This is a genomic window from Luteimonas aquatica, from assembly GCF_022662575.1.
GTDB classification, from domain to species: Bacteria; Pseudomonadota; Gammaproteobacteria; order Xanthomonadales; family Xanthomonadaceae; genus Luteimonas; species Luteimonas aquatica.
In genome coordinates this window covers 57,672-288,357 of record NZ_JALBFU010000002.1, presented here as the reverse complement: position 1 = coordinate 288,357, position 230,686 = coordinate 57,672, and the positions used below count along the sequence as shown (strand labels likewise).

Annotated in this window: 194 protein-coding genes, 1 tRNA gene and 1 pseudogene (2 of these 196 only partly in view); 77 read left to right on the top strand and 119 right to left on the bottom strand. The window is 70.0% G+C overall.

Annotation, left to right across the window (positions count from 1 at the left end; genetic code table 11):
* A protein-coding gene (locus MD221_RS07330) for an integrase family protein (RefSeq protein WP_242109132.1) crosses the window boundary here: on the top strand, positions 1-592 show its 3' end. The gene continues 596 nt to the left of window position 1, outside the view; only the last 592 of its 1,188 coding nucleotides appear in the window; its start codon lies beyond the left edge, outside the window; the stop codon is at positions 590-592.
* 90 nt (positions 593-682) lie between these two features.
* Here the strand turns inward: MD221_RS07330 and MD221_RS07325 are convergent, their stop codons facing one another.
* A complete protein-coding gene (locus MD221_RS07325) occupies positions 683-1,183 on the bottom strand; it encodes a hypothetical protein (RefSeq protein WP_425602232.1) in 501 nt (166 codons plus the stop codon).
* Positions 1,184-1,288: 105 nt separating this feature from the next.
* On the opposite strand from MD221_RS07325, the gene MD221_RS07320 reads away from it, so the two are divergent.
* Positions 1,289-2,230 (top strand): hypothetical protein, encoded by a 942-nt coding sequence (locus MD221_RS07320; RefSeq protein WP_242109130.1) that lies wholly within the window; start codon positions 1,289-1,291, stop codon positions 2,228-2,230.
* A gap of 134 nt (positions 2,231-2,364) precedes the next feature.
* On the opposite strand, the gene MD221_RS07315 is transcribed toward MD221_RS07320, so the two are convergent.
* From MD221_RS07315 to MD221_RS07280, 8 genes are all read right to left on the bottom strand, one after another.
* On the bottom strand, positions 2,365-2,637 hold the full coding sequence (locus MD221_RS07315) for a hypothetical protein (protein ID WP_242109128.1): 273 nt from the start codon (positions 2,635-2,637) through the stop codon (positions 2,365-2,367).
* Complete coding sequence (locus MD221_RS07310) at positions 2,630-3,352, bottom strand: hypothetical protein (RefSeq protein WP_242109127.1); 723 nt, start codon at positions 3,350-3,352, stop codon at positions 2,630-2,632. The genes MD221_RS07315 and MD221_RS07310 overlap by 8 nt, the downstream gene beginning before the upstream one ends.
* 651 nt (positions 3,353-4,003) lie before the next feature.
* On the bottom strand, positions 4,004-4,249 hold the full coding sequence (locus MD221_RS07305) for a hypothetical protein (protein ID WP_242109124.1): 246 nt from the start codon (positions 4,247-4,249) through the stop codon (positions 4,004-4,006).
* The gene (locus MD221_RS07300; protein ID WP_242109115.1) at positions 4,242-4,754 is read right to left on the bottom strand and encodes a hypothetical protein; all 513 of its coding nucleotides are present in this window, start codon (positions 4,752-4,754) and stop codon (positions 4,242-4,244) included. Before MD221_RS07300 ends, MD221_RS07305 begins: the two co-directional genes overlap by 8 nt.
* A 595-nt stretch (positions 4,755-5,349) precedes the next feature.
* Complete coding sequence (locus tag MD221_RS07295; protein ID WP_242109112.1) at positions 5,350-7,716, bottom strand: bifunctional DNA primase/polymerase; 2,367 nt, start codon at positions 7,714-7,716, stop codon at positions 5,350-5,352.
* Positions 7,717-7,719: 3 nt separating this feature from the next.
* Positions 7,720-8,019 carry a helix-turn-helix transcriptional regulator gene (locus MD221_RS07290; protein WP_242109103.1) on the bottom strand — a complete coding sequence of 100 codons (300 nt, stop codon included), beginning with the start codon at positions 8,017-8,019 and terminating at the stop codon, positions 7,720-7,722.
* A 617-nt stretch (positions 8,020-8,636) separates the two neighbouring features.
* Positions 8,637-9,461, bottom strand: coding sequence for a hypothetical protein (locus MD221_RS07285; RefSeq protein ID WP_242109100.1), 825 nt, complete (start codon positions 9,459-9,461; stop codon positions 8,637-8,639).
* A gap of 607 nt (positions 9,462-10,068) precedes the next feature.
* Positions 10,069-10,530 carry a DUF1207 domain-containing protein gene (locus MD221_RS07280; RefSeq protein ID WP_242109099.1) on the bottom strand — a complete coding sequence of 154 codons (462 nt, stop codon included), beginning with the start codon at positions 10,528-10,530 and terminating at the stop codon, positions 10,069-10,071.
* A 90-nt stretch (positions 10,531-10,620) separates the two neighbouring features.
* Here MD221_RS07280 and MD221_RS07275 point away from each other — a divergent pair, with 90 nt between their 5' ends.
* Positions 10,621-10,908, top strand: coding sequence for a helix-turn-helix domain-containing protein (locus MD221_RS07275; protein WP_242109097.1), 288 nt, complete (start codon positions 10,621-10,623; stop codon positions 10,906-10,908).
* A 9-nt stretch (positions 10,909-10,917) separates the two neighbouring features.
* On the opposite strand, the gene MD221_RS07270 is transcribed toward MD221_RS07275, so the two are convergent.
* The 3 genes from MD221_RS07270 to MD221_RS07260 form a co-directional block, all read right to left on the bottom strand.
* Positions 10,918-10,993, bottom strand: a tRNA-Thr gene (locus tag MD221_RS07270).
* A gap of 300 nt (positions 10,994-11,293) precedes the next feature.
* Complete coding sequence (locus tag MD221_RS07265; RefSeq protein ID WP_242109085.1) at positions 11,294-12,133, bottom strand: SPOR domain-containing protein; 840 nt, start codon at positions 12,131-12,133, stop codon at positions 11,294-11,296.
* A gap of 69 nt (positions 12,134-12,202) precedes the next feature.
* Positions 12,203-13,129, bottom strand: coding sequence for a LysR substrate-binding domain-containing protein (locus MD221_RS07260; RefSeq protein ID WP_242109076.1), 927 nt, complete (start codon positions 13,127-13,129; stop codon positions 12,203-12,205).
* An 81-nt stretch (positions 13,130-13,210) separates the two neighbouring features.
* Here MD221_RS07260 and MD221_RS07255 point away from each other — a divergent pair, with 81 nt between their 5' ends.
* Positions 13,211-13,918 (top strand): glutathione S-transferase family protein, encoded by a 708-nt coding sequence (locus tag MD221_RS07255; protein ID WP_242109074.1) that lies wholly within the window; start codon positions 13,211-13,213, stop codon positions 13,916-13,918.
* On the opposite strand, the gene MD221_RS07250 is transcribed toward MD221_RS07255, so the two are convergent.
* Positions 13,919-14,659, bottom strand: coding sequence for a type III pantothenate kinase (locus tag MD221_RS07250; RefSeq protein ID WP_242109072.1), 741 nt, complete (start codon positions 14,657-14,659; stop codon positions 13,919-13,921). It abuts the gene before it with no gap.
* Positions 14,656-15,663: a bifunctional biotin--[acetyl-CoA-carboxylase] ligase/biotin operon repressor BirA gene (gene birA, locus MD221_RS07245; RefSeq protein WP_242109061.1), complete on the bottom strand. Its 1,008-nt coding sequence runs from the start codon at positions 15,661-15,663 to the stop codon at positions 14,656-14,658. The genes MD221_RS07250 and birA overlap by 4 nt, the downstream gene beginning before the upstream one ends.
* A 203-nt stretch (positions 15,664-15,866) precedes the next feature.
* Here birA and MD221_RS07240 point away from each other — a divergent pair, with 203 nt between their 5' ends.
* Both MD221_RS07240 and MD221_RS07235 read left to right on the top strand, forming a co-directional pair.
* On the top strand, positions 15,867-16,148 hold the full coding sequence (locus tag MD221_RS07240; protein WP_242109051.1) for a hypothetical protein: 282 nt from the start codon (positions 15,867-15,869) through the stop codon (positions 16,146-16,148).
* 90 nt (positions 16,149-16,238) lie between these two features.
* On the top strand, positions 16,239-16,982 hold the full coding sequence (locus MD221_RS07235; protein WP_277928884.1) for a M90 family metallopeptidase: 744 nt from the start codon (positions 16,239-16,241) through the stop codon (positions 16,980-16,982).
* 42 nt (positions 16,983-17,024) lie between these two features.
* Here MD221_RS07235 and MD221_RS07230 read toward each other — a convergent pair whose 3' ends face one another.
* The 10 genes from MD221_RS07230 to MD221_RS07185 all read right to left on the bottom strand — a co-directional run bounded on the left by MD221_RS07230 (position 17,025) and on the right by MD221_RS07185 (position 27,871).
* Complete coding sequence (locus tag MD221_RS07230) at positions 17,025-18,404, bottom strand: ATP-binding protein (protein ID WP_242110660.1); 1,380 nt, start codon at positions 18,402-18,404, stop codon at positions 17,025-17,027.
* Positions 18,405-18,628: 224 nt separating this feature from the next.
* The gene (locus MD221_RS07225) at positions 18,629-19,315 is read right to left on the bottom strand and encodes a response regulator transcription factor (RefSeq protein WP_242109042.1); all 687 of its coding nucleotides are present in this window, start codon (positions 19,313-19,315) and stop codon (positions 18,629-18,631) included.
* A 73-nt stretch (positions 19,316-19,388) separates the two neighbouring features.
* On the bottom strand, positions 19,389-19,766 hold the full coding sequence (locus MD221_RS07220) for a hypothetical protein (protein ID WP_242109040.1): 378 nt from the start codon (positions 19,764-19,766) through the stop codon (positions 19,389-19,391).
* Positions 19,767-19,961: 195 nt separating this feature from the next.
* Positions 19,962-20,879, bottom strand: a complete 918-nt coding sequence (locus MD221_RS07215) for an arginine deiminase-related protein (protein WP_242109038.1) — start codon at positions 20,877-20,879, stop codon at positions 19,962-19,964.
* Positions 20,880-20,898: 19 nt separating this feature from the next.
* Entirely contained in the window at positions 20,899-21,918 is a 1,020-nt protein-coding gene (dusA, locus tag MD221_RS07210; RefSeq protein WP_242109027.1) for a tRNA dihydrouridine(20/20a) synthase DusA, read from the bottom strand.
* Between the two features lie 297 nt (positions 21,919-22,215).
* Positions 22,216-22,863 (bottom strand): hypothetical protein, encoded by a 648-nt coding sequence (locus MD221_RS07205; protein ID WP_242109025.1) that lies wholly within the window; start codon positions 22,861-22,863, stop codon positions 22,216-22,218.
* 445 nt (positions 22,864-23,308) lie between these two features.
* Entirely contained in the window at positions 23,309-24,448 is a 1,140-nt protein-coding gene (locus MD221_RS07200; protein WP_242109023.1) for a hypothetical protein, read from the bottom strand.
* A gap of 82 nt (positions 24,449-24,530) precedes the next feature.
* Positions 24,531-25,376 carry an SDR family NAD(P)-dependent oxidoreductase gene (locus MD221_RS07195; protein ID WP_242109021.1) on the bottom strand — a complete coding sequence of 282 codons (846 nt, stop codon included), beginning with the start codon at positions 25,374-25,376 and terminating at the stop codon, positions 24,531-24,533.
* A 43-nt stretch (positions 25,377-25,419) separates the two neighbouring features.
* Positions 25,420-26,922: a flavin-containing monooxygenase gene (locus tag MD221_RS07190; protein ID WP_242109019.1), complete on the bottom strand. Its 1,503-nt coding sequence runs from the start codon at positions 26,920-26,922 to the stop codon at positions 25,420-25,422.
* 64 nt (positions 26,923-26,986) lie between these two features.
* On the bottom strand, positions 26,987-27,871 hold the full coding sequence (locus tag MD221_RS07185) for a metal-dependent hydrolase (RefSeq protein WP_242109017.1): 885 nt from the start codon (positions 27,869-27,871) through the stop codon (positions 26,987-26,989).
* Positions 27,872-28,032: 161 nt separating this feature from the next.
* Here MD221_RS07185 and MD221_RS07180 point away from each other — a divergent pair, with 161 nt between their 5' ends.
* On the top strand, positions 28,033-29,031 hold the full coding sequence (locus MD221_RS07180; protein ID WP_242109008.1) for a helix-turn-helix domain-containing protein: 999 nt from the start codon (positions 28,033-28,035) through the stop codon (positions 29,029-29,031).
* Between the two features lie 16 nt (positions 29,032-29,047).
* Here MD221_RS07180 and MD221_RS07175 read toward each other — a convergent pair whose 3' ends face one another.
* From MD221_RS07175 to MD221_RS07155, 5 genes are all read right to left on the bottom strand, one after another.
* Positions 29,048-29,611 carry a hypothetical protein gene (locus MD221_RS07175; RefSeq protein WP_242109006.1) on the bottom strand — a complete coding sequence of 188 codons (564 nt, stop codon included), beginning with the start codon at positions 29,609-29,611 and terminating at the stop codon, positions 29,048-29,050.
* 28 nt (positions 29,612-29,639) lie between these two features.
* Positions 29,640-30,092, bottom strand: a complete 453-nt coding sequence (locus MD221_RS07170; protein WP_242109004.1) for a copper resistance protein NlpE N-terminal domain-containing protein — start codon at positions 30,090-30,092, stop codon at positions 29,640-29,642.
* 15 nt (positions 30,093-30,107) lie between these two features.
* Positions 30,108-30,863 (bottom strand): HAD family hydrolase, encoded by a 756-nt coding sequence (locus MD221_RS07165; protein ID WP_242108996.1) that lies wholly within the window; start codon positions 30,861-30,863, stop codon positions 30,108-30,110.
* Positions 30,864-30,979: 116 nt separating this feature from the next.
* Positions 30,980-31,354, bottom strand: coding sequence for an EF-hand domain-containing protein (locus MD221_RS07160; protein WP_242108988.1), 375 nt, complete (start codon positions 31,352-31,354; stop codon positions 30,980-30,982).
* Positions 31,355-31,689: 335 nt separating this feature from the next.
* A complete protein-coding gene (locus MD221_RS07155) occupies positions 31,690-31,878 on the bottom strand; it encodes a CPXCG motif-containing cysteine-rich protein (protein WP_242108971.1) in 189 nt (62 codons plus the stop codon).
* 181 nt (positions 31,879-32,059) lie between these two features.
* Here MD221_RS07155 and MD221_RS07150 point away from each other — a divergent pair, with 181 nt between their 5' ends.
* Positions 32,060-33,217 (top strand): PQQ-dependent sugar dehydrogenase, encoded by a 1,158-nt coding sequence (locus MD221_RS07150; RefSeq protein ID WP_425602224.1) that lies wholly within the window; start codon positions 32,060-32,062, stop codon positions 33,215-33,217.
* Positions 33,218-33,251: 34 nt separating this feature from the next.
* Here the strand turns inward: MD221_RS07150 and MD221_RS07145 are convergent, their stop codons facing one another.
* Complete coding sequence (locus MD221_RS07145; RefSeq protein ID WP_242108967.1) at positions 33,252-34,043, bottom strand: lytic transglycosylase domain-containing protein; 792 nt, start codon at positions 34,041-34,043, stop codon at positions 33,252-33,254.
* A 63-nt stretch (positions 34,044-34,106) separates the two neighbouring features.
* Between MD221_RS07145 and MD221_RS07140 the strand changes: the two genes are divergently transcribed.
* Positions 34,107-35,711: an OpgD/OpgG family glucan biosynthesis protein gene (locus MD221_RS07140; protein ID WP_242110659.1), complete on the top strand. Its 1,605-nt coding sequence runs from the start codon at positions 34,107-34,109 to the stop codon at positions 35,709-35,711.
* Between the two features lie 64 nt (positions 35,712-35,775).
* Here the strand turns inward: MD221_RS07140 and MD221_RS07135 are convergent, their stop codons facing one another.
* Both MD221_RS07135 and MD221_RS07130 read right to left on the bottom strand, forming a co-directional pair.
* Entirely contained in the window at positions 35,776-36,546 is a 771-nt protein-coding gene (locus MD221_RS07135; protein WP_242108965.1) for a M23 family metallopeptidase, read from the bottom strand.
* Positions 36,547-36,769: 223 nt separating this feature from the next.
* Positions 36,770-38,596 carry an N-acetylmuramoyl-L-alanine amidase gene (locus MD221_RS07130; protein WP_242108964.1) on the bottom strand — a complete coding sequence of 609 codons (1,827 nt, stop codon included), beginning with the start codon at positions 38,594-38,596 and terminating at the stop codon, positions 36,770-36,772.
* Positions 38,597-38,900: 304 nt separating this feature from the next.
* Between MD221_RS07130 and MD221_RS07125 the strand changes: the two genes are divergently transcribed.
* The 4 genes from MD221_RS07125 to MD221_RS07110 all read left to right on the top strand — a co-directional run bounded on the left by MD221_RS07125 (position 38,901) and on the right by MD221_RS07110 (position 42,039).
* The gene (locus MD221_RS07125; protein ID WP_242108962.1) at positions 38,901-39,419 is read left to right on the top strand and encodes an adenine phosphoribosyltransferase; all 519 of its coding nucleotides are present in this window, start codon (positions 38,901-38,903) and stop codon (positions 39,417-39,419) included.
* 133 nt (positions 39,420-39,552) lie between these two features.
* Complete coding sequence (locus MD221_RS07120; protein WP_242108961.1) at positions 39,553-40,806, top strand: histidine kinase; 1,254 nt, start codon at positions 39,553-39,555, stop codon at positions 40,804-40,806.
* Positions 40,799-41,566 (top strand): LytR/AlgR family response regulator transcription factor, encoded by a 768-nt coding sequence (locus MD221_RS07115; RefSeq protein ID WP_242108960.1) that lies wholly within the window; start codon positions 40,799-40,801, stop codon positions 41,564-41,566. The genes MD221_RS07120 and MD221_RS07115 overlap by 8 nt, the downstream gene beginning before the upstream one ends.
* 71 nt (positions 41,567-41,637) lie before the next feature.
* On the top strand, positions 41,638-42,039 hold the full coding sequence (locus MD221_RS07110) for a hypothetical protein (RefSeq protein ID WP_242108959.1): 402 nt from the start codon (positions 41,638-41,640) through the stop codon (positions 42,037-42,039).
* 72 nt (positions 42,040-42,111) lie between these two features.
* On the opposite strand, the gene MD221_RS07105 is transcribed toward MD221_RS07110, so the two are convergent.
* Entirely contained in the window at positions 42,112-42,339 is a 228-nt protein-coding gene (locus tag MD221_RS07105; RefSeq protein WP_242108958.1) for a hypothetical protein, read from the bottom strand.
* A 229-nt stretch (positions 42,340-42,568) separates the two neighbouring features.
* A complete protein-coding gene (locus MD221_RS07100; protein WP_242108957.1) occupies positions 42,569-43,192 on the bottom strand; it encodes a hypothetical protein in 624 nt (207 codons plus the stop codon).
* A 245-nt stretch (positions 43,193-43,437) separates the two neighbouring features.
* Here MD221_RS07100 and MD221_RS07095 point away from each other — a divergent pair, with 245 nt between their 5' ends.
* Together MD221_RS07095 and MD221_RS07090 are read left to right on the top strand one after the other, a co-directional pair.
* Positions 43,438-43,941, top strand: a complete 504-nt coding sequence (locus MD221_RS07095) for a hypothetical protein (RefSeq protein ID WP_242108956.1) — start codon at positions 43,438-43,440, stop codon at positions 43,939-43,941.
* A gap of 16 nt (positions 43,942-43,957) precedes the next feature.
* Positions 43,958-44,461, top strand: coding sequence for an MgtC/SapB family protein (locus MD221_RS07090; RefSeq protein WP_242108954.1), 504 nt, complete (start codon positions 43,958-43,960; stop codon positions 44,459-44,461).
* 29 nt (positions 44,462-44,490) lie between these two features.
* On the opposite strand, the gene MD221_RS07085 is transcribed toward MD221_RS07090, so the two are convergent.
* Both MD221_RS07085 and MD221_RS07080 read right to left on the bottom strand, forming a co-directional pair.
* Positions 44,491-45,807: a pyridoxal phosphate-dependent decarboxylase family protein gene (locus MD221_RS07085; RefSeq protein WP_242108952.1), complete on the bottom strand. Its 1,317-nt coding sequence runs from the start codon at positions 45,805-45,807 to the stop codon at positions 44,491-44,493.
* A 154-nt stretch (positions 45,808-45,961) separates the two neighbouring features.
* On the bottom strand, positions 45,962-47,215 hold the full coding sequence (locus MD221_RS07080) for an MFS transporter (protein WP_242108950.1): 1,254 nt from the start codon (positions 47,213-47,215) through the stop codon (positions 45,962-45,964).
* A 168-nt stretch (positions 47,216-47,383) separates the two neighbouring features.
* Here MD221_RS07080 and MD221_RS07075 point away from each other — a divergent pair, with 168 nt between their 5' ends.
* On the top strand, positions 47,384-49,714 hold the full coding sequence (locus MD221_RS07075) for an FdhF/YdeP family oxidoreductase (protein ID WP_242108948.1): 2,331 nt from the start codon (positions 47,384-47,386) through the stop codon (positions 49,712-49,714).
* An 87-nt stretch (positions 49,715-49,801) separates the two neighbouring features.
* Here MD221_RS07075 and MD221_RS07070 read toward each other — a convergent pair whose 3' ends face one another.
* From MD221_RS07070 to MD221_RS07055, 4 genes are read right to left on the bottom strand one after another with little or no spacing between them, the layout of a single operon-like run.
* The gene (locus MD221_RS07070) at positions 49,802-50,827 is read right to left on the bottom strand and encodes a LysR family transcriptional regulator (protein ID WP_242108945.1); all 1,026 of its coding nucleotides are present in this window, start codon (positions 50,825-50,827) and stop codon (positions 49,802-49,804) included.
* A 7-nt stretch (positions 50,828-50,834) separates the two neighbouring features.
* Positions 50,835-54,497 (bottom strand): TonB-dependent receptor, encoded by a 3,663-nt coding sequence (locus MD221_RS07065; RefSeq protein ID WP_242108942.1) that lies wholly within the window; start codon positions 54,495-54,497, stop codon positions 50,835-50,837.
* Positions 54,498-54,508: 11 nt separating this feature from the next.
* Complete coding sequence (locus tag MD221_RS07060; RefSeq protein WP_242108940.1) at positions 54,509-60,397, bottom strand: Ig-like domain-containing protein; 5,889 nt, start codon at positions 60,395-60,397, stop codon at positions 54,509-54,511.
* A gap of 51 nt (positions 60,398-60,448) precedes the next feature.
* Positions 60,449-66,724 (bottom strand): Ig-like domain-containing protein, encoded by a 6,276-nt coding sequence (locus MD221_RS07055; protein ID WP_242108938.1) that lies wholly within the window; start codon positions 66,722-66,724, stop codon positions 60,449-60,451.
* Between the two features lie 1,091 nt (positions 66,725-67,815).
* Between MD221_RS07055 and MD221_RS07050 the strand changes: the two genes are divergently transcribed.
* Positions 67,816-68,823: a LysR substrate-binding domain-containing protein gene (locus tag MD221_RS07050; RefSeq protein ID WP_242108936.1), complete on the top strand. Its 1,008-nt coding sequence runs from the start codon at positions 67,816-67,818 to the stop codon at positions 68,821-68,823.
* 262 nt (positions 68,824-69,085) lie between these two features.
* Complete coding sequence (locus tag MD221_RS07045; RefSeq protein WP_242108933.1) at positions 69,086-70,069, top strand: LysR family transcriptional regulator; 984 nt, start codon at positions 69,086-69,088, stop codon at positions 70,067-70,069.
* A 19-nt stretch (positions 70,070-70,088) separates the two neighbouring features.
* Here the strand turns inward: MD221_RS07045 and MD221_RS07040 are convergent, their stop codons facing one another.
* Positions 70,089-70,469 carry a DUF6794 domain-containing protein gene (locus MD221_RS07040; protein ID WP_242108931.1) on the bottom strand — a complete coding sequence of 127 codons (381 nt, stop codon included), beginning with the start codon at positions 70,467-70,469 and terminating at the stop codon, positions 70,089-70,091.
* Between the two features lie 268 nt (positions 70,470-70,737).
* Between MD221_RS07040 and MD221_RS07035 the strand changes: the two genes are divergently transcribed.
* Positions 70,738-71,817 (top strand): hypothetical protein, encoded by a 1,080-nt coding sequence (locus MD221_RS07035; protein ID WP_242108929.1) that lies wholly within the window; start codon positions 70,738-70,740, stop codon positions 71,815-71,817.
* A gap of 16 nt (positions 71,818-71,833) precedes the next feature.
* Here MD221_RS07035 and MD221_RS07030 read toward each other — a convergent pair whose 3' ends face one another.
* The 13 genes from MD221_RS07030 to MD221_RS06970 all read right to left on the bottom strand — a co-directional run bounded on the left by MD221_RS07030 (position 71,834) and on the right by MD221_RS06970 (position 83,711).
* The gene (locus MD221_RS07030; protein ID WP_242108927.1) at positions 71,834-72,247 is read right to left on the bottom strand and encodes a hypothetical protein; all 414 of its coding nucleotides are present in this window, start codon (positions 72,245-72,247) and stop codon (positions 71,834-71,836) included.
* Between the two features lie 20 nt (positions 72,248-72,267).
* Positions 72,268-73,401, bottom strand: a complete 1,134-nt coding sequence (locus tag MD221_RS07025) for an agmatine deiminase family protein (protein ID WP_425602223.1) — start codon at positions 73,399-73,401, stop codon at positions 72,268-72,270.
* A gap of 100 nt (positions 73,402-73,501) precedes the next feature.
* Positions 73,502-73,894 carry an Imm10 family immunity protein gene (locus MD221_RS07020; protein ID WP_242108923.1) on the bottom strand — a complete coding sequence of 131 codons (393 nt, stop codon included), beginning with the start codon at positions 73,892-73,894 and terminating at the stop codon, positions 73,502-73,504.
* 47 nt (positions 73,895-73,941) lie between these two features.
* Entirely contained in the window at positions 73,942-74,322 is a 381-nt protein-coding gene (locus MD221_RS07015; protein ID WP_242108921.1) for a DUF1761 domain-containing protein, read from the bottom strand.
* Positions 74,323-74,395: 73 nt separating this feature from the next.
* The gene (locus tag MD221_RS07010; protein WP_242108919.1) at positions 74,396-75,658 is read right to left on the bottom strand and encodes a tetratricopeptide repeat protein; all 1,263 of its coding nucleotides are present in this window, start codon (positions 75,656-75,658) and stop codon (positions 74,396-74,398) included.
* A gap of 130 nt (positions 75,659-75,788) precedes the next feature.
* Entirely contained in the window at positions 75,789-76,199 is a 411-nt protein-coding gene (locus tag MD221_RS07005) for a hypothetical protein (RefSeq protein WP_242108917.1), read from the bottom strand.
* A gap of 48 nt (positions 76,200-76,247) precedes the next feature.
* A complete protein-coding gene (locus tag MD221_RS07000; RefSeq protein ID WP_242108915.1) occupies positions 76,248-76,592 on the bottom strand; it encodes a hypothetical protein in 345 nt (114 codons plus the stop codon).
* 121 nt (positions 76,593-76,713) lie between these two features.
* Positions 76,714-77,097: a GFA family protein gene (locus MD221_RS06995; RefSeq protein ID WP_242108913.1), complete on the bottom strand. Its 384-nt coding sequence runs from the start codon at positions 77,095-77,097 to the stop codon at positions 76,714-76,716.
* A 77-nt stretch (positions 77,098-77,174) separates the two neighbouring features.
* A complete protein-coding gene (locus tag MD221_RS06990) occupies positions 77,175-77,678 on the bottom strand; it encodes a hypothetical protein (RefSeq protein WP_242108912.1) in 504 nt (167 codons plus the stop codon).
* Positions 77,679-77,794: 116 nt separating this feature from the next.
* Positions 77,795-79,603 carry a hypothetical protein gene (locus tag MD221_RS06985; protein WP_242108909.1) on the bottom strand — a complete coding sequence of 603 codons (1,809 nt, stop codon included), beginning with the start codon at positions 79,601-79,603 and terminating at the stop codon, positions 77,795-77,797.
* A gap of 385 nt (positions 79,604-79,988) precedes the next feature.
* The gene (locus MD221_RS06980; RefSeq protein ID WP_242108907.1) at positions 79,989-80,795 is read right to left on the bottom strand and encodes a TSCPD domain-containing protein; all 807 of its coding nucleotides are present in this window, start codon (positions 80,793-80,795) and stop codon (positions 79,989-79,991) included.
* A gap of 132 nt (positions 80,796-80,927) precedes the next feature.
* A complete protein-coding gene (locus MD221_RS06975) occupies positions 80,928-81,368 on the bottom strand; it encodes a hypothetical protein (RefSeq protein ID WP_242108905.1) in 441 nt (146 codons plus the stop codon).
* A 168-nt stretch (positions 81,369-81,536) separates the two neighbouring features.
* Positions 81,537-83,711 carry an adenosylcobalamin-dependent ribonucleoside-diphosphate reductase gene (locus MD221_RS06970; protein WP_242108904.1) on the bottom strand — a complete coding sequence of 725 codons (2,175 nt, stop codon included), beginning with the start codon at positions 83,709-83,711 and terminating at the stop codon, positions 81,537-81,539.
* Positions 83,712-84,338: 627 nt separating this feature from the next.
* Here MD221_RS06970 and MD221_RS06965 point away from each other — a divergent pair.
* The 9 genes from MD221_RS06965 (at position 84,339) to MD221_RS06925 (ending at position 91,489) form a co-directional block, all read left to right on the top strand.
* Positions 84,339-85,814: a Do family serine endopeptidase gene (locus MD221_RS06965; protein ID WP_242108902.1), complete on the top strand. Its 1,476-nt coding sequence runs from the start codon at positions 84,339-84,341 to the stop codon at positions 85,812-85,814.
* Positions 85,815-85,904: 90 nt separating this feature from the next.
* Positions 85,905-86,270, top strand: coding sequence for a hypothetical protein (locus tag MD221_RS06960; RefSeq protein WP_242108900.1), 366 nt, complete (start codon positions 85,905-85,907; stop codon positions 86,268-86,270).
* Between the two features lie 29 nt (positions 86,271-86,299).
* Positions 86,300-86,800 (top strand): phage holin family protein, encoded by a 501-nt coding sequence (locus MD221_RS06955; RefSeq protein ID WP_242108898.1) that lies wholly within the window; start codon positions 86,300-86,302, stop codon positions 86,798-86,800.
* Entirely contained in the window at positions 86,797-87,318 is a 522-nt protein-coding gene (locus tag MD221_RS06950) for a protein sip-5 (RefSeq protein WP_242108896.1), read from the top strand. The genes MD221_RS06955 and MD221_RS06950 overlap by 4 nt, the downstream gene beginning before the upstream one ends.
* 52 nt (positions 87,319-87,370) lie before the next feature.
* Entirely contained in the window at positions 87,371-88,096 is a 726-nt protein-coding gene (locus MD221_RS06945; RefSeq protein WP_242108895.1) for an HAD family hydrolase, read from the top strand.
* Positions 88,093-89,511, top strand: coding sequence for a leucyl aminopeptidase family protein (locus MD221_RS06940; RefSeq protein WP_242108893.1), 1,419 nt, complete (start codon positions 88,093-88,095; stop codon positions 89,509-89,511). Before MD221_RS06945 ends, MD221_RS06940 begins: the two co-directional genes overlap by 4 nt.
* 11 nt (positions 89,512-89,522) lie before the next feature.
* Positions 89,523-90,026, top strand: coding sequence for a hypothetical protein (locus MD221_RS06935; protein WP_242108891.1), 504 nt, complete (start codon positions 89,523-89,525; stop codon positions 90,024-90,026).
* Between the two features lie 69 nt (positions 90,027-90,095).
* Positions 90,096-90,668, top strand: coding sequence for a lysozyme inhibitor LprI family protein (locus MD221_RS06930; protein ID WP_242108889.1), 573 nt, complete (start codon positions 90,096-90,098; stop codon positions 90,666-90,668).
* Positions 90,669-90,793: 125 nt separating this feature from the next.
* Complete coding sequence (locus MD221_RS06925; RefSeq protein WP_242108887.1) at positions 90,794-91,489, top strand: VIT1/CCC1 transporter family protein; 696 nt, start codon at positions 90,794-90,796, stop codon at positions 91,487-91,489.
* Positions 91,490-91,513: 24 nt separating this feature from the next.
* Here the strand turns inward: MD221_RS06925 and yihA are convergent, their stop codons facing one another.
* Complete coding sequence (gene yihA, locus MD221_RS06920) at positions 91,514-92,146, bottom strand: ribosome biogenesis GTP-binding protein YihA/YsxC (RefSeq protein WP_242108885.1); 633 nt, start codon at positions 92,144-92,146, stop codon at positions 91,514-91,516.
* A 235-nt stretch (positions 92,147-92,381) separates the two neighbouring features.
* Between yihA and MD221_RS06915 the strand changes: the two genes are divergently transcribed.
* From MD221_RS06915 to MD221_RS06900, 4 genes are all read left to right on the top strand, one after another.
* Entirely contained in the window at positions 92,382-93,248 is an 867-nt protein-coding gene (locus MD221_RS06915; protein ID WP_242108883.1) for a c-type cytochrome, read from the top strand.
* A gap of 242 nt (positions 93,249-93,490) precedes the next feature.
* Complete coding sequence (locus tag MD221_RS06910; RefSeq protein WP_242108882.1) at positions 93,491-94,132, top strand: thiol:disulfide interchange protein DsbA/DsbL; 642 nt, start codon at positions 93,491-93,493, stop codon at positions 94,130-94,132.
* A gap of 40 nt (positions 94,133-94,172) precedes the next feature.
* Positions 94,173-95,018, top strand: a complete 846-nt coding sequence (locus MD221_RS06905) for a thiol:disulfide interchange protein DsbA/DsbL (RefSeq protein ID WP_242108880.1) — start codon at positions 94,173-94,175, stop codon at positions 95,016-95,018.
* Between the two features lie 76 nt (positions 95,019-95,094).
* Positions 95,095-95,868, top strand: coding sequence for an endonuclease/exonuclease/phosphatase family protein (locus tag MD221_RS06900; RefSeq protein WP_242108878.1), 774 nt, complete (start codon positions 95,095-95,097; stop codon positions 95,866-95,868).
* A 131-nt stretch (positions 95,869-95,999) separates the two neighbouring features.
* On the opposite strand, the gene MD221_RS06895 is transcribed toward MD221_RS06900, so the two are convergent.
* The gene (locus MD221_RS06895) at positions 96,000-98,894 is read right to left on the bottom strand and encodes a TonB-dependent receptor plug domain-containing protein (protein ID WP_242108876.1); all 2,895 of its coding nucleotides are present in this window, start codon (positions 98,892-98,894) and stop codon (positions 96,000-96,002) included.
* A 168-nt stretch (positions 98,895-99,062) separates the two neighbouring features.
* Here MD221_RS06895 and MD221_RS06890 point away from each other — a divergent pair, with 168 nt between their 5' ends.
* The 5 genes from MD221_RS06890 (at position 99,063) to MD221_RS06870 (ending at position 104,728) form a co-directional block, all read left to right on the top strand.
* On the top strand, positions 99,063-101,066 hold the full coding sequence (locus tag MD221_RS06890) for a lytic transglycosylase domain-containing protein (protein ID WP_242108874.1): 2,004 nt from the start codon (positions 99,063-99,065) through the stop codon (positions 101,064-101,066).
* 78 nt (positions 101,067-101,144) lie between these two features.
* Complete coding sequence (locus tag MD221_RS06885; protein WP_242108872.1) at positions 101,145-101,522, top strand: PH domain-containing protein; 378 nt, start codon at positions 101,145-101,147, stop codon at positions 101,520-101,522.
* Positions 101,523-101,577: 55 nt separating this feature from the next.
* Complete coding sequence (locus tag MD221_RS06880) at positions 101,578-102,813, top strand: multifunctional CCA addition/repair protein (RefSeq protein WP_242108870.1); 1,236 nt, start codon at positions 101,578-101,580, stop codon at positions 102,811-102,813.
* Positions 102,814-102,890: 77 nt separating this feature from the next.
* On the top strand, positions 102,891-103,382 hold the full coding sequence (locus tag MD221_RS06875) for a MarR family transcriptional regulator (protein ID WP_242108868.1): 492 nt from the start codon (positions 102,891-102,893) through the stop codon (positions 103,380-103,382).
* Positions 103,379-104,728: a S41 family peptidase gene (locus tag MD221_RS06870; protein WP_242108865.1), complete on the top strand. Its 1,350-nt coding sequence runs from the start codon at positions 103,379-103,381 to the stop codon at positions 104,726-104,728. Before MD221_RS06875 ends, MD221_RS06870 begins: the two co-directional genes overlap by 4 nt.
* A 34-nt stretch (positions 104,729-104,762) precedes the next feature.
* Here MD221_RS06870 and MD221_RS06865 read toward each other — a convergent pair whose 3' ends face one another.
* Genes MD221_RS06865 through MD221_RS06845 form a run of 5 tightly spaced genes read right to left on the bottom strand, consistent with a single transcriptional unit; the run spans position 104,763 to position 110,453 of the window.
* Complete coding sequence (locus tag MD221_RS06865; protein WP_242108863.1) at positions 104,763-105,851, bottom strand: acyltransferase family protein; 1,089 nt, start codon at positions 105,849-105,851, stop codon at positions 104,763-104,765.
* Positions 105,852-105,854: 3 nt separating this feature from the next.
* On the bottom strand, positions 105,855-107,021 hold the full coding sequence (gene nagA / locus MD221_RS06860) for an N-acetylglucosamine-6-phosphate deacetylase (RefSeq protein WP_242108861.1): 1,167 nt from the start codon (positions 107,019-107,021) through the stop codon (positions 105,855-105,857).
* Positions 107,021-108,064, bottom strand: a complete 1,044-nt coding sequence (locus MD221_RS06855) for an SIS domain-containing protein (protein WP_242108860.1) — start codon at positions 108,062-108,064, stop codon at positions 107,021-107,023. The genes nagA and MD221_RS06855 overlap by 1 nt, the downstream gene beginning before the upstream one ends.
* Positions 108,065-108,068: 4 nt before the next feature.
* On the bottom strand, positions 108,069-109,133 hold the full coding sequence (locus tag MD221_RS06850; RefSeq protein WP_242108858.1) for a LacI family DNA-binding transcriptional regulator: 1,065 nt from the start codon (positions 109,131-109,133) through the stop codon (positions 108,069-108,071).
* 45 nt (positions 109,134-109,178) lie between these two features.
* Positions 109,179-110,453, bottom strand: coding sequence for a sugar MFS transporter (locus MD221_RS06845; protein ID WP_242108856.1), 1,275 nt, complete (start codon positions 110,451-110,453; stop codon positions 109,179-109,181).
* 392 nt (positions 110,454-110,845) lie between these two features.
* On the opposite strand from MD221_RS06845, the gene MD221_RS06840 reads away from it, so the two are divergent.
* The 3 genes from MD221_RS06840 (at position 110,846) to MD221_RS06830 (ending at position 117,068) form a co-directional block, all read left to right on the top strand.
* Positions 110,846-111,883, top strand: a complete 1,038-nt coding sequence (locus tag MD221_RS06840; RefSeq protein ID WP_242110658.1) for a glucokinase — start codon at positions 110,846-110,848, stop codon at positions 111,881-111,883.
* A 103-nt stretch (positions 111,884-111,986) separates the two neighbouring features.
* Positions 111,987-114,680 carry a TonB-dependent receptor gene (locus MD221_RS06835; protein ID WP_242108854.1) on the top strand — a complete coding sequence of 898 codons (2,694 nt, stop codon included), beginning with the start codon at positions 111,987-111,989 and terminating at the stop codon, positions 114,678-114,680.
* Between the two features lie 93 nt (positions 114,681-114,773).
* The gene (locus tag MD221_RS06830; protein WP_242108852.1) at positions 114,774-117,068 is read left to right on the top strand and encodes a beta-N-acetylhexosaminidase; all 2,295 of its coding nucleotides are present in this window, start codon (positions 114,774-114,776) and stop codon (positions 117,066-117,068) included.
* Between the two features lie 48 nt (positions 117,069-117,116).
* Here MD221_RS06830 and MD221_RS06825 read toward each other — a convergent pair whose 3' ends face one another.
* Both MD221_RS06825 and MD221_RS06820 read right to left on the bottom strand, forming a co-directional pair.
* Positions 117,117-117,527 carry a VanZ family protein gene (locus tag MD221_RS06825; protein ID WP_242108850.1) on the bottom strand — a complete coding sequence of 137 codons (411 nt, stop codon included), beginning with the start codon at positions 117,525-117,527 and terminating at the stop codon, positions 117,117-117,119.
* Positions 117,524-118,705: a class I SAM-dependent methyltransferase gene (locus MD221_RS06820; protein WP_242108848.1), complete on the bottom strand. Its 1,182-nt coding sequence runs from the start codon at positions 118,703-118,705 to the stop codon at positions 117,524-117,526. Before MD221_RS06820 ends, MD221_RS06825 begins: the two co-directional genes overlap by 4 nt.
* A 116-nt stretch (positions 118,706-118,821) precedes the next feature.
* Here MD221_RS06820 and MD221_RS06815 point away from each other — a divergent pair, with 116 nt between their 5' ends.
* A complete protein-coding gene (locus tag MD221_RS06815; protein ID WP_242108846.1) occupies positions 118,822-119,601 on the top strand; it encodes a pteridine reductase in 780 nt (259 codons plus the stop codon).
* A 35-nt stretch (positions 119,602-119,636) separates the two neighbouring features.
* A complete protein-coding gene (locus tag MD221_RS06810) occupies positions 119,637-119,999 on the top strand; it encodes a VOC family protein (RefSeq protein ID WP_242108845.1) in 363 nt (120 codons plus the stop codon).
* A 46-nt stretch (positions 120,000-120,045) separates the two neighbouring features.
* Here MD221_RS06810 and folK read toward each other — a convergent pair whose 3' ends face one another.
* From folK to tsaD, 3 genes are all read right to left on the bottom strand, one after another.
* Positions 120,046-120,543, bottom strand: a complete 498-nt coding sequence (gene folK, locus MD221_RS06805) for a 2-amino-4-hydroxy-6-hydroxymethyldihydropteridine diphosphokinase (RefSeq protein ID WP_242108842.1) — start codon at positions 120,541-120,543, stop codon at positions 120,046-120,048.
* On the bottom strand, positions 120,543-120,896 hold the full coding sequence (gene folB, locus MD221_RS06800; protein WP_242108841.1) for a dihydroneopterin aldolase: 354 nt from the start codon (positions 120,894-120,896) through the stop codon (positions 120,543-120,545). The genes folK and folB overlap by 1 nt, the downstream gene beginning before the upstream one ends.
* 131 nt (positions 120,897-121,027) lie before the next feature.
* Positions 121,028-122,086: a tRNA (adenosine(37)-N6)-threonylcarbamoyltransferase complex transferase subunit TsaD gene (tsaD, locus tag MD221_RS06795; protein WP_242108838.1), complete on the bottom strand. Its 1,059-nt coding sequence runs from the start codon at positions 122,084-122,086 to the stop codon at positions 121,028-121,030.
* A gap of 268 nt (positions 122,087-122,354) precedes the next feature.
* On the opposite strand from tsaD, the gene rpsU reads away from it, so the two are divergent.
* The 4 genes from rpsU (at position 122,355) to dnaG (ending at position 125,754) form a co-directional block, all read left to right on the top strand.
* Positions 122,355-122,570, top strand: coding sequence for a 30S ribosomal protein S21 (gene rpsU / locus MD221_RS06790; protein ID WP_056134345.1), 216 nt, complete (start codon positions 122,355-122,357; stop codon positions 122,568-122,570).
* A gap of 200 nt (positions 122,571-122,770) precedes the next feature.
* Positions 122,771-123,217: a GatB/YqeY domain-containing protein gene (locus MD221_RS06785; RefSeq protein WP_242108836.1), complete on the top strand. Its 447-nt coding sequence runs from the start codon at positions 122,771-122,773 to the stop codon at positions 123,215-123,217.
* 75 nt (positions 123,218-123,292) lie between these two features.
* Positions 123,293-123,853 (top strand): GNAT family N-acetyltransferase, encoded by a 561-nt coding sequence (locus MD221_RS06780; protein ID WP_242108834.1) that lies wholly within the window; start codon positions 123,293-123,295, stop codon positions 123,851-123,853.
* 173 nt (positions 123,854-124,026) lie between these two features.
* The gene (dnaG, locus tag MD221_RS06775) at positions 124,027-125,754 is read left to right on the top strand and encodes a DNA primase (RefSeq protein WP_242108832.1); all 1,728 of its coding nucleotides are present in this window, start codon (positions 124,027-124,029) and stop codon (positions 125,752-125,754) included.
* 27 nt (positions 125,755-125,781) lie between these two features.
* Here the strand turns inward: dnaG and MD221_RS17630 are convergent, their stop codons facing one another.
* Together MD221_RS17630 and MD221_RS06765 are read right to left on the bottom strand one after the other, a co-directional pair.
* Positions 125,782-126,420: a prealbumin-like fold domain-containing protein gene (locus MD221_RS17630; protein ID WP_425602231.1), complete on the bottom strand. Its 639-nt coding sequence runs from the start codon at positions 126,418-126,420 to the stop codon at positions 125,782-125,784.
* A complete protein-coding gene (locus tag MD221_RS06765; protein ID WP_242108830.1) occupies positions 126,306-127,787 on the bottom strand; it encodes a CshA/CshB family fibrillar adhesin-related protein in 1,482 nt (493 codons plus the stop codon). The genes MD221_RS17630 and MD221_RS06765 overlap by 115 nt, the downstream gene beginning before the upstream one ends.
* 279 nt (positions 127,788-128,066) lie before the next feature.
* On the opposite strand from MD221_RS06765, the gene MD221_RS06760 reads away from it, so the two are divergent.
* From MD221_RS06760 to MD221_RS06750, 3 genes are all read left to right on the top strand, one after another.
* Positions 128,067-130,079: a S9 family peptidase gene (locus MD221_RS06760; RefSeq protein WP_242108827.1), complete on the top strand. Its 2,013-nt coding sequence runs from the start codon at positions 128,067-128,069 to the stop codon at positions 130,077-130,079.
* 41 nt (positions 130,080-130,120) lie between these two features.
* On the top strand, positions 130,121-130,867 hold the full coding sequence (locus tag MD221_RS06755; RefSeq protein WP_242108825.1) for an abortive infection system antitoxin AbiGi family protein: 747 nt from the start codon (positions 130,121-130,123) through the stop codon (positions 130,865-130,867).
* 142 nt (positions 130,868-131,009) lie between these two features.
* Positions 131,010-132,032 carry a bile acid:sodium symporter family protein gene (locus tag MD221_RS06750; protein ID WP_242108823.1) on the top strand — a complete coding sequence of 341 codons (1,023 nt, stop codon included), beginning with the start codon at positions 131,010-131,012 and terminating at the stop codon, positions 132,030-132,032.
* A 7-nt stretch (positions 132,033-132,039) separates the two neighbouring features.
* Here the strand turns inward: MD221_RS06750 and MD221_RS06745 are convergent, their stop codons facing one another.
* From MD221_RS06745 to MD221_RS06730, 4 genes are read right to left on the bottom strand one after another with little or no spacing between them, the layout of a single operon-like run.
* Positions 132,040-132,975: a heme o synthase gene (locus MD221_RS06745; protein ID WP_242108821.1), complete on the bottom strand. Its 936-nt coding sequence runs from the start codon at positions 132,973-132,975 to the stop codon at positions 132,040-132,042.
* The gene (locus tag MD221_RS06740) at positions 132,972-134,156 is read right to left on the bottom strand and encodes a COX15/CtaA family protein (RefSeq protein WP_242108819.1); all 1,185 of its coding nucleotides are present in this window, start codon (positions 134,154-134,156) and stop codon (positions 132,972-132,974) included. The genes MD221_RS06745 and MD221_RS06740 overlap by 4 nt, the downstream gene beginning before the upstream one ends.
* Positions 134,157-134,187: 31 nt before the next feature.
* Complete coding sequence (locus MD221_RS06735; RefSeq protein WP_242108818.1) at positions 134,188-134,769, bottom strand: hypothetical protein; 582 nt, start codon at positions 134,767-134,769, stop codon at positions 134,188-134,190.
* The gene (locus MD221_RS06730; RefSeq protein WP_242108816.1) at positions 134,766-135,503 is read right to left on the bottom strand and encodes an SURF1 family protein; all 738 of its coding nucleotides are present in this window, start codon (positions 135,501-135,503) and stop codon (positions 134,766-134,768) included. Before MD221_RS06730 ends, MD221_RS06735 begins: the two co-directional genes overlap by 4 nt.
* Positions 135,504-135,556: 53 nt before the next feature.
* Here MD221_RS06730 and MD221_RS06725 point away from each other — a divergent pair, with 53 nt between their 5' ends.
* A complete protein-coding gene (locus tag MD221_RS06725; protein WP_242108814.1) occupies positions 135,557-135,775 on the top strand; it encodes a twin transmembrane helix small protein in 219 nt (72 codons plus the stop codon).
* Between the two features lie 118 nt (positions 135,776-135,893).
* On the opposite strand, the gene MD221_RS06720 is transcribed toward MD221_RS06725, so the two are convergent.
* From MD221_RS06720 to coxB, 5 genes are all read right to left on the bottom strand, one after another.
* Positions 135,894-136,775 (bottom strand): cytochrome c oxidase subunit 3, encoded by an 882-nt coding sequence (locus MD221_RS06720; RefSeq protein WP_242108812.1) that lies wholly within the window; start codon positions 136,773-136,775, stop codon positions 135,894-135,896.
* A gap of 156 nt (positions 136,776-136,931) precedes the next feature.
* A complete protein-coding gene (locus MD221_RS06715; protein WP_242108810.1) occupies positions 136,932-137,519 on the bottom strand; it encodes a cytochrome c oxidase assembly protein in 588 nt (195 codons plus the stop codon).
* On the bottom strand, positions 137,516-137,647 hold the full coding sequence (locus MD221_RS17505) for a hypothetical protein (protein WP_277928880.1): 132 nt from the start codon (positions 137,645-137,647) through the stop codon (positions 137,516-137,518). Before MD221_RS17505 ends, MD221_RS06715 begins: the two co-directional genes overlap by 4 nt.
* A 5-nt stretch (positions 137,648-137,652) precedes the next feature.
* Entirely contained in the window at positions 137,653-139,278 is a 1,626-nt protein-coding gene (gene ctaD / locus MD221_RS06710; RefSeq protein WP_242108807.1) for a cytochrome c oxidase subunit I, read from the bottom strand.
* Positions 139,279-139,306: 28 nt separating this feature from the next.
* Positions 139,307-140,293 carry a cytochrome c oxidase subunit II gene (coxB, locus tag MD221_RS06705; protein ID WP_242108805.1) on the bottom strand — a complete coding sequence of 329 codons (987 nt, stop codon included), beginning with the start codon at positions 140,291-140,293 and terminating at the stop codon, positions 139,307-139,309.
* A 311-nt stretch (positions 140,294-140,604) separates the two neighbouring features.
* On the opposite strand from coxB, the gene putA reads away from it, so the two are divergent.
* Positions 140,605-143,838, top strand: coding sequence for a bifunctional proline dehydrogenase/L-glutamate gamma-semialdehyde dehydrogenase PutA (gene putA / locus MD221_RS06700; RefSeq protein ID WP_242110656.1), 3,234 nt, complete (start codon positions 140,605-140,607; stop codon positions 143,836-143,838).
* 102 nt (positions 143,839-143,940) lie between these two features.
* Here the strand turns inward: putA and MD221_RS06695 are convergent, their stop codons facing one another.
* The 9 genes from MD221_RS06695 to rhlB all read right to left on the bottom strand — a co-directional run bounded on the left by MD221_RS06695 (position 143,941) and on the right by rhlB (position 151,486).
* Positions 143,941-144,594 (bottom strand): hypothetical protein, encoded by a 654-nt coding sequence (locus tag MD221_RS06695; RefSeq protein WP_242108803.1) that lies wholly within the window; start codon positions 144,592-144,594, stop codon positions 143,941-143,943.
* Between the two features lie 129 nt (positions 144,595-144,723).
* Positions 144,724-145,113 carry a DUF3037 domain-containing protein gene (locus MD221_RS06690; RefSeq protein WP_242108801.1) on the bottom strand — a complete coding sequence of 130 codons (390 nt, stop codon included), beginning with the start codon at positions 145,111-145,113 and terminating at the stop codon, positions 144,724-144,726.
* Positions 145,091-145,867, bottom strand: coding sequence for a HipA family kinase (locus MD221_RS06685; protein WP_242108799.1), 777 nt, complete (start codon positions 145,865-145,867; stop codon positions 145,091-145,093). The genes MD221_RS06690 and MD221_RS06685 overlap by 23 nt, the downstream gene beginning before the upstream one ends.
* Complete coding sequence (ung, locus tag MD221_RS06680) at positions 145,864-146,583, bottom strand: uracil-DNA glycosylase (RefSeq protein ID WP_242108797.1); 720 nt, start codon at positions 146,581-146,583, stop codon at positions 145,864-145,866. Before ung ends, MD221_RS06685 begins: the two co-directional genes overlap by 4 nt.
* 28 nt (positions 146,584-146,611) lie before the next feature.
* On the bottom strand, positions 146,612-146,962 hold the full coding sequence (locus tag MD221_RS06675) for a VOC family protein (protein WP_242108795.1): 351 nt from the start codon (positions 146,960-146,962) through the stop codon (positions 146,612-146,614).
* Between the two features lie 18 nt (positions 146,963-146,980).
* Positions 146,981-147,841: a response regulator gene (locus MD221_RS06670; protein ID WP_242108793.1), complete on the bottom strand. Its 861-nt coding sequence runs from the start codon at positions 147,839-147,841 to the stop codon at positions 146,981-146,983.
* Positions 147,842-147,933: 92 nt separating this feature from the next.
* On the bottom strand, positions 147,934-148,944 hold the full coding sequence (gene ftsX / locus MD221_RS06665) for a permease-like cell division protein FtsX (RefSeq protein WP_242108791.1): 1,011 nt from the start codon (positions 148,942-148,944) through the stop codon (positions 147,934-147,936).
* A complete protein-coding gene (gene ftsE, locus MD221_RS06660) occupies positions 148,937-149,626 on the bottom strand; it encodes a cell division ATP-binding protein FtsE (protein WP_242108788.1) in 690 nt (229 codons plus the stop codon). The genes ftsX and ftsE overlap by 8 nt, the downstream gene beginning before the upstream one ends.
* Before the next feature lie 105 nt (positions 149,627-149,731).
* A complete protein-coding gene (rhlB, locus tag MD221_RS06655; RefSeq protein WP_242108786.1) occupies positions 149,732-151,486 on the bottom strand; it encodes an ATP-dependent RNA helicase RhlB in 1,755 nt (584 codons plus the stop codon).
* 264 nt (positions 151,487-151,750) lie between these two features.
* On the opposite strand from rhlB, the gene trxA reads away from it, so the two are divergent.
* Together trxA and rho are read left to right on the top strand one after the other, a co-directional pair.
* Positions 151,751-152,077, top strand: coding sequence for a thioredoxin TrxA (gene trxA / locus MD221_RS06650; RefSeq protein WP_242108784.1), 327 nt, complete (start codon positions 151,751-151,753; stop codon positions 152,075-152,077).
* A 310-nt stretch (positions 152,078-152,387) separates the two neighbouring features.
* Entirely contained in the window at positions 152,388-154,073 is a 1,686-nt protein-coding gene (gene rho, locus MD221_RS06645; protein ID WP_425602222.1) for a transcription termination factor Rho, read from the top strand.
* 86 nt (positions 154,074-154,159) lie between these two features.
* Here rho and MD221_RS06640 read toward each other — a convergent pair whose 3' ends face one another.
* From MD221_RS06640 to MD221_RS06625, 4 genes are all read right to left on the bottom strand, one after another.
* The gene (locus tag MD221_RS06640; protein ID WP_242108782.1) at positions 154,160-154,486 is read right to left on the bottom strand and encodes a hypothetical protein; all 327 of its coding nucleotides are present in this window, start codon (positions 154,484-154,486) and stop codon (positions 154,160-154,162) included.
* A gap of 61 nt (positions 154,487-154,547) precedes the next feature.
* On the bottom strand, positions 154,548-155,312 hold the full coding sequence (locus MD221_RS06635) for an energy transducer TonB (RefSeq protein WP_242108780.1): 765 nt from the start codon (positions 155,310-155,312) through the stop codon (positions 154,548-154,550).
* Between the two features lie 258 nt (positions 155,313-155,570).
* Positions 155,571-156,398 (bottom strand): energy transducer TonB, encoded by an 828-nt coding sequence (locus MD221_RS06630; protein WP_242108778.1) that lies wholly within the window; start codon positions 156,396-156,398, stop codon positions 155,571-155,573.
* 185 nt (positions 156,399-156,583) lie between these two features.
* Positions 156,584-157,798, bottom strand: a complete 1,215-nt coding sequence (locus MD221_RS06625) for an NAD(P)/FAD-dependent oxidoreductase (RefSeq protein WP_242108776.1) — start codon at positions 157,796-157,798, stop codon at positions 156,584-156,586.
* Positions 157,799-157,903: 105 nt separating this feature from the next.
* Here MD221_RS06625 and MD221_RS06620 point away from each other — a divergent pair, with 105 nt between their 5' ends.
* Positions 157,904-159,724: a monovalent cation:proton antiporter-2 (CPA2) family protein gene (locus MD221_RS06620; RefSeq protein ID WP_242108774.1), complete on the top strand. Its 1,821-nt coding sequence runs from the start codon at positions 157,904-157,906 to the stop codon at positions 159,722-159,724.
* A gap of 17 nt (positions 159,725-159,741) precedes the next feature.
* Here MD221_RS06620 and MD221_RS06615 read toward each other — a convergent pair whose 3' ends face one another.
* The 6 genes from MD221_RS06615 to MD221_RS06590 form a co-directional block, all read right to left on the bottom strand.
* Complete coding sequence (locus MD221_RS06615) at positions 159,742-160,098, bottom strand: TfoX/Sxy family protein (protein ID WP_242108772.1); 357 nt, start codon at positions 160,096-160,098, stop codon at positions 159,742-159,744.
* Positions 160,099-160,327: 229 nt separating this feature from the next.
* Positions 160,328-163,675: an ankyrin repeat domain-containing protein gene (locus tag MD221_RS06610; RefSeq protein WP_242108770.1), complete on the bottom strand. Its 3,348-nt coding sequence runs from the start codon at positions 163,673-163,675 to the stop codon at positions 160,328-160,330.
* Positions 163,668-163,940 (bottom strand): YcgL domain-containing protein, encoded by a 273-nt coding sequence (locus tag MD221_RS06605; protein WP_242108767.1) that lies wholly within the window; start codon positions 163,938-163,940, stop codon positions 163,668-163,670. Before MD221_RS06605 ends, MD221_RS06610 begins: the two co-directional genes overlap by 8 nt.
* A 127-nt stretch (positions 163,941-164,067) precedes the next feature.
* Positions 164,068-165,075, bottom strand: coding sequence for a cytochrome d ubiquinol oxidase subunit II (gene cydB / locus MD221_RS06600; protein ID WP_242108765.1), 1,008 nt, complete (start codon positions 165,073-165,075; stop codon positions 164,068-164,070).
* 122 nt (positions 165,076-165,197) lie between these two features.
* Entirely contained in the window at positions 165,198-165,440 is a 243-nt protein-coding gene (locus MD221_RS06595) for a GIY-YIG nuclease family protein (protein WP_242108763.1), read from the bottom strand.
* Between the two features lie 61 nt (positions 165,441-165,501).
* Entirely contained in the window at positions 165,502-166,905 is a 1,404-nt protein-coding gene (locus MD221_RS06590) for a cytochrome ubiquinol oxidase subunit I (protein WP_242108761.1), read from the bottom strand.
* 142 nt (positions 166,906-167,047) lie between these two features.
* On the opposite strand from MD221_RS06590, the gene MD221_RS06585 reads away from it, so the two are divergent.
* From MD221_RS06585 to hemF, 6 genes are all read left to right on the top strand, one after another.
* Complete coding sequence (locus tag MD221_RS06585) at positions 167,048-167,617, top strand: ECF-type sigma factor (protein WP_242108758.1); 570 nt, start codon at positions 167,048-167,050, stop codon at positions 167,615-167,617.
* Positions 167,614-170,070: a serine/threonine-protein kinase gene (locus MD221_RS06580; protein WP_242108756.1), complete on the top strand. Its 2,457-nt coding sequence runs from the start codon at positions 167,614-167,616 to the stop codon at positions 170,068-170,070. Before MD221_RS06585 ends, MD221_RS06580 begins: the two co-directional genes overlap by 4 nt.
* Before the next feature lie 107 nt (positions 170,071-170,177).
* Positions 170,178-172,559 (top strand): S9 family peptidase, encoded by a 2,382-nt coding sequence (locus MD221_RS06575; RefSeq protein WP_242108754.1) that lies wholly within the window; start codon positions 170,178-170,180, stop codon positions 172,557-172,559.
* 2 nt (positions 172,560-172,561) lie between these two features.
* Positions 172,562-173,170: a hypothetical protein gene (locus tag MD221_RS06570; RefSeq protein WP_242108752.1), complete on the top strand. Its 609-nt coding sequence runs from the start codon at positions 172,562-172,564 to the stop codon at positions 173,168-173,170.
* Positions 173,171-173,177: 7 nt separating this feature from the next.
* Positions 173,178-173,657: a hypothetical protein gene (locus MD221_RS06565; RefSeq protein ID WP_242108750.1), complete on the top strand. Its 480-nt coding sequence runs from the start codon at positions 173,178-173,180 to the stop codon at positions 173,655-173,657.
* Positions 173,658-173,688: 31 nt separating this feature from the next.
* Positions 173,689-174,600: an oxygen-dependent coproporphyrinogen oxidase gene (hemF, locus tag MD221_RS06560; RefSeq protein WP_242108748.1), complete on the top strand. Its 912-nt coding sequence runs from the start codon at positions 173,689-173,691 to the stop codon at positions 174,598-174,600.
* A 16-nt stretch (positions 174,601-174,616) separates the two neighbouring features.
* Here the strand turns inward: hemF and MD221_RS06555 are convergent, their stop codons facing one another.
* Together MD221_RS06555 and polA are read right to left on the bottom strand one after the other, a co-directional pair.
* Positions 174,617-175,129, bottom strand: a complete 513-nt coding sequence (locus MD221_RS06555; protein WP_242108746.1) for a DUF421 domain-containing protein — start codon at positions 175,127-175,129, stop codon at positions 174,617-174,619.
* A gap of 486 nt (positions 175,130-175,615) precedes the next feature.
* Positions 175,616-178,399: a DNA polymerase I gene (gene polA, locus MD221_RS06550; protein ID WP_242108744.1), complete on the bottom strand. Its 2,784-nt coding sequence runs from the start codon at positions 178,397-178,399 to the stop codon at positions 175,616-175,618.
* A 121-nt stretch (positions 178,400-178,520) separates the two neighbouring features.
* On the opposite strand from polA, the gene MD221_RS06545 reads away from it, so the two are divergent.
* Together MD221_RS06545 and MD221_RS06540 are read left to right on the top strand one after the other, a co-directional pair.
* On the top strand, positions 178,521-178,838 hold the full coding sequence (locus MD221_RS06545; protein WP_425602221.1) for a DUF2782 domain-containing protein: 318 nt from the start codon (positions 178,521-178,523) through the stop codon (positions 178,836-178,838).
* Positions 178,835-179,902 carry an oxidoreductase gene (locus MD221_RS06540; RefSeq protein ID WP_242108742.1) on the top strand — a complete coding sequence of 356 codons (1,068 nt, stop codon included), beginning with the start codon at positions 178,835-178,837 and terminating at the stop codon, positions 179,900-179,902. The genes MD221_RS06545 and MD221_RS06540 overlap by 4 nt, the downstream gene beginning before the upstream one ends.
* A 126-nt stretch (positions 179,903-180,028) precedes the next feature.
* Here the strand turns inward: MD221_RS06540 and MD221_RS06535 are convergent, their stop codons facing one another.
* From MD221_RS06535 to MD221_RS06525, 3 genes are read right to left on the bottom strand one after another with little or no spacing between them, the layout of a single operon-like run.
* The gene (locus tag MD221_RS06535) at positions 180,029-181,516 is read right to left on the bottom strand and encodes an OprO/OprP family phosphate-selective porin (RefSeq protein WP_242108740.1); all 1,488 of its coding nucleotides are present in this window, start codon (positions 181,514-181,516) and stop codon (positions 180,029-180,031) included.
* Between the two features lie 50 nt (positions 181,517-181,566).
* Positions 181,567-182,538, bottom strand: coding sequence for an alpha/beta hydrolase (locus tag MD221_RS06530; RefSeq protein ID WP_242108738.1), 972 nt, complete (start codon positions 182,536-182,538; stop codon positions 181,567-181,569).
* Positions 182,539-182,554: 16 nt separating this feature from the next.
* Positions 182,555-183,904 carry a dicarboxylate/amino acid:cation symporter gene (locus tag MD221_RS06525; RefSeq protein ID WP_242108736.1) on the bottom strand — a complete coding sequence of 450 codons (1,350 nt, stop codon included), beginning with the start codon at positions 183,902-183,904 and terminating at the stop codon, positions 182,555-182,557.
* A 172-nt stretch (positions 183,905-184,076) separates the two neighbouring features.
* Between MD221_RS06525 and MD221_RS06520 the strand changes: the two genes are divergently transcribed.
* Positions 184,077-186,782 (top strand): hybrid sensor histidine kinase/response regulator, encoded by a 2,706-nt coding sequence (locus MD221_RS06520; protein WP_242108734.1) that lies wholly within the window; start codon positions 184,077-184,079, stop codon positions 186,780-186,782.
* Between the two features lie 183 nt (positions 186,783-186,965).
* Here the strand turns inward: MD221_RS06520 and MD221_RS06515 are convergent, their stop codons facing one another.
* Positions 186,966-187,628 (bottom strand): response regulator, encoded by a 663-nt coding sequence (locus MD221_RS06515; protein WP_242108732.1) that lies wholly within the window; start codon positions 187,626-187,628, stop codon positions 186,966-186,968.
* Positions 187,629-187,641: 13 nt separating this feature from the next.
* Positions 187,642-188,664 carry an AI-2E family transporter gene (locus MD221_RS06510; RefSeq protein WP_242108730.1) on the bottom strand — a complete coding sequence of 341 codons (1,023 nt, stop codon included), beginning with the start codon at positions 188,662-188,664 and terminating at the stop codon, positions 187,642-187,644.
* A gap of 348 nt (positions 188,665-189,012) precedes the next feature.
* Here MD221_RS06510 and cycA point away from each other — a divergent pair, with 348 nt between their 5' ends.
* On the top strand, positions 189,013-190,389 hold the full coding sequence (gene cycA / locus MD221_RS06505) for a D-serine/D-alanine/glycine transporter (RefSeq protein WP_242108727.1): 1,377 nt from the start codon (positions 189,013-189,015) through the stop codon (positions 190,387-190,389).
* A gap of 33 nt (positions 190,390-190,422) precedes the next feature.
* Here the strand turns inward: cycA and MD221_RS06500 are convergent, their stop codons facing one another.
* The 4 genes from MD221_RS06500 to MD221_RS06485 all read right to left on the bottom strand — a co-directional run bounded on the left by MD221_RS06500 (position 190,423) and on the right by MD221_RS06485 (position 198,087).
* Positions 190,423-191,622 carry a threonine aldolase family protein gene (locus MD221_RS06500; RefSeq protein ID WP_242108726.1) on the bottom strand — a complete coding sequence of 400 codons (1,200 nt, stop codon included), beginning with the start codon at positions 191,620-191,622 and terminating at the stop codon, positions 190,423-190,425.
* 97 nt (positions 191,623-191,719) lie between these two features.
* Entirely contained in the window at positions 191,720-193,915 is a 2,196-nt protein-coding gene (gene uvrD / locus MD221_RS06495) for a DNA helicase II (protein WP_242108723.1), read from the bottom strand.
* A gap of 49 nt (positions 193,916-193,964) precedes the next feature.
* Positions 193,965-197,315 carry an EAL domain-containing protein gene (locus tag MD221_RS06490; RefSeq protein ID WP_242108722.1) on the bottom strand — a complete coding sequence of 1,117 codons (3,351 nt, stop codon included), beginning with the start codon at positions 197,313-197,315 and terminating at the stop codon, positions 193,965-193,967.
* 142 nt (positions 197,316-197,457) lie between these two features.
* Entirely contained in the window at positions 197,458-198,087 is a 630-nt protein-coding gene (locus MD221_RS06485; protein ID WP_242108720.1) for a TIGR00645 family protein, read from the bottom strand.
* Positions 198,088-198,432: 345 nt separating this feature from the next.
* Here MD221_RS06485 and MD221_RS06480 point away from each other — a divergent pair, with 345 nt between their 5' ends.
* Positions 198,433-199,149, top strand: a complete 717-nt coding sequence (locus MD221_RS06480; RefSeq protein WP_242108718.1) for a glutathione S-transferase C-terminal domain-containing protein — start codon at positions 198,433-198,435, stop codon at positions 199,147-199,149.
* A 65-nt stretch (positions 199,150-199,214) separates the two neighbouring features.
* Here MD221_RS06480 and MD221_RS06475 read toward each other — a convergent pair whose 3' ends face one another.
* Positions 199,215-201,635 carry a S9 family peptidase gene (locus tag MD221_RS06475; protein WP_242108716.1) on the bottom strand — a complete coding sequence of 807 codons (2,421 nt, stop codon included), beginning with the start codon at positions 201,633-201,635 and terminating at the stop codon, positions 199,215-199,217.
* A 146-nt stretch (positions 201,636-201,781) separates the two neighbouring features.
* On the opposite strand from MD221_RS06475, the gene MD221_RS06470 reads away from it, so the two are divergent.
* Positions 201,782-203,569 carry a DUF885 domain-containing protein gene (locus MD221_RS06470; protein ID WP_242108713.1) on the top strand — a complete coding sequence of 596 codons (1,788 nt, stop codon included), beginning with the start codon at positions 201,782-201,784 and terminating at the stop codon, positions 203,567-203,569.
* Between the two features lie 9 nt (positions 203,570-203,578).
* Here MD221_RS06470 and MD221_RS06465 read toward each other — a convergent pair whose 3' ends face one another.
* The 4 genes and pseudogenes from MD221_RS06465 to coaBC all read right to left on the bottom strand — a co-directional run bounded on the left by MD221_RS06465 (position 203,579) and on the right by coaBC (position 208,343).
* Positions 203,579-203,980, bottom strand: coding sequence for an MAPEG family protein (locus tag MD221_RS06465; RefSeq protein ID WP_242108711.1), 402 nt, complete (start codon positions 203,978-203,980; stop codon positions 203,579-203,581).
* 133 nt (positions 203,981-204,113) lie between these two features.
* On the bottom strand, positions 204,114-206,447 hold the full coding sequence (locus MD221_RS17500) for a phosphomannomutase/phosphoglucomutase (protein ID WP_277928879.1): 2,334 nt from the start codon (positions 206,445-206,447) through the stop codon (positions 204,114-204,116).
* A gap of 111 nt (positions 206,448-206,558) precedes the next feature.
* Positions 206,559-207,014: a dUTP diphosphatase gene (gene dut, locus MD221_RS06455; RefSeq protein WP_242108709.1), complete on the bottom strand. Its 456-nt coding sequence runs from the start codon at positions 207,012-207,014 to the stop codon at positions 206,559-206,561.
* Between the two features lie 103 nt (positions 207,015-207,117).
* A pseudogene (gene coaBC, locus MD221_RS06450) lies at positions 207,118-208,343 on the bottom strand (bifunctional phosphopantothenoylcysteine decarboxylase/phosphopantothenate--cysteine ligase CoaBC).
* A 300-nt stretch (positions 208,344-208,643) separates the two neighbouring features.
* Between coaBC and radC the strand changes: the two are divergent.
* The 6 genes from radC to MD221_RS06420 all read left to right on the top strand — a co-directional run bounded on the left by radC (position 208,644) and on the right by MD221_RS06420 (position 213,908).
* Positions 208,644-209,318: a RadC family protein gene (gene radC / locus MD221_RS06445; RefSeq protein WP_242108707.1), complete on the top strand. Its 675-nt coding sequence runs from the start codon at positions 208,644-208,646 to the stop codon at positions 209,316-209,318.
* Positions 209,319-209,412: 94 nt separating this feature from the next.
* Positions 209,413-211,131 carry an arginine--tRNA ligase gene (gene argS, locus MD221_RS06440; RefSeq protein WP_242108705.1) on the top strand — a complete coding sequence of 573 codons (1,719 nt, stop codon included), beginning with the start codon at positions 209,413-209,415 and terminating at the stop codon, positions 211,129-211,131.
* Complete coding sequence (locus tag MD221_RS06435) at positions 211,132-211,965, top strand: SPOR domain-containing protein (RefSeq protein ID WP_242108703.1); 834 nt, start codon at positions 211,132-211,134, stop codon at positions 211,963-211,965.
* 112 nt (positions 211,966-212,077) lie between these two features.
* On the top strand, positions 212,078-212,452 hold the full coding sequence (locus MD221_RS06430) for a hypothetical protein (protein WP_242108701.1): 375 nt from the start codon (positions 212,078-212,080) through the stop codon (positions 212,450-212,452).
* A 44-nt stretch (positions 212,453-212,496) separates the two neighbouring features.
* Positions 212,497-213,054, top strand: a complete 558-nt coding sequence (locus tag MD221_RS06425) for a methyltransferase family protein (RefSeq protein ID WP_242108699.1) — start codon at positions 212,497-212,499, stop codon at positions 213,052-213,054.
* 101 nt (positions 213,055-213,155) lie between these two features.
* Entirely contained in the window at positions 213,156-213,908 is a 753-nt protein-coding gene (locus MD221_RS06420; protein ID WP_242108697.1) for an SDR family NAD(P)-dependent oxidoreductase, read from the top strand.
* A gap of 27 nt (positions 213,909-213,935) precedes the next feature.
* Here MD221_RS06420 and MD221_RS06415 read toward each other — a convergent pair whose 3' ends face one another.
* The 3 genes from MD221_RS06415 to MD221_RS06405 form a co-directional block, all read right to left on the bottom strand.
* Positions 213,936-214,190, bottom strand: coding sequence for a YciI family protein (locus tag MD221_RS06415; protein ID WP_242108695.1), 255 nt, complete (start codon positions 214,188-214,190; stop codon positions 213,936-213,938).
* Positions 214,191-214,248: 58 nt separating this feature from the next.
* Positions 214,249-216,138 (bottom strand): arginine decarboxylase, encoded by a 1,890-nt coding sequence (speA, locus tag MD221_RS06410; protein ID WP_242108693.1) that lies wholly within the window; start codon positions 216,136-216,138, stop codon positions 214,249-214,251.
* A 61-nt stretch (positions 216,139-216,199) separates the two neighbouring features.
* A complete protein-coding gene (locus MD221_RS06405) occupies positions 216,200-218,047 on the bottom strand; it encodes a M48 family metallopeptidase (RefSeq protein ID WP_242108691.1) in 1,848 nt (615 codons plus the stop codon).
* A 159-nt stretch (positions 218,048-218,206) separates the two neighbouring features.
* Between MD221_RS06405 and speE the strand changes: the two genes are divergently transcribed.
* Complete coding sequence (gene speE, locus MD221_RS06400) at positions 218,207-219,055, top strand: polyamine aminopropyltransferase (RefSeq protein ID WP_242108689.1); 849 nt, start codon at positions 218,207-218,209, stop codon at positions 219,053-219,055.
* Positions 219,056-220,278: 1,223 nt separating this feature from the next.
* Here the strand turns inward: speE and MD221_RS06395 are convergent.
* Complete coding sequence (locus tag MD221_RS06395) at positions 220,279-221,298, bottom strand: YeiH family protein (protein ID WP_242110652.1); 1,020 nt, start codon at positions 221,296-221,298, stop codon at positions 220,279-220,281.
* Positions 221,299-221,462: 164 nt separating this feature from the next.
* Here MD221_RS06395 and MD221_RS06390 point away from each other — a divergent pair, with 164 nt between their 5' ends.
* The gene (locus MD221_RS06390) at positions 221,463-222,377 is read left to right on the top strand and encodes a LysR substrate-binding domain-containing protein (RefSeq protein ID WP_242108687.1); all 915 of its coding nucleotides are present in this window, start codon (positions 221,463-221,465) and stop codon (positions 222,375-222,377) included.
* A gap of 9 nt (positions 222,378-222,386) precedes the next feature.
* Here MD221_RS06390 and MD221_RS06385 read toward each other — a convergent pair whose 3' ends face one another.
* Positions 222,387-223,151: an SDR family oxidoreductase gene (locus MD221_RS06385; RefSeq protein ID WP_242108685.1), complete on the bottom strand. Its 765-nt coding sequence runs from the start codon at positions 223,149-223,151 to the stop codon at positions 222,387-222,389.
* A 98-nt stretch (positions 223,152-223,249) separates the two neighbouring features.
* Positions 223,250-223,588, bottom strand: coding sequence for a P-II family nitrogen regulator (locus tag MD221_RS06380; RefSeq protein ID WP_242108684.1), 339 nt, complete (start codon positions 223,586-223,588; stop codon positions 223,250-223,252).
* A 227-nt stretch (positions 223,589-223,815) separates the two neighbouring features.
* On the opposite strand from MD221_RS06380, the gene ubiK reads away from it, so the two are divergent.
* Complete coding sequence (gene ubiK / locus MD221_RS06375) at positions 223,816-224,094, top strand: ubiquinone biosynthesis accessory factor UbiK (protein ID WP_242108682.1); 279 nt, start codon at positions 223,816-223,818, stop codon at positions 224,092-224,094.
* A 10-nt stretch (positions 224,095-224,104) separates the two neighbouring features.
* A complete protein-coding gene (locus MD221_RS06370) occupies positions 224,105-225,619 on the top strand; it encodes a YifB family Mg chelatase-like AAA ATPase (protein WP_242108680.1) in 1,515 nt (504 codons plus the stop codon).
* A 166-nt stretch (positions 225,620-225,785) separates the two neighbouring features.
* Here the strand turns inward: MD221_RS06370 and MD221_RS06365 are convergent, their stop codons facing one another.
* On the bottom strand, positions 225,786-228,623 hold the full coding sequence (locus tag MD221_RS06365) for a TonB-dependent receptor (RefSeq protein ID WP_242108678.1): 2,838 nt from the start codon (positions 228,621-228,623) through the stop codon (positions 225,786-225,788).
* Between the two features lie 583 nt (positions 228,624-229,206).
* On the opposite strand from MD221_RS06365, the gene MD221_RS06360 reads away from it, so the two are divergent.
* A protein-coding gene (locus MD221_RS06360) for a S9 family peptidase (RefSeq protein WP_242108676.1) crosses the window boundary here: on the top strand, positions 229,207-230,686 show its 5' portion. The gene runs 596 nt beyond the window's last position; only the first 1,480 of its 2,076 coding nucleotides appear in the window; its start codon is at positions 229,207-229,209; its stop codon lies off the right edge, out of view.

Here is a 230,686-nt window from a genome sequence, read left to right as displayed (position 1 = left end):
TCGCGAGGTGGACGCCAGCCCCGACAAGCTCAGGGCATGGGGCAACGCGGTGCTGTCGCTGGGCAACCCGGTGCGCCGCGACCTCCAACTGTTCATGCTGCTGTCGGGCATGCGCCGGACGGCGTCGTGCGAGGCACGACGCGCGGAGCTCGGCGACGGCCGCCTGCACGTCCCGAACCCGAAGGGCGGCTCGTCCAAAAAGTTCGACCTGCCGCTGTCCTCGGCGCTCGCCGACCTGCTCGCCCACCGCGAGGCGAACGCCGACGGCGTGAGGCGCAAGACGCCCTACCTGTTCCCGGCCGACTCGGCATCGGGCCGGGTGGCCGAGGTCCAGCAGCACGAGCTAGGCGACCTCACCGGCCACGCGCTGCGGCACGCGTACGCGTCCCTCGCGTTGCAGGCTGGCGTGCCGCTGCTAGAGCTGCGGTTCCTGCTTAACCACAGCGCGTCGAGCGGCGGCGTAACGATGGGCTACCTGCACCCGTCGCTCGACCACCTGCGCGAGCACCAAGAGAAGGCATCGCGCTACATCCTCGACGCACTGGGCCTCGTCCACGAGCCCGGGACGTGGCCACCGAGGCTGGCCACCTGATCCGCAGTCGGCACGCGACGCACCACAAGGCGATGAAATGAAAGGGCCACCGCAAAGGTGGCCCTTTCTCGTACACGGCGGGAGAACGCGTCAGCCGTCGGACGGCGCGGGCTCGACCACGCGCACGGTGCGCAGGGCCTCCGCCGACTGCTCCTCGTCCATGTCGGCCGGGTGGTGCTTCTGACGCGGCGGCACCTCGACGCCCTTCTTGCGCATGTCGTTGGCGTACCAGCGAACCGACTTGGCGGTGGCGGCAGCGCCCTTGATCTGCACGTTGACCATCTCGGCGATGAGCGCGTGCGGGTGGCCCGCCGGGTCCATCAGGATCGCACGGGCGAGCGCGCCGATGCCCTTGCCTTGGGGCTTCTTCTCGGTCGCTTCTGGCGTCTCGGTGGCTTCGGCCTTCGGCTCTGCGTGCTGCGCGGTCGCCTTGGGCTTCTTCGGCTGCCCGAACGAGGCCAGGTCGAGGTTCTTGTCGGCCGCGACCTGCTTGATTCGGGCGACGAGCTTGGCCCGGGTCGCGAAGGTCTTGGGCCCTGCGGGCTTGTCGGCGACGCGGTTGTGCAGGGCCAGCAGCTCCTTCATGCTCATTTTGTCCAGCATCACGTCCACTCCTACGTTGGGGTTGTAGGCGCATTAGGTCGCGATTCGCTGGGTCCGGGAGCCCCCCCCCTCTACGAGAATCCGGTGCCCTGCATGGCAGAACAGATATACAACGTCTTTCTACTCTTCGACGCCAAGGACGTATGTTCCGTGGCCGGCTACACCGCCCATGCCCACGAGGGATCGGATCAAGAAGGTATCGACCTTTTACGGGCACGAGTGGACGCGGACCTTGCCATCGCCAAGAAGGTGCGTCTGTCGAAGCCGTTCGCCAGGTCCGAATACAACGCAAGGTGCCGGCTTGGAGAGGGGCATTGCCTTTACGACGAGTTGTTTGTACACGCGGGTGCCGGTGCGTCGCCCCTTTTCGTGTCAACGCCCGTTCTAAATGGGAAGGCCCACTTCAATTACAGCTCCGAGCTTGGGGATCTGGACGTGAACGATGTTTCGGAAAAGTTGGGGGAACCCGGCACCATGGTGGATTGGCTGCGGAAGTACGCCAGTGACGAGGGAATCAATTTCTCCCAGCTCATCCACGATGACTACTTCTTGGCGATCAAGTTGACCTTCAACGCGGGCCTCTATGTCTCCGCAATGAAACTTCTTGTCTGCTGCATCGACAGCCTCGCGTACATCGAGTACGGAGACGACCGGGGAGCCTTCGTGAAATGGATGGAGGAGTATTGCGAGCTAGCACCACTCGGCATAACCGCTGCGGAGTTGTGGGAACTGCGGAACGGCCTGCTTCATATGACGAATCTCAGTTCATCGAAGGTGCGAAAGAAACAGGTTCGCCGGATATCGTTCAGAGTTGGAGATGCGCCGGAAATCCCGCGCGATGTTGGAGGCGTCTACTACTTTGACTTCCTCGGGCTCGTGCAGGCTTTCGCTCAGGCGCAGGCTCGCTGGATAGAGAGCTACAACAATGATCGAGGCAAGTTCGCCACATTCGTGGAGCGGTACGACGAGACGATCTCTGATAGCAGGGTAGCAGTCGCGCGCCTGGGTGGCGGCGGGTTCGCAAAAGCCCCCTAACTGGCTGTCTGGACGCGAAGGTCCCTAAGCCCATGAAAAAGAAGGGGATGCCCTCAGGACATCCCCCTCGAAACACGGCCGGGGCAACCCGTCGCCCCTCTGCGCACCCAACCAGCCCGGCCGCGTTTGCCCGGTCAGCAGAGCGCGAGGTGCGCCTGCCCGTATCCCAGCCGGTCGGCCCGGCGCTTTGTCTCGCGGTCCACGTACAGGTCGAGCGCGCGGCAGTACGGCATGCCCGCGAGGCGCGCCGCGTCGTCGAAGTATTCGGAGTACGGGCGGACGCCCGCGGCCTCGGCCCGCTCGGCCAGGGACGCGAGGAGGTCGTCGCCAGTGCGGAGGGCGCCGACCAGGCCGGACAGCGCGATGGCCACCGGGTGGTCGATCGAGTAGTGGGCCAGCTTACGCATCGTCGCCCCCGATCAGGTCGTGGTCGATGTCGCGCTCGCGCATGGCGAGCTGCACCGAGCTGAGCGGGTTGGCCTTGCCGGCGTACCAGGCGCGGATGGCGACCAGGATGCCCTGGAGGCGCGCGTCGCCCAGCTTGATGTACTCCTGCACCTTCAGGAAGTCGTCCTGCTTCATCGCCGTCGCCAGCTCCACCGGGCCGACCGGGCGGTCCTTGGTGGGCAGGCGGTCGATCAGGGACAGCACGGCCGAGGCCAGGGCGACGTTGCGCGTGCCGACGGCGACCTGGGCCATGTGGCCGAGCTCGGCCGGGCCGGCGTGCTGGAGCTGCTGGAGGTACTCGGTGCGCTTCGGGTCGCCCAGGGCCGCGCGGGCCAGGACCTTGGCCGGGGAGTCGTAGAACTGGCGCTGGCCGACCAGCTGCGCGTGCGGCGCGCCGGCCTCCTTCATGATCTTGTCCAGCTCGGCCTTGGAGTTGTCCTTGATCTCGCGGACGCTGGCGAGCGTCTCGTGCTCGGCGAAGCGCGCCACGTCGGCCGCGCCGATGCCGGGGGCGCTCTTCCAGCGCGCGGCGATCTGCTGCTTGCGGGTCGCGACGTCCTTGTTCAGGCGCTCGATCGCGACGAGGGTGCGCTTGTGCAGCAGGTCCAGGGTCGAGGCGAGCTCGCCGATCTGCTGGGTGCTGAGGAGGGGGGTGTCGCTGAGTTCGATCTTCATGGCTCGCTGGCTCCTGTGAGGTTGGTCCTCCGGTCGCCTGTCACGAGCGCGTGCACCAAGCCGAGGTGCGGGTCACGCGCGCCTGTGCGCTGACCGGATACGCCTGCAATGTGTCGCGGAGCGTTGGGCGCGAACGCCATCGTTCTCCGGACGTGTTTCCCTCAAAGCCGCCGCCGTCTCGGCGGCTTGCGGTTCATGGGCTTGGCGTCGCGCCGCTCCCCGATCGAATGTCAGTGGTCCCCGTCCGGGCGCGCGCCGACGGGCCAACCGCCCGCGCCCCCGCACTCGACGCACATGCGCGCCCGCGCGACGTCGTCGGACCAGTGCGGCCTGCCGCACGTCATGCACCCGACCCAGCCCACGCGGCGCACCAGGCGCGGCGGGTCGAAGTTGGTGTCCACCACGGGCGCGCGTCGCACGCACCCGTCGAATGCCCACCGGGAGGGCTCGGCTACGTCCCGGCCCATCCGCACCGTGGATGGGTCGTGCACCTGGCGCCTGCCCGGCGTGGCGCCGAGCCATCGGTAATTCAGGTGCCTTGGGTCGTGGCAGCGCGCCGTCACGGCGCTGTACCCGATCCCGAGCGCCTGGGCCGCCGACCTGGCGGAGGGGTATCGCACCCCGCCCACCTCCACGGCGACCGGCTGCCCGTTAGTGGCCCCGGTTGACGCTGCCATGCTCGCGCCTGTCCTCGTACTCCAGCGACATGCGCTCCCACTCGTCCTGGTCCAGGCGCGGCACCGGGCCGAGGCAGGTCATCTCGCTGCGCCGGGCCAGGGCGTCGCGCCCGCCCATCGCCTGGACCGCATCGGGCGCAGTGCCCTCGATCGCGCCCAGCATCACGTCGATCTGCTCGGCCTTGGCGAGCGCCTCGGCCACCGTCAGCTTCTCACTCATCGTCGCCGTCCTCGTCGTGCGGCCGCGCCGCGTTGTACTTGCCCAGGAGCGCCACGAGCTGCGCGCGCTCGTCGGCGGGCATCGCCAGCAGGGCGTCGGCCGACAGGCCCGTGTCCTCGACCCTGACGCGCAGCCTGTCCGCCATCTGGTCGCCGTAGCGGAACTTGAGCAGCACCTCCAGGAGCCTGTCGCTGTGCTTCCTGACGGTGAGCGGCCTCTCGTCGCCGGTCTGCGGGTCGCGCGTCGTGGAGAGCTGCCCCTGGTAGATGACGGGCTCCTCCACGCCGAGGCAGGCGCGGCGGTACGCCTCGTCCAGGAGCGCGTCCATCGCGACGTCGATGGCCTTCTCCCAGCGGGTGCGGAACTCGACGTCGTTCTGCTTGTACTCGAACGCGAGGCGCCTGGAGATGCCGCACGCCTGGGCCGCCTGCTTCGGCGACGCGGTGTCCTCGAGCACCTGGAGGAAGACCTCCTGCACCTCGGGGGTGAACTTCTTTGCGGCCACGGCCGGCTCCCGAGAAAATGGCTTACGGCGTGATCGTGTCGTGTTAGGCGCGCGCAGGAAGCCAGCGTTTCTCCTTCGGGGTCATCGGCTTGGAGTGGCCCCGCTTTCTGCCTGCTGATTAGCGGGCCACGGCTCCGGGACGGTCCACGCGTGCGAGGGAGAGGTCTGGCGCGAGGTCGGACGGCGACTCGGCCGCGTTCCCTTGAAGGTCGCCACGTCCGACGCGCTCGTCCAGGCTCAGTCCACACCGACTCCCGCATCCGGCGCGCTGCACCGCGTTCTCAACGGCGATTCGGAAGCTGTGCACGAAGCTGTGCGTTGTTTTTCTTTGTTTTACTTAGCTTTATTGATCTACGAACAACTTGCACAGCATGCACAGCTTATTTCTCACCGACGACGAATTGACCGCCTCTCACAACTGTCGAGCGCTTCGGCTGGACCTGATAGGGGCCGAAAGTCCTAAAAATGATTTCGGCGCCGAAAACCTCGGGCGTGTCGTGCACCGAGGCCTAAGCGCATGATCCGTAAACCGAAACGAGCAAGAAAAAAGCCGTGCGCCGAGTGTGCGGCGCACGGTTCTGAAGCTGTGCCCAGCTCAGTCCCATAGCTGCTTTGGGTTTGCTCCCACGATCGCGGCAAACCTGTTTCGAGCCTGGTCGAGCGCGGGGATCACGTACACCCACCGGCCCTTGCGGGTACCGCTCCTTATCTGCCGCTTCGTCACGCCCACCTTGGTGAGCAGGACCTTTGCCAGGCCAGATAACGTTCTGGGACGCTTCGTGCGACTGCGCGCGAAGGCCAGGTAGCTGTCATAGAACTCGTCCTTGTCCAGCTCGATCGCGCCGGCATCCCAGTCCCTGTCATCACCGAAGCCGGGCAGCTCACCCACGTATAGCAACGAGTGCCACCACTCGAACTCGGGTTCCATGCCGCGCAGCTTTTGGTCGGCAAGCGCGCTGTTCTGCGGGATTTCGTTGCGCGGGTGCCATCCCCGGATGTCGCGCGCGAGCATGTCGTGCAGGAAGGCGGCGCGGCCTCCCTCGTCTAGCTGGCGGTTCAGCGCGCTGAAGAACGCGTGGTCGTCCTTGCGCGAGTCGTTCACCTCGAACACCGCGAAGCGCCGCTCGCCGTCCAGGCCCGCGGGCACGACCCAGTCGGAGTTGGAGGCCATGACGATGTGGATCAGGTTCTTGCCCATCACGGCGTCGCGGCCCTTGCCCTCATAGGCGACAGTCGGCTCGGTCACCAACGCCTTCAGCTTCGCCTCGCCCGACTTGTCGCCCGCCCAGAAGGCCTCGTCGGCGAACAGGCAGACGCAGTTCTGCAGGTGCGAGTTGAACCGGCCGGTGATGTGCTCCGGCGAGCTGATGTGCAACCCGTGTGCCCCGGCGATGTGCTGGAGTACGCGGCCGAGCGTGCCCTTGCCCGTGCCCTTCGCGCCCCTGAAGGCGATCGCCACCTCGGCCGCCTCCGAGGGACGCTGGAACATCGCGGCCATCCAGTTCAGCACGTAGCGGTAGCCCTGCGGGTCGCCATCGGTCAGCACCTCGCGGATGAGCTGGTCCAGCAGCGACCAGTCACCCGGCGCCGGATCGACGGCCCAGCCGCGCCACAGGTTCAGCCATCCGTCGTGGTCGCCTGACGGGTCGAAGATGACGCCCTTGTATTGGCGCCGCTGCGGGTGCTTGAGCCAGAACTGCGCCCGCGTCGTCGGCCTGTCGTTCACCTGCTCGACGAAGCTGTTGCAGTAGAGGTTCTGGAAGTCCTCCTTAGTGGAGCGCTGGTAGAAGTGCCTGCCGAGTACCGGGTCGAACTCCTCTGTGAAGACGCGGAACTTGCCGTTCTCCATGACGACACAGTGCTGGGCGTTCATCTCCTCCAGGATTGCTGCCTTGCCCTCAAGCTTCGGCGGCTGGCGCAGCGTCGCGTCGTCCACTCCCCGGCCGATTTCGGCTGGGTCTTCGTAGGCGTCGAAGTCGTCCTCCGGCGCGGCGTGCGGGACGCCCGCGCCGTGCTTGGCGAGCACCTGGTGCAGGTGGCGCACCGTGGTCGGCCTGCCGCCCTGGCCTGTGCGGGACGCGAGCGAGTCCCAGCGGTAGCCGATGGACTCCGCGTGGTCGCCGTATCCAGCGGCCTGCGTGCTCCAGGCGATGAACTCCTCGCGCCCCGCGCCCGCGGTCGCGTGGTGGCAGGCGCACATGAGCTGGAACCATTCGTCGTGCGTGCCCTCGCCGTAGTCGTCGGGCGGCAGGTCGGCCAGCGCGGCGGCGAGTTGCTCCGGCGTGATCTCGCCCCACCTGTCGGTGTCGCCGGTCCCCTCGGGCATCTCGACCTGGCGGACGCGCAGAAGTTCGAGCAGCGCGGGCGGCGCGCCCGGTGTCTCGTCGGGGCCGAGCATCCAGAACTCCGACTCGTACCGGCACCCGGTCTCGGGGTGCACAGAGCCTGGCGCGACGACCTGCCCGCCGTGCTTCTTGAAGTCGATGCCGGGGAACTGCGGCAGCCTGCCGACGGTGGCCAGCCCTTCCGGCTTGCGAAGGTAGTAGTGATGCCCGCCGCCACCCGTCGCGACGTGTGGGCAGCGATCCAGGTCCAGGCCGGTTTCGGCGACCAACGCGCGGAGCGAGGCGTCGCCACCGTTGCGCGGGTCTACGTCCACGACCAGGTCGGCAGCGCGCAGCCGCACGCCCAGGTTGCCGCCGCGGGCCCGTGTCTCCGCCAACACTTCGACGGGGTCGTAGCGGCGGTTCGGCCAGTCCTTGTCCCTCGGCGCCTTGCTGCCACCCCTCAGGGGGACCAACTCGTAGCCGGCGCGGACCAGGAACTCGGCGTCGTCGAATGATGGCGTATCGGCGGGGTGCCGCTCGGCATCATTGACCCTGTGAGCTTCGGCAAGCTCCGTCTCCTGGTCAGTTGTAACCTTGCGCCCGCCTTGCACGCGGGCGTTTTCTTCTCCGGCCATCGTTCAGCCCTCCGCGTTGGCGATGCGGGCGGCCAGCATCGCGGCGGCGACCTTGCGGACGCCCTCGCTCATCGGCTGGCCCCTGGCGTAGTCGCGCAGGTCGCCCATGCGGTAGCGGATCAGCTTCGGCCCGACGCGGGAGTACTTCGGCCCGCCGCCGTGGCAGCGGTACCACGACAACGTAGCGCGCTTGAGCCGCAAGAGCGCGGCGGCCTCCTCGGGCTTGACCATCGCCTCGTCGGGAAGCGCGTGCAGCTCGGCCAGCTCCTCGGGGGTGAGCTTCATGGGTTCGGGGGTAGTCACAGGCGTGCTCCATCTCCAAGTTCCCGCGACGGCGGAATGCCGCCGGGGGACTGGGCCTGCTGTGCGTCGCAGAGATGGGCTGCCCAGGTCGTCACGCTGGGCTGGCCTCGGCTGTTCTTGCCACCGAAAGCACTTCTGATCGCCATAGCCATTGCCGACGATCCTCGGGCTGGTCTGGTCCGCAGCCCGATTAACCACACTGTACCCGGATGGTTCTCGCGCGCATACCAGCACTTCGCCCGGTTTCCCCGATGAGCCCGTGTCATTCGGTTCGGTCTAGGCCGATCTAGTATCAGGCGGTGCGTCGAGGTCCCCTACCCCCTGCGGAGGCAGCACCGTCCCTGGACGGGCGAGGTGCTGCACAGGTGGCATCAAAATGCTAGAATTGAATGCCCACGGCGGGACTCGAACCCGCAAATCCTGGCCGGATGTCGGTTTTAAAGACCGCTGCGTTTACCAGTTTCGCCACGTGGGCTTGCAGTACAAACAAAGGTGAGCGACTCGCTTTCCACGCGGGGTGGGGCTTCCAAGGGCCTCACCCCGCTTTGTTTCTGGCCTGTGCGCACGGAAAGCCCGGTCACTCGCGGTGGGCGGTGGCGCGCAGGCACGCTATCTCCTCATGACGCACTCCCCTTGGTGCTGTCCTTGCGCATACGCGCGATATAGGTGCCGATCATCGTGCTCAGCATGTCCCAGTCATCGGCGTCCAGATTCTTCGGCACCGTGATGACCGCAGCCTCCTTGCCGGGGATCGGGATCGTAAAGTGCTCCACGTCGTCCGACTTCGGAGTACGCTGACCGCCCTTGTGTTTGTCATCTGCCGCTGGCGGCGGGGGCGGCGGATCGTTACCGAGCGGCGCACCCGAGACCTTCGAGACAGTGTTGCCGTCGACGTTCACGACGCCGGTGGTGCCCAGGTAGTCCAGCACGGTCTCCAGATTCCGCCGATGCCCCTTCTGGGCTTTCGACGCGTCCGCCAGGAACTGGATGGCCTCGTCCTTACTCAGTTGACGGAAACCCAGTTTCGGCAGCAATTCCTTGGCCGCCCACGTCTCCGCCATAATTCCGCGCAGCTTGGTCGCAGCCGTGTCGGGGTTCCACTCGTATGCGTGCAGGTAGTCGAACACCGCGTCGACCGGCCGCTGCTTGCGCCCCTCAGCGATGAGGAAGCCACAGTCGCTGAGGTAGGGGTTGCAGAGCGAGATCGACGACGCCGCCAACCCCGAAATCACGGCAGAAACCTCGTCGTTCGACACAGCTTTCTTCTCGGGCCCACTGGCTGCGGCGTATGCGCGCAGTACGCTCATCTGCTTGTCGAAGCTCACCCGGTCGGTAGGGATCACCTTGACCAGCTTGTTCATGCGCGGGCGCGGGCTAGCCTGCGCCCCACCGTTGGTCGCGAGGGCGTCGGCTTCGTCTGAGTTGTCCAGTTCGTCGCTCATCACGGTTCCTCCAGGATGATGGTAGCGTACATGAGCGGCTCGACGACTGCAAGCGTCTCGTCATACCAGACATATGAAGTCCAAGGTCGCTGAAGGTAGTACGGCTATCTAGCTGATTTTAAAGGAATTATCCGATATGCGTTTACGCATACCGACAAGATCATCCTTCTATCCGGATGATAGGAAGGCCTAAGTGTGGGCTGGCAATCGCGGCTCGCCCTATAAACGTGCTTTGAGTCACGCATCTATGAAAGAGCTGAGATCATACAGATCGGTTTTTACCCAGGGCGAAGCGAGGAGCTTACATCTCGTGTAGAACGGCCGATGCTCGCCGTAGATCGGTACGTACGGACACCATACGAGCGTAGACGGTCTACCCAATAAGCCAGGTCAACCAGCCTTCCCTAGAAAGTGGCGTGCGGCGCTGATGCGTGATGGATGCTAGGCGAGGCGCGGCGGTGAGCCACTAGCGAGATAGGAGAATGCGCTAGCCATCTGGCGGTATCGGCTTAACGTGCCATGCCCAGCGAGTTCGCTGACTGCGTGTGTTCTGTCCACGAATAAAGAGCCACCTTTGCGGTGGCTCTTTAACTTCATCGTGACCGTATCAAAGACATGCCCCCGCCCAGGCGTCGGCGACGTTATCCCGCCCCTCAAGGATCACGCTCTTGCCGCTCGACACGAAGCGCCGGAAACCCATGTATCCGCCGAACTCGTTTTTGGCGTTGACCCGACCGCAGGCGACCATGCCGAACTCCTCGGTGTAGTTGGCGCGCACGTCCTTGAAGTGCGCTGAGTCCGGGTCCTTCAGCTCGCGCCTGACGGCGCGCTCGGCCGCGACGATGGTCTCGGCGCCGAACCACTTCTCCTGCTGCGCCTTCTTCTTGGCCGCCGACATGGGTTGCTCCGGCTCGGGCTTCGACGCCTCTGGATGCTGCGCCTGCTTCTGCGACGCCTCGGCCACTGCGGCGGGCGTGTCGGCAACCGCGGGCTCGCTGCGCGGCACCACCTTCGACCCGATCCAGGCCAGGACCACCAGGACGACCAGAAGAATCCCCATCCGCTTCATGCACTCCCCCTGAGCAACGCTAGTAAATAGTCTATTTTGGACTAATCCAATACGGACTCTAGCGTGCGGTGACCTGCCTGTCACCGCGCGATGGCCCAATCGACCCACAACCCCGACTACCAGTTACTGCTGGCCGTCCTGAAGGCGGCCCGCAAGCGGGTCGGCGTGTCGCAGGTCGATCTGGCCGAGCGGCTGGGGAATACGCAGACCTTCGTGTCGAAGTGCGAGCGCGGGGAGCGTCGGATCGACGCCGTGGAGCTGGTCGAGTTCGCCGAGGCGCTCGGCGTGGAGCCGCTCGGGCTGCTGGGCGAGTACCTGGAGCAGCGCGCGGCCAGGCTGCGCCCGAGGTCCAGAAAGAGCAGCGCGAAGGGGCGCTGACCGCAGGAATGGTGCCGCTTGTCCGATTCGAACGGACGACCTACTGATTACAAATCAGTTGCTCTACCAACTGAGCTAAAGCGGCGATGTCGTACTTCTTTTGCTCAAACCGTGTTCGGCTCGACCCACAGTCTACGCGCTGGCGAGCCTAAAGCCTTGCCGCGCTTAGCCTTTCCGCCGGTCACCACAACAACCGCGTCCGAGTTACAAGGCGGTTGCTCTACCAACTGAGCTATGCCGGCATGATCGGCATCGTGCGATGCCCGATGGAAGACCGCAAGCGCGGAGCGATGCGCGGGCGCCGCGGGGCGCATTCTACGCGAGGAACATGGCCGGCGCGGCGGAAGGACGGGCGGGCCGACACCCGCGCCTGGCGAACTGGCCGTTACGGCACCTTGGCGCAATCGATCGTGTCGGCGCGGGCGGCGCCGGAGATGCGGCGCGCGGCCGCGGTCTCGAAGCCGGCGGGGGCGGCGACGTCGATCCAGGTCTGGGCCTGGGCGCTGCCGCCGACCGGCTCGGCGAGCGCGTCGGCGAACCCCGCCGCGTGCAGCGCGGCTTCGCGGCTGCGCGCGGCGCGTTCGCTGCCGTAGCGGCCCAGCGCGATGGTGCTGTTCGCCTCGCCGTCGGCGGCGACGAACAAATCGTCGAAACCGGCGGCGGAAATCTTCGCCGCCACGGCCTGCGCGGCTTCGCGGTTGCCCGCCACCGGCATCTTCACGCGCCAGCCGCGCGCGCCGGGCGTGAGGCTGCGCTCGCGCAGGCGCGTCACTTTCGACTGCAATTGCGCGCGCGCCTGCGCCGCCTGCTCCGCGTTCTCGAAAGGCCCGAGCGCGAAACAGCGCGCGGCGGGAGGCACCGCGGCAGCCGGCGTTGCCGCCGCATCCGGCGGCGGCGTGGCGGGCACGGTGGTGTTCGCTGTCGCGGTGTTGGCCGCCGCGGCGGGCGCCGCAGCCGTACCCGCCGTGGTGGCGGCAGTCGGCGCAGGCGAAGCGGGCACCTGGGCCGGCGACGGCGTCGAGGATGTCGGCGGCACCCCGGTCGATGGCACCGCGGCGGGACGCGGGGCGAGCGTGCCGCGCGATTCGCGCAGCAGCTGCAGGCGTGCGACGCCTTGCGGTTGCGCGATCGGCGCCACGCCCGCATCGTCGCCGCGCGTCGCCCACCACAGGGCGACCCCGAGGTTGAGGACGATCAGCAGAACGAGCAGGGCGCGCAGGAGCATGGTCGGGATTCTATTGATTTGCCGCGCCCAATGACCATGGCGACCGGGGCATCGGTTGCGGAGGCAGGCTCAGCGCCGTGCGAGGCAGTCGAGCAGGAAGTCCACCGTTGCCCGCACGCCGGGCAGCTGCCCGCGCCGGTGCGGCATCACCAGCGTGGTGGTCACGTGGCCGGCCGTCCACGCCGGCAGCACCCGTACCAGGACACCGGCCTGGAAGGCGGCGCGGCACATCCGCTCCGGAAGACAGGTCAGGCCGAGGCCGGCCTGGGCAGCGGCGAGCAACACGCGGCCCTCGTTGGCGATCATGCGCGCCACCGGCACGGCCTCCGCGCGGGCGCCGTCCGCGCCCGTCAGCGACCACGTCGTCGCGCCCGGGGCGGTGAGCAGCGCGTCGTGCGCGGCCAGATCCTGCGGCGAACGCGGCGCGCCGCGCTCGGCCAGGTACTGCGGCGCGGCGACGAGCACGATCGCCTCCGCTGCGGCCTGGCGCTGGATCAGCCCCGAATCGGGCAGCGGCGCGAAATGGCTGCGTACCGCGATGTCGTAGCCCTCCTGGACCAGGTCGACGAAACGATCGGTCACGTCGAGCTGCACGCCCAGGCGCGGATAAGCACGCGCCAGCGCGGGCAGGTGCTCGGCCAGCAGATCCTGCGCCGCCGGCACGCTGGCCGTGATGCGCACCGTGCCGCTGGGTTCGGCGACGCGCCTGCGCACGATCTCCTCGGCGGCCTCGGTCTCGATCAGCGCGGCACGCGCATGCTCGTGGAAATCGCGGCCGGTGTCTGTGAGCGCGAAGCTGCGCGAGGTGCGGTGGATCAGGCGCACGCCCAGGGCTTCCTCGAGCGCGGCCACGCGCTTGCTGATCGTCGACTTGGGAACGCCCAGCCGGCGCGAGGCGGCCGCGAACCCGCCGTGCTCGACGGCGGCGGCGAACAGGACCAGATCGTTGAGGTTGAGCATCGCCGGAAAGTACACAAACGTGGACTTTACGTCCATTTTTTGCCGACTACTCGACCAAGGTCCACGCTAATACCGTATCTCCACCCCGCAACCGCGGCTTTCTCTGGAGATCCCCGCATGTCCCCGATCCTGTTCTACGGCGTCCCCTCCGGCTGCTCCTTCGGCTCCATCGTCGCCCTCGAATGGCTGGGCGCGCCCTACCGCCTGTGCCGGATGGAAATGCCGGAGATGGTGCATACCGACGCCTACCGCCGCCTCAATCCCCTCGCCGAGACGCCCACGCTGCTCACCGCCGAGGGCGTCGCGCTGAGCGAGAGCCTGGCCATCCTCAACCACATCGCCGCGCAGGGCATCGACCGCGGCCTCGGCTTCGCCCAAGGCACGGCCGACTTCGACCGGCTCAACCGCATGCTGGCCTTCCTCAACACGACCTTCTTCAACGCCTTCGGCCCGCTCTGGCACGCGCTCGAACATGCCATCGACGGCGAGGCCAAGACCGCCCTGACCGAATACGGGCGCGGCAAGGTCGAGAAGGCGCACGCGGAGCTCGACGCGATGCTCGAGGGCAAGGAGTGGCTGCTCGGCGAGCGGCGCTCGCTGGCCGACGCCTACTTCATCGGCATCGCGCGCTGGACGCAGTACCACGAGGTGATCGACCGCCGCGACTATCCGAACGTGCAGCGCCTGTACGACAGGCTCGAAGCCGATCCGGCGGTGATGTTCGCGCACGCCATCGAACAGGGCGTGCCGGCGCAGGGCGCGGGAGGATTCGAGGGCGAGATCGGCCTGGATGCGGCGCTGGGCGGACTCCGGCGCGCCGCCTGATCAACGACCGTCGCTGGCCGTCGCCCAGATCGCCAGGCCCTCCAGCACCAGCGACGGTGCGGCGCGTGCTTGCGGCAGGCGTTCGAACAGCACCTCGGCGCCGCCGCCGTGCACCAGCAGGCGCGGCGCCTGTCCGAGCAGGTCGGTCGCCGCGCGCAGGCTGCGCTCCACCAGGGCCAGCGCCGCGCCGTCGCAGCCGGAGGCCAAGGCATCGTCGGTGTCGTCGGCGAACTCGGCGTAGCGCCCGCCCTGTTCGGGCAGCTGCGCGGCGCGCGCATGCAGGACCGCGCGCATCAGCGCCGGCGACGGCGCGATGCGCCCGCCGCGATGGCGGCCGTCGCCATCGAGCAGGTCGATGGTGAGCGCGGTGCCGATGCCGGCCAGCAGCGTCGGCGCCCGATCGCGCGCCCGCGCCGCCAGCAGGGCGAGAAAACGATCGACGCCCAGCCGCTCCGGCCGGGCATAGGCGATGCGAACCTCGCCGAAACGCGCCTGCGTGCGCGCCAGCGAAATGCGTCCGCAGCGCTGGGTCAGCGCGTCGAGCAGCGCGACGCGCAAGGCGGGCTGCGCCACGCTCGACACGTAGGCGGCCTCGATCCGCTCCGGCAGCGCCGCCTGCCAGTCCCGGCCGAAGCCGGCGCCGTCGTGCGCGAGATGCACGATGCCGCCGAGGCCGCCGTCCTCGCGCAGCGGCGCGCACTTCAGGCGCGAGTTGCCCAGGTCGAACAGCCAGACCGTCATCGCGCGCGCACGCTCACTTCGCCGGCATGGAAGCTGCGCTCGCCTTCGGGCAGGCGCACGCGCAGCGCGCCGTCCGCCGCCAGGCCGAGCGCGGTGCCGCGGTGGACGGGCGCATCCCGGGATTCGGCGCCGTGCACCGCCACCTCGCGCCCGGCCAGCGCGTCCAGGGCTGCATGGCGCGGCAGGAACGGCGCCAGTCCTTCGCGATCGAACAGGTCCAGCGCCGGCAACAGCCGGGCCAGCAATGCCGCGGCGACGCGGTTGCGGTCGGGAGACGTCTGCGCCAGCGCGGCAAGGTCGATCCAGGGCTGCTCGATACCGGCCGTGGCGGCTTCCGGCATGCGCACGTTGAGCCCGAGGCCGATCACCGCGCGCACCGGACCGGCATGCTCGCCTCCGCCCTCGACCAGCAGCCCGCCCAGCTTGCGCAGCTCCGGCGCCGCGCCGCCGCCTTCGGCCACGACCAGATCGTTCGGCCATTTCAGGCGCACGCCGGCGATGCCGAGGGCTTGCAGCGCCTCGGCTGCGGCGACCCCGGCGACCAGGCTCAGTCCGCCCAGTCGCGCCAGCCCGCCTTCGAAGCCGCGCACCAGGGACAAGTAGAGATTCGCGGCCAGTGGCGAGGCCCAGTGGCGTCCGCGCCGGCCGCGCCCCCCGGTCTGGCGCTCGGCCAGCAGGATCTCCGCATAGCCGGCGGCGGGCGCCGGGCGGCGCAGCAGTTCCGAGTTGGTGGAATCCAGCGACCAGGCGACCTCCAGCGCGGCCACCTGTGCGCGCGTCTGCGCCGGCAGGCCCGCCAGGATCGTCTCGGCCGCCAGCAGCGACAGCGGCTGCGCCAGGGCGTAGCCGCGGCCAGGGCGGGCCTCGATCGCCACCCCCGCCTCGCGCAGGGCCTCGATCCGCTTCCAGACCGCCGCCCTTGTCTGCCCGCTGTCGCTGGCCAGCGCGTCGCCCGTGGCGGGACCGGCGATCAGGCGTTCGAGCAGGGCGCGTTCGGCGTTCATGCGGCCATTATGCCGCGCGCCCCGAAAGCCAAGCCCGAAGCGCGGGCCGGATGCCGGCGCCGGACGGCGGGCTGAGGCCTGGCGCGACGCCCCGCCAGGCGCCACGGATTTGCTGCGAAGCAGCATGGGTTTCCCTGCAGCCGCGCGATTGTCGGGGTATAGTCCGCTGTCGACCAGGGCCTTTCCAGGATCGGAATACCGCCATGTCCCCCCGCCCCGCCGTTTGCCTGCTGCTGTTTTGCATCAGCTTCCCGCTGATGGCGCAAGAAGCCCGCCGCCTCGGCCCGAACGGCGGCGGCGCGTGCATGGACATGCCCGCGCACACCGACGAGGATCATGCGCCCGCCACGCCGGTGGTCGCGGCCAAGCCGGCGCCGGTGCGCAAGGTCGGCAAGACCAAGCCCGTGGTGCCGCGCGAGAACGGCGACATGGGCGACGTGCGTCCGCCGCGCTGGCACAGCTTCCTGCCGGGCATGTTCCGCTGAGCCGATGCACGCGGCGCCGCGCGGGCGCCGAGACAAACCTGGCCTGACGAAACCTCTTCGCCGCTCGACGTGCGCAAGCTGATCCGCCGCCTGCTTGCAGGCGCCACGCCCGAACCGATTTCCCCCGAACGCTGGCAGGCCTTGCGCGCCCGCGCGCGCTGGATCGCCGCGCTCGACGGCGAGCGCGAAGGACGCCTGCAGGCATTGGCGTCCCGCTTCCTGCACGAGAAGACCATCACGCCGGTCGGCGACCTGTCGCTGGACGAGGACCGGCGTGCGCTGCTCGCCGCGCTGTGCTGCCTGCCGCTGCTGGAGTTCGGCGCCGAGGGCCTGCACGGCTGGTCGCAGCTGATCGTCTATCCGGACGCGTTCCGCGTGAACCGCAGCCACGTCGACGCCGCCGGCGTGCTGCACGAGTGGGACGACGAGCTGAGCGGCGAATCCTGGGAACACGGGCCGCTGATCCTGTCCTGGGCCGACATCCAGGCCGATCTCGACGAACCCGACGCCGGCTTCTGCGTCGCCGTGCACGAGATGGCGCACAAGCTCGACGCGCTCGACGGCGTCCTGGACGGTACGCCGCCGTTGCCGCGCGCCTGGCAGACGCAATGGGCGCGCGACTTCCAGCACGCCTACGATGCTTTCGCCGCCGAGGTCGACCGCGGCCGCGAGACCGCCATCGATGCCTACGCCGCCGAGGCGCCGGAGGAATTCTTCGCCGTGTGCAGCGAGTACCACTTCAGCGATCCGCGCACGCTGCAGGCGCAGATGCCGGCGGTGGCCGCGCACCTGGCGCGCCTGTACGGACCTTCGCCTTTCGGCGCGGAGAAATAGGCAGCCGGCGGCCCGGCGCGGGATTCGCGCCGGCCGCCCGCTTCACAGCCCGGGCGGCAGCGTGATCTCGAAGCGCGCCCCGTCCAGTTCCGGCGACGGGCCGACGTTGAGCACGCCGCGATAGCTGCGCACGATGTCCTGCACGATGGCCAGGCCGATGCCATGGCCCTGCACGCGCTCGTCGCCGCGCACCCCGCGCTGCAGCACGTGGGCGATGCGATCGTCGGGGATGCCCGGGCCGTCGTCGTCCACCGCCAGGATCAGGCCGGGGCGGCGCCCGGCGGAACTGGCGCCGGCCTGCACGGTGAGCAGCACGCGCGACTTGGCCCACTTGAAGGCGTTCTCCAGCAGGTTGCCCAGCAGCTCCTGCAGGTCGCCCGGCTCGCCGTGGAAGCGCGCCTGGCCGTCGATCTCGAACTCGCAGATCACGCCCTTGCGCGAATAGATCTTCTCCAGCCCGCGCACGATCTGCTCGGCGTGCGGCTCGATCAGGATCGGCGCGGCGAACAGCTTGTGGCCGCCGGAGGCGGCGCGGCTGAGCTGGTAGCCGACCATGTCGTTCATGCGCCGCAGCTGCGTGGCCACCTCCTCGCGCAGCTCCGACTCGCTGGCGTCGCCGTCCAGGCGCGTGCGCAGCACCGCCAGCGGCGTCTTCAGGCTGTGCGCGAGATCGGCCATGGTGTTGCGCTGGCGCTCCAGGTTCTCGCGCTCGCTCTCGATCAGCGCGTTGATGCTCTCGGTCAGCGGCGCCAGTTCGCGCGGGTGCTGCTCGCTCATGCGGTTGGCCTGGCCGCGCTGCACGCGCTTGAGCTCGGCGACCACGTTGTCGAGCGGGCGCAGGCTCCAGCGCAGGATGAGGATCTGCAGCAGCAGCAGGCCGACGCCGCTGATGCCGAGGTAGCTCCACAACGCCCCGCGGAACAGGCGGATCTGCCGCGCCAGCGTGCCCTCGTCCTCCATCACGTAGACGGTGTAGGGGATCTCGACCTCGCCGCCGCCGTCGGCTTCCTGCACGTAGGTCAGGCCGATGCCGTAGCGGAAGACCTCGCCGTGGGACCCGTCGGTGTTGGTGATCGCGATCGGCCCGCGGAACTCCTCCTGCTTGGGCGCGAGCATGTTCACTTCCGGCAGTTGCGGGCCGCGGGTGGACATCGACTCCCAGCGCAGCTCGCGCGAGACGATCGCCGCGTACAGGCCGCTGCCGGGCCGGTCGAAGCGCGGGTCCGGCGGCACTTCTGGCACGTAGATGTCGCCGTTGCGGAAGAACTCGACGCTGCCGGCATAGTTGAAGGCGTAGGCGCGCAGGCGGTCGCGCTGCAGCTGGCCGGCGACGTTGACGAAGGCCAGGTACAGCACGTACCCGGTCAGGGCCACGAAGGCGACCAGGATGATGCTCGCGGTCAGCAGTTGCCGGGCCCGCAGCGAACGCGGGCGCCAGGCCGGCAGCAGGGGTTTGCGTGGGGTCGCCATGCGCTGTGGGAGTCTACCGGCTCGCGCCCGGGAACGAGCGCCTCGCGCCCATCTCCCGCCGGGAACGGCAGCGGCGATGGCGGTGGGAAGGGAGGGTCCCCCGCACCGGCGGGAGACGGATCAGCGGCAGACGGCGCCGGCACGCGCCCTCGCGCGCGCCGGCCGGCGTCGGCGGCTCAGTTCTCGCCGCTGCGCGGGATGGCGAAGCGGTAGCCGCGGCCGCGCACGGTTTCGATCGGCTTGAGCGCGCCTTCCGGGTCGAGCTTCTTGCGCAGGCGGCCGATGAAGACCTCCAGCACGTTCGAGTCGCGGTCGAAGTCCTGCTGGTAGATGTGCTCGGTCAGGTCGGCCTTCGAGACCAGCTCGCCGGCATGCATCATCAGGTACTCCAGCACCTTGTACTCGTAGCTGGTGAGGTCGACGTTGGCGCCGTTGACCGTGACCGTCTGCGCGGCCAGGTCGAGCACTACCGCGCCGCACTCCAGCGTCGGCTTGCTCCAGCCGGCGGCGCGACGCACCAGGGCGTTGATGCGCGCCAGCAGTTCCTCGACGTGGAAGGGCTTGACCAGGTAGTCGTCGGCGCCCTGCTTCAGGCCGTCGACCTTGTCCTGCCAGCTCGAGCGCGCGGTGAGGATCAGCACCGGAAACTGCTTGCCCTCGTCGCGCAGCGCCTTGACCAGCTCCATGCCCGACATCTTGGGCAGGCCCAGGTCGATGATGCCGACGTCGAAGGGAACCTCGCGCCCCATGTAGAGGCCTTCTTCCCCGTCTTGCGCGGCATCCACGGCAAATCCCTCACGCTTCAGGCGTGCGGCCAGGGTCTCGCGCAGGGGGGCTTCGTCCTCGACGAGCAGAATTCGCATCGGCTACTCCAGACATGCGGCGTTGCGGGCAACGGCCGGGGGCGGTGTGTATGGGATTGGCAAGCTTGGAAGCTTAATCGTCATCGCCGCGTGTAGGCGATTGACGACGCTGTTGCGGATCGTCCATGTACGTGCGGACGCGCCCGCGCTCGTCCATGATCTTGATCCGGCTGACGTCGCGGCCATCGTACTGGATGCGCTCGGCGCGCAGCACCTGGCCGCCGGGCATGTTGCGTTCGGCGTTGCGCACCGCGTTGGACAACTCGTCCTGCCGGCGCGGCTGGCGCATCTGCGGTTCCATGCGGTCGCGGTCGGACAGGCGCTGCATCATCTGGCCGCGATCGACGCCCCGCCCATGGTCGCCGCCGCGACGGTCCTGCGCCCACGCGCCGGCCGACGCCAAGGCGGCGCAGGCGAGCAGCAACGGGAACAGGCGGAGCGGGCGGCGCATGGTCGGGACAATTCCTTGGTAGGCCGGCTCCGGTCGAAGCCGACGGCGGTTGGGTCGTAGAGGATTCTCAAAATCCGGCGGTGAATCCGTCCTTAACTTTTCTTTTGCGGGATGGCCCTCATTCATGTCACCCCACCGGAAGCGCATCCATCGTCCTTGTACCACCCCGGGACGACGCCGGCATGGCCGGGAGCATCAATAGATCTCGGCGACGCAACAGCGCAGCGAGCCTCCCGCCGCCTCGATGGCCTCCAGGGCCACGTCCCGTACCGCGAACCCGGTCGCGGCCAGCGCGGCGCGCTTGCCCGGCGCCAGCGCCGCGGCGGCAGCGGCGCTCATCCAGACGCCATCTTCCGACAACGCGATGGCATTTCCGGCGAACGCCTGCTTTTCCTGCGGTGACAGCCGGATCGCGTGCGGCGCGTACAGGGCCGCGATCGTCTCGGCCGCGGCGGCCTCGGCGAAGCCGTCCGGGCACAGCAGCGCGGCACGGCCGGCCAGGATCGCCAGCACCACGTTGGTGTGGTATTCGCCCGGCGCCAGGTCGAACAGCAGGGTCGCGCGCAGGCCGAAGGCCTCGTGCATCAGCGCCGCGCCGGCCTCGTCGCAGCGTTCGGACAGGCCGCAATAGCCCAGACCCCGTGCCCGGTCGATCACCAGCGCGCCGGTCAGCTCGCAGGGATGGGGCTGGGCGGACAGGTCGATCTCGCCATAGCCGAGCACGTCCCGGAAGAAGCCGCGGATGTCGGGGCGCTCGGCCTCGCGTCGGCGTACCGGGTGGCGCATGCGGCCGACCACCAGCCGGCCCGGGGCCGCGGCGAAGACGTTGTTGGGAAACAGCGCGTCGGGCGTGTCCGGCGCGCCGGGGAAGCACAGTACCGGCAAGTCCGCCGACAGCGCCCGCTGCAGCGCGCGATGCTGGCGCGAGGCCTGGGCCGGATCGAAGGCGCCCGCCTCGGCCATGTAGTGGTTGTCGCTGGCCGACTGCTCGGCCCGGGCGAAGCCGTCGGGCGCCACCAGGAAGGCGGCCTTCGCGGTCGCCGGCCCGAAGTCCGGCGCGCAGGCCCGCGCCGCCTGCAGGAACGCGGCGCAATCGCGGGTGATCAGGCCCATGACGGATGCGCCCGGCCGATCAGGCAGCGGCCCGCGCCGGACCGTCGGTCACCGCCAGCGCCGCCTCCACCAGCGACCAGTCGGCACCCGGCCGGTGCGCGCCCTCGCTGAGGATCTGCCGGAACGCGCGTCCGCCGCGCTCGCCGTGGAACAGGCCGAGCACGTGGCGGGTGAGATGCTTGAGCGGCACCCCGCGCGCGAGCTGCGCCTCGGCGTAGGGGCGCAGCGCCCGCAGCAGTTCGGCGCGCGGCCTGGGCTCGGCGCCGGCGAGCCGGGCATCCAGACGATGCAGCTCATAGGGATCGTGATACGCCGCGCGGCCGAGCATCACGCCGTCGGCCTGTTCCAGGTGCGTGAGCGCCGCGTCCGCCGCGACGATGCCGCCGTTGACGATCACCGTCAGCGCCGGCCGCTCGCGCTTGAGCGCGTACGCCCACTCGTAGCGCAGCGGCGGCACCTCGCGGTTTTCCTTCGGCGAGAGCCCCTTGAGCCAGGCGTTGCGGGCATGCACCACGAAGATCTCGCAGCCGGCGGCCGCGACCGTGTCGACGAAGTCGCGGAACACCTCGTAGCGGTCCTCGTCGTCGACGCCGAGCCGGCATTTCACCGTCACCGGCACCGGGTGCGCCGAGGCCGCGACCGAAGCGATCATCGCCGCCACGCTCTCGGCCACCAGCGCCGGCTCGCGCATCAGGCAGGCGCCGAAGCGCCCGGCCTGCACCCGGTCGGACGGACAGCCGACGTTGAGATTGATCTCGTCGAAGCCGCGCTCGGCGCCGATCCGCGCCGCCCGCGCCAGCAACTCCGGCTCGCTGCCGCCCAGCTGCAGCGCCACCGGATGCTCGCTGGCATCCATCGCCAGCAGCCGGCCCAGGTCGCCGTGCAGCACCGCGTTGGCATGCACCATCTCCGTGTACAGGCGCGCGCCCGGCGCCAGGAGCCGGTGGAACACGCGGCAGTGCGTGTCCGTCCAGTCCATCATCGGGGCGACGGACAGGCGCCAATCGCAAAACCGCTCGTTTCCAGGCTTTCTTTCCATGCTTCTCTGATCTTGGCACACCACAAACTTCATCAAAAACCCGCAGCCGCCTGGCGCCAATGGTGTGCCACAGATGCCCGGTACGCCAATGGCTACCGTTCAGCCGTGGCGGCAAGGCTGGGACGATTGTCCGCCGAAAGGGGACCGCGCCACGGCACCATGCAAAGGAGCGATCCTAGGCGCACATGGCCGAAGCTGCAGGCACGACGCATTTTCGCTCGACTGGAATGACCAGGGCGCATGCACCGCCATTGCCGTGTACCGCGCGTCCTGCGGCGGCAGCCGGACAAAGATTATTCAGTTCTTCAAGCTCGGATAGGGGCCGTTCGTGAAATCGATCCCGTCGCAATTGACTTTGTAGTCCTTGGCGACGCTGGCTCCGACCACATTCTCGAGGAAGTACGTCAAACGGCCTCGATCGAATACTTCCGAATAGACGTCTGCCTTGTGCTTGTCAAGATCGGCGCAATATTTAGCCACCTTGTCGAGACAGCCCGGCTCCCCTTCGCAGGTCGCCGCGCTGACTTCGGCAAGAGACGAACCCGAACCCTTGCCGTCGCAGTGGTACATATCCAGATAAATGATGCGCTTCTGGGCGCCACAAACGAACTGGTATCCGTCAACGATATGGTGATCCGCTTCACCAGGGCGAAGCGGCTCATAACGCATCGCGCTTTCGAACATCCTATCGAATTCCGCCCTCGGCAAATTCTTCGGCAACGGCGTCCGCTCGCCATAGTTTCCCAAGCGCTCGAAAGCCGGTTCGGCTCCGTTCTCGCAGGCCAACCTGGACAAGTAATCGTGTTCGCCCTGCGGCTTGCATACTTCAATGGGGAACTCTTTCGTTTCCCCGGCGGCCCGGGCGTCGGCTTGGGGTTCGCTGGCCGGCGCATTGCCGGAAAGCGAGAGAAAAACCGCGAACGAATGGACGACGAAGCGCTGCATGACTCCCCCGTATGCGAGCCACCCATTTCCCTAAATGGGTTTCGCGAGAACGCTACCATACCCGCTTCCAGGCTGAGAAGGCCAAGCCGGGGCGACCTGCTCCCCGGCCTCCAGCACGCCCCCACGCCCGGCTTGGCAGGTGTTCGATGCGAGGGACGCAGCGGATCGGAGTCGTGGGCAACTACATCCTGACCCACTCCACGCCGCCATGACTGCGATGCTCACTCCTGCACCAGCGCGTATCACACAGCGGACACTGCAAATATTCCTTCGTCCACCCTATTGGCGTCCTGGGCACCGAGCAGGGGGCCATTCTCCCGGCCTCATCGCTCCATGGACGATCGGGGTTTGCCGCAATCTTCTCGCAATCCTCGCATTGCATCGCATTCCTCCCTTGCGCGGATGAACCGCTGAACCATGAAAGACATTATCGGTCTTCAATCCATCACGGGCTGGTCCGCGCCGCCGTCGCACTGATCGGCCTGCACACCAGGACGGTCTTGCCCTCCCCGTCCCGCTGCCTGGTCGGAGGCCGGCGATGCATGAACCACTCGCGCGGGTATTCGACCGCGACATTGCGACTGCCGAACGGCTCGGCCTCCTCGATCCGTTCCAGCAGATAGAACTGCGAGCCGAAGGACAGCGCCACGCGCAGCGGCGGATAGCGCGACGCCTTCGCGGGCATCCCAAGCCTGGCGCGGATCTCCGGCGGCATCGTGCCGGCGGGCGAGAAACAGGCGGGCTGGCCGCCGCCGAGATTGAGCGTGGCCAGGACCAGCCCTCCGACGAAGGACGCCCCCGGCGGCGTGAAAACCGACACGACGAAGATCAATGCCGGCACGGCCATCCACCACGGGAGCGGGGTTCCCTCCGGTCGTGACCGTTCCCTACCGACCATGCCGATCCATGCGAAGCCGATCGCCACCGCGATCGGCGCCATCACTAGGGCGGCCAACGCGATCGAGGTCGCCAGCTGGGGCGCGAACCATTGCAAGGCCCAGCGTTCGATCTCCGGCCAGATCTGCAAGGGCACGATCAAGGCGATGACCAGCAGCGTCCAGACCACGAAGATGGCCAGGTACGCCAGCGCGGCCTGGTAGATCACCCAATCCTCCACCAGCGCATCCCGGGCGCGGAGCTTCACCCGCCAGATGAAGGAGACAAGCCCGACCAGCACTGCCGGCAGCAGAGAGAACCGGGCCTCGCCTTCCAGGAAAGTCGCGGCCAACAGCGCCCAGTCGAACGCGAACACAGGCAGCGCGAGGACGAACATCAGGCTCGCGATTCTTTTTTCCTTGACGAAAAGCAGATCGAACCCCTGTCCCACCCCCAATGCGCTGAGCAATCCGGGGGCCATCAGGTAGGCGGCCGTCAAGGCGATGATCAGCGCGGCGACGCCCGCGATCAGGACGAGCAGCGCCACCACGTCCGACAGGGGCGTCGAAAAAGGAATGCCGTATTCGAGACCGTAGAAGTAGAGCAGCGAGAACCCGATCGGCACCGACAGCGGAACGGCCAGCGCGACGGCGCTGGACATCGATTTCAGGTGCGCGCAGGCGCGCGTCCACTTCCGCCGGTTGCTCATGATGACTCCCTGCGCCGCACTGGCGGCATCCGTCCCAGTGCCCATCAGAGCCGTCACCCTGTCGAGGGGAAGTCGACGCCGCTCAGCGCGGCGCCATCGCGCGGCGGATGATGCGGGTGGTGACCAGGTGATAGGACGTCGGGAACAGGCGCACGATGCGGTCGAGCAGCCGCGCGTCGCGTCCGATCAGCACGCGGCGCCGGTTGCGCTCCACGCCCTGCAGGATGGTGCGGGCGGCCGCCTCGGGGGTGGTGATGAACAGTTTCTCCGCCTTCTCGCCGCGGTCGCGCTCGTCCATGCCGATGTCGCGGATCGAGGCGCTGGTGCGCGCGGCGCGGGCGATGTTGGTCTTGATGCCGCCCGGATGTACGCAGGTGGCGCCGACCGGCAATCCCGCCAGGTCCAGTTCCTGGCGCAGGGCCTCGGTGAAGCCGCGCACGGCGAACTTGCTGGCGTTGTAGGCGCTCTGCCCCGGAATGCCGGCCAGGCCGAAGACGCTGGAGATGTTGACCACGTGGCCCTCGCCCGAGGCCTTCAGGTGCGGCAGGAAGGCCTTGGTGCCGTGGACCACGCCCCAGAAGTTGATGCCGAACAGCCATTCGAAGTCGTCGTAGGTCATGCCCTCGACGGTGGCGCTGAGCGCGACGCCGGCGTTGTTGAAGACCAGGTTGACCTTGCCGTGCTCACGCGCCACCTGCTCGGCCCAGGCGAACACGGCCTCGCGCCGCGAGACATCGAGCGTGGCGGTGGTGATCTTCAGCCCGGGCCGCGCCTGCGCCGCGCGCTGGGCGGTCTGCGCCAGCCCGTCGGCCTGGATGTCGCTCAGCGCAAGATGGCAGCCGCGCGCGGCCAGGTCGAGCGCCAGCGCGCGGCCGATGCCGGACCCGGCGCCGGTGATCGCGGCCACCCGGCCGTCGAAGCGCTTCACGCCTGCCTCCGCGCGCGGCCGCGCCGCAGGAACGCGCGCGGGCTCAAGCGGCGGCCCCGCCGACGGCCAGCGCGGTGTCGGCGCCGGCGCGCGAGAACTGCAGGTTCGGATCCTCGATCGCGCCGAAGCGCATCACTTTCAGGTCCAGCAGGTAGTTCTGCGGCATGCGCCACGGCGCCTGGCTGCCCTGCCTGGGCAGGATGGCGGCGGCGCGGGTGATGTAGCCGGAATTGAGGTTGAGCAAGGGCTGGGGCTGCATGTCGGCGGGATCGCAGCGGGCCACGCATTGCCGGTAGCCGTGCCGGTCCATGTAGTTGAGCAGGCGGCAGACGTAGGTCGAGGCGAGATCGGCGCGCAGGGTCCACGAGGCGTTGGTGTAGCCGACGCAGAAGGCGAAGTTCGGCACGTGGCTGACCATCAGGCCCTTGTAGACGTATTCCTCGCCGCTGTGCACGGCCTTGCCGTCGACCGTGACCTGCAGGCCGCCGAGCAGCTGCAGCTGCAGGCCGGTGGCGCTGACCACCACGTCCGCGGCCAGCGCCTTGCCGGACCGCAGGCGCACGCCGTCGGCGGTGAAGGTGTCGATATGGTCGGTTTCCACCGAGGCCTTGCCCGAGCCGATCGCCTTGAACAGGTCCGAGTCCGGAATCAGGCACAGGCGCTGGTCCCAGGGCGCGTAGCGCGGGGCGAAGTGCGCATCGACGTCGTAGCCCTCGGGCAGCATCTTCTTCACGCCCAGGCGCAGCAGCTTCCTGGCCAGACCGGGCGCGCGCCGGCAGAACTGGAAGAAGGCCATGGTCAGCAGCACGTTCTTCCAGCGCGCCATGCGGTGGGCGAGGCGCTCGGGCAGCACGGCGCGGAACGCGTCGGCCACCACATCCTTCGACGGCAGATCGGCGATGTAGGTCGGCGAGCGCTGCAGCATGGTGACGTGCGCCGCGCGCTCGGCCAGCGCCGGCACCAGGGTGACGGCGGTGGCGCCGCTGCCGATGACCAGCACCCGCTTGCCGGTGTAGTCCAGGTCCTGCGGCCATTGCTGCGGATGCACCCATTGGCCGCGGTAGGCCTCGCGTCCCGGGAACTGCGGCGTGTAGCCCTGCGCGTAGTCGTAGTAGCCACTGCACAGGTACAGGAAGTCGCAGCTGAGGCGGCGGCGTCCGCCGTCGGCGAGATCGACCTCGAGCCGCCAGCGCGCCTCGTCCGAGGCGTAGGCGGCCGAGCGCACGCGATGGCCGAAGCGGATGTGGCGGTCGATGCCGAATTCGCGCGCGGTGTCCTTCAGGTAGCGCAGGATCGAGGCGCCGTCGGCGATGCTCTTGGCGTCCTTCCACGGCCGGAAGGGGAAGCCCAGCGTGAACATGTCCGAGTCCGAGCGCACGCCCGGATAGCGGAACAGGTCCCAGGTGCCGCCGAGGTCGGCGCGCGCCTCGAGGATCGCGTAGCGCTTGCCCGGGCAGTCGGTCTGCAGGCGGTAGCCGGCGCCGATGCCGGACAGGCCGGCGCCGACGACGAGGACGTCGAAATGCTCGAGGGGCGGACCGCTCACGGCGTTCGGAACTCCCGGGGGTGTCGGCGGACGACCCGCATCATCGCCGGGCGCGCGGCCAGGTTCAACGATGCGCCGCCGCCAGCAGCGCCTCGCTGGCGATCAGCGGATCGCCGGTGCGCTCGTAGGCTTCCACCCAGGCCGGATAGTTGTGGATGTTGGGCAGCTGCTGCGGATGGAATCCCGGCTTGAAGTAGGCCAGCAGCTTGGGCGCGAGCGAACCGAAGATGCCGCGCCGGGGACCGTACACCCAGGGGAAGTAGCGCAGGTGCAGTCCCAGCCGCGACCAGAAGCCGTAGCCGTCGGCGCGCAGCAGCACGTCGGTGGTCACGTAGGAGCGGCTGGCCATGCGCCAGGTGGCGAACAGCATGGCGCCGGCGCGCTTCCAGTAGCCGACCTTGGCCACCTTCTGCATGACGTCGTAGGCCACCGACTTGTGCTCCATCTCCTCGATCGCGTGCCAGGCGAACATCGCCACGACGTGCGGGTCCGAGCCGGCGGTGACCGAGGCGCGCGCGAAGAAGGCCTCGGCCAGCATTGCGGTGAAATGCTCGAAGCCGGCGGTCGCGGCCAGGTTGAACTCCGGCGAGAAGCGCTCGGTATCGGCATCGAGGATGCGCTTCATCTCCCGCACCACGTTGTCCACCGGCAGCCCCTGCGCCTGCAGCATGCGGTTGTAGCGGGTGTGGGTCATGCCGTGCTGGCCTTCCTGGCGCATGAAGTTGCGCACGTCCTCCTGCATCGCCGGATCGGTGATGCCGTCGCGGAAGGCGCGCACGCTGGTGATGAAGTAGCGCTCCCCGTCCGGGAAGCCCATCTGCAGCGCATCCAGGTAGCGCGTCTTGTACGGATTGCCCTTGAACCAGTACCTGGGCAGATCGTTTCCGAGACCGAAGTCCAGGTTTTCCCGGGGCACGATCGCCTCGGCGTGCGCAACGGCGGTGTTCATGGCCCTGCCCTCCAGCAAGCTGTCTGCACGATAGGGGGCCGGCGCGGCAGGGGATATGATGCGTGGCGACAGAATATGTCTTTACGCGACACGGGCGCGGCCGGGGGCTGGCGCCCGCGAGAGCGGATCGCCCACGACGCCCGGGAACCCTGCCAGCCGACATGTCCACGATATCGCTCCACGACCTGTCCAGGTTCACCACGGTCGGCGCGCTGTGCGGTTTCGACATCGGGCCGGTGCTGAAGGAAGTCGGCATCCAGGTGGCCGGGCACGACGAGGAAGAGACGCCGCTGGCGCTGGACACCATCGCCCGGCTGTTCGAGCTGTGCAGGCAGCGCACCGCCAAGGGACATTTCCCCTTCGTGCTGGGCGAGCACTTCGCCTTCGAGAACGTGCCGGAGGTGCAGGCGTTCCTGATCACCAGCAGCTCGCTGCGCGAGGCGCTGTGGATGCTCGAGTTCCTGCCCAACCTGGTGCAGCCGGACCTGGTCTCGCGCTACCGGATCGCCGGCGAACACATCGCGGTCTACTTCGACCTGCAGTCGCGCAACAAGACGGTGCGCTCGCCGGAACTGATCGAGACCACCTACGTGGTCTTCGCCAAGTTCCTCGGCCAGGTGCTGCAGGGATCGCCGGCGCACCTGGAACTGGCCTTCCAGCACGAGCCCCTGGCCGCGATCGATCTCTACCAGAAGCAGTTCGGCGCGCGCCCCGTCTTCGGCGCCGAGCACAACGTGATCCGGCTCAAGTCCGAGCTGCTCGACCGCGCGCTGCCCAGCGGATCGCCGACCCTGCACGCCAAGGCGCAGCTGCTGCTGGAAACGCGCCTGCAGCGCCTGCAGGCCGATCACGGCCTGGCCGGCAGCCTGCTGCTGATGCTGCGGCACGCCCCGGCGATCGCGGTGGCCGAGGCGGCGCTGCGCCTGGGCGTGGAGCCGCGCACCCTGCAGCGCAAGCTCAAAGAGGCGGGCACCTCCTTCGCGATGCTGCAGACGCAGGTGCGCTTCGATCTGGCCAAGGGCATGCTGGCCGACCGCGAGCTGGACCTGGACGCCATCGCCGCCAAGCTCGGCTTCGCCGACCGCGTCAGCTTCACCAAGGCCTTCTCGAAGTGGGCGGGCCAGCCGCCGGCCACCTACCGGCGCGAGCACCTGACCTGAGACGCGGCACGCGCGGCTAGCGGCGCTTGTCCTTCGCTGCCTTGTCCTTCGCCGCCGTCTTGCCCGCCTCCGGCTTGGCCAGCGGCCGGCCCCAGCGCACGAAGCTGTCGCGGATGTTCTGCCGCATGCGCGCCGAGGCATCGGGCTGCTGCGCGCCGAGGCCGAACTGCTTGGCCACCGCGCGCCAGCCGTCCGCCTGTCCCTGCTGCCAGGCCTCGACCGCCGCGCGGCAGGGCTTGCCCACCAGCTGCGCGACGGCGCAGGCGTAGTAGACATCGCCCGGCGCCCAGCCGCGCTTCATCACCAGCTCGGTCACCAGCTCGCGCGGCGCGGCGTGGTAGCGCACCAGCTCGTCGAGGAAAGCGCCGCGGTAGCGGGCGGCGTACTGGTTGATGTCGGCCAGCTGGCGGTCGACCCAGGCATCGCCGGTGCGCGCCTCCCATTCGGCGGCCGGCCGTTGCGCGGGCTGCGGCGCCGGTTGCGGGGCGGCTGGCGCGGAGGCCTTGGCCTGGGCGTACGCGTCCGGCGACGGCAGGCCGGCGGCGAGCACGAATACGGCGATGGCGGCGAACGTCTTCATCGGCAATGCGGTTGCGGGACCACGCCGCTCATGGCGCGGCGGGCACGGGGGTGAGGATATCGTCGTCGCGACCGGAACGGGACCCCTCGAGCGCGTCGCGCAATTGCAGGGCGCCGCCCTCGACCACGCCGAACAGGCGCTGGCCGCCCCGGTCGCCGCGCAGCAGCAGCACGCCCGCCCGCACCTGCTCCCAGCTGCCCTGCTCGGCATAGTCGAGATCGCCGTCGCCGGACAGATAGGTCTCCAGCAGCCGGTAGCGCCCTTTCCCGCCCTGCCGCTGCAGGATCAACCGCGTGTCGATGCCTTCGCAATCGACGCAGGACAAGGTCCCGGCCCAGGCCGCCTCGCCGTCGCCCTGCCCCAGGCCCGGGATCGGCGCGGTCGAACGCGGCGCGCCGCCGCAGCCGGCCAGCGCCGCCAAGACCAGCGCGCCACCGATGCCGGCCAGGCGCGGAGCGCGGCGTGGGCGCGGCATCGTCATCCGGGCACGGCCGGGTCAGGCCGCCGCGGAAGCGGCCAGGCGCGCGGCCTCGGCCGCGATCGCCGCCACCGCGGCGGGCAGGCCGCGCGGATCCTCGCTCACGCGCATGCGCGCGGCGAACGCGGCCACGTCGGCCTCGCGTTCGTGGCTCCAGGTGGTGTGGTAGGGCATGTGCACGCCCCAGCCGCCCAGCCGCAGCACCGGCGCGATGTCCGAGCGCAGCGAGTTGCCGACCATCACGAACTGCGCCGGGGCGATGCCGAACTCCTCCAGCAGCCGCGCGTAGGTGGGATCGTCCTTCTCGCTGACGATCTCGATGCGGTGGAACAGTCCGGCCAGCCCGGAATCGCGCACCTTGGCCTCCTGGTGGAACAGGTCGCCCTTGGTGATCAGCACCACCTCGTGCTCGGCGGCGATCGCCTCCACCGCCTCGCGGATCCCGGGCAGCAGCTCGACCGGATGGCGCAGCAGGTCCTTGGCCAGCTGCACGATGCGATGCACGTCGGCGGCGCTGATGCGCTGCCCGGTGATGGCCACGGCCGCCTCGATCATCGACAGCGTCATGCCCTTCACGCCATAGCCGAACCAGGCGAGATTGGTCTTTTCGATGTCGTACAGGCGCTCGAGCACGCGCGCGTCGGCGAGATCGACATAGGCGCCGACGATGCGCTCGTAGTCCTCCTGCGCCCGGTCGAAGTAGTCCTGGCTGCGCCAGAGGGTGTCGTCGCCGTCGAAGGCGACCAGGCGGATTCCGCCGTCGCTGGGCATCATGTCTCTCGCGCCCGTCGTGTCCATCGCATCCATGGCGCGATTATGACGCGCGCTCCATAAAAAAGGCGGCCCGAAGGCCGCCTGCGCACACCATGAAACGATTCGTTGCCTCGAGCTCAGCCGCCGGTGTTGCCGGGCGTGGCGGTTCCCTTGGCAGCATAGGCCTTGTACTCGTCGGCCGTGAGCTTGCCGTCCTTGTCGGTGTCGGCCTCGTCGAACACCTGGGTCAGGCTCGGCACGGTGGTGACTTCCTGCTTGGAGAGGTTGCCGTCCTTGTCCGCATCCAGGTCGGCCCAGGTCACCTGCTTGGGCTGGGCGCCCGGCGGCTGCGCGCTGGGCTCGGCATTCTGGGTGGTGGTGGTGGGCGGGGTCGCCTGCGCGGCGGCCGGATCGGTCGAGGTGGTCGGCGCGCTTTGCGCGAATGCCAGCGGCATGGCGAGCACGGCACCGAAGGCGACCAGTCCGGACAGGGATTTGCGTACAAGATTCATCGGGTTCTCCATCAACGTGAGTGGCGCGCGGCGATGTGCGATCGGTGGCGATCGGACTCGCTTCTGCACAGGGCGACCTTGCCCGCGCGCGCATGAACACAGTTCGGGCCGCGATCGGCCCGCTTACATCCGTTTAACCACTCGCGCGGCGAATGCGGCTAGCCGGCACCGTACGCGCCGCGCATCGCGCCTTCCGCGCCGGTCGGCGCGCGCCGCGCCCGCTTGTCCACCGCTGAACGCAACACAACGTTTACGAACCGCCGATGCGCCGGCGGCCGCCTCGCGCCGCCGGATGCGCCGCACGCGCGCCCTATCCGCGACAGCGGTCACGCCGGCTAGGCGTCGTCCTCGGAGCGCGCGCTCACCTCGATCCCGCCATCGGCCGCCGTCGCGACGGCGATGCGCATCGGCCGGCAGCACACCTGGCAATCCTCGATGTAGTCCTGCACGCCGGCCGAATCGTCCACCAGCAGCGCGATCCATTCGCCGCAATACGGGCACTGCACTTCGACGCTCGGCAACATGGGAACACCTCTTCGACGATGGCGGCATCTTGCCCCAGGCGGCGCGGCGGCGCGAGGCCGGGCGCATCGCGCGCAGCATCGCCATCCGCGCGTGTCGGCGGCGACCAAGTCTGCTAAGTTCGCCAGACCGCGGATCGGCGCGCATGCGCTCATCCGAGCGTTCGCCGGCCGCGGCATGCCCATGAAGCTTCCCGCGCCCGCTTTCGCCTGCCTGCTGTCGCTCGCCCTGATCGCCTGCAACGAGCCCGGCAACGCCACCGCGCCCGCCGATGCCGCCGTCGCGGCGAAGAGCGACGAGCGCCCCTTCGCCGTCACCGAGGTCGCGCGCTTCGACGAGCCCTGGGCGATGGCTTTCCTGCCCGACGGGCGCCTGCTCGTCACCGAGAAGGAAGGCGACCTGAAACTGCTGGACATCGCCAGCGGCAAGCAGGGCGAGGTCGACGGCGTTCCCGAGGTGGCCTACGGCGGACAGGGCGGGCTCGGCGACGTCGCGCTGCACCCGCGCTTCGCCGACAACGGCCTGGTCTATCTCAGCTACGCCGAGCCCGGCGAGGGCGACACCCGCGGCGCCGCGCTCGCGCGCGCCAGGCTCGCGCTCGACGGCAGCGGCGGCGGCCGCCTGGAGGATCTGCGGGTGATCTGGCGCCAGGTGCCGAAGGTCAGCGGCGACGGGCATTTCGGCCATCGCATCCTGTTCGGCGCCGACGGCAAGCTGTGGCTCACCTCCAGCGAACGGCAGAAGTTCGATCCGGCCCAGGACATGGCCTCGAACCTGGGCAAGCTGCTGCGCCTGAACGACGACGGCAGCGCGCCGCAGGACAATCCCTTCGCCGCGCAGGGCGGCGTGGCCGCGCAGGTCTGGTCGCTCGGCCACCGCAACCTGCTCGGCATCGCCTTCGACGCTCAGGGCCGGCTGTGGGAAGCGGAGATGGGGCCCAAGGGCGGCGACGAACTCAACCTGATCGAGCGCGGCGCCAACTACGGCTATCCGATCGTCTCCAACGGCGACCATTACGACGGCCGCGAGATTCCCGACCACGACACGCGTCCGGAATTCGCCGCGCCGAAGCTGTGGTGGACGCCGGTGATCTCGCCCTCGAGCCTGATGATCTATTCGGGCGCGCTGTTTCCGCAGTGGCGCGGCAACGCCTTCCTGGGCGGGTTGTCGTCGCAGGCGCTGGTGCGGGTCGAGTTCGAGGGCACGCAGGCCAGGGAAGCGGCGCGCTACGACATGGGCGAGCGCATCCGCGACGTGGTGCAGGGACCGGACGGCGCGATCTGGCTGCTCGAGGACGGTTCGGACGCGCGCCTGCTGAAGCTCACGCCGGCGAAAACCTGACGCCTTCGCCGGCACGCTTTCGCCGGCGCATCGTCTACTGCGCCGGCCGCTCCTGCTTGAACCCCATCGCCTCCCGATACGAGGCGTACAGCGCCTGCAGCTTCTCGATGTAGGCCTGGGTCTCCGCATAGGGCGGCACGCCCTTGTAGCGCGTCACCGTGCCGATGCCGGCGTTGTAGGCCGCCGCCGCCAGGATGCGGTCGTTGCGGTAGCGCTTGAGCAGCAGCTTCATGTGACGCGCGCCGGCATTGATCGATTGCTGCGGCGAGAACGGATCGGTGACGCCGTATTCCTTCGCCACCTCCGGCATCAGCTGCATCACGCCCTGCGCGCCCTTGGGCGAGACGGCGGTGGCGACGAAGCCGCTCTCGGCATGCGCGATCGCGCGCAGCCACGCGTCCTCCACGCCGGTGGCCTTGGCCGCCGCCTTGAACAGCTTGGCGTGCTGGTCCAGGCGCGGCTTGCCGATCTTGCCCAGGCCCACGTGCGCCTGCTCGCCCGGCGGCGTCTGCACGGTGAACTTCAGGTACACGCGCGAGCCGGGCAGGTTGCGCGTGGAATAGACCAGCCTGCCGTCCTGCTCGCGCTCGTAGAGCGTGCCGCTGAACACGCCCATGTTGCCCCACAGGTTCGGGGTCTGCACGGCGTTGTCGTCGATCTGCCGGGCCTCGCACTTCGAGCCGGGCTCCGGCGCCGTGGCGAGGCTGACGGTGCCATCGCGCACGCAGCGATACACGGTGCGCGCCTGCGCGGACCCCGCCGCCAGCAGCGCGGCCAGCGTCGCCGCGGCGACGCGCCAAGCCAATGCCTTGTGCGGGGTCTTCATGCAAATGTCGGCGATGCTTGGCTAGGATGCCGCGTCGCCCGCCATGATACCGTCTCGCCGATGATGCAACGCCGACAGTTCCTGAAGAGCGCCGCCACCGCGTTCGCCGCCTGCGGCCTGCCGGTGCCGGCCCTGATGCTCGGCCGCGAGGCCGGCGCGGCCGAGCTCGAGACGCTCGGCCCCGCGGAGCGTTTCGACTACGCCACGCTCAAGGGCCGCGCCCGCGCGCTGTCGCAGGCCGCCTACCTGCCGCGCAGCGTCGCCCTGCCGCCGCCGGTGTCGAAGCTGGACTGGGACCAGTACCAGTCGATCCGCTTCCGCGCCGACCATGCGCTGTGGGCCGGCGAGGACACCCGCTTCCTGGCGCAGTTCTTCCACCTCGGCCTGTTCTTCAAGACGCCGGTGCAGATGTACGACCTCGTCGACGGACAGGCGCGCGAGATCCGCTATGCCCCGGCGATGTTCGATTACGGCGACAGCGGCCTGCGCGGCGCGGCGCTGCCGCCCGATCTCGGCTTCGCCGGCTTCCGCCTCAACCGGCGCAGCGATCCGCGGCGCGACTTCGCCGCCTTCCTCGGCGCCAGCTACTTCCGCGCGGTCGGCGCCGAGGGCCAGTACGGCCAGTCCGCGCGCGGCCTGGCGATCGACACCGGCACCGGCAAGCACGAGGAATTCCCGGACTTCGTCGCCTACTGGCTGGAGCGCCCGGCCGCGGACTCCGGCACCGTGGTGGTCTATGCCCTGCTCGACTCGCCCAGCGTCGCCGGCGCCTATCGCTTCGCGATCACGCCCGGCGACGTGCTGGCGATGGACATCGACTGCGCGCTGTACCCGCGCAAGGCCATCGAGCGCCTGGGCATCGCGCCGTGCACCAGCATGTACCAGGCCGGCGAGAACGACCGCCGCATGGACTGGGACTGGCGGCCGGAGATCCACGACACCGACGGCCTGGCGCTGTGGACCGGCAGCGGCGAGTGGATCTGGCGCCCGCTGTGCAATCCGCCGCAGCTGCGCTTCAACATGTTCGAGGACGACAAGCCGCGCGGCTTCGGCCTGCTGCAGCGCGACCGCGATTTCGACCACTACCAGGACGACGGCGTGTTCTACGACAAGCGCCCCTGCCTGTGGGTGGAGCCCAAGCAGGGCTGGGGCAAGGGTTCGGTGCAGCTGGTGGAGATTCCCACGCTCGACGAGACCTTCGACAACATCGTCGCCTTCTGGAACCCCCAGCAGCCGGTGCGCCCGGGCGAGGAGCTGCTGTTCGGCTATCGCCTGTCCTGGGGTGCGCGACCGCCGGCCGTGCCGACGCTGGCGCATTGCGTGGCCACGCGTACCGGCCTTGGCGGCAGGATCGGGTTCAAGCGCGCATATTTCTCCTGGCGCTTCGCCGTGGACTTCGCAGGCGGCGACCTGGCGGCGCTCGCCGCGAAGAACGCGACCGTCGAACCCGTGCTGCAGATCGGCGGCGGCGCGCGCGTGGAAACCGTGTCCGCGCGTCCGCTGCACGAGATCGGCGGCTATCGCGTGATGTTCGACGCGGTGCCGCCGGACGCCTCGACGCGGCAGATCGACATCCGCCTGTACCTGAAGGATGCGAGCGGCGCGCTCAGCGAAACCTGGCTGTACCAGTGGACGCCGCCGCCGGAAGCCGAGCGCCGCCTGTATTGAGTCGGCGGCGCGGTGGCCCCTCCCGCCGACGCGGGAGAGGCGCGCGGCACAACGGCGACGCGGGTCAGCAGTCCGGAATCACGACGCCGTTGTTGTCCCTGGCCTCGTCGTTGCCCCAGCGGCTGAGGTAATAGGCCGATACCCACTGTCCGGCCGGGCCGACGTCCAGGTCGGTCTTCAGCCACCAGTGGTTGAACGCCGTGCCGTTGCGGATCTCGCGGCCCCAGGCCTTGCAGAACACGTAGTTGGTGCCCGCGTACAGGGTGCCGGTCTGCGCGGTGCTGGTCGGCGAAGCGTAACCCGGCGCGTTGGCGAACGTGTCCACCCAGTAGCGCCCGGGTTGCGGGTTGCCGCCGCAGCCGTTGTCGCTGGTCAGGCTGGCGACGCCGCTGCCGCCGGGGTACGGCGCCAGCGAGCGGCCGTTGATGTAGATCACCTGGCCGACGCCGTTGAGCAGCTGCTCGTAGTGGATGTGCGCGCCGAAGCTGTTGCCGGTGTTGCCGGTCGTCCCGATCCTCTGCCCCTGGCTCACCGAGGCGCCGTTCGCGGTCGAGAAGCCGGACAGATGGAAATAGTAGGTTTTCCAGCCGCCGCCATGATCGACGACCACGTAGTTGCCGGCGCCGTTGGCCTCGTAGTACTGCCAGGCGCTGCCGGCGGCCGAGGCCAGCACCGGCGTGCCGCCGGGCGCGTTGAAATCCAGCGCCTGGCGCACCTCGCTCGAATGGTGGTAATAGGAATAGGTCTGCCCGCACGGATAGGGCGCCTTGAAGTTCGGAGCGGCGAGCGCGGACGCGCTCCAGGACAAACAGATCGCGGCTGCGATCGAAAGCACGCGAGCAAGCATTGGACATTCCCCCATCGGTTGGTCGAGATCGACGTCTTGGTCGGATGCGGCGAGCGGCGCGGAAGGGACAGCGGAGGCCGCTGCGTCCCGAACCGACCGATCGCCTGCGTTGTGGCGGCATGGCCATGCGGCCATGCCGGAAATCCTCATTGCCTGGCGGCACGCCCCTCCGCGCGGGTGCGGGAGGGGCATGCCCGGCGGACACGCCGGCTCAGCAGTTCGGAATCACCGTGCCGCTGTTGTCCTTGGCCTCGTCGTTGCCCCAGCGGCTGAGGTAGTAGGCCGACACCCACTGCCCGGCCGGACCGACGTCCAGATCGGTCCTCAGCCACCAGTGGTTGAAGCTGCTGCCGCTGCCGACCTGGCGTCCCCAGGATTTGCAGAACACGTAGTTGGTGCCGGCATTGAGCGTGCCGGTCGCCGCGGTGCTGGTCGGCGAGGCGTAGCCGGAGGCATTGGCGTAGGTATCCACCCAGTACTTGCCGGTGGCGGGAGGCGGCGGCGCGGCGCAGTCGGGAATCACCGCGCCGCTGTTGTCCTTGGCCTCGTCGTTGCCCCAGCGGCTGAGGTAGTAGGCCGACACCCACTGCCCGGCCGGGCCGACGTCCAGGTCGGTCTTCAGCCACCAGTGGTTGAACGCCGTGCCGTTGCGGATCTCGCGGCCCCAGGCCTTGCAGAACACGTAATTGGTGCCGGCATTGAGCGTGCCGGTCTGTGCGGTGCTGGTCGGCGAGCCGTAGCCGGGCGCATTGGCGAAGGTATCGATCCAGAACTTGCCGTCGCCCGGCCCCGGCCCCGGACCGGGGTTGCCGCCGTTGATCAGCGCGTAGTAGCTCGACCACGGGAAGTACTTGCCCGGATCGTAGCGGTTCTCGTTCTGGGTGAGCATGCCGTGGCCCTTCACGCGCACGCTGTCGGGCACCACGTGCCAGGTGTCGTAGCCGGGTCCCTGCCAGGCCGAGGCGCAGTTGACGCCGCGGCGCGCGCAGATGCTGGTGGTCAGCCGCGCCGAGGCGTTGACCATCGCAGAAGACCAGTTGCCGGCATCCGAGGCGTAGCCGTCATGCTCGATGCCGATGGTGTAGTAGTTGTGGTACTTGGCATGCCAGGCCTGGTGGTATTCGCGCACCATCTGCGTGATCTGGCCGTCGGACTTGCGGATCAGGTAGTGCGCCGACACCTGCGCGCTCGGGTTCTGGAACCAGGAGATCGCGCCGGCGTAGGAGCCCTCCATGGTGTGCATGATCACCGCCGTCATCGCGTTGCTGGCGGTGCTGTAGTTGCTGGAACTGGCGGGATTCCAGATCGCCTCGCCGAAGTCGCCGGCGAGCGTGGCATTGGCGGTGGCCGTCGTCGCCTTGCCCGCTGCGGCCGGCGCGGCATCGGTCTCGATGGAGTCCTGACCAGCATCCATGCGCAACGCCGGAGCGCGCAGCATGCGCAGCTGGCTGCCGCTGAAGGCGCGTTCCAGCTTCAGCGCGCGCGCCGGCACCGCGATGCCATTCCCGGCGACGCCGCGCTGCAGCGCCGTGAGCACGCCGTAGGCGAAACTCTGCCGCGCGTAGGTGTAGATCCGGCCGGCGCCGGGGCCGTAGCCGACGTAGCGCGCCAGCACCGCGCCCATCGTCTCGGGCCGGTCGGCCTGTGCCGACGGCTCGCCGATGGCGCGGTTTTCCTTCGAGGCGCGGTCGAGCAGCGCGGCCGCGGCCAGGATGTTGGTCTCCGGATCGCGCATCACCAGGCTGGCCGGCACGCCAAGCAGCCTGGCGCCCTCGGCGACCTGATCGGCGAAGCCTTCGCCGTGGTACAGGCCCATCACGCCCCAGGCGGCGGGCATGTGGCGATGGCCGGCGGCATCGCTCGGCGCGACGTGGTTCCAGCCGGTCTCGTTGTAGGCGATGGCCTCCAGCACGCCGCGCGGCAAGTCGGGATAGCGCGCATAGGCGCGCTGGAAGAAGGCGGGATAGTGCGCGCGCTGCGCGCGCTGGACGCCGAGCGCGGCCTGCGCCTGCGGCCTGACCGCCGGATCGGCGGCCACGAAGGACGGGGACGCCGCGCTCGCGACCGATGCGCCGCCCGCACAGGCGAGCAGGAGAGCGACTGCGATTCGGGTATGACCTCTATACATCTGCATCTAGATTTCCCCTCTTGATGGACGATGTCGGATCCCCGCCCCGAGCCTAACAGCCTGATTCGGGACGGAAAGCTAGTGAAGGCCCCAGGTGGCGGCGGGCGCGGCCCGGGACATGCATCAACTCCCCGCGCGCGTGACAGCGGTGTGAATGGCGCGGACATGCGCATCGCGGGTAGCATCGCCGGCTCCCATTCCGCGCCGCACCGCCATGACGCATTGGCAACACCTGATCCGCGACGTTCCCGATTTCCCGAAGCCGGGCATCGTGTTCAAGGACATCACGCCGCTGCTCGCCGACCGCGACGGCTTCGCCGCGGCCATCGAGGCGATGGCCGCGCCATGGCGCGAGGAGCGGCTGGACGCGGTGGTGGGCATCGAATCGCGCGGCTTCATCCTCGGCGCGGCGCTGGCGTTGGCCCTGGACACCGGTTTTGTCCCCGTGCGCAAGCCCGGCAAGCTGCCGGCACGGACGCTGTCCCAGACATACGCGCTCGAATACGGCAGCGATTCTTTGCACATCCACGCCGATGCCCTGCCGGTCGGTGCCCGCGTGCTGCTGGTCGACGACGTGCTCGCCACCGGCGGCACGCTGCTGGCGGCCTACGCACTGGCGCGACGCCTGGAAGCGGAGGTGGCCGGCGCCGCCGTGCTGGTCGAGCTTGACGCCCTGGGCGGACGCGCACGCTGGAGTGCGCCGATCCCTCTAGAGGCCACATTGCGCTACTGAGCGCAAGCTGCGGGCCGTTTCGCGCCGTCGCGCGCCGCTTTCGTCGCCGCATGCCGGGTTTCATCGCACCGGCGGCCACAAGCGCGTTTACCCTCGCTATGCTCCCCGGCACTCGCTTCCAGAGCCGCCCAGCATGACCGCCCTCCTCCTCATCGTCCGCCTGTTCCTCGCCTGGCTGGTGCTGTGCATCCTGCTGGTGCTGTTCCTGAGCCTGTTCTCCAACCACGACTTCGGATGGCTGTTCGGATTGCTCCTGCTCAGCTTCACCGTGCTGATCCTGCCCAGTGCCTATTCGCATGTGCGCCGCGTGCGCCTGATCGCCGGTCGCATCGACCGCGCCACGCTCGGCAACCGCCACCAGCGCCAGATCGAAGTGCCGTTCGAGGCCAATGAAGCCTTTGCCCTGCTCGATGCCGTGCTGCGCGAACAGCCTCGTGTCGAAGGCATCGAAAGTACGCGCGACAGCCTGCTGATCCGCGCCAAGGTGCGTCGCCCTGAGCCTTACGGCGACGGCCTGCTCGAACGCATCGACCGTTCCGGTCTGCTCACCTGGTTCGGCAACCGCCGCAACCAGGTGACAGGCACGGTGACGCCGGGCACGGGCGCCAGCAGCAGCATCGTGCTGCTGTGCGAACCGGACAGCCCGGCCTGGATGGATGCGATCGCCGTCGACCACGGCAGCAACCTGGAAACCGCCGAGGCTCTGGTCCGCGCCGTCACCCGCCGCGTCAACGAACACCGCCGCAACGAGCAGGCCGCCGTGCAGCAGACCGCCACCGAGAAGGAACTCACCGTCGCCAGGCTCAACCTGCTGCACGCGCAGGTGGAACCGCATTTCCTCTACAACACCCTGGCCAGCGCGCAGCTGCTCACGCGCAGCGATCCGGCGCGCGCCGACCTGATGCTCGGCCACCTGATCTCCTACCTGCGCCACTCGCTGCCGCGCGCCGAGCAGAACTTCTCCACCCTGGGCGAGGAACTCGAGCGCGCCAATGCCTACCTGGAAATCCTCAAGATCCGCATGGGCTCGCGCCTGACCACCCGCATCGACGTGGCGCCGGCGCTGCATGGCGTGCCGTTCCCGCCGATGATGCTGCAGACGCTGGTGGAGAACGCGATCAAGCACGGCCTGGAGCCCAAGCCCGAGGGCGGCACCGTCTGGGTGATCGCCAAGGCCGGCGACCGCGACGTGTCGGTGACCGTGGCCGACGACGGCCGCGGCCTGCATGCCGAAAGCAGCGGCACCGGCATCGGCCTGAAGAACGTGCGCGAACGCCTGCGCCTGCTCTACGGTCCGTCCGCGGCGCTGACCCTGGCCAACAACTTCCCGGCCGGCGTGGCCGCCACCATCGCCGTGCCCAAGACGGAGGGCGCCTCCCATGCCTGATTGCATCGTCGCCGAGGACGAGGAGCTGCTGCGCAACGCCCTGGTGTCGCTGCTCGGCGAGGCCTGGCCGGAACTGCGCATCGTCGCGGTCTGCGAGGACGGCGGCAGCGCGCTGGAAGCGATCGCCGAACACCGCCCGCAGTACGCCTTCCTCGACATCCGCATGCCCGGCCTCACCGGACTGGAAGTGGCGGCCGCGGCCGCGCGCGCGGAGCTGCCCACGCAGGTGGTGTTCGTCACCGCCTACGACCAGTACGCCATCGACGCCTTCGACCGCGGCGCGATCGATTACCTGCTCAAGCCGGTCTCGCGCGAGCGGCTGGCGGCCACCGTGCGCCGATTGCGCGCCCGCGACAGCCACCATCCCGACGCCGACACCCTCGCCGCCCTGCTCAGGCGCCTGCAGGACGCGCTCCCCGGGCGCGACAGTGCGACGGCGCTGTCCTGGCTTACCGCGAGCGCCGGCAAGGAGACCCGGCTGATCATGGTCGACGACGTGCTCTACTTCCAGGCCGACAACAAGTACACCACCGTGGTCACGGCCGAAGGCGAGGCGCTGCTGCGCAAACCGATCCGCGAACTGCTGGTCGCGCTCGACCCGGCGGTGTTCAAGCAGATCCACCGCGCCACCATCGTCAACCTGAAGGCCATCGCCTCGATCGTGCGCGACGACAGCGGCAAGGGCACGCTGCGCCTGAAGCACCGCGAGGAAACGCTGACCGTGAGCCAGCCCTTCATGACGCTGTTCCGCAACATGTGATCCCCGCGGGCAGGCCCGCCGCGCAGGCGGGCTCCCGAACCCACGCATCCGACGCGAAAGGAACCGATTCCATGCGTATCGCCACGCTCCTCTCCCTGGCCGTCCTGCTGCTCGCCGGCTGCAAGATCGAAGCCGGCGCGGTCACCACCACCCACTATTCGATCGACGGCGTCGGCGTGAACTCGACCCGTTCCCGCGTGTTCGACGGCAACGGCGTGTTCGACTGCGTGCAAAGCGTGAGCGGGCAATGCCACTTCGTGCTGTTCACCGAGCAATGCCGCGACCGGGCCGGCAACGCCGGCGCGGACGCCGCCCGCCCCGATCATCGCGCCTGCACCGCGCACGTCGTGCAGGCCTTCAGCCTCAAGGCCGGCACCTCCAAACGCCTGGATCGCCTGCCCAAGGATCTGCAGCAATGCGTCGGGCACCAGTCCGCGCCGACCGCACCGGACTGCCTGCAACCGACCGGCTGATCGCCGGCCGCGGCGTCCGGACACGAAAAAGGCGGCCGCGGCCGCCTTTTTCGTGGGCTCGACGAGGCTCGCTCAGGGCGTGGTCGTCGGCGCCGTGGTGCCGTCCTGGGCCGGCGGCGTGGTCGTGGTGTCCGTCGGCATCGTGCTGCTGGCCGGCGGCGTCGTGGAATCGGTGGCGGGCTGTTCGGCCGGGGGCGGCGTGGAGGACTCGGTCGACTCGCCGGTGCTCTGGCAGGCGGTGAGGGACAGGGCGCCGAAAGCGGCAAGAGCGAAGACGGCGTTGCGGATGCTGGTGTTCATGAAGTGTGGTTTCCTCATCTAGATGGCATGGGCGATCCGGAATTCCCGCCCATGTTCAACACCCCCTGCACCGCAGTTGCGAAGAATGCGCGTCACCAGATGAACGCGAACAACCGCGCGAAACCGCATCAAACGCTTGCTTAACACATCATGCGGGCAACGCGGCTATGCGCCGCCGCATGCAGCGCGCGCGAGGGCGTCCATGCCCTCGCCATGGCAGGGCTGCACGCTACTTCTGCTTGCCCTGCCCCTTGCCGTTGTTGCCCTTGCCGTTGCCGCCCTTGTTGCCATTGCCCTTGCCGTTGCCATGCGGCTTGTCCTGGTCGTCCCAGGTCCTGGCCGGCTTGCCGTGGCCGCGCGGGGCGCCGGCCACCTTCTTGGCCTTGCCCGGACCGTGCTGCGACCAGTCCACGCGGACCGGGCGGTCAATGACGATCGGATAGCCCCAACGGTCGTAGGTTCGCACCGCGCCGTTCTTCAACGCGTGGAAGGCCGACGAACCCGGCTTGATGCCGTGCCGCTTGGCGATGGCGCCCCAGCCCTGGCCGGGATCGCGCTCGTACTCGTTGACGATGTCCAGGCACGGCAGGCCGAGCGCGCGCGCGATGGCGCAGGCGTAGTACACATCGCCCGGCGCCCAGCCGCGCCGGCCGAGCAGATCCTCCACCAGCGAACGCGGCGCGCCGTAGTGGCCGCTGACCTCGTCGACGAACGGGCCGCGATAGCGCGTGCCGTAGTCGTTGATCTCGCCCAGGCGGTTGTCGACCCAGACATCGCCGGTGCGCAAGTTGTAGCCGACGGTCTGCGCCTGCGCCGCGCCCGCCAGGCCCAGCCCCAAGACCAGCGCAAGCATTCCGCCACGAATCCTGATCATTGCGTAACCCCCGCGTTAGGAAAGCCTTAGTGTCGGCATCGCCGATGAATGCCCGCATAAGAAACCGGCCCCGGCTAACGGCCGCGTGAACGTTTCGCGGGCCGGCCGGCGCATGGCATCGTTTACATGCGGTTGGTCCGCATCACGGCCATTGCACGAGGGGTTCACGGATCGCGAATGCGCGGGCGCGCAAGGTCGAATCGTCACGATCACGGGAGGTGGCCATGAAACGACGCCACGTCTTTTCCACGTCCGACATCGGGCAGGCGCGGCACGTCCTGGCGCTCGCCCGCCGCATCGGCCGGCCCGATACCGGCATTTTTCTCGTCGCACGCCCGGACATCGAGTCGCGGCAGATCCCGGACCGGCGCAAGCAGGCCGACACCGATTTCGTTCCCGCGGCGATCCGCGGCGCCGGCTATGGCGGCCTGGCCGGCATGCTCGCGGCCGGCACGGCGGCGCTGGTGCTCGCGCCGCTGGACCTGGCGCTGGTGGGCACCATGCTCATCGGCCTTGCCGCCGGCGCGCTGGTCGGCGCCTGGGCTTCCGCGCTGATGGGGTCGGCCATTCCCGACCCGGTGCGGCGCAAGTTCGAGGACGAGATCGCCGCCGGCCGCGTCCTGGTGGTGGTCGACTGCGACGATGCGCTGCACGAGCGCCTGGATCCGCAGCTCGAACGCGCGGGCGCGGTGCGCCTGAACTACGACGCGCCGTCCGCGATCGCCTGAGCGCGCATTCGGGACAATGGAACTGCTGCCGCAACTGTGGGTCGTCGGCGGCGCCGCCTACGCCATGCTGCTCGGCGGCGCGATCGGGCTGGAGCGCGAACTGAAGAACCGGCCGGCGGGCTTCCGCACGCACATGCTGGTCGCGGGCGCCTCTTCGCTGCTGATCGGCATGGGGCAGCTGACGATCCACGATCCGCGCTTCCGGCTGCCGTTCCTGGTCAACATCGATCCGTTGCGCCTGGTGGAGGCGGTGGTGGCCGGCGTCTCGTTCATCGGCGCCGGCACGATCTTCGCCCGCCGCAGCGGCCAAGCCATCGCCGGCATCACCACCGCGGCCTCGCTGCTGATGGTCGCGGTGATCGGCGCGAGCACCGGCTTGCGCTATCACATGCTCGCCTTCGCCTCGACGCTGCTGACGCTGCTGGTGCTGACGGTGCTCAAGGCCTTCGAACGCCGCGCCGGCACCGGCAAGGGGCTGCGCGGCTCCGATGGCGGCCCGCCTTCCCCGGACGGCGGGTAGCGCGCGGCGCCCTCCTGCGCGCGCCGCTTTCAGGCGGGGAGCGCGCGTCCGACCGCCGAGACGATGCGCTCGACATCGGCGTCGGTGGTCGACCAGTTGGAAAACGCGGCGCGGATCGCCGGGCGCCCCCAGAGCATCGTGGGCGTCATGAACGCCTCGCCCGTACCGTGCAGCCGCGACAGGAACGCATCGCGCGCCGCGGCGTCGGAAGCGGGCAGCGCAAAGGCCACGATATTGAGGTGGATTTCGTTGAGCACCTCCATGCCCAGCGCCTCCAGGCCGCGCGCGAGCGTCCTCGCCTGCCGGCAGTTGTCCCCGACCCAGCGCCCGATGCCCTCGCGGCCGCGCACGGCCAGTACCATCCACGCGGCCAGCGCGCGCAGGCGGCGCGAATTCTCCGGCGTGTAGTGCAGCGGATCGGGATCGTCGCCCAGGTACGCCGACGACGCGGCGAACACCTCGCGCTGCAGCTCGGGCCGCGAGACGTAGACCGCGGCGCTGTCGTAGGGCACGTTGAGCCACTTGTGGAAATCGACCGTCACCGAGTCGGCGCCGTCGATGCCGGCCAGGCGCGGCCGGAGCGCGTCGTCGAAGGCGGCGAACAGGCCGAAGGCGCCGTCGACGTGCAGCCAGGCGCCGGCTTCGCGGCAGATCGGGGCCATCGCCTGCAGATCGTCGAAGTCGCCGGTATTGACCTCGCCGGCGCTGGCGACCACCACCGCGGGGCCGGCATGCGCGGCCAGCGCCTCGCGCAAGGCGCGCGCGTCCACCGCCGTGCGCCCGGGCAAGGTGGCGACCGGGACCAGCCGTTCGCGTCCGATGCCGGTGATCGCCATCGCCTTGAGGATGCTCGAATGCGCCGAGCCGGCGAACACCGTCGGCAACGCGCCCTGCGTGCGCGCGGCCCACTGCCGCGCCGTGGCCATCGACACCAGATTGGCGGCGGTGGCGCCGCTGACCATGCGCCCCTGCAGCGACGGCGCGAGGCCGAACTGCGCGGCGTACGCGGCCAGCGTCGCCGCTTCCAGGTCGGCGGCGATCGAACCCACGCGATTGGAGACGTTCTGGTCCCAGGCGCTGGTCAGCCAGTCGGCGGCGAGCGCTTCCGGCGTGGCGCCGCCGGTGACGAAGCCGAGATAGCGCGGACCCGGTGAGGCGGACAGATACGGCGCCACATGCTCGGCCAGATACGCGAACGCCGCTTCCAGACCGACACCCTCGGGAAGCCCGGGCGGCGCCGGCGTGGCGCGCGGGATCACGGCGCGCTCGCGCAGGCCGGCGAGGAAATCGTCGGCCAGGCGCCGCGCGCCGTCGAGCGCGGCGCCGTAGTCGTGGGGCGAAGCCATGCTGTCTCCAGGGGCCGGGGCTGCGTTCAAGGCGGCGACGTGAAGCGATCGCGCCCAGGCGAGGCCATCGACCCTCCCACGCGCGAACGCTCGGGACATTAGCGCATGCGCACCCGCCCGGGAACACGGCCGCGGCGCGACGGCGGCCGCACGCTCAATGCTGCAGCGCCGGCCCGAATCCGCTCTCGCCCCCGGGACGGCGGGCCGAGGGAAACAGCAGCGCGATCGCCGCCGCGCCCAGGCCGACCATCAGCGAGCCCACGTACAGCCAGGTATAGCTGCCGTAGCGGTCGAACAGCCAGCCGCCGACCAGCGGACCGAGCGCCATGCCCAGGCTGGAGAACAGGGTGGCGCCGCCCAGCACCGTGCCGAGGATGCGCGGCTCGAACGCATCGCGCGCCAGCGAGGCGTACAGCGGCATGGTGCCGCCGTAGGCCATGCCGAACACCAGCGCCACGGCATAGAACCCGTCCAGCTGGCTCACGCTCAGATAGCTCACCGCCGCGAACGCCTGCACCAGCAGGCCGGCGACCAGCACCGGCTTGGCGCCGAACCTGTCGCCGAGCACGCCGAACAGCAGCCGGCCGCCGAGGCCCGCGGCGCCCTCCATGCTGTAGATGGTCACCGCCGCCGTCACCGACAGCCCGCAGCCGACCGCATAGCTCACCGTGTGGAAGATCGGCCCCGAATGCGCGGCGCAGCAGGCGAAGTAGGTCAGCGCCAGGACGATGAACGGCTTGGAGCGCAACGCCCGCCCGGCGCTCATTCCGCCGGTCGCGACGCTTGCGCCCTCGCCGCCGGGCGCGGCCGCCGTGCCCGGCGCGGCGCGCACGAACCAGACCGCGGGCAGGGTCAGCGCCCAGGCCAGCACGCCGACGATCTGCAGTGTCGTGCGCCAGTCGTGCGTGGTCAGCAGCCAGGCCACCAAGGGCGACATCGTCATCGGCGCCAACCCCATGCCCGCCGAGACCAGCGACACCGCCAGGCTGCGGCGCCGCTCGAACGAGGCGACGGTGGTGGCGATCACCGGCGCGAAGAAACTGGCCGCCGCCACGCCCATCAGCACGCCGTAGGCGAGCTGGAACTGCAGCAGGCTGCCCGCATGGCTGGCGAGCACGCAGGCCAGGCCCAGCAGCAGCGCGCCGACCATCACCACCACGCGCGGCCCGTAGCGGTCGCTCAGCATGCCCCAGCCGAACCCGGCCACCCCCATGCTCAGGAAGGCCAGGGTCATGGCGCTGGACAGCCCGGCCCGCGACCACCCGGTCGCCGTGCTCATCGGCTGCAGCAGCACCGCCAGCGAGAACACCACGCCCACGGCCACGCAGCCCATCAGCGCGCCGGCGGCCACCAGGGGCCAGTTGCGGTCCAGGGCCGGGGAAGGGGAAGAAGCGGCGGGAACGTTCATCTGGGCGGACTCCGGGGGTTTCCTCCTAGACGAACGGGACGGATGCAAATCGACACCATGCCGGTCCCCGGCGCGCTTTTCCACGGCATCGGCGGAAAACGCCCACCGCCGGACACAGCCGGATCCGGGTCTATACTCGTTTTCCCCTTCGTTTCCGCTGCCCTCCTCATGAGCGACGACACCAAGATCCCTGGCGTTGCCCCTTACGACGGCGCCGCGGGCGGCTGGGGCGCGCTGCGCGCGGTGGCCAAGGCGCTGAGCGGGCAGATGGCCGTGGGTCGCGACATGCTCGCGCTGCGGCGCGTCAACCAGCCGGCCGGCTTCGACTGTCCGGGCTGCGCCTGGCCCGATCCCAAGCACACCAGCTCGTTCGAGTTCTGCGAGAACGGCGCCAAGGCCGTGTCGTGGGAAGCGACCTCCAAGCGCGTGAAGCCCGAGTTCTTCGCCGCCAACACCGTGACCTCGCTGTGGAAGCTCAGCGACTACGCCCTGGAGGGGCTGGGCCGGATCACCCATCCGCTGGCCTACGACGCCGCCACCGACACCTACGTCGCCATCGCCTGGGAAGAGGCCTTCGCGCGCATCGGCGCCGCGTTGCGGGCGCTGCCCGAGGCCGACATGGCCGAGTTCTACACCTCGGGCCGGACCTCCAACGAGGCGGCTTTCCTGTACCAGATCTTCGTGCGCGAGTTCGGCAGCAACAACTTCCCGGACTGCTCCAACATGTGCCATGAGGCCACCAGCGTCGGCCTGCCCCGCTCCATCGGCGTGGGCAAGGGCACGGTGACGCTGGAGGACTTCGACCACTGCGACGCAGTGTTCTGCATCGGCCACAACCCGGGCACCAACCATCCGCGGATGCTGGCCACGCTGCGCGAGGTGTCCAAGCGCGGCGTGCCCATCGTCGCCATCAATCCGCTGCCCGAACGCGGGCTGGAACGCTTTACCTCGCCGCAGAGCCCGGTCGAGATGGCCGCCGACCTGTCCACGCCGATCGCCTCCACCTATTACCTGATCCGTTCCGGCGGCGATCTCGCCATGCTCAAGGGCATGATGAAATGGCTGTTCGAGGAGGATGCGCGCCGTCTCGCTGACGGCGAGGCGGGCGTGCTGGACCGCGCCTTCGTCGAGGAGCACACGCTGGGCCTGGACGCGCTGCGCATCGACGTCGCGGACACGCCGTGGACGCAGATCGAGGCCCAGTCCGGCCTCGACCGCGAGCAGATCGAGACCCTTGCGCGCGTCTACGCCGAGGCCAAGCGGGTGATCGTGTGCTACGGCATGGGCATCACCCAGCACGCCCACGGCACCGAGAACGTGCAGCAGATCGCCAACCTGCTGCTCCTGCGCGGCAACATCGGCCGCGAGGGCGCCGGCATCTGCCCCTTGCGCGGACACTCGAACGTGCAGGGCAACCGCACGGTCGGCATCACCGAGAAACCCGACGATGCGCTGATCGACGGCATCGACCGCGCCTTCGGCTTCCGCCCGCCCAAGCGCCACGGCCACGACGCGGTACGCGCGATCCAGGCGATCCGCGACGGCGAATCGAAGGTGCTGATCTGCCTGGGCGGCAACCTGGCCGTGGCCATGTCCGATCCGTCCGTCACCTTCGAGGCGATGCGCAAGCTCGACCTGGCGGTGCACATCGCCACCAAGCTCAACCGTTCGCACCTGCTGATCGGCAAGCAGTCGCTGATCCTGCCCTGCCTGGGCCGCACCGAGCTGGACGTGCAGGACGGCGTCCAGCAGTCGGTGACGGTGGAGGATTCGATGTCGATGGTGCACGCCTCGCAGGGCGGGCTGCCGCCGGCGTCGGAACACCTGCGCTCGGAACCCTGGATCGTGGCGAAGATGGCCAAGGCCGCGCTGCCGCAGACGCGCGTGGACTGGGACCATCTGGTCGCCGACTACGACCGCATCCGCGACAAGATCGAACTCGTCTACCCCGCCTTCGACGGCTACAACCGGCGCATCCGCGAGCCGGGCGGCTTCCGCCTCTACATCGCCGCCTCCGAACGCAAGTGGGCCACGCCGGACGGCAAGGCGCACTTCCTGGTCGCCCGCGGCCTGGAGGAAGACCCGCACCTGGCGCTGCCGCACCTGAAGCTGGCCACGGTGCGCTCGCACGACCAGTACAACACCACCATCTACGGCCTCAACGACCGCTACCGCGGCATCACCGGCCGCCGCGACGTGGTTTTCCTCAACGCCGAGGACCTCGCCGCGTATGGCCTGGCGCACGGCGACCGCATCGATGTCGAAGTGGTGGGGCCGGACGCCATCGGTCCCGACGGCCAGGTGCGCGCCGTGCGCGGCTTCACCGCGGTGAGCTACACCATCGCCAGGGGCGCGGCCGCCATGTACTACCCGGAAGGCAACGGCCTGATCGGACTGGACGCCTACGACCGGGAGTCGGGAACGCCGAGCTTCAAGTCCGTCCCGGTCGCGTTGAAGCGCGCGGCACCGCAAACGGTGGAGCGGGCCGCGGGCACCTGAAAAGCGCCTTGGGCGGCGCGCCAGGCGAGCGCACATCGACACGGTCCCGGCGCCATGCGGACCGCTCCGCCGCCCGCCCAGGCCGCATCAGTCCGGATGGGAGCCCCAGGACCATGCGGCATTCAAGCGTTCATGCAGATGGTCGACGAACGCCCGGATCTTGGGCGCCACCGATCCACTGCTCGGATACAGCGCGCGCAACGGCGCGGCGGCCGCCCAGTACGCGGGCAGGACGCGGCGAAGGCGGCCGTCGTCGATGGCATCGCTCACGTCCCAGATCGACTTCAGCACGATTCCGGCGCCGTCCAGCGCCCATGCCACGGCGGCGGTGCCGTCGTTGGTGATCATGGCGCCCGTGACGCGCACCGCGACATTCTCCTCTCCCCGGAACCGCCATTCGGTTTGCGGCTGCGCACCGATCAGGATGCACCGGTGCGCGGCCAGCGCCGTCGGGTGGTGCGGCGTGCCGTGGCGGGACAGGTAGGCGGGCGAGGCGCACAGCACGTGGTAATCGGGCGCCAGCGACTGCGAGATCAGCGACGCGTCTTCGAGATTGCCGAAACGTACCGCCATGTCCAGATCGCCGCCGGCGAAATCGTCCACGGACTCGACCAGGTTCAGCTGGATCCTGAGCTGCGGATGCTGCCGCTGGAATTCGCCCGCGATGGGCGCCAGCCAGCGGCGGCCGAAATCGACCGGGGCCGCCATCTTCAGCAATCCGCCCATGCTGCCGCGGCAATCGGACATCAGCGCCTCGGCGGCATGCACCTCGGCCAGGATGCGCTGCACCTGCGCATGGAACAGCACCCCCTCCCCGGTCAAGGCCTGTCGCCGCGTGGTCCGCCGCAACAGCCGGACGCCGAGGCCGGCTTCCAGCTTCGTCAGGCGCTTGCTGATCATGGTTTGCGACAGGCCCAGCTCACGCGCCGCCGCCGACAGGCTTCCGGTCATGACGATCCTGTCGAACGTCACGAGGTTGGGAAGGCTGTCGATCATGTCGCGGTTGCCGGCTCCAGGAGTCATGTCGTCGACCATCGACGCGGCGATCAGCGTGCCCCGGCCCGTCCGCATCGAATGCTCGTCGCATGCGCCCATGCCGGCTTCGTATTCCACGATGCCCTCAGTATTTTCCGACGAGATTGAGGAACCAGCCCCGGTGGTCGTAGTCGAAATTGGTGAGGTCGTCGCTGAAGTCCGTGAAGTTGTAGCCGACGCCGATACGGAAATTGCGCCCGATATCGCGATCCAGGCCCATCAGGAATCCGGCGCGATCGCCGCCGTCCTCCACGCCCAGCCAGCGATATTCGGCCAGCACGTTCCACTCGGTGGTGATGCCGTAGCGCACCTGCCCGGCCAGGAACGTGGCCGTGGCATCCGCCCACTCCCCTGTCATTCGGCCCATGCGCACCTCGCCCTTGCGGCGTGCCGCCTTGAGGGCGAACTCCCAGTCGTGGAGCGGGTGGTACACGCCTTCCAGCGACAGCACCTGCGAGCGCTGGTCGTAGAAGGCGATGCTCTCGTCCTGGGCAAGCGTGGAGACGTCGTACAGGTAGGTGTAGCGGCCGAGCAACGCCCAGCGCGTGCTGTCCCAGGGGCGCCAGGCGAAGCCGAAGTTGCCCTCGATGAACCTCGCCCCGGCGCTCGGATCGATCTCGTCGTCGGTATCCGAGTAGTTCAGGCGCGCCGCGATCCGGAAGCTTTCGCTCACCTTGTGGGTCAGGTGATTGGTCGCGACCCATTGCTCGCGGCGCTCGGCGCCGCTGTCGCGCCGCCACTCCAGCTTGCTCTGCCACTGGGTGGCATTGGAGGTGCGTCCGCCGTTGAGGCTGATCGCGCGCCGGTCGACGCCGCCCGCCCCGGTGTCGAGGTCTGCCTGCTGCAGGGTGAAGCCGGCGTTCCAGCCGACGGCCGGATAGAAATCCATGCCGAAGGTGTGCGCCAGTCCCGATTCCTGCGGCGCCTTGAGGTACTGGCTCTCGTTGAAGACGTTGACCTGGTTGCTCAGGCGCCAGCGCTGTCCGAGCGTCCAGCCGTCCTGCACGCGGTTGTTGAACAGCGGGTCGAAGTCCTCGTCGGTGGTGGAGAAGGCGTAGCTGCCGTAGAAGGTGTGATCGGGCGTGAGCCGGTATTCGGCGTTCACCACGGCCGCGTCGCCGCGATCGCCGGTCGTATACTCGGCGCCGACGCTGGAAAGCGTGCCGAACAGGTATTTCGCGCCGACGATGTAGGCGTCGTTGTCCTCGTAGCGGCCGCCGTCGTCGTCGAGCGTGACCTGCGCCGTGCCGTAGACATCCAGCGTACTGCCGAAGCGGTGCTTGTACTGCACGGCGCCGAGCGTTCCCGCGCCTTCGCCGCGCCGGCGGTCTTCCTCGACCCGCCGCACCTCGGCGCTCAGCGTGTTGGCGTCGTCGATCCGCCATTCGCCGGTGAGTTGCGCCTGGGTCAGGCTCTGGTCGCCGCTCTGGGCACGGCTGAAGCGGCCGTACACGTTGAGATTCGGCGCGAACTGCCCCAGCACCTCGACCCCCTCCTCCTCGATCCCCAGGCCGGTGTCGAACCGCGCGATCGAGTAGCCCGCGTCCACGCGCCGCCACCAGGCGCCGGCGGACCAATCCAGCGAGGTCCAGCCGAGCTCCTTGAAGTTGACCCGCGCCTCGACCGCGCTGGCTTCGCCCTCGCGGCGCCCGCCCAGCCCGTTGAGCTGGGTGAAGCTCAGGCCGCCGTTGCTGGAGAAGAACACCGGCGCGCTGGTCGCCTCGGTCTTGCTGTGCTCGACCTTGAGGTAGGTGCCGCGGCCGGCCTGCAGCGTGAGGTCCGCGCCGGTCATGGTGTAATCGTCGCCCGCGCGATTCTCGTCGACGTAGGTCAGGCCGACCCCGACGTGATCGCCGAACCAGTGCTTGCCGCGCACGCCGGCGGTCACCTCGTCGGCATTGAAGCCGGTCGGCACATACTCGTAATCCACGAGCATCACCGGCGTGAGGCCGTCCAGCGGCGTATCCCGGGTCAGCCGCCTGCCGTTGTCGACCGTGATCGGCAGCACTTCGCTGAGGATGATGCGGCCCTGCAGATTGTCGATTTCGTAGTCCGCGCCGGGCCGAAGCTCGACCCGCTGCTCCACGCGCCCGGTGGTGTTGTCGCGAAGCTCGATCGCGACCTGTTCCGATCCGGGCAGGATGTCGGTGTTCTTCAGGTAGAACACGCTGGTGCCGATGCCCGTGAATTCGTTGTGCCCCGGCGCGGACTGCGCCTCGGAACCGAAGGCGCGCAGCTCGGACTTCGGCTCGCCCCAGGCGTTGCTGGCGCGGCTGCGCCAGTTCAACGCGCCGCCGTAGAGCGATCGCACGTACTGGCCGTATTCGGTCCCGGTGATTCCGGTCTGGTAATTGCCCCACAGCGCCTGGCTCTTGTCCCAATCCACGCGCACGTACAGCCGGCCCATCGTGTCGACGTCGCGATAGGTGGAAGAGTCGTCGCCGTAGACCGGGTAGTATTCGTCGGGGTCCAGCCGGCGGAAGATGTCCTGCGGATCGGCGTCCCAGAATCCGTTGAACAATTCCCTGGCCTCGCGCTCCTGCGTATCCGCCTGCGCGGTGACCAGGTACTTCCCCTTGATCTTGCCTTTCAGGTAGAAGGCCAGGCGGCCGTCGACGATGAGGCTGTCGTCGTAGCGCTCCGCGTCCTGGCCCAGCGGCTCGACCGATCCGGAAACGCTGTTGCCCGACACCGTGAGATCGGCCAGCGCGACCGCGAACATGTAGCGCCCGCTGACGTCGACGTCCAGGACGTGGCGCAGCGGTTCGCGCTGGCCTTCCCCGCCGATCTCGATGTCGTACTTGTGCCGGCCGACCGGCTCCAGGTATTCGGCGACGAGCTTGCGCTCCAGATCGACCGGGAAGGTCCTGCCGTTGATGCGGATGCTGGCGTTCTCGGGCAGGTTGCGCCCCTGGATGCGGATCCGCGACCCGTAGATCGGGATGTTCTGCAACCGCAGCGCATTGGAGCCGAACACGCCGTCGATCTGCGACTGCGCCTGCGCCTGGTCGGCGGTGAAGGCCTGGCCGTGCTGGCGTTCGACGCTGTTGCGCAGCATCTGCGCGCCGCGCTCGGCTTCCTCGGGCTTGACCAGCTGCAGGCGTCTGGGCCACGTCTCGTCGAAGCTGCCGTCGGCGCCATATGCCCGAACGATGTAGGTCAGCTCGTCGCCCTGGCGGGCCTCGAGCCCCGCCGGCAGGGCGCCATCCCACTCGACATCGCTCACCGTCCCCACCGGCAGCGGCACCGTGGCCAGCGGATCGACCAGGTCGACGTCGCTGGCGCGATACACCAGCACCTCGGCCTTCTGGATGAAGGACGCATAGTTGTTGTAGGCGTAGAAGCGCACCGGCTTGGTCACCCGCGTGCCGTCGAACGGCACCAGCGAGGGCGCCGATACGTCGAACGAAGGCAGGCCGAGGTTGGGATCCTCGGTCGCCCAGATCACCCCGCCGTTGGGCAGCTGCACCGACCACTTGCCGATCGCGATCGCCTTGCCGGGCTGCTCGGTCTGCACGTCGACCCGCCGGTCAGGCTGAAGCGCCTGCGACGCGGCACCGCTGCCGGCGACCGCTTGGCGCTCGCCGCGCGTCCGCACCCGCATCAGGATCTCGCCGTCGCCGGCTTGCGCTTGCGGCGCGTTCGGCGGCGTGGCGGACGGCTCCTGGGCGGCGGCCAATGAAGCGCATCCGAAGATCGCGCCCGCGAGGGCGGTATGCAGCATCGTCTTGTTCATCGTCTTGTTCATCGCGCTCCCCTTCATCGGTGCTGCAGGCCGACAGGGGCCGTCGGGTCGTCACTGATCTCCACGCGCAACCTGCCGCGCAGCTCGGGCGCGAGCTTCGCGGCGATCGCCTCGTAGACGGCCTTCGCCCGGCGCAGGCCGAGTTGCACGTTGTAGGCATCCGCTCCGCGCCGATCCGCCTTGCCGACGACGCCGATCACCAGCGGCCCGGGCGCCCGCGCCGCGAGCGCGCCGATGTCGGCCGCCATCTTCTCCACGACCGCCGCGTACTCGGGCTTGATCTGCGCGCGATCGGTGTCGAACAGCACCGTCCCCAGGATCGGCGACTCGCCCAGCGAGACCAGCAGGCTTTGCGGATCGTCGGCGTCCGCGCGCAGGCTCACGGTCAGGCCCGCGGCCTCTTCCGGCGAGAGCCTGGCCAGCAGCGCCTCGCGCACCGCCTTCGCCCGGTCGTAGGCGAGCGTTTGCGACTCGCCCGTGGCCGCGATGACGACCTCGCCGGCCTTGTGCCCGCGCACCTGCCCGGCGATCTCGTCGATCCTCGGCAGATCCTGCTCGCGCAGTTCGGCGCTTTCCGGCGCGAACGGCACTGCGCCCAGCACCGTCTCGAGCTTCTCCTCGGCGCCCTGCACCAGGCCCGGCGGCAGCTTGACGCCGAAGTCGAAGCGCACCGGCAGTCCCGGCGTGATGCGCCGCACCAGGGGGTTGTCCGTGGTGAAGGCGCTGCCCGGCGGCAGCGTTGCCGGATCGACCTTGAGGATGAAGTTGCGGCCGCGCTCCCAGCGCCCGCCGTCGATGCCGATCACGTGGTAGCGGCCGAATTGGTCGGTCTCCGTCAACAGCCCCTCGACCGATGCGATGCGCACGCCGGGGATGCCCCGCTCGTCCACGCCCTCGTTGCGGATCACGTAATCGACGCGGTAGCCGCCTTCGATCTGCGCGATCCTGCGCTCGACCTTCGGCGCGGCCGCGTTGAGGTTCCTCGCCGCGTCGCCGCCGCGCTCCACCCGCGTGTTGCCGGCGGCGTCCATCCGAACGCTCACGCCCTGCGCCGTGGTCAGCACGAAGCCATCGGTGAACGCCAGCGACTTCAGCGTCTGGCTCACCACCGCCTGATGCGCGGAAGCCGGATCGGCGTCGGACTGGCGCCCGCCGATGTCGCCGACGGCGATGCCGTGCAGCAGGGGCGAACTGGCGTCGGCTTCCGGCCGCGGGCCCGTGCCGCGATCGACCGTGGTCGAGTTCGCCACATAGGCTTCCGGCGCGAACCCACCCTGCACCCGCACGCCGGTCATCGCGGCGCTGTCCTGCCAGCCGTCGCCGTCGCGGTCGTCGAACACCGTGCCCAGGATCAGGGACTCCTCGATCAGGGGATCGGCCACCAGCTGCACGCTGGCCGTGGCGATGTTCGATACCGGCTTGCCCTCGTCGAGCAGCTGCGCGGTATTGGTATGGATCCCGCCGCGCACGCCGGCTCCGACCCGCAGCAGGTAGGTGACGACCGCGCGGTCGCCCGCGGCGATGTCGATCTGCTCGATGCGGATCGGATAGGCCCCCACCAGCCGGCCGGCCGCGTCGCGATCGGCGACCGTGAGCGATCCGTCCACCAGGGTGAAGCCCGGCGGCGGCGTGTCCACGAGCGAGGCGTCGACCACGTCGGCCTGGCCGATGTTCTCCAGCGTGAGCCGGTAGCGCACCAGATCGCCGACCTTGACGTCGCGAGGCCTCGCCTCCTTGACGATCCGCACCAGGGTCGGATCGGGTTCCACCTCGATCTTGGCGACCGCGGTCGCCGTCACCGTCTCCGAGGTGCCGCCCGGCGCGCGGGCACTGGCGGTCACGCTGTTGTCGAGCGTGCCGTCGCCGCTCGCCGCCTCGGCCGAGGTGATGGTGTGCGTGTAGCTGGCGCAGGTCGCCGTGGCCCCGGGCGCGAGGCGGGTCGGCGTGCAGGCCAGCGTGGTCGGCGCGCCGCCCTCGAGCGTATCGGTTACCGCGACATCCGTCAGCGTGACGTCGCCGGTGTTCGTCGCCGTGACCTGGTAGGTAATGACATCGCCGGTATTGCCCACGCCCGGCGTGCCGCCGTCGGTGGTCAGCGTCGCGGTCTTGGTCGCGGCCAGCGCGGGATGCTGCACCACGACCACGGTGGCCGTCGGCGCGCAGTCCGGATCGGTCGATCCGGCCGGGCAGGCCTCCGGCGGCAGGCTGCCGCCCGGCGGCGGGTCGGTGGTCACGCGAGCCGTGTTCACGATCCGGCCCGCGTCCACGTCCGCCTGCGCCACCACGTAGGTGCCCGTCAGCACGCAGGTGCCCTGCGGCTGCACCCGTGCGCAGGTCGCCGACTGCGGCGTGAGCATGCTGTCGCCGACCAGCACGTTCAACAGCGGCACGTTGCCGGTGTTGGTGACCGTCACCACGTAGGTCAGGGAGTCGCCCAGGCTGACGTCGCCGCTGCCGTCGGCATCGTTGTTCGCCGTCTGCGCCTTGGTCGAATCCAGCTTCGGCGCCGGCAGGGTGGTCGGAGTCGTGGTGCTGTCCGGATCGCTGGTCACCGGCGTGCCGCCCGGCGGCGTGCCGGATGCGGTCGCGCTGTTGTCCACGCTGCCGTGCGCCACGTCGGCGTCCGTGATCGTATAGACCACCGGTCCGCAGGCCGCGGTTCCCGCCACCGGCACGGTCGAGGGCGTGCAGGCGATCGGCTCGGCGGAGAGCTTCGGATCGTTGACCGCCACGTCCTGCAGTTCCACGTCACCGGTATTGGTGACCGTGAAGCGGTAGGCGATGGTGTCGCCCGCGTCGACGATGCCGTCGTTGTTGGCGTCCACGGGCGCTTCGGCGACCTTGTCCAGCGACAGGTTCGGCGCGACCACCGTGATCGTGACCACCGCCTCGTCGCAGACCGGGGTCGGCGTCGAGGTGTCGCACACCTGGTAGGTGTACGTATCGGTGCCCGTGAAGCCCGGGTTCGGCGTGTAGGTGCAGTGGCCCGCATCGTCGCAGCCCACCGTTCCGTTCCTGGGCTGGCCGGTGATCGTCACGGACGCCGGATCCAGCGGCGCGCCGGTGCTGCTGTCGTTGTCCAGGACGTTCGTGGCGACCGGGGTGGACGGCGTGGTCGTTGCGGCGTCGTCGGTGGCCGTCACCGTGTTCGGCTGGACCGTCACGGTCACCGTGGCCGTGTCGCAATTGTTCGGGTTCTGGTTCTCGCAGATGGTGTAGGTGAACGTGTCGGTGCCCGAGAACCCCGGCTTCGGCGTGTAGGTGATCGTGCCGTCGTCGTTGACGGTGATCGTGCCGTTAGCCGGCGGCGTGGTCTGGGTGACGGTCACCGTCGAAGGCGACACGGGCACGCCGTTGAGCGTGTCGTTTCCGAGCACGGAGATCGCCACCGGCGTGTTCTGCGGCGTGGCCGCGCTGTCGTCGACCGCGACGATCGGCGTCGAATCGACGACGATCGTCGCCGTGGCGGTGTCGCAGTTGTCCGGGTTGGCCTTCTCACAGATCGTGTAGGTGTAGTGGTACGTGCCCGCGGTGGTGCCCGGCGCAATCGTGATCGTGCCGTCGGGGTTCATGGTGATGCCTCCCTGGGCGGGCGTGGTATCCAGCGCGCCCGGCGTCAGGGCGACGTCGGCTGGGACGACCGGCTGGCCGTTGAGCGTGTCGTTGCCCAGCACCGTCGGCAGGTTGCCGCCGTTGGCGCCGCTGACCGGCGTGGCGCTGTAGTCGTCGTCGACCGCATCGATCTGCGGCGGCGCGACCACGATCGTTGCCGTGGCGGTGTCGCAGTTGTCCGGGTTGGCCTTCTCACAGATCGTGTAGGTGTAGTGGTACGTGCCCGCGGTGGTGCCCGGCGCAATCGTGATCGTGCCGTCGGGGTTCATGGTGATGCCTCCCTGGGCGGGCGTGGTATCCAGCGCGCCCGGCGTCAGGGCGACGTCGGCTGGGACGACCGGCTGGCCGTTGAGCGTGTCGTTTCCGAGCACGGAGTTCGCCAACGGCGTGTTCTGCGCCGTGGCCGCGCTGGCGTCGACCGCGACGATCGGCGTCGAATCGACGACGATCGTCGCCGTGGCGGTGTCGCAGTTGTCCGGGTTGGCCTTCTCACAGATCGTGTAGGTGTAGTGGTACGTGCCCGCGGCGGTGCCCGGCGCAATCGTGCTCGTGCCGTCGGGGTTCATGGTGATGCCGCCCTGGGCGGGCGTGGTATCCAGCGCGCCCGGCGTCAGGGCGACGTCGGCTGGGACGACCGGCTGGCCGTTGAGCGTGTCGTTGCCCAGCACCGTCGGCAGGTTGCCGCCGTTGGCGCCGCTGACCGGCGTGGCGCTGTAGTCGTCGTCGACCGCATCGATCTGCGGCGGCGCGACCACGATCGTTGCCGTGGCGGTGTCGCAGTTGTCCGGGTTGGCCTTCTCGCAGATCGTGTAGGTGTAGTGGTACGTGCCCGCGGTGGTGCCGGGCGCGACCGTGATCGTGCCGTCGGGGTTCATGGTGATGCCGCCCTGGGCGGGCGTGGTATCCAGCGCGCCCGGCGTCAGGGCGACGTCGGCCGGATCGACCGACTGGCCGTTGAGCGTGTCGTTGCCCAGCACCGTCGGCAGATTGCCGCCGTGGGCGCCGCTGACCGGCGTGGCGCTGTAGTCGTCGTCGAGCGCATCGATCTGCGGCGGCGCGACCACGATCGTTGCCGAGGCGGTGACGCAGTTGTCCGGGTGGGCCTTCTCGCAGATCGTGTAGGTGTAGTGGTACGTGCCCGCGGTGGTGCCGGGCGCCACCGTGATCGTGCCGTCGGGGTTCATTGTGAAGCCGCCCTGGGCGGGCGTGGTATCCAGCGCGCCCGGCGTCAGGGCGACGTCGGCCGGATCGACCGACTGGCCGTTGAGCGTGTCGTTGCCCAGCACCGTCGGCAGATTGCCGCCGTTGGCGCCGCTGACCGGCGTGGCGCTGTAGTCGTCGTCGGTCGCATCGATCTGCGGCGGCGCGACCACGATTGTCGCCGTGGCGGTATCGCAGTTGTCGGGGTTGGCCTTCTCGCAGATCGTGTACGGATAGGTGTACGTCCCCGCGGTCGTGCCCGGCGCAATCGTGATCGTGCCGTCGGGGTTCATCGTGATGCTGCCCGCGGCTGGCGTCGGCGCCGTGCCCGGCGTCAGAGTGACGTCGGCCGGAACGACCGGCTGACCGTTGAGCGTGTCGTTGCCCAGCACGGTCGGCAGGTTGCCGCCGGAGCCGCCGTTGACCGGCGTGGCGCTGTAGTTGTCGTCGACCGCATCGATCTGCGGCGGCGCGACCACGATCGTTGCCGTGGCGGTGTCGCAATTGTCCGGATTGGTCTTCTCGCAGATCGTGTACGGGTAGGTGTACGTTCCCGCGGTGGTGCCAGGCGCGACCGTGATGGTGCCGTCCGGATTCATGGTGATGCTGCCCGCGGCCGGTGCCGGCGCCGTCCCCGGGGTCAGGGCGACGTCGGCCGGACCGACCGGCTGGCCGTTGAGCGTGTGATTGCCCAGCACCGTCGGCCGGTTGCCGCCGTTGGCGCCATTGAACCGCGTGGCGCTGTAGTCGTCGTCGACCGCATCGATCTGCGGCGGCGCGACCACGATCGTTGCCGTGGCGGTGTCGCACTTGTCCGGATTGGTCTTCTCGCAGATCGTGTTCGGGTAGGTGTACGTTCCCGCCGTGGTGCCAGGCGCGACCGAGATGGTGCCGTCCGGATTCATGGTGATGCTGCCCGCGGCCGGTGCCGGCGCCGTCCCCGGGGTCAGGGCGACGTCGGCCGGAACGACCGGCTGGCCGTTGAGCGTGTCATTGCCCAGCACCGTCGGCAGGTTGCCGCCGTTGGCGCCCTTGACCGGCGTGGCGCTGTAGTCGTCGTCGACCGCCTCGATCGCCGGCGGCGCGACCACGAACGTCGCCGTGGCGGTGTCGCAGTTGTCCGGATTGATCTTATCGCAGATCTAGTACGCGTAGGTGTACGTCCCCGCGGTCGTGCCCGGCGCAATCGTGATGGTGCCGTCCGGATTCATGGTGATGCGGCCCGCGGCCGGTGCCGGCGCCGTCCGCGGGGTCAGGGCGCCGTCGGCCGGAACGACCGGCTGGCCGTTGAGCGTGTCATTGCCCAGCACCGTCGGCAGGTTGCCGCCGTTGGCGCCATTGACCGGCGTGGCGCTGTAGTCGTCGTCGACCGCATCGATCGCCGGCGGCGCGACCACGATCGTCGCCGTGGCGGTGTCGCAGTTGTCCGGATTGAGCTTCTCGCAGATCGTGTACGGATAGGTGTACGTCCCCGCGGTGGTGCCGGGCGCGACCGTGATCGTGCCGTCGGGGTTCATGGTGATGCTGCCCGTGACCGGCGTCGGCGCCGTGCCCGGCGTCAGGGTGACGGCGGCCGGAACGACCGGCTGGCCGGTGAGCGTGTCATTGCCCAGCACCGTCGGCAGGCTGCCGCCGTCGGCGCCGGTGACCGGCGTGGCGCTGTAGTCGTCGTCGACCGCATCGATCGCCGGCGGCGCGACCACGATCGTCGCCGTGGCGGTGTCGCAGTTGTCCGGATTGCGCTTCTCGCAGATCGTGTACGGAGAGGTGTACGTCCCCGCGGTGGGGCCGGGCGCGACCGTGATCGTGCCGTCGGGGTTCATGGTGATGCTGCCCGTGACCGGCGTCGGCGCCGTGCCCGGCGTCAGGGTGACGTCGGCCGGAACGACCGGCTGGCCGTTGAGCGTGTCATTGCCCAGCACCGTCGGCAGGTTGCCGCCGTGGGCGCCCTTGACCGGCGTGGCGCTGTAGTAGTCGTCGACCGCATCGATCGCCGGCGGCGCGCCCCCGATCGTCGCCGGGGCGGTGTCGCAGGTGTCCGGATTGAGCTTCTCGCAGATCGTGTACGGATAGGTGTACGTCCCCGCGGTGGTGCCGGGCGCGACCGTGATCGTGCCGTCGGGGTTCAGGGTGATGCTGCCCGTGACCGGCGGCGGCGCCGTGCCCGGCGTCAGGGTGACGGCGGCCGGAACGACCGGCTGGCCGTTGAGCGTGTCATTGCCCAGCACGGTCGGCAGGCTGCCGCCGTCGGCGCCGTTGACCGGCGTGGCGCTGTAGTTGTCGTCGACTGCGTCGATCGGCGCGGCATCCACCGGGACGGTGATCGTGGCCGTGTCGCAGTTGTCCGGATTGGTCTTTTCGCAGATTTCGTACACGATCGTGTACGTCCCCGCAGGCGTGCCCGGCGGCACGCGAACCACGCCCGTGGCCGGATCCAGCTCCGGCACCGGGCCGCCATTGATCGGCGTGGCCGGCGTCACCACCCGACCGGTGATGTCGGCCGGATCGACCACCTGGCCGTTCAGGGTGTCGTTGGCGTAGGCGTTGCCCACGTTCGGATTGCCCGTCGTGCCGCTGACGGAGCCATAGGTGTCGTCGACCGCATCGATCGCCGGCGGCGCGACCACGATCGTCGCCGTCGCGGTGTCGCAGTTGTCCGGATTGAGCTTCTCGCAGATCGTGTACGAATAGGTGTACGTTCCCGCGGTGGTGCCAGGCGCGACCGTGATCGTGCCGTCCGGATTCATGGTGATGCTGCCCGCGGCCGGTGCCGGCGCCGTGCCTGGGGTCAGATTGACGTCGGCCGCAGCGACCGGCTGGCCGTTGAGCGTGTCGTTGGCCAGCACGGTCGGCAGGTTGCCGCCGTTGGCGCCGCTGACCGGCGTGGCGCTGTAGTCGTCGTCGACCGCATCGATCTGCGGCGGCGCGACCACGATCGTTGCCGTGGCGGTGTCGCAGTTGTCCGGGTTGGCCTTCTCGCAGATCGTGTAGGTGTAGTGGTACGTGCCCGCGGTGGTGCCGGGCGCGACCGTGATCGTGCCGTCGGGGTTCATGGTGATGCTGCCCGCGGCCGGCGTCGGTGCCGTGCCCGGGGTCAGGGTGACGTCGGCCGCAGCGACCGGCTGGCCGTTGAGCGTGTCGTTGCCCAATACCGTCGGCAGATTGCCGCCCTTGGCACCGTTGACCGGCGTGCTGCTGTAGTTGTCGTCCACCGCGTCGATCGGCGGCGCCGCCACAACGATCGTCGCCGTGGCGGTGTCGCAGTTGTCCGGGTTGGGCTTCTCGCAGATCGTGTAGGTGTAGTGGTACGTGCCCGCGGTGGTGCCGGGCGCGACCGTGATCGTGCCGTCGGGATTCATGGTGATGCTGCCCGCGGCCGGTGCCGGCGCCGTGCCTGGGGTCAGAGTGACGTCGGCCGCAGCGACCGGCTGGCCGTTGAGCGTGTCGTTGCCCAATACCGTCGGCAGATTGCCGCCATTGGCACCGTTGACCGGCGTGCTGCTGTAGTTGTCGTCGACCGCGTCGATCACCGGCGGGGCGACTACGATCGTCGCCGTCGCGGTGTCGCAGTTGTCCGGATTGCTCTTCTCGCAGATCGTGTACGGGTAGGTGTACGTTCCCGCGGTGGTGCCCGGCGCGACCGTGATCGTGCCGTCGGGGTTCATGGTGATGCGGCCCGCGGCCGGCGTCGGTGCCGTGCCCGGGGTCAGGGGTACTCCGGCCGCCGCGACCGGCTGGCCGTTGAGCGTGTCGTTGCCCAATCCCGTCGGCAGATTGCCGCCATTGGCACCGTGGACCGGCGTGCTGCTGTAGTTGTCGTCGACCGCGTCGATCACCGGCGGGGCGACTACGATCGTCGCCGTCGCGGTGTCGCAGTTGTCCGGATTGGTCTTCTCGCAGATCGTGTACGGGTAGGTGTACGTTCCTGCCGTCGTGCCGGGCGCGACCGTGATCGTGCCGTCGGGATTCATGGTGATGCTGCCCGCGGTCGGCGTCGGCGCCGTGCCCGGCGTCAGGGTGACGTCGGCCGGATCGACCGGCTGGCCATTGAGCGTGTCGTTGCCCAGCACCGTCGGCAGGTTGCCGCCGTCGGCGCCGTTGACCGGCGTGGCGCTGTAGTTGTCGTCCACCGCGTCGATCGGCGGCGCCTCCACCACGATCGTCGCCGTGGCGGTGTCGCAGTTGTCCGGATTGGTCTTCTCGCAGATCGTGTACGGGTAGGTGTACGTTCCCGCGGTGGTGCCCGGCGCGACCGTGATCGTGCCGTCCGGATTCATGGTGATGCTGCCCGCGGCCGGCGTCGGCGCCGTGCCCGGGGTCAGATTGACGTCGGCCGGATCGACCTGCGCGCCGTTGAGCGTGTCGTTGGCCAGCACGGTCGGCAGGTTGCCGCCATTGCCACCGTTGACCGGCGTGCCGCTGTAGTTGTCGTCAACCGCGTCGATCAGCGGCGGGGCGACCACGATCGTCGCCGTGGCCGTGTCGCAGTTGTCCGGGTTGGCCTTCTCGCAGATCGTGTAGGTGTAGTGGTACGTGCCTGCGGTCGTGCCCGGGGCGACGGTGATCGTGCCGTCCGGATTCATCGTGATGCCGCCCTGGGCCGGCGTCGTATCCAGGGTTCCCGGGGTCAGGGTGACGTCGGCCGGATCGACCGGCTGGCCGTTGAGCGTGTCGTTGCCCAGCACCGTCGGCAAGTTGCCGCCGTCGGCACCGTTGACCGGCGTGCTGCTGTAGTTGTCGTCCACCGCATTGATCGGCGGCGCCACGACCACGATCGTCGCCGTCGCGGTGTCGCAGTTGTCCGGAGTGGTCTTCTCGCAGATCGTGTAGGGATAGGTGGACCTGCCTGAGGTCGTGCCCCGCTCCAACGTGTTCGAGCCTACGGGGTCGACGGATCTGCTCGCGGCCGGCGGCGTCGCCTGCGGGCCCGGCGTCAGCGTGACGTCGGCCGGATCGACCGGCGGGCCGTTGAGCGTGTCGTTGCCCAGCACCGTCGGCAAGGTGCCGCCGTCGGCACCGTTGACCGGCGTGCTGCTGTAGTTGTCGTCCACCGCATTGATCGGCGGCGCCACGACCACGATCGTCGCCGTCGCGGTGTCGCAGTTGTCCGGATTGGTCTTCTCGCAGATCGTGTAGGGATAGGTGTACGTGCCTGCGGTGGTGCCCGGCGCGACCGTGATCGTGCCGTCGGGGTTCATGGTGATGCTGCCGGCGGCCGGCGTCGGCGCCGCGCCCGGACTCAGATTGACGTCGGCCGGATCGACCTGCGCGCCATTGAGCGTGTCGTTGCCCAGCACCGTCGGCAGGTTGCCGCCATTGGCACCGTTGACCGGCGTGCTGCTGTAGTTGTCGTCGACCGCGTCGATCACCGGCGGCGCGACCACGATCGTCGCCGTGGCGGTGTCGCAGTTATCCGGATTGGTTTTCTCGCAAATCGTGTACGGGTAGGTGTACGTTCCCGCGGTGGTGCCCGGCGCGACGGTGATGGTGCCGTCGGGGTTCATCGTGATGCTGCCCGCGGCCGGCGCCGGTGCCGTTCCCGGCGTCAGGGTGACGTCGGCCGGATCGACCTGCGTGCCATTGAGCGTGTCGTTGTTCAGTACCGTCGGCAGATTGCCGCCAGAGCCGCCGTTGACCGGCGTGGCGCTGTAGTTGTCGTCCACCGCGTCGATCGGCGGCGCCTCCACCACGATCGTCGCCGTCGCGGTGTCGCAATTGCTCGCGTTGTTGTCGTCGCAGATGGTGTAGGGATAGGTGTACGTCCCCGCGGTGGTGCCCGGCGCGACCGTGATCGTGCCATCCGGGTTCATCGTGATGCTGCCCTGCGCCGGCGTGGGCGCCGTCCCGGGCGTCAGTGCGATCTCCGCGGGATCGACCGGCTGCCCGTTGAGCGTGTCGTTGCCCAATACCGTCGGCAGGTTGCCGCCATTGGCGCCGTTGACCGGCGTGCCGCTGTAATCGTCATCGACCGCATCGATCTCGACGTGGCGCTGATTGATGAAGGTGCAATCGATGGTTTCGCCGGCTTCCGGTATCAGGCTGAAACTGGTGCCGTTACCGCTGGTGTCGCCGATCACCGTCGGCGCCGCACCACGGTTGCCGCCGCCGGCGATCCGGCCACTTCCTGCACCGCCACCTCCGTCTCCATTCCCGGCCCCGCTGCTGCCACTACTGACGCTGCAGCTGTACGTGGTGTCGTAGTGGGCCAGGTCCGCGCCGTTGGCCCCGGTTTCGCTGAAGGTGAAACTGGTGCCGGCGGGCGCCGGACTCACCGTCACCACGCCGTCGGCGGTGCTGCCGGAGCCGGTCGTGGTCACCGACGATCCGCCCGGACCGGTAATGGTCAGGGCGAACTGGTCGGCCGGCACGTAGCGGCCGTCGGGCAGTTGCTTGCGCAAGTGCAGGTTCGCCTGCCCGGTATTGACGAAAGTGCAGGTGATGGCCTGGTTGGTGCCGTAGTCTGCCGATGCGATGGTCAGCCGCTGCGTATTGCTGTCCAGCGTGGACGGCACGCCGTTGCCGGTGGCGTCCTCGCATGTCGCGCTGGTGACTTCGTAGTTGTCCACCTGCCCTTCGGTAATCACGATCGCCTGGCTGTGATCGGTCACCGGAAAGCTCGCGGACGAGGCGGGATTGCCGTTGGCGGTATTGAGGCTGGGATTGGCGCCGGTGAGGTTGCCCAAGGTGAACGGGAACAGGGCGGTGCCGCCGATGGACTGCTTGCGCACGACCACGCTGGAGCCCAGGAAGCTGAAGCCGATCTCCAGGCCGTCGCCGATGCCCGTCGCCCCGGGACCGACCGCGAGGTAGCCCACCGGATCGACGGTAAACGTCAGGCTGCTGATGCCGGTGCCATTGAAGCGCACCGAACCGCATGCAGTCCCCGCAGTGGCGCCGTTGGCGACCGCGTTGCACTCGAGCTGTGCGGCGTCGATCCGCACATTGTTGGCGCCGACGTCGCGCTGGATCGCATTGCCGTTGACCAGGAACTGCGCATTGCCGCCCAGTCGCGTCAGGCTGACGCTGCCGCCCGAACTGTTGGAACCGCTCAACGTCCAGCGCGAGCTGTTCGCGTAAGCAGTTTGGCCCGTGCCGGAACCGCCACCCAGCCTGTCGAAATGCATGACCGGGTTGTCGACCGGCTTGTTGAAGTTGACGGTGATCGTGCGGCCCGGCACGAACCCGAACGGCAGATTGACTTGCAGCGAGTTGGCTCCGGCGATCGTGCCGCCGTAGGGTTCGGTCCAGTAGTTGGTGGTATTGAATCTTGAGGTGGCGCCTCCGGTGTAGTCGGCGGCCGCGTTGCCGGTGGAACCGCTGACGGTCACCGCGATCCCGCTGGTCGTGGTGGTGGCACTGGTATCGCTGGTGACCGTCCAGACGCCGGTGACCAGCGCCAGGACCGGGCCGCAGCACAAGGCCAGCAGCAGTCCAGCCAGTCCGCGCCACGATCGCCGCTTGCGCAGGCCGTCGGAGCGTGTGACCGATGCAATTTTCCCGTGTCGCCGAATCCCCGCCATATGATCGCCCGCCTCAATCGCCCTGTTGCACTGCTTTCGTATCGCGCCATTCGCGCGAGGCATCCCTCGACCGTCGGAATCACCGGATCGGCAGCTGGATGCAGCCGAATTCGTGGACCCCTGCCCCATCGCGCACGATCGGGCCGCCCCATGTCTTCGATCTTCCTGATCAGGAATCTGATGCTTTGAAAACCGGGATGGATTCGGATGCACGCATGCGTCCTGGCATCCTCGGGAAACATCCTCGGGAAGCACGCCGACCGGGCATCACGACGAACGATCGAAACCAGATCGCTCCCCAAGGGATACGCAGCGCGATTTCCCCAACAGCAAACGCCCACAAGCTCCCGCGGCGCGACGGCTCATGGCCCAGCAAAGCGATCCTTCGGTGGAGGAGATCGCGACAGCTGATCGCCTTCGATGCGCCGAGACAGAACATGCTTCCATCGACCGCGGAGGCGCAGCCTATCCAGATGCCCACATCAAAAGAATCCTCAGAAGCAGAAACATACTGTCCTCCGTTGCAGGACAGCGATGCGCCGGCAGCGGCATTCATGCATGTCCATTACTCGGACGTGCACGGTCTCTGGCACGCCTCATGCCAAGGCGCATCAAGCACTTAACACTTGTCTAAAACAGATCGTCCGCAATCGTTTTCAGCCGTCGCCGCAACGCGTTTACACGCGGCCATAACGATCCGCCTCTGCGAATCCGAGTGAAAAATCCAGCCGATATCACCTATCGTTAAAACAGATATGATCGGTCGATTGGCGGCGTCCGCTTCATTGGTATGATCGCGGCGGATCGACAGCCCATCGCCAACACGATCCACCCTTGTCGGCTTCATGGAACACAACGGCTTCCGTAGGCGGCCTGCTACGAAAAATTTGAGCCACCCAGGCCGGCGTGCAGGAAGCAGGTTCGGCCCAGCCTCATCCAGGCGCATCGACTGGCCGCTGGAACATCTGGCAATGGCCGGCCATGCTCCGATGCACTACTGGCCATTGCGGCGACGTCTTCCATCATCGGGCAGCGCTTTTGACAATACTGACGTCGACAACCGGATACCTGGCGGCCGCATGAAAAGACTGGAAGACCTGGTGCTTCTCGTCGAGGTCGTCGAGCAGTCCGGCTTCTCCGCCGCGGCGCGCAGCCTCGGCCTGCAGCGCTCCAAGCTGAGCCGGCGAATCTCGGAGCTCGAGCGCAGGATGGGGGTTCGCCTGCTCCAGCGGAACACGCGGCGCATTTCGCTGACGCATGCGGGCGAGCAGGTGTACGCCCATGCGCGCGTGCTGGCGCATGCCGCGCAAGAGGCGTTCAGCGCCGCGGCCAACATCAACGACGAGCCGCAAGGGCTCCTGCGCATCGCCTGCTCGGCCACCTTCGCGGCGAACGCGTTGATTCCCGTCGTCTCGGCGTTCCATCGCGCCTATCCGCACGTGCGCATCGCCATCAACGCCGCCGACCAGTACACGGATCTGATCAGCGACCGCATCGACCTCGCGTTTCGCGTCTCCTCCAGCCCGCTTGGCGACTCCAGCCTGGTGATGCGCCCCATCGGCGCGATGCCGATGATCCTGGCGGCAAGCCCTCGACTGGTGAAGAGGGTTTCCGGACTCAAGCATCCGCTGGACGCGTCTAGGTTCGGCCTGATGGCGCTCACCCTGCAGGATGGCGACCATGCCTTGGCGTTTTCGCGCCCAGGAGGCGACACCGTCTCCTTGAATCAGCTGCCGAGCCTGATCTGCAACAACATGTCGGTGCTGCAGGCGGCGGTCGCCGCGTCGTTCGGCATCGCGATCCTGCCGCGCTATCTCTGCAGGGACATGCTCGACAGCGGGAAGATCATCAACGCCCTCGATCCCGCCAGCGGCTGGGAGCCCGCCGACTCCTTCGCCTACACCCTGATGCCCGCGCGCCACGGCATGCCCGCCACGACCAGGCTTTTTCTCGAATTCGCCGTGCCGCGGCTGCGGGCCATCCTCGCGGCCCCCTGACGCCATAGCCGATGCCCAGGACCGCGGCGAGGATGGCACCTGCTTTCATGCATTGCGGGTTGTGTTCAGCAATTACATTCCGTCCCCATAGGAATGAATCCGCGCTTACCGGTCACATCTTTCTTATCGATTCAGCCAACGCCCTGCGCGCACGCCGATTCGCGTCGTGCTGTCCAGCGCCGCGGCGTCCGCAATGAGGCGCAACGGCGATTTCCGGCATCGGTTCCGCTGATATGATCGATCGATGGATCTATTGACCGCCATGCGCATCTTCGCAAGAGTCGTGGAACGCGGCAGCATGTCCGAGGCAGCCCGCGATCTCGGACTGAGCCAATCGTCGATCAGCGAAAGGATCGATCGGCTCGAGCGGCACCTGGGTGTCCGCCTCATGCATCGGAGCCCGCGGGCGCTGGTGTGCACGGACGAAGGCGCGGAGTTCTACTCGCGCTGCAAGGATGTGCTGGCCGCCGCCGACGAGGCATGTGCCGCGGTGACGCAACGCGACGAATCGCTGCGGGGCGCCATCCGCATCGCCAGCGCCCAATGCTTCGGCGAGGTCGTGTTGCCCCAGGTGATTTCCCGGATACAAAAGCGCCATCCCAACCTGCGGGTCGACGTGGTCCTGAACGACCGCATCATCGACCCCGTGACGGAAGGCGTCGATGTGTCGTTTCGCCTCGGGTCGACCATTGGCGACAACATCATCGCGATCCCCCTTGGCTACATCCACAGGACCCTGCTCGCATCCGCGGCATATGTCGCGCGAAATCCACCGATCGCAAGTCCCGGCGATCTCGCGCACCACCCTTTCATTCACGTCAAAGGCCTCTTCGCCAACGCCAGCATCGCGCTCGAAGAGCCTGGGCGCGCGGAGCCGCTGCAGGTGCCGATCTCCCCCGCCATCACCACCAGCCATTGGCGTCCCATGTACGAGTTGATCATGGACGGCGCGGGAATCGGCATCGTGCAATCCCCGGGAAGCGCGAAGGACCTGGCCGATGGGCGCCTGGTTCGACTGCTGCCCGACTACGAGGTACCGAAGTTCGAGCTGACCGCCATCATCCCGGTGAGCCGCCCCGTGCCCTCCAAGGTCAGGGCGATCGTCGGGCTGATGAAGCAATACCTTCCCGAGGTGCCCGGATATTCCCCCGAACACGCCGGCCCTCCTCCCGTGGGCATGACCGGTCCCCTGCTGCAACCCAGGGCGGCGGAGGCTGCGCGGAAGCCGGAACTGCCCGTCGCATAGCCGTCCTGCCGAAACGCATTCAACGCCCGGTCGTCGACACCGGCTGATGCTCGGCCTGCAGTCGCTGCCAGAGCGCTTCCACGATCTTGCCGGAAGCATCGTCGGGGTGGCAGGTCGACCCGTCGCATGCGCTTTTCAGCAGCGACTGGTTCCCGCGCCACAAGCCATAGTGGTTGCGGATGTAGAGCCCGATTCCGAAATGGGTGCCGGCAAGGTCTTCCCGGGACATCGCCGCGAGCTGCTTCCTGGCCGGCTCGGGCATCCGCTTCGCCAAGTCGGTGACGGTCGCTTCCACCGTCAGCGGCCATTCTCCAGGGCCAAGCGGCTTGTCTTCCTCTTCGGCCCTGACGCCCATGGCGGAGGCGAGCAAGGCGGCCATCACGACAATCCTTGCGATCATTGCGATCCTCCGGATGCTTTTGAATTGCACTGGCCTTCGAGGCGGGCAGCCAGCCCAGGCAGGGTGGAAGGCAGGCCGGCCTCCGTGCCCGATTGCATGCCTCTTGGCGACCGACGGGACTCTAGCGCCGCCCTCGCAGGCTGACAACAAGCCGGCCCGTCACCGTCCAGGATTCATCCGGACCTCTTCCCAGCCGCCTGGATCTGGCTTATTTTGCTCGCGCCCGCCGATGGCCGGAATCGGACTCTGCACAGGAAGGAACCACGCCGTGAAAAAACTGCTTGCCGCCACCCTCGCCATCGCGGCGATCCCGCCGGCTTTCGCGGGCGACCGCTGGCTGGTCTACACCGGCGGCGAGAAACCCGGCCGCATCTTCGTCGCCGTCGACGAAACCTATCTCGACGCGGTGCCTTTCGCCGAGAAGACCTACAAGCTCGAAACGCTCACCATCCTGGAGAACGCGAAGGCACCCGACTGGGTCTCCTCCAACATGATCATCGACTGCGGCCGCAAGACCCTGGAGGAAAAGCTCATCCAGGTCTCGCCGCGCGGCGGCAAGCTCACCACCGCTCCCGACCAGCCGGCGCAGCCGGCGAAGAATGCGGTCGGCGAGGCGCTGATCGAGTTTGCCTGCGAAATGGGCCCCAAGGACAGCGCCCAGCGGATGAAGGCGCGCAAGGCCAACAACCGCTCGCGCGGCTGGATGTTCCTGGGCCCGGTGACCACCGCCGACCTCGGCGACCTGGCCTGGAACTCGATGTGGACCGACGGCACGCGCCCGGCCAGTACCCCGCGCTCGGACGCCGAGCTCGAGCGCGAAATGGCCAGCCTGCAGACGCGCCGGCAGCAGGCGCTCGCCACCGCCAACGCGATCGCCGCCCAGACCGTGAAGGAAGACAAGGAGACGTTCGAGAAGATCGTCAAGTCGCAGGAACCGATCGTCCGCGCCAACGCGCGCCGCAAGCGCGAGGACGGGGCGGTACGGCGCTCGCTGGAACCCTGGATCGGCCAGCCGGAGGCGGAACTGCTCCGCGTCTGGGGCACGCCGACCCGCACCGAGGACCGCGAAGGCAAGCGCGTCATCGACTACTACAAGCAGGTCGTGGAAACGCGATACGCCCCGACCCAGGGCTGCCCGCAGGGCCAGAGCCCGCAGCCGGTCAACGGCACGGACAAGCCGCTGGTGTGCGCGCCGATCGCCGGCCCCGTGAGCTGGGAGGTGACTTACGAATGCACGGCCAGCTTCCAGTTCCAGGACGGCGCGATCATCGACTACGTCACCAAGGGCGCACGCGGCAGCAATGAAGCCTATTCGCACTGCGCCCGCGTGTTCGGCAAGTTCGACTGATCGGATCCGCGCATGATCACCGGTCGCCGGATGCATCGAATCCGGTGGCCGGTTCACCGAACGCAGCAGCCAAGGCCCCGGGATCGCCGAGCAGGGCATTGCGCATGCGCTGCTCGGACAGCGGCCGTACCAGCCAATGCGCCCGTATGCGCATCCAGCCCGCGGAAGCCGGTTGCACGATCACGAGGTAATAACTCGGTCCCGGCCCCACGCAGTACCACCACCCGGTCTCGATACCGCCGACCCATGTTTCCGCCACGGTCTCGGTCACTTTCTTGACGACGGCCATATCGCGACCGCGCAGATCGCCAGCCCCGGGAAACCGCAAATCGTCGAAGCTCGCTTGCATGCGCGCCTTGTGCAATCGGCTTTCGCGGATGACCAGCCAGGCGACCAGCCCAAGAAAGGCGACGATCAAGAGGGCGTTCATGCCTGTGGGCACTCGTCGGGCTAGGCCGCACGAGCCGCGGCCGGCATGTGCTTGGTGACGCAATGGATGCCCCCGCCCCCCGCCGCGATCGGATCGATATCGACCTGCACGACCTTCCTGCCCGGATACAGCTTGCGCAGCAGGCGGTTGCAATAGCGGTCCGCCTCGGCGTCTCCGAACTGCGGCGCGATCACCGCGCCATTGATGGGCAGGTAGTTGATGTAGCCGGCGGCGAAATCCGGATTGTCCGTGTAGTCGTTCCGCCGCACGTCCGCCGGCGGCGGCAGCGTATGCACTTGCAGCTTCCTGCCTTCGGCGTCGGTGGACGCCTTGAGGATGTCGAGATGGCGGCGCGTCACCTCGTAGTCGTACGACGCCGGATCGTTGTCCAGGTTCGCGACCACCACGCCCGGCCTGACGAACCGCGCATAGAAATCCACGTGCGCATCGGTGATGTCCCTGCCCCTGATCCCGGGCAGCCAGATGATCTTGCGCAGCCCGAGCAGCCGGCTCAGCTCCGCCTCGATCCGCTCCCTGCGCATTCCCGGATTGCGGTTCTCGTTCACCCAGCAGCTTTCGGTGAGGATGGCGGTGCCGTGCCCATCGACCTCGATGCCGCCGCCCTCTCCCGTGACGCCGGCTTGCAGAGGGACGACCCGGCACGCCTTGCTCAAGGCCGCGGCGACCGCCGCGTCGCGCCTGAAAGCCTGCTTTCGCCCCCAGCCATTGAAGTTGAAGTCGACCAGCCCCGTGCCGCCCTGCCCGCCCACGACGAAGACTCCGCCGTAGTCGCGCACCCAGATATCGTCGAGCGGCAGCGCCATGTAATCGATGTTGACCGTCCCGCAAGCCCGCCGCGCATCCTCGGCTTCGCCCGGCCGGCAGAGCACGGTCACGGGCTGGTACCGCGCGATCGTCCTCGCGAGCAGGGCGACCGTCGCATTCACCTGTCCGGCCCAGTCCTTCCATATCGGCCTGGACGCGCCATAAGCCAGAAACACGCGCGCCTGTCTGGCGTGCTCGTCCGGCATGCGCCATGGTCCTTGAGCTGCGTCGCGCGCACCCGCCGCCGGAACGGCCGCTGCGGAGGCGCATGCGATGCCGAGGGGAAGACCGAACATGGCGGCTTTGACGAACTCTCTTCGATTGCGCATGTCTGCGATCCCGAGTTGCCGACCGCCGACCCATACATTCGTCGCGGTCTTGCGGCCCGGCCAGGATACCCGGCATCGGCCATCGTGGCTCGACGGATGGCTAGACGATGCGAACGATGCGCCCCCACGGGTATTCCCGCATCTTCATGAACCGATCGACGGCATCGGCCTTGCCCTCGATGGTGTCCGTCCAGTGCAGGTCCAGGGATTCATCGAACTCCAGGGTGCGCAGCCCGCGTTCGTTCAAGTGGATCCTGACCGACGTCGCGGCGACTTCGACCGCATCCGCGCCGCCATAGCCGCCGCGCGACTGGTCGTCCCGCTCCAGGTACAGCCGGTCCATCCCGAGCGCGGCATCCTGCTCGTCCACGTCCAGCCCGCAGACGACATGGATCACGTCGTCCTCGCTGCCGTCGGACGCGAAACGGAGCGTCACCCAGTGCTCCGAGTCCGTCTCGCCGGAGAAGACCGCATGGATGCGGAATGCGTGCATCGGCTCCCTCTGACGGTTCATCATGCGTCTCGGACGCGGATCGGACATCATCCCAGCAAGCCGTAGATCACGCCGAACAGCAGGAACTGCACCGCGTGGTAGCCGCCGTCGATCAGCCAGAGCCTGAACGTCCGCTGCGCGAACTGATAGTTGATGCCGAAGCTCGCCGCCACCATGCCGACACCCGCGAGCGCGCCGAGCCTGAGCGCGGATCCCAGCGAGGGAGCCGGGCCGGCCAGGACCGCGAAACAGACCGCCGCCAGCAGCGAGAACGCGAAGCTCACGCCGAACACCTTGGCAGGATGCCCAGGCACAGGCGTGCCGCCGTTCTCCCTGTTCCAGGCCTTCCCGAAAAGCATCGGCGAATACCAAAGTCCGCCCACCAGGAAGCTCGACACCGCCGCCAGCAATACCGCCCAGATGTTCATCGGTTATCCCCTCGGCACTCCGGGTGCCAGGCTCCTCAAGTGGTCGTGCTTTCACCGGCCGCGCGAGCGCGCATCACTGCGCGCCCAGCGTTCCCAGCGCGTCCTGGAAATGCGAAAAGATCTGCCTGCGCAAGGCCTGGTTGGTTTCGTAATCCGATGGGGGCGTGATCAGGCCGGCGCAATCGATCGCCGGAGGCGCGGCGCCCATATCCTCGTCGCAGCGGGCAATCCAGGCCGCGGAAACCGCTTTTCCGTTGTCCAGCAACGTCTTCGCTTCCGCGCAGATGCCCTTGGCGTCGTCGGCGCAGCCCATGGCCAGGGCGAGATAGGCGAGGTAGCCGCCGCCGGCCTGCTCGCGCTGGCGCCGCGCATCGCCCAGCGGATGGGCCCGCAACACCGCTTCGGCGAAGAAGTGGCAGCCTTCCGCGTCGATGATGAGCGCCTCGTTGTGGGTGAAGCACGCCTGCGAGAGATAGCTCCACGCCTTGTGCGGATCCTTCTCCGCGCCGATGCCGGTGTGGTGCATCCACCCGAGGTACTTGCAGGCGTACGGCCCCTGGCCGACGTCGTCGCTGCTGCACACGCGGGTGAAACGCTCGTAGGCGCGGCCGTAGTCCCGCAAGGCCCGGCTCTGCAGGTAGAGCTTGCCCGCCTCGTAGCATCCTTGCGGCCCCAGATCCGCGTCGCAGGACTTGTCGAAATAGCCCAGCGCCAAGGCCGGATCGCCACCGCGCGCCGCGGAGATGCCCTGGCTCCAGCAGGTATCGACATTGAAATCCTGCTTGCAGGGCGGCGACTCCGACACCGGTCCGGGGTACTCGATCTCGTAGTTGTTGAACACCACGCCGTCGCTGGTGCCCTTCCGCCCGGCCTTGCGCATCCTGTCGAGCAGCAGGTCGGGCTTGCGGATGATCGTCTCCGGCGCGCAGGCCAGCTCGGCGACCGTCTTGTCCTTGCGCAGCACCTTCACCGTGCCGAACTTCCGCAGCTCGGTCGGATCGGGCGGCAGGCCGGCGCGGAAGCCGAAGGACGCCTGGTAGGCGTACTCCTCGTTGGGAAACACCACCGTCTCGTCGATCGTCTGCCCGGCGCCGTCCGCGCGCAGATAGCCGACCTCCATCAAGGGGGCGCGAAGCGTCATCTCGGGCTTCCCTTGCACCGGGCCGAAACGGTAGACGGCCGCATCGCCGGACAGGCAGACCGACACCTGCTTCTCCTGCCTGGCGATCTGGCAGGACGCCACCGGCTCTTCCCCTTCCGCGCAGCCCGCCAGCGCATCGGCCTCCAACAGGAAACCGCCCAGCATCGCCAGGCCAAGGCATAGGTATCGTTTCAAAAGACCCCCTCGAGCAGCCACACGCACTCAACCCCGACCCAAGGCTACACCAGAGCCCGGCATCGTTGTCGGCCGGCCACAGCGCATCCATGCCATCGGCATGAAAGTCCTTGTCGCCAGGGCATCGACGTCAGCCCGGACTGCCCGCCCCTTCCTCGCCGAATGCCGCCACCAGCGCCTCCCTGTCCCCGATCAGGGCGCCGCGCATGCGCTCCGCGGACAGCGGGCGCACCGTCCACGCCAGCCGCGCGCGCCACCCGCTCGAGGGCACCGTCTGCGCGATGGCCACGTAGTAGCTCGGGCCGGGGCCGACGCAGTACCAGTGCGCTCCCAGGATCCCGCCGCCGCCTTCCTGCGCCAGGGCGGCCTCGGTGACCCGCTTCACGACGCGCAGGTCGCGGCCATGGAGGTTCTCCGCCTCGGAGAATGTCACGGCGTCGAAGCTGCCTTGCAGGTCCCGCAACTCCTTCCGGCGCAGCAGGACCGCGACGGGAACGAATATCGCCAGGAAAAGCAGAACCAGGATGCCGTCAGTGGTCATGATTGGTGCGATGGCGAGCCATGCCGAGGCGCCGGCTTGGATGCATTGCTAGGCCGCGCCAGCTGAACCTGGCCGACCTTCCATGCCGCTGGGGTCTGCGGAAAGCAGATCCTCGAACAGCATAAGAACGTTGCCATTGTCCACGCCCGGGTCGCCTATCGCGTACAGGGTAGCGAACGTAGCCGCATAGGCCGCGTCGCGCTGAACGAGGCAAATGTCGTGGGGATCGGCGCCGGCGGCAAGAAGCCTCTCGAGCGCGGGCCCGGTATCTGCGAATGGATCGTCGGGCCTGCGCCTGGAATGGTCGATCTGCGCCTGCAGGGCGTCCGGGTTCAAATGAACGTTGATGACGTGCCGCCAGAGGTGAGACAGCAATTCTTCACGAGTCGCCATGGCTTCTTCCCGTGTGGACCGACGCTGAGTCAAGCCGCGCCGCAAAGCGACGACGGCCTGGATGAATTGTCATGCGGTACCCTTAGATTGCTGAGCACCCGATGCGAGAAGCGGCAAGCTGTCAATCGAGGAATTCCCAAGTGTCCGCCCCGTCGAAGCGCCTGATGACGATTGACTCGAGCAGCGCGGGATCGAAATTCCGCAGGTTCACGCCGTGGCGGGCACCCGGCACGGCTTCAAGCGGCTCCCAGTGCGTGACGATACCGCAGGTCCTGCAGCGCACGTTCCTGAGGGTTCGGTCGCCCCAGAGATAGCTTTCGGTGTTCTCCGGGTGACCCTCGATGGAGACCGTGCCGAATTCGTAGTAAGCCCATATGCCGGCAATGCGCCGGCACAAGGAGCAGTTGCAACTCGTCGCTGTGTCGGGCGCCGCCGGGAGCGTAAGACGCACGGAGCCGCAGTGGCATGAACCTTGCAGCGATGTCGGGGGCTTATTCTTGTCCATAGAAGCACCGCCAGTTCTTATGCTGCCTGATGCCTGAATCAAGCTAAGCTGCGAAGTGGGTTGGCTTGAATGTATTGCTAGATCCCCTCGCATGGAATTGCCGCGAGGAGCTTTTGCTGCTGCCGACCGGCCTTGTGGTGCAGGGCCAGCGACCTAAGTAGTTGAGGATGGGTGGAGCGAACAATTTCAAAGGTATCTCGGATTACCCGGTCGATGCGGGGGCCATGCCCCCCAAGCAGTGCCTCGACTAGAGCCGGCGTAACAATCTTCACTAGCTTTGGGTAGGGCAATGTTACGAAAGCCAGAGATTGAAGAGCATGTGATCGCCTTAAATTATGATGCTCGGTCTCGGCAACGATCAATAGTTCAGAGATCCATTCCGTGGCAAGCTGTGGTTTGACAGCAGCAAGAACCCTGACTGGCCAACATGCAACCGTAACAACCCGGTTGGGCTCGCTCTGCTCTTTCGCTGCGGCGAAAGCGGCAGACAATGCAGCCATCTGCTCTTTGCCACCAAGCTGCTCTGCGGCAGCGGTAAGGGCTTGGCATCGATACCAGGCATGTGGGATGGTGCCAGCCAACCTAAGCGCCGCCTTGCAAAACAAGGGTCAGACTTGAATTTTTCCTGGGACGTTCTCGGAAACGGAAAGTCGACTCTGGCCCCTGTTTTCCACCTGTTTTCTCAGGTCCCGCGTCGTCATGACGACGCGGGTGTCGATGTCAAAGCACTGGACGCGACGGCGGCTGGCGCGCTCGCGCGGATCGACGCGGCAATCGCTTCGAGCGTCGTCGCCAGCGTGGTGAGAAGTTGCACAGCCTGATCATAGGGTGTCGCCGCTGGATCGATGCCCACGAGCCCGAACGCGTCGCTAATTTGCGATCCGGGCAGGTGGGCCGCGCCGACACGGAGATCGTAGATACCTGCCAACGGCCCCATGAGGGCTCGGGCCTGAACCGCGCCTTCGTGCTTAGCAAGCGCGCGTTCGAGGGATTTCAGCGATCCGGTGCCTTTCAATTCCGGGGTGATCGGCGCGAAGGCCTGCAGCGCATCCGCATCCACTCGATCGGCTGTCAGTCGCGCCATGTCCTTGGCTAGCTCTAGCAGCGAGTCTCGGTTTGTCGCGCGAAACCGGTGCACGGACGCCAAGAGCCGATCCTGGATGTTGTGGGGGCGGAAGACAGGAAACCCCCAAATGGCTTGCGCCGCCGCATCGATCGCGATCAGCGCCTCGGCGGTACGTGCTTCCGGCGCCGCGGTGTCTGCCACCCGCCCCTCGACATGCGCCCGGCCCAATTCGGCACTGAGCCGGCCATTCGGATAGAGATTGCGCCCGGCCCATATGCGCCGATGCCATTCGGACAGCCGCGCCACATCCCTCGCGTACACGTTGATCAGTCCGGCTTCGTTGATGCCGAAATGGATGCTGCTATAGCCGGGCTCGCCTTGCAGACCTCCGGTGTCGTGCGTGTACCACTCGAGCTTGCCGCCGCGCAGCGCCAACAGGTCGGTCACGATCGTCGGCTCGAACCACAGCCACAGCCCTATGTCTTCGTCTTTGAGCTCGTCGGCGTTCTGGCGGTCGCCGGCGGCATTGACGATGAAGGTGGTTGCTGAGGGCTCGTGGTCGCCGCGCACGCGCGGACTGCGTATCGCCGGTTCGATCCATTCGCGGCGCCAGCTCTGGCCGCTGATACGGTGGATCACGGGGCCGGTGCGGGTGAAGCGATGATGGGTGTAGTCGGTGCCTTCGTCGGTCTCCGGGCCCATGACGGGGACATCGGCCTCGACATCCACGTCAGTGCGCCACACATGGTGAACGGCGACGGTGGCACCCTCCGGATCGCCCCCTGGCAGCACCCGAGTGACGCTGCCTTCGAAGCGTCCGTCGGCGAGGGGGACCTCGATCCGGCCGCCGGGCCAGGCGATGTGGTCGGCCGTGGCTTCGTAGGTGGTGCGTTCGCGGTAGGTGAGCAGGCGCAGCGCCATGCCGCGAGCGCATAGGTAGTCGCGCAGCACGTCGGTGCGGATATGAATGCCCCCGATCGAGCCATCGGGGTGAAAGGTACGCTTGGCGACGACGGCGTAGTTCTCGTCGGGTCGGATCCAGCGGTGGTTCTCCTCGATCAGCGCCAGCGCCAGCACCAGGTCTTGGTTCAAGTACCACACTGGGTCGCCGATGGGGTTGTACTGCGCCAGGACCAAGTGGATGCCGACGTCGACCCCGTCCTCAATCTCGAAGGCTTCGGCAGTCTTGTATCGGCCGTCCTCGAAGGCATAGGCGCCTTGGGTGTTGCTCAGCCCGGAATGCCCCCACTCGACGTCCTCGACCGCCGCGCGGTGCGCGGCCGTCACCGCGACCGAGACCGCGCATGACACGTCTTCTTGGTAGCCGAGCTGGGCGATGTGGCCTTCCCGGGTGCCCTCGAAGGCGCGCAGCGGAATCCACGTCTGCATGGCGTACGGCCGGCGCCGTTCGGCCTGCATTTCGAACCATTCCTGCCGCATGGATTGCTCTCCAACGCTGCCGCTCTGCGCCATTGACCATCTACAGCCGATGATGACCTGAGTATATCGGAGGTCGCGAAGCATGGCTTTCGAGCTGAGGCCAACGTCTGCTCCTGGTCGAAAGGCGTCAGTTCCTATAGCTGCCGATCAGCATCGATCAGCTAATCGCACCTGATCGGCCATGATCATCAATTTCACTGGTGCGCGTGCGCACACCCACGATTGATCTTGAAGGAGTGTCCGTTGAAAAAGGGGCTCATAAGAGCCCCTAAGTAGAGTTTCAAGAGTGGAGTAGCGTCTTATGTCAGCCAGAGTAGCGGCTTATGGATATCCGCACATTTTCAGGCGTTCCCACAGCGACGCATCTGATTAACAATTAGATGCTCTAGCCGCACTTGGAATAACCGCAATTCAAGCACGTCGCACACCCATCCATGATCACCACGGCCTTGGTGTTGCACTTGTGGCACATGGTCGCGCTCGGCGGAAACGAGGTGCCGTCGCCGGTGACGGCGATGTCCTCGGGATAGGTATCCGGATAGGAGCCTTCGATGCCGCCCTGGCCGCGCTGCGGCTGGGCAGGCGGGCTTACTTCAGTGTTTTTTTTTGAGCGTTCTTCGTAGGCGCGGCGCTTCTCGGCGATCAGGGCGCGCTGGTGCTCGCTCATTTCCGGGTCGTGCATCATGCCGATGGACTTGAGGTGGTCCTCGACGATCATGCCGAGCTCGGCGACCAGCGAGGGCATGTACACGCCGCCGGCCTTGAAGTAGCCGCCCTTGGGGTCGAAGACGGCCTTCATCTCGTCGACCAGGAAGGTGACGTCGCCGCCCTTGCGGAACACGGCGGACATGATGCGGGTGAGCGCGACGATCCACTGGAAATGCTCCATCGACTTGGAGTTGATGAAGATCTCGAAGGGACGGCGCTGTTCGTGCTCGGTGCCGGCGTTGAGCACGATGTCGTTGATGGTCACGTACATGGCGTGCTCGACCAGCGGCGACTTGATCTTGTAGGTGCTGCCGATCAGCACCTCCGGGCGCTCGATGCGCTCGTGCATCTGGATGACGTCGGCCGTGGGCAGTTCGGCCTCGATCTTCTCGCGCGCGACGGAGGCGCCGGCGACGGCCTTCTCCTTGTCCTCGGCGGTGACGACGGCGTAACCCTTGATTTTCTTGTCGATCTTGACGGCCATGACGCGGTTCCTGGATGCGGGTGGTGCTTGTTCTTGTGGGTGGACCGATGGAGCGCGGACCTGGCCGCGGGCGGCGGGGCCCTCACCCCAACCCCTCTCCCGCGAGCGGGAGAGGGGCCAAGGCGGTGTTGCTTACTTCTTCCTGGCGGCCTTCTTGGCGGGCGCCTTGCGGGCGGTCTTCTTGGCCGCCTTCTTCACCGCCTTGCGGGCGGGCGCCTTCTTGGCGGCGGCCTTGCGGGCCGGGGCCTTCTTGGCGGCCTTCTTCACGGTCTTCTTGGTGGCCTTCTTCGCGGCCGCCTTCTTGGCGGTCTTCTTGGCCGCCTTCTTGGCGGTGCCCTTCTTCTTCAGGGCGGCGACTTCGGCCTTGGCGCTGGCGCTGACCGAGGCGAGGGTCTTCTTCGCCTTGGTGACGCGCTTGCCGACCGCCTTCTTGGCCTTGGCCGCGCTCTTCTTCGCGGACTTGACCGCACTGCTCGCTTTCTTCGACACCTTGCTGCCGATTTCCTTCGCCTTGTCGGCGACGGCTTCGGCGGCGTTGGAGAGGGTCGCGGTGACCCCGTTGCCGTTGCTCATGTGATTGCCTCGTCAGGTCTGTTGTTCACGGGCGGGGCGCCCGTGGAGCGAAATGTAGCGCGAACTTTGTGCGGCGTGTACGAACCGGCGAGGGGGACTCCGCGGCCCCGGGAACGGCCCCTGCCTGGACCGCCCCCGCGGCGTGCGCGAGGACGGTCGGCGGAGGCGTCAGAACTTGCCGTAGTAGCCCTCTTTGAGCGCGTCGAAGAGGTTGGCGGCGGTGTGCAGTTCGCCGTCGTACTCGATCTGCTCGTTGCCCTTGACCTCCACCACGGAGCCGTCCTCGAGCTCGAAGCGGTAGGTGGTGTTCTCCAGGTCCGCCTCCTTCACCAGCACGCCCTGGAAGGCGGCCGGGTTGAAGCGGAAGGTGGTGCAGCCCTTCAGGCCCTGCTGGTGGGCGTAGCGGTAGATGTCCTTGAAGTCCTCGTACGGGTAGTCCGTGGGGACGTTCGCGGTCTTGGAGATGGAGCTGTCGACCCACTTCTGGGCGGCGGCCTGGACGTCGACGTGCTCCTTGGGGGTGATGTCGTCGGCGGCGATGAAGTAGTCGGGCAGCTTGGCGGCCGCGTCGTCGCTGAAGGGCATCGCCTTGGCGTTGACCAGCTCGCGGTAGGCCAGCAGCTCGAAGGAGAACACGTCCACCTTCTCCTTGGACTTCTTGCCCTCGCGAATGACGTTGCGGCTGTAGTGGTGGGCGAAGGACGGCTCGATGCCGTTGCTGGCGTTGTTGGCCAAGCTCAGCGAGATGGTGCCGGTGGGGGCGATGGAGCTGTGGTGGGTGAAGCGCGAGCCGGTCTCGGCCAGCTGCTCGACCAGCTCCGGGGCCACCTTGGCCACCTGCTGCATGTAGCGCGAGTAGCGGGCGTGCAGCACCTTGCCGGGGATGTCCTGGCCGACCTTCCAGCCGTCGCGGGCCATCTCGGGGCGCTGGCGCAGCATCGCGGCGGTCACCGGGAAGCGCTCCTCCATGATCGGCGCCGGGCCCTTCTCCTCGGCCAGCGCCAGGCCCATCTCCCAGCCGGCCACGGCCATCTCGCGGGCGATGCGCTCGGTGAACTCGCACGATTCCTTGCTGCCGTACTTCATCTTCAGCATGGTCATGGTCGAGCCCAGGCCCAGGAAGCCCATGCCGTGGCGGCGCTTGCGCATGATCTCGTCGCGCTGCTGCTGCAGGGGCAGGCCGTTGACCTCGACCACGTTGTCGAGCATGCGGGTGAACACCCGCACCACTTCCTTGTATTCCTCCCAGTCGAAAGAGGCCTGCTCGCCGAAGGCGTTGCGCACGAACTTGGTCAGGTTGACCGAGCCCAGCAGGCAGGCGCCGTAGGGCGGCAGGGGCTGCTCGCCGCAGGGGTTGGTGGCGCGGATGTTCTCGCACCACCAGTTGTTGTTCATCTCGTTGACGCGGTCGATCAGGATGAAGCCCGGCTCGGCGTAGTCGTACGTCGAGACCATGATCATGTCCCACAGGTGGCGGGCCCGGATGTGGCCGTAGACCTTGCAGGCGACCAGGCCGTCGTCGCGGACGATGTAGCTGGCGTGCTGGGGCCAGTCGCGCCAGACCACCTGCTCGGCGTTGGCCAGGTCGAGGTCGCCCTGCTCCTTCTCGTTGATCGGGAACACCAGCGGCCAGTCGGCGTCGGTCTCCACCGCCTGCATGAAGCCGTCGGTGATCAGCAGCGACAGGTTGAACTGGCGCAGGCGGCCGTCCTCGCGCTTGGCGCGGATGAAGTCGCGCACGTCGGGGTGGCTGACGTCGAAGGTGCCCATCTGCGCGCCGCGGCGGCCGCCGGCCGAGGACACGGTGAAGCACATCTTGTCGTAGATATCCATGAAGGACATCGGGCCGGAGGTGTAGGCGCCCGCGCCGGCGACGAAGGCGCCCTTGGGGCGCAGGGTCGAGAACTCGTAGCCGATGCCGCAGCCGGCCTTCAGGGTGAGGCCGGCCTCATGGACCTTGTCCAGGATGCCGTCCATCGAGTCGACGATGGTGCCCGAGACCGTGCAGTTGATGGTGCTGGTGGCGGGCTTGTGCTCCAGGGCGCCGGCGTTGGAGGTGATGCGGCCGGCGGGGATGGCGCCGCGGCGCAGGGCCCAGAGGAAGCGCTCGTTCCAGTAGGCGCGCTTGTCCGGGCTGGTCTCGGCCTCGGCCAGGGCGCGGGCGACGCGCTGGTAGGTGCCGTCGATGTCGGCATCCACGGCGGCGCCCTGCTTGGTCTTCAGGCGGTACTTCTTGTCCCAGATGTCCTGGGACGCGGGCTGCATGGGGATCTCGCGATCCGGGGAGGATCCTCCGGTCTGTGCCATCGCGTTCTTCACCGCCTCCAGGCGCACCGTACTCATGCTGAAATTTTCTCCTGCTCCGGCCGGGCTCGTGCCGCGGCCTATTGTTCTTGTCGATGTCCCGACGCCATCGGGGCCGATGGCGCCGTCCTGAAGCGACCGACGGGGAAGCCGCGCCGCGTGGTTACGCGTCGCGCCTGGAACCGTGATCCGTTGCGGGGGGCCATGGGACTGGCGATCCAGCTTGCATCGTGCGCTTTCCCCCGTAGCGACGCGTCAAAACCGGGTAAACCCTACCACTTGGGCCTCTCCTCCCAGTTCGACCCCAATATCTTGTGGCCGAACGGGAGGTCAAACTACGCCGGGGCAAGGGCGGTGTCAACCGGAAAAATCGATTCCGGCAAAAATTTTTGTGATGCCGGACACGCCGGTGGCGCGCTGCTGACGGACGGCTTCCGCCCCCTTCCGCACGGACGTCCGGCGCCCCTTCGGACCGGGCCAGCCTGCCTCCGGATCGCCCCGGAGGCAGGCCTCGCGCACCGGAGCGGCCGCCGGCCGGCGAAACTTCATCCCCGATTAAACGGTCAACGCCAAAACTGAACATCTTCATCCGGCGCGCGAGCCGTCTCCCGCCCCGATCGGGCAGACTGGGCCGGCGCGCCGCATTCCATCCATCACGAGGACCCCATGCGTCGCCTGTCCACGCCCACCAAGACCCTGCTGGCCCTGACCCTGGCCGCCGCCTTCGGCGGCTTCGCCGCCACCGCCCTGCGCGACGGCCTGGAGCGGCCGGCGCACGCCGAATCGGCCGTACCGGCCGCGCTGCCCACCGGACTGGCGGCCCTGCCCGCGACCGTGGAAGGCCAGGCCCTGCCCTCGCTGGCGCCGATGCTCAAGCGCGCCACCCCGGCGGTGGTGAGCGTGTACAGCCGGCAGACCGTGCGCGTGGCCAGCCCGCTCGGGCCGTTCGCCGACGATCCCTTCTTCCGCCGCTTCTTCGGCATCCCCGACATGCCGCGCGAACGGGTCGAGCGCGCGCTCGGCTCGGGCGTGATCATCGACGCGCAGAACGGCTACGTGCTCACCAACCACCATGTGGTGGTGAACGCCGACGGCGTCTCGGTCACGCTCGCCGACGGGCGCACGCTGGAGGCCGAGTTCCTCGGCTCCGACCCCGACACCGACGTGGCGCTGATCCGCATCCCGGCCAAGAACCTCACCGCGATCCCGCTGGGCAACAGCGACGCGCTGCAGGTGGGCGATTTCGTGGTGGCGATGGGCAACCCCTACGGCCTGGGGCAGACGGTGACCTCGGGCATCGTCTCGGCGGTGGGCCGCAGCGGCATCCCGGTGGCCGGCTTCCAGAACTTCATCCAGACCGACGCCTCGATCAACCCCGGCAACTCCGGCGGGCCGCTGGTCAACCTGCGCGGCGAGCTGGTCGGCATCAACACCGCCAGCTTCAACCCGCGCGGCAGCATGGCCGGCAACATCGGCCTGGGCTTCGCGATCCCGATCAACATGGCGCGCAACATCAAGGACCAGCTGGTCAGCACCGGCGAGGTCAAGCGCGGCACGCTCGGCATCGAGACGCAGAACGTCGACGAGCGCCTGGCCAAGGGCCTGGGCCTGGACGAGCCGCGCGGGGCGCTGGTCACGCGCGTGTTCCCGGGCTCGGCGGCGGCCGCCGCCGGCCTGCAGCCGGGCGACGTGGTGCTCTCGGCCAACGGCCAGCGCGTGGACAACGGCCCGGCGCTGCACAACTTCGAGGGCCTGCAGGACGTGGGCAGCCGCGTCGCGCTGGACGTGCGCCGCGAGGGCAAGCCGCTGCAGCTCAGCGCGACGCTGAAGGAAAGCCCGCGCGCGGTGGACGGCGGCGCGCTCGATCCGCGCCTGGCCGGCGCCACGTTCAAGGAGCTGGACGAGGCCACGCGCCAGCAGCTGCAGCAGATGGGCGCCGGCGGCGGCCTGCAGGTCGGCACGGTGACGCGCGGCAGCCGCGCCTGGAACAGCGGGCTGCGCCCGAACGACATCGTGGTGGACGGCAGCAACGGCGACTTCAGCGACCTGTCAGGTTTCCGCGCCAGCTTCGACAAGAAGCCGCAACAGCTGGTTTTGCGCGTGCTGCGCGGCGGCGGCACCGGTAATCTACTGATGCGCTGACGTGAACCGTCCACGCCGTCTTAACCCCGCGGCAACCCCGTTTCCCGCACTATCGACCCGGACCATTCGTTTCAAGCAAAGGAGTTCACGATGAATCCCACTGCAAGCGAAAACTTCAAGAGCAACCTCGGCGAAGCCGGCACCCATCTGAAGGACGCCGCCAGCCATGCCGGCGAGGCGGTGCGCAACGCCGCCAGCGCCGCGGGCGAGGAAGCGCGCGTGGGCCGCGCGCAGATGAAGGCCGACCTGGCCGACGGCGCGCTGGCCGGCATCGCCGCGCTCGAGCAGGGCGGCGCGGCCGCGCGCGAACAGGTCGATGCGCTGCTGGACAAGGGGCACGACCTGCTCGACAGCGCCGCCGACCTGATCCGCGAGCGTCCGCTGGCTTCCTTCGGCGTCGCCTTCGCCGCCGGCTTCATCATCGCCAAGCTCGCGCGCGGCGGCGGCGACAAGTAAGCGGGGCTCTGCATCTGCAGGGGAACGCCGTGAACGAGGCACCGCACCAGGATGCCGGCACCGCCAAGGCGCCGCATCTGGACGAGAGCGTGCGCCGCATCCGCAGCGCGGGGCGCGCCACGCTCGACTCCGCCCTCGACACCGGACGCGCGCTGCGGCACCTGATCGGCGCCGACTTGGCGCTGGCGCGCAGCGCGACCGGGCGCGCGCTGGCGTGGCTGGCGGTGGCGATCGTGTTCGGCGCCTCCTCCTGGCTGCTGACGATGGGCGCGCTGATCGCGCTGCTGCAGGCGCTCGGGCTCTCGTGGCTGGCATCGATCTCGATCGCCGCGGCGCTGAGCCTGCTGGTCACCGGCCTGGCCGCCTGGCGGGTGTCGGTGTTCTTCGACTACGCCGGCATGCACGCCACGCGGCGGCAGCTGGCGCGGCTGGGCATCGGCGACGAGGAAGACGAGGGCGCCGCCACGCCGGACGCGCGGCCGCACCCCTCCGCGCCGGGCCCCTCTGCACCGCGCTCCTCCGCACCATGAAGTTCGAGACGCTCAAGCAGCGCGTGATCCGCAGCGAGCGCCTGGTCGAGGGGCGCCTGGAGCAGACGCAGGCCCACGCCACCTCGCTCAAAACCACCTGGCGGGAAAGCTGGACGCCGACGCGGATCCTGATCGCCGGCCTGGCCGCCGGTTTTCTGGTCGGGCGCGCGCGGCCGGCGCGCGCCTTCCGCCGGCTCGGCGGTCTCAACGGCGCGCGCTGGATCCAGCTGATCGGCACGCTCTCGGGCCTGTTCGCCTCGCTGCAGAGTACGCTGGCCGCCGCCACGGCCAAGTCCGCGGCCGGGCAGGCCGCCGATGCCGCGCAGACCGCCGACACGGCGGCCGCGACCGCCGACGAGGTCGCACGCGATACGCAGGCCGAGGGCGGCGACGCGGGCGAGGCGCAGGCCGCCACCCCCGAAACGCCGTCTCCGGCCGACCGCAGGCGGCGACCGGACCCCACCTGGAGCGCGCCGCCGCGCCCGGCGGAAGCGGCGACCGAAATCTCCGAGCGCTAGACGCGCGCGGCCGCGCAGGGCCGCCGAAGATCGAATCCCGTACCATACGCGGGTGAGTTTCCCCGTCCGCGCCATCACCCTGGATCTCGACGACACGCTCTGGCCGTTCGCGCCGATCGCCGCGCGCATCGAGCAGGTGCTGGACGACTGGTTCCGCGCGCACAGCCCGCGCACGGCGCAGCTGTTCCCGATCCCCGTGATGCGCGCCCTGCGCGAGCGCGTGTTCGCCGAGAACCCGCAGCTGATGCACGACATCGGCGCGCTGCGGCGCCTGACCCTGGTGCATGCGCTGCGCGAGAGCGGCGCCGACCCGGCGCTGGCCGACGCCGCCTACGAGACCTTCTACGCCGCGCGCAACCAGGTGGAGTGCTATCCCGACAGCCTCGAGGCGCTGGCGCGCATCGCCGCGCGCGTGCCGGTGGCGGCGCTGAGCAACGGCAACGCCGACCTGCAGCGCATCGGCCTGGCGCACCATTTCCGCTTCTACCTGCGCGCGCACGAGCACGGCCAGGCCAAGCCCGAGCCGGGCATCTTCCTGGCCGCGTGCGAGCGCCTGGGCGTGGCCCCGGCCGAGGTGCTGCACGTGGGCGACGACATCGAACTGGACGTGGTCGGCGCCGCGCGCGCGGGCCTTCGCACCTGCTGGATCAACCGCGAACAGGGGCCGTGGCCGCATCCCGATCCGCGTCCCGACCTCGAGTTCGACACGCTCACGGCGCTGGCCGACTGGCTCGACGCCGCTCCCCTTTGCGTTCCTTCCAGAGCCGCCTGCGCATGACCCTTCCCAACGGATTCGTCCGACTCGACCCCGCGCGATCTGACGTCGAAGCGAACGACTCCGCGCAGGCGCCGCGGCCGCTGTACCTGATCCACCGCGACCACCTGGCCGCCTGGCGCGAACGGCAGACGCCGGCGCTGGCGCAGTGGCTGCTGGCGCACGGCTTCGACGCCTCGCCCGGCTCGATGCTGACGCTGCCCGGGCGCGACGGCGGCTTCGCCGGCGCGGTGCTCGGCATCGGCGATCCGCTCGATCCCTTCGCCTACGCGCACGCGCCCTCCGTGCTGCCGCCCGGCGCGTGGCGGCTGGACGCGGCGATCGAGGACGCGGCGCTGCGCGCCCTGCACCTGGGCTGGGGGCTAGGCGCCTATCGCTACACGCGCTACCGTCAGGCGCCGCGCGCGCCGGCGCAGCTGGCGGTGGAGGCGCTCGATGCCGAGACCGCCGACCTGCTGCGCGCCTGCACGCGCGTGCGCGACATGATCAACACGCCCACCGAGGACATGGGACCGGAGCAGCTGGAAGCGATCGCGCGCGAGATCGCGCAGGCGCACGGCGCGCGCTTCCGGAGCATCGTCGGCGACGACCTGCTGGCGCAGAACTTCCCGGCCATCCACGCCGTGGGCCGCGCCTCGCACCGCGCGCCGCGGCTGCTGCGCCTGGACTGGGGGGACGAGGCGCACCCGCACGTCACCCTGGTCGGCAAGGGCGTGTGCTTCGACACCGGCGGCCTGGACATCAAGCCGGCCGACGGCATGCGCAACATGAAGAAGGACATGGGCGGCGCCGCGCATGCGCTCGCCCTGGCCGAGCTGGTCATGGCGCGCAAGCTGCCGCTGCGCCTGACCCTGCTGGTGCCGGCGGTGGAGAATTCCATCGGACCGAACGCCTTCCGCCCTGGCGAGGTGATCGCCACGCGCAAGGGCGTGAGCGTGGAGATCGACAACACCGACGCCGAGGGCCGCGTGATCCTGTGCGACGCGCTCGCCCTGGCCGCCGAGGACAAGCCCGAGTGGCTGATCGATTTCGCCACGCTCACCGGCGCGGCGCGCATCGCGCTCGGCCCCGACCTGCCGGCGCTGTACGCCAACGACGAGGCGCTGGCGCAGGGCTGGCTCGACGCCGGCCTGGAGACGCGCGACCCGTTGTGGCGCATGCCGCTGTGGCGCCCGTACCTGCGCTATCTCACCAGCAACATCGCCGACCTCGCCAACGGCGGCCCCTCGCGCATGGCCGGCAGCGTCACCGCCGCGCTGTACCTGGAGCGCTTCGTGCCGGCCGAGCAGAAATGGGCGCACCTGGACGTGTACTCGTGGAACGACAACGACCGCCCGGGCCGCCCGGCCGGCGGCGAGGCGCAGGGATTGCGCGCGGTCTACGCGCTGCTCAAGCGGCGCGCGGGCCGGGCGGACTGAGCGCGGTCGCCGTGCGCGCGCCGCTGGCCATCGCGGTCTCGATGCTCGCGCTGGCGGCCGGCGCCGCGCATGCCGCGGGCGTTCGCGACAGCACCGTGCCCAAGGCGCAGATCGCGGCGGTGAGCCGCGAGGTGGCCGAATGGCACGACCTGCGGCACCCGGACTGCCCTTCCGGCGGGATCGCCGGCGCCAGGATCGTGGAGCAGCGGGCCGGCGGCGCCATCGAGCACTGGTCGGTCGCCGCGTGCGCCGGCAGGCGTTTCCTCTACCGCGTGGACGTGTTCCCGCGCGGCGACGGACGCGTCTCCGCCGCGGTGTCTGACCTCGACGGCGCGCAAGGCGAGCCGCCGGCCACCGCGTCGGACAAGGCGCTGGCGGCGCGCTGCAAGGCGATGCGCGAGCAACTGCGCGCGCTGGGCGATCCGGCCGCGCTGGGCGAAGCGGACATCGCCCGCCACCATCAGCTGCTCGCCGACCTGATGCTGTGCGGGGCGGAGCAAAGCGGCGGCGAATAGCGGGGCCACGGATCGGACATCCACAGGGGGGCAGCGATGACATCTCGAAATTCGAGGACGCGACGGAAGATGGCCTGGACGAGGGCGCCCGGGAACGCCGCGCGCCTTGCGGCGCTTTCCCTGTGCCTGCCCGTTTTTGCGGCCGTTGCCGCAGCGCAAGGGCCGTCGGGGCCGCAGCGGATCGATCCGCCCGAGGCCAACTGCGGGCAACTGCAGGCACAGGCGGCCGCCTTGAATCCCGATCGCGAGGGAAGTTCGGACATGCGCGTGCGCGCCGGCGCGCAGCTGTGCCGGATCGACGCCTCGCTGCGCGAGCGGGTGGAGCGGATCCGCGCAAGGCTGCAGGCGCTCGGCGCGGACGGCCTGGCTGACGCGCTGCCGCCGGAACATGCGGCCTGGCGTGAGTTTCGTGGCCGCACCTGTTCCCTGGCCAACCTCGGGCAAGGCGACTCGGCCTGGCCCCGGGTGCATGCCGCGAATTGCGAGATCGCCCACGCGACAAGGCGATTGAAATCGCTCGACGCCCTGGACGAATGCCTGCGCAGGCAGGACCTGAAAGACCTCGGCGACGCCATCGCCTCGCGATGCGCCTTCGGCGACGACCCGCAGGAGGATGCCGGGGTTTCCGCCGCGGGCGAATGACGGAATGGGCGCGCCGCGCGCGCGCAAGACGCCTCGGCCGCGATGCGGGAAATTCGTCCGGCTTCGACAGTGCCCGGACCGCCATCGCCTATGATGCGGGCGACGGCCATGCCCGGACGCCCTCCATGCGCAGGCGAGATTCCGAACACCACCTGATCCAGCGCAGCGGCTGGCTGCGCGCAGCCGTGCTCGGCGCCAACGACGGCATCGTCTCGGTCGCCGGCCTGGTGGTCGGCGTGGCCGCCGGCGGCGCCGGACAGTCCGCGCTGCTGGCCACCGGCATCGCCGGGCTGGTGGCCGGGGCGATGTCGATGGCCGCCGGCGAGTACGTTTCGGTGCAGTCGCAGGCCGACACCGAAAAGGCGGACCTGCGCATCGAGAAGCGCGAACTGCACGAGGATCCCCAGGGCGAGCTGGCGGAACTGACCGCGATCTACGTCAGGCGCGGGCTGGAACCGGCGCTGGCCTCGGAGGTGGCGCGCCAGCTCAGCGCGCACGATGCGCTGGCCGCGCACGCGCGCGACGAGCTCGGCATCACCGAGCCGCTGCGCGCCAAGCCGCTGCAGGCCGCGCTCGCCTCCGCCGGCGCCTTCTCCTGCGGCGCGCTGCTGCCGATCGCCGCGGTGCTGCTGGCGCCGGAAGCCTGGGCCGGCAAGCTGGTCACGGCGGTGACCGTGCTCGGCCTGTTCGGCTCCGGCGCGCTGGCCGCGCGGGTCGGCGGCGCGCCGGTGCTGCGCGGCGGCCTGCGCGTGGCTTTCTGGGGCGCGCTGGCGATGGCCGCGGCCTCGGCGGTGGGCAGCCTGTTCGACGTCCGGGTCTAGGCGCCGGACGCGGGCGCGGCGGGATCAGCGCTCGCGCATGTCCAACCAGTTCGCCACCACCGCGCGCGCCTCGTCCACGCCCTGCTTGGACGGTGCGGAGAAGGTTTGCACGCTGACGCTGTCGCCGAAGGCCGAGGCCAGTTCGCGGCCCACCGCCTGCAGGGTGTTCATCGCCGCGCCGCGCGAGAGCTTGTCGGCCTTGGTCAGCAGGACGTGCGCGGGCAGGCCGCGCTCGGCGGCGTAGCCGAGCATCTGCCGGTCGTAGTCCTTCAGCGGGTGGCGGATGTCCATCACCACCACCAGGCCGCGCAGCGCGATGCGGCTGCCGAAGTAGCTGTCGAGGAAGCCCTGCCAGTGCGCCTGCAGCTCCTGCGGCACCTTGGCGTAGCCGTAGCCGGGCAGGTCGACCAGATAGCGGCCCTCGAGCGGCATGCTGGCCGTGGGCACGATCTCGAAATAGACCAGCTGCTGGGTGCGCCCGGGCGTCTTGGAGACGCGGGCCAGGGCGTTCTGCTGGCACAGGGCGTTCAGGGCGCTGGACTTGCCGGCGTTGGAACGGCCGGCGAAGGCGACCTCGAAGCCGCCGTCGGGCGGCAGCTGCCGGGGCGTATGGGCGGCGAGGAGATAGCGGGCGCGGGCGAGCGGATTGGAGGCCATAGGCCTACAGGATCGCATGACCCGGGCCCGGCTTCGGCCGAACCGGCCCGCGGCCTCTCCGTGCGAACGCCCGGCGCCGGTCCCGGCCGGCGCCGGGGATCGCCGCTGGTTTGACCGCGCAGACGGGCCGCGACGATAATTCCGCGTTCGAGCGGGCGCTTCACGGCGCCCGCGCTGCGCGCGGACCCGGGGGTCCGCGCAACCCAAGCACGACCAGGATTTCGGAGCCCAGCTAATGCGCCACGCTCGCGCCTACGGTATCGCCGGCCTCGCCGCTCTCGCGGTGGCGGCAGCCGCCTTCGCCCAGACCACGGTCACGCCGCTGCCGGAGAACGCGCCGGTGCAGAGCGCGCCGCTGGACGCGTCGGCGGTGTCGGAGCTGGCCAAGGCGAAGTGGGGCGACCCGAAGGCCGGCGCCGGCAAGGCCGCGGCCTGCGCCGCCTGCCACGGCGTGGACGGCAACCCGACCGATCCGCAGTACCCGCGCATCGCCGGCCAGAGCGAGCGCTACATCGCCCGCCAGCTGGCGCTGTTCAAGAGCGGCGAGCGCAACACCGGCATGGCCGCGGTGATGGTGCCCTTCGCCTCCACGCTCAGCGCCCAGGACATGCGCGACATCGGCGCGCACTTCGCCGCGCAGACCGCGGGCGCCGGCATCGCCGACGACACCGTGATCGCCGAAGGCCCGAACAAGGACAAGAAGTTCTACGAGGTCGGCCAGCAGCTGTTCCGCTCCGGCGACAAGAGCCGCGGCATCCCCGCCTGCATGGCCTGTCACGGCCCCGCCGGCGCCGGCAACCCGGGTCCGGCCTACCCGCACGTGGGCGGCCAGCAGTCGGCCTACGTGGTGCGCCGCCTGCAGGAATATCGCGCCGGCACCACCACCGAGCGCGATGCGCACCTGTTCAACATCATGGCCACCGTGGCCAAGACGCTGACCGACGAGGAGATCAACTCGCTGGGCAGCTACCTGCAGGGCCTGCACGAGCGCCCGGACATGGCCACCCAGGCGGCGATGGCCGAGGCCGCCAAGAGCGCGCCGGCCCCCGCCCCGGCGGCCGCGCCCGCGCCGCCTGCCCAGGCCCCCGCCCAGGGCGGATGAACTTCCCGGCATCGACGCTGTCCAAAGCGTCGTACAGCCCTTGAATCGCACGCCGGCACAGTGTCCTGTGTCGGCGTTTTTTTAGGTGGCGCCGGACGGCAACCGCGCCATGGCGCGGACAACGCCGCTTGCGCGCCGATCGCGCAGGCATGTCGCGCCGCGTGCGGACCGCCGTTCAGCCGCGTGCCTGCATGCAACGCATTCATGACACACTTGACCGCATCCACCTCCTCGGACCCGCCATGATCCGCCGCCTCGCCATCCTCCTGCTCGTGTTGCTGCCGCTGGCGGCCTGCGCCCAATCCTCCTCGACCGCCGCGCCCGTGGAAGGCGAGGACTACAGCGTCATCAACGGCAAGCCCTGGCAGGCGCCGGACGGCAAGATCGAGGTGGTCGAGGTGTTCGCCTACTGGTGCCCGCATTGCGCCGAGTTCGAGCCAATGCTGCAGACCTGGCAGGCCAAGCTGCCCAAGGACGTGCGCTTGAGCTACCTGCCGGCCGCCTTCGACGCGGGCGACAACTTTTCGCGCGCGTTCTTCTCCGCCGAGCAGCTCGGCGTGCTGCGCAAGACCCACGGCGCGCTGTTCCGCGCGGTGCACGAGAGCGAAACCGTGCCCAAGAGCCGCCCCAGCGTCGACGAGCTGGCCGCCTTCTACGGCCAGCAGGGCGTGGACGTGGCCAAGTTCAAGGCCGCGATGGGCAGCCCCGCGGTCGATGCGAGGATGGAGAAGGCGCGCGCCTTCCTGCTCGGCGTCAACCTGCAGGGCACGCCTTCGCTGATCATCAACGGCAAGTACCGCGTGGACGGCAAGTCCTACGAGGATAAACTGCGCATCGCCGACTACCTGATCGCCAAGGAGCGCGCGGCGGCCAAGCGCCGCTGATCCGCGACCGATCCGACATCACCGACGAGAGATCTTTCCGATGACCCTGCGCCTCGCCCTGCTCTCCCTGTCCCTGCTGCCGCTGCTGGCCTGTTCGCGCCAGGACAACGCCCCGGCCGCCGAGACGCCCGCGCCCGCCGCCACCGAAACCCCGGCCGCGCCTGCCGAGACTGCGCCGGCCGACGCCGCGCCCGCCGCCGAAACCGCCGCACCCGCCGATGGCGCCGCCGCCACGCCCGCCGCCGCCACGCCCACCGCCGAACCGCAGCCGGCCGAGGCCGCCGCCGCCCCCGCGCCCGCCGCCAACGGTCCCGCCCTGGTGCCCGGCCAGGACTACGACGAGATCAAGAACGGCCAGCCCTTCGCCCCGCTCGACGGCAAGATCGAGGTGGTGGAGGTGTTCGGCTTCGTGTGCCCGGCCTGCGCCAGCTTCCAGCCGCAGCTCGGCGCCTGGAAGGCCAAGCTGCCGGCCGACGTGCGCTTCACCTACGTGCCGGCGCTGTTCGGCAGCATGTGGGACGACTACGCGCGCGCCTACTACACCGCCGAGTCGATGGGCGTGGAGGACAAGAGCCACGACGACCTGTACCGCGCCATCCACATCGAGCAGACGCTCAAGGGCGAACGCGGCCGCGACTCGGTCGAGGACATCGCCAAGTTCTACGCCAAGTACGGCGTCGATCCCAAGCTGTTCGCCAGCACCATGTCCAGCTTCGCCATCGCCGGCAAGACCAGCAAGGCCAAGCAGTTCGCGCTGCGCAGCCAGATCCAGGGCACGCCGTCGCTGATCATCAACGGCAAGTACCTGGTCAAGGGCAACACGCGCGACGACCAGCTGCGCATCGCCGACCAGCTGATCGCCCAGGAGCGCGCGGCGCGCAAGTAACCGCCGACGCAGGCCCAGCCCGCATGCCAGGCCACCGCCCGCCGTCGTTCCCGCCAGCGCGGGAATGACGGGCGCGATGCTTGCTCCGATGCCGACGCAACCGCTCAAACTCCTCAGCGCCAACATCCAGGCCGGCTCCAGCACCAGGCGCTACAGCGACTACGCCGTGCGCAGCTGGTCGCACGTGCTGCCGGCCGGCAACAAGCGCGGCGCGCTCGACGCCATCGCCCAGCTCGCCAGCGACTACGACATCGTCGGCCTGCAGGAAAGCGATCCGGGCAGCTGGCGCTCGGGCTTCACCAACCAGACGCACTATCTGGCCGAGCGCGGCGGCTTCGACTACTGGAGCCACCAGCCCAATCGGCGCATCGGCAACGTCGCCTCCAGCGCCAACGGCCTGCTCAGCCGGCTGGAGCCGCTGGAAGTGGTCGACCATGCCCTGCCCGGCCGCGTGCGCGGCCGCGGCGTGCTGCTGGCCAGCTTCGGCCAGGGCGAGGACGGCCTGCTGGTGGCGATCGCGCACCTCTCGCTCGGCGCGCAGTCGCGGCGCGCGCAGCTGGCCTACATCGCCGAGCTGATCGGCGACCGGCGCCATGCCGTGCTGATGGGCGACTTCAACTGTACCGCCGACCGCCCGGAGATGGGCGCGCTGTACCGGCATACGCGCCTGCAGCCTTCGGTCTCGCTGGTGCCGACCTTCCCGAGCTGGCGCCCGCAACGGGCGATCGACCACATCCTGATCACCGGCGACCTGGGCAGCCGCAACGTGCGCGCGCTGCCGGCGGCCTTCTCCGACCACCTGGCGCTGTCGATGGAACTCGACGTGCCCGAGGACGCGCTGCGGCGCTGATCGGCCTGGCGGAAGCGCCTGGCCGGAGCCGCCGCATCGAAATCAATCCGCCGTGACCGCCCGCGATGCGCGCGGAAAGCGCGAAGCCGGCTCGAGGCCGGCTTCGCGTGCTTGCCTCCGGCAGCGCCGGCTCAGAAATCGAACTTCATCCTTGCGTACCAGAAACGGCCCGGCAGGTCGTAGGTGGAAGCGTCGTAGCCGTTGAGCGAGCAGCTCAGGCAGGTCGGCGGGTCCTTGCCCGCCAGGTTGTTGACGCCGGCGGTGAGCTTCAGGCCCTTGGCCACGGCCGGCGTCTCCCAGGACACCTGCAGGTCGTGGTAGGTGATGCCGCCGAGATGGTTGACGTTGCCCTCGTCGCAGATCGGGAATCCGGCGGCGCCGCCGCACGTCTCGTCGAGCCCCTCGATGTAGCGCATGGTCCAGGCGACGTTCCATGGCCCGAGGTTCCAATTGCTCACCAGCGTCGAGGTCCATTCCGGAATCGCGCTGTTGTTGACCTCGATGCCGGGCTGGCGCGGCTCGGTCAGGCCCGCTTCGTTGACCAGTTCGTAGCGCGTGACCCAGGTGTTCTTCCAGTCGAAGCTCAGGCGGCCCCAGTCGCGCTCGGGCAGGACCCAGGCTGCAGTGAAGTCCCAGCCGTCGGTGTTGATGGTGCCGAGGTTGTCGAGGATATCGTCGAAACGGACGATCTGGCCGGTCGAGCTGCGATCGTAGGCCGCGCAGGAGGCGGGGTCGCGGTTGGCCACGCAGCGATCCAGGATCGCCTGCGCATCCGGCGCCTGGATGGCATCGGTGATCTCGTGCTTGTAGAAGGTCACGCCCAGGTCGAGCTTGTCCGACCAGGAAGCGTTGTCGGCGAACGACGGGCTCCACACCGCGCCCAGCATGAGGCTGCGGCTGCTTTCGGGCTTGAGCTCGCGATTGCCCGAGGTGACCACCGAGATCTGCGAGTTGGTCTGCTCGTAGCCCTGCGGCACGCCGTCGGCCACGCACTCCGGGGTAACCGTGGCCAGCCCCGAGCAGGGATCGGCCAGGGTGGCATCGAAGCGGCTCAGGGTGCCGTACAGCTCGCCGATGGTCGGCGCGCGGAAACCCTGCGCCCACGAGGCGCGCAACAGCAGTTCGTCGGCCACCTGCCAGCGCAGGCCGATCTTGCCGGTGTTCTTGCTGCCGAAGGTGGAATATTTCGAGTAGCGGCCCGCCAGGCTCAGGTCGAGGCTCTTGCCGAAGGCGGTGTCCTTCATCAGCGGCACGCTGAGTTCGAGATAGGCTTCGTTGACGTCGTACTTGCCCGCCGTCGGCCCGGAGGGCACGCCGTTGTACTCGCCGGCCACCGTGATCGGGTCGGGGGTGTAGCTGCCCTCGTACTTGCGATATTCGTAGCCGGCGGCGAAGGCCAGCGGACCGGCCCACATCTCGAACAGGTCGCCGGTGAGGTTGGCCGAGGCGAGCGTGAGCTTGTTCTCGCTCTCGTCGCGCACCACCGGCTGGATCCAGTTGAGCATTTCCCGGGTGATCGAACCCTCGCCGCCGAAGATATTCAACGGCACGCAGCCCGGCGTGGCCGCGCATACCGCCGGATCGCCCAGGGCCAGGTTGATCTTGCGCAGGTTGTAGCTGCCGTAGTTGGTCTGGTCGGCCTTGCTTTCGCTGCGCACGAAGTTCACATCCCAGCTCCAGGGGCGGTCGCCGACGTTGAAGGTCCCTTCCAGGCCGGCATTGACGTACCAGGTCTTGACCTTCTGCTCGTAGCGGCGCGGACCGCCTTCGGTCGGACGGCGGCCGATCAGGAACAGGTTCGGGTTGGCGCCCATGGTGGTGAGGTCGAAGCCGAACGGGTTGTAGGCCTGGTTGGCGGGAATCACCAGCAGCTGCTCGGCCCACTTGTTGTAGACGCCGGCGTCGGTGCCCAGGAAGATCGGCTCGGGTCCGGCCTGGTTGGCCGATTCGCGCTCGTTGTACAGCGCCTTGACGTAGCCGCTGAACGTCGGCGTGAACTCGAAGCGCACCTGGCCGAACACCGATTTGCGCTCGGAAGGCGTCAGCAGCAGGTTGTTGGGCGCGAAGTTGTAGCGGTCCGGGGTGCCGAAGCAGTGGAAATCGTCGGTGCGCGCGGTCGGGCAATCCGGCTGCGCGGTATAAGCCGGGTCGCTGACGCCGTTGTTGGGCGTGATGCTGTGGACCTGCCCCGTGTTCGGGTCCATGAAAACGAAACGCCCTTGCGGCGTCGCGGAGCTGCCGTTGGCCAGGCCGGTGCCCGGCACCGGCACGCGCGCGGCCCAGTAGTCGGCCGAGGAGATTTCCTTCTGCTTGTAGTACGAGCCGGCCAGGAACCACTGCGCGCGATCCGTGCTGCCGCCCCAGCTGACGTCGGCGCCGTAGGTGTCGCCGCCGCCGAACTTGCTGTACTGGCCGTAGTTCAGCTCGACGCTGGCGCCATCGACATTGCGCTTGGTGATGATGTTCACCACGCCGGCGATGGCGTCGGAGCCGTAGATCGAGGAGGCGCCGTCCTCCAGCACCTCGATGCGGTCGATGATCGACAGCGGAATGGTGTTGAGGTCGACCGATGCGCCCACGCCGGAGGCGGAGGATTCGTTGACCCAGCGGATGCCGTCCACCAGCACCAGCACGCGCTTGGCGCCGAGGTGGCGCAAGTCCACCGTCGCGGCACCGGCGCCGACGCCGCCGCCGTCGGGCGGGAAGCCGAAGTTGCCGCTGGAATTGAACTTGGTGTTCAGGCCCGCGCCGCTGGCGGTGAGGTTCTGCACGATGTCGGAAACGGAGCTGTAGCCGGAGCGGTCGATGTCCTCGCGGGTCAGGACCTGCACCGGGACCGCCGTCTCCAGCTCGGCCTTCTTGATGCGCGAGCCGGTGACCTGGACGGTATCCAGCGTCTTGGCCTCCTGGCTCGCGGCCGGGGCATCCTGCGCCTGGGCCAGGGCGGGCAACATGCCGAGCGGCGCGGCGCACAGCAGCGACAGCTGGACCGCAATGGCCAGCTGATGGCGGGACAACGACTTCATCGAGCTCTCTCCCGGTAATGGTCTGGACGCCGCACCCCTGCCCGCGACGTTACGGCTTTGTAAACAAGTCCCCCGGCACATACAAGGCCGAGCCCGCCACACATATCCGGACACGCGTCAAAAATGTGCGAAAAATCCAATTCATATGGCATCGGCTATAGTCCGGCGATGCCGAAATCCCGACGCCTCCCGCCGATCGCCGCGCCGATCGCCCTCCTGTTCTCCGCCGCCGCCTGCGCCTTCGCGGCGCAGGCGCAGGCCCCCGCCTCCGACGGCGCGCTGCGCGCCGCCTTCGAGGCCAGCGAGCGCGGGCAGACGGTGGACATGGCGCCGTTCGCGCGCGACCCGCTGCTGGGCTGGCTGGAATACGTGAGCCTGCGCCGCAACATCGACACCCTGCCCAACGCGCAGGCGCAGGACTTCCTCAAGCGCTACCAGGGCCAGGCGGTGGGCGAGGCCTTCCGCGAGCTGTGGCTGGCGGGCACGGCGCGCCGCGACGACTGGCCTGCCTTCCTGGCCGCGTGGAAGCCGGGCATCAAGGACGTGAAGCTGCGTTGCGCCGAACTCGACGCGCGCCAGGCGACCGGACGCGCCGACGCGCAATGGACCAAGGACGCCCAGGCGCTGTGGCGCAGCAGCGGCAAGTCGCTGCCCGACGGCTGCGATGCGCCCTTCAACGTGCTTGCCGCCAAGGGCGGCCTGCCGCCGGCGCTGCGCTGGGAGCGCATCGACAAGGCCGCCGAGGAATGGCAGCCGGCGGTGATGCGCGCGGCCGCGCGCGGCCTGCCGGCGGAGGAGTTCGCGCTCGCCAACGACTACGCCGCCTTCTTCGAGGCGGTCAACGACCGCGCGCTCGGCTGGCCCAAGACCGCGCGCAGCCGGGCGATGGCCTCGCAGGGCCTGGCGCGGCTGGCCAAGTCCACGCCGGTCGCCGCCGAGGCGGCGCTGCCGCGCTTCGCGCAGGCGCTGGGCTTCAGCGACGCCGAGCGCAACCGCGTGCTGTACCAGATCGCGCTGTGGACGGTCGCCTCCTACGAACCCGACGCCGCGCGCCGCCTCAACGCCGTGCCCGAGGCGGCCTACGACGAGCGCCTGCACGAGTGGCGCGCGCGCGAGGCGATGACGCGCTCGGACTGGCGCGCCGCGCTCGCGGCGATCAACAAGATGGGCGAGAAGCAGCGCGGCGATTCGCGCTGGAGCTATTTCGCCGCGCGCCTGTCGGAGCTGGCCGGCGACAAGGCCGCCGCCGCGCCGCTGTACCGCGCCGCCGCCGCCAAGTCGGATTTCCACGGCTTCCTGGCCGCCGACCGCCTCGGCCTGCCTTACGCGCTCTGCCCCTGGGACCCGCCGGTCAACGCCGCCGCCAAGGCCGCCGTCGCCCGCGATCCGGCCCTGGTGCGCGCCCTGGCCCTGAACCGCATCGACCGCACCAGCTGGGCGCTGCGCGAATGGGACGACGCGCTCTCGCGCTTCGACGACACCCAGCGCCGCCTGGCCGTGGAAGTGGCGCAGGACGACGGCTGGTTCGACCGCGCCGTGTTCGGCCTGGTCAACGTCGGCGGCAAGAACTATCCCGACGAGTCGCGCCTGTACCGGCTGCGCTTCCCGCTGCACCACGGCGACACCATCCGCCGCGAGGCCGCCAAGAACGCGCTCGACCCGGCCTGGGTCGCGGCCGAGATCCGCGCCGAGAGCGTGTTCAACCCGCGTGCGCGCTCGGGGGCGAACGCCATGGGCCTGATGCAGATCGTGCCCGGCACCGGCGCCGGCGTCGCCAAGCGCCTGGGCATCCCCTACGCCGGCGCCAACAGCCTGTACGACTCGGACACCAACATCACCATCGGCAGCGCCTACCTGCGGCAGATGCTCGACAAGTATGGCCAGCCCTACTTCGCCATCGCCGCCTACAACGCCGGCCCGACGCCGGTGGCGCGCTGGCAGTCGCAGCGGCCGGGCATGGACGCGGACTTCTGGATCGAGACGGTCACCTACAAGGAGACCCGCGAGTACGTGGCGCGCGTGCTGGCCTTCAGCGTGCTCTACGACTGGCGCATGAGCGCCGCGGGCAAGGGCGATGGCGACGCCCTGCCTCTGTCGCAGCGCCTGCGCGGCGACACGCGCGGGCCGCGCAAGAAGTTCGTCTGCGCCGCGCCCACCGCTTCTGGCGGCTGAGCGCGCCTTGCGCCGCCGGCCGGCGGCGCTCCTACAATGGCGCTCCTACAACGGGTTCCCGCCGCATCGGAGTCTCCCATGGGCATCCTCGACACCCTGCTCGGCCACGCCGGCGAAAAATCGCTCGACGACATCCGCGAGGAGTTCGCGCCGCTGCTGGCGCCGGGCGAGGCGCCGCAGCGCGCCTTCGGCCTGATCCGCGACCTGATCGTATTCACCGACCGCCGCCTGATCCTGGTGAACAAGCAGGGCGTGACCGCGAAGAAGGTGGAGTACCGCAGCGTGCCCTACCGCGCCATCGTCATGTTCTCGCTGGAAACCGCCGGGCACTTCGACCTGGAGGCCGACCTGCGCATCTGGATCTCCGGCCAGGCCGCCCCGCTCGACCTGCACCTGGGACGCAATTCCGGCGCCACCGACATCGTCGCGATCCTGGCGCAGAACACCTCGAAATGACGCCGGCCGATACGACGCCGGTCGACGCCGTGCTTGCCGCAGCGATGCCGCGCCGATGAAGACCTACCTGGTCGGCGGCGCCGTCCGCGACAGGCTGCTCGGCCAGCCGGCCGGCGACAACGACTACGTGGTCATCGGCGAGACGCCCGAGACCATGCTCGCGGCCGGATTCAAGCCGGTGGGGCGCGACTTCCCGGTGTTCCTGCATCCGCGCACCGGCGAGGAGTACGCGCTGGCGCGCACCGAGCGCAAGTCCGGGCGCGGCTACCGCGGCTTCGTCGTGCACAGCGACCCCTCGGTGACGCTGGAGCAGGACCTGCAGCGCCGCGACTTCACCATCAACGCCATCGCCCAGGCTCCCGACGGCACCCTGGTCGATCCCTACGGCGGCGCCGAGGACCTGCGCGCGCGCGTGTTGCGCCACGTCGGGCCGGCCTTCGTCGAGGATCCGTTGCGCGCGCTGCGCGCGGCGCGCTTCATGGCGCGGCTGGCCGCGCTCGGCTTCGCCGTAGCGCCGGAAACGCTGGCGCTGATGCGCGAGATGGCCGACTCCGGCGAGCTCGACGCGCTGGTGCCCGAGCGCGTCTGGCAGGAACTGGCGCGCGCGCTGCGCAGCGCGCGGCCGTCGGCCTTCCTGCGCACGCTGCGCGAGGGCGGCGCGCTGCGCGCGGTGCTGCCGGAGGTCGATGCGCTGTACGGCGTGCCGCAGCGCGCCGAGTTCCATCCCGAGGTCGACACCGGCGTGCACGTGGAACTGGTCTGCGACATGGCCGCGCGGCTGGCGCCCGGCGACGACACGGTCGGCTTCGCCGCGCTCACCCACGACCTCGGCAAGGCGCTCACGCCCGTGGAGGAGCTGCCGCGCCACGTCCAGCACGAGCAGCGCGGCCTGGCGCCGCTGCGCGCGCTGTGCGAACGGCTGCGCGTACCCGCCGAGCATCGCGACCTCGCCCTGCTCGCCTGCCGCGAGCATCTGAACGTGCATCGCCTGCCGGAACTGCGCGACGAGACCGTGCACGACCTGCTGGCGCGCTGCGACGCCTTCCGCAAGCCCGAGCGCGTCGCCCGCCTGGCCCTGGTCTGCGAGGCCGACAAGCGCGGCCGCGCCGGCCTGGCCGAGAGCGACTATCCGCAAGGCCGCGAGCTGCGGCGCCTGCACGCCGCCGCCGCCGCGGTGCGCGGCGCCGACCTGGCCGCCTCCGGCCTGACCGGGCCGGCGCTCGGCGAGGCCCTGCGCAAGGCCCGCATCGCCGCCATCGCCCAAGCCCGGCGGGCACCGCCCGACGCCTGACTTCCGCCCGAAACCCGCCGCAGACGCCGGCGGGATGGGCACTTGCGTAGATATAACAGCGCTGTTACATATGCGCCATGATCTCCCGCACCGCCACCCTGGGCACCCTGCTCCGGCACCTTATCGAGACCCTCGACGGTGCCGTCGAGACCACCTACGCCCGCAGCATCCCCGGCTACCGGCCGCGCTTCACGCCGGTGGTCCGGGCCCTGCTCGAACTCGGGCCGGCCTCGATCCGCGGCATCGCCCTGCACGCCGGCATCACCCATTCGGCGACCAGCCAGACCGTCTCGCAGATGGCCAAGCAGGGCCTGGTGCAGCTGCGCCCCGGCGGCGACGCGCGCGAGCGCATCGTCGCGCTCACCGCCGACGCCGAGGCGCTGATCCCGCGGCTGCGACGGCACTGGGCCGCCACCAATGCCGCGGCCGACGCGCTCGACCGCGAACTGTCGGCACCGCTCTCGGCGCTGCTGCGCGAGGCCATCGACGCGCTGGAACGCCATCCCTTCGGCGACCGGATCGCATCGGCCGCTCCTTCCCGCCCCTCCCACCAGGACGCCTCACCATGATGCGCTGCGCCGCTTCCCGCCTCGTCGCCGTCTTCCTCGCCGCCGGCCTGCTCTGCGCGGCCGCGGCCCCGCTCGCGCAGGAACGCGCGGCGCCGCTGACGGCGAAGATGCGCGCCGACGCCCTGCAGGCGATCGGGCGCGAATTCCGCGAGCGCTACGTCTTTCCCAAGATGCGGCCGAAGATCCTCGAGCGCCTGGAGCGCGGACAGCGCTCCGGGCGCTACGAGGTGGACGATCCCTTCCTGTTCGCCGAGCGCGTCACCGAGGACCTGCGCGAGGTGTCGCACGACCGGCATCTCTCGCTGCGCGTGGATGCGCCCGCCTACACCGCGGCGCTGGCCTCTCCGGACAGCGACGCCGGCGAAGAGGCCTTCTTCCGCCGCCAGGCCATCCGCGACCACCACGGCCTGGTGGAGATGAAGCGCCTGCCGGGCAACATCCGCTACCTGAAGATCAGCGGCTTCGACTGGGTCAACGACGAGACCGGCGGCGCCTACGACGCGGCCATGCGCTTCCTCAGGGAGGGCGACGCGATCGTGATCGACGTGCGCGACAACGGCGGCGGCTCGCACGCCGCGGTGCGCTACCTGGTCAGCCACTTCATGGACGGCGACACGCTGGAGATGACCTTCCTGGAAGGCGACAAGCCGCCCGTGCAATCGCGCATCCTCGAACACGTCCCGGCCGGCCGGCTGAAAGGCAAGCCGCTTTACGTGCTGATCAACGGCTTCACCGGTTCGGCCGCCGAGGCCTTCGCCTACGACGTGCAGCAGTTCAAGCTGGGCGAGCTGATCGGCGCCAAGACCTCCGGCGCCGCCAACAACAACAAGCTGCTGCCGATCGCGCCCGAGTTCATCCTCAGCGTGTCCTACGGACGCCCGGTGCATCCGGTCAGCCAGGGCAACTGGGAAGGCACGGGCGTGGCGCCGGACGTCGAGGCACCCTCGGCGCAGGCGCTCGACCTCGCGCAGGCACGGGCCCTGGACCGGCTCTCCGCCGACCCCAAGGCCTCGCCCGAAGCGCAGGCCGAATACGCCTGGGTGAAGGTCGGGGTGCGGGCGCGCCTGCATCCCGTGACGCTCGCCCCCGCCGCGCTCTCGGCGCTGGCCGGACGCTACGGCCGCCCCGGCGGTTCAGGTCCCGGCATGGCCGAGATCGCCTATCGCGACGGCGCGCTGTGGCTGGAGCGTCCCAACCGGCCGACGGCGCGCCTGTCGCCGCTCACCGAAGACGGCCTGTTCGCGCTGGAAGGCAACGACATGGCGCGCGCGCGACTGACCGGCCAGGCACTGGAGATGCGCTGGATGGACTCGCCCGAACCGCGCATCTTCCCGCGCGCGCCATAGCCGGCGAACGGCCGATGCGCGGCGACGCGCACGGCTAGATCCTCAGTCGCCAGCCGCGCCGGTCCATGCCATACACGATGCCCCACCACAGCGCGACGAAGGCGAGCGCGAATGCCAGCGACGGCAGATAGGGACCCCAGCGCGGCGTCATCCACTGCGCGAAGCCAAGGCGATACGCGGGCTCCCACCAGCCCATCGCCAGCAGCAGGTAGACCATCAGCGCCGAACCCGCGAAGGCGGCGATGGCGTTGACGCCGAAACGGCGGCCGAGCGCCGGCCAGCCGCGGCGGTCGATCGCCACATGGCAGGCGGCGAGCGCGAGCATCGTCCAGCCGCCGGTCCACAGCACGTAGGACGAGGTCCACAGGTTCTTGTTGAGCGGGAACACGAGCGCCCAGGCGGCGCCGAGCGCGAGCGCCGCCGCGCCGCCGAGCAGCAGCGCGCCGAGCCGTCCCTCGCGCAGCCATGCCCCCGCGCGCACGCCCAGCAGCGCGGTGGCGATCGCCGGCAAGGTGCTGAGCAATCCTTCCGGATCGTGTCCGTGTCCGCTGGCCGCGTCGAACCGGTAGTTGTGCGGCCCCCACAGCGCCGCGTCGAGGCGGCTGGCGAGATTGGTCCAGGGCTCGTACGAACCGCCGGCGGCCAGCAATGCCCAGTAGCCGAGCAGGAGCGCCGCCAGTACGCACCACTGCGTGCGGGCGCGCGCGTGGATCGCCAGCAATCCCGCCGCCGCGAAGCACACGCCGATCCGCTGCAGCACGCCCCAGGGACGGAAATACTCGCGATCGAGCGCCAGCCACGCGATCAGATGCAGCAGCAGGCCCAGGCCGACGATGCGCGCCGCGCGCAGCAGCACCTCGCGGCGCAATCGCGCGCGGTCGGCGCCGCGCTCCAGGCGCGGCGCGAGGCCAAGCGTGACCGACACGCCCATCACGAACAGGAAGGCCGGGAAGATCAGGTCGGTCGGCGTGCAGCCGTGCCAGGGCGCGTGCTCGAGCGGCGCGTAGACGAAGTCCCAGCTGCCCGGATTGTTGACCAGCAGCATCGCCGCCACGGTGATGCCGCGCAGCGCATCCACCGAGGCGAAGCGCGGCACCGCCGCGCCCGAGGCGCCGCCCTGCATGGGCTAGCCGGCCGCGTCGCTCGCCTCGCCGCCGATCCAGGTGCGCACGACGCGCAGGTCGCGGTCGAGCAGCACCAGGTCGGCACGGCAGCCGGCGGCGATGCGCCCGTGCGTCGCCTCCAGGCCGAGGAAGCGCGCCGGATAGGTGGAGGCCATGCGCGCGGCCTCGGCCAGCGGCAGGCCGAGCATTTCCACGGCGTTGCGCACCGCGGTGGCCATGTCCAGCGCGGAGCCGGCCAGCGAACCGGCGGCATTGCGCACCACGCCGTCCTTCGCGGTGATGATCTCGCCGTAGAGCTCGTAGCTCGGATCCTCGGCGCCCACCGGCGGCATCGCGTCGGTGACCAGGAACACCTTGCCGCGCGGCTTGGCCGCCAGCGCCACGCGCAGGCTGCCCGGATGCACGTGCACGCCGTCGGCGATCACGCCGCACCAGCTCTCGCGATCCTCCAGCGCCGCGCCGACCGCGCCGGGCTCGCGCCCCTGCAGCGGGCTCATGGCGTTGTACAGATGGGTGAAGCCGCGCACGCCCGCTTCCAGGCCGGCGCGGGTCTCCTCGTAGCTGGCGGCGGTGTGGCCGGCGGCGACGATCGCCCCGCGCGCCACGAACGCGCGGATCGTCTCCAGCGGCACCCGCTCGGGCGCCAGCGTGATCAGCGTGACGCCGTTGTCCAGCGCGGTGGCCATCGCGATCTCGTCCGCGTCGGGCACGCGGAACTTGCCCGGATCGTGCGTGCCCTTGCGCGCCGGCGCCAGGTACGGTCCCTCCAGGTGGATGCCGAGCACGCCGGGCACGCCGCCCGCGATCGCCTCGCGCACCGCCGCCACCGCCGCGCGCATGGTCGGCGCGTCGTCGCTGATCAGCGTCGGCAGGTAGCCGGTGGTGCCGAAGCGGCGGTGCGCCGCGCCGATGCGGGCGATGGCCTCCACGTCGGTGGCGTTGTTGAACAGCACGCCGCCGCCGCCGTTGACCTGGGCGTCGATGAAGCCGGGCAGCAGCGTGCCGCCGCCGAGGTCCTGGCGCTCGGCACCACGCACGTGCGCGTCGTCCTCGGCGACGACGGCGAGGACGTGGCCGCCTTCGACCAGCACCGCCAGGCCGTCGCGGATCTCCTCGTCGGCCAGCACGCGGCCGTTGACGAAGGCCTGCAATGGCGCCCGCTCTTGCATTACACCGTCTCCGTGATCTTGTTCAGATGCGGCGGCACGTCGGGATTGCGGCCGCGGCGCAGCGCCAGCGCGTTGATCGCGCGATAGAAACTCTGGATGGTCAGCAGCGGCGCGGCGACCGGATGCGGCGCCGCGCGCAACGGAAGATCGCCATGCGCGGAGGCCACCCAGATCGGCGCGCCGCGGGCGCGGAACTCCTCGGCCAGCGCCAGCGTGCCGGCCTCGGTCTCGTCCGGCTGGGCGAAGGCGAGCACCGGGAAGCCCGGCCCGACCAGCGCCATCGGCCCGTGCTTCACTTCCGCCGAACTGTAGGCCTCGGCGTGCAGGCCGCAGGTCTCCTTGAACTTCAGCGCCGCCTCCTGCGCCGCCGCCAGCCCCAGGCCGCGGCCCAGCACGAACAGGTTGCTCGCCTCGGCCAGCCCATCCACCAGCGGCGACCAGTCCGCCTGCCAGGCCGCGCGCAGCGCGTCCGGCAGCGCCTCCAGCGCATCGATCAGCGCCGGGTCGCGCTTCCAGTACGCGGCCAGCTGCAGGATCGCCGCCAGCGAGGCCAGATAGCTCTTGGTCGCGGCCACGCTGCGCTCCTCGCGCGCGCGCAGCGGCAGCACCACCTCGGCCAGCTGCGCCAGCGGCGAGTCCTCCACGTTGACCAGCGCCACCACGCGGGCGCCGCCTTCGCGCGCGGCCTCGGCGTTGCGCAGCAGGTCGGGGCTCTTGCCCGATTGCGAGATCACCAGGTACAGCGCGCCGCGCATGCTCTGCCGCGCGGCGTAGACGGAACCCACCGACGGCGAGGCGGACGCGGTGACCAGGCCCAGCTGCGTCTCGAACAGATACTTGGCGTAGGTGGCGGCGTGGTCGGAACTGCCGCGCGCGCAGGTCACCACGAACGGCGGCGGCGCGGCGCGCAGCGCCTCGCCCAGCGCGCGCACCGTCTCGACGTTGCGCGTGTACTGGCGCGCGATGGCGTCGCCCGCCTCGGCGGCCTCGCGGAACATCCAGGTCTGCTCGGGCGCCGGGAGCGGCGCGGCGGTGCTCGACATCGTCTCAGCCTTCCTCGTTGCGCGCGGCCGCGCGCGGCTGCAGCGGCGCGGTCGAGCCGCGCACCACCAGCTGCGGCACGAAGCCCTGGTTGTGGACCACGAAGGGATGGTCGTCGTAGGCGTCCTGGCGCAGCACGCCGATCAGCAGCCGCGCGGCGTGGCGCGCGATGTCGCCGGTGGCCTGCTTGGCGGTGGTCAGCGCCGGCCAGGACTGCTTCGAGAACGGGCTGTCCTCGAAGCCGGCGATCGACAGGTCGTAGGGCACGTTCATGCCGGCTGACTTGGCCGCGGCCAGCACGCCGGCGGCGATCTCGTCGTTGGAGCCGAAGATCGCGGTCGGCGGCGAGCGCAGCGCCAGCAGCCGGCGCGCGCCGCGGAAGCCGTCGTCGAAGGTGTAGTCGCCCGGCACCACCAGGTGCTTGTCGAGGGTGATGCCGTAGTCCTTCAGCGCCTCCTCGTAGCCGCGGTAGCGCTCGGTGCTGGAGCGGTGCGCCAGCCCGCCCCAGAGGAAGCCGATGCGCTGGTGGCCGAGCTGGATCAGGTGCTCGGTGATCTCGTAGGCGGCGTCGCGGTCGTCGACGAACACGCACGGGTGCCCGTCCTTCGGATCCTCGGTGGCGGCGATGATGCGCACGAACTTCACCCCGCGCGCGGCCAGCGCGCCCACCAATTCGGCCGACTCGGACATCGGCGCGGTCAGCACCAGGCCGGCCAGGCGCGAGCGGCGCACCCATTCGCTCAGCTCGTCGGCGAGCAGCGGCGAGCTCGAATCGCAGGGATGGATCTGCAGGTCGAAGCCGGTCTCGCGGCAGGCGCCCAGCACGCCGTTCTGCACTCCGATGATGTGGTAGGGGTTGGGATTGTCGTAGACCAGGCCGATCACGAACGGCGTGGCGCTGCGCAGGTTGCGCGCCGACGGGTCCGGCTCGTAGTCGAGCTCGGCGATCGCGTGCAGCACGCGCGAGCGCGTGGCCTGCATCACCGAGGGCTCGTTGTTGATCACGCGCGAGACGGTCTTGAGCGAGACCTTGGCCCGCTCGGCGACGTCCTTGATGGTGGGTCTGCGCACGCCGCCTCCGTTTCGCCCTTCGCTCACGCGCTCGTCCACGCCCGGTCAGCCCTCGCGCAGGCCGGCGCGATGGCCGCGCAGCGCGAAGTACAGGATATACAGGTAGCAGGGCACCATCAGCAGCAGGAACACCAGCTGGAAGTGCATGTGCTGCTTGAGCAGCGCGAACGCCTGCGGGACGATCGCGCCGCCGGCGATGCCCATGATCAGCAGCGCCGAGCCGCGCTCGATCAGGCGGCCCAGGCCGTGGATCGCCAGCGGGAAGATCGCCGGCCACATCATCGCGTTGGCGAAGCCGAGCGCGGCCACGAACCCGACCGACACGTAGCCGGTGGTGCAGTACGCGCCGAGCGTGAACGCCACGCCCAGCACCGCCGAGATCGCCAGGTAGCGCTGCTGGGAAATGAAGCGCGGGATGGTCAGGAAGCCGACGATGTAGCCGGCCAGCATGCCGCCCAGGGTGAAGGAGGTGAAGAACTTGGTCTGGTCCAGCGGGATGCCGAAGCCGGCGCCGTAGGTGCCGATGGCATCGCCCGCCATCACCTCGGCGCCGACGTACAGGAAGATCGCCAGCGCTCCCAGCCACACGTGCGGGAACTGGAACAGGCTCTTCTGCGGCGCGGCGCCCGCGGCGGCGCCGCGTTCGGCGCGCACGTCCGGCAGCGGCGAGAACAGGATGGCCACCCCGAGCAGCGCCAGCACGCCGGCCATCATCAGGTACGGGCCGTGGATGCCGGCGGCGAACTCGCTGAGGATGCGCTCCTTGTCCGCCGCACCGGCCGCGGCCACGCGCTCGGCGATGTCGCCCATGCCGTGCAGCACCAGCGTGCCCAGCGCCACCGGCGCGAGGATGCCCGCCACCTTATTGCAGATGCCCATGATGGCGATGCGCTGCGCGCCGCTCTCGATCGGGCCGAGCACGCTGATGTAGGGATTGGAGGCGGTCTGCAGGATCGCCAGGCCGGCGAAGATCACGAACAGCCCGCCGAGCGCGCCCGGATACCAGCGCTGCGTGCAGAACTGGCCGAAGGCCAGGGCGCCGGCCGCCATCACCCACAGCGCGATGGCCATGCCCTTCTTCATGCCGGTGCGGTCGAGGATCGCCGAGGCCGGCAGCGCCCACACGAAATACGACAGATAGGACACGAAGGTGACCAGGAAGGCGTTCACCACGTCGAGATCGAAGGCGACCTGGACGAAGGAGATCAGCGGCCCGTTGAGCCAGGTAAACCACCCCATGATGAAGAACAGGCCGCCGATGATCGCGATGGACACGATCGGGCGCGTGGCGGCGGACGGGGATGCGGCGGCTGTGGACATGCGGGCGACTCCTGCGGCGTCGGGATGCGGACAGGGATGCGCCGTGCGCCGGCGCAGCCCATGGCTAACGTTGTCATATTTTTACCGCGGCGGCCACGGGCGCGATGCAAACGAAAGATCCGCTCCGCCGCGCTGACGACTGCTGCATCGCAACATCGAAAGCCCCCTCGCCGTCGCCGTTTCGGATGAGAACCGCCGGAGATTTCAGGCAAATCTAGATTCGAGTCACATTTTGCCAACGTTGGCTCCGGGAATTCCCCGCACACGTCCAGCCTCGGCGCGGCGCATCGTGACCGCTTGTTGACAACGTTGTCAAACCACTTCCACACTCCGGCCCGCACTGGCCATACCGACCCCGGCCGGCGCGCAGGAGGGAGTCGGCAGTGCCCGCAATCGCAAGATCCCAAACGGCGGATGCAACGAACGCGGCCTCGCGCCCGTTCATCGCCGCCGACGTCGGCGGCACGCACGTGCGCATCGGCCTGGTGCGCCCCGACGCCGGCGCCCCCGCGCAGGCGCTGCAGGTGCTCGGCTACCGCAAGTACGCCTGCGCGGACTTCGCCGGGCTGGCGGAGATCATCGAGGACTTCCTGGGCACGCTCGATGGCGCGCGCGTGGACGCCGGAGCCATCGCCAGCGCCGGCTACCTGCTCGACGACGCCGACAACGGCGACGGCACGCTGATCACCGCCAATCTGCCCTGGCCGGTCCCGCTGCGGCAGATCCGCGAGCGCCTGGGATTCCGCGAGTTCCGCCTGGTCAACGATTTCGAAGCGGTGGCGCACGCGGCCGCGCAGATGGACGCCAGCGCCGTGCTGCGCCTGACCGGCCCCGATGCCGCGCCGCGCGGCCCCACGCTGGTGGTCGGCCCCGGCACCGGTTTCGGCGCGGCGCTCTGGATCCCGAGCGCGCGCGGCCCGGTGGTGCTCGCCACCGAAGCCGGCCACGCGGCGCTGACGGTCGGCAACGACCTGGAGATGGCCGTGCTCCGCCACCTGCTCGCGCAGCACCCGCACGTGCCGGTCGAGCAGGCGCTGTCGGGCCCGGGACTGATGCATCTGTACGGCGCGCTGTGCGCGCTGCACGGCGCCGAGCGCCGGCACGCCTCGCCCGGCGAGATCACCGCGGCGGCGCTGTCGGACGGCGACGCGCAGGCGCGCGAAAGCCTGTCGGTGTTCTGCGGCCTGCTCGGTGGCACGGTCGGCGACATGGCGCTGCTCTACGGCGCGCAAGCCATCTACCTGGCCGGCGGCATCCTGCCGCAGATCCGCGAATTCCTGCTGGCCAGCGGCTTTGTCGAACGCTTCCTCAACAAGGGCGTGATGCGCGAGGCGCTGGAACGGGTTCCGGTGAAGCTCGTGGAGCACGGACAGCTTGGCGTGATCGGCGCGGCGCACTGGTTCCTGGCCAGCGGCGGACGAACACGATGACCCGAACGCGTCCCGCGCGTCGCCGCGCGCGGGACGGCAACACAAGACGGCGCCGGGCACGCATCCGGCGCCCGGCAACCCACCATTGATAGGGAGAGAGACCATGACGTACCGAAAGACCGCGCTGTCCGCCGCGATCGTGACCTGTCTCGTCCTGGCCGCGCAGGCACAGGCGCAGGAAACGGCGGCACCCGCACCGCAAGACGCCGGCACCGCCACCGACCTCGACACGGTCACCGTCGTCGGCATCCGCGCCAGCCTGGAGCGGTCGCTGGACACCAAGCGCAACAACGCCACCGTGTCCGAGGCGATCACCGCCGAGGACATCGGCAAGTTCCCCAGCACCAACGTCGCCGAGGCCTTCTCGCAGATCCCCGGCATCACCCTCGACCGCCGCTTCGGCCAGGGCGAGCGGGTCAGCGTGGACGGCACCGACCCCAGCCTCAACCTGTCCTTCCTGGACGGGCATCCGGTGGCGCAGGCGATCTGGCTCTACGGCGAGCAGCCCAACCGCGGCTTCGACTACACACTGCTCGCGCCGCAGATCCTCGGCCGCGCCGAGATCATCAAGTCCTCCGAGGCGCGCCTGACCGAGGGCAGCCTCGGCGGCACGATCCTGATGCACACGCGCCAGCCGCTGGACCTGGACGCGAACTCGGTGGCCGGCTCGATCGGCTACAGCTACAGCCAGCAGGCCGGGAGCGGCAAGCCGAACGTCTCGCTGCTCTACAGCTGGAAGAACCCCGCCGAGACCTTCGGCGTGGCGGTGTCGGCGCAGCGCTACCAGGAGCGGGTGGACCGGCAGGGGCTGGAGGTCTTCGGGTATGCGCCCGCGCTTCCGCGAGATCAGAATGGAAATCCACTTCCACCGACCTTTCCGAACACGGATATTGCCCAGCGCGATCCAAACGCGAAGATTCCCAATTCGATCAATGCTGCCTGGTTCCAGCAGGACCGCAAACGCGACAGTGCCGTGGTCAATCTGCAGCTGAAACCAAGCGATGCACTGGAATTCAACTTGAGCGGGTTGTACATCAAGGAAAAGTTCGACAATTACAACCAATCGCTCTACAGCTATCTCACCTGGAATCAGGGTACTCAGAACGCTGTAGACCGTCTCGACCTGGGACCAGACGGCGTCGTGACTGGTGGTCACTCGAATGCCAATGCCGAGGAAGGCGGCGGCACCGTGATCTACGACAACCAGGTCCGCCTCTCCGAAGTGGTGACCAAGGGCCTAGACCTGCGCGGCGCCTTCCGTGGCGAGGGCTGGGGCATGTCCGGCCAGATCGGCCGCAGCAAGTCCGAGAACGACAACCTCGCCCAGTACTTCATCGAGCCGGTCTACAACGGCGGCTTCAGCTGGGACATCAACAAGGGCATCCGCTTCGACGACCCGCAGGGCGCGCGCAATCCCGCCAACTGGGGCTCCAGCAGCTGGCTCGGCAACAACGGCGTGTTCTCCACCGAGAGCGAGGACACCTACGGCCAACTCGACTTCAACGTCAACTTCGACAGCGTCTTCAACCAGCTGCAGTTCGGCGTGCGCCGCTCCAAGCACGAGGAGTCCTTCGACCTGAACGTGTACGGCGGCGTGCGCACCGGCACCCTGGCCGACGTCGGCACGATGGGCCTGACCGACATCCGCGGCTTCCATCCCGACCATGGCCGGCACGTCCAGGCCGGCCGCTACAACGTGCTGCAATGGGTGCGCAACAGCCCGCTCGACTTCGGCAACCCGGACGCCGCCAGCTACCTCAACAACAGCTGGGCGCTGGAGCAGACCAATACCGCCGGCTACGCGCAGCTGAACTTCTCCAGCGGCGGGCTGCGCGGCAACGTCGGCGTGCGCTTCGTGCGCTCGGAAACCGACGGCAGCGGCTTCGTCTACAGCGGCACGCCCACGCTCACCGACCTGGACAGCAAGTGGCAGACCAAGTCCAAGAGCGAGGATTTCGTGCTGCCCTCGCTCAACCTGGCCTACGACCTGGGCGAGAACTGGGTACTGCGCTTCGCCGCCGCCAAGGTGATCGCCTGGGCGCCGTACAACCAGATGGTGAACAACACTTTCCTCAACGACACCCAGTTCACCGGCAGCGGCGGCAACGCCTCGCTTTCGCCCTACGAATCCACCAACTTCAACCTGTCGGCCGAGTGGTACTTCGCCGAGCAGTCGGTGCTGGCGGCCTCGATCTTCTACAAGGACATCGACAACTACATCGACAGCAGCGCCAGCGTCGAGCGCCAGTACAACTCGATCAAGGACACCTCGCCGGCCGACTGGGCAAACATCGTCGGCACCCACGGCTGCACCGCCGACGGCTATTGCGACTACAGCATCCAGCGGCCGCGCAACGCCGGCAAGGGCAAGGTGAAGGGCTTCAACGTCAGCTACCAGCAGCCCTTCGGTGACACCGGCCTGGGCTTCGTCGGCAACTACACCTACGCCGACGGCGAGAACAACACCGGCGACCCGCTGCCCTACCAGTCGCGCGACAGCGTCTCGCTCAGCCCCTACTACGAGAAGGGCCCGTTCAGCGCGCGCGTGACCTACAACTGGCGCAGCCATTACCTGGCCGGCGGCTACGTGGCCGGCGCGGCGCCGGCGAGCGTGGACGACTACTCCGAGGTGGGCGCCAGCCTCGGCTGGACCATCAACGACAACCTGTCGCTGACCTTCGACGCGCAGAACCTGCTGGACGAGGAGTACTTCCAGTACCTGGGCAAGAAGAGCATGCCGGCCGGCCGCTACCACAGTGGGCGCCGCTACATGGCCACGGTGCATTTCAAGTTCTGACGCCTCTCCCTCCGTGGTGTCCTTGCGGGCCTGGACTTGTCCGGGCCCGTTTTTTTCCGCGATGCTTCCCCCTGCCGCCGCCAGGATGACGACATGAACCGACTCCGCCCCTCCCCGTTCCGCGCCCTCCTCGCCTGCGCCCTGCTGCTGGCCTCGCCGCTGCTGCCGGCCGCATCGCCCGCGCTGATCCCGGCGCCCGCGCACATGGAGGCCGGCGAAGGCGGCTTCGCGGTCAACGCGCAGACCCAGGTCTACGCCGAGGGCCGCGCCGCGCGCGCGGCCGCGGCGCGCTTCGTCGCCGACGTGGCGCGCACGCGCGGGCTGTCGCTGCGCATCGTCGCCAAGCGGCCCAAGGCCGGGATCGTCTTCGCGATCGACCGCAAGGCCTCGGCCAATGCCGAGGGCTATGCGCTGCGGGCCGGCCGCGGCGGGGTAACGGTGAAGGCCGCCGATCCGCGCGGCCTGTTCTACGGCGCGGTCACGCTGTGGCAGCTGCTCGACGGCGACGGCGGCCTGCACGTGCCGGCCGTGCGCATCGACGACGCGCCGCGCTTCGCCTGGCGCGGGGTGATGCTCGATTCGGCACGCCATTTCCAGGAGGTGGAACAGATCAAGCTGGTGCTCGACGCGATGGCGATGCACAAGCTCAACGTCTTCCACTGGCACCTGACCGACGACCAGGGCTGGCGCATCGAGATCAAGCGCTATCCCAAGCTCACCGACATCGGAGCCTGCCGCATCCCGGCCGGCGACGCCGGGGCCGGCGACGGCGGCACGCCCGTGCGCTACTGCGGCCACTACACGCAGGCGCAGATCCGCGAGGTGGTGCGCTACGCCGCCGAGCGCCAGATCACCGTCGTCCCGGAGATCGATGTGCCGGGCCACGCCACCGCCGCCATCGCCGCCTATTCCGAGTTCGGCGTCACCGGCCAGACGCTGTCGGTGGGCAACGGCTGGGGCGTGTATCCCAACCTGTTCAACGCCGACGAGGCGACGATGGCGTTCCTGGAGAACGTGTTCGCCGAGGTGATCGCGCTGTTCCCCGGCCGCTACGTCCACATCGGCGGCGACGAGGCGGTGAAGGACCAGTGGCAGGCCTCGGCGCGCGTGCAGGCGCGCATGCGCGAGGTGGGCGCGCGCGACGAGACCCAGCTGCAGGCCTGGATGATCGCGCGCCTGAACCGCTTCCTGGAAGCGCACCAGCGCCGCCTCATCGGCTGGGACGAAATCCTCGACGGCGACCTGCCCGCCGATGCCACGGTGATGTCCTGGCGCGGCATCGAGGGCGGCATCGCGGCCGCGCGCGGCGGCCACGACGCGGTGATGACGCCGTCGAATCTGCTCTACCTCAACCGCCCGCAAAGCGACCTGCCGAGCGAGCCGCCGAGCCACCCGGGCACTACCACGCTGCGCAACGTCTACGACTACGAGCCGGTGCCGGCCGCGCTCGCGCCGGCGCAACGCAAGCACATCCTCGGCCTGCAGGCCAACCTCTGGACCGAGCACGTGCGCACCTTCGCGCGCGTGCAGCACGCGCTGTTCCCGCGCCTGGCGGCGGTGGCCGAAACCGGCTGGTCGCCGGCCGAGCGCAAGGACTACGGCGATTTCCTCGCCCGCCTGCCGGCGCAGCTGCCGTGGTACCGGCAGTTCGGCATCGCCTACGCGACCACGCCCTTCCAGGTGTGGATCGACGGCACCGGCGACATCCCGGCCGGCAAGGTCTCGGTGGCGCTGTCCAATCCTTCCGGCTACCGGGACATCCGCTACACCACCGACGGCAGCGAGCCGACGGCGCAATCGCCGCGCTACGCCGCGCCGTTCGTGCTGCCGCTGCCGGCACAGGTGAAGGCGGCGGCGTTCGCCGACGAGCGGGCGCTGACGACGGCCAACGCGCGCGGCTTCGACCTGGCCTCGCTGCGCACGCGCGGCAACACCACGTTGGCCTCGTGCAGCGGCGAGGCCATGCTGCGCCTGGAGGACGACGGCCCGCGCGAAGGCGAGCGCGCCAACTTCAATGTCGACATCCTCAATCCCTGCTGGCTGTGGCCGAAGGCCGACCTGCGCGGGATCGCCGCGATCGAACTGCGCGCCGGCCGCCTGCCCTACAACTTCGAGCTCGCCCACGACGAGTCCCAGCGCAAGTTCACCCCGGCCGGCACGCCCGGAGGCGAGGCGGAAGTGCGCGCCGGCTGCAAGGGCGCGGTGCTGGCGCGCGCGCCGCTGCCGGCGCGGCCGGGCGCCGACGGTTTCGCCACGCTGAAGCTGCCGCTGCGCAAGCAGCCCGCCGCGCAGGATCTGTGCATCACCTTCAGCGGCGATACGCGGCCGGCGATGTGGGTGGTGGACCGGGTGACCCTGGTCCCGCGCAAGCAGCGCGGCGGTCGCTGAGCGCGCGCCGCGCGCTTGCGCGATGCGCCCTGGGCGCGCCCGTTCCGCTCACGCGCCGGGCGCGATCCTGCGTTCCAGGTGCAGCAGCAGGTCGCGCAGCGGCGTGCGGACCAGGGCCCATCCGGCCAGCACGCCGAGCAGGTCGGCGACGGCGTCCCAGACGTCGCCGCCGCGGGTGGCGGTGAGGCCGGCCTGGGCGAATTCGATCGCCACGCCCATCGCCACCAGCCCCGCGGCCGCGAGGCAGAGCGCGCGGCGTCCGGCGAACACCTGCACGGCGCTGGCCATCAGCAGGAAGTAGGCGAGGAAGTGCTCGACCTTGTCGCCGCCGGGCGGCGTGCGCGGCAGGTCGGTCGCCGGCACCAGGCACACCGCCACCACCGCCAGCAGCGCCAGCCACCACAGCGCCAGCCACAGGCGCGGATGGCGCAGCGGCTTGAGCCAGGCCGCGCCGCTCACAGGCGGAAGCTCAGGTCGCCGGCCAGGAAGGCGGCGCCGAACTCGACATCGCGCGCGAACCCCATCGCCTGGAAGCGCTCGCCCATCGCGGCGGGCAGCGTCAGCTGCTGCACCTGCCGCCGCAGCGAATAGCGCGCCGCCTCGCTGGGCGCGCGCGTCTCCTGTGCGGCCAGCCGCTGTTCCAGTCCGTTGCCGATCAGGAAGCTGGCCTGCGAGCAGTAGCCGGCGAAGTCGAATCCCGCCTCGGTGCCGGCCTCGGCGAGCGCGGTGAAGTCGACCGAGGCGGTGATGTCCTGCAGGCCCACGCGCGCATAGACGTCCTCGACCACGTGGTGCCGGTAGAACGCGCGCAAGGTGCCGTCGCGGCGCGTGGCCGCGTAGTACTCGCCGCGTGGGTGGCCGTAGTCGACGAACAGCATCGCGCCGCTTCCGAGCCCGCCCATCACCGCCTGCACCCAGTACGGCAGCTGCGGCAGCAGCTCGGAGCGGTAGCCGTCGTCGAACGGCGCCTGGCCGCGCCGCTCGACGTGGCGCACCGCCGCCGCCAGCAGCGGGTCGGCCGGGCGCTCGGCGCGCGCGAAGCCGCCCTCGCCGTCCAGCGCGACGTATTCCTCGAACACCTCGCCCTGGCGCAGCGCGAAGCGCGAGGTCGGCAGCGCGTCGATCACCTCGTTGGCGAACAGCACGCCGTTCCAGCGCTCCTGCACCGGCCCGTCCAGCCATTCCACGCGGGCGAAGACCGGCGGCGTCAGGCGGCGGCGCAGGTGCTCGCGCTGGCGCTCGCGCAGGTCCGCGCTCGGTTCCAGGATCGCGTAGCGCGCCGGCATCGCGTCCAGGGTCATCAGGTGCTTGATCGCGTACTCGGCGAAGGCGCCGCTGCCGCCGCCCAGTTCGAGAAACTCGGCGTCCTCGCCGAGCTGCCGCAGCACCGGCGCCACCGCCTCGGCCACGCATTCGGCGAACAGCGAGCCGAGCTCCGGCGCGGTGACGAAATCGCCGGCGCGGCCGAACTTGGCCGCGCCGGCGCTGTAGTAGCCCAGGCCGGGCGCGTACAGCGCCAGTTCCATGAACCGGTGGAAGGGGATGGCGCCGCCGGCGGCGAGGATCTGCGCGCGGATCAGTTCGCGCAGGCGCGCGCTGTGCGCCGCCGCGTCGGCATCGGGGGGAAGGACGGACATCCGCGCAGCATACGGCGAAGCGGCGCGGCGATGCGCCCGCGCCGTGCGCGCCGTTGATCCGCGAGCAGGGAACGGCGACGGTCGCGCGGGCATGCCTGTCCCCGTATGCTGTCGGCATGCCGGAGCCCTCCGCCCCCGAACGCGGCACCGCCGCGAACGCGCCGCCGCGCCAGGTCGCGCTGATCACCGGCGCCGCGCGGCGCCTGGGCGCCGCCATCGCCCGCACGCTGCACGCCGCCGGCTTCGATCTCGCCCTGCACTACCGCCGCTCGGCCGGCGAGATGCAGGCCCTGGCCGCCGAACTCGAGGCCGCGCGCGCGGGCAGCGTGCTGACGCTGCAGGCCGATCTGGCCGAGTTCGACCGCCTGCCGGAACTGGTGGCGCGCACCGTCGGCCGCTACGGCCGCCTCGACGCCCTGGTCAACAACGCCTCGGAATTCGCGCCGACGCCGCTGGGCGGCGTCACGCCCGCGCAATGGGACGCGCTGTTCGCCTCCAACGCGCGCGCGCCGTTCTTCCTGGCCCAGGCCGCCGCGCCGCACCTGCAGGCCGCGCGCGGGGCCATCGTCAACCTCGCCGACATCTACGCCGAGCGCCCGCTGCGCGACCACGCCGTCTACTGCATGGCCAAGGCCGCGCTGCTCGCCGCCACCCGTTCGCTGGCGCTGGAGCTGGCGCCGCAGGTGCGTGTCAATGCGATCGCACCGGGCGCGATCCTCTGGGCCGCCGGAGACGACGCGGCCGCCAAGCAGCAGGCCATGCTCGCGCGCACCCCGCTGGGCCGCACCGGCACACCCGGGGAAATCGCCGAGGCCGTGCGCTGGCTGCTGCTGGAGGCGACCTACTGCACCGGGCAGGTCGTCCGCCTCGACGGCGGGCGCATGCTGGAAGCCTAGCCGCTCCTCTCTCGACCCGGACCCGAGGACCGCACGTGTTCAAGAACCTCATTCCCAAGATCTTCTACGACCGCCTGCAGGACGGGCTGGACTTCTTCGTGGACGGGCTCGGATTCGAAGTCCTTTACCGGGACGCCGCCATGGCCGTGATCGCGCGCGACGGCGCCAAGGCCTATCTCGTGGAGAGCCCGGAATACGCCGCCAAGGACCGGCCGGAACTGGGCATCGACACCGACGACGTCGACGCGGTCTTCAAGGAGATGTCCGCGCGCGCGCCGCACCTGCTGCATCCCAACGCGAAGACCGTCTCGCTCAAGCCCTGGGGCTCGCGGGAGTTCGCCATGCTGGACAAGACCACGGTCTGCGTGAATTTCCGCCAGTGGCCCGCAGAAGGCTGAGACGCCCGGCAGACGTTCGGACCGAAAGCACCCGACGGCCGGGCGCCTAGGGCGCGTCCTCGAGCCCGGGCACCGGCTGCATCGCCGCATCGCGCTCCGGCGATCGCGCCCACAGCTGCGCCAGCGTCAGTCCGCTGCGCGGCTCGACGGCGTCCGGCGCGATCTCGGCCAGCGGCCGCAGCACGAACGCATGGCGCAGCTCGCCGCGCGGCAACTGCAGATGGCCCGGACCGTCCAGCACCAGGTCGTCGTAGAGCACCAGATCCAGGTCCAGCGTGCGGTCGCCGAAGCGCGGGCCGCCGCGGTCGCGGCCGTGCGCGTCCTCCAGCGCGTGCAGCCAGGCGTCCAGGGCATAGGGATCGAGGTCGGCCTCGATCGCGGCGCCGGCATTGAGGAAGTCGGCGCCCTCGAATCCGACCGCGCGGGTGCGGTACACCGCCGAGAAGCGCGCGCCCGGGAAGCGTTCGCGCAGCGCAGCGAACGCGGCGGCGATATGGGTCTCGGCCTCGACATTGCTGCCCAGGCTCAGGTACGCGGTGGCCATCAGGCCGCGCCGCGCTCGATGATCACGCCCACCGCGCGCGCGCCGCGCACCGCGCCGGGCTTGCTCAGCTTCAGGCGCACGCGCGCCACGCCGAACTCGTCCAGCACGATCTGCGCGCAGCGCTCGGCCAGGCTCTCCACCAGGCCGTAGTCGGACTGCGAGACGAATTCGATCAGCCGCTTGCTGACCGCCTTGTAGTCGAGCGTGTCGGCGATGTCGTCGCTGGCGGCCGGCTTGCGGTTGTCGAAATCCATTTCCAGGTCGAACAGCAGCGGCTGGCGGATACGCCGCTCCCAGTCGTAGATGCCGATCAGGGCCTCGATCTCGAGGCCTTCGATGAAGACTTTGTCCATGCGGGCGGCGGCATACCAGGGAAAAGGGGCAGGCGGGACGCCGGAAATCCATCCTTCCCGCGCAAGCCGGAAGCCATTTTGCTTTTCGCGGCCGGGCAAAGCAAAGAATGGCTGTCGCATCGACTCCCGCGTCAGCCGATCGGCGCGCCCACCGGCGCCAGCGCCGCCATGTCCCAGCGCGGCGTCACGTGCACCTGGGCATCGTCGCGCTGTCCCGCGCCCAGGCGCAGCGCGCCGGCGAAGGCGATCATGGCACCGTTGTCGGTGCACAGCGCCGGGCGCGGAAAGCACACGCGCCCGCCGCGTTCGGCGGCCATGCGCTGCAGGCGCGCGCGCAGATGCTTGTTGGCGCCGACGCCGCCGGCCACCACCAGCACCTTGCAGCCGGCCGCATCGAGCGCGCGCTGGCACTTGATCGCGAGCGTCTCGACCACCGCGTCCTCGAAGCCCAGCGCGATCTCGGCGCGGGTGTCCTCGCTCTGGTCGCTGCCCTGCCAGGCCAGCAGCACCTGGGTCTTCAGGCCGGAGAAGCTGAAATCCAGGCCGGGTCGGTCGGTCATTGGCCGGGAGAAGCGGTAGCGGCCGGCGGCTCCGCCCAGGCGCTGGCGGCCCTGCTCGGCCAGCGCCGCCAGCTGCGGCCCGCCGGGATACGGCAGGCCCATGAGCTTGGCGGTCTTGTCGAAGGCCTCGCCGGCGGCATCGTCCAGGGTCTCGCCGAGCAGCCGGTAGCGGCCGATGGCCTCCACCGCGACCAGCTGGGTATGCCCGCCGGAGACCAGCAGGGCCACGAACGGCGGCTCGGGAGGGTCGTCCTCCATCAGCGGGGCCAGCAGGTGCCCCTCCATGTGATGGACCGCGATGGCCGGCAGGTCCAGGGCCCAGGCCAGCGAACGCGCCACCCCGGCGCCGACCAGCAGGGCCCCGACCAGCCCGGGGCCGGCGGTGTAGGCCACCCCGTCCAGGTCCTCCACCCCCAGCCCGGCCTCGGCCAGGGTCTGGCGGATCAGCGGCAGCAGCTTGCGCACGTGGTCGCGGCTGGCCAGCTCCGGCACCACCCCGCCGTACTCGGCGTGGAGAGCGATCTGGCTGTAGACGGCATGGGCGCGCAGGCCGGCCGCGCCGGACAGGCCGGTGTCGTAGACGGCCACGCCGGTCTCGTCGCAGCTGGTTTCGATGCCTAGGACGCGCATGGGTGAGGGGGCGCGCTTAGCGGACGCCCGCCAGGCGTCTGCTGCGCTCCCGAACGCCTGGCCAGGGATGGCCGGGCCGGGCGGTATGGAGCGTGAAAAGTTGCGCCATGGATGGCCTCAGGGGGTTCCTACATCATATCGGCTTGCACCCGCGCAAGGCCAGCGGCTATCATACGCGGCTCGCCGGGTACAGCCCGGTGGCGTTCGAGCCCCTTATTTGCAAGAGCCCGCGCCCTGCGCGCCGGCTTCCCAGTGTTCCGGAGATTCCATGCCTAGCGTCAAAGTCCGCGAAAACGAGCCCTTCGAGTTTGCGCTGCGCCGTTTCAAGCGCACCTGCGAAAAGGCCGGCGTGCTCGCCGAAACCCGCAAGCGCGAGTTCTACGAGAAGCCGACCCAGGAGCGCAAGCGCAAGGCCGCCGCGGCCGTGAAGCGCCAGGCGCGCCGCAGCTCGCGCGACGTGACCAAGCGCCAGCGCCTGTACTGAGGCAGCTTCGCTTGTCCGCAAAGCCGGCACGCGCAAGCGTCGCCGGCTTTTTTGCGTGCTGCGCACGCAAAAACCCGAAGTCTTGCTGCGCAAGACCTTGGGGCCCGCTATGTTTCTCCGATCCCCGCGCCTTCGGCGCGCGCCCCTGACCAAGGGGCCTTGCTCCAGATAGATCTCCCCGTTAGCCCTCCGGAGTTGCCATGAGCCTCAAGCAGCGTCTCACCGACGACATGAAAGCCGCGATGAAGTCCGGCGAGAAGGATCGCCTGGGCGTGATCCGCCTGATCAACGCCGCGATCAAGCAGAAGGAAGTCGACGAGCGCATCGAGCTCGACGACGCCCAGGTGGTCGCCGTGCTCGACAAGATGGTCAAGCAGCGCAAGGACTCGGTAAGCCAGTACGAAAACGCCAGCCGCGAGGACCTGGCCGCCGTCGAGCGCGCCGAGATCGCGGTGATCGAGGCCTACCTGCCCGCCAAGATGGACGAGGCGGCGATCGTGGCCGCGATCGAGTCGGCCATCGCCGAGAGTGGCGCCGCCGGCCCGGCCGACATGGGCAAGCTGATGGCCGTGCTCAAGCCCAAGCTGGCCGGCCAGGCGGACATGGGCCAGGTGTCGGCGCTGGTGAAGAAGCGCCTGGCGCCGTAATTTCCTGCGCCCTGCGCACGACAAAGCCGGGCATGTCCCGGCTTTGTCGTTTCTGGCCTATGGCATGCTTGCGGCATGTCCAGCGATCCTTCCCCCGCCTTGGCGCGCACGGCTTCCAGCGTGAGCCTGCGCTTCGCCACGCGCGCCGACGTGCCGCTGATCCTGGCCTTCATCCGCGAGCTGGCCGAATACGAGCGGGCGCCGGATGCCGTGATCGCCGACCAGGCGCTGCTGGCCGAGAGCCTGTTCGGCGCGCAGCCGGGCGCGGAGGTGGTGATCGCCGAGATCGACGGCGAGCCGGCCGGCTTCGCGCTGTTCTTCCACAACTTCTCGACCTGGCGCGGCCGGCGCGGGCTGTACCTGGAAGACCTGTTCGTGCGACCGCGCTTCCGCGGCCACGGGCTCGGCCTGCTGCTGATGCGCTACCTGGCCCGGCTGGCGGTGGAGCGCGGCTGCGGCCGTTTCGAATGGTGGGTGCTGGACTGGAACACGCCGGCGATCGACTTCTACCGACGGCTCGGCGCGGTGGCCATGGACGAGTGGACCGTGCAGCGGCTCGACGGCGAGGCGCTGCGCGCGCTGGCCGGGCAGTTCCAGGCGAGCGGAATCGCCCTCCCCGAGACCGCTTCGTCCTGAAGCCCCGCCGCGGCGTTCACCCGAACGCGCGCAACGAGGGCTTCCGAGATCGGCCCCCCCCTAGTCGCCGATGGAGTCGCCGATGGGCCGGCCGGCAGCGTCCCGGCACCGACCGCGGCCACCCGGCCCCTCGCCGGCCAGCCGGGGCTTTACACAGATGCGATCATGGGCGCATGGCCCGCATCCCCGACGCCTTCATCGACGACCTGCTCGCCCGGACGGACATCGTCGAGGTGATCGGCGCGCGGGTGCCGCTCAAGCGCCAGGGCAAGGAATACTCGGCGCGCTGCCCCTTCCACGACGAGCGCTCGCCCTCGTTCACCGTCTCGCCGACTAAGCAGTTCTACCACTGCTTCGGCTGCGGCGCGCACGGCACGGCGATCTCGTTCCTGATGAACTACGACCGCCTCGAATTCCTCGACGCGGTCGACGATCTGGCCAAGCGCGCCGGCATGGAAGTGCCGCGCGAGACCCAGCAGCGCAACGAGAACTCCGACAGCCGCGACCTGTACGCGGCGCTGGAAGCCGCCTCGCAGTTCTTCCGCAGGCAGCTCGGCACCAGCGCCAAGGCCGGCGCCTATCTGGACGGGCGCGGCGTCGACGAGGCGGTGCGCGCGCAGTTCGCCGTCGGCTACGCGCCGGAGGGCTTCTCCGCGCTCAAGGACGCGCTCGGCACCGATCCGCGGCGGCTGAACCTGCTCGACCGCGCCGGCCTGCTCTCCAAGAGCGACAAGGGCGCGGTGTACGACAAGTTCCGCGACCGGGTGATGTTCCCGATCCTCGACCGCCGCGGCCGCGCCATCGCCTTCGGCGGCCGCGTGCTCGATCCCGACCATTCCCCCAAGTACCTCAACTCGCCGGAGACCGCGCTGTTCCACAAGGGCCGCGAGCTCTACGGCCTGTGGCAGGTGCGCCAGGCGCACCAGAAGATCGAGCGGCTGATCGTGGTGGAGGGCTACATGGACGTGATCGCGCTGTTCCAGCACGGCGTGACGCAGGCGGTGGCCACGCTCGGCACGGCGACGACGCCCGACCACGCCGAGCTGCTGTTCCGCAACGCGCCCGACGTGTACTTCTGCTTCGACGGCGACAACGCCGGGCGCAAGGCCGCCACGCGCGCGATGGAATCGGTGCTGCCGCGCATGCGCGACGGGCGCCAGGCCTTCTTCCTGTTCCTGCCCGAGGGCGAGGATCCGGACACGCTGGTGCGCAGCGAGGGCGCGGACGGGTTCGACGCGCGCCTGCGCCAGGCCACGCCGCTGTCGCAGTTCCTGTTCGACTCGCTCTCGGCCGACGTCAACCTCGCCACGCTCGACGGCAAAGCGCGCCTGGCCGAGCGCGCCAGGCCGATGCTGGCGCAGATTCCCGACGGCGCCTTCGGCGACCTGATGCGCCAGCACCTGACCGAACTGACCGGCGTGGGCGCGCGCGCCAGCACGCCCGACACGCACGTGCCCGCGCAGCGCGCGCGCGGCACGGCGCCGGCCACCGCGCCCAAGCGCAGCCTGGTGCGCGGCGCCATCGCGCTGCTGCTGCAGAAACCGGCGCTGGCGCTGGAGCTCGCGCCGCCCTACCGTTTCATCCAGCTGCGCCAGCCCGGGATCGAGCTGCTCACCGAGCTCATCGCCCTGGTCAGCGCGCGCCCGGAGATCACCACCGGCGCCCTGCTCGAACACTTCGCAGGCCGCGAGGAGGCCGCGGCGCTGCAGAAGCTCGCCAGCCAGGAGCAGCCCGGCGAGGAGGCCGCCTGGCAGCGCGAGTTCCTCGACACCATCGCGCAGCTGGACAAGCAGACACTGCGCCAGCGCGTGGAGGAGCTGCAGGACAAGCAGCGGCAGTCGGGCCTGGACGAGGCGGACAAGACCGAATTGCGCGCGCTGCTGGCCGGCAAGGCCGGCTGACCGCGCGGCACCGCCGCCGCGACGCCGTCAGTTGATCACGCAGGTCATCGTCACCGTCAGCCGCCCGCCCGAGGGCAACGCCGGGATCGCCACGCCGCCGCCGGACTGCAGCGCCGCCAGCAGCGCGGGGCCGGTCGCGGCCGGACATTGCGCGCCGCCGACCTGGCCGCCGCAGGTCGCGGTCGAGCAGGTCATGTTGGTCGGCGGCGGATCGCGCAGCACGGCGTTGTCGGCGCTGCCGGGGCCGTTGTTGCTCACCGCGATGGCGTAGTTGACGGTGGCGCCGGAAGTGACGGTATCGCCGGCCTGGTCGCCCGGCCCGGCCGCGGGCGTATTGGTCTTGGTGACCGAAAGATCGGCGCCGATGACGTTGGTGAAGGTGCAGGTGATCGCCGCGCCGATCGCCGTCGCCGCCGCATCCAGCGCCACGCTGCGGTTGGCCAGGTCGGGCGTGGCCGTGCCGCCCGCGCCGAGGCCGGTGCAGGCAATCGCGCTCAGCCTCGCGGTGCTCGAGGCGCCCTCGGTCACGGTGGTCGGCGCGCCGGCGGTGGTCAACGGCGCCGGCGTGCCGGTGACCGCGGTGCCGGGCGCGGTGGTGGTGAGCGACTGGGCCGGGATGCCGTTGCTGCCGGTGAAGGAGAACGTGCCGACGCCGCCCTGGGTGATCTTGGCGATCGCCACCGTCGGCACCAGCTGCGGCAGCGTGATGCGGTAGTCCTCCGCTTCGCCCTCGGGCGCCACGCCGGTCGGCGTCGCCAGCGCGCTGGCCGAGGTCGAGGCGCGCAGGCGCGCAGGCGCATGTAGCTGGTGGCCTGCGGCAGATAGTTGGCCGGAAGCGTCCAGGTCAGCGCGACGGTGTTGCTTCCGGCCGGACAGCTGGCCACGCCCGAGCGCTCGCCGGTATCGAAGGCGCCGTTGCCGTTGAAATCGATCCAGCCGGCGACGGAAGCGACGCCGGCGCAGGCGACGTTGGCAATGGTGTAGGTGCCGCCGGGCAACTGGTCGGGCGGCGGCACGTCGGCGTAGCCGCTTCCGGCCGGGCCGCTGCGCTTGGGCAGGGCATCGACGTCGGCGCCGCCGATCGGCCCGTTGGCGTCGGCATCGGGCTCGCGCGTGGCGCCCAGCCGCGGCCCGAGGACGGGCGTGGCCAGGTTCGCCGGATTGTTGAAGTCGCCGCCGCTCACCGCCACGCCGCCGCTCCATGCCGCGCCGAGCACGTGCGTGGCATTGCCGTAGCTGGAGGGAATGGCCTCGGAGAATTCCAGTTCGATCACCGTGCCCACCGCCACCGCGGAGATGCCGCCGCCCTGCACGATCACCCGCGCCGAGGTGGCGCCGTCGATGTAGCCGACCAGCACCGGACCGGCGCGCAGCGACGGCGTGGCATTGGCCTCGCAGCTGGTGAAGGGCGAGGCCGGACCGTTGAAGCGGATCTCCGACGGCGTGCCGGTGACGGTGACGTTGGTGCGGGTGGCGTTGGCCGGCGTCCGGCACTGCGCGATCTGGTCGATGATGCGCAGCGTGCCGCCGCCGGTCAGGCGCGCGGCCACGTACTCGGTGCCGCCGCTGGATTCGGCGTCGGCGAACACCAGTCCCGCCAGGGTAAACGGCTGCCCGCCGAGCGTGGCGCTGCAGTTGAAGTTGAATTCCACGGTGGCGCCGTTGTTGGTGCGCAGGCCGATGGAAAGCGTGTTCGGATTGGTCCCCTGCCCCGGCTGGTTGCCGCCGATGTTGTACAGCTCGTCGAGGCCGTCGCCCTGCCAGCCGCCGGGCGTGTACACGAACAGGCCGGCGGTGCCGCGCGTGGTCTGCGCGCCGCCGAGGGTGCAGGTGATGTCCAGGCGGTTGGCCGGGGAGGCCGGCGTATCGACGTTGAAGCCGCGCGTGATGGTCGCGCCGCTATAGACGTTCTGGCCGTTGTTGCCCCAGTCCACCCAGAAGATGCGCCCGCGATGCAGGCCGGTGCCGCCGGTGGCGAATTGCGCGCTCGCGATCGGCGTCCATAGCGCCGCCGCGGCGAGCAGCGCCAGCATTCCACCCCGCTTCCACGCCCGCATGCCGCTCCCCTCCACAACCTCGTTGCACCATACCCAACAGGCGGCGTTCGCCGTCTCACTCGGGCTCTACAATCCTGAATCGCGTGCGCGCGGCATCGTTCGCTTCAAACCGCTCACTATGCCGATTCCGGCCGCGACGGAACCACGATGCATTCGCAGTTCCGCATGCGGGCCCGCATCGCGCCGGGCCGGGGCCCGCGCGGCCCGCCACGACCCTTGCGCTAGACTGCCGCTTTCGTCTCCGGGGAATCCAGCATGAAGCTCATCCACCGCCTGCTGTTCGCGGCCGTCGCCGGCGCCTGCACCTGTGCCGCGCACGCCGCGCAGGACGTCGTTCGCGAACAGCAGGGCAACCGCGTCAGCGAGAACATCCCGGCCATTCCCCCGGCGCTGCTCGAGCAGCTCAACCGCTACCAGAACACCCGCGGCGCCGCGGTCAGCGGCTGGACGCAGGACGGCTGCCTGCTGGTCAGCACGCGCTTCGCCGAAACCAGCCAGGCGCACCGCGTCTGCGAGCCGCTGGGCATGCGCGAGCAGATCACCTTCTACGACGAACCGATCAGCCAGACGGCCGTGGCGCCGGCGGCCTCGGGACGCGACGGCTTCGTGTTCGCGCGCGACGTCGGCGGCAACGAGTTCCAGCAGCTGTACTGGTACGACCTGAAGACGCGCGGCGCGACGCTGCTCACCGACGGCAAGCGCAGCAAGAACGACAGCGCGACGTTCTCGCACGACGGCAAGCTGCTGGCCTACAGCAGCACCGCGCGCAACGGCACCGACACCGACGTGTGGGTGCGCGATCTCGCCACCGGGCAGGCCAGGCCGGTGGTCACCGAGGGCGGCTCCTGGGAGGCCCTGGATTTCTCGCCCGACGGCAAGCAGCTGCTGGTGTTCAAGGGCGTGTCGGCGGCGGAAGCCTATCCGGGCATCGTCGACCTGGCGACCGGCAAGCTGCGGATGTTTCCCGTCGACGGCGGCAAGGCCGCCTTCGGCCCGTTCAAGTTCGCCCCGGACGGCAAGGCCGTGTACTTCGTCTCCGACGAACCCATCGACGGCAAGCCGAGCGAATTCCTGGTGCTGCGCTACCACGACCCGGCCAGCGGCACGCTCAAGGCGCTGAGCGCCGACATTCCCTGGGACGTCACCGACCTGGAGATCTCCGGCGACGGCAAGCACCTGGCCTTCGCCACCAACGAGGACGGCATCGCGCGCCTGCACGTGCTCGCGCTGCCCTCGCACGCGCCGGTGGCGCTGCCGGAGCTGCCGATCGGCCTGATCGGCGGGCTGCGCTTCTCGCCCGACGGCAAGCGCCTGGCGGTGAGCCTGAACACCGCCACCTCGCCCACCGACGCCTACGTCATCGACCTACCCGACGGGGGCGCGGTCGCCAAGCTCACGCGCTGGACGCGCAGCGAGGTCGGCGGCCTGGACACCGCCAGGTTCGTGGCGCCCACGCTGGTGCGCTTCCCCACCTTCGACAGCGTCGTCGACGGCGGATCCGACAAGGGCCGGCGCACCATTCCCGCCTTCTACTACCGCCCGGCCAAGGCGGCCGCCGGCGCGAAAGTGCCGGTGATCGTCAACATCCACGGCGGCCCGGAATCGCAGGCGCTGCCGAGCTTCAGCCCGAGCATCCAGTTCCTGGTCAACGAGCTCGGCGTGGCGGTGCTGGTGCCCAACGTGCGCGGCTCCTCCGGCTACGGCAAGACCTACCTGACGCTGGACAACGCCGAGAAGCGCGAGGACTCGGTGAAGGACATCGGCGCCCTGCTCGACTGGATCGGCCAGCAGCCCGAGCTGGACGCCCGGCGCGTGGGCGTGACCGGCGGCAGCTACGGCGGCTACATGACGCTGGCCTCGCTGGTCCACTACAGCGACCGCATCCGCGCCGGCATCGACCTGGTCGGCATCTCCGACTTCGTCACCTTCCTCAACAACACCGAGAGCTACCGCCGCGACCTGCGCCGCGTGGAATACGGCGACGAGCGGGTGCCGGAGATGCGCGCGACCTTCGAGCGCATCTCGCCGCTGAAGAACGCCGGCAAGATCCGCTCGCCGCTGTTCGTGGCGCAGGGCAAGAACGATCCGCGCGTGCCCTACACCGAAGCCGAGCAGATCGCCAAGGCGGTGCGCGGCAACGGCCAGCCGGTGTGGTTCCTGATGTTCGACGACGAGGGGCACGGCTTCAAGAAGAAGTCCAACAGCGACTACTACACCGCCGCCTCCGTGCTGTTCTGGCAGCGGCATCTTCTGGACAAGCAGGAATAGGCGGCACCGCAACGAACGGACGACCACGGGGGGATAGGGACATGTCTTTGAGCAGCAGCACGGTGATTCACTTCACCAGGGAACCCGATGCCCTGAAGGGCATCCTCGAGAAGGGATTCAGGATCAAGTTGTGCAGGGAAACCGTCGTCCTCGATACGCAGCCGGGAAGCTTCTGCGTGCCGATGGTGAGTTTCTGCGACATCCCGTTCTCGAAGATCAAGGACCACCTGGACAAGTACGGCGAGTACGGCATCGGCCTGACCAAGGCCTGGGCCGTGCGCAAGGGACTCAACCCGGTGCTGTACATGTCCAAGGACTCGTCCCTGTCCAAGAGCTACAAGACCGCATTCAACCACTACGTGTACGAATCCGACCACGAGATCGAGGACCTTCCGGCCGAGACCCGCGGGCTGGTCGACATCGTCCGCTACATCAAGAACTACGAGAACGACCTGACGCGCAAGAACAAGACCATCCCCAATTACCGCTTCTCGGACGAGCGTGAATGGCGCTACGTGCCCGACCACGACGCCTATCCCTACATGGTCGTCTCGGCCGAATGGCATGACAACCCCGCCAACAAGGCGCTCTCCGACAAGATGCTGGCCCCCTTGGTGCTGGACTTCAAGCCCGCGGACATCCAGTACATCATCATCGGCAAGAACTCTGAAATCTCCGACTTCATCGATCATTTGCGCAAGACGATGAAATCCAGATGCTATGTCGACGAAATCGATCGCCTGACCACCTGCATCTTCACCGCCGAGCAGATCCGGGCGGACGTCTGAAACCTGCCAGCGCCGCGTGACGGTTCGCGCCCGCTGGCTCGCCCGGCCGGCGGGCCTGACCGAAGCGCGCCCCCGCCAGGCGGGACGCAGCGTGCCGCGACGGCGCAGCGGACCGCCGCGCGCCGGGCGCTAGACTGCGCGCATGCCGCTCCCGTCCCGATTCCGCATCGATCCCTTCACGCTCGCGCTGCTGGCCACCGTCCTGCTCGCCTCGCTGCTGCCGCTCTCCGGTACGCCGGAGCGCGTCATGGACATCGTCACCGACGTGGCGATCGGCGCGCTGTTCTTCCTGCACGGGGCCAAGCTGGCGCGCGAGGCGATCGTCGCCGGCCTGGCCGCCTGGCGGCTGCACCTGATGATCTTCGCCAGCACCTTCGTGCTGTTCCCGCTGCTGGGCCTGGCCGGCAAGCCGCTGTCGCACTGGCTGCTCACCCCGGAGCTGTACCTGGGCGTGCTGTTCCTGTGCACGCTGCCCTCGACGGTGCAGTCCTCGATCGCCTTCACCTCGATGGCCGGCGGCAACGTGCCGGCGGCGGTGTGCAGCGCCTCGGCCTCGAGCCTGCTCGGCGTGTTCCTTACGCCGCTGCTGATGGGCCTGCTGGCCGGCACCCAAAGCGGCGCCGGCGCCGCCATGGCGCATCCGCTGCAGGCGATCGGCAGCATCATGGGACAGCTGCTCCTGCCCTTCGTGGCCGGCCATCTGCTGCGGCCCTGGATCGGCGCCTGGGTGGACCGCCATCGCGGCGTGCTGCGCTACACCGACCAGGGCACGATCCTGCTGGTGGTCTACACCGCCTTCAGCGCTTCGGTCATCGAAGGCCTGTGGCGCAAGACGCCGGTCGACGCGCTGCTGGCGGTGGCGCTGATCGCCTGCGTGCTGCTGGCGCTGGTGATGACCCTGCTGACCTATGCCTCGCGCCGGCTGGGCTTCTCGCGCGAGGACGAGATCGCGATCGTGTTCTGCGGCTCGAAGAAGAGCCTGGCCACCGGCGTGCCGATGGCCAAGGTGCTGTTCGCCGGCGGCAGCCTCGGGGCGATCGTGCTGCCGATCATGCTGTTCCACCAGATCCAGCTGATCGTCTGCGCTTACGTCGCGCAGCGTTACGCGCGCGGCGCGCGGCAGGCGGCGTCCGCGCGGGCGGCCGAGGGCGAGATCGCCGACTGAGCCGGCCTCAGGACGCCGGCGCCAGTTCCAGCAGCGGCCCGGGCTGCAGCACCGGCAGCAGCCAGTGGTCGACCAGCAGGAAGGCGAACAGGGCCATCAGGTAGACCACCGAATAGTTGAACACGCGCATGGCGAAGAACTCGTCCGGCGGATTCATCAGCTTCCAGGCGTACCACACGAACACCAGGCCCAGCACCAGCGCGCCGCCGAGGTAGAACAGGCCGCTCATCCCCGCCGCCCAGGGCAGCACGGTGGCCACCACCAGCAGCAGGGTGTAGAGCAGGATCTGCCAGCGCGTGTAGGTGACGCCGTGGGTGACCGGCAGCATCGGAATCAGCGCGCGGGCGTAGTCCTCGCGGCGGAAGATCGCCAGCGCCCAGAAATGCGGCGGCGTCCAGACGAAGACGATCAGCACCAGCAGCAGCGCATGCGCCCAGTCCCACTCGTTGCGCATGCCGGTGACCGCGGCCCAGCCCAGCAGCGGCGGCGCGGCGCCGGCGATGCCGCCGATGACGATGTTCTGCGGCGTGGCGCGCTTGAGGAAGCCGGTGTAGATCACCGCGTAGCCGATCAGCGAGGCGAAGGTGAGGCCGGCGGTGAGCGGATTGACCAGGGCGATCAGCAGCGCCATCGAGGCCGCACCCAGGAACACCGCGAAGGCCAGCACCTGCGCCGGGCGCAGCGCCCCGGTGGCCAGCGGCCGGTGCGCGGTGCGCGCCATGACCTTGTCGATGCGCTGGTCGATCAGGTGGTTGATCGCCGCGGCCGACGCCGCCGCCAGCCAGATGCCGAGCAGGCCGAACGCGCTCTCGCGCAGCGGCGGCAGCCCGGGTACGGCCAGGAACATGCCCACCAGCGCGGTGAACACGATCAGCGCCACCACGCGCGGCTTGGTCAGCTCCCAGTACTGGCCGAGTACGTTCTTCACAGCCGGGCCGCTCATGGGTCGATCGGCCGCAACCGCGCCAGCAGCGATACCAGCACGAACAGCAGCAGCGCGGCGCCGGCGTTATGCGCGACCGCCACCTGCAGCGGCAGCGACAGCACCACGTTGGCGATGCCCAGCGCGACCTGCGCGCAGGCCAGCAGCGCCAGCAGCGTGCCCCAGCCGCGCAGGCCGGGCAGGCGCAGCAGCCGCACCGCGGTGGCGATCAGCGCCGCGAAGGCGACCACCGCCATCATCCGGTGAGCGAGCTGGATGGCGATGCGCGAGGCGCCGTCGAGCACGCCGCCCTCGTAGTCCACGCCGATGCCGCGCCACAGCACGAAGCCCTCGCGGAAATCGTGCGGCGGCCACCAGCGGCCCACGCACTTGGGGAAATCGTTGGCGCAGGCGAGCGCGGCGTAGTTGGCGCTGACCCAGCCGCCGAGCGCGATCTGGATGCCGAGCAGCGTCAGCGCGACCAGCAGCCAGCGCCGCAGCACCGCCGCGTCGGCCAGGCGGATCGGCAGGTGCGTGGCGCGCCAGGCGATCCAGATCAGCAGCGAGAACGTGAGCAGGCCGCCGAGCAGGTGGCCCATCACCACGATCGGCTTGAGCAGCCAGGTGACCGTCCACATGCCCAGCAGCGCCTGGAAGATGATCACCGCCAGGGTCAGCGCCGAGGCGCGCGCCAGATCCAGGTTCGACCAGCGCAGCGCGGCGAACAGCAGCACCGCCTCGCCGAGCACCGCCAGCGCCGAGGCCAGCCCGTGCTCGCCGTGCATGTAGAGCGGAATCGCCAGCGCCACCAGTCCCGCGGCGACGACGATCTGCAGCACGCCGCGGCGGCGGCGGCGCGCCGAGAGCAGCGCCAGCGTCAGCACCAGCATGCCGAGCAGGCCGGCGATCATGCGATGGAACTGCTCGCGCCAGGCCTTGTGCGGCTCCACCGGGCGGATCGCGGTGGCCGCGTGGTCGACCGCCTGGCTGGCCGCGGTCGGCCAGGCGGCGCGCCCGTAGCAGGTGGGCCAGTCGGGGCAGCTCAGGCCGGCATTGGAGAGCCGCACGAAGGAGCCGAACACGATCACCGTCAGCGCCAGCGCCACCGCCAGCCAGGCGATGCGGTGGAAGTGCCTGTAGACCGCCGGACGTGGCGTGGCGGGCGGCGTACCGGCGGGAGCGGGAGCGTTCGCTGCGGACATGGAAGGGGACGACGGAATCATGCGGGCGCCATCACATCAGCTTGACCAGCTTGTTCAGATCGTCGAGCAGGCCTTTGGGCGCGAAACCGGGAGCGTAGCGCAGAACCACGAAGCCGTTGGGATCGATCACGTACACCGGCACGCCGCGGCCGTCGGGCACGCGCGGCAATGCCTCCAGCAGCGCCGGCGCGGGCTCCAGCACGCGCGTGGCGGCATTGCGCCTGGCCTGCGCCGGCGGCGCGCCGAGCCAGAGGATATCGACGTGGTCGGCGTTCTTGCCCAGCAGCTGCCAGACCAGGTCGACCTTGCGCGCGGCCTCCACGCATTCTTCCGCGCAGCCGGGCTGCGGCACGATCACCACGCGCCAGCGCCGCGCGGCCGGCTCCCAGCGGTACTCGCCGCCCTCGGCCAGGCGCGGGGCGAGCGCGCGCAGATCGCGCATCGGCTTGAGGTATTCGCCGTTGGTCTTGGGCGGGGGCAGCGCGCCGCCCCAGTTGAGCAGGAAGGCCGCCAGGATCGGCACGAAGAACACCGCGACCAGGGCCAGCAGCATCAGGCGATTGCGCCTGCGCGGCTCCGGGCTGCGTGGTGCTGGCGTGGGCGTGGCGTTCATCGCGGAGGTCTCGGAGAAGTCTTGGGTTTGCGCAGGGTCAGCACCAGGGCCGTGGCCAGCACCGCCAGCGCCAGCGCAAACCACTGCACCGCATAGCCTAGATGACGCTCGGGCGGCAGCGTATTGGGCAGGATGTCCAGATCGCGCGCGTAGCCCAGCGGCAGCGCCGGATCGAGCTTGAGCACCCGCGCGGGCAGGCGCGGCAGCTTCAGCGCGCGCGCCAGCGCCGGCATGTCGAGCCCGGTGGCCAGCAGCGTGCCGTCCGGCTGCGCGGTCGCGGTGGCCGCGAGGATGCCGTGCGAGGGCGGCGGCGCCAGCAGGCCCCGCACGCGCTGGCGACCGGCCGGCAGCGGGATCGACGGCAGCCGGCGGTCGCCGGGCAGCGGCAGCCAGCCCAGCTCGACCAGCAGCGGCTCGGCGCCGTCGGCGGGGCGGAACGGCCGGAACACGCGCACGCCGGCGCGGTCCTCGCGCTGCTGGTTGTCCAGCAGCACCGCCGGCCCGGGCACGAACTCGCCCTCGCCCGCCGCCCAGTCGAAGGCTGCGGCGCGCCGCGGGTCGCCGGCCAGCGCCAGCGGCTGCGCCTCGCGGCGCTGCAGCAGCGCGTGCACCGCCTCGAGCAGGGCCTGCTTCTGCTGCATCCGCCCGTACTGCCAGACGCCCAGCGCGCAGAAGCCGGCGGCCACCAGCAGGGCCAGCGTCCACAGCAGCGGCAGATGACGGCGACGGCTCATGCGCGTTCGCTTCCGGGCCTGCGATAATCGCTCACGCGCCCGCGGAGCCCGATATGAACGACTCGCTGAAAACCCTGGTGATCGTCGCCTTCCTGATCATCATCCTCTGGAACCTCGGCGCGGGCCTGTACTACATGCTGGTCGACAAGGGCCGCACCAAGCGCACGGTGAACGCGCTCACACGCCGCATCGCGCTGTCGGTGGCGCTGATCCTGCTGGTGGTCCTGGCCATCTACATGGGCTGGATCAAGCCGCACGGGATCGGCGCCTGAGGGCACCGATGGCCTTCGCCGGCATCGATCGGCGCAGGCACTGAAAAATCCGCGGCGACGGCGCGGCAGGCCCGCCGCCTCCGGGCGGGCTCGCCGCCGGCGAGCCCCGCTTCCGGCCTTACAGCACGTACACGAACAGGAACAGCCCCAGCCACACCACGTCGACGAAGTGCCAGTACCAGGCCACCGCCTCGAAGGCGAAATGGTCGTCCTTCTTGAAGTGGCCCTTGGCGCAGCGCAGCCAGATGATCGCCAGCATGATCGTGCCGAGCGTGACGTGCGCGCCGTGGAAGCCGGTCAGCATGAAGAAGGTGGAGCCGTAGATGCCCGAGCCCAGCGTCAGGTTCAGCTCGGTGTAGGCGTGGATGTATTCCTCGGCCTGGAAGTACAGGAAGGTCGCGCCGAGCAGGATGGTCAGGCCCAGGAACACCAGCAGCTGCTTGCGGTGGCCGGCCTTGAGCGCGTGGTGGGCGATGGTCACGGTGATGCCCGAGGTGAGCAGGATCAGCGTGTTGAGCAGCGGCAGACCCCACGGCGGGATGGTCTGGTAGTGGCCGCCGATGGCGCCGGGGCCGTTGCTCGGCCAGGCCGCGCTGTAGCCCTGCCACAGCAGCTCGTTGGTCATGATGCGGCTGGCGTCGCCGCCCAGGTGCGGCAGCGCGAACTGGCGCGCGTAGAACAGCGCGCCGAAGAACGCGGCGAAGAACATCACCTCGGAGAAGATGAACCACACCATGCCCATGCGGAACGAGGTGTCGACCTGCTTGTTGTAGTAGCCGGAGATCGACTCGAGGATCACGTCGGCGAACCACTTGAACAGGATGGCGAGCAGGATCACCGTGCCGACGAAGAACGTGCTCTTGCCGTAGCTGGCCTCGTTCATCCAGCTCGCCAGCCCGAACATGGTGATGAACAGGGCGACGGAGGCGAACACCGGCCAGCGGCTGCCGTGCGGCACGTAGTAGATGTTGGCGTCGTGGTGGGCGTGAGCTTGGGCCATGGCTGATGTCCGTAGAAAAGCGTTGTATGGCTCGGAGCCCTTCTCCCGCTGGCGGGAGAAGGTGCCCCGAAGGGGCGGATGAGGGTGCCTTTCGCATTTCGCGAAGAGCGACCCTCACCCCAACCCCTCTCCCGCTGGCGGGAGAGGGGCTACGGCTTACTGCGTGGCGCGCGAGGCGGCCGCGCCGGAACCCGGCGCCAGCTGCGCGGTAAGCGCGTCGTTCTTGTAGAAGGTATAGGAGAGCGTGATCGTGTTCACTTCCGGCGGCAGGTCGGGGGCGACGATGAAGCGTACCGGCATGTCGCGCGATTCGCCCGCCGCCAGCGTCTGCGCGGTGAAGCAGAAACATTCGGTCTTGCTGAAGTAGCCCGACGCCCGCGCCGGCGAGATCGAGGGCACGGCGTTGCCGACGATGGCGCGCTGGCCGTTGTTGCGGGCATAGAAGAGGGTGTCGTACTGCTGCCCGGGGCGCACGCGCATGCGCGTCTGCTCCGGATGGAAGGCCCAGGGCAGCTTGGAATTGACGCCGCCGTCGAACTCGATGGTGATCCAGCGCTCCTGCGCCGCGGCGCCCCTGGTCTCCAGCGCGGCGGCGCGCTCCTCGCCCACCGCGCCCTTTTCCAGGCGCACGCCGAACACCTTCTCGCAGGCGATGCGGTACAGCGGCACCAGCGCGAAGGTGAAGGCGAAGGCGCCCAGCGCCACGCCCACCATCTTCAGCACGCCCAGCCGCTGCATGCTCATCGCAGCGCCCCGCCGAGGATGAAGCCGCCGTAGATCACCGCCGCCACCAGCGCGATCCACAGCGCCGTCCGCCGCGCCATCTTGCGGCGCGCCTGGAGGTCATCGCTGGTGAACTGCTGGGGAGTCATCTTGCTCAATGCGTGATGTCGCCGTGCGCCAGATCGCCTTCCTTGATCACCGGCGGCGTGGAGAAGGTGTGGTGCGGGGCCGGCGAGGGCACCGTCCACTCCAGGCCCTTGGCCGCTTCCCACGGACGCGCCGGCGCCGGGGCGCCCTTCTTCAGCGACCAGCCGAGGATGGCGATCATCATGAACGGGGTCAGGAACATGCCGAAGGCGCCGATCGAGCTGATCAGGTTCCAGTCGGCGAACACCACGTTGTAGTCGGGGATGCGGCGCGGCATGCCCGCCAGGCCGAGGAAGTGCTGCGGGAAGAACAGCAGGTTCACGAACACCACCGTCCACCAGAAGTGGAACTTGGCCCACTTCTCGCTGTACATGCGCCCGCTCCACTTCGGCCACCAGTAGTAGGTCGCCGCGATGATCGAGAACAGCGCGCCGGTCACCAGCACGTAGTGGAAGTGCGCGACCACGAAGTAGGTGTCGTGGTACTGGAAGTCGGCCGGCACGATCGCCAACATCAGGCCGGAGAAGCCGCCGATGGTGAACAGGATCACGAAGGCGATCGCCCACAGCATCGGGGTCTCGAAGGTCAGCGAGCCCTGCCACATGGTGCTGACCCAGTTGAACACCTTCACGCCGGTCGGCACCGCGATCAGCATCGTCGCGTACATGAAGTAGATCTCGCCGCCCAGCGGCATGCCCACGGCGAACATGTGGTGCGCCCAGACGATGAAGCTGAGGAAGGCGATCGAGGCGATCGCGTACACCATCGCCTGGTAGCCGAACAGCGGCTTGCGCGAGAACGTCGGCAGGATCTCCGAGACCACGCCGAAGGCCGGCAGGATCATGATGTAGACCTCGGGATGGCCGAAGAACCAGAAGATGTGCTGGAACATCACCGGGTCGCCGCCGCCGGCCGCGTTGAAGAAGCTGGTGCCGAAGAACTTGTCGGTCAGCAGCATCGTCACCGCGCCCGCCAGCACCGGCATCACCGCGATCAGCAGGAAGGCGGTGATCAGCCAGGACCAGCAGAAGATCGGCATCTTCAGCAGGTCCACGCCCGGGGCGCGCATGTTGAGGATGGTGGCGATGACGTTGATCGCGCCCATGATCGAGCTGATGCCCATCATGTGGATGGCGAAGATCGCGAAGGCGACGTTGCTGCCGCCCTGCAGGCTCAGCGGCGGATACAGCGTCCAGCCGCCGGCCGGCGCGCCGCCGGGCAGGAACAGCGTCAGCAGCAGCATGGTGAAGGCGAACGGCAGGATCCAGAACGACCAGTTGTTCATGCGCGGCAGCGCCATGTCCGGCGCGCCGATCTGCAGCGGCACCATCCAGTTGGCCAGGCCGACGAAGGCCGGCATCACGCCGCCGAAGATCATCACCAGCGCGTGCATGGTGGTCATCTGGTTGAAGAACTCGGGATTGACGAACTGCAGGCCCGGTTCGGCCAGCTCGGCGCGGATCACCACCGACATCGCCGCGCCGATGATGAACATGACGAAGCTGAAGATCAGGTACAGCGTGCCGATGTCCTTGTGGTTGGTCGAGAAGAACCAACGCTCGACGAAACTCTGCTTGTGCTCGTGCGAGTGGTCGTCATGGTGTCCAACGGTTTCGGGATGTGTAGCGGACATGAGCTAGGACCTCAAGGAATGCTGGCGATCAACCGGCCGCGGGCGCGGTGGCGTCGGATTGCTGCGCGGCGGTGGCGGGCGCGGGCGCGGCCTCGGCCGGCGCGGCTTCGGTGGGGGCGGCGGGCGCGGGCGCGGCGGGTGCCGCCGGCGCCGGTGCGTTCTTGGCCTTCTCGGCCGCCAGCCACTGCTTGAACTCTTCCTTCGGCACGGCCTTCACCACGATCGGCATGAAGCCGTGGTCCTTGCCGCACAGCTCCGCGCACTGGCCGCGGTAGATGCCCGGCTTCTGGATGACCGCCCAGCCCTCGTTGACGATGCCGGGGATGGCGTCCTGCTTCCAGCCCAGCGCCGGCACCCACCAGGCGTGGATGACGTCGTCGCCGGTGATCAGGAAGCGGATCTTGGTGTCGGTGGGCAGGACCAGCTGGTTGTCGACGTCGAGCAGGTAGTGCGGATTGCTCTCCGCGGTCGGCCGCTCGCCGGTCTGGCGCACGCGGTCGCTCTCGCGGTCCAGGCGGCTGGTGAAGGACACGCCCTCGCCCAGGTACTCGTACTTCCACATCCACTGGAAGCCGGTCACCTTCACCGACATCTCGCCTTCGCGGGTGTCGTACATGGCGATCAGCTTCTGGGTGGCCGGGTAGGCCATGATCACCAGCAGGATCACCGGCACGATGGTCCAGACGATCTCGGCCTTGGTGTTGTGGCTGAACTGCGCGGCGACCGCGCCCTTGGACTTGCGGAACTTGAACATCGCGTAGGCCATGGCGCCGAACACCACGATGCCGATCACCACGCACACCCACAGCACGAACATGTGCGCGTCGTAGGCGTGCTGCGAGAGCGGGGTGACGCCCGGCCCCATGTTGAGCTGCCATTCCTTGGGATCGGCCGACTGCGCAAGGGCGCTGGCGGACGCCGCCGCCAGGGCCAGGCCCGCGGCCCATCGCGTGAGGCTCGCCCGCCCATGGCGGGCCAGAGGGAGCAGCGCTTGTTTGAGCAGACCGAATTGCATCACATCGAACCCCGAGTGCCTCGTTGGCGTCTGGCTAGGCGAAAGGCCGTAGACGGGCCACGGCCGGCCTGCACGGCCGGGGGCCGGAAAGCACGCAGGAAGCGGCGGCGGTCTGCGGATAACCCGCAAATGGTAGCGGCGGCAGGCATTTGCGGGCAAGGTTGGCCCCGCGCGGGCCGCGCCCGGCGGCGCGAGGGACGCCCCGGCGGGATCGCCGCGGCGGCGCGCGCGGCCCGTCCCCGCCCTGTCCTCGCGGGCCGGCAAGTCCTAAAATTGCCGGCTTCACGCGTCCCGAGTGCCTTGTGAGCGCCATCCTCTCCCCCGAACTCCCCGGCCCGCCGGCTCCCCTGCGCGCGGCCATCACCGCCGCCTGGACGCGCGACGAGACCGCCCATGTGCGCGAACTGCTCGAACAGGCGCGCCAGCCCCACCCCGACTGGAGCGAGGCCGACCGCCAGGCCATCCAGGCCACCGCCGCCGACCTGGTCCGCCGCGTCCGCGCCCACGCCCGCGACCAGGGCGCCATCGAGGCCTTCATGCGCCAGTACGACCTCGGCAGCGAGGAAGGCGTGCTGCTGATGTGCGTGGCCGAGGCCCTGTTGCGCATCCCCGACCAGGACACCGCCGACAAGCTGATCCGCGACAAGCTGGGCGAGGCCGACTGGAAGCGGCACATGGGCCAGTCGGACTCGGTGCTGGTCAACGCCTCGACCTGGGGCCTGATGCTGACCGGCCGCCTGGTCGACCTGGCCGACGAGACCAAGCGCGACGCGCACGGCGCCTTCAAGCGCCTGATCGGCCGGGTCGGCGAGCCGGTGATCCGCCTGGCGGTGCGCCAGGCGATGCGGATCATGGGCCACCAGTTCGTCATGGGCCGCACCATCGAGGAGGCGCTCACGCGCTCGCGCAAGGGCGAGAACGCCGCCTACCGCTATTCCTTCGACATGCTCGGCGAGGCGGCGCTGACCGCGCGCGACGCGCAGCGCTACCTGGAGTCGTATCGCAAGGCGATCCACGCCATCGGCAAACATGCCGGTCCGCATCGCCAAGGCGATGCCGGTGGACCTTTCCAGGACGTCCTCGCCGCTCCGAGCATCTCGGTCAAGCTCTCCGCCCTGCACCCGCGCTACGAGCACGGCCAGCGCGCCCGCGTGCTGGCCGAACTCGGCCCGGGCCTGCTGGAGCTGTCGCGCCTGGCCAAGGGCTACGGCATCGGCCTGACCATCGACGCCGAGGAGACCGACCGCCTGGAGCTCTCGCTCGACCTCATCGCCCAGGTGCTGGCCGACCCCTCGCTGCAGGGCTGGCACGGCTTCGGCATCGTCGTGCAGGCCTACCAGAAGCGCGCGCCGTTCGTGATCGACTTCATCGCCGACCTGGCGCGCCGGCTCGGCCGCCGCATCCCGGTGCGCCTGGTCAAGGGCGCCTACTGGGATTCGGAGGTCAAGCGCGCGCAGGTCGAGGGCCAGGCCGGCTACCCGGTGTTCACCCGCAAGCCCAACACCGACGTCTCCTACCTGGCCAACGCGCGGCGCCTGCTGCTGGCCGCGGACGCGATCTACCCGATGTTCGCCACGCACAACGCGCTCACCATCGCCGCGGTGCACCGGCTGGCCGCCTCGCTGCTGCCGGCGCGCGGCGCCGAGGGGCATCGCTACGAGTTCCAGAAGCTGCACGGCATGGGTGACGACCTGTACGCGGAGGTGATCCCCGCCGACCGCCTCGACGTGCCCTGCCGCGTCTACGCCCCGGTCGGGTCGCACGAGGACCTGCTGCCCTACCTGGTGCGACGCCTGCTCGAGAACGGCGCCAACTCCAGCTTCGTCAACCGCATCACCGACGAGGACGTGTCGATCGAGGAGCTGATCCGCGATCCCGTCGAAACGGTGGCCGCGTTCGAGACGATCCCCCACCCCCGCATTCCGCTGCCGGTCGATCTGTACCGCAGCCAAGGCTTTGAGAGGAGCAATTCCATGGGCGTCAACCTCGCCAACGACGATCAGCTGCGCGCCCTGGCCGAGCAGGTGAACGCGTTTGTTCAAGGCAGCGCCGCGGCCACGCAGTGGCGCGCCGCGCCGCTGGTCCCGGGCGCCCAGGTCGGCGGGCCGCTGATCGCGGTCAGCAACCCCGCCGACCGCCGCCAGCAGGTCGGCCAGTGGCAGGCCGCCGACAGCGCCACCGTGGAGCTGGCGCTGCGCAACGCGGTGCAGGCGCAGCCGGCCTGGGACGCCACGCCCGCCGCCTCGCGCGCGGCCATCCTCGAGCACGCCGCCGACCTGCTCGAACAGCGCCTGCCGCAGTACATCGCCCTGTGCACCCGGGAAGCCGGCAAGACCGTCGCCGACGGCGTGGCCGAGGTGCGCGAGGCCGTCGACTTCCTGCGCTACTACGCCGCCCAGGCGCGCAAGCTGTTCGCGCCCGAGGCCCTGCCCGGCCCGACCGGCGAGTCCAACACCCTGCAGCTGTCCGGGCGCGGCGTGTTCGTGTGCATCAGTCCGTGGAACTTCCCGCTGGCGATCTTCGCCGGCCAGATCGCGGCCGCGCTCGCCGCCGGCAACAGCGTCATCGCCAAGCCCGCCGAGCAGACCAACCTGATCGGCTTCGAAGCGGTGAAGCTGCTGCACGAGGCCGGCGTGCCCGAGGCCGTGCTGCAGTTCCTGCCCGGCGACGGCGCCACCGTCGGCGCCGCGCTGACCCGCGATCCGCGCGTGGCCGGCGTCGCCTTCACCGGCTCCACCGACACCGCGCGCGCCATCAACCGCGCCCTGGCCGCGCGCGATGCCGCGATCGGCGTGCTGATCGCCGAGACCGGCGGCCAGAACGCGCTGATCGCCGACTCCTCGGCGCTGCCCGAGCAGCTGGTCAAGGACGCGCTCGCCTCCGCCTTCACCTCGGCCGGCCAGCGCTGCTCGGCGGCGCGCGTGCTGTTCGTGCAGGCCGACATCGCCGACAAGGTGATCGACATGCTGGCCGGCGCGATGGCCGAGCTGCGCGTGGGCGATCCCGCGCTGCTCTCCACCGACGTCGGCCCGGTGATCGACACCGACGCGCTGAAGCTGCTGGAGGACCACGCCGCGAAGATGGCCGGCAGCGCCAGGCCGATCGCGCAGGCCGGCACCGACGACTCCACCGCCCACGGCACCTTCTTCGCGCCGCGCGCCTGGGAGCTGCAGTCGCTCTCCCAGCTCACCCGCGAGAACTTCGGCCCGGCCCTGCACGTGGTCCGCTGGCAGGCCGACCAGCTCGACGCGGTGATCGACGCCATCAACGCCACCGGCTACGGCCTGACCCTGGGCATCCATTCGCGCATCGACGAGACCATCGAGCGCATCGCCGCCCGCGCCCGGGTCGGCAACGTCTACGTCAACCGCAACCAGATCGGCGCGGTGGTCGGCGTGCAGCCCTTCGGCGGCCAGAACCTGTCCGGCACCGGCCCCAAGGCCGGCGGCCCGCACTACCTGCCGCGCTTCGCCACGGAGAAGACCGTGACGGTCAACACCACGGCGGCCGGCGGCAACGCCTCGCTGCTGACGCTGGGCGAATAAAGCGCGGGGGAAGGGGCGCTCCCGCATCTTCTGGAGCGCCCGGCGCATCACCCCGGCCTTGGACCGGGAGGCGGTATGTCCTTCCTGATCGAGCGGGCGAGGTCAGAGGCCGGTCTCATGCGCTGGATTGCATCGGACCTGGGCACGCGCTCCGTCCAGGCAGGCGACCCGCTTCAATTTCCCGGGCGTCCAGGCATAGACCCAGGTATGCCAGCCCGGCGGCGGGCAGTGCGTCGTCGCCTTGCGGCCTGCGTCCGTCTCCTTGGAGCGCTTGCAGGTCGGCGAGTCCTTCTTGCTGAGGAAACCGACCTCGATCCTGTCGCCGCTGACCTGCAGGGTCGACACTTCGCCGGGGATATGCGTGCCGGCATCGTCGGCGTAACCGCTTCTGCGGACGTCCCGGTAATAGGCCTCCGTCGCCTTGGCGTTTTTCGGCACGGGATCGACGCCCCGCTTGTCGCCTTTCCTGAGCCGGGTCATCACGATCAGGCTGTTGGTCGCGTCGGACGTCGAACCCGTGTTGAAGGCGGTCTGCAGATAGACGATTTGGGGCCCCGACGCCTTGTCGAGATCCGCGATCGTGACGATGTGCGGATGATAGCCGTACTCGATATCGCTCCCGGGAATGAGCTGGGAGGAAGCCGCGGCGGCATAGGCCGCCTGCGCGGGGGTAAGGCGCTCGGCGTCGCGGGCGATTGCCGTTGCGCACATCGTGGAAAGCACCAGACACAAGCCGATCGCTTGCTTGACTCGCATAGCCACACACTCCTTGTCGTATGGGATTGTCGTTGCGATTTACGGAACGCGCCTGCGCCCGAATATCCGCCCCCTGCCCATGCAGGCCGCGACCACGTCGCCGGGCGCGCCGCATGCGCGCCGGGATGACTATCCTAGCCTGACCATCCGCGCCAGCAAGTGCTCGATCAGTTGATCGGGATCGGCGGTGCGCCCGGTATGCACCGGCGACATCTGGATGATCGCGCTGCGCCGGGCGGTGAGCCAGTGGAAGCGCGCGCGCGGCGCCAGCAGGCCGATCGGCGCGGCCTCGGCGCCGCCGCGACAGATGCGCACCACCGCGTCGAGGTGGGCGCGCACGGCGTCCAGGTCCACCTTCGGATCGAGCGCGCGCAGCCGCGCCTCGTCCAGCTCGATGGCGGCCGCGAGCACGCCGGCGCCGGGGCAGGAGACCACCACGCCGACGTTGACGAACTCCTCGCGCTCCACGCGCGGCACCACGCGCACCACGGCATAGTCATACGTGGACGGACTGGGCACGGATCGCCTCCTCCACGAACGCGCCGCGCCCGGCCAGGCGGCGGCAGAAGTAGTCGACGTAGGCCTGGCGGTACTGGGCGGCGTCGGCGAACGCCGGCTCGCCGGCCAGCCAGGCGTCCGGGACCTGCGCGACGATGCGCGCGATGCCGGCCTCGTCCACGCGCCCGGCCAGCGCGGCGTCGGCCTCGCGCAGCCGCGTGGCGAAGGGCAGCAGCACGTGGTCGCGGATCAGCGGGAAGGCCGCCTCGGCCGCGCGCCCGGCGCTGCTCCAGTCGTGGTGGAAGTACAGCGCCGCGCCGTGGTCGATCAGCTGCAGGCGGCGATGCCACATCAGCAGGTTGGTGTTGCGCGCGGTGCGGTCGACGTTGCTGACGAAGGCGTCGAACCAGACCACGCGCGAGGCCAGCTCGGCCTCGGGCCGGTCGACCAGCGGATCGTAGTTGAGCGCGCCGGGCAGGTAGTCCAGGGCGAGGTTGCAGCCGGCGCTGGCGCGGATCAGCTCCTGGATCTCCGGGTCCGGCTCCGTGCGCGCCATGTCCGGGTCGAGCTCGATCAGCACGATCTCCGGCACCGGCAGGCCGAGCGCGCGGGCGAACTCGCCCGCCACCAGTTCCGCGATCAGCGCCTTGGCGCCCTGCCCGGCGCCGCGGAACTTCATCACGTACATGCCCTCGTCGTCGGCCTCCACCACCGCCGGCAGCGAGCCGCCCTCGCGCAGCGGCGTGACGTAGCGGGTGGCGACGACCGTCCTCACCTCACCACCAGCTCGGCGCGCGGCGGCAGGGACCAGTCGACGGGCGCCTGGCCGTGGCGCGAGAGATAGTCGTTGGCCGCGGAGAAATGCCCGCTGCCGAGGAAGCCGCGGTGCGCGGACAGCGGCGAGGGATGCGTGGTCTTGAGCACGCGATGGCGGCGCGTGTCGATCACCCGACCCTTGGCCTGCGCGTAGCTGCCCCAGAGCAGGAAGACCAGGCCTTCGCGCTCGCGGTTGAGCGTGTCCACGACGTGGTCGGTGAAGCCCTCCCAGCCCTTGCCCTGGTGCGCGCCGGCGCGCCCCTCCTCCACCGTCAGCACCGCGTTGAGCAGCAGCACGCCGCGCTCGGCCCAGGGCATCAGGTAGCCGTGGTCGGGGCGCGCGATGCCGAGGTCGCGCTGGATTTCCTTGTAGATGTTGTCCAGCGACGGCGGCACCGGCACGCCCGGCAGCACCGAGAAGCACAGGCCATGCGCCTGGCCAGGGCCGTGGTACGGGTCCTGGCCGAGGATCACCACCTTCACCGCCTCGAACGGCGTGGCGTCGAAGGCGGCGAAGATGCGCGGCCCGGGCGGATAGATGCGCGCGCCGGCCGCCTTGCGCTCGCGCAGGAAGGCCGAGAGCGCGCGCATCTCCTCGCGCTGCAGGTAGTCGCCCACGCGCGCCTTCCAGGAAGGCTCGAGCTTGATGCGGCCCTCTTTGTCTTCGTCGTTCATGGTCCCGTACGATCCCGCCTCGGTATGGTCAAAGATGCTGCAGGAGGTTGACCACATTACCGAAGGGGTCGCGCACATAGAACCTGCGCACGCCCCAGGGCTCGAGCGCCGGCCCGTATTCGATGGGGATGCCGGCCGCATGCGCGCGCGCCAGCGCCTGGTCGAGGTCGTCCACCTCGATCGACAGCGCGGGCACCGGCGTGCCGGAACCGCCCTCGGCGGCCACGCCCAGCTGCACGGTCATCTTCGCCCGGTTGCCGTAGGTCCGCAGCCAGCCGTGATCCATCAGCACCTCCAGGCCCAGCAGGTCGCGATAGAAGGCGTCGCCGGCGGCGGGATCGGCCGCCGGCAGGTTGGCGACGATGCGCTTGATCTTCATCCCTCGTCCTCCGGCGCCTCAAGCGGCGGGTGTCCGCCGGTCCTGCATCCGCGCCAGGCGCAGCTGGAACAGCGCCTTGGTCACCAGCAGGCGCTCCTCGATCGGCTTGAGCACCAGGTCGTTGGCGCCCTCGCGCAGCAACGTCGACTGGTTGTCGCGGTTGTCGTCGCCGGTCATCACCAGCACCGGCAGGCGGCGCTTGCCGTAGCCGAACTCGTGGCGGACCGCCGCCAGCACGTCGCGGCCGTCGAGTTCGCCCTTCAGGTACACGTCGGTCAGCACCAGATCGACGCCCGGCGCGTTGCCGCTGGCGCGGCGCTCGCGCAGGAACTCCAGCGCCGCCTCGGCGCTGACCACGTGGGTGACGTGCATCGAGCGCGCCTGCAGCATGCGCATGGTCGCCAGCGCGACGGTGCGGCTGTCCTCGATGTAGAGCACGTGCGCGCCGGGCACGGTCATCCTGTCCGGATGCGGCTGCACGTAGCCGCGCACGAAGGCCGCCAGCGCCTGGTGGCCGAGCGCCTTGTCGAAATAATCGGTCACATCCTCGGTGAAGCGCCGGTTCTCCAGGTGCGACTGCGCGTCGCCGGAGATCACGATCACCGGGATGTAGCGCTGGCCGGCGGCCGCGCGCACCGTCTGCGCCAGGCGCAGGCCGTCGCCGTCGGGCAGCACCAGCGCGGTGGTCACCAGGTCCACGGGCGTGTCGGCGAGCACGGCGCCGGCCTCGGCCAGCCCGCTGCAGCCGATCACCTCGACATTGGCCAGCTCGCGCCGCAGCACGTCGCCGATCAGCTTGCGCATCATCCGCGAACCGTCGACCACCATCACCCGCGGCGCGTCGCTGGCCACGTGGCGGAGGTCCTGCGCGGCGGCCATCAGCGGCCACCCGCTGCGGGCGCCGCGCCAAGGAGCACCAGCGGACGGCCTTTGAGAAGCAACGCGAGCCCTTTCATGGCGGCGGGCGGCCCCTAGGTATCCGTCGGTCGGGTCTGCCGCAGGAAGTGCCCGGTCACGATGCCGCCGCCCAGCCAGCCGAGCAGCGCCGCCCCGGCCAGCACGACCAGCACCTGGACCGGCGTGAAGCCGGCCAGCTCGAAACGGCTGCCGTAGCTGCGCGCCAGTTCGGCCAGCGGTTCGCGCAGCGCCATCCCGGTCAGCGTCAGCAGCCCGATTGCCGCCGCGCCCGCGGCCAGGCCGTACCAGGCGCCCAGGTACAGGAACGGGCGGCGGATGAAGCCGTCGGTGGCGCCCAGCAGCTGCAGCACGCCGATCTCCTCGCGCCGCCCCTGGATGTCCAGGCGCACGGTATTGCCCACCACCAGCAGCGCTCCGAGGCCAAGCAGCGCAGCCAGCACCCAGGCGGCGCGGTTGCCGAAGCGCAGCCAGTCGTTCAGGCGCTGGCGCCATTGCGCGTCGTGCTGCACCTGGTCGGCCTCCGGCAGCTGGCGCAGGCCGTCGGCGAGCATCGCCTCGTCGCCGCGCGGGGTCACGATCAGCAGGAACGGCAGCGGATTGTCGCCCGCCGCGTCGATCGCCTCGCCCAGGCCGCCCTTCTCGCGCAGCTCCTGCAGGCCCTGTTCCGGCGTGCGCAGCACCACCTTGCCGACGTTGCGGCGGTCGCGCAGCTCGCCCGCCAGCGCCTGCGCGCGCGCGGCGCCCACGTCCTGCTTGAGGAACACGCTGATCTCGCGCGACTGCTCCACGTGCCCGGCGAAACGCTCGATATTGCCCAGCACCAGCCACAGCCCGAGCGGCAGCGCCAGCGCCACCGCCATCACGCCGACGGTGAGCAGCGTCGCCCACGGCTTGCCGAGCATGCGGCCGAGGCTGGCGACGACGCTGTAGAGATGGTGGTCGAACCAGGTGGCCACGCCGTTGCCGGACGCCGCGCGCGGCGCCTCGCCCTCGCGCGGACGGCGCGATTCGAGCTCGCGCTGGCGATGCGGATCGATCGGCTCGCGCGCGTCGGCCTCACTCATCGGCCAGGTCCTCCGGCGAGATGTCGTCGGCCAGGCGGCCGTGGTCGAGCACCAGCACGCGCTTCTTCATGCGCTTGACCAGGCCGAGGTCGTGGCTGGCGATCATCACGCTGGTGCCGCGCGCCGGCAGCGAGGAGAACAGCGCCATGATCTCGGCCGACAGGGTCGGGTCGAGGTTGCCGGTGGGCTCGTCAGCGACCAGCAGCCGCGGCTCGGACACCACCGCGCGGGCGATGCCCACGCGCTGCTGCTCGCCGGCGGAGAGCTGGGTGGGCAGCGCGCGCTCGCGCGCGCCCAGGCCGAGCTTCTCCAGCGCGCCGCGCACGCGCTTGGCGATCTCGCCGCGGCGCATGCCGCGCAGGATCAGCGGCAGCGCCACGTTCTCGAACACGCTGCGGTCGGTGAGCAGCCGGTGGTCCTGGAACACCACCCCGACCTCGCGGCGGTGCAGCGCGACGCGGCGGCCGCGCACCTTCATCAGGTTGCGCTCGCCGAACAGCACGGCGCCGCGGCTGGGCCGCTCGGACAGGTGGATGAGCTTGAGCAGGGTGCTCTTGCCGGCCCCGGAATGGCCGGTGACGAACAGCATCTCGCCGGGCCGCACTTCGAAACTGACGTCCGAGAGCGCCGCGTGGCCGCCCGGATATTGCTTGCTGACGTTGTCGAAGCGCAGGACGCTCATGAAAACCGGAAGTGGAGGCCCTAGAGTGGGGGCCGGGCACCGGGATTATCGGCCCGGAGCCACGAAGTTTCACCCCCGCGCTCCGGACCCGACGCCGTGCGGCGATCAGTGCTGGGTTCTGGGCGCGCGCGTGACCAGCTTCTTCAGGCCGCGGCCGATGCGCGACAGCAGCGAGGGCGCGGTCTCCCCCGCGTTCGCGGCCTTGGCCGGCTTGCCGGGCCTGACCTGCTGCGGGGTGATCTGCTGCGGCGCGCGGGCGGTGGCCGCCGGCGCTGCCGTCTGCCCCGGCGCTGCGTTGTTCTGCACCGCCTCGCCGTTTTCCACGCGCCGGCCGCCGCGACGGCGACGGCGCTTGCGCGGGGCGCGCTCCTCGGTGGTGCCCTCGGCGACGGCGGCGGACGCCATCGATGCCTGCGGCTGCGCCGTCTCGCCCTGGGGGCGCGGCGGACGCGGCCCGCGTTCGCGGCGTCCCTCGCCCTCGCGCGGCGGGCGTGAATCGCCTCCGCGCGCGGAACGACCGGTCCCGCGACCGCCGCCGCTGCGGCCGCGCGGACCGCCGCCCCGGCGGGCCTCGTCGGCCGCGCGCTGCTCGCGCGCTTCCTTGAAGATCTCGCCGATGCTCTCGCCTTCCTCGTCGTCCCCGTCGATCGACACGGCCACGCCCTCGCGCGGCTTGCGCGGCAGCGCCGTCAGCAGGTCCGGGGTCACCGGCTCGGACGGGATCTTCTGCTCGATGTAGGCCTCGATGTCCGGCAGGCCCATCGCGTAGCGCTCGCAGGCGAAGCTGATCGCATCGCCCTCGGCGCCCAGGCGCGCGGTGCGGCCGATGCGGTGCACGTAGTCCTCGGCATCGAAGGGCAGGTCGTAGTTGTAGACGTGGCTGACGCCGTCGATGTGCAGGCCGCGCGCGGCCACGTCGGTGGCGACCAGGATTTCCAGCTGGCCGGCCTGGAAGCGCTTGAGCAGCGTCTCGCGCTTCTTCTGCGGCACGTCACCGGAGAGCACGGCCACGCGGTAGCCGGCGCGCTCCAGCGCGCGCGCCACGCGCTCGACGAAGGCCTTGGTGTTGACGAACACCATGGTGCGCGCGCCCTCGCTGCGCGAGAGCAGGCCCAGCAGCAGCGGCAGCTTCTCCTCGTCGGCGGGGTAGTAGAGCTTCTGCCGCACGCGCGCGGCGGTCACCGTCTCGGCCTCGACCACCAGCTTCTCGGGGTCGTTCATGTGCTCGTAGGCCAGTTCCAGCACGCGGTGGCTGAGCGTGGCCGAGTACAGCAGGGTCTGCCGCTCGGTGCGCACCGGCATGCGGCGCAGCAGGAAGCGGATGTCCTTGATGAAGCCCAGGTCGAACATGCGGTCGGCCTCGTCCAGCACGCAGATCTCGCAGGCGTGCAGCGAGACCACCTTGTGCTGCTTGACGTAGTCGATCAGGCGGCCGGGCGTGGCGATGATGACGTCGGCGCCGGCCTGCAGCTGGGCGCGCTGCTTGTCGTAGTCGACCCCGCCGTAGACCAGGGCGAACTTCAGGCCCAGGTCGGAGGCGAACTTCATCGCGTCCTTGTGGATCTGGATGGCCAGCTCGCGGGTCGGGGCCAGGATCAGGGCGCGCGGGTCCTCGGGCTTGCGCTCGGCCAGGGCCGGGCGCGAGAGCAGGCGGTTGATGACCGTGATCAGGAAGGCCAGGGTCTTGCCGGTGCCAGTCTGGGCCTGTCCGGCGACGTCGCGGCCGGGCAGCGCCACGGGCAGGGTCAGCGCCTGGATCGGGGTGCAGCGGGTGAACCCGGCGGCCTCGAGGCCGGCCAGCAGCGCCGGATGCAACTCGAAGGCGGAAAAGGTGATGTCGGTAAGAGGTTTGTCGCTCATGAAAAAATGCTTATGAAGCAGGCGGTAGCGCATCGATGCGCTTGCGTGGATGACGGCCGCCGCGCAGACTGGTTGCGCCGGACGATGAGTGGGCTGCGTGGGCTGGAGCCACCCTCCGTGGTATGGCTTTTCGGTCCCTGGACGCGACTTGCGGCGTTGCTTGGGCGTGACTGGTAGCTTGAAACAGGTCCCGCCTTACCCCAGTTTAACAGTTAACCGGGGCCGCCATGGCGGTCCCCTGCCCTTGATCCCCAGGAGATTGCAGTGAGCGAGAAGATCATCCACGCCACCGACGCCGATTTCGACGCAGCCGTGCTGCAGTCGTCCGAGCCCGTCCTGGTCGATTTCTGGGCCGAGTGGTGCGGGCCGTGCAAGATGATCGCCCCCGCCCTGGACGAGCTGGCCGAGACCTACGAGGGCAAGGTCAAGATCGCCAAGGTGAACGTGGACGAGAACCGCGGCACGGCCATGAAGTACCACGTGCGCTCGATTCCCATGCTGCTGCTGTTCAAGGACGGCCAGGTCCAGGCCACCCAGATCGGCGCCGTCGGCAAGGCGCAACTGGCGCAGATGATCGACAAGGCGATCTGAGGCTCGCCGCCGTCCCGGCAGCCGGGACGGCGTGCGCGGTCCTTGAATTCCAGGGCTCCGGCCCAACCTGAAGCTCTGCAGCCGAGCGCTTCCGGCACCGGCCGCCGGCACGTTTCGATGAATCCCCGCCCACCGGGCGCTTGCCGCCGTGCCGGGTCGGTGCTAGTTTTTCCGCAACCGGCGCGCAACCGGTCGGGGGTGCCGACGCATCTCCCGGCGCGATCCAGGCGCCGCACCCATCTCGACACCTCCACTTCTCCCATCCCGTCCGCCTTCTGCGGACGCTCGCAGCTAGCGAGGAATTTCGCACTTGTCTACCAAAACCCCCGATTCCGGCGATACCGCCGTGAAGCGCGTGCGCAAAACCGTGCGCACCACCAAGGCCGTCGCCAAGACCGCGGCCCCCCAGTCCGAAATCGCGTTGCCGCCGGCGCCCGCCGCGCCGCCGCCCGCCCAGACCGCGCCGCCTCCGGCCGCCCCCTCCCCGCCTCCCGCCGCGTCCGCGCCTGAATCCTTCAGCGGCGGCAACGGCAATGGCGGCCAGGACGGCGGCGAGAAGCGCGGCGACCAGCAGGGCGACTACGGCAACCGGCACAACCGCCGCGACCGCTTCCGCAATCGCCGCGACCGCAACCGCGGCGGCGGCTACCGCGAGGACGGCCTGCCCCGCGAGGACGGCAACAACGACCAGGCCCAGCGCCTGCCGCCGCCCAACATCCCCGAAGGCTTCCCGCAGTATTCGCTCGGCGAGCTCAAGCGCATGCCGGCGCAGAAGCTGCTCGACATCGCCGAACAGCTCAACATCCACGAGGGCGTGGCCCGCGCCCGCAAGCAGGACGTGATCTTCGCCCTGCTGAAGGTGCTGACCCGCCACGGCGAGGGCGTCGCCGCCGACGGCGTGCTGGAAATCCTGCCCGACGGCTACGGCTTCCTGCGCTCGGCCGAGGCCAGCTACCTGGCCGGCCCCGACGACACCTACATCTCGCCCAGCCAGATCCGCCGCTTCAACCTGCGCACCGGCGACCACCTGGCCGGACGCATCCGCTGGCCCAAGGACGGCGAGCGCTACTTCGCCCTGGCCATCGTCGACACCATCAACGGCGAACCGCTGGAAGCCAGCCGCGGCAAGGTATTGTTCGAGAACCTCACCCCGCTGTTCCCGCGCAAGCGCTTCAAGCTCGAGCGCGGCGACGGCTCCACCGAGGACATCACCGGCCGCATCCTCGACCTGATGGCGCCGCAGGGCAAGGGCCAGCGCGCGCTGATCGTCTCGCCGCCCAAGGCCGGCAAGACGATGATGATGCAGCAGGTCGCCACCGCCATCACCAGCAACCATCCGGACGTGCACCTGATCGTGCTGCTGGTGGACGAGCGCCCCGAGGAAGTGACCGAAATGCAGCGCACCGTGCGCGGCGAAGTGGTCTCCTCCACCTTCGACGAGCCGGCCGCGCGCCACGTGCAGGTCGCCGAGATGGTGATCGAGCGCGCCAAGCGCCTGGTCGAGCACAAGAAGGACGTCGTCATCCTGCTCGATTCGATCACCCGCCTGGCCCGCGCCTACAACAACGTGGTGCCCTCCTCCGGCAAGGTGCTCACCGGCGGCGTGGACTCCAACGCCATGCATCGCCCCAAGCGCTTCTTCGGCGCGGCCCGCAACGTCGAGGAAGGCGGCTCGCTGACGATCATCGCCACCGCCCTGGTCGACACCGGCAGCGCGATGGACAAGGTGATCTACGAGGAGTTCAAGGGCACCGGCAACTCGGAAATCCACCTGGACCGCCGCATCACCGAGAAGCGCGTCTACCCGGCGATCAACGTCAACCAGTCCGGCACCCGCCGCGAGGACCTGCTGATCGAGCCGGAGCTGCTGCAGAAGATCTGGATCCTGCGCAAGCTGCTGCATCCGATGGACGAGATCGCGGCGATGGAATTCCTGCTCGACAAGATGAAGACCACCAAGTCCAACGACGAGTTCTTCCAGTCGATGAAGCGCTGAGGTCGAGCGCCGCAGAAAAGCCCCGCGTCCGCGGGGCTTTTTTCATGGGCCGACGCCCGGCGCCCAAGCGCGCGGGCACCGCCGCCCTACTCGAGCGTCAGTGACTGCACATCCTCCAGGCTCGGGTAGATCGAGCAGGCGCCGCTGCCCTCGACCGTGACCGACCAGTAATGCTCCTTCGCCAATTGCGCCATCTCCATGATGGCCTTGCCGCCGGCGCTGCCGGCGTCGAAGGACAGCACGCTGTAATACCCCGTGCACGCGGGCGAGCCGTTGATGTTCGAGTCCAGGGCGATCGTGCCCTTTCCGTTGGCCTCCACCCTGACCTTCGTGATCTTGGCGTCGTTGACGTAGCCGGCCGCGGCCTGGAACGACAGCAGCATGCCGGCCCCAAGCATCCATAATCCCTTCATGGCAATCCTCGTTCGTTGATGACGCAGTTGCGTTGCCCGTCTCCCGCGGTCGCCGGAGCCTTCAGCCCGGGCCCAGGAACTTCACCTGCGAATCGACCGCATAGGCCTGCAGCAGCGGCGGCGCGGCGGCGCCGCCGGCGGCCAGGCATTCGGGCGACATGCGCCCGCGCTCGAGCAGGCGCTCCTGCTCCTGCTCGCGCGTGGGCGACAGCGCGGCCGAGGACACGCGATACACGATCGGGGTGCGCATGCGGGTGCTGACCAGCATGCCGTCCACCTCCTCGGGCGTGAAGCGCAGCTTCGACACCCATTCGCGCAGCGCCGGCGTGAAGGCCTTCAGGGCCTTGTCGCTGCCCTCCACCTGCTTGATCTCCGCCAGCTTCGCGCGGCCGTTCGGATCCACCGTGTACTCGACGGAGAACTCGACCCGCTTCTCGCGCAGCGCGTCGCGGTCGGAGGGGAACTTGGGCAGCGCCTTGAGCATGTTCAACGCTTCCGGGCCGTTGCCCTTGTAGGCGACCGACATCGTCAATCCGCCGCGCGCGTCCGGCATCGCGCAGGCCGCGAGGCGGACGAAGGTCGCGCCCGCCACCGCCTTGCCGTCGCGGCTGGGCGGGGTGAACCGCCAGGCCTTGACGCTCTCCTCGAGCTTCTCGCGGACCGGCTGCGGCAGCTTGGGCGCGGTCAGCACCTGCGTGGGCGTGCCCGAGGCGTCGATCGCGACCTTGACCGTCGTGTCGAAGGCGACCGGTCCCACCGCGCCCGCGCCGCCCGCGGCGAGCGCCAGCGCCAATCCCCATGCCGTTTTTTCGAACCTGTTGCGCATCTTCAGCTCCTTGAACAATCGCGTTGCACGACTCCCGGCATCGCGCCGCCTCGTGACGCCCGCGGGGACGTCCCGCGAAAAGCGGCGTCGATCCTTCTCATCGAATCCCCAACTCCCCGCACGGCCGTCGCGAGAGGCGCGTGCGTAACGCCACCGAAACCGCTTTGCCTCCGCGCGCGTCGCATCCCGCTCCGCGCCGGCATGCGCCCGGTCCCATCGCGGCCTATGCGGATCCGGAATGCATCCGCCTGGAACGCCTCAGCCCTGTTCGAGCGGCGTCAGCAGGCGCGGACCGTCGCCGACCATGTAGACGCCGCCGGCCAGCATGGCTTCCGGGCTGGTCGAGGCGTCGTCCTCGTCCGCCCATGCCGGCCGTTGCCGCGGCCCCGGAATGTACGTCGTCCATTCGCCGTAGGCCGGCCGGGACGCGCCCCAGAGCAGGTAGTCGACCGGAACGCGCACCACCCAGGCATCCTCGCCGGCTTCCTCGCTCGCGGTCGGCGGATTGAACGTCCAGTGCTTGGCCGCCTGCAAGGCGTTGCGCGAAAGCATGTCGCGCGCCTTGGCCATCTGCGGATCGCTGCCGACCACGCGCAGGTTGACCTGTTCGACGAACGCATCCTCGACGGTGCCCTTGCGGCCCACGCGCAACAGCAGGAACACCACGCCGTTGATCCTGGAAGCGGCCGCCTCCTTCGGATATTGCGGCGGCGCCAGCCGCCGGCCCGTCACCGTTTCGCCGGGGCGCTGCCGGGCATCCATGAAATTGGCGGCCCGGATGCTCACCTTGTAATGCTCCTCGTCGAGCTTCTTCGCGACGATGAGCAGGCTCATGTTCACTTGCGCGGCTTCCGCCCCGCCCGGGACCGTCGCCGGCCGGAAGCGCCACTTGGCGACGTTGTCGGCCACCAGCTTCGCCACGCCCGACGGCAGCTTGTCCCGCTGATCCAGCGCGTGTTCCTTGACGCTGCCGTCGGCGGCGATGGCGAGGGTTCCGGTGAGCAGCATGCTCGACTCGGCCTGCGCCCGCACCGCCTTCGGTCCGGCGGCCTGCGCAAGGAAGGCGCCCGCCAGCAAGATCGCCATCGCGACCCATGATCGTCCTTTCACAACTCCCCCTGCATCCGTTTCGGTTGTCCTTCCGATGCGCGCCAGGCGCAAGCCGGGCGGCGTCCGCGCGAACGCCTTGCCGGGCTGCCCGCGCGGATCAATATGCCACTCGGTCCGCGCGCCGACAAACCGGGGCTGCCCGGCGGCCGGCGCGGAGGGATTCAGTCCAGCCGCGAGAACGAGAACAGCCGTGCCAGCGGATGGCGGCGCCGCTCGATCAGCGCCCGCAGCAGCCCGGCGCCGAGCATGGCGTAGGTGATGCCGTTGCCGCCGTAGGCCATGGCGAAGTGCACGCGCGGGCCGTGCTGGGGATGCGGGCCGAAGAACGGCAGGCCGTCCTCGGTCTCGGCGAAGGTGCCGGCCCAGGCGAAGGCCGGGCGCAGCGGCGGCAGCGCCGGAAACCGCTCGGCCACGCGCGCGGCCAGCGTGCGCGCCTTGCGTTCGACCAGGGCGTCGCGCCGGGCCGGAATGTCGACGGCGTCGTCCTCCCCGCCCACCAGTAGCCGGCCGTCGCCGGTATCGCGCAGGTAGAGATAGGGGCGCGCGGTCTCCCACAGCAGGGTGTCGCGCAGCGGTCCGAGCGCCTCCTTGTCGATCCGGTCGGTGACGAAGGCGTAGCTGCTGCGGTTGCGGGCGACGTTCTGCTTCAGCCATTGCTGGCCGGCATAGCCGGTGGCCAGCACCAGGTGTCGCGCGCGCACCGTCGCGCCCTCGGGCGTGCGCAGCACCACCCCGCGCGCGGCGGTTTCGATGCGCTCGACCGGGCTGCCGTCGAAGACCGCCACGCCCTGCCGTTCCAGCCTCGCCAGCAGACGCCGGGCCAGGCGGTAGGGATCCACGCGCGCGCCGAGGCGGCTGAGGATGGCGCCCGGGGCGTGGATACCGTAGCGCTCGCGCAGCGCCGGCGCGGACAGCCACTCCACCTCGAAGCCGTGGCGCAGGCGCAGCCTGCATTCGGCTTCCAGGACGCGGCGGTGGCGGCGCTTGCTGGCCCAGTACAGGCTGCGGGCGCGGCCGAAATCGACATCGCGCACGCGTCCGGCGACTTCGGCCAGGCGCGGGATGGCTTCGGCGCAGGCGCGATAGGCCAGCACCGCCGCCGCCTCGCCGTGGCGACGGGCCAGGTCGGTCAGGTGGACGTCGATCTCGTACTGCAGCAGCGCCGTGCTGGCCGCCGTGCTGCCCCAGCCGATCTCGCCCTGCTCGATCACGGCCACCTCGTGCCCGTGCGCGGCCAGCTCGTCGGCGATCAGCGCGCCGCTGATGCCGCCGCCCAGCACCGCCACGTCGCAGCGCAGGTCCTGGCGCAGCCGCGCGAAGGCGTAGGGCAGACCGTTGCGCACCGCCCACCAGGGATAGCCGCTTTTCAGGTCCAAGGGCCGGGCACCTCGAACACGGAAGGAACAGGCAGTATCACGCATATTCCCTCCATGGCGCCGGCGCGCTCGCGCATGCAGGCATAATCGACGCAGGAGGTGCGCATGCACGGTAGCGGTCTCGAGTTGGCCCTGGTCTTTCTGCTGGCGGGCGTGGTCGCCGTGCCGGTGTTCAAGCGCTTCGGCCTGGGCGCGGTGCTGGCCTATCTCGCCGCCGGCGTGGCGCTGGGGCCGGACGGCATGGGCGTGGTCAGCGATACCGACCGCATCCTCAACGCCTCCGAGATCGGCGTGGTGATGCTGCTGTTCGTGATCGGCCTGGAACTGTCGCTGCCGCGCCTGCGGGTGATGCGCAAGCCGGTGTTCTACTCCGGCGGCCTGCAGGTCGCGCTCACCGCCGCGGTGCTCGGCGGCATCGTGCTGGCCACCGGCCAGCACTGGAAGCCGGCGCTGGTGATCGGCCTCGGCCTAGCGCTCTCCTCCACCGCCGTCGGCCTGCAGCTGCTCGGCGAGCGCAAGGAGCTGGCCACCGACTACGGCCGCCTGGCGTTCGCGATCCTGCTGTTCCAGGACCTGGTGGCGATCCCGCTGCTGGCGGCCATCCCGCTGCTGGGCGGCGCCAACGCCGAGACGCTGACCTGGACCGTGGCCGGCAAGGCGATCGGCGCCCTGATCCTGGTGGTGATCGGCGGACGCTACCTGCTGCGCTGGGTGTTCCGCGTGGTGGCGCGCACGCGCATGCCGGAAGTGTTCACCGCCACCGCGCTGTTCGCGGTGCTCAGCTCGGCCTGGTTCATGCAGGAAGCCGGGCTGAGCGCGGGCCTGGGCGCGTTCATCGCTGGCGTGCTGCTGGCCGATTCGGAATTCCGCCACGAGCTGGAATCGCAGATCCAGCCGTTCGAGGGCCTGCTGCTGGGCCTGTTCTTCATCGCGGTGGGCATGGGCATCGACCTGGACCGCATCGTCAAGGAGCCGCAGCTGATCGCCGGCGGCGTGCTGTTGCTGCTGGTGGTGAAGTTCGCGCTGCTGTTCCTGGTCGGCAAGCTGCGCCCCGGGCGCCTGCCCGGGCGCAGCGCGCTGATGCTCGGCGGCGTGCTGTGGCTGGGCGGCGAGTTCGCCTTCGTGGTGTTCCGCGAGGCGCTGCGCGTGGGCCTGCTCAACAACGCCGTGCACGATCGCCTGGTGGCGATCGTGGGCGTGTCGATGGCCCTCACGCCGATCCTGCTGATCGGCATCAGCCGCCTGCTCAGGGATTTCCCCGACCGCCGCGAGCAGAAGCCCAAGCGCGAGTTCGACATCATCGAGGACCACCGGCCGAAGGTGCTGATCGCCGGCATGGGCCGCTTCGGCCAGATCGTCGGGCGGCTGCTGCTGTCGCAGCGCATTCCGATCGTGGCCCTGGAAAACGACCTGGAGACCATCGACACCCTGCGCCGCTTCGGCGTGGAGCTGTACTACGGCGACCCGACCCGCCCCGACCTGCTGCGCGCGGCCGGCGGCGACCGCATCAAGGTGTTCATCATCGCGATGGACGATCCGGACACCACCACCAAGGCGGTGCGCCTGGTGCGGCGCATGTATCCGGGCGCCAAGGTGTTCGCGCGCGCCCGCGACCGCCGCCATGCCTGGCGGCTGATGGACCTGGGCGCCATCGTGTCCCGCGAGCTGTTCGGCTCCAGCCTGGAGATGGGCGAGCAGGTGATGGTGACGCTCGGCATGCCGGCGGAGACCGCGGCCGACCACGTGCGCCGCTTCCGCGACCACGACGAGAAGGTGCTGCGCGCCCAGCACCTGGTGTACGACGACGACGAAGCCCTGCAGCAGACCGCGCGCGAGGCGCGCGAGGAACTGATGCAGCTGTTCGAGGCCGATACGGTCGGCGGCACGGGCGATGCCGGATCGGACAAGCCCCGCGCCGTTTCCTGACCCGCCGGCGGGTGCGCTCAGGCGCCGCGCTTGCCGCGGCGCGCGCCGGCCTTCCGTTCCGCCACGGCGATCGCGGCGCGGGCGAAGGCCAGCAGCCGCTCGCGCTCGTCGATGATCTCCGCCGGCACCTCGAAGAACTTGGTTTCCACCAGGCGCGTCTTCATCCGGTAGGAGAACCGGCGGCTGCCGAGCGCGAGATATTGCGGCCGCGTAGCCTCGTCGGTGGCGAAATAGAGGCTGCCGTCCATGAGCATGGCGAACATGGCCGTGGCCGAGCGGATGCCGATGCCGCTGAAGAAGGCGGCGGCGCGCAGGTCGGGCAGCGGCGAGAGCTGTTCGAGGACGTAGCGCAGGAATTCGTTGTCGGTGCGCATGGCGGGGCCCCGGTCGTTTGTCGGTCGAATGCGCTGGGTGTCTGCGGTGTGAGGATACGGCTTTGGGCGTGTGGCTGGTGCCGATAGGGCATCGATCCACTTCGATTGAAATTGCGCCGCCATCCATGGCGCGACATCGCCGGCTCCGGATCGTCCGGCCCGGCCATCCATGGCCGGGCGTTCGGCGCCGCAGCGAACGCCTTGTGGGCGTTCGCTGGCTTGCGGCGCCTCACCCCGTCTGGTCCCGGAGGAAGCGGGCCATGGAGACGCCCGCCTGCATCGGCGCGAACTGCGCGGCGACGTCGACGAAGCCGCGCATCACCGCGATCTCGCGCGGGCTGCGGTTGAGCGCGTCGCGCAGGTCGGGATTGCAGCCGGCGCGCAGCAGGCGCTGGGTCAGGCGCAGCAGGCCGTGCAGCGCGGCCAGGTGCAGCGGGCCGAAGCCGCGCGGGTCCTGCGCGTCGAGCGCGACCTCCTCGTCGAGCAGGTGGTCCAGCGCCGACATGACCACCTCCTCGTCGCAGGCCGTGCCCGGCTCGGCGCGCGCGCCGAGCAGCAGCAGCAGCGGCGTGACGCCGCCGGCGGCCACGGCATCGGGTTCGGCGCCGGCCAGCAGCAGGGTGTCGAACAGCGCCAGCAGGCGCGGCCGGTCGCGCGCGGTGAAGCCGTAGAGCGCGGCGCAATGCAGCGGGGTCAGCCCCTGCGCGTCGCTGGCATGGATGTCGGCGCCGCGGGTGAGCAGGCGCGCGCACAGGTCCGGCAGGCCGAGCGCGGCCGCCAGCATCAGCACCGTGACCTCGCCCGGCAGGCGCTGCTCCAGCTGCGCGCCGGCCTTGATCAGGCGCTCGACGATCTCGCCCTGGCGCATGCTCACCGCCGCCGACAGCGGCGTGGCGCCGGTCTTGGCGGCCCGCTGCGGATCGGCGCCGCGCGCCAGCAGCAGATCGACCACCGCGCCGTGGCCGCCGCCGGCCGCGCGCAGCAGCGCGGTGCAGCCCTGCACGTCGGGCGTGTCGACCGCGAAGCCCAGGTCGAGCAGGCGCCGCAGCGCGTCGGCATCGCCGACGATGGCCGCCGAAGGCACGTCGCTTTCGCGCAGCGGCCGCTTGGGCAGCGGCCAGCCGCGCCAGTCCAGCCAATCGGCCAGAGTGCGGTGGCCGCCGGAAAGCGCGACGCCCAGCGGCGTCTGCCCGTCGGCGGCGCGCACCTCGGGCGAGGCGCCGTGCAGGATCAGGGTCTTCAGCGCCGGCTCGCGCGCCAGCGCCGCGCACAGGTGCAGCGCGGTCATGCCGTGCGCATCGCGCGCGTCCAGGTCGACGCCGTGCGTCACCAGGCGTTCGAGCAGGCGCGACCAGCCCAGGCGCACCGCCAACGCCAGCGGGCGGCTGCCGGCGTGGAGGCCGCCGGCCCGGGAGGGCGCATGCGGGTCCGCGCCGCGCTCGAGCAGGTCCAGCGCGAACTGCTCCAGGCCGCGGCCGGCCTGATCGCCCGCCGCGCAGGCATCGAGAAAGCGCGCCAGCCCGCCGCTGCCGGCAGGCGAAGCGCCGGCGCGCAGCAGGGCCTGCAGCGCCGGCAGCGCCGCCGGGCCCTGCGCCAGCAAGACGAACACCGGCGTGTCGCCGTGCGCATCGCGCGCCTCCGGATCGGCGCCGCGCGCCAGCAGCCATTCGATGCGCGGCACCGACAGCGGCGCCTCCTCGTCGACCAGTAGGCCGCCGAGCTCGGCCGGCGAGAGCAGCGCGAGCAGGCGCTCGTGACCCTCGAACCGCTGCTCGCGCAGCGCATCGCGCAGCAGCGAGAGCGGTGCGCGGTCCGGCGGCGGCAGGCCGCTCGCCAGCGCGTCGCCGGCCTCGGCGGCGACCGCCGAGGGCAAGGGATACTCGGGATCGAGCGCGGCCACCAGGGTCCAGCGGCCGGCGGCGGCGGCGTAGTCGATGGCGCGCTTGCCCTCGGCATCGGCGCGTGCGGGATCGGCGCCGAGCTCGAGCAGGCGCCGCACCAGCGGCGAGGACACGATCTCGGCGCGGCTGGCCAGTTGCAGCGCGTCGCGCTGCTCCTCGTCGAGCGCCTGCACGTCGGCGCGCGCGGCTACCAGCGCCTCGAACGTCGCCAGCCGTCCGCCGCGCGCGGCCTCCAGCAGCGGCGTGCGCCCGGCCGCGTCGCGCGCGTGCACGTCGGCGCCGGCGTCCAGCAGCACCGCAGCGATCTCGGCATGGCCGGCGAACGCGGCTTCGTGCAGGGCGCTGCGCCCGCCCGGGCCGCGCGCGCTGGTCTTGGCCTTGTTCTTCAGCAGCAGGGTGACGCCGGCGCAGTCGTCCTCGTCGCCGCCGGAGGCGGCGAGCAGGGCCGGGGTGGCCTGCTCGGGTTCGGGATAGGCGCCGCGTTCGAGCAGGAAGCGCGCCAGACGCCAGTTGCCGGCCGCGCAGGCCACGCCCAGCGGAGTCAGGCCGTCGCCGTTGAGCGCGGTCATCTCCGCCGCGGCATCGCGCAGCAGCGCCGCCACGCCGGGATCGGAACTGCGCGCGGCATGGTGCAGCGGCGTGTTGCCGTCGGCATCGCGCGCGCGCGGATCGGCGCCATTGGCGAGCAGGGTCATCACCGCCTCGGGCCGGCCATGCCAGCTGTCGCGGGTGGCGGCCAGCAGCGGCGTCATGCCCGCGTGCGCGGCATTGAGATCCACGCCCTGGGCGATGAGCGCGCGCAGCAGGCGCAGATCGGGCAGCACCGCCGCCAGCACCGGCAGGCTGCGCTGGTCGCGCTCGTCCGCCGGCGGCAGCGCGAAGGCGTCGGCGCCGGCATCGAGCAGCTCCAGCGCGCGATCGACACGGCCGCGGCGCGCGGCATCGAACAGCAGCGTGGTGGGATCGCCGTCGATCTCCGGCACGGCCGCGGCCGCCGCTCCCGGCATCTCCACCACCGGAATGTCGCGGCGCACCGCCGCCGGCGCCGCGAAGCGCTGCAGCGCGCCGTGCAGCAGCGGCCACAGCACCACCGACGCGCCGGCCAGCGTCCAGCGCGCTGTCGGGGCCAGCAATCCCGGCCAGGCGAGCACCAGCATCGTCGCCAGCACCAGCGCCACGCAGGCCGCCGCCGCCACGCCCTGCCAGCCGCTGGCATCGCTCTCGCCGAGCTGGTGCCAGCGTCGCGCCAGGCTGCCGCCCTCGCGTTCCAGCGCCCGCCACAGCGGCCAGGTCCGCCACAATCCGATCACGCCCAGGCCCACCACCGCACTCAGACCCACCACCGCGCCCATGCCGCCGCTTTCGCGCAGCGCGGTCAGCGGCCAGACCACCAGGGCCGCGGCCGCCATCAGCGCCCCGCCCCACAGCACCACCAGCGCCAGCAGGTCCTGGCGGACCGCGGCATCCTTCCAGACGGGCTCGCGGCGCCCGTCGCGCCACCAGCGCAGGGCCAGCGCCAGCATCGGCTGCGCCAGCCAGCCGCCCAGCGCGGCGGCCAGCCCGCCCACGCCGGTGCCCAGCGTCAGCAGCGCGCCCAGCGCGAGCGCGGCCAGCGGCCAGCGGCCCGGACGCGGCAAGGGCGCGCGCGCCGGCTTCGGAGTCGGCTGTTCAGGCATCGGTGCCCCAGTCCCCGGTCAGCGGATCCTTGGCCAGGGTGGGCGGAACCTGCAGATGGAAACCGCGGCTGGCCAGATTGGCGCGCACCGTGGCCGCGTCCTCGCGCGCCAGCTTGCGCTCGGGCGTCAGCGCCACGTCCAGCACGAAGTGCAGCGGCCCCAGCTGGTCGCGCAGCGGTTCGGGCAGCGCCGCGAAATCGTCGCGGGCGGCGAGATAGACGTAGGTATCGGCCTTGCGCTGGCTCTTGTAGACGTAGGCGTGCATGCAGCCGGAACGGACACTCGGGTCGGTTGAAATACCGCCCGAAGCTTACCCGCTTTTGCGATTCCGATCGCCGATTCGCGCGGATGTCCCGCGAAACGCGCCTGTGCCGCGAGATCGCCCCGGCGCGCTAGTGATAGCCCGCGTCGGCGGCGATCTTGCCCCTGAACACCGAGTACGACCAGTACGTGTAGCCCAGGATCGCCGGCAGCAGCACCACCAGCCCGGCCAGGACGAAGATCTGCGAGGACGGCGGCGAGGCCGCCTGCCACAGGGTCAGCGCCGGCGGCACCAGGTAGGGCCAGATCCCGAGCACGAGGCCGGCGAAGCCCAGGCCGAAGAAGCTCAGCGTGAGCAGGAAGGGCGTGGCGTCGCGGTCGCTGCGCAGCGTCGCCCGCCACAGCCAGAGGGCGTTGCCCAGCGCCAGCAGCGGAATCGGCGAGAGCCACCAGAAATTCCCGTCCTCGAACCAGCGCGCCATCAGCCGCGAATCCAGGAACGGCAGCCATGCGCTGACCAGCCCCATGAACGCGACCACCACCAGCACCAGCGGCCGCGCCAGCGTGCGCGCGACGCGCTGCATCGCGCCCTCGGTCTTGAGGATCAGCCAAGTCGAGCCCAGCAGGGCGTAGCCGAAGACCAGGGCCACGCCGGTCAGCATCGAGAACGGGCTGAACCAGCCGAACGCGCCGCCGGCGTACTTGCCGTCGGCCAGCGGCATGCCCTCGACGATGGCGCCCAGGATCAGCCCCTGCGCGAAGGCCGCGAACAGCGAGCCGAGCGCGAACGCGGCGCCCCACAGGCGCTTGGCGCGGTGCGCCTTGAAGCGGAACTCGAACGCCACCCCGCGGAACACCAGGGCGATCAGCATCAGCAGCACCGGCAGGTACAGCGCCGAGAGGATCAGCGCATAGGCCTTCGGGAACGCCGCCAGCAGGCCCGCGCCGCCCAGCACCAGCCAGGTCTCGTTGCCGTCCCAGATGGGCGCGGCGGTGTTCATCATGTGGTCGAGCTGCTTCTCGTCCTCGGCGAAGGGCGCCAGGATGCCCAGGCCGAGCACGAATCCGTCGAGCAGCACGTACATCAGCACGCCGAAGCCGATCACGCAGAACCAGAGGATTGGCAACCAGTATTCCATCCCACACCTCCGCAAGAGGCCGTCATTCCTGCGAAAGCAGGAATCCAGCGCCTTCGCTTATCCGTTCATCAAATTCATCCAACTATTTCCGGCCAAAGGTCCCGCCAATAGGGATTAGCTTCTCAATCAGCTCGATCTTCCATTGCCGCTTCCGGGCCTTTGATGCGCTTTTCGCGAAGGATGGCCGACTCCATTTCTTCATGAAGCTCGTACCAAACCAGCATCTTCACGGCGTATTTCTTGGTGAAGCCATCCGCTATGTGCTCCCTGTGTTGCCATGTGCGTTGAACGAGATCGCTCGTCATTCCTGCATAGAGCGTGCCGTTACGGGCGCTGGCCAACAGGTAGACGGCCGGTTGCTTCATGGCGACAAAGACACTGGATTCCTGCTTTCGCAGGACTGACGGGATCTCGGGCGGCCAGGGCTCACGCCCGCCCCTCCCACGGCTCGTCGGCCACCGACAGCGGCCGCGCCGGCCGCTTGTCGGGACCCTCGTCCATCGACGGCGGATCGAACGGCTGCGGGCCCTTGCGGATCAGCTTGAACAGGTACCAGACCCCGGCGCCGAACACCGCCAGGTACACCGTGACGAACACGATCAGCGAGGTCAGCACGCTGCTCGCGGCCAGCGTCGGGCTCAGGGCGTCGGCGGTGCGCAACAGCCCGTATACCACGTAGGGCTGGCGGCCGATCTCGGCCACGTACCAGCCGGCGAGGATCGCGACGAAGCCCGACAGCGTCATCGCGCGCCACCCCACCAGCAGCCAGCGCGCCTCGAACAGCCGTCGCCGCCGCCACGCCCACAGCGACAGCAGCACCAGCGCCAGCATCGCCACGCCCAGTCCCACCATCACCCGGAAGGCGTAGAACACCGGCTTGACCGGCGGACGCTCCTCGCGCGGCACGGAGGTGAGCGGCGGGATCTCGCCGTCGAGGGAATGGGTGAGGATCAGGCTGCCCAGGCGCGGGATCGCGAACTCGTAGTCGTTGCGCTCGGCCGCCTCGTTGGGCACCGCGAACACCACCAGCGGCACGCCCTCGCCCGCAGGCGCCGCGGTCCAGTGCGCCTCCATCGCCGCGACCTTCACCGGCTGGTGTTCCAGCGCGTTCAAGCCGTGCTGGTCGCCGGCGAGAATCTGCGCCGGCACCGTGATCGCGGCGAACGCCACCGCCAGCTTGAGCATGCGCCGCGCCGCCTCGACGTGTTCGCCGCGATGCAGGTAGCGCGCGCTGACCCCGCCGATCACGAAGCAGGTGGTGAGGAAGGCGGCCAGCACCATGTGCGCCAGCCGGTACGGGAACGAGGGATTGAAGACGATCCGCCACCAGCTGTTCGGCTCGAACACGCCGTCCACCAGCGCGTAGCCGGCCGGCGTCTGCATCCAGCTGTTGGCGGAGATGATCCAGAACGTGGAGATCAGCGTGCCCAGCGCCACCATGCAGGTGGCCAGGAAGTGCAGCTTCTCCGACACGCGGCGCATGCCGAACAGCATCACGCCGAGGAACGTCGCCTCCAGGAAGAAGGCGGTGAGCACCTCGTAGGACAGCAGCGGCCCCAGGATGTTGCCCGCGCGCTCGGACAGCACCGACCAGTTGGTGCCGAACTGGAAGCTCATCACGATGCCCGAGACCACGCCCATGCCGAAGGACACCGCGAAGACCTTCAGCCAGAACGCGTAAAGGTCGAGCCAGACCCGCTCGCGCGTGCGCAGCCAGCGGAACTCCAGGAACGCCAGCCAGCTCGCCAGCCCGATGGTGAAGGCCGGGAACAGGATGTGGCAGGAGATCACGAAACCGAACTGAATCCGCGACAGCAAGAGCGCGTCCACCGGCATTCTCCGCAGCGCAGGCACGGGGCTGCGCGGCATAGTGTGCTGTCTATCATGAATCGCGTAAACGTGGCATTTTGTCCCAGCCCGCGGGCGCATAATCCCGCCAGGAAGAGGCTGGACTCGCTCCGGGGAGGGGACGATGTTCGACACCGCCTCCGCTGCCAGCACCCTCGTGCCCGATGCCCAGCGGAACGATCCGGACTATCGCGCACGCTTCGAACAGCTCTATCAGCAGCTGCGGGCGATCGCGCACCGCGAATTGTCCGGACGCCGCTCGCGCGCCACGCTCTGCACCACGGTGCTGGTGCACGAGACCTACCTGAAACTGGCCGGCAACACGGTGGACGCCAGCGATCGCGGCCCGTTCCTGGCGCTGGCCGCCAAGGTGATGCGCTGCGTGCTGGTCGACTACGTGCGCAGCGTGGCCGCGCAGAAGCGCGGCGGCGACCAGGTGCGCGTGACCCTGGTCACCGACCTTCCGCTCGCCGCCGAAGGCGATCGCATCGACCTGCTGTCCATCGAGCAGGGGCTGGCGGCGCTGCAGCAGCTCGATCCGCGCCTGGCCACGATGGTGGAATACCGCTTCTACGGCGGCATGGAGTTCGCCGAGATCGGCGCGCAGCTGGGCGTCACCGAACGCACCGTGCACCGCGACTGGCGCAAGGCGCGCGCGTTCCTGCTCGCGCACCTGGGCGACGCCGTGCCGTGAGCGTCACGGCCGATCCCGAACGCTGGCGCCGCCTGTCGGCGCTGTTCGACCAGGCCCTCGATCTGCCGCCGGAGGAGCGCGCGCGCTGGCTGCCCGACGCCTGCGGCGGCGACGCGGCGCTGCGCGCCGACCTGCAGCGCATGCTCGCCGCCGACGCCAGCGCCAACCTCTTCGACCAGGGCGCGTCCGACCTGCTGCAGGCCAGCCTCGCGCACGGGATCGACGAGGACGACGACGCGCCGGCGCCCGGCGACCGCGCCGGCTCCTGGCGGCTGGAGCGCGTGCTCGGCCGCGGCGGCATGGGCACCGTGTACGCGGCGCTGCGCGATGAGGGCGACACCCCGCAGCGCGCCGCGCTCAAGCGCCTGCACCGGCGCTGGGACGGCAGCCTGCAGGCGCAGCGCTTCCTGCAGGAACGCCGCATCCTCGCCTCGCTCTCGCATCCCAATCTCCCGCGCCTGATCGACCACGGCCTGGACGACGACGGACGGCCCTGGTTCGCGCTGGAATACGTCGACGGCGGCACCCTGGTCGACTGGGCCGACGCGCACCGGCTCGGCCTGCGCGCGCGCATCGAGCTGTTCCGCACCGTCTGCGCCGCCGTGCAGCACGCGCACGAGCATTTCGTCGTGCACCGCGACCTCAAGCCGGCCAACATCCTGGTCGATGGCGAAGGCCATCCCAAGGTGCTCGACTTCGGCGTGGCCAAGCGCATCGACGACAGCCCGGGCACCACCCGCACCGGCCTGTTCGCCGGCTTCACCCCCGAATACGCTGCGCCCGAGCAGATCTCCGGCGGCACCATCAGCGCCGCCACCGACGTCTACGCGCTCGGCGTGGTGCTGTACCAACTGCTTGCGGGCCGGCTGCCCTACCGCATCGGCCAGGACAATCTGCGCGAGGCCGCCGAGGCGATCGTCACCCGCCACGCCGAACGCATGGAAAAAGCGCTCGCGGCCGGCACGCGCGAGGAAATCGGCGCGCGCCTCGCCCAGCGCGACACCAGCTCCGTCGCGTTCCGCCGCTTCGTGCGCGGCGACCTCACCCGCATCGTGCAGACCGCGCTGGCCAAGGAGCCGTCGCGGCGCTACGCCAGCGTGGCCGCGTTCTCCACCGACCTCGGCCGCTTCCTGGCCGGACGCACGGTCTCGGTGGGCGGCGACACCTTTGCCTACCGCGCCGGCAAGTTCGTCACGCGCAACCGCTGGGGCGTGGCGATGGCCGGACTGGCCGGGCTCGCGCTGGCGTTCGGCGTCGGCGGCATCCTCGTGCAGACGCGCGAGGCACGCGCGCAGGCCGCGCGCGCGGCGCTGGAGACCGCGCGCGCCGAGAAGGAAACCGCGCGCGCCAAACTCGAGGTCGAGCGCATGGACGCCTCCAACGAGTTCATGCGCAACGTCTTCTCCACCGCCGCGCCCGGCGTGTCCGGCAATCCCGACATCAGCCTGCGCGAGGCCCTGGACCTGGCGCTGAGCCAGCTCGACAGCGCCAGCAATCCCAACCAGGACCCGCAGCTGCGCGTGCGCTTCCGCCTGGCCGCCGCCAACAGCTACGCCGCGCTGGGCGAGGACGCCAAGGCCGAGGCGCTGACGCGCGAGGCGCTCAAGATCCAGGAGACCCAGCTCGCCGACTCCAAGGAAGACCGCGCCCGCGCCCTCGCCATGCTGGCCTGGCTGCGCATGAGCTATGAACCGGCGAACAGCCTGGCCTGGGCGAAGGAGGCGGTGAAGCTGCACCTGGCCAGCGATCCGGTCAGCGACACCGGCCTGCAGGAAGCCTATTCGGTGCTGAGCATCGCCCAGTACCGCGCCGACGACATCGCCGCCGCCATCGAGACCTCGCAGAAGCTGCGCCGCCTGATGCGCGAGCGCGGCATTCCCGAGGACCACGTCGACATGATCACCGCCTATTCCAACGAGGCGGTCTACCTGCGCGCGCTCTCGCGCTTCGACGAGGCCGCCGCCGCGCACGAGGCGGTGATCCGCCTGCGCGCCAGGAGCGTCGGCGCCGACACGGTCGCCACCTGGGAAGAGCGCATGTACTACGGCGACACGCTCAACCGCGCCGAGCGCTACCGCGACGCCCTCGCCCAGTTCCGGATCGCCCGGCCGGGCCTGCGCCGCGTGCTCGGCGACGGCCACGAAACCACCCAGCTGGCCAACCAGGGCATGGCCCAGGCGCTGATCGGCCTGGGCCGCTATGCCGACGCCCTGCCGCTGCTGGCCGCCACGCATGCCTACGGCCGCGACCACGGCTTCCGCAATCGCCAGGGCAAGGTCGCCTACTACGCTATCCTCGCCAACGCCCGCCTGGACAAGTGCCGGGAAGCGACGGCGCTGCTGCAGGAGGCCAGGCAGCGGAAGCTGGTCTTGCCGGAGACGCTCGCCGATCCCGTGGCCGGCACGCGCTGCCGATCCGCCTCGACGCTCGCCGCGATCGGCACGCCGCCCTAGATGCGCGCCGGCGCGGAGCTTCGAAAACCGGCATGACCACCGGCGGGTTCGGCCCGCCCGGACGGCTGCTACGCTTGGCGTTTCTTCGTCGCCCGCGAGCCGTCTCGATGCTGCGTCCGTCCAACTTCTGTCTCGTCTTGCTGCTGACCGTGGGCGCGAACGCCGCAGCGCAGCCGCCGGACCTGGCCCGGATCATGGCCGATCCCGACTGGATCGGCCCGCCGGTGGAGCAGGCCTGGTGGTCCTGGGACGGGCAGCAGGCCTACTACACGCTCAAGCGCGACGGCGGCAGCATCCGCGACACCTATGCCCAGCGCGTCGACGGCGGCGCGGCCGCGCGGCTGGACGGCGCCGCGCTCGCCGGCATCGACGGCGCGCAGCAGGCCATCGACCCCGCCGGCACGCGCATGGCGTTCGTGCGCAACGGCGACCTGTTCGTGCGCGAGCTGCGCGGCAGCGGGCCTGATTCCGGAAAGCTCGTACAGCTCACCCGCAGCGAGATCGACGAATCGCGGCCGCAATGGTCGGTCTCCGGCGCGCTGGTCTGGCGCGCGGGCGAAGCCTGGTTCCGCTGGACCGCGCGCGACGGCGTCAGCCAGGCCTCCAACCTCAAGGCCGAGGACGATCCGGCCAAGCCGCCGCCGCAGGACGAGCTGCGCGCGCGCCAGCTGCGCTACATCGCGACCCTGCGCGAGGACAAGGCGCGCCAGGACGCGGCGCGCGAGCAGGAGGCGCTATGGCACAAGGCCGACGCCAGCCGCGCCGCCGCCGCGGTCTATCTCGGCAAGGACGTCGCCATCGTCGACAGCGTGCTCTCGCCCGAGGGCCGCTGGCTGATCGCGGTCACCCGCGCCAAGGACGCCGACGAGGGCGAGAAGAGCAAGCTGCCCAAGTACGTGACCGCATCCGGGTACGAGGAAGTGGAGGAGGCGCGCACGCGCGTGGGCCGCAATCCGCCGGCGCCGCAGAAGGCCTGGCTGGTGGACGTCGCCAACGCCAGCGCGCGCGAGCTCACGTTCGACGCGCTGCCGGGCGTGCGCGAGGACCCGCTCGCGGCGCTGCGCAAGGCCGCCGGCAAGCCGGCGCTGCAGGGCGATCGCGACCTGTACCTGACCAGCGAGGACTTCGACGCCGGCAGCACCGTGCGCTGGAGCGCGGATGGCCGGCACGTGGCCCTGATGCTGCGCGCGATCGACAACAAGGACCGCTGGATCGCCGAGGTCGACCTGACCAAGGCGACGCTGCTGCCGCGCCACCGCCTGCACGACCCGGCCTGGATCAACTGGGACTACAACGACTTCGGCTGGACGCGCGAGGGCCGCCTGTGGCTGCAGTCGGAGCAGTCGGGCTATTCGCACCTGTACCTGCTCGATGCCGGCCGCGGCGGGGAACGCGCGCTCACCTCGGGGCGCTGGGAAGTCTCGGCGCCGGTGCTGTCGCCGGACGGCCGCACGTTCTACTTCCTGTGCAACCGCCAGGCGCCCGGCGACTACGAAGTCTGCTCGGTGCCGGCCGGCGGCGGCGAGGTGCGCGAGATCACCGCCTTCGACGGCGTCGAAGGCTTCGCGCTTTCGCCCGACGGCGGCAGGCTGCTGGTGCGCCACTCTGCCAGCTACGTCCCGGCGCAACTGGCGGTGGTCGAGGCGGGCGGCGGCCAGCCGCGCGAGCTCACCGACACGCGCAAGCCCGCCTACAAGGCCCTCGACTGGATCGCGCCGGAGATCGTGCAGGTGCCCTCGCGCCACGGCGCCGGCAAGATCTGGGGCAAGTACTACGGGCCGGAGCGGCCCGAGCCCGGCCGGAAATATCCGATCGTGATGTTCGTGCACGGCGCCGGCTACCTGCAGAACGTCAGCGCGCGCTATCCGAACTACTTCCGCGAGCAGATGTTCCACAACCTGCTGGTGGCGCGGGGCTTCGTCGTGCTCGACCTGGACTACCGCGCCTCGCAGGGCTACGGCCGCGACTGGCGCACGGCGATCTACCGCAACATGGGCCATCCGGAGCTGGAGGACTACCTCGACGGCCTGGAATGGCTGGTCGCCGAGAAGCAGGGCGACCGCGACCGCGCCGGCATCTACGGCGGCAGCTACGGCGGCTTCATGACCTTCATGGCGCTGTTCCGCGCCCCGGGCGTGTTCAAGGCCGGCGCCGCGCTGCGCCCGGTCAGCGACTGGTCGCAGTACAACCACGGCTACACCTCGGCCATCCTGAACACGCCCGAGCTCGACCCCGAGGCCTACAAGGCGTCCTCGCCGATGGAGTACGCCGAAGGCCTGCGCGACCACCTGCTGATCGCGCACGGCATGCTCGACGACAACGTGTTCTTCCGCGACTCGGTGATGCTGACGCAAAAGCTCATCGAGCTGCGCAAGGACAAGTGGGAGCTGGCGCCCTATCCGCTGGAACGGCACAGCTTCACGCATCCGGACAGCTGGTACGACGAGTACCGCCGCATCGACGAACTGTTCGAGCGCACCCTCAAATGAACATGACCGCCCCGCCGCCGCTGCCGCCCGTCCCGCGGTCCACGTTCGTCACGCTGCTGGCATGGATCACCCTCGGCCTGGTGATGCTGGGCGTGCTGGTATTGGCGGTGGAGATGGCGGCATTCGCGGCGGTCAGCCGCAGCAGCGGGTTCTCGACCTTGTACCAGCAATTCCTTCGCGATCCGCAGATGGCGCAGTTCGTCTCGACGCTGCTGCGCTGGCTTCCCGTGTTACTGGCGGTGATAGCGGCGCAGACCGTGCTGACGCTGACGGCATCGATCGGCCTACTCAAGCGACGCGACTGGGCGCGGAAACTGTTCATCGTGCTGCTGCTGATCGCGGCGGCCGGGCAATTCGCCACGCTGCCGATGCAATGGGCGCTTTCCGACCAGTTCCAGGGGTTCGTGCTGCATCAGCCGATGCCCCCGGAGATGCGCGTCCAGATGCAGATGCAGATCGAAGGCACCCGCATCGCCACGCGCATCTTCGGTGTGGCGATAGCGGCCGTCTTCAGCGGCCTGTTCGGCTGGCTGGCGTGGAAATTGCATACGCCGCGCATCCGCGCCGAATTCGGCGCCGCGGATGCCGGCATCGCCGTGCCCCTCGCCTAGCCCTCCCATGCACGACGACGCCCCCGCTCCCGGCAAGGTCCTCACTCTGCGGCCATCGAAATTGCGTTGGGTACTGATGCTGGCCGGTACCGCCCTTCTACTCGCCCTGAGCGCACGGCTGCTGCAGACGAACTTCGCCATCGGCCTGGCGGGCACCGTGTTCTTCGCGCTCTGTACCCTGGTCGCGGCGCTGAACCTGCTCCCCGGCGCCAGCTTCCTGCGCCTGGACGCGGAGGGATTCGAGATGCGCGCGCTGTTCCGCTCGCACCGCGTCGCCTGGCGCGAGGTGGCCGGCTTCGGCGTCGCGCGGATCGCGCTGAACCGCGTGGTCGGCTGGCACTTCGCCGCCGGACACGCCGGCCACCCGCACCTGCGCAAGCTCAACGCCGGGCTGTCGGGGTTCGAGGCGGCGCTGCCCGACACCTACGGCCGCAAGGCGCAGGCGCTGGCGGAGCTGATGAACGCCTGGCGCGACGCCGCCCCCTGAGCCCGTCGCCGCCGCCGACTACAATGGCGGCATGGATTCGGATTTCGACGCGGTACGCGACTACCTGACCGGGCTGCAGGATCGCCTGTGCGCGGCGATCGAGCGGGCCGACGGTGCCGCACGCTTCGCCGAGGACATGTGGACGCGCGCCGAGGGCGGCGGCGGCCGCACGCGCGTCCTGCGCGAGGGCGCGGTGTTCGAGCAGGCCGGGGTCGGCTTCTCCGATGTCAGCGGCACCCGGCTGCCGCCGGCCGCCACCGCGGCGCGGCCGGAGCTGGCCGGCGCGTCCTGGCGCGCGGTCGGCGTCTCGCTGGTGTTCCACCCGCGCAACCCGCACCTGCCCACCACGCACGCCAACGTGCGCCATTTCCGTGCCGAGCGCGAGGGCGAGACCGTGGCCTGGTGGTTCGGCGGCGGCTTCGACCTGACCCCGTTCTATCCGGTCGACGAGGACATCCTGCACTGGCACCGCACCGCGCAGGCGCTGTGCGCGCCGTTCGGCGCCGAGCGCTACCCGGCGCACAAGCGCTGGTGCGACGAATATTTCTTCCTCAAGCACCGTGGCGAGACGCGCGGCGTCGGCGGGCTGTTCTTCGACGACCTGCACGAGGACTTCGCCACCGACTTCGCCTACCTGCGCGCGGTGGGCGACGGCTTCCTCGATGCCTACCTGCCGATCGTCGACCGCCGGCGCGATGCGCCCTACGGCGAGCGCGAACGCGCCTTCCAGCTGTACCGGCGCGGACGCTACGTGGAGTTCAACCTGGTCTGGGACCGCGGCACGCTGTTCGGCCTGCAGAGCGGCGGGCGCAGCGAGTCGATCCTGATGAGCCTGCCGCCGCTGGTGCGCTGGGAATACGGCTACGCGCCGGAGCCGGACAGCGCCGAGGCCCGCCTGCAGGATTACCTGCGGCCGCGCGACTGGTTGCGCGAACTGGGTTGAACGCGGCCGCCGGCCGCTATGTCGCCTTGCCGCCGCCGGCGTCCCCGGCCCCGTCATGCCCGGACTGCATGATGCTGATGTGGCCATTGGTCTCCAGCAGCGCCAGGCGGATCTGTGAGGCGTCCGGGCATCCCGCCTCGCGCATGGCCTCGTGGAAATCGGCCTTGCTGACCAGCTCGCGGCGCAGCACCTCGCGGAACACCTGTCCATCGCGCGCCAGCACCACCGGCTCGCCCTCGATCAGGCGCCGCGCCGCCGGGCTGCGCGCGGTCAGCCACGCCACCAGGTAGTTGAGCGCGATCAGGCAGCCGGCCAGCAGCACCGCGCCGGTGAGCGAGTTGTCGCCGCCGTTGAGCCCGTTCTGCACCGCGTTGCCGATCAGGATCAGCAGCACCAGGTCGAACGGCGTGAACTGCCCCACCGCGCGCTTGCCCGAGATCCGGATCAGCACCATCACCACCAGATAGATCGCCAGCGCCCGCAGCACGAAATGCCACCACGGCGCCGACAGCGCGAAAAGATCGGACATGACCACACCCCGCCAAGAAACTCCCAGCAATCTATCTGGAGCCAAGCCCCCTTAGTAAGGGGGCGCCCCGAAGGGGCGGGGATTGGAAGCGAAAGCAACGGGGCCCAAAGTTTGCGAAGCGAACTTTGGGTTTTTATTGCCCCGCATAAAAATGCGGGGCAATAAAAAGCCCCGTAGGCAGGGGGGGCCGACGGGGCTGGGGAACGGGGCCTGGGGAGGGGCCTTCGTTCCGGGGATCAGCTCCAGGGGAGGGAGTGATCTCAGCGACAGACGTTGCATCTGTCGCGAGCTATATGACCACCCCATGCATGGATAGTTCGTGAAGCCTCGTGTTAAGTTTTTGTTGGATTCAGCGCTGGTTTACTCGCGGAAGTAATCGTTTCCATGCCGATCGCGTTGATCGCGTCTACGCGCGCTCAACGCAGCTTTGCGCACAGATCGCACAGCCATTCCACGCGGTGCGCAAGACGATGCTTTCCACCATCGTCAGTGCGCCTGGTCCCAGTTGTCGCCCACCCCGCTGTCCACGGTCAGCGGAACGCGCAACTGCGCCGCCTCGGCCATGCGCCGGGTCACTTCCGGCAGCAGCGTCTCGACGAAGCCGGCATCGGCCTCGAACACCAGTTCGTCGTGCACCTGCAGGATCATGCGCGCCCGGCCGTCCTGTCCCGCCAGCCAGGCGTCGATGGCGACCATGGCGCGCTTGATGATGTCGGCGGCCGTGCCCTGCATCGGCGCGTTGATCGCGGCGCGCTCGGCGCCGGCGCGCTGCCCCTGGGTGCCCTTGTTGATGTACTCCAGGTACAGGCGGCGGCCGAACACGGTCTCCACGTAGCCCTTCTCCCGCGCCTCCTGGCGGGTGCGCTCCATGAAGTCGCGCACGCCCGGGTAGCGGGAGAAGTACAGGGCGATGTAGTCCTGGGCCTCGCCGCGGGCGATGCCCAGATTGCGCGCCAGGCCGAAGGCGCTCATGCCGTACATCAAGCCGAAGTTGATCGCCTTGGCGGCGCGGCGCTCGTTGCCGGTGACGGCCTCCAGCGGCTTGCCGAACACTTCCGCGGCCGTGGCGCGATGGATGTCGGCGCCGGAGGCGAAGGCGCGCAGCAGGCCGGGGTCCTCGGACAGGTGGGCCATGATGCGCAGCTCGATCTGCGAATAGTCGCAGGCCACCAGCTTGCGGCCGGCCGGCGCGACGAAGGCGCGGCGGATGCGGCGGCCGTCGTCGGTGCGGATCGGGATGTTCTGCAGGTTCGGGTCGGTGGAGGCCAGGCGACCGGTCGCGGCGCCGGCCTGGTGGTAGCTGGTGTGCACGCGGCCGGTCGCGGGGTTGACCATCTCCGGCAGCTTGTCGGTGTAGGTGCTGCGCAGCTTGGCCAGGCCGCGGTAGTCGAGGATCACGCGCGGCAGCTCGTGCTGGTCGGCGATCGCCTCCAGCGCCTCCTCGTTGGTGGAGGGCTGCCCGGTGGGGGTCTTGAGCACCGCCGGCAGCTTGAGCTCGTCGAACAGCAGCGCCTGCAGCTGCTTGGGCGAGTCGAGGTTGAAGCTGCGCCCGGCCAGCTCGGTGGCGCGCTGCTGCGCGGCCAGCATGCGCTTGGACAGGTCCGCGCTCTGCCGGCGCAGCTCCTGCACGTCGATCATCACGCCGTTGCTCTCCACGCGCGCGAGTACCGGCACCAGCGGCATCTCGATCTCGCGGTAGACGCGCTCCAGCCCGGGCTCGGCGGCGAGCTTGGGAGCGAGGACGCGGTGCAGGCGCAGGGTGACGTCGGCGTCCTCGGCCGCGTAGCCGGTGGCATCGTCGATGGCCACCTGCGAGAAGGCGATCTGCTTGCTGCCCTTGCCCGCCACTTCCTCGTACTTGATGGTCCGGTAGCCGAGATAGCGGGTGGCCAGCGAATCCATGTCGTGGCGGGTGCGCCCGGAATCGAGCACGAAGCTCTCCAGCAGGGTGTCGTCGGCGTAGCCGGCCACGTCCACGCCGTGGCGGCGCAGCACGTGCAGGTCGTACTTGCCGTGCTGGCCGAGCTTCTTCCTGCCCGCGTCGGCGAACAGCGGCGCGAGCGCGGCCAGGGTGCGCTCGCGGTCGAGCTGCGGCGGCGCGCCGGGATAGGTGTGCCCCAGCGGCACGTACCAGGCCTCGCCCGGAGCCACGCAAAAGCTCAGGCCGACCAGATTGGCCTGCAGCGCGTCGAGCGCGTCGGTCTCGGTGTCGAAGGCGAACTCGTCGGCGGCGCGCAGCGCGGCGAGCAGGGCCTCCAATTCCGCGTCGGTGGTGACCGCGGCATAGCGGCCGGGCGCGGCCAGCGCCGGGTCGGGCGCGGCGCCGTCGGCGACCGGCGCGGTGACGAACGCCGCGCCGCGCCGCCCGCCGCCCTTGGCCGCCGGCGCGGCCGCGTCCGTCCCTGCGCCGCCGCCATCGAGTTCGCGCAGCGCCTGGTTCATGCCGTAGCGGGTGAACAGCACGCGCAGCTTGTCGGCGTCGCGCTCGCGCAGCTTCAGCTGCTGCGGCGCCTGCGCCAGCGGTACGTCGGTCTTGATCGTCACCAGGGTACGGTTGAGCGGCAGGCGCGGCAGCGCCGCGCGCAGGTTCTCGCCGATCTTGCCCTTGATGCTTTCCGCGTTGCCGATCACGCCGTCGAGCGTGCCGTACTCGGCCAGCCACTTGGCGGCGGTCTTGGGCCCGCATTTCTCCACGCCGATGACGTTGTCCACGGTATCGCCCATCAGCGCCAGCAGGTCGACGATCTGCCCCGGGCCGACGCCGAACTTCTCGATCACCGCCGCGTCCGAATCCATGCGGCTGCCGCTCATGGTGTTGACCAGCTCGACCTTCGCGCCGCCCGGCGCCTGGCGCACCAGCTGGGCGAAGTCCTTGTCGCCGGTGGAAATGGTGACGTCGATGCCCTCGCCCGCCGCGGCCAGCGCCAGCGTGCCGATCACGTCGTCCGCCTCCACGCCGCCCACGCGCAGCAGCGGGATGCCGAGCGCCTCGACCATCTCCATCATCGGCTCGATCTGCGCGCGCAGGTCCTCCGGCATTTCGCTGCGGGTGGCCTTGTACTCGGGATAGAGCTCGTCGCGGAAGGTCTTGCCCGGCGCGTCGACCACGAAGGCCAGGTATTCCGGCTGCTCCTTCAGGTGCCCGCGCAGCATGTTGACCACGCCAAACAGCGCCCCGGTGGGCTCGCCCTGGGCGTTGGACAGCGGCGGCAGCGCGTGGAAGGCGCGATAGAGGTAGGAGGAACCGTCGATGAGGACCATGCGTGTCATGCCCCCGATTCTACTGCCGCGGCGAGACGGCGCGCGCGGGCCGCGCGCAGCCGGGCGCCCTCACTCGCGGGCAACGCCGCGGCGGCGCATACTGTGTTTCGCGAAGATCGAGGAGTCCGCCGTGAAGCGAGCCCGTGTGAGTGGAGCCCCCATCGCCCTGGTGCTGTCCGCGTCGCTGGCGCTGACCGCCTGCGCCACCCTAGGCGGCGACGCCGCCGCCGACGCCGACATCCCGCCTGACGCGGTGGCGACCACCGTGACCCACGACAACGGCGATGTGGTCACCGAGTACCGCGTGGCCGGACGCATGCGCGCGATCAAGGTCGTGCCCTCGCGCGGGCCGGCGTACTACCTGTACGACCGCAACGGCGACGGCATCGTCGACGAGCCGGGCGGCAACCCGCCGCAGACCTACTTCAAGCTGTTCGAGTGGAAGTGAGCGATGCCGCGCTCGCCGTGGCCCTGATCGGCTACGGCTTCGCCGGCAGGACCTTCCACGCCCCGCTGATCGCCGCCACCCCCGGCTTGGACTTGGCCGTGGTGGCCTCGCGCGATGCCGGCAAGGTGCACGCGGACTTCCCCGACGCGCGCGTGCTCGCCGACCCGCTGCAGGCCCTGGCCGAGCCCGACGTCGACCTGGTGGTGATCGCCAGCCCCAACGACAGCCACGCACCGCTGGCGCGGGCCGCGCTGGAGGCGGGCAAGCACGTGGTGGTCGACAAGCCGTTCACGCTGACCCTGGGCGAGGCCCGCGACCTGGCGGCGCTGGCGCACGCGCGCGGACGCCGCCTGTCGGTGTTCCAGAACCGACGCTGGGACAGCGATTTCCTGGCGGTGCGGCAGGCCATCGACGCCGGCCTGATCGGCGAGGTCGTTTCGCTGGAGACGCACTTCGACCGCTTCCGGCCCGAGGTGCGCGCGCGCTGGCGCGAGCAGGACGTGCCCGGCGGCGGCATCTGGTTCGACCTCGGCCCGCACCTGATCGACCAGAGCCTGCAGCTGTTCGGCCTGCCAAGGCGGGTGAGCGCCGACTTCGCCATCCAGCGCCCCGGCGGGCACAGCGCCGACTGGGCGCACGTGGTGCTCGACTACGGCCAGCGCCGCGCGATCCTGCACGCGAGCATGCTCAGCGCCGGCGGCAGCCACCGCTTCCTCGCCCACGGCACCCGCGGCAGCCTGGTCAAGCGCGAGCTCGATCCGCAGGAAGCGCAGCTGCTGGGCGGCATGCGGCCGGGCGCCCCCGGCTGGGGCGAGGATCCCGACCGGCTGCTGCTGTTCGACGGCGGCCCGGCGCCGCGCTCCCTGCCCGCGCCCGCCGGCGACCAGCGCCGCTATTACGCCGGCATGCGCGAGGCGATCCTGGGCGGCAGCGAGCCGCCGGTCACGCCGGGGCAGGCGGTGGCGACGATGGCGGTGCTGGAAACCGCCCTGCACGCCGCGCGCGAGGGCGCCGCGCTCGAGCTGCCGCTGACCGCCGAGGAGCGCGCGGCCTGGGGCGCCTGAGCCGCCGCCTCGTCGTCCCGGCGACAGCTGGGACCCATGTGGCTTGTTTTTTCAGCGTTTCAAAACTGCGGCAAACGGCAAAATCAAAATGGGTCCCAGCTTTCGCTGGGACGACGGCCAAAAAAGCTAGAACACTACCTGCGCCCGCACGCCCACGGTGTCGCCCGTATCCAGGCCGCGGAAATCGCCGACCTTGTTGTCGGTGCGCCAGTGCACGTAATCGAGCATCAGCTTCGCCCAGTCGTTGAGATGCCAGTTCAGTCCCAGCGTATAGGCGCGGCCCTCGCCGCCGCGCTGCGCGTCGGTGTAGTCGTAGTCGTCGTAGCGCAGCGCCACCTCGAACGCGCCCCAGCCGCCCTCGCCCACCGGATGCGCCACCTTGGTGGTGCCCCACACGCCCGAGCGCGCGCTGAAGCCGGGCTTCTCGCCGGTGATCATCCAGCCGCCGTAGATCGAGGTGGCCTTGTGCCTGACGCTGTCCACGCTGCTGGAACGGATGGTGCGCTCGCCCTGCTCGGCGAAGCCGTAGAAACTGCGGTAGACGCCGCCGACCTCGTAGCCCCAGGCGCGGTTGTCGGTGGGATCGGCGATGGAACTGGCCGACACGCGCAGGTTGTCGTTGAAGCCCAGGCCGATGCGCGAGGTGCGGTTGATGCTGACCACGTCGTCGCCGAGGTTCTCGTAGTAGTACCAGCCGCCCAGATGCACGAAGCCCTGCGCGCGCTTGATCGGGTTCCAGTGCGCGCGCACCGTGTAGGCGACCGAATCGCTCTCCTCGCCGGCATTGTCGATGTCGTCGCCGGTCACGCTCAGGCCGACATGCCAGCTCGGCCCGAACAGCTTGGCCTGCACGCCCAGGCCGTAGAAGCCGTTCACCGCCGAGGTCGCGCTCGCCACCGCGTTGCGTTCCATGAACGGCGTGCGCGTCTGCGTGGTGGCGCCCTCGATGCTGCGGTCGCGCAGCTTGTTGCCGACGTAGATCTCCAGCGGCAGCGTGCCGGCCTTGGTGTCGTAGGACAGGTAGGCGTCCTTCACCGAGACCGCGTCGTCGGCGAAATCGGCGTCGACCTTGTAGCCGAACGGTCCGATCGTGCCTTCCGCGCCCAGCCGCACCTGGCTCATCTCGGTGCCGCCGATGTTGCGGGCCTGGAACGCCGAGCCGCGCGTGGACGAGGCGTCGACCACCACGCGCCCGCGCGGGCGGAAGCTGAACTTGCCGTCGGCGCTGCGAAATTCCGGGCTGCCGTCGCGCCAGTCGACGTCGCGGCTGTGGCTGCCGGAGGCGGCGAGCTGGGCGACCTGGGTGCGCAGCTGCGCCAGTTCGGTCTGCTGGTCGGTATCGGCCACCGCATGCGCGACTTCGGCCTGCCTGGCCTCGGCCTGCGAGGTCGGCGCCGGCGCGGGTGCGCTGCCGGCGGCCAAGGCCGCGTTCTGCCGCTCCACCGCGGCCAGGCGCTGTTCCAGCGCGTCGATCTTGGCGGCCTGTGCGCGGATCAGCCGCGCCATCTCCGTCGCGCTCAACGGCGCCGCTTCCTGCGCCAGTGCCGACAGGCTCGCACCCGACAGACTCAGGGACACGACAAGGGCCAATACCCGGGGACGGATCTGCTGCATGGCGCTCTCTCAGGTTCGTGGGAGGGAAAGGCGGACGGGGCGCGAAACGTTCAGCCGCCGCCGTCCTCGGCCGCCGGCGCCGCCGCTGCCGGCGCGCCGCCGAGGAAACCGTGGCTGCGCGCCCAGGCCGCGAACAGGCGCGGCCAGGCCGACACGGTGCTGCCCGGCGCGCCCAGTCCCCAGCTGTGGCGGCCGCGTTCGAACACGTGCAGTTCGGCGGGCACGCCCGCCTTGCGCAGGGTCGTGAACATCAGCAGGCTGTGGTCGACCGCGACGATGGGATCGTCGACCGCCTGCGCCAGGAAGGTCGGCGGCGTCTTCGCATCGACGTGCGCCTCCACCGAATAGGCATCGGCAGCGTCGGCCTGCGTGGACAGCTCGCGCGCCGAGCGCGTGGTGTTCAGCGGTGGCCGCAGCGAGACCACCGGATAGATCATGCCGACGAAGTCCGGCCGCGCCGGCTGCGCGTCGGAGGCGTCCAGCGGCGGATAGAAGGCGAAGTCCGGGCGCGTGGCGACGATGCCGGCCAGGTTGGCGCCGGCCGACAGCCCGATCACGCCGATGCGCTGCGGATCGACGCCAAGCTCGGCCGCGTGCGCGCGCAGCAGGCGCATGGCGCGCTGGCCGTCCTGGAACGGCGCCTGCGCTGTCCAGCCGTCGCCCGGCAGGCGGTAGTAGAGCACCGCCGCGGTGGTGCCGATGGCCTGCAGCCATTGCGCGATCGGCCGCGCGGCTCCGCCCACCTGGATGCGGAAATAGCCGCCGCCGCCGATCACCAGCACTGCGCTGCCGTTGGGATGCGCCGGCTTGTAGATCTCCAGCCGCGGCTGCGACACGCCGCTGACCGCGCCTTCGGCGCTGCCGCCCTTGCCGACGCGCTCGGGACCGAGCGCCGGGCCGTCGGCCAGCCGCTCGGCCGGCCACAGCGCCAATGTCCGGTCGGGGGACGGGAGTTGCGCGTTCGCCTGGCCGAGCGCCGCCAGCCAGAGCGCGAACGGGATCGCGACCCAGTGCAGTTTCATCGTGTGTCTCCGTCTCTCAGGTCGGGAGCGAGGGCTCGTTGAGTTCGGGCATCGGCAGCTCGCGGCCGCCGAGCGCGGCCTCCAGCCGGTCGCGGTCGAGCGCGCCTTCCCAGCGCGAGACCACCACCGTGGCCACCGCGTTGCCGATGAAGTTGGTGAGCGCCCGGCATTCGCTCATGAAGCGGTCCACGCCGAGGATCAGCGCCATGCCGGCGATCGGGATGGTCGGCACCACCTGCAGCGTCATCGCCAGCGTGACGAAGCCGGCGCCGGTCACGCCCGCCGCGCCCTTGGAGCTGACCATCGCCACCAGCAGCAGCGCGATCTGCTGTTCCAGCGACAGATGCGTGTTGGTGGCCTGGGCGATGAACAGCGCCGCCAGCGTCATGTACAGGTTGGTGCCGTCGAGATTGAAGGAATAGCCGGTGGGCACCACCAGCCCCACCACCGACTTGCCGCAGCCGGCGCGCTCCATCTTCTGCATCAGCGCCGGCAGCGCCGCTTCCGAGGAGGACGTGCCCAGCACCAGCAGCAGCTCCGACTTCAGGTAGCGCAGCAGGCCGAGGATCGAGAATCCCGACAATCGCGCCACCAGGCCGAGCACCAGCAGCACGAACAGCAGCGAGCCGATGTAGAACGAGCCCACCAGCCAGGCCAGGTGCGTCAGCGCGCCCAGGCCGTACTTGCCGATGGTGAAGGCGATGGCACCGAAGGCGCCGATCGGGGCGAACTTCATCAGGATCGCCACCAGGCGGAACACCGGCCAGGTCAGCGCCTCGAGGAACTTCAGGATCGGCTCGCCGGCCTTGCCGACCTGGGCCAGGGCGATGCCGAACACGATGGCGAAGAACAGCACCTGCAGCACCTTGCCCTCGGCGAAGGCGCCGACCACGGTGTCGGGGATGATGTCCATCAGGAAGGCGACCAGGGACATCTTCTCGGCGATGGCATGGGCGTCGCTGGCGTACTTGGCGACGTCGCCGGCGCCGGCCTTCAGCTCCTCGGGGTTGATGTTCATCCCCGCGCCCGGCTGCACCACGTGCGCGATCACCAGGCCGATCACCAGGGCCAGCGTCGAGAGCACCAGAAAATAGGCCATCGCCTTGAGCATCACCCGGCCGACCGCCTTCATGCTGGTCATGCTGGCGATGCCGACCACGATGGTGAGGAAGATCACCGGCACGATGATCATCTTCACCACTTTGATGAAGGCATCGCCCAGCGGCTTGAGCTGCACGGCGAAGGCCGGCTCGAAGTGGCCGAGCACCGCGCCGAGCACGATGGCGACGATCACCTGGAAGTACAGGTGGCGATAGAACGGCACCGGCGCGGGCGGCGCGGCGGCGGCGTGATCGGTCTTCAGCATGGAGCCTCCCTCGACGGCGGCGCGATGCCGCGGCCCGATGCGCCACGTTGTACCCCCGGGCGACGCACATCGGCCATAACACATTGGTACTAGCCGCATGGGAACCCGCCGCCGCGCGGCCCGCGGCTGTGCCAGGATGGCGCATCGCAACATCCGCCGCCCCGCTCCGCCGATGCCCGCCCCTCCGCTCCCGCGCCGCGCAACGCTCCGCAAGGCGATCCCGATCGCGCTGCTGCTGCTGGCGATGACCGCCACGGCGGCGCTGGCGGCCTGGTTCGCCTGGACGCGCGCCGCGCAGCGCGACGGCCTGCGCCTGGCCTCCCAGCTGGATCTGCGCGCACAGGCGCTGCAGGGCATGATCGACCGCTACCGCGTGCTGCCCACCGTGCTGGCGCTGGACCCGCAGCTGCGCCAGGCGCTGTCGCAGTCCCCCGGCCGCGCCGATGCCGCCCTCGACCGCACGCCGCTCGACCAGAAGCTGCTCAACCAGAAGCTGGAGCGGGCCAACGGCGCCACCCGCGTCTCCACGCTGACGCTGATCGACCGACGCGGCATCGCCATCGCGGCCAACAACTGGCGCGAGGCGAGCAGCAACGTCGGCATCGACTACCGCTTCCGCCCCTACTACCAGCAGGCCATGCGCAGCGGCACCGGCCTGTTCTACGGCATCGGCTTCACCACCGGCGTGCCCGGCTACTTCATCGCCGAGGCGGTGCGCGACGACCAAGGGCGCGCGATCGGCGTGATCGTGGTCAAGATCACCTTCGAGGCGATCGAGCGCGAATGGGCCAAGGCGCCGGAATGGCTGATGCTCAGCGACGCCCACGGCATCGTCTTCCTCGGCAACCGCGACGCGCTGCGCTATCGCGCGCTGCACGCGCTGGCGCCGGCCGAGCGCGACGCCCTGGCCGCCACCCGCCAGTACCGCGCCGAGCAGCTGCGGCCGGCGCGGCTGCGCCTGCTCGACCGCGACGACCAGGGCACCGAACGCGTGCGCATCGACGCGCCGCCGATGCCCGGCACCTGGCTGATGCGCACCCGCGCGCTGCCCGAGCAGGCCTGGACGCTGCACGCGCTGCAGGACACGCGCGGCGCCGCGCTCGCGGCGCGCTCGGCCGCGGTGGTGACCCTGCTGGCCTGGCTGCCGCTGCTGCTGCTCGGCCTGTTCCTGCGCCAGCGCGTGCGCCTGGCGCGGCTGCGCCAGCGCAGCCGCGAGGAGCTCGAACGCATGGTCGCGCACCATGCCCAGGCCCTGCGCAGCGCCCAGGACGGGGTGGTGCTGGCCGCGCACCGCGCCGCGCAGGGCCAGAACGCCAGCCTCGAGCACCTGCCGCACGGGGTGAGCGTGGTCGACGCGCAACTGCGCGTGGTGGCCTGGAATTCGCGCTACCAGGACATCTTCCGCTACCCGCAGGAACTGCTGGAGATCGGGCGCCCGATCGAGGACATGCTGCGCTACAACGCGCGCCGCGGCTGGCTCGGGCCGGGCCCCGCCGACGAGGCGGTGCGGCGCCGTCTGGGCCATCTGCGCAACCGCCAGCCGTACCTGCACGAGCGCGAGCTGCCCGACGGCATGGTGCTGGAGATCCGCGGCAACCCGCTGCCCGACGGCGGCTTCGTCACCAGCTACGCCGACATCACCAGCTACAAGGCCACCGCGCGCGAGCTGCGCACGCTCGCCGACACCCTGCGGCGGCGCGTGGCCGACAGCACCCGCGACCTGCGCCACGCCAAGGCCGAGGCCGAGGACGCCAACCGCTACAAGGGCCGCTTCGTCGCCGCGGCGGTGCACGACCTGCTGCAGCCGCTCAACGCCGCGCGCATGCTGCTCGGCGCGCTGCGCGAGCGCCTGCAGGGCGAGCCGCTGGCGCTGGCCGAGCGCATCGACCAGTCGCTGGAGGCGCAGGACGACCTGCTCGCCAGCCTGCTCGAACTCTCGCGCCTGGACACCGGCGCGCTGCAGCCCAAGATCGAGCCGGTGCCGCTCTCGCCGCTGTTCTCGGCGCTGGCCGCGCAGTTCTCGGTGATCGCGCAGTCGCGCGGGCTGCGCCTGGACTGGGTCGATACCCGGCTGACGGTGCGCAGCGACGCGCTGCTGCTGCGGCGCGCCCTGCAGAACCTGCTCTCCAACGCCCTGCAGTACACCCGCGAGGGCGGCGTGCTGCTCGGCTGCCGGCGCAGCGGCGACCGGGGCGAAGGCATGCACGTGCGCATCGAGGTCTGGGACACCGGCATCGGCATCGCCGAGAGCAAGCAGGCGGCGATCTTCGAGGAGTTTCGCCGCCTGGACAGCGGCGTGGACCGCGACCGCCGCAACGCCGGCCTCGGCCTGTCGATCGTCGAGCGCATCGCCCGTCTGCTCGGGCACGAGGTGGGCCTGCGCTCGCGTCCCGGGCGCGGCAGCGTGTTCTCGCTGCGCCTGCCCTTGGCCGAGGCGGCGGCGGCGGCGATCATCGCGCCCGTTCGCCAGGGCGCCGCCGCGCCGTTCGCGGGTCGCACCGCCTGGGTGATCGACGACGACCGCGATGGCGCCGGCGCGCTGCGCACGCTGCTGGAAGGCTGGGGCTGCCGGGTCGAGACCGCGCACGATCGCGACGGCGCGATCGCCTTGCGCGATGCGCGGCCGCGCCCGGACCTGCTGCTGCTCGACTACCAGCTCGGGGAGACGCTGGGCACCGACCTGCTGCCTGCGCTGGCGGGCGCCTGGGCATCGCCGCCGCCGACCGTGGTGGTTTCCGGCGCGCGCGAGGCCGGGCTGCGCGAACGCCTGCTGGCCGAGGGCCTGCACTTCCTGCCCAAGCCGGTGGCGCCGGCGGCGCTGCGCGCGCTGCTCTCGCAGCTGCTGCTGGCAGCGCGCGGCGCCGGCCAGTCCTTCTGATGTCGTCATCCCTGCGCCACAGTCGCGTCGTCAACGCGGCTAGACCGGAATCCGGTGACTTCCGTTCAGGACACCACGGTCCTGAGAAAGGCGCTGGATTCCTGCTTTCGCAGGAATGACGGATCCGCGCCCATTCCGCCGCCGCGATTCCACCATCGATTTCACCGTCACGATCCACGCGATTCAATCGCGCTGCAACTCCTCCAGATCCAGCGTCTTCAGCAGCACCGCCGCCTGCGTGCGCGAGCGGCACTGCAGCTTGGCCAGGATCGCGGTGACGTGGATCTTCACCGTGTTCTCCGCCAGTCCCAGTTCGGCGGCGATCTGCTTGTTGAGCAGGCCCTCGGCCAGCAGCATCAGCACGCGGAACTGCTGCGGGGTGAGCTGGGCGAGCCCGGCGGCCAGCCGCGCGTCCTGCTCGCTGCCTTCGGCCTGGTCGAGCGCGAACCAGGTGCCGCCGGCCATCACCGCGCGCACCGCCTCGCGCAGCGCCTGCGCCGGCGCGGCCTTGGAGACGAAGCCGGCCGCGCCGAACTGCTGCGCGCGCCGCACGGTGCGCGGATGGTCGTTGGAGGAGACCACGATCAGCGGCACTTCCGGCCGCTCGCTGCGCAGGCGCATCAGCGAGGAGAAGCCGAGCGCGCCCGGCATGGTCAGGTCCAGCAGCACCAGGTCGATCCGCGGCGCGGCCGCCACCGCCGCCTCCAGCGCGCTCTGGCTGGCGACCTCCACCACCCCGCCCTCGGCCACCAGGCCGGCGATCGCGTGCAGCATGGCGGCGCGGAACATCGGATGGTCGTCGGCGACCAGCACCGTCGACAGCAGCGGCGCGTCCCCCGCGCTCATCGCCCGCGTCCGCTCACACCCAGCCCTGGTCGACCAGCTCGCGCTTGATGTAGGCGTAGTAGATCGGCGCCACGATCAGGCCGGGCATGCCGAACAGCGCCTCCATCGCCAGCATTGCCAGCAGCAGCTCCCAGGCGCGGGCGCGGATCTCGCCGCCGACGATGCGCGCGTTGAGGAAGTATTCCAGCTTGTGGATCACGATCAGATAGGCCAGCGCCGCGATCGCCACGTACAGCGACACCGACAGCGCGACGATGGTGATCACCGTGTTGGAGATCAGGTTGCCGATCACCGGCAGCAGGCCGGCCACGAAGGTGACCACGATCAGGGTCTTGGCGAAGGGCAGGTGCACGCCGAACAGCGGCAGCGCGCCGAGCAGGAACAGCGCGGTGAAGGTGGTGTTGAGCAGCGAGATCTTGATCTGGGCGAACACCACGCGCCGGAACGAATCGGAGAAGCGGCTGGCGCGGCCGGCCATTTCGCGGCCCAGCGGCCCCAGGTGCGGCGGCGTGAACTCGTCGTAGAGCGCGATCATCGCGCCCAGCACCATGCCGATCAGCAGGCGCGCGGCGGTCTGCACCGCCTCGGCGCCGGCGATGCTCAGCTCGGCGCGGTGCTCGTCGATCCAGGCCTTCAGCGCCTGGCGCAGTTCGGACATGTCCTCGGGCAGGTACGGCAGCGCCCACTGCGGCAGCTGGCTGCGCGAGGCGTCGATGATGTCCATCAGCCGCGCCAACAGCGCCTGCTGCCCGCCGGCGTCGGTGTTGATGAAGGTCACCAGGCCGACGATCGCCAGCGTCAGCACCCCGACCACCGCGATCGCCAGCACCACCACCGCGATCACCCGCGCGCGCGGGCCGCGCACCATGCGCTCGACCAGCGGCGCCAGCACGTCGATCAGCTGGTACACCAGCAGCCCGGCGAGCAGGGCGCCGACCAGGCCGACTTTGACCACCAGGAACATGGTCAGCAGCGCCAGCAGCCAGGCGGCGATGCGGGAAGGCGGTGGCGTGACGGCAGGGAGCGTGTCGGTCATGGCGGACGCGGCTGGCGGGGTGCGCATCATCGTACGCGATGGGCGGGAACGGCGGCTGAGGAAGGCGGGCCGGCGATTTTGTGATCGACGGCCCGCCCGACGGAATGGCGATGTGGCCGGGAAACGCAAAAATCAAGAAATCAGGAACTTTTCTTCCGCGTCCCGGGCGTCGCGGCCCGCGCAGGCTGCCCTCCGTTCCATGGCCAGGGCGTCCCCGCCCCGCCGTCCTGGAGCCGCGGGCCGCCTCCGCGCCGCCGAAGCGTCTACACTCGGCGGCGATTCGCGGGGCGCGCCGCACCGGGCGGCGATGCCGCTTCCCCATCCATGCATCCACAGCCGGAGACCGCAATGCAGGCGAACCCCGAGGCCTCACACGAACTCAAGCGCGGCCTGTCCAATCGCCATCTGCAGCTGATCGCCATCGGCGGCGCCATCGGCACCGGCCTGTTCCTGGGCGCCGGCAAGAGCATCCACCTGGCCGGGCCGTCGATCCTGCTGGTCTACCTGATCATCGGCATCATGCTGTTCTTCGTGATGCGGGCGATGGGCGAGCTGCTGCTGTCGAACCTGGACTACAAGTCCTTCGTGGATTTCTCCACCGACCTGCTCGGCCCCTGGGCCGGCTTCTTCTGCGGCTGGACGTACTGGTTCTGCTGGATCGTCACCGGCGCGGCGGAGATCATCGCCGTGGCCGGCTACGTGCAGTTCTGGTTCCCGGACCTCGCGCCGTGGATTCCCGCGCTGGCCTGCATGGGCCTGCTGGTGGTGCTGAACCTGGTGGCGGTGAAGCTGTTCGGCGAGCTGGAGTTCTGGTTCGCCCTGATCAAGATCGTCACCATCGTGGCCCTGATCGGCACCGGCTTCTACATGATCGCCACCGGTTTCCGCTCCCCCGCCGGGCACACCGCCTCCCTCGCCCACCTGTGGAACGACGGCGGGGTGTTCCCCAACGGCATCGCCGGCTTCTTCGCCGGCTTCCAGATCGCGGTGTTCGCCTTCGTCGGCATCGAGCTGGTCGGCACCGCCGCCGCCGAGACCGCCGACCCGCGCCGCAACCTGCCCAAGGCGATCAACGCCATCCCAATCCGCATGATCCTGTTCTACGTGCTGGCGCTGGTGGTGATCATGTCCGTCACGCCCTGGCGCCAGGTCGTGCCGGAAATGAGCCCGTTCGTGGCGCTGTTCCTGCTGGCCGGCGTGCTGCCGGCGGCCAGCCTGATCAATTTCGTGGTCATGTCCTCGGCCGCCTCCTCGGCCAACAGCGGCGTGTTCTCCACCAGCCGCATGCTCTACGGCCTCGCGCAGGAAGGCCATGCGCCGAAGTCCTTCGAGAAGCTCTCGCGCAGCGCGGTGCCGGCCTTCGGCCTGCTGGTCTCCTGCGTGGTGCTGCTGGCGGCCGCGCTGCTGACCTACGTGCTGCCGTCCCTGATCGCCGCCTTCACGCTCATCACCACGCTCTCGGCGGTGCTGTTCATGTTCGTCTGGTCGCTGATCCTGCTGTCCTACATCGCCTATCGCCGCAAGCGCCCGGAGCTGCACGCGCAGTCGCAGTACAAGATGCCGGGCGGCGTGCTCATGTGCTGGGCCTGCCTGGCCTTCTTCGCCTTCGTGCTGGTGCTGCTGACGCTCAAGCCGGACACGCTGCAGGCGCTGCTGATCGCACCGGTGTGGTTCGTGCTGCTGGGCATCGGCTATTGGCTGAAAGGACGCAGGACGGCCGCCTAGCCGGCGCGAGGGCGCGCGTTCGCCCTCAAGCGCTCAACCGGGCGCGGTGAAGGCGCGGATCAATTCCTCGGGACTGCGCCGCAGCAGCGTCAGGTTGGTGTCGATCTGCACGCGGCCCTGCTCGATGTCGCGCAGATGGACGTCGGCGCGGCGCAGGCGTTCGACCAGGCCGTTGGCGCGCTCGGGGCTCACGGCCAGGAAAGCGACGTTGGTGCCGTGCTCGACCGGTTGCGGCGTGAAGCCGCCGGCGGCGGCGAGGCCGGCGAACAGGCGCTCGGCCGCCGCCCGGGCCTCGAGGTAACGCGCCTCGAAGCCGTCCAGCGCATCGAGCGCCGGCAGCGCCGCCGGCCAGCCGCGGAAGATCGTGCCGCCGAACACGTGGCGCAGCGCGCGCACCTTGTCGATCGTGTCCGTCTCGCCGGCGAGGATCGCGCCGAAGGGCGCGCCCAGGTACTTGTAGAGCGAGACGTACACCGTATCGAACAGCGCGCTGTAGGCCCGGATCTCGAACCCCGGCAGGCCGCTGGCCAGCAGCAGGCGCGCGCCGTCCAGGTGCAGGCCGATGCGCTTGCCGCGCGCCAGCTCCGAGATGGCGCGCGCCGTCCCGTAGGGCACCATCGCGCCGTCGGCGCGGCGCACCGGCGACTCCAGCGAGATCGCGCCGACCTTGAGCGGATACGGGCCGTTCTCGGCCTCGTCGATCGCCGCGCGCACCTCCTCCGGCGTCGGCGCCGCGCGCCCCTTCGCCAGCGGCACCAGGTGCAGGCCGCTCAGGGTGGAGGCCGCGTTGCTCTCGTCGAGATAGACGTGGCTCTCGTGCTGCACCAGCGCGTGGCGGTTCTCGCCGCACAGCACGCGCAGCGCGAGGGTGTTGGCGAGTGTGCCGGTCGGCAGGAACACCGCCGCGGCCTTGCCGAGCCTGGCGGCCAGGCGCGCCTCCAGCGCCTGTACCACGCCCTTGCCGAGATAGACGTCCTTCACTTCGGCATCGCGTTCGAGCAGCGCCTGCAGCTGCGCGACCCAGGCCTGCGCCGTCATCGGCACGCCGTCGCCGCTGAGCAGCACGCTGCGCTCGGTGAGCTCGAGTTTCCGCGGCGGTGCCGCGCCGGCGGCCCGTTCGGCCGCGAAGGCACCGCCGCCCAGCAGCATCAGGCCGGCCGGCAGGGACGCGGCGGCGACGGAGAACAGGCGGCGGCGCGCGGGATCCGCGCAGTCGGAGAATTCGCAGGCCATGGCATCGCTCCCGGACGCGGGTCAGCGCACGTTGCGCCTGCGCCGCCGCCGCGGCCAGTGTCGGTAGTCATGCGCCGTGCACGCGCACGGCGCGCGCTCAGACCGGCTGCAGGTTCGCGTAGGACAGCACCAGCCACTTGCTGCCGACATCGTCGAAATTCACCTGCACGCGCGCATGGCTGCCGCTGCCCTCGATGTCGGTGACGACTCCGGCGCCGAACTTGGCGTGCATCACGTTCTGGCCGAGCTTGAGCCCCGGCGCCTGCTCCAGTTCGGCATGGCCGAAGGCGCGGCGCGGCTGCGCCTGGTACATCGGCCGCGACACCTGCACCCGCGGGCGCACCTCGTGCAGCAGCGTCGACGGGATCTCGCGCAGGAAGCGCGAAGGCAGGCCGTACATGTCCTGCCCGTGCAGGCGCCGCGATTCGGCGTAACTGAGCACCAGCTTCTGCCGCGCGCGCGTGACGCCGACGTAGGCCAGGCGCCTCTCCTCCTCCAGCCGCCCGCTCTCCTCCAGCGAACGCGCATTGGGGAACAGCCCCTCCTCCATGCCGGCCAGGAAGACCAACGGGAATTCCAGGCCCTTGGCGCTGTGCAACGTCATCAGCTGCACGCCGTCCTCCCCCGCCTGCGCCTGGCCTTCGCCGGCCTCCAGCGCGGCATAGGCCAGGAAGGCCACCAGCTCGCTGAGCGCGGCCGACTCCTCCTCGTCCCTGCGCGTGAAGCGCGAGGCGACCGAGACCAGTTCGTCGAGGTTGTCCACGCGCGAGTCGATCGAAGCCTTCGACTCGTTGGCGTAATGCTCGCGCAGCCCGGAGCGCATCAGCACATGGTCGATCTTGTCCTGCAACGGCAGCTCCGCGACCTCGCCGGCGACCGCATCGATCAGCGCATGGAAGGCGGCGATCGCATTGCGCGAGCGCGGCGCCAGGACGCTCTCGCGCGCGACGCGGATCGAAGCCTCCCACAGCGAGACCCCGTCCGCGCGCGCGCGGCGCCGCACCTCGTCCAGCGAACGCTCGCCGATGCCTCGCGTGGGCGTGTTCACCGCGCGCTCGAAGGCGGCATCGTCGCCGCGGTTGGCGATCAGGCGCAGGTAGGCCAGCGTGTCCTTGATTTCGGCACGCTCGAAGAAGCGCACGCCGCCGTAGACGCGGTAGGGCATCTGCTCGGCCAGCAGCGCCTCTTCGAAGGCGCGCGACTGGGCGTTGCTGCGGTAGAGCACCGCCGCCTCGCCGTAGCTGCCGCCCTCGCGCACCCACTGGCGGATGCGCTCGACCACGAATCGCGCCTCGTCGATCTCGTTGTAGGCGGCATACAGGTCGATCGGATCGCCGTCGCCGCTGTCGGTCCACAGCTGCTTGCCCAGGCGCTCGGGATTGTGCGCGATCACCGCGTTGGCGGCGTTGAGGATGTTGGCGCTGGAGCGGTAGTTCTGCTCCAGGCGGATGGTCCTGGCGCCGGGGAAATCCTGCAGGAAGCGCTGCACGTTCTCGACCTTGGCGCCGCGCCAGCCGTAGATGGCCTGGTCGTCGTCGCCGACCACGAACACCTGGCCGGTGTCGCCGGCCAGCACGCGCACGAAGGCGTACTGGATGCTGTTGGTGTCCTGGAATTCGTCGACCAGCAGATGGCCGAAGCGCTGGCGGTAGTGCGCCAGCAGCGGCGGATGGTCGCGCAGAAGCTCGTGCGCGCGCAGCAGGATCTCGGCGAAGTCGACCAGCCCGGCGCGGTCGCAGCGCTCCTGGTACAGGGCGTAGCTGCGCAGCATCACGTCCGCCCATTCGTCGCGCTGCGCGCCGCCGCGCTCGGGCTGGATGTTCTGCGGCCGCCGCCCCTCGTCCTTCTGCGCGTTGATCCACCAGGCGATCTGCCGCGGCGGGAAGCGCGTCTCGTCGAGCTCCAGCTGCTGCAGCACGCGCTTGACCAGCCGCAGCTGGTCGTCGCTGTCGAGGATCTGGAAGCCTTCCGGCAGCTTCGCGTCCTGCCAGTGCAGCCGCAGCAGGCGATGCGCCAGGCCGTGGAAGGTACCCACCCACAGGCCGCGGCTGCCGTTGCGCAGCATGGCGTCGGCGCGCGCGCGCATCTCGCCGGCCGCCTTGTTGGTGAAGGTGACGGCGAAAATGCCGTGCGCCGGCACGCCGAAGACCTCGTTGAGCCAGGCGATGCGGTGCGTGAGCACGCGGGTCTTGCCCGATCCCGCGCCGGCGAGGACCAGATAATGACCGGGGGGGGCACTGACCGCCTCGCGTTGCGCGGGATTCAGCGCATCGAGCAGGTGCGAGACATCCATGCTCGCATTTTATCGCATGGCGGCGCGGAAGATGAGACGCATGCGGCCGTCAGGGCCGGCGGCGCCCCGCGCCCTGGCGCACGCCGCCGCCGGAGGCGGGCGGCTCGCCCAGTCGGCGCAGGGTGTTGGCGAAGGTGTCGGGCGGGCCGAACAGGAAGCCCTGCATTTCCTCGCAGCCGCAATCGATCAGCCATTGCCGTTGCGCCTCGGTTTCCACGCCCTCGGCGATCGTGCTCAGCCCGATCGCCCGCGCCAGCCGCACGATCGCCTCGCAGATCAGCTCGTCGCCGCGGTCGTGGCCGAGATCGCGCACGAAGGAGCGGTCGATCTTCAGCCGGTCGAGCGGCAGCTGCTTCAGGTAGGCCAGGCTGGAATAGCCGGTGCCGAAATCGTCGACCGCGATCAGCACGCCGCTGTCGCGGATGCGCTGCATGCTGCGGATCGCCACCTGCGGGTTGGCCATCACCGCGCTCTCGGTCAGCTCCAGCTCGAACACGCCCGGCGGCAGCTCCAGCTCGCGCACCACCGCCACCACGTCGTCGACCAGGTTCTGCAGGAACTGCTCGGCGGAAATATTGACGGCGATGCGCACGTGGCCCCAGCCGCGATCGGCCAGCAGGCGATGGTGGCGCGCGGCCTCGCGCAGCGCCCAGCGGCCGATCGGCGCGATCAGCCCGCTGTCCTCGCAGGCGCGGATGAAAGCGCTCGGCTCCAGCAGCCCGCGCTGCGGATGCCGCCAGCGCAGCAGCGCCTCCATGCCGACCACGGCGCCGTCGCGATGGAACTGCGGCTGGAACACCAGCTCGAACTGCTCGAACTGCAGCGCCTCGTGCAGCTGCGAGACCAGTTCCAGGCGCTGGCTGGCGCGCTGGTCGAACTCCGGCCGATACGCGGCCACGCAGTTGCGGCCGTAGCTCTTGGCCTGGTACATGGCCAGGTCGGCGCGGCGCAGCAGGGTCTGCTGGTCGCCGCCGTCCTCGGGATAGCGGCAATAGCCGATGCTGGGCGTGATGTGCAGCACCGCGCCCTGCACCTCCAGCGGCCTGGTCAGCGTCGCGTGCATGCGCTGCACCATCGCCTCGATGTCGTCCGGCCCCTCCGGGCGCCCGAGCAGCAGCACGAACTCGTCGCCGCCGAAGCGGCTGACGGTGTCGACCGCGCGCACCGCCGTGCGCAGCCGCGCGGCCACCACCCGCAGCACCTCGTCGCCGACGCCGTGGCCGAGCCCGTCGTTGATCAGCTTGAAGTCGTCGATGTCGACGAAGGCGATGGCGATCGGCCGGCAGTCCACGCTCACCGCGTGCTCGAGGCGGTCGAGCAGCAGCTGCCGGTTGGGCATGCCGGTGAGCGGGTCGTGGGTGGCGCGATAGGTGAGCTGCTCCTCCAGGCGCTGGCGCGCGCTGACGTCGTTGAAGGTGCCGACGTAGTGCGTGATCCGCCCTTCGTCGCCGTAGACGGGAGAGACCAGCACCTCGTACCAGAATTTCTGGCTGTCCTTGCGGTAGCCGCGCAGCAGCGCGCGCGCCTCGCGGCCCTGCGCCAGCGATTCCGACAGCCGCCTCAGCTCTTCCTCGTTGTCGTTGCCCAACATGAAATCGGCGCGCCGCCCCAGCACTTCCGCTTCCGCATAGCCGGTCATGCGCTCGAAAGCGGGATTGACGTAGACCAGCGGCCGTTCCTCGTTCTGCGCATCGACCACCACGACGCCGTCCTGCGCCGCCTCGATGGCGCTGCGCAGCAGCTTCAGCTCGGCCTCGTCGCGGCGCTGCCGCGAGATATCGACCATGCCGCCGACCGCGCGCACCGCCCGGCCGGCGGCATCGCGCTGGATGATGGCCCGGTCCAGCACGGTGGCGTAGCTGCCGTCGCCGCGCCGGAAGCGGTAGCTCCCGCTCCACTCGTCCACGCCGTCGGCCAGCGCCTTGTCGAGCGACTGCATCGTCGGTCCGATGTCGTCCGGATGCAGCAGCGCCTCCCAGCCCTCCAGCGTCGGCGCGATGCGCTCGCGCGACCAGAGGAACTGCGTGTAGAAGCTGTCGCTCCACCACAGCCCGTTCGTCCCCAGATCCCAGTCCCAGATGGCGTCGCTGGTGGCTCGCGCCACCAGCTGGAAGCGTTCCTCGCTGCGCGCCAGGTCGGTCTCGGCCTGCACGCGGTCGGTGACGTCGAGCACCAGCGCCAGCCGCGCCGACTGCCCCTGGAACACCACGTCGCTGGCATACACGGCGACGTAGATCTGCGTGCCATCCTTGCGCCGGTGCCGCCAGATCCTGCCGTGGCGGCTGTGCGGGGCCTCCCGCCGCGCGGATTCGGCGACCTCGGCGCGATCCTCCTCGGGCCTGATGTCGAGGATGCTCAGGCGCAGGAACTCCTCGCGGGTGTAGCCGTAGCGTTCCAGCGCCATCTCGTTGACCTCGAGGATGCGCAGCGTCTTCTTGTCGAACACCCAGGCCGGCAGCGGATGGCGCTCGTACAGGAAGTGGTACTGCTCCTCGGCCTGGCGCGCGCGCTCGCGCATTTCCGCCAGGTGCTGCGCCGCCTGGGTCATGCGCTGCTGCAGTCCGTGCTCGCGCGCGGCCGCGCGCGTGAACCGCCACAACTCCAGCAGGCAGATGCAGGCGATGACCGCGAACAGGGCGCCGGCGACCACCGCGAACCCGAGCCAGTCGATGAGCAGGTCGGAATAGGAGACGCCGGCCACCGCGATCAGCTGGAATTCCGGCGACCTGCGGAAGCTGATGATGCGCTCCTTGCCGTCGATCGGGCTCGATCCCGTGTACGTGGCCGCGTACATGCCCAGGTAAGACGGCGAGAACGCGCGCGCGTTGCGCATGCTCTTTCCGGTATAGCCGAGCTGCGCGTCCCCGGAGCGCGCGATCATGGTGCCGTCGGCGTGCATGATGCTGGCGATGCCGTGCTCGCCGATGCCGGTGCCGTCCACCATCGCCTGCAGCACGTCCGCCCGCATCCACATCCGCAGCCGCACGCGCCCGGCATCGTCCTGCATGCGCATCGGCAGCACCCAGAGCGCCTCCGCCCCCCTGCGCACCGGAGGATCGATGTACAGGTGTTCCTCGCCCACGGGCTTCTCGCCCGGCGCGGCCGCCACCTCCAGCGCCTGCAGCTCAGGATGGCGCGCGTGCAGCTCGGCCAGCAGCTCCGGGGTGCGTCCGGAAACGCCGGATGCGTGCTCGACGTCGTGCAGCAGCTGGCTCACCTGGCGCAGGATGCTGTTGGCCAGCGTCGCGGAGTGGGTCCTGCCGGTGTCGTAGCGGACGCGATAGTCGTTCCAGAGCGCGAATGCCAGGATCACGGCCATGCCCAGGATCATGGCCGGCGCCAGGCCGTAGGCCATGGTGCGATAGCTCCAGCGTTTCTGCCCTGCCTCGACGAGGCTCATGGCACGCTCCGCGTTCGCGTCTAGACGGGCAATGTTTCGCAGACCCATGCCGCCGTCAAGCGCGGCGCGGCCCGCCATCGGGCTGGAAGCGGGTTCTGGCCATTCGACGCCGCGATCGGCACGCTCCGCCTCCTCGCGGCGCTCAATGCGCCGCGGCGTGTTCGCGCTTGCCCGCGGTCTGCGACATCAGCTTGTCGGTCCAGGCGATGCCGATCGCCGACAGGATGAAGACGCAATGGATGATGGTCTGCCACATCACCCCGGCGGTCTCGGTGGTGGTGCAGCGCAGCTGCGCCGCCGCCTCCCCCGCCGCCTGCTTGAGGCCGGCGAATTCCGCCGAGCCGCAGATCGGCAGCCCCAGCGAGCCGGCCTCGATGAAGGTCTTGAGCAGATGGATCGAGGAGATGCCGATGATCGCCATCGCCAGCTTCACCTTCAGCACGCTGGCGTTGACGTGGCTCAGCCATTCCGGCTGGTCCGGATGGCCTTCCAGGCGCAGGCGGGAGACGAAGGTCTCGTAGCCGCCGACGATCACCATGACCAGCAGGTTGGAGATCATCACCACGTCGATCAGGCCGAGCACGATCAGCATGATCGCCTGCTCGGTGAGCTTGGGCGCGTCGTGGATCAGATGCCAGAGTTCCTTGACGAACAGGAACACGTACACGCCCTGGGCCACGATCAGGCCGAGGTAGAGCGGCAGCTGCAGCCAGCGCGAGCTGAAAATCAGCGCCGGCAAGGGATTCAAACGGGACCGGCCGGGATCTTTCATGCGGGTGGGGGATTGGACGGAAACGGAGAGCAGGTTAGCCGCCGGCGATGGCGCTGCCAAGCGCGGACGCCCGGGGATGCGATGGGACCGATGTCATCGCGATGACGCCGCCTTCATGCTCGACCGGCTAGCGCCGCGGGACCCTCGCGGGTTCCCGCCTGAAACGCAACGCAGCATTGCTCGCACCGCTGCATCGCCTGCGCTAGAGTCGGCCACGCCTTCCCACCGTCCGCGGCGCGCCCACGCCGACCGCGGTTCCGCGTCCCGGCCCCGGGCCGTCCGACGTTCCACCTCGCCGCCGGCCGCCGCCCTGGCGCCCCGGCGCGCGCAACCGACCCTCTCGCCATGATCGAACTCTATTACTGGACCACCCCCAACGGCCACAAGCCCGCCCTGCTGCTCGAGGAGCTGGTCGATGCCGGACACCCCCTCGAGTACACCATCCATCCCGTGAACATCGGCAAGGGCGAGCAGTTCGCGCCGGCGTTCCTGGCCATTTCGCCGAACAACAAGATTCCGGCGATCGTGGACACCGCGCCGGCCGACGGCGGCGCGCCGCTCAGCGTGTTCGAATCCGGCGCGATCCTGCTGTACCTGGCCGAGAAGACCGGCAAGTTCCTGCCGTCCGAGCCGCGCGCGCGCATGGAAACGCTGGAATGGCTGTTCTGGCAGATGGCCGGCCTCGGGCCGATGACCGGGCAGTACGGCCACTTCAACGTCTACGCCCCGGACAAGATCCCCTACGCGATCGAGCGCTACACCAAGGAGGCCGAACGGCTGCTCGGCGTGCTCGACAGGCGCCTGGAAGGCCGCGATTTCATCGCCGGCGGCGAGTACAGCATCGCCGACATCGCCACCTATCCCTGGATCAATCCCTATACGGCCGTGCCGCTGGATCTGGCGCCTTTCGCCAACGTGCGCCGCTGGCATGCCGCCATCGCCGCGCGCCCGGCGACGCAGCGCGCCTATGCCCTGACCAAGCGGATCAATCCGAGCGCGGGGCAGCCGCTGACCGACGAGGATCGCAAGCACCTGTTCGGACAAGGCGCCAAGAAGGACTGAAGCCCGCCGCGGCCCGCGCGTCCGTCATCCGGACGCCGGCCGCAATGGCGGCGCGCGGGGCGCCCTCAGGGCGCCTCGATCTTCAGCTCGACGTTCTTCGGCGGTTCGACGCCGGCCAGATGACGCAGGAAATAATCCCAACGCCGGCGCGTCATGTAGGCGGTGGCGTCGCCGAAGCCGTGGCGCGCGTTGGGGATCATGATCAGGTCGAAGTCCTTGTTGGCCTTGATCAGCGCATCCACCACCAGCAGCGTGTTGTAGGGCGGCACGTTGTCGTCCAGGGTGCCGTGCGCGAGCAGCAGATGGCCCTTCAGGTGCCTGGCGTGGTTCTGGTTGGCCTGGTCGTCGTAGCTGCTGGCGCCGTCCTTGCCGGGCCTGGGCAGCCCCTGCCACTTCTCTGCCCAGTCGTCCTCATAGCTGCGGTTGTCGTGGTTGCCGCTTTCGCTGATGCCGACCTTGAAGAAGTCGGGGTAGCGGAACATCGCCGCGGCCGTCGCCGCGCCGCCGCCCGAATGCCCCCAGATGCCGACCCGGTCCAGGTCGATCCAGGCATGGCGCTTGCCCAGTTCGCGCAAGCCCGCCACCTGATCGGCCAGCGTGTAGTCGCCCATGTCGCCGGCATAGGCCTCGTAGAAGGCCTGCGAACGCCAGGGATTGCTGCCCATGCCGTCGATGGCGACCACGACGAAGCCCAGCTCGGCCAGCGACTGGTTGTCGCCGTGCGCGGGCAGGAAGCCCCAGCTGCGCACCGAGGCGGCCTGCGGGCCGGGATAGACGTAGTCGACGACCGGATAGCGCTTGCCCGCGTCGAAATCGGCCGGCTTGAACAGCAGGCCGTACAGGTCGGTGCGGCCGTCGCGCGCCTTCACCGTGAAAGGTTCCGGCGGCACCCAGCCGGCGGCCTTCAGCCGCGTGATGTCCGCGCGCGCGATCTCCTTCACCGTGGCGCCGTCGGCGGCCTTGCGCAGCAGCGTCACCGGCGGCTGCGTGGTGGTGGAATAGGTATCGACGAAATAGCCGCCGTCCCTGGACAGCGCGATCGCGTGGTCGGCGTCCTCGGGGCTCAGCAGCGTCTGCACGCCGCCGTCGAGCGAGACCTTGTAGAGGTGGCGGTAGTAGGGATTGCGGCCGGCCTCCTTGCCCACGCCGACGAACCAGACCGTGCGCGAGGCCGGATCCACGCGCAGTACCTCGGCGACGTTGCCCTCGCCGCTGGTGACCATGTGCTTGCGCTTGCCGCTGTCCAGATCGTGCAGCGAGAGCTGGCCCCAGCCGCTGCCCCGGCTGTACCAGAGCACTTCGCGGCTGTCCGGCAGGTAGCGCCAGCTCACGCCGCTGATGCCGCTGTCGAACCAGGTCTTGGCGGTCTCGTCGAAGACCGTGCGCACCGCGCCGCTGGCCGCGTCGGCCACGCGCAGCCAGACTTGCCTGTGGTCGCGCGCGCTGGAGACGAACGCCAGCGTGCGTCCGTCCGGCGCCCACTGCACGTCCTCCCAGCCGCCGTCGCAGCTGACGTCGTCGCACAGGGTGGAACGGTGCTGGTCGGGCGGCATCTTCAGCCGCAAGACGTGATGCGAGCCCTTCGCAAGATCCCGCGCGTCCTTGTGCGGACTTTCCAATGCGCCAGCCACGTCGACGATCACCCGCTCGATCATGGTGATGTCGCGGTCGCCCACCAGCGGATACTTCCACTTCTCCACCTTCGGCCTGCCGACGTTGGTGGCCACCAGCACCATGTCGCCGGTCTTGCGCTGGTCCTGCCGGAAGGTGGCGATGCGGCGCGAATCCGGCGACCACACCAGGATCGCCCGGTCGGTGTGCTTCCAGCCGGCGTTGTCGGTGGCGTAGCCGTAGTTCTCCACGCCGTCGCGGGTGAGCTGCGTCTCCGCGCCGCTGGCCAGGTCGCGCACCCACAGGTTCCAGTCGCGCACGAACGCTTCGCGCTTTCCGTCCGGCGAGCGCACGCCGGGCTCGGCGTCGGCCTGCTTGCCGTCGGCGCCCTTGCGCTTGGCGATGGCCGGCGCGCAGGCGCCCTTGCCGGAAAGATCGCAGCGATAGCGCCGGTCCTTGTAGGTGATCTCGTAACGATCCTGGCCTTCGCCCTCGGCGATGCCGTTCAGCTGCAGCGCGTTGGCGCGCAGCGACTTGCCCGCGGCCTGCCCCAGCGCCCGGGCCAGCTTGTCGTGATCGAACGCGGGCGCACTCTCGCCGGTGGCCGCGTCCACGCGCAGGTAGCGGTCGCCGGCGGCGTCATGGTCGCGGTACCAGAAGCGCGTGTCGTCGAGCCAGTGCACGGCGCCGACGGCATGGTCGACGAGTGCCTCGGCATTGGGCTTCATCAGGCGCGCGGCGCGCGCGTAGTCGTCGGCGCCGACGGCCGCGCTGCGTGCGCCGGCGTCCTGCGCGAGGGCCGACGCCGGCAGGCCCGCCGCCAGCAGCACCGCCAACGCCCCGCGCCAATGCCGCGTGCCCGGATCGAACCCCATGCCTGACTCCATGAACGAGGCCGCGATGGCGCGGCGATGGGCGGGCATGCTAGCGCGTCGCGGCGCGCGGCGGGCATGACTTGCGAACCATTGTCCCGGGCCGGCGCAGGGCGTAGGGTCGGCGGACTTTATCTGCCGGCCGCCCCATGAAGCCTCTCTTGCTCGCCATCGCCCTCGCCCTGTCGATCCCGTCGCCGCTGCTGGCCGCCGAAGCGGCCGCGCCGGCCGCCAGCGCGCCCGCCTGGGTGGCCGCGAGCAACGAGAACGCGATGATCCTGATCAAGGCGCAGGCGCAGTTCTCGCCGGAAGGCTTCTCCTTCTTCGGCATCCCCGGCTACGACGACAAGGTGTCCGACTACGGGCCGCGCCGCACCGAGCGCTTCGTCGCCGCCATGGCGCAGGCCAAGCAGGCGCTGTCGGCCAAGCTGCAGCTCGAGCGCAACGCCAATGTGCGCCAGGACCTGGAGATCATGATCCACGCCGCCGACGAGGCGGCCGAGGGCAGCACGCTGTCCGACAAGCTCACCCTGCCCTGGAGCGACGTGCCGCAGACGGTGTTCTCCGGCATGCGCGGCCTGCTCTCCGACCAGACCCAGCCCGAGCGCCGCGCCAAGGCGCTGGACCGGCTCAAGGCCTACGTGGGCATGGCGCCCGGCACGCAGCCGGTGACCGAGCTGGCCAAGGCGCGCTACCTGGAGCGCGTGGGCGACACCGCCTTGCTGCGCCCGACCAAGCTCGAGGTCGAGCAGTCGCTGGGCAACGTCGACACCTTCGTCGACGGCATCCGCAAGCTGTTCGCCAAGTACCAGATCGCCGGCGCCGACGCCGCGCTCGCGGCCATGGACAAGCAGCTGCACGACTACGCCGCCTGGACGCGCGCCAGCGTGCTGCCCGAAGCCAGGCCGACCACGCAGCTGCCGGCCGAGCTGTACGCCTTCCAGCTCAAGCAGGTCGGCATCGACATCGACCCGCAGACGCTGATGCGCCGCGCCCAGGTCGAATTCATGGAAACGCGCGCGGCGATGCGCCAGCTCGCACCGCTGGTGGCCAAGGCCAAGGGTCTGTCCGGCATCGGCGAGGGCGACTACATCGCCGTGATCCGCGCGCTGAAGAAGACCAGCATCCCCAACGACCAGCTCGAGGCGCGCTACCGCAAGGTGATCGACGCCATCGATCCGATCATCCGCCGCCAGCGCATCGTCGACGTGCCGCAGCGGCCGATGGTGATGCGCCTGGGCAGCGACGCCGAGTCCGCCGCGCAGCCGGCGCCGCACTTCCTGCCCGCACCGCTGGTGGGCAACACCGGGCAGCAGGGCCAGTTCGTGCTGCCGGTCGCGGTGCCCAACCCCGACGGCACCGCGCTGCAGTACGACGACTTCAACTACGACGCCGCCGCCTGGACGCTGTCGGCGCACGAAGGTCGTCCGGGACACGAGCTGCAGTTCACCGCGATGGTGGAGCGCGGCGTCTCGCTGGCGCGCAGCATGTTCGCCTTCAACTCGGTCAACGTCGAAGGCTGGGCGCTGTACGCCGAGGCCGAGATGGTGCCCTACGAGCCGATCGAGGGGCAGATGGTCGCCCTGCAGCTGCGCCTGCTGCGCGCCGCGCGCGCGATCCTCGACCCGATGCTCAACCTCGGCCTGATCGACCGCGAGCGCGCGGGCCAGGTGCTGGAGAACGAGGTCGGCGTCTCCAAGGCGATGGCCAAGCAGGAGCTGGACCGCTACATGTTCAACGCCCCGGGCCAGGCCGGCAGCTACTTCTACGGCTACAGCCGCATCCTGGAGCTGCGCATGGAGACCGAACTGGCGCTGGGCGAGAAGTTCGACCGCCAGGCCTTCAACAACTTCCTGCTCGACCAGGGCATGCTGCCGCCGGATCAGCTGGCGACCGCGGTGCGCGAACAGTTCGTGCCCGCGCAACGCACGCGCTGAGCGGCGCGCCTAGCCGCGAAGCGCGGCCGCGACGATCACGCCCCAAAGGCCGAGAACGGCCAGGAAGTTGATCGTGAAGACGACCCCGCGCAGGCGCACGTTGGCGGTGAGGATCTGCACGAGGCTGTGCAGCACGCGCCCTGCGACGAATGCCCAGGCCAGGGCCGGCGCGAGGCCGCTCGAACCGAGCTGCAGCAGGACCAGGCACGCGGCGTGGAAGAACAGCGGCCATTCGAACTGGTTCGACAGGTTGGCGCTGATCCGCGGCTCGATTCCGGCCCAGGGATTGCCGCCGTCGGGCAGGCGGCCGATCCCCCAGATGGCCGGGGCGCGCGCCACGGTCAGCGCCACGTACAGGAACGCGGCCAGCGCGACATGCGCGGCCATGGCAACGATCAGCGGGTGCGACATGGCGATCCAGGGCTCCGGCGGCTTGCGAACGGCGAGCTGACACGACCCGATCCCAGCTCCGGCCCCCGCCCTCCCGCGCCGCGGCGAAAGGGCGATGCGCAGCGGACGCTCGCGCGTCCGCCCCGGGTCTTGCTCAGAACGGCAGCTTCAGCGAAGCGTCCAACGCCAGCAGCTGCGCGCGGAAGTCGCGCTGGATGCGCGTGAGCGCCTGCTTGGAATCGGCGTCGAAGCGCAGCACCAGCACCGGCGTGGTGTTGGAGGCGCGCACCAAACCCCAGCCGTCCGGCCAGTCCACGCGCAGGCCGTCGATGGTGGAAGGACGGGCGCCCTCGAACTGCGCCTGCGCCTGGAAGCGGTCGACGAAGGCATGCGGATCGTCGCCCGGGGCGTCGACCTTGATCTCGGCCGTGGACACGCCGTTGGGCAGCGCCTCCAGCACGATGCTCGGCGAATCCGGGCGCGCGGCCAGGATCTCCAGCAAACGCGCGGCGGCGTAGATGCCGTCGTCGAAGCCGTACCAGCGCTCGCCGAAGAAGAAGTGGCCGCTCATCTCGCCGGCCAGTTCCGCGCCGGTCTCGCGCATCTTCGCCTTGATCAGCGAATGGCCGGTCTTCCACATCAGCGGGCTGCCGCCGTGGCGCTGGATGTAGCCGGGCAGGCGCCCGGTGCACTTCACGTCGAACAGGATCACCGCGCCCGGGTTGCGGTCGAGCACGTCGGCGGCGAACAGCATCAGCAGGCGGTCGGGGAAGATGTTCTGGCCGTTGCGGGTGACCACGCCCAGGCGGTCGCCGTCGCCGTCGAAGGCCAGGCCGAGGTCGGCGTTGACGTGCGCGACGCTGCCGATCAGGTCCTCGAGGTTGTGCGGCTCGCTCGGATCGGGATGGTGGTTGGGGAAGGAGCCGTCGATGTCGCAGTACAGCGGGATCACCTCGGCGCCGATCGCCTCCAGCACGCGCGGGCCGATCTCGCCGGCCACGCCGTTGCCGGCGTCGACCACCACCTTGAGCGGACGCGCGAGGCGGATGTCGCCGGCGATGCGCTGCACGTAGTCCTCGCCGATGTCGCGCTGGCTGGCGCTGCCCGGCGTCGGCGCCGCGTGCAGGCGGCCTTCGCTGATGCGCGTGTACAGGTCGACGATGGCATCGCCCGACAGGGTCTCGCCGCCGACCACGATCTTGAAGCCGTTGTAGTCGGGCGGATTGTGGCTGCCGGTGACGGAGATGCAGCAGCCGGTGCGCAGGTGATAGGCCCCGAAGTAGGTGACCGGCGTCGGCGCCATGCCGATGTCGATGACGTTGCGCCCGGTCTTGCGCAGCCCCTCGACCAGGCCCGCGACCAGCTCCGGCCCGGAAATGCGGCCGTCGCGGCCGACCACGATGTCGTCGAGTTCCTTCTCGGCCATCAGCGTGCCGATGGCCTGGCCGATCAGGCTGGCGACGCCGGGATCGAGGGTCTGGCCGACCACGCCGCGGATGTCGTAGGCGCGGAAGATGCCGCGATCGATGGGCACGGACGTGGGCTTGGGAGCATCCTGGACGTCGATGGTCTTCTCTCCTGCTGCTAGGGGGGGAGGCTCGGCGGGGACGGGGGACGTCGCGATCGCCTGCGCCAGGGTCGGCGCGGCCGCGGCAGCGGCGGCGGTTTGCCGACCGATGCGCTTGGGCAGGCGCCAGGCCACGTAGGCCAGCAGCAACAATACGGTGGCGGCGATGAACGAAGCCAGGTCGCCCAGGCCGAAGGGGCTGATCGCCGCGCTCGGCACCGCCGCCGCCAGCCGCAGCGGCGTGCCCGGAATCGGCGCCGCGCGGCGCTCGGCCGCGCTCGCCAGCGAGGCGTCGCCGCGTTCGAACAGGGTCTGCCCGCCCTGGCGCAGGGCCAGGTAGCTGTCGCCGGGCAGCATCGCGTTCTCCAGCGCGAAGCTGGCCCGCTTCAGCGGCAGGCGCACGAAGGCGACCCCGACCACGCCGCCGTCCACGCGCGCGGGCGCGGCCAGCGCCAGTTGCGGCTTGCCCCCGGCGCGCACCACCGCCAGCACCGCCTTGTCCTCGGTCAGCGCGGTCTCGATCGTCGCCAAGTGCCCGAAACCGGATTTGGGCAGGCCGGCATAGGCCGCCTCCAGGTCGGACGGCAGCACCGTGGACTCCTGGACCTGCTGCCAGTCGCGTCCCAGCGCCTGTCCGGCGGCGGCGAAATCGCCGCCGCGCAACGCCGTCTGCACGTCGGCGCTGGCCAGGCGTTCGGTCAGGCGATTGCGTTCGAGGTTGAGCGCGCGCAGCGTGCCCTCGGCGACCGCATCGCGGCTGAGCTCCAGATCGGCGCGGCGCGTGCCATCGCGCATCTGCTGCCAGCCGCTCCAGCCCAGCCACAGCGCGAGCAGGGCCAGGACCGCCGCGGCCGCCGACAGGTAGGGCCGCAATTGCGGCAACAGGCGGCGCAACCCGCCCGGCTCTTGTGCTTCGGTCATGCATTCCCCCTTCATCGCGGCGACCGCCCCGCCTGGCGCGATCGCCGCCGAATCACCCATGCCCCGCCCGGCCCGGCGGGGTTTGCGCCGCCCCGCCGGACGGCCGCGCGCTCAACGCACGCCGGTATGGCCGAAGCCGCCGGCGCCGCGCGCGCTGTCGGCGAAAGTATCCACCACCTGCAATGCGGCGCGCACGATCGGTAACAGGACCAATTGCGCAATTCGGTCACCCGGCTCGATGGTGAAGGCCTCGCGCGAGCGGTTCCAGACGCTGATCATCAGCGGCCCCTGGTAATCGGCGTCGATCAGCCCGGTGCCGTTGCCGAGCACGATGCCGTGCTTGTGCCCGAGGCCCGAACGCGGCAGCACCACGGCGCACAGCGCGGGATCGGCGATGTGGATGGCCAGGCCCGAGGGCACCAGCGCGGCCTCGCCCGGCGGCAGCGTCAGCGATCGCTCGAGCGCGGCGCGCAGGTCCAGGCCGGCGCTGGCCTCGGTGGCGTACGCCGGCAGCGGCCAGGCGTCGCCGAAGCGGGAATCGAGAACGCGGACTTGAAGGGTATGCATGGCCGGATGCCGTGAAGAGAAGGTCGTGAAATAGGGGGTCTCGCGCGCGGCCCCGGTCGCGGGGTCGCGGACGAAGGGAAAGCAAACGCCACGCCGGGCCGCCTCATCCGGCGGGCAGGCGTTCCAGGATCAGCTCGAGCAGCTGCCCGGCCAGCACGGTCTTCGGCGCCGGGCCCAGCGCCCGCTGCCCGTCCGTCCAGTACACGGTCAGCGCGTTGTCGTCGCTCTCGAAGCCGCTGCCGGCCACGCCCACGCGATTGGCGGCGATCAGGTCGAGCCGCTTGCGCGCCAGCTTGTCGCGGGCATAGCGCTCCACCTCGTCGGTTTCGGCGGCGAAGCCGACCACCAGGCGCGGCCTGGCCGCGTGGCCGGCGACCTCGGCCAGGATGTCGGGCGTGCGCACCAGATCCAGGGTGAGGCCGCTCTCGCCCTCGCGCTTCTTGATCTTGCTGCCCGCCACCTGGCGCGGCGTGAAGTCGGCCACGGCCGCCGCGCCGATATAGATGTCGGCCGGCAGCTGCCCCAGGACCGCCTCGTGCATCTGCGCCGCCGAGCGCACGTCCAGCCGGGTCACGCCGGGCGGCGTCGGCAGCGCCACGGGACCGGCGACCAGCACCACCCGGGCGCCGCTGCGCGCCGCCGCCTCGGCCACGGCGAAGCCCATCTTGCCGCTGCTGCGGTTGCCGATGAAGCGCACCGGATCGATGTCCTCGTAGGTCGGGCCGGCGCTCACCAGGATGCGCAGCCCGGCGCCGGAGGCCTTGGCCTGGGTCATGCGCCGGCCGCCAGCGCGGCGACGATGGCTTCCGGTTCGGCCAGGCGACCGGGGCCGGACTCGCCTTCGGCGAGCGGACCGTCCTCGGGGCCGACGACGCGCACGCCGCGCTCGCGCAGCAGCGCCATGTTGGCCTGGGTGGCCGGATGCAGCCACATGCGGTGGTTCATCGCCGGCGCCACGGTCAGCGGCGCGGTGGTGGCCAGGCAGAGCGTGGTCAGCAGGTCGTCGGCGAATCCGTGCGCCAGCTTCGCCAAGGTGTCGGCGCTGGCCGGCGCGATCACCACCTGCTCGGCCCAGCGCGCCAGCTCCAGATGCCCCATGGCCGCCTCGGCCTGGGCATCCCACAACGAGGTGCGCACCGGCTGCCCGGACAGGGCCTGGAACGTCACCGCGCCGACGAAGTGCTGGGCGCCCTCGGTCATCGCCACGCGCACCTCGGCCCCGGCATCGCGCAGCCGGCGCACCAGTTCGGCGGCCTTGTAGGCGGCGATGCCGCCGCTGACGCCGAGCAGGATGCGACGCCCGGCGAGTTGGGTATTGGCGACGCTCACCGGATCGGAATTTCCCTACGGCAAAACAGGATCACAGCTTACCCGATGCCGGGAAGGCGGCCGACGGCGCCCGGCGCACGCCCGCGGTGCAATGGCTGCAACCGGCGGCGGCCGGGGCGGGATACCCCATTCCCCTGGTCAAGCCCGCGATTCCGACCGCCGCCGGCCAACGCCCGCCTCGGCATGGAGTGCCTCGCCATCCCTGGCGCCCCCTTTCCGGTTCTGGATCGTCCGGCCCGGCCCATGGCGGCCGGTCGCCCGGAGCCGCAACGAACGCCAGGACGGCGCCCGCCCCTCCCCATGCACATCCGCGACTGGCCCACGCAAGAACGTCCCCGCGAGAAGCTGCTCGAACGCGGCGTCGCCTCGCTTTCGGACGCGGAACTGCTGGCGATCTTCCTCGGCTCGGGCCTGCGCGGCTACGACGCGGTCTCCACCGCGCGGCGCCTGCTCGCCGAACACGGCCCGCTGCGCAGCCTGCTCGACCGCAGCCCCGCCGACCTGGCCAAGCTGCCCGGCCTGGGCCCGGCCCGCGCCTGCCGGCTGGCAGCGGTCCTGGAACTGTGCGGACGCCACCTGGCCGCCGACCTGGAGCGCGGCGCCGCCTTGACCGATCCGCATGCGGCCGGCCGCTATTTCGCGCAGCGCCTGCGCGGACGGCCGCGCGAAACCTTCGCCGCCCTGTTCATGGATACCCGGCATCGCACGCTCGCGTTCGAGGAGCTCTTCCAAGGCACGGTCGACGGCGCCGAGGTGCATCCGCGCGAGGTGGCGCGGCGTGCCATGGCGCACAACGCCGCGGCGGTGATCGTGGGCCACAACCATCCCAGCGGCAGCGCCGAGCCCAGCGCCGCCGACCGCGCGGTCACCATCCGGCTGAAGCAGGCGCTGGCGCTGGTGGACGTGCGCCTGCTCGACCATTTCGTGGTCGGCGACGGCCCGCCGACCTCGATGGCCGCGCGCGGCTGGGTCTAGCCGCGGCGGTGCCGCTCGGGAGCCGGTACGCCGTTCAGAGCCTTCGCGGCCGCTCGGCTACAATGGCCGACCACCGCGACACCAGCACCCTTCCGTGAAATCCCGACTCCGCGCCCTGATCGCCCGGGGCATCGATGCCCTACGCGCCGACGGCACCTTGCCCGTCGACCTGCCCGTGCCCGACTTCGTGGTCGAGCGCCCGAAGGATCGCGCGCACGGCGATTTCTCCACCAATGCCGCCATGCTGCTGGCCAGGCATGCCGGCCAAGGCGGCGCCCGCAGCAATCCGCGCGCGCTGGCGCAGCGCCTGATCGAAGCGCTGCCCACCGACGCCGAGATCGCCGCCGTGGAGATCGCCGGCCCCGGCTTCCTGAACTTCCGCCTCGCCCCCGGCGCCTGGCAGCGCCAGCTGCGCGAGGTGCACGCGCGCGGCGCCGCCTTCGGCCATCACGACGGCGGCCGCGGCCGCACCGCCGGCGTGGAATACGTCTCGGCCAATCCCACCGGCCCGCTGCACGTCGGCCACGGCCGCGCCGCCGTGATCGGCGACTGCATCGCGCGGACGCTGGCGGCCAACGGCTGGAACGTGCGCCGCGAGTACTACTACAACGACGCCGGCGTGCAGATCGAGAACCTGGCCAGGTCGGTGCAGGCGCGCGCGCGCGGCCTGACCCCCGAGGACGCCGCCTGGCCGGAGGACGGCTACCGCGGCGACTACATCCAGGACGTCGCCGAGGCCTATCTGGCCGGCGCCACGGTTGAGGTCGAAGGCCAGAGCGTCACCGGCGCCGGCAATGCCGAGGACTTCGACGCGATCCGCCGCTTCGCCGTGGCCTACCTGCGCCGCGAGCAGAACGCCGACCTGGCCGCCTTCGGCGTGTCCTTCGACGTCTACTTCCTCGAATCCTCGCTCTACGCCGACGGCAAGGTGGAGGAGACCGTGCGCGAGCTCGTCGCGCACGGCCACACCTACGAGGAGGGCGGCGCGCTGTGGCTGCGCAGCACCGACTTCGGCGACGACAAGGACCGCGTGATGCGCAAGTCCGACGGCACCTACACCTACTTCGTGCCGGACGTCGCCTACCACCGCAGCAAGTGGCAGCGCGGCTACGAGCGCGCGATCACCGAGCTCGGCGCCGACCACCACGGCTCGCTGATGCGGGTGAAGGCCGGCCTGCAGGCGCTCGACGCCGGCGTCCCGGCCGGCTACCCCGAGTACGTGCTGCACCAGATGGTCACGGTGATGCGCGGCGGCGAGGAAGTGAAGCTGAGCAAGCGCGCCGGCAGCTACCTCACCCTGCGCGACCTGATCGAGGAGGCCGGACGCGACGCCACGCGCTGGTTCCTGATCGCGCGCAAGCCCGACTCGCAGCTGGTCTTCGACATCGACCTGGCGCGCGCGCAGTCGCTCGACAACCCGGTCTACTACGTGCAGCTCTCGCACGCGCGCATCTGCGGCCTGCTGCGCCAGCTGGAGGAGCGCGGGCTCGGCTTCGACCTGGAGGACGGGCTGGCGCAGCCGCTCGACCTGGACGACACGACTTCTGGAGGCCGCGCCACCCGCGACCTGCTGATAGATCTTTCGCGCTGGCCGGAGGTGGTGGCCGCCACCGGCGAGCAGCTGGAACCGCACCTGATCGCGACCTACCTGCTCGAACTGGCGCAGGCCTTCCAGACGTATTACAACGATCACCAGTTCCTGGTCGAGGCCGCCGGCGTGCGCAACGCCCGCCTGGCCCTGGCCCTGGCCGTGCGCCAGGTGCTGGCCAACGGCCTGGACCTGCTGGGCGTGCAAGCACCGGAGACCATGTAAGTGGCAGCAAGACGAGGCAAATCGCAGGCGCGGCGCAACACCGGCAACAGCGGCGGCCTGCCCGGCTGGGCATGGCTGGTCCTGGGCGTGGTGCTGACGCTGATCGTGGTGCTGATGGCGCCCAAGTGGCTCAAGTCCGACGGCGGCGACGGCTTCATCCGTCCCAAGCCCAATCCCGACGCGCAGCCCGCCGCGGCCAGCGGCGGCGAGGAGAGCGTAGTGCAGGATGCCGACACGCCGGCGCCGGCCGCCAACGCCGGCGCCAAGCCCGCGCCTGCCTCGACGCCGGAAGAGGACAAGCAGCAGTACGACTTCTACACCCTGCTCCCGGGCCAGGAAGTGGCGATGTCCGACGCCGAACTGGCCGCCACCTCGCGCGCCGAGGAAGAGCGCCAGCGCAAGCTCGCCCAGCAGCAGCAGAAGCAGCAACCCGCGCAGGCGCCCGCCGCCTCCGGCACCACGCCCGGCACCGCCGGCAGCCTGCCCGCGCAGGTGTCCGAACAGCCCGAGCGCCCGACCGTGGCCGCCACGCCGGCCACCGGCGGCAGCACCGCGCCCGCATCGCCCGCGGCGACCACGGCATCCGCCGCCGCGCAGCCGCAGGCACGCTACATCCTGCAGGCCGGCGCGTTCGGCGCCTCCGGCGACGCCGAAGCGCTGAAGGCGCGCATCGCCCTGCTCGGCCTGAACGCGCGCGTGGAGTCGGCCGCCATCGGCGGCAAGACCGTCTACCGCGTGCGCATGGGGCCGTACGGCACGGCCACGGAACTGGCCGACGCCAAGAACAAGCTCGGCAACGGCGGCTTGCCGGCGATGGCCATCAAGGCCCGGTGAATACGCGCCGGCCGCCGCTGTTCAGGCGGCTTCTGCGACGCCGGACAAGCTGCGGTCGCGACCGCTGAGAAGCCCCTCGCGCATGCTGTCGGCCCATAGGGAGGGACCGACGATGGTCATCGAAGCCGCACTCATCAAGCCCGTGGTCGACGTGCTGATCGGCCTGTTCAAGCAAGGCGATCATCTGCGCCTGCAGCACAACGCGGAGGCCGCGATCCGCGAGGCGATCCTCGAACTGCTGCTTGCGCAGCCGGACGAGAACAAGGCCGAGGCGCGCATCGCGGTGGCCAAGGCGGCCGGCATCCTGTCCGAGGACGTGGTGCTGGCCGAGGACATGCTCAAGAAGCATCGCGCCACCAAGAGCCGCACCAACGGCAAGGCCGCCACCGGCCGCAAGCGCAGACCGGCCGCCGCCAAGGCGGCCGACGCCCCACCCGCCAGACCGGCGCCCAAGCCGCCGGCCAGGAAGACCAAAACGTCGTCCTAGCGCGTATGCTGCGCGCATCCCAACCGCGCAGGCACACGCCGCCGATGATGTCCTCGCCCCTGCTCGCCCTGTGCCTGCTGTGGCTGGCCAGCGAATGGTGGATCGGCCGCAAGCGCGCCGCCGACCGCAGCCGCGACGCGGGAACGTTGCGGCTGCTGTGGATCGTGTTCTCCTGCGCGCTGATCGCCGGCGTCTGGCTGGCGCTGCTGCCCGCCGGCCGCTTCCCGCCCTCGCTGCACGCGCCGCTGTTCTGGGCCGGCTGCGCGCTGATGCTCGCCGGCATCGCGCTGCGCTGGTGGGCGGTGCAGACGCTGGCCGAATTCTTCACCGTCGATGTGGCCATTCGCCCCGGCCAGACGCTGGTGCGCGAGGGGCCCTACCGCTGGCTGCGCCATCCCTCCTACACCGGCGTGCTGCTGACCTTCCTCGGTTTCAGCCTGTCCCTGGGCAGCTGGCTGTCGGTGCTGGCGGTCTGCATTCCGATGATCGCCGCGCTGGTGATGCGCATCCGCGTGGAGGAGAGCGTGCTCGCCGACGCGTTTCCGCAGGCCTACCCCGAGTACGCGCGCACGACCAAGCGGCTGATTCCGTTTCTGTGGTGAACCGCGCCCCGAAGCCCCCCCTTCGGACCGGCCGGCCACGATGACGCGCGCACGCAAACCCGGCATGCTCTGCACCTGATCCGCTCTCCCCCGCACGCCTCATGTCCAGGGCCGTCTTCATCACCGGCGGCACGTCCGGTTTCGGCGCAGCCGCCGTCGAACGCTTCGTCGCCGGCGGCTGGCGCGTGCTCACCTCCGGCCGCCGCGCCGAACGGCTGCAGGCGCTGGTCGAGCGTTTCGGCGCCGAGCGCGTGCACGCGCTGGCGTTCGACGTCCGCGACGCCGAGGCGATGCGCGCCGCGCTCGCCACGATCCCGCCCGCCTTCGCCGGGATCGACGTATTGATCAACAACGCCGGCCTCGCGCTCGGCACGGCGCCGGCGCAGCGCGCCAGCCTGGAGCAATGGCGGCAGATGATCGACACCAACGTCACCGCACTGGCCGCGATCACCCATGCGCTGCTGCCGGCGCTGATCGAGCGCAAGGGCGCGATCATCAACATCAGCTCCATCGCCGGCAGCTATCCCTACACCGGCGGCAACGCCTACGGCGCCACCAAGGCCTTCGTCACCCAGTTCTCGCTGGGCCTGCGCAGCGACCTGCACGGCACCGGCGTGCGCGTGACCTCGATCGAACCGGGCCTGGCGCAGACCGAATTCACCCTGGTGCGCACCAGTGGCGACGATGCCGCCTCCGACGCGCTGTATGCCGGCGCGCATCCGATCACCGCGCAGGACATCGCCGAGACGTTGTGGTGGGTGGCGAACCTGCCGCCGCACCTGAACGTCAATCGGCTGGAGCTGATGCCGGTCAGCCAATCCTTCGCCGGGCTGCAGATCCACCGCGAATCCTGACCCGCGCCCCGCGGGCCATGCCCGCGATTATTTGGCGGCCCACTCGCGCACGGTCACTTCCGACGACCCGCTGACGTGCACCGGATCGGCGTGCGCGATGGCCAGCGCCGCCTCCAGGCTGTCGGCGCGCAGCAGATAGGCGCCGCCGCTCTTGTCGGCGAAGGGGCCGGCCAGTTCCAGCTGGCCCTTTTCGCGCAGCGTGTCGAGGAAGGCGTAGTGCGGCTGGATCACCGCCGGATCGAAGGACGGCTTGCGCAGGGTGAGGACGAGATAGCGTTGCATGCGGATGCCTTGCGGCGCCGGCAAGGTGTCGGCGCCAGGAGGGGATCGACCGCGCCGATCAGGCGATCGGCGCGTCGTCGAGATAGGTGTAGCCGGTCAGGCCGGCTTCCAGCGCCGCGTTCAGGCGCTCGGCCTCCTCGGCCGGCAGCCCGGCCGCCGCCACCTTGTCGCGGTAGGCCTGGCGCAGCGCGTCGAGCTTGTAGCCGACGTAGTCGAGCATGACGTCGGTGGTGTCGCCCTTGCGCTGCTGCGCGATCGCGTAGCCCTCGCCCTGCACCCGCACCTCGATGGCGTCGGTGTCGCCGAACAGGTTGTGGATGTCGCCGAGGATTTCCTGGTAGGCGCCGACCAGGAAGAAGCCGAGCCGATAGCTCTCGCCGTGGCGCAGCGCGTGCAGCGGCAGCGAGGTGTCCAGGTCCTCGTTCTCGACGTAGGTGTCGATCTTGCCGTCCGAATCGCAGGTCAGGTCGGCGATCACGCCGCGCCGCGTCGGCGCCTCGTCCAGGCGCTCGATCGGCGCGATCGGGAACACCTGGTCGATCGCCCACACGTCCGGCATCGACTCGAACACGCTGAAGTTGACGAAGTACTTGTCGACCAGGCGCTCGTTGAGCTCGTCCAGCAGCGGCCGGTGGCTCTTCTCGTCGTAGGTCAGGCGCGCCTTCACCGCGTGGGCGATGGCGTAGAACAGGTCGTCGATGCGCGCGCGGTGCACCAGGTCGATCTGGCCCAGCGAATACAGCGCCAGGCCCTCGGCATGGAAATGCTGCGCCTCCTGGAACAGCTCCACCGCCGGCCGCGAGGCCAGCTCGTCGTGGATCTCGCGCAGGTGGCGGATCACCGCCGGCTCGTCGTCGTGCGCGTCGGGCACGCGGCCTTCCGGGGCGGTCTCCACCTCGGACACGTTGGCCACCAGCACCGCGTGGTGCGCGGTCATCGCGCGGCCGCATTCGGTGACGATGCGCGGCGGCGCCAGGCCGTGCGCCTCGCAGGCGTCGGCCAGCGGCTGCACGATGCTGGAGGCGTACTGGCGCACGCCGTAGTTGACCGAGCAGAAGCTGCGCGAGCGCGTGCCCTCGTAGTCGATGCCCAGGCCGCCGCCGACGTCGACGTGGCTGATGCTGGCGCCCAGGCGCGAGAGCTCGACGAAGTAGCGCGTGGCCTCGCGCATGCCGTTGGCGATGTCGCGCACGTTGGAAATCTGCGAGCCCATGTGGAAATGCAGCAGGCCCAGGCAATCGGTCATGCCGGTGTCGCGCAGCGACTTCCACAGGTCCAGCACCTGGCGCGGCGAGAGCCCGAACTTGGCCTTGTCGCCGCCGCTGTTCTGCCACTTGCCGGCGCCGAGCGAGGCCAGGCGCATGCGCACGCCCAGGCCCGGCTTCACGCCGAGCGCCCTGGCCTCCTCCATCACCACCGGCAGCTCGGAAGGCTTCTCGATCACGATGAAGGTCTGCAGGCCGAGCTTGCGCCCGATCAGCGCCAGGCGGATGTACTCGCGGTCCTTGTAGCCGTTACACACGATCAGCCCGCCCGGGCGCGAGAGCGCCAGCACCGCCATCAGCTCCGGCTTGCTGCCCGCCTCCAGGCCGAAGCCCTCGCCGGCATGCGAGGCCAGCGTCCCGGCCACGCCCTGGTGCTGGTTGACCTTGATCGGATAGACGGCGGTGTAGCCGCCCTTGTAGTCCCACTCCTGCTGCGCCTGGGCGAAGGCCGCCTGCAGGGTGCGCAGGCGGTCGCCGAGGATGTCGGGGAAGCGCACCAAAAGCGGCATGTTGGCGCCGGCCTCGAGCGCGGCGTCGATCACCTCCGGCAACGCGATCGCCGGCCCCTGCGCGCCGCCGGGGCGCGCCACGATGCGGCCCTGCGCATCGACGTCGAAATACCCTTCCGCCCAATGCGGGATCGAGTAGGTCTTGCGGGCTTGGTCGAGCGACCAGGCGGTCATGGGCGTGCGTCCGGTGGGCGGGAAGAGGCGCGCATTCTACCCGCGCAGCTTGAAGGCGCGGTTACCGCGCCCGCTGGTACACCGGCTCGGCGCACAGCTGGCGCACGCGCCGCGCCATCGCGCGCTGGTCGGTGCCGGTGAACACCGAATGGCTGCCGGGCAGGCGAAACGCCTCGGAGAGCCGCTTCAGCCCGGCTGCCTCGCTGGCGACCGAGCCACGCCAGTCCACCAGCACCACGTAATGCGGCGTGCCGTCGGCCAGTTCCAGGCGCTTGCGCGCCACCCAGGCCCGCGTCACCCGCTCCTGCAGCGCCAGCACGCGCGCCAGGCCGCGCAGGGCCTCCGCGTCCAGGTCATGGGCGAGCAGGCCGTCCTCGACGGCGACGGCATCGCGCGCATCGAGCGACTGCGCGCTCGGGGCGAAGGCCTCGTGCAGGGCGCGCAGCTCGGCCGCGACGGCGGCGTCGAGTCCGGGATCGCGGCGGCAGGCCTCCAGCTCGGCCAGGATCGGACGGACCGCGCCGGCATCCAGCGACATCGCCTGGCGCAGCTGCGCGATGCCCGCCCGCGCGTCGCCACCGCGCAATGCCAGCATGCCCGCGCGGTAATGCGCGGTGGCGTTGCCCGGCTCCAGGGCGATGGCGCGGGCATAGAGCGGCGCGGCGTCGTAGTCCGGGCGCAGCTTCTCCACCAGCCGCGCGTGCTCCAGCGTCTCGGCGGGCGTGGGCGCCCCCCGGCTTTCGATCTCCGCCAGGCGCGCGCGCTCGCCGGCGGCGGCCCGGTAGGCCTCGCGCCACTGCGGATCGGCTTGCGCATGCCAGCGCGCGTCGAGCGCGCGTTCGATCTGCGGCAACGCGGCGCCGAGCAATTCGCTCGCCGCCTCGCCGCGCGAGGCCAGCAGCCGCGGCGGCACGCCGAGCGCGGCCACGCGCTGGGGCAGCGGCGGGTGCGTGTCCTCCAGCGCCGCATCCCGCGCGGTCGCATCCAGCAGCCGCGCCTGATCGCAGGCCATCGGCACGCGCAGCACCCGCGCCAGCGCCTGGTGATAGTCCCGGGGCGGCTGCGGCTGCGCGGGCATGCGCGCCGACAGTTGCGGCCAGAACGTGCGCTGCAGCCGGGCCTGGGCCAGCTCCAGGCGCACCAGCGCGCTCGCCGCGGCTTCGGCGCCGGTCGCGCGCGCCGCCGCCGCGTCGGCCTCGTACTCCTGCTCGCGCGCCAGCACGAAGCTGTAGGCGTTGAAATACGGCACGTAGCGCTCGTAGAACTTGAACAGCAGGTGCGCGACGATGCCGCCGCGCTGCGCCATGCCCTCCAGCACGCGATACCAGCTCAGCCGCACGCGATAGATCCAGCCGGAGAAGCGCCCGTGCTCCGCGCCGAAATGGCCGAACTCGTGGGCGATCACCGAGGCCAGCTCCTCGCGATCGAGCAGCTGCAGCAACGGCAGGCCGAGCACCAGGTACTGGCGGTTGCCGAGCAGGCCGAACAGGCGCGGCACCTGCGCCGCCGCGGCGTTGAGCTCGCTGTCGATGACGATGCCCGACAGCGGCGGCGCGCCGACCGCCGCGCGCAGGCGCTCCACGTCCTCGGTCAGCCGCGGCGCCTCGCCCTCGCCCAGCCGATACCCGGACGGCGCCCCGGCCGGCATCCACAGCGCGCGCAGCAGCACCGCGCCGATCAGGCCGAAGGACAGGACCACGAAGACCAGCGCCGGATCCCAGCGTCCGGTCGCCAGCGCCGCCGCCAGCACCAGCAGCGGCACGCCCACCGTGATCGCGAGCAATGCCAGCAGCACGCCGTAGCCGGCCAGGGCCAGCAGCGCCAGCTTGAAGCGATACCGGCCGGGGGCCCGGCGCGCCTCCCCCTGCAGCCGCTCGATCAATGCCGCATATCGCGCCTGCGCCGCCATTCCCGCTCCGGATTCCCGCCCTGGGCCCATGCTAACAGGGGTCTGCGCGCGCCCGGCCCGGCGCGGACCCCGACGTGCAACCTTCCTTCGCTACAATGCGCGCCCGCAAAACTTCCGGCCGGGCCGCAGGCCCGCCGCGCACGATCCGAGGAACCGCCCATGTCCGCCCCCCACTGGCTCTACGAGAACTTCGAACCCGCCGGCAGCGCCATCGGCTTCCGCATCACCCGCAAGCTGGACGAGGTGCAGTCGCCGTTCCAGAAGATCGAGATCTACGAGAGCACCGACTGGGGCAACCTGATGCTCATCGACGGCGCGCTGATGCTGACCGCGCGCGACAACTTCCTCTACCACGAGATGATGTCGCATCCGGCGCTGTTCACCCACCGCGATCCGCAGCAGGTGGTGATCATCGGCGGCGGCGACTGCGGCACCCTGCGCGAGGTGCTCAAGCACCCGGGCGTGCGCAAGGCCGTGCAGTGCGACATCGACGAGCAGGTCACGCGCATGGCCGAGAAGTACTTCCCGGAGCTGTGCGAATCCAACGGCGATCCGCGCGCCGAACTGCTGTTCGACGACGGCATCGCCTACATGAAGAACGCCGCGCCGGGCAGCCTGGACATCGTCATCGTCGACTCCACCGATCCGGTGGGCCCGGCCGAGGGCCTGTTCAACCGCGCCTTCTACGAATCTTGCTTCCGCGCGCTCAAGGACGACGGCATCCTGGTGCAGCAGTCCGAGTCGCCGCTGGCGCTGCTGGCGCTGATCCAGGAAATGCGCGGCGAGATGGGCAAGGCCGGCTTCACCACGTTCAAGACCCTGCCCTTCCCGCAGCCGTGCTATCCCACCGGCTGGTGGAGCTGCACCCTGGCGCGCAAGCAGGGCGGCTTCGACTTCCGCCAGGACGATGCGCGCGCCAAGGCCTTCCCGACGCTGTACTACAGCGCCGCCACGCACCAGGGCGCGATGGCCACGCCGCCGTTCGTGGCCGCGGCGCTCGGCGAGTAGCCGCATCCGGCGAGCGGTTCGCCGAACCCGCAAGACGCGGGGCAGCCGATCAGTCTCGTGCTCGAGGATCCAGGAATCCGGCCATAGGCCTGCCGGTCCCGGCACGGAAGACATTGGGTCGCTGACTCCGAGTCGCAGCGAGTCTCCAGAACTCAGCCCGCCGCGACATTGAGATTAATGGCTCTTGCCTGAGCGCCCGATGCCTGAATCAAGCCAAGCCGCGAACGGCTGCTTCGGCTTGGATGCATTGCCAGGCTAGGCGCCGAGGCGCTTCCAATGCGAGCACTTGTCTGCGGGATTTATGTGCTGCATGCGCCAAGGGCCAATTAGTGGGTCCCAAGCTCGCCCGCCCACCAAGATTCGCCCGTCAATAAGCGAGAAAGTAACCGAATAGTGCTCGTTGATTGCCCGGCCAGGATCGAAATGGCTGTAGAAAGTTAGGGATACGTAGGCGGGAAGGCCGCCTTGTGCTCGCTCGTGGTACCAGGAGCCGCTCGCTTGGATGTAGGTAATGCCCCTTAGCTTGGTGAGGACGCATGAGTTGAGCGAGACGCTGAAACGGGGAGATGTCAGCCTGACGCGCGTCAGTGTCGTTGGATCCGCTGGGGCGCGGAAAACAGCGACCCGAACGGGGCCGTAATCGGCAGGCAGACCGTCCAGGGTGCCGTCCGCAAGGATCGGCAAGATGCGATCCTCATGAGCCAAGGCCACGCCGGCTAGGAACCAAAGCAGCATGGTTGCCGCAAACTTTCTCATATGGCTACAAGTCCGAATCAAGCCAATGCGCGAAGCGGTTTCGGCTTGATGAACTGTGAACCTTGCTATTCGATTCGAACTGATTAGCCGAGCCCGGCAACCCGGCCGGTGCGCGTGTTGACCGACCACGAACGCTCTTTTGTGTCTTGCCACCAGTCAGGAGCTCGGTCCAGTCTTTGAATCTCGTCGCCGCGCAGCTCCATGACCAGACGGATGGCGTCGACATGGGGCGAGCTTTAGGATCGCCAACGGCCCATGAGCTCGTTGAGAGGATAGCCAGAAGCAAGAGCAGCGCGCGTGGCAATGCTTTCATAGCTTTTCGATCGCGAAGGAGTCTGGCCCGGATTATAGGCATGCACCTATGGTCAGAATCGGTCTAGGCCAATTGGCTTTTCCGGATCGAATCCTCGTACCTTCCGCAACTGCCGGATCGCGTGGCACAACACCGAGTCCCTTGGAGTACCCGGCTAGGCAATCCCCAGCCAGCGCCCCACGGCCACGTTGAGCGCGTAGCCGCCGACGGTCAGGACGCCGAACAGCAGCAGCGCCAGCAGCAACGGCCGCGGCCCGGCCTGGCGCAGGGCGCTCGCCTGCGTGCGCAGGCCCAGTGCGGCCATCGCCATCGCCAGCAGCACGGTGTCCAGGCGCACGATCGCCTCCACCGCCGGCGCCGGCACCACGCGCAGCGAATGCAGCCCGCTGACCGCGACGAAGGCCAGCGCGAACCAGGGAATGGTGATCTTCGCGCGTGCCGCGCCGTCGCCGCCGCGCGCCGCGCCCGCCCACGAGGACAGCAGCAGCAGGAACGGCGCCAGCAGCATCACCCGCAGCATCTTCTCGATCACCGCGGTCGCCGCCGCGGCCTCGCCCACCGCCTTGCCGGCTACCACCACCTGCGCCACCTCGTGGATGGTGGAGCCGGCGAACAGGCCGTAGGCGTGTTCGCTCAAGCCCAGGTACGGGTAGGCCCAGGGATAGACGAACATGCCCACGGTGCCGAACACCACCACCGTGGCCACCGCCACCGACACCTTGTGCGGCTGCGCGCGCAGCACCGGCTCGGCGGCCAGTACCGCCGCCGCGCCGCAGATCGCGCTGCCGGCGCCGATCAGCATCGCCGTGTCGCGGTCCAGCCGCAGCCAGCGCGTGCCCAGCCACACCGCCAGGCCGAACACCGCGGCGATCATCAGCGCGTCGATCAGCAGCCCGGCCGCGCCGACGCCGGCGATCTCCTGGAAGGTCACGCGGAAGCCGTACAGCACGATGCCCAGGCGCAGCAGCGTCCCCTTGCTGAAATCCACCCCGGCGCCGGCCGATGCCGCGACGCGCGGGAACCGCCTGCCCAGCGGGCTGTTGCCGAGCGCGATGCCCAGCACGATCGCCAGGGTCAGCGCGCTCAGGCCCCAGCCGCGCAGCAGCGGCACCTCGGCCAAGAGCAGGGCGGCGGTGGCGAGCGCGCCGGCCAGCGCCAGCCCCGGCCAGCGCAGGCGCCATCCCGGCGCCTGCGGCGCTGCGGCGGAGACGTGGACGGCGGGATCGAAGGCGGACACGGCGCGGGACTCGGGCGGCGGAAAGTGGGCGCCACGGTAGGCCCGCGCAGCGAGGGAGTCCAATACATATAATTCAAGTTTCCATGAGTTGGACTCATGTCATGAACCTGCACCTGCTGCGCGTCTTCCTCGCCGTGGTCGAAGCCCAGGGCTTCTCGCGCGCGGCCGAGGGGCTGCACGTCAGCCAGTCGGCCGTGTCCAAGGCGGTGCGCGAGCTGGAGCGCCTGCTCGACCTGCCGCTGATCGAACGCATCGGCGCCGACGGCAAGGCGCAGCGCGGCCTGCCGCTGACCGATCACGGCCGGGCGCTGTTCGAGCACGCACGCGCCATCTTCGCCCTGGAGCGCATCGCCATCGAGGACGTGCGCGACCGCGTCGAGCTGCGCCAGGGACGCCTGCGCATCGGCGCCAGCACCACCGTCGCCGCCTACTGGCTGCCGCCCGCGCTGGGCGCCTTCGTGCGCGGCCATCCGCACCTGGAGACCGAACTGGTGGTGGGCAATACCGAGGAGATCGGCCAGGCCGTCATCGATTGCCGGGTCGACGTCGGCTTCGTCGAGGGCGCGGTCGAGGACGCGCGCATCGCCGCCACGGCATGGCGCACCGAACCGCTGTGCCTGATCGCCGCCGCCGACAGCCGCCTGGGGCTGGCGCGGCGCCCGTCGCGGCAGGACCTCTCGCGCCAGACCTGGCTGCTGCGCGAAACCGGCTCGGGCACGCGCCAGGTGGCGCAGTCGCTGTTCGCGCGGCGCGGTATCGTGCCGGCGCGGGTGGTGGAGATCGGCAGCAACGAGGCCATCGCGCGCGCGGTGGCCGCCGGCGCCGGCATCGCGCTGCTGCCGCAGACCGTGGTCGCCGACCTGATCGCGATGCGGCGCGTGCGCGCCGTCGCGCTGGCCGACGCGGCCGACACCGCGCCGCCGATCCGGCCGCTGTACCGCCTGGAACTGCGCAATCGGCCGCGCTCGCCCGCGCTGCAGGCCTTCCTGGCCGAAGACGAGGCGAACGCGGCCTGACCGCCGCGCTCAGGTCCGGTTGATCGAGACGCCGCCATCGGCCAGCAAGGCCGTACCGGTGACGAACGAGGCGCCTTCCGATGCCAGGAACAGCGCGGCCCGCGCGATCTCCTCCGGCGCGGCCACCCGCTTGAGCGCATGCAGCGCGGCCACCTGCGCCATCGCCTCGGGCGTCGGGTTCATCGATCGCGCCATCGCGGTGTCGGTGCCGCCGGGCAGCAGCGCGTTCACGCGCAGCCCGCGCGGCCCGAATTCCGCCGCCAGCGCCTGCACCAGACCGACCACGCCGGCCTTGCTCGCCGCATACGCCGCCACGCCCGGAAAGCCGGCGGTGTGGCCGACGAAGGTGGAAGTGAAGATCAGCGCGCCGCCGCCGCCGCGCAGCATCGCCGGAATCTGCTGCCTGGCCGCCAGGAAGGCGCCGGTCAGGTTGATCTCCAGCGTCTGTCGCCAGCCTGCGACGGACACCTCCGGCGTCGCGCCCATCTCGCCGAGCGTGCCGGCATTGTTGAAGGCGACATCCAGCCTGCCGAAGCGGGCGATCGCCGCGTCCACCGCCGCGGCCGCGGTCGCCTCCTCGGCGACGTCGCCCACCACGGCCGCCGCGCGCCCGCCGTCGTTCTCGATCTGTTCCACCACGCGCGCCAGCGCCTGCGCGCCCCTGGCCACCGCCACGACGGCGGCGCCCTCGCGCGCGAACAGCAGCGCCGCGGCCTTGCCGATGCCGGCGCTGGCGCCGGTGACGATCGCCACCTTGTCCTGAAGCATTGCCATGTCTTTCCTCTGTGCGAAACGGAGAGGAAAACTTAGGCGTTCGGGACGGCGCGCAATATCCGGATCTTGCGCACCGATGCGGCGTGCGCGGCGTTGCGCTACAGCGCGTCGCCGTCCAGCTCCCCGGTGCGGATGCGCACCACCCGTTCCAGGTCGTACACGAAGACCTTGCCGTCGCCGATCTTGCCGGTGCCGGCGGCCTTGAGCACCGCCTCGACCACCGCCTCGGCGCGATCGTCGGTCACCGCCACCTCGAGCTTGATCTTGGGCAGGAAATCGACCACGTACTCGGCGCCGCGATACAGCTCGGTATGCCCCTTCTGGCGACCGAAGCCCTTCACCTCGGTGACCGTGACGCCGGTGATGCCGGCTTCGGCCAGCGCCTCGCGCACGTCATCGAGCTTGAACGGCTTGATGATCGCCATCACCATCTTCATCGCGGCATCTCCGGGCGGCTGATGCGGCCAGCATAGCGCGAGCGCGCGGCGGATTGGTCGGTTTTCCGTTCGCCGCGCCGCGTCCGCCGTTCACGAACGCGGCGGTCGGGCGTCATGGCGAAGCGCTATGCTCATTGCCGGAGTTTTCCTACCGCCCGGCGCGGTCTGCGCCGACGGCATGGCCACGGCAACGGCGGCATACTGGAAACGTCAACGGAGCCTTCTTCATGATCGACCTCAACCCCATCGACGAGCTCGCCCGCCGCCTCAGCAGCCTGGTCCCGCCGGGCCTGCGCGGACATTCCAGCGAAGAGCTGCGCGAGGAACTGCAGGAAAACTTCAAGGCGGTGCTGCAGTCCGGCCTGGCCAGGCTCGACCTGGTCACGCGCGAGGAATTCGACGTGCAGCGCGCGGTGCTGCTGCGCACGCGCGAGAAGCTCGAGGCGCTGGAGCGGCTGGTGGCCGACCTGGAAGCGCAGGCCGGCGCCAGCTCCGCGCCGCGCTGAGCCGGCCGCCATGGGACTTGCGCTCGTGCAGGGACGCGCGCGCGCCGGCGTGCATGCGCCCGAGGTCAAGGTCGAGGTCTATCTCGCCGGCGGACTGCCGCGGATGTCGATCGTCGGCCTGCCGGAAGCGGCGGTGCGCGAAGCCAAGGACCGCGTGCGCGCGGCCATCCAGTGCGCGCAGTACGAATTTCCCGCGCGCGTGATCACCGTGAACCTGGCCCCCGCCGACCTGCCCAAGGACGGCGGCCGCTTCGACCTGCCGATCGCCCTCGGCATCCTCGCCGCCAGCGGCCAGATCGCGCAGGAAGCACTCGAAGGCCATGAATTCCTCGGCGAGCTCGGCCTGACCGGCGAACTGCGCGCCGTCGACGGCGCCCTGCCCGCCGCGCTGGCCGCGGCGCGCGCCGGGCGCAAGCTGGTGGTGCCGGCCGGCAACGGCGCCGAGGCCGCGCTGGCCTCGGACGTGGAGGTGCACACCGCGCGCACGCTGCTGGAGGTCTGTGCCCTGCTCAACGGCAGCAAGGCGCTGCCGCGCGCCGAACCGCCGCCGAGCGCCTGCCCGCGCGGCCCCGACATGCGCGAGGTGCGCGGCCAGGCGCAGGCGCGGCGTGCGCTGGAGATCGCCGCCGCCGGCGGCCACCACCTGCTGCTGGTCGGCCCGCCGGGCTGCGGCAAGACCCTGCTGGCCTCGCGCCTGCCCGGCCTGCTGCCGGAAGCCAGCGAGGCCGAGGCGCTGGAAGTCGCGGCCATCGCCTCGGTGAGCGGTCGCGGACTGGATCTCGAACGCTGGCGCGAACGTCCGTTCCGCGCGCCGCACCATACCGCCAGCGCGGTCGCCCTGGTCGGCGGCGGCGGCGAGCCGCGCCCGGGCGAGGTATCGCTGGCGCACCACGGCGTGCTGTTCCTCGACGAGCTGCCCGAATGGGACCGGCGCGCGCTCGAGGTGCTGCGCGAGCCGCTCGAATCGGGCGTGGTGACCATCTCGCGCGCCGCGCGCCAGAGCGAGTTTCCGGCGCGTTTCCAGCTCGTGGCGGCGATGAACCCCTGCCCCTGCGGCTGGGCGGGCGACATCTCCGGCCGCTGCCGCTGCCTGCCCGACGCGATCCGCCGCTACCGCGCGCGCATCTCCGGCCCCCTGCTCGACCGGATCGACCTGCATGTGGACGTGCCGAGGCTGCCCCCCTCGGCGCTGCGGCCCGACGCGCCGGCGGGCGAGGCCAGCGACGCCATCCGCGGCCGCGTCGAACAGGCGCAGGCACGACAACGGCGGCGCGCGGGCGTATTGAACGCGCGCCTGGACCAGGCGGAGACGATGACGCTGTGCGCGCTCTGCGAACCCGACCGGCACCTGCTGGAACGCGCGATCGACTCGCTGCAACTCTCCGCGCGCGCCCTGCACCGCATCCTGCGGGTGGCGCGCACCATCGCCGACCTCGACGGCGCGGATGCCATCGCCACCGCCCATCTCACCGAGGCCATCGGCTATCGCCGCGCCGAACACGTCGCGCAAACGCGCGTGGCCTGAATCGGCCGCGCGCGAACAACGCCTGCGCCAATCGCTCGCGCGGCTCCACGACCGCCCATCCGACGGCGCCCGCGTTCCTCCCGATGTCCGGAAACGACGACGGGCCCTTGCCGGGCCCGCCGTCATTTTCGCGCGTCCGGGACGATGCCCGGCGCACGACTCCGCCTTACTTGAACGTGTACTTCACGCCCACCGTGTAGTAGCGGCCGACCGCGCCCGAGAAGTCCAGCGGGTTGTAGTTGACCGCGCCGTAGGTCACCGGATCCAGCGGCGCGATCCGGTCGGTGACGTTGGCGATCGAGCCGAACACCTCCCAGGCCTCCGCCGGCTGCCAGCGGCCGGACAGGTCGATCGTGTAGAACGACTTGAGCTCGCAGTGGCTGCTGCACTGCGACTTCTCGATGTGGAAGCCGTCGTCGTCGGAGACCAGCTCGGTCTTGGCGCGCACGTTGTCGATCTTGCCGCGGTAGTTGACCACCGCGCTGGCGCTCCAGGCGTCCATGTCCCAGGTCGCGCCGAAGTTGATGCGGTCCTTGGGCGTGCCGATGCAGTTGGTCACGCTGCAGTTGCCGTGCGTGCCGGCGTACTCCTGCTTGTAGGCCGGCGTGCCGAGCGTGCCGTCCGCGTTGTAGACCGCATCGAGCTCGCGCTCGAAGGAGCTGATGTGGGTCCACTGCAGGTCGAGCGTGAGCTTGCCGGCCGCGCCGAAGTCGAAGCGCTGCCTGGCGTCGAAGTCCAGGCCGCGCACCGTGGAGGCGTTGGCGTTGATGTAGCGGGTATTGACCGCCAGCAGCCTGCCGCTGTGCGGGATGCCCGGCAGGTTGTCGTCGCCGCGGATCACGTCCGCGCCGTTGACCGCGATCGTCGCCGCGCTGTCGCCGCTCACGATCTCGTTGCTGCGCTTGATCTTGAAGGCGTCGAGGGTGATCGAGGTGCTCGAGGTCGGCTGCAGCACCAGGCCGACCGTGTAGCTCTTGGATTCCTCGGGCTTGAGCTTCGGGTTCGGCGCGGTGATCACCGCGATCTGCTGCGGACCGCAGTCCACCTGCGTGGCGCCGGGCGCCGGCACGCCGCCGGGGCAGCGGACCGGATCGCTGGCGCTGTCGAAGGCAGCCGAGCCGCCCTTGCCGGACTCGGCCGGATTGGGCGCGCGGAAGCCCTCGGCGTAGGTGGCGCGCAGCGCCAGCCAGTCCAGCGGCTTCCACTTCGCGCCGAACTTGGGCGTGGTCGAGTTCTCGCCGCCCTTGTAGCTGTCGAAGCGGACCGCCGCGTTCAGCTCCAGGCTCTCCAGCACCGGCGCCTGCAGCTCGGCGTACAGGCTGCCGACCTCTTCCTTGCCCGCATAGGCCGAATAGCCCAGGCCGATGACGTTGCCGCGCTCGGTGCCGGTGACCGGCGTCAGCTCGGTGGTCTGGCGGCGGTATTCGGCGCCCACGGCCAGGCCCAGCGCGCCGCCGCGCAGGTCCGTCAGCGGGCGCGAGACCTTGGCGTCGATCATGTCCAGCTGGCTCTTGGCCTTGGCGCTGATCGTGGGCGAGATGTAGTCGTACAGCGCCTGCGAGTTGGCGCCGGCGCTGGCGCCGATGCGCCACCAGCCGACCGGGCTGGCGCCGCCGTTGTTGAGCACCTCGCGCACGCGGTCGTACTGCAGGTAGCCGTCGAGACGCTGGTCGAGATCGGTTTGCGAATGCAGGTAGGCGACGTCGTAGTTCCATTCGCCGGCCACGCCCTTCACGCCGGCCAGGAAACGCATGAAGGCGTTCTCGGTGTGGGTCTTGCGCGGGCCGACGTCGAAGGCCGAATAGCGCAGGCGTACGGCTTCGCCCTGGTAGGGATTGTCCGGATGGTTGGCGCCCAGCGTGATGCCGCTGGCGTTGACCGCGCCGCCCGGGAAGCCCCAAGCGCTAGACACGCCCGAGGGCGTGGTGGTGAATTCGCTGGTCTTCTTCGAGTAGCCGAACTCCGTGTACAGCTCGGCGTTGTCGTTGATGGCGAAGGTTCCGCGCGAGAAGACGTTGACGTAGTCCTCCTTCGGCGACAGCTGGCTGAAGCGCTGCGCCGGATCCCAGAGGCATCCGCCCTTGGGATCCTGCGGCGAGACGTCGGAGAACTGCGCGCAGCCGGGCAGCGATTCGTAGTGGTAGGCGTTGTCCGCGCCACGGCGCCCGATCGCGCCCACCGGCGAGCTGCCGGCGCCGGTGTTGCCGATGCCGCTGATGGCCCCGCCGAGCCCGTAATAGGCATCGCCGATGTCGTAGCCCCAGCGGCGCGTGTCGAAGGTGCCGATCCACTTGCGGTCGCGCCGGTCGCGCAGGTCAATGGCGTCGGTCTTGGAGCCCTCGACGGAGAAGAAGACGTTGTAGCCGTCCGAAGCCAGGTCGCCGAAGCCGGCCGTCAGCGAGCCCTTGCGCTGATCGCCGCCGCCGTCGCCCGAGGTGCCGAGCGAACCCTTGACCACCGCGCCGTTGAAGTCGCTGCGCAGGATGATGTTGACCACGCCGGCGATGGCATCGGAGCCGTAGATCGCCGAGGCGCCGTCCTTGAGCACGTCGATGCGCTCCACCGCTTCCAGCGGGATCGTGCTCAGGTCGGTGTAGACCTTCTGGCCGTCGTCGGCCAGGCCGAACGGCGCCATGCGGCGGCCGTTGAGCAGCACCAGCGTCGAGCCGGCGCCCAGGCCGCGCAGCGAGATGCCGGCGCCGCCGGCCGAAAAGCCCGCGCCGAAGCTCTTGGGGATCGAACCGGCGCCGTCGATGGTCAGCGTCTGCAGGTATTCGGCGATCGTGGTCTTGCCGGTGCGGTCGATCTCCTGGCGCGTGATCATCTGGACCGGCGAGGCGGTCTCGGTGTCGGTGCGCGGGATGTTGGAGCCGGTCACCTGGATGCGGTCGAGCGTCTTGGGCTCTTCCTCCTGGGCGGCGGCGCTGCCGGCGAGCACCGCCGCGCCGGTGGCGAGCGCCAGTGCGATGGCATCGCGCAGGGTGTTGCGTGCGTGGATCGTCATTCCTCTCTCCAATCGGGTGAAAACAAGCAAAATGGGTAAAAAAGAAGCCCCGCCGAACCGTGGTGGGGCTGGAAGCGACAAGGCCGTCTGCGGACCTGCCCGCCCGGGGAGGGAGCAGTCCGGTCTCAAGCGATTCGGCCGGTTCTCGCGCCGACGCGCCTTGTCAGAGAGAACTTTCTTTTGAGAAAAAACGGCAACACGCTCCCGGCCGGCGACCGCACGGCGGCGGCCGGAAATCGGACGAATGCGGAGTCTTCCGGGAACGGTGTTGCTTCGATCTTGGGTCCTGTTCTCCCGTTCGGTGGCCTGCGCCGAATCCCGACTGCCGGCCGCATGGGAGAGAACACCCATCCAATGGCGAACCCTACCTGCGTGCGGTGCGGATGCGGCGACAGGAGGCGGGCGGCATCGCGGCGATGCCGCCGCAAAACGGCCGCGCATCGCGCCATGCGGAGGTTTTGACGCGGCCGCAGCATCCGGCCGCCTCCCTGCCATTGGTCATGGCGTGTTTTAACCAGTTACAAACGCGCGCGAACGCGCCTGACATTACCGTGGCTTCATCGACCACGCCCCGGGGGATGCCATGCAGCGCCTGATTCTCGTTTCCAGCCTTCTGCTCGCGCTGGCCGCGTGCAAGCAGCCCGCCGACGCGCCGGCCGCCAAGACCGATACGCCGCAGCCCGCGGCCGCGCCGGCCGAGGTCGAACTGATTCCGCGCGACGCGCTGTTCGGCAATCCCGAGCGCAGCGGCGTGCAGATCAGCCCCGACGGAAAGACGCTGAGCTGGCTCGCGCCGCTGGAGGGCGTGATGAACGTCTGGGTCGCGCCGATCGACGACCTGAGCAAGGCCAAGGCCGTCACCGACGACAAGGCGCGCGGCATCCGCCAGTACTTCTGGAGCTATCGCCCCGACACGCTGCTGTACCTGCGCGACAACGGCGGCGACGAGGACTTCCATCTGTACAGCGTCGACGTCGCCTCCGGCACCAAGCGCGACCTCTCCCCGTTCCCCAAAACCCGCGCCGAAGTGGCGGGGGTGAGCCACCTGCATCCGGAATCGATCCTGGTCGCCATGAACGATCGCGACCCGCAATGGCACGACCTGTATCGCGTCGATCTGGCCAACGGCCAGCGCACGCTGGTGGAAAAGAACACCCAAGCCTTCTCCAGCTATCTCACCGACGCCGACTACCAGGTGCGCGGCGCGCAGCAATCGCGCAAGGACGGCGGCACCGACCTGCTCGCGCCCGACGGCAAGGGCGGATGGAAGAAAGTCGACGAGATTCCCTTCGAGGACTCGCTCACCACCAGCCCCGCCGGCTATACCACCGATGGCAAGACCCAGTACTTCGTCGACTCGCGCGGCCGCAATACTGCCGCGCTGTTCGCCATCGACGTGGCCAGCGGCAAGAAGACCCTGATCCACGAAGACGCCCGTGCCGACATCGGCAATGCCATGAACGATCCGAAGACCGGCGTGGTGCAGGCGGTGGCCACCAACTACCTCAAGGAAGAGTGGACTGCGGTCGATCCGACCGTCGCCGACGACCTGAAGACGCTGGAGGCGATCGGCCCGGGCGAAGCCTGGGTGGTCGGACGCACGCTCGACAACAAGACCTGGATCGTCGCCTACTCCGCCGCCGAAACGCCGGTGGTCTACTACCGCTACGTCCGCGGCGGCAAGCCGGAGAAGCTGTTCTCCTCGCGCCCGGTGCTCGATGGCAAGCCGCTGGTGCCGATGTGGCCGCAGGAGATCAAGTCGCGCGACGGCCTGACCCTGGTCAGCTACCTCACCCTGCCCAAGGCCGCCGACGCCAACAACGACGGCAAGGCGGACAAGCCGGTGCCGCTGGTGCTGGACGTGCACGGCGGCCCGTGGGCGCGCGACGAGTACGGCTACGGCAGCTACACGCAATGGCTGGCCAACCGCGGCTACGCGGTGCTGTCGGTCAACTACCGCGGCTCCACCGGCTTCGGCAAATCCTTCATCAGCGCCGGCGACCGCGAATGGGCCGGCAAGATGCACGACGACCTGATCGACGCGGTCAACTGGGCCGTCGAGC

Bases quoted from the DNA above. Each gene is read 5' to 3' on its own strand.
- MD221_RS07325 (WP_425602232.1), bottom strand. From the start codon at position 1,183: ATGAGCATGAAGGAGCTGCTGGCCCTGCACAACCGCGTCGCCGACAAG.
- MD221_RS07320 (WP_242109130.1), top strand. From the start codon at position 1,289: ATGGCAGAACAGATATACAACGTCTTTCTACTCTTCGACGCCAAGGAC.
- MD221_RS07315 (WP_242109128.1), bottom strand. From the start codon at position 2,637: ATGCGTAAGCTGGCCCACTACTCGATCGACCACCCGGTGGCCATCGCG.
- MD221_RS07310 (WP_242109127.1), bottom strand. From the start codon at position 3,352: ATGAAGATCGAACTCAGCGACACCCCCCTCCTCAGCACCCAGCAGATC.
- MD221_RS07305 (WP_242109124.1), bottom strand. From the start codon at position 4,249: ATGAGTGAGAAGCTGACGGTGGCCGAGGCGCTCGCCAAGGCCGAGCAG.
- MD221_RS07295 (WP_242109112.1), bottom strand. From the start codon at position 7,716: ATGGCCGGAGAAGAAAACGCCCGCGTGCAAGGCGGGCGCAAGGTTACA.
- MD221_RS07285 (WP_242109100.1), bottom strand. From the start codon at position 9,461: ATGAGCGACGAACTGGACAACTCAGACGAAGCCGACGCCCTCGCGACC.
- MD221_RS07280 (WP_242109099.1), bottom strand. From the start codon at position 10,530: ATGAAGCGGATGGGGATTCTTCTGGTCGTCCTGGTGGTCCTGGCCTGG.
- MD221_RS07275 (WP_242109097.1), top strand. From the start codon at position 10,621: ATGGCCCAATCGACCCACAACCCCGACTACCAGTTACTGCTGGCCGTC.
- MD221_RS07265 (WP_242109085.1), bottom strand. From the start codon at position 12,133: ATGCTCCTGCGCGCCCTGCTCGTTCTGCTGATCGTCCTCAACCTCGGG.
- MD221_RS07260 (WP_242109076.1), bottom strand. From the start codon at position 13,129: ATGGACGTAAAGTCCACGTTTGTGTACTTTCCGGCGATGCTCAACCTC.
- MD221_RS07255 (WP_242109074.1), top strand. From the start codon at position 13,211: ATGTCCCCGATCCTGTTCTACGGCGTCCCCTCCGGCTGCTCCTTCGGC.
- MD221_RS07250 (WP_242109072.1), bottom strand. From the start codon at position 14,659: ATGACGGTCTGGCTGTTCGACCTGGGCAACTCGCGCCTGAAGTGCGCG.
- birA (WP_242109061.1), bottom strand. From the start codon at position 15,663: ATGAACGCCGAACGCGCCCTGCTCGAACGCCTGATCGCCGGTCCCGCC.
- MD221_RS07240 (WP_242109051.1), top strand. From the start codon at position 15,867: ATGTCCCCCCGCCCCGCCGTTTGCCTGCTGCTGTTTTGCATCAGCTTC.
- MD221_RS07225 (WP_242109042.1), bottom strand. From the start codon at position 19,315: ATGCGAATTCTGCTCGTCGAGGACGAAGCCCCCCTGCGCGAGACCCTG.
- MD221_RS07220 (WP_242109040.1), bottom strand. From the start codon at position 19,766: ATGCGCCGCCCGCTCCGCCTGTTCCCGTTGCTGCTCGCCTGCGCCGCC.
- MD221_RS07215 (WP_242109038.1), bottom strand. From the start codon at position 20,879: ATGGGCCTGATCACCCGCGATTGCGCCGCGTTCCTGCAGGCGGCGCGG.
- dusA (WP_242109027.1), bottom strand. From the start codon at position 21,918: ATGGAAAGAAAGCCTGGAAACGAGCGGTTTTGCGATTGGCGCCTGTCC.
- MD221_RS07205 (WP_242109025.1), bottom strand. From the start codon at position 22,863: ATGCAGCGCTTCGTCGTCCATTCGTTCGCGGTTTTTCTCTCGCTTTCC.
- MD221_RS07200 (WP_242109023.1), bottom strand. From the start codon at position 24,448: ATGAGCAACCGGCGGAAGTGGACGCGCGCCTGCGCGCACCTGAAATCG.
- MD221_RS07185 (WP_242109017.1), bottom strand. From the start codon at position 27,871: ATGAACACCGCCGTTGCGCACGCCGAGGCGATCGTGCCCCGGGAAAAC.
- MD221_RS07180 (WP_242109008.1), top strand. From the start codon at position 28,033: ATGTCCACGATATCGCTCCACGACCTGTCCAGGTTCACCACGGTCGGC.
- MD221_RS07175 (WP_242109006.1), bottom strand. From the start codon at position 29,611: ATGAAGACGTTCGCCGCCATCGCCGTATTCGTGCTCGCCGCCGGCCTG.
- MD221_RS07170 (WP_242109004.1), bottom strand. From the start codon at position 30,092: ATGACGATGCCGCGCCCACGCCGCGCTCCGCGCCTGGCCGGCATCGGT.
- MD221_RS07165 (WP_242108996.1), bottom strand. From the start codon at position 30,863: ATGATGCCCAGCGACGGCGGAATCCGCCTGGTCGCCTTCGACGGCGAC.
- MD221_RS07160 (WP_242108988.1), bottom strand. From the start codon at position 31,354: ATGAATCTTGTACGCAAATCCCTGTCCGGACTGGTCGCCTTCGGTGCC.
- MD221_RS07155 (WP_242108971.1), bottom strand. From the start codon at position 31,878: ATGTTGCCGAGCGTCGAAGTGCAGTGCCCGTATTGCGGCGAATGGATC.
- MD221_RS07150 (WP_425602224.1), top strand. From the start codon at position 32,060: ATGAAGCTTCCCGCGCCCGCTTTCGCCTGCCTGCTGTCGCTCGCCCTG.
- MD221_RS07145 (WP_242108967.1), bottom strand. From the start codon at position 34,043: ATGAAGACCCCGCACAAGGCATTGGCTTGGCGCGTCGCCGCGGCGACG.
- MD221_RS07140 (WP_242110659.1), top strand. From the start codon at position 34,107: ATGCAACGCCGACAGTTCCTGAAGAGCGCCGCCACCGCGTTCGCCGCC.
- MD221_RS07125 (WP_242108962.1), top strand. From the start codon at position 38,901: ATGACGCATTGGCAACACCTGATCCGCGACGTTCCCGATTTCCCGAAG.
- MD221_RS07120 (WP_242108961.1), top strand. From the start codon at position 39,553: ATGACCGCCCTCCTCCTCATCGTCCGCCTGTTCCTCGCCTGGCTGGTG.
- MD221_RS07115 (WP_242108960.1), top strand. From the start codon at position 40,799: ATGCCTGATTGCATCGTCGCCGAGGACGAGGAGCTGCTGCGCAACGCC.
- MD221_RS07110 (WP_242108959.1), top strand. From the start codon at position 41,638: ATGCGTATCGCCACGCTCCTCTCCCTGGCCGTCCTGCTGCTCGCCGGC.
- MD221_RS07105 (WP_242108958.1), bottom strand. From the start codon at position 42,339: ATGAACACCAGCATCCGCAACGCCGTCTTCGCTCTTGCCGCTTTCGGC.
- MD221_RS07100 (WP_242108957.1), bottom strand. From the start codon at position 43,192: ATGCTTGCGCTGGTCTTGGGGCTGGGCCTGGCGGGCGCGGCGCAGGCG.
- MD221_RS07095 (WP_242108956.1), top strand. From the start codon at position 43,438: ATGAAACGACGCCACGTCTTTTCCACGTCCGACATCGGGCAGGCGCGG.
- MD221_RS07090 (WP_242108954.1), top strand. From the start codon at position 43,958: ATGGAACTGCTGCCGCAACTGTGGGTCGTCGGCGGCGCCGCCTACGCC.
- MD221_RS07085 (WP_242108952.1), bottom strand. From the start codon at position 45,807: ATGGCTTCGCCCCACGACTACGGCGCCGCGCTCGACGGCGCGCGGCGC.
- MD221_RS07080 (WP_242108950.1), bottom strand. From the start codon at position 47,215: ATGAACGTTCCCGCCGCTTCTTCCCCTTCCCCGGCCCTGGACCGCAAC.
- MD221_RS07075 (WP_242108948.1), top strand. From the start codon at position 47,384: ATGAGCGACGACACCAAGATCCCTGGCGTTGCCCCTTACGACGGCGCC.
- MD221_RS07065 (WP_242108942.1), bottom strand. From the start codon at position 54,497: ATGAACAAGACGATGAACAAGACGATGCTGCATACCGCCCTCGCGGGC.
- MD221_RS07050 (WP_242108936.1), top strand. From the start codon at position 67,816: ATGCACTACTGGCCATTGCGGCGACGTCTTCCATCATCGGGCAGCGCT.
- MD221_RS07045 (WP_242108933.1), top strand. From the start codon at position 69,086: ATGCGCATCTTCGCAAGAGTCGTGGAACGCGGCAGCATGTCCGAGGCA.
- MD221_RS07040 (WP_242108931.1), bottom strand. From the start codon at position 70,469: ATGATCGCAAGGATTGTCGTGATGGCCGCCTTGCTCGCCTCCGCCATG.
- MD221_RS07030 (WP_242108927.1), bottom strand. From the start codon at position 72,247: ATGAACGCCCTCTTGATCGTCGCCTTTCTTGGGCTGGTCGCCTGGCTG.
- MD221_RS07025 (WP_425602223.1), bottom strand. From the start codon at position 73,401: ATGCGCAATCGAAGAGAGTTCGTCAAAGCCGCCATGTTCGGTCTTCCC.
- MD221_RS07020 (WP_242108923.1), bottom strand. From the start codon at position 73,894: ATGCACGCATTCCGCATCCATGCGGTCTTCTCCGGCGAGACGGACTCG.
- MD221_RS07015 (WP_242108921.1), bottom strand. From the start codon at position 74,322: ATGAACATCTGGGCGGTATTGCTGGCGGCGGTGTCGAGCTTCCTGGTG.
- MD221_RS07005 (WP_242108917.1), bottom strand. From the start codon at position 76,199: ATGACCACTGACGGCATCCTGGTTCTGCTTTTCCTGGCGATATTCGTT.
- MD221_RS07000 (WP_242108915.1), bottom strand. From the start codon at position 76,592: ATGGCGACTCGTGAAGAATTGCTGTCTCACCTCTGGCGGCACGTCATC.
- MD221_RS06995 (WP_242108913.1), bottom strand. From the start codon at position 77,097: ATGGACAAGAATAAGCCCCCGACATCGCTGCAAGGTTCATGCCACTGC.
- MD221_RS06985 (WP_242108909.1), bottom strand. From the start codon at position 79,603: ATGCGGCAGGAATGGTTCGAAATGCAGGCCGAACGGCGCCGGCCGTAC.
- MD221_RS06980 (WP_242108907.1), bottom strand. From the start codon at position 80,795: ATGGCCGTCAAGATCGACAAGAAAATCAAGGGTTACGCCGTCGTCACC.
- MD221_RS06975 (WP_242108905.1), bottom strand. From the start codon at position 81,368: ATGAGCAACGGCAACGGGGTCACCGCGACCCTCTCCAACGCCGCCGAA.
- MD221_RS06970 (WP_242108904.1), bottom strand. From the start codon at position 83,711: ATGAGTACGGTGCGCCTGGAGGCGGTGAAGAACGCGATGGCACAGACC.
- MD221_RS06965 (WP_242108902.1), top strand. From the start codon at position 84,339: ATGCGTCGCCTGTCCACGCCCACCAAGACCCTGCTGGCCCTGACCCTG.
- MD221_RS06960 (WP_242108900.1), top strand. From the start codon at position 85,905: ATGAATCCCACTGCAAGCGAAAACTTCAAGAGCAACCTCGGCGAAGCC.
- MD221_RS06950 (WP_242108896.1), top strand. From the start codon at position 86,797: ATGAAGTTCGAGACGCTCAAGCAGCGCGTGATCCGCAGCGAGCGCCTG.
- MD221_RS06940 (WP_242108893.1), top strand. From the start codon at position 88,093: ATGACCCTTCCCAACGGATTCGTCCGACTCGACCCCGCGCGATCTGAC.
- MD221_RS06930 (WP_242108889.1), top strand. From the start codon at position 90,096: ATGGCCTGGACGAGGGCGCCCGGGAACGCCGCGCGCCTTGCGGCGCTT.
- MD221_RS06925 (WP_242108887.1), top strand. From the start codon at position 90,794: ATGCGCAGGCGAGATTCCGAACACCACCTGATCCAGCGCAGCGGCTGG.
- yihA (WP_242108885.1), bottom strand. From the start codon at position 92,146: ATGGCCTCCAATCCGCTCGCCCGCGCCCGCTATCTCCTCGCCGCCCAT.
- MD221_RS06915 (WP_242108883.1), top strand. From the start codon at position 92,382: ATGCGCCACGCTCGCGCCTACGGTATCGCCGGCCTCGCCGCTCTCGCG.
- MD221_RS06910 (WP_242108882.1), top strand. From the start codon at position 93,491: ATGATCCGCCGCCTCGCCATCCTCCTGCTCGTGTTGCTGCCGCTGGCG.
- MD221_RS06905 (WP_242108880.1), top strand. From the start codon at position 94,173: ATGACCCTGCGCCTCGCCCTGCTCTCCCTGTCCCTGCTGCCGCTGCTG.
- MD221_RS06900 (WP_242108878.1), top strand. From the start codon at position 95,095: ATGCTTGCTCCGATGCCGACGCAACCGCTCAAACTCCTCAGCGCCAAC.
- MD221_RS06895 (WP_242108876.1), bottom strand. From the start codon at position 98,894: ATGAAGTCGTTGTCCCGCCATCAGCTGGCCATTGCGGTCCAGCTGTCG.
- MD221_RS06890 (WP_242108874.1), top strand. From the start codon at position 99,063: ATGCCGAAATCCCGACGCCTCCCGCCGATCGCCGCGCCGATCGCCCTC.
- MD221_RS06885 (WP_242108872.1), top strand. From the start codon at position 101,145: ATGGGCATCCTCGACACCCTGCTCGGCCACGCCGGCGAAAAATCGCTC.
- MD221_RS06880 (WP_242108870.1), top strand. From the start codon at position 101,578: ATGAAGACCTACCTGGTCGGCGGCGCCGTCCGCGACAGGCTGCTCGGC.
- MD221_RS06875 (WP_242108868.1), top strand. From the start codon at position 102,891: ATGATCTCCCGCACCGCCACCCTGGGCACCCTGCTCCGGCACCTTATC.
- MD221_RS06870 (WP_242108865.1), top strand. From the start codon at position 103,379: ATGATGCGCTGCGCCGCTTCCCGCCTCGTCGCCGTCTTCCTCGCCGCC.
- MD221_RS06865 (WP_242108863.1), bottom strand. From the start codon at position 105,851: ATGCAGGGCGGCGCCTCGGGCGCGGCGGTGCCGCGCTTCGCCTCGGTG.
- nagA (WP_242108861.1), bottom strand. From the start codon at position 107,021: ATGCAAGAGCGGGCGCCATTGCAGGCCTTCGTCAACGGCCGCGTGCTG.
- MD221_RS06855 (WP_242108860.1), bottom strand. From the start codon at position 108,064: ATGTCGAGCACCGCCGCGCCGCTCCCGGCGCCCGAGCAGACCTGGATG.
- MD221_RS06845 (WP_242108856.1), bottom strand. From the start codon at position 110,453: ATGTCCACAGCCGCCGCATCCCCGTCCGCCGCCACGCGCCCGATCGTG.
- MD221_RS06835 (WP_242108854.1), top strand. From the start codon at position 111,987: ATGACGTACCGAAAGACCGCGCTGTCCGCCGCGATCGTGACCTGTCTC.
- MD221_RS06830 (WP_242108852.1), top strand. From the start codon at position 114,774: ATGAACCGACTCCGCCCCTCCCCGTTCCGCGCCCTCCTCGCCTGCGCC.
- MD221_RS06820 (WP_242108848.1), bottom strand. From the start codon at position 118,705: ATGTCCGTCCTTCCCCCCGATGCCGACGCGGCGGCGCACAGCGCGCGC.
- MD221_RS06815 (WP_242108846.1), top strand. From the start codon at position 118,822: ATGCCGGAGCCCTCCGCCCCCGAACGCGGCACCGCCGCGAACGCGCCG.
- folK (WP_242108842.1), bottom strand. From the start codon at position 120,543: ATGGCCACCGCGTACCTGAGCCTGGGCAGCAATGTCGAGGCCGAGACC.
- folB (WP_242108841.1), bottom strand. From the start codon at position 120,896: ATGGACAAAGTCTTCATCGAAGGCCTCGAGATCGAGGCCCTGATCGGC.
- tsaD (WP_242108838.1), bottom strand. From the start codon at position 122,086: ATGCGCGTCCTAGGCATCGAAACCAGCTGCGACGAGACCGGCGTGGCC.
- rpsU (WP_056134345.1), top strand. From the start codon at position 122,355: ATGCCTAGCGTCAAAGTCCGCGAAAACGAGCCCTTCGAGTTTGCGCTG.
- MD221_RS06785 (WP_242108836.1), top strand. From the start codon at position 122,771: ATGAGCCTCAAGCAGCGTCTCACCGACGACATGAAAGCCGCGATGAAG.
- MD221_RS06780 (WP_242108834.1), top strand. From the start codon at position 123,293: ATGTCCAGCGATCCTTCCCCCGCCTTGGCGCGCACGGCTTCCAGCGTG.
- dnaG (WP_242108832.1), top strand. From the start codon at position 124,027: ATGGCCCGCATCCCCGACGCCTTCATCGACGACCTGCTCGCCCGGACG.
- MD221_RS06765 (WP_242108830.1), bottom strand. From the start codon at position 127,787: ATGCTGGCGCTGCTCGCCGCGGCGGCGCTATGGACGCCGATCGCGAGC.
- MD221_RS06760 (WP_242108827.1), top strand. From the start codon at position 128,067: ATGAAGCTCATCCACCGCCTGCTGTTCGCGGCCGTCGCCGGCGCCTGC.
- MD221_RS06755 (WP_242108825.1), top strand. From the start codon at position 130,121: ATGTCTTTGAGCAGCAGCACGGTGATTCACTTCACCAGGGAACCCGAT.
- MD221_RS06750 (WP_242108823.1), top strand. From the start codon at position 131,010: ATGCCGCTCCCGTCCCGATTCCGCATCGATCCCTTCACGCTCGCGCTG.
- MD221_RS06745 (WP_242108821.1), bottom strand. From the start codon at position 132,975: ATGAGCGGCCCGGCTGTGAAGAACGTACTCGGCCAGTACTGGGAGCTG.
- MD221_RS06740 (WP_242108819.1), bottom strand. From the start codon at position 134,156: ATGTCCGCAGCGAACGCTCCCGCTCCCGCCGGTACGCCGCCCGCCACG.
- MD221_RS06735 (WP_242108818.1), bottom strand. From the start codon at position 134,769: ATGAACGCCACGCCCACGCCAGCACCACGCAGCCCGGAGCCGCGCAGG.
- MD221_RS06730 (WP_242108816.1), bottom strand. From the start codon at position 135,503: ATGAGCCGTCGCCGTCATCTGCCGCTGCTGTGGACGCTGGCCCTGCTG.
- MD221_RS06725 (WP_242108814.1), top strand. From the start codon at position 135,557: ATGAACGACTCGCTGAAAACCCTGGTGATCGTCGCCTTCCTGATCATC.
- MD221_RS06720 (WP_242108812.1), bottom strand. From the start codon at position 136,775: ATGGCCCAAGCTCACGCCCACCACGACGCCAACATCTACTACGTGCCG.
- MD221_RS06715 (WP_242108810.1), bottom strand. From the start codon at position 137,519: ATGAGCATGCAGCGGCTGGGCGTGCTGAAGATGGTGGGCGTGGCGCTG.
- MD221_RS17505 (WP_277928880.1), bottom strand. From the start codon at position 137,647: ATGACTCCCCAGCAGTTCACCAGCGATGACCTCCAGGCGCGCCGCAAG.
- ctaD (WP_242108807.1), bottom strand. From the start codon at position 139,278: ATGTCCGCTACACATCCCGAAACCGTTGGACACCATGACGACCACTCG.
- coxB (WP_242108805.1), bottom strand. From the start codon at position 140,293: ATGCAATTCGGTCTGCTCAAACAAGCGCTGCTCCCTCTGGCCCGCCAT.
- MD221_RS06695 (WP_242108803.1), bottom strand. From the start codon at position 144,594: ATGCGAGTCAAGCAAGCGATCGGCTTGTGTCTGGTGCTTTCCACGATG.
- ung (WP_242108797.1), bottom strand. From the start codon at position 146,583: ATGAACGACGAAGACAAAGAGGGCCGCATCAAGCTCGAGCCTTCCTGG.
- MD221_RS06675 (WP_242108795.1), bottom strand. From the start codon at position 146,962: ATGAAGATCAAGCGCATCGTCGCCAACCTGCCGGCGGCCGATCCCGCC.
- MD221_RS06670 (WP_242108793.1), bottom strand. From the start codon at position 147,841: ATGGCCGCCGCGCAGGACCTCCGCCACGTGGCCAGCGACGCGCCGCGG.
- ftsX (WP_242108791.1), bottom strand. From the start codon at position 148,944: ATGAGTGAGGCCGACGCGCGCGAGCCGATCGATCCGCATCGCCAGCGC.
- ftsE (WP_242108788.1), bottom strand. From the start codon at position 149,626: ATGAGCGTCCTGCGCTTCGACAACGTCAGCAAGCAATATCCGGGCGGC.
- rhlB (WP_242108786.1), bottom strand. From the start codon at position 151,486: ATGAGCGACAAACCTCTTACCGACATCACCTTTTCCGCCTTCGAGTTG.
- MD221_RS06640 (WP_242108782.1), bottom strand. From the start codon at position 154,486: ATGAAGGGATTATGGATGCTTGGGGCCGGCATGCTGCTGTCGTTCCAG.
- MD221_RS06635 (WP_242108780.1), bottom strand. From the start codon at position 155,312: ATGCGCAACAGGTTCGAAAAAACGGCATGGGGATTGGCGCTGGCGCTC.
- MD221_RS06630 (WP_242108778.1), bottom strand. From the start codon at position 156,398: ATGGCGATCTTGCTGGCGGGCGCCTTCCTTGCGCAGGCCGCCGGACCG.
- MD221_RS06620 (WP_242108774.1), top strand. From the start codon at position 157,904: ATGCACGGTAGCGGTCTCGAGTTGGCCCTGGTCTTTCTGCTGGCGGGC.
- MD221_RS06615 (WP_242108772.1), bottom strand. From the start codon at position 160,098: ATGCGCACCGACAACGAATTCCTGCGCTACGTCCTCGAACAGCTCTCG.
- MD221_RS06610 (WP_242108770.1), bottom strand. From the start codon at position 163,675: ATGCCTGAACAGCCGACTCCGAAGCCGGCGCGCGCGCCCTTGCCGCGT.
- MD221_RS06605 (WP_242108767.1), bottom strand. From the start codon at position 163,940: ATGCACGCCTACGTCTACAAGAGCCAGCGCAAGGCCGATACCTACGTC.
- cydB (WP_242108765.1), bottom strand. From the start codon at position 165,075: ATGGAATACTGGTTGCCAATCCTCTGGTTCTGCGTGATCGGCTTCGGC.
- MD221_RS06595 (WP_242108763.1), bottom strand. From the start codon at position 165,440: ATGAAGCAACCGGCCGTCTACCTGTTGGCCAGCGCCCGTAACGGCACG.
- MD221_RS06585 (WP_242108758.1), top strand. From the start codon at position 167,048: ATGTTCGACACCGCCTCCGCTGCCAGCACCCTCGTGCCCGATGCCCAG.
- MD221_RS06575 (WP_242108754.1), top strand. From the start codon at position 170,178: ATGCTGCGTCCGTCCAACTTCTGTCTCGTCTTGCTGCTGACCGTGGGC.
- MD221_RS06570 (WP_242108752.1), top strand. From the start codon at position 172,562: ATGACCGCCCCGCCGCCGCTGCCGCCCGTCCCGCGGTCCACGTTCGTC.
- MD221_RS06565 (WP_242108750.1), top strand. From the start codon at position 173,178: ATGCACGACGACGCCCCCGCTCCCGGCAAGGTCCTCACTCTGCGGCCA.
- hemF (WP_242108748.1), top strand. From the start codon at position 173,689: ATGGATTCGGATTTCGACGCGGTACGCGACTACCTGACCGGGCTGCAG.
- MD221_RS06555 (WP_242108746.1), bottom strand. From the start codon at position 175,129: ATGTCCGATCTTTTCGCGCTGTCGGCGCCGTGGTGGCATTTCGTGCTG.
- polA (WP_242108744.1), bottom strand. From the start codon at position 178,399: ATGACACGCATGGTCCTCATCGACGGTTCCTCCTACCTCTATCGCGCC.
- MD221_RS06535 (WP_242108740.1), bottom strand. From the start codon at position 181,516: ATGCAGCAGATCCGTCCCCGGGTATTGGCCCTTGTCGTGTCCCTGAGT.
- MD221_RS06530 (WP_242108738.1), bottom strand. From the start codon at position 182,538: ATGAAACTGCACTGGGTCGCGATCCCGTTCGCGCTCTGGCTGGCGGCG.
- MD221_RS06525 (WP_242108736.1), bottom strand. From the start codon at position 183,904: ATGCTGAAGACCGATCACGCCGCCGCCGCGCCGCCCGCGCCGGTGCCG.
- MD221_RS06520 (WP_242108734.1), top strand. From the start codon at position 184,077: ATGCCCGCCCCTCCGCTCCCGCGCCGCGCAACGCTCCGCAAGGCGATC.
- MD221_RS06515 (WP_242108732.1), bottom strand. From the start codon at position 187,628: ATGAGCGCGGGGGACGCGCCGCTGCTGTCGACGGTGCTGGTCGCCGAC.
- MD221_RS06510 (WP_242108730.1), bottom strand. From the start codon at position 188,664: ATGACCGACACGCTCCCTGCCGTCACGCCACCGCCTTCCCGCATCGCC.
- cycA (WP_242108727.1), top strand. From the start codon at position 189,013: ATGCAGGCGAACCCCGAGGCCTCACACGAACTCAAGCGCGGCCTGTCC.
- MD221_RS06500 (WP_242108726.1), bottom strand. From the start codon at position 191,622: ATGGCCTGCGAATTCTCCGACTGCGCGGATCCCGCGCGCCGCCGCCTG.
- uvrD (WP_242108723.1), bottom strand. From the start codon at position 193,915: ATGGATGTCTCGCACCTGCTCGATGCGCTGAATCCCGCGCAACGCGAG.
- MD221_RS06490 (WP_242108722.1), bottom strand. From the start codon at position 197,315: ATGAGCCTCGTCGAGGCAGGGCAGAAACGCTGGAGCTATCGCACCATG.
- MD221_RS06485 (WP_242108720.1), bottom strand. From the start codon at position 198,087: ATGAAAGATCCCGGCCGGTCCCGTTTGAATCCCTTGCCGGCGCTGATT.
- MD221_RS06480 (WP_242108718.1), top strand. From the start codon at position 198,433: ATGATCGAACTCTATTACTGGACCACCCCCAACGGCCACAAGCCCGCC.
- MD221_RS06475 (WP_242108716.1), bottom strand. From the start codon at position 201,635: ATGGGGTTCGATCCGGGCACGCGGCATTGGCGCGGGGCGTTGGCGGTG.
- MD221_RS06470 (WP_242108713.1), top strand. From the start codon at position 201,782: ATGAAGCCTCTCTTGCTCGCCATCGCCCTCGCCCTGTCGATCCCGTCG.
- MD221_RS06465 (WP_242108711.1), bottom strand. From the start codon at position 203,980: ATGTCGCACCCGCTGATCGTTGCCATGGCCGCGCATGTCGCGCTGGCC.
- MD221_RS17500 (WP_277928879.1), bottom strand. From the start codon at position 206,447: ATGACCGAAGCACAAGAGCCGGGCGGGTTGCGCCGCCTGTTGCCGCAA.
- dut (WP_242108709.1), bottom strand. From the start codon at position 207,014: ATGCATACCCTTCAAGTCCGCGTTCTCGATTCCCGCTTCGGCGACGCC.
- radC (WP_242108707.1), top strand. From the start codon at position 208,644: ATGCACATCCGCGACTGGCCCACGCAAGAACGTCCCCGCGAGAAGCTG.
- MD221_RS06430 (WP_242108701.1), top strand. From the start codon at position 212,078: ATGGTCATCGAAGCCGCACTCATCAAGCCCGTGGTCGACGTGCTGATC.
- MD221_RS06425 (WP_242108699.1), top strand. From the start codon at position 212,497: ATGATGTCCTCGCCCCTGCTCGCCCTGTGCCTGCTGTGGCTGGCCAGC.
- MD221_RS06420 (WP_242108697.1), top strand. From the start codon at position 213,156: ATGTCCAGGGCCGTCTTCATCACCGGCGGCACGTCCGGTTTCGGCGCA.
- MD221_RS06415 (WP_242108695.1), bottom strand. From the start codon at position 214,190: ATGCAACGCTATCTCGTCCTCACCCTGCGCAAGCCGTCCTTCGATCCG.
- speA (WP_242108693.1), bottom strand. From the start codon at position 216,138: ATGACCGCCTGGTCGCTCGACCAAGCCCGCAAGACCTACTCGATCCCG.
- MD221_RS06405 (WP_242108691.1), bottom strand. From the start codon at position 218,047: ATGGCGGCGCAGGCGCGATATGCGGCATTGATCGAGCGGCTGCAGGGG.
- speE (WP_242108689.1), top strand. From the start codon at position 218,207: ATGTCCGCCCCCCACTGGCTCTACGAGAACTTCGAACCCGCCGGCAGC.
- MD221_RS06390 (WP_242108687.1), top strand. From the start codon at position 221,463: ATGAACCTGCACCTGCTGCGCGTCTTCCTCGCCGTGGTCGAAGCCCAG.
- MD221_RS06385 (WP_242108685.1), bottom strand. From the start codon at position 223,151: ATGGCAATGCTTCAGGACAAGGTGGCGATCGTCACCGGCGCCAGCGCC.
- MD221_RS06380 (WP_242108684.1), bottom strand. From the start codon at position 223,588: ATGAAGATGGTGATGGCGATCATCAAGCCGTTCAAGCTCGATGACGTG.
- ubiK (WP_242108682.1), top strand. From the start codon at position 223,816: ATGATCGACCTCAACCCCATCGACGAGCTCGCCCGCCGCCTCAGCAGC.
- MD221_RS06370 (WP_242108680.1), top strand. From the start codon at position 224,105: ATGGGACTTGCGCTCGTGCAGGGACGCGCGCGCGCCGGCGTGCATGCG.
- MD221_RS06365 (WP_242108678.1), bottom strand. From the start codon at position 228,623: ATGACGATCCACGCACGCAACACCCTGCGCGATGCCATCGCACTGGCG.